238 protein-coding genes and 5 pseudogenes (2 of these 243 only partly in view) are annotated in these 230,686 nt (G+C 35.3%); 171 read left to right on the top strand and 72 right to left on the bottom strand.

The features are described from left to right. The 4 genes from NST66_RS06845 to NST66_RS06860 all read left to right on the top strand — a co-directional run. Positions 1-486, top strand: partial view of an alpha/beta fold hydrolase gene (locus tag NST66_RS06845; protein WP_080754402.1) — the 3' portion only. It extends 204 nt beyond the left edge of the window; 486 of the gene's 690 nt are visible here — the last part of the coding sequence; its start codon lies off the left edge, out of view; it ends in the stop codon at positions 484-486. A gap of 249 nt (positions 487-735) precedes the next feature. Beyond that, positions 736-966: a hypothetical protein gene (locus NST66_RS06850; protein ID WP_033578563.1), complete on the top strand. Its 231-nt coding sequence runs from the start codon at positions 736-738 to the stop codon at positions 964-966. Positions 967-1,064: 98 nt separating this feature from the next. Continuing rightward, entirely contained in the window at positions 1,065-1,334 is a 270-nt protein-coding gene (locus NST66_RS06855) for a hypothetical protein (protein ID WP_033578564.1), read from the top strand. Between the two features lie 164 nt (positions 1,335-1,498). Then, complete coding sequence (locus NST66_RS06860) at positions 1,499-1,912, top strand: YjdF family protein (protein WP_033578565.1); 414 nt, start codon at positions 1,499-1,501, stop codon at positions 1,910-1,912. Between the two features lie 41 nt (positions 1,913-1,953). Here the strand turns inward: NST66_RS06860 and NST66_RS06865 are convergent, their stop codons facing one another. Both NST66_RS06865 and NST66_RS06870 read right to left on the bottom strand, forming a co-directional pair. Next, positions 1,954-2,541 (bottom strand): DUF4825 domain-containing protein, encoded by a 588-nt coding sequence (locus NST66_RS06865; protein ID WP_033578566.1) that lies wholly within the window; start codon positions 2,539-2,541, stop codon positions 1,954-1,956. Positions 2,542-2,772: 231 nt separating this feature from the next. Then, on the bottom strand, positions 2,773-3,612 hold the full coding sequence (locus NST66_RS06870; protein WP_033578567.1) for an alpha/beta fold hydrolase: 840 nt from the start codon (positions 3,610-3,612) through the stop codon (positions 2,773-2,775). A 188-nt stretch (positions 3,613-3,800) separates the two neighbouring features. On the opposite strand from NST66_RS06870, the gene NST66_RS06875 reads away from it, so the two are divergent. The 5 genes from NST66_RS06875 to NST66_RS06895 all read left to right on the top strand — a co-directional run bounded on the left by NST66_RS06875 (position 3,801) and on the right by NST66_RS06895 (position 7,632). Continuing rightward, positions 3,801-4,541 carry a class I SAM-dependent methyltransferase gene (locus NST66_RS06875; RefSeq protein ID WP_033578568.1) on the top strand — a complete coding sequence of 247 codons (741 nt, stop codon included), beginning with the start codon at positions 3,801-3,803 and terminating at the stop codon, positions 4,539-4,541. Positions 4,542-4,679: 138 nt separating this feature from the next. Beyond that, complete coding sequence (locus NST66_RS06880) at positions 4,680-5,456, top strand: SDR family oxidoreductase (RefSeq protein ID WP_033578569.1); 777 nt, start codon at positions 4,680-4,682, stop codon at positions 5,454-5,456. A gap of 236 nt (positions 5,457-5,692) precedes the next feature. Next, positions 5,693-6,484 carry a phosphotransferase gene (locus NST66_RS06885; protein WP_033578570.1) on the top strand — a complete coding sequence of 264 codons (792 nt, stop codon included), beginning with the start codon at positions 5,693-5,695 and terminating at the stop codon, positions 6,482-6,484. A 22-nt stretch (positions 6,485-6,506) separates the two neighbouring features. Further along, positions 6,507-6,965 (top strand): GNAT family N-acetyltransferase, encoded by a 459-nt coding sequence (locus tag NST66_RS06890; protein WP_033578571.1) that lies wholly within the window; start codon positions 6,507-6,509, stop codon positions 6,963-6,965. A 433-nt stretch (positions 6,966-7,398) separates the two neighbouring features. Then, on the top strand, positions 7,399-7,632 hold the full coding sequence (locus NST66_RS06895) for a hypothetical protein (RefSeq protein ID WP_045289872.1): 234 nt from the start codon (positions 7,399-7,401) through the stop codon (positions 7,630-7,632). Positions 7,633-7,768: 136 nt separating this feature from the next. Here the strand turns inward: NST66_RS06895 and NST66_RS06900 are convergent, their stop codons facing one another. Continuing rightward, complete coding sequence (locus NST66_RS06900; RefSeq protein ID WP_033578572.1) at positions 7,769-9,061, bottom strand: VTT domain-containing protein; 1,293 nt, start codon at positions 9,059-9,061, stop codon at positions 7,769-7,771. A 465-nt stretch (positions 9,062-9,526) separates the two neighbouring features. Between NST66_RS06900 and NST66_RS06905 the strand changes: the two genes are divergently transcribed. From NST66_RS06905 to NST66_RS06915, 3 genes are all read left to right on the top strand, one after another. Next, positions 9,527-10,726, top strand: coding sequence for an MGDG synthase family glycosyltransferase (locus tag NST66_RS06905; protein ID WP_033578573.1), 1,200 nt, complete (start codon positions 9,527-9,529; stop codon positions 10,724-10,726). Position 10,727: 1 nt separating this feature from the next. Next, positions 10,728-11,426, top strand: a complete 699-nt coding sequence (locus NST66_RS06910) for a polysaccharide deacetylase family protein (protein WP_033578574.1) — start codon at positions 10,728-10,730, stop codon at positions 11,424-11,426. A gap of 1,148 nt (positions 11,427-12,574) precedes the next feature. After that, positions 12,575-12,787, top strand: coding sequence for a hypothetical protein (locus tag NST66_RS06915; RefSeq protein WP_226313283.1), 213 nt, complete (start codon positions 12,575-12,577; stop codon positions 12,785-12,787). A gap of 9 nt (positions 12,788-12,796) precedes the next feature. Here NST66_RS06915 and NST66_RS06920 read toward each other — a convergent pair whose 3' ends face one another. The 4 genes from NST66_RS06920 to NST66_RS06935 all read right to left on the bottom strand — a co-directional run bounded on the left by NST66_RS06920 (position 12,797) and on the right by NST66_RS06935 (position 17,936). Continuing rightward, positions 12,797-13,900 carry a GerAB/ArcD/ProY family transporter gene (locus NST66_RS06920; RefSeq protein ID WP_033578576.1) on the bottom strand — a complete coding sequence of 368 codons (1,104 nt, stop codon included), beginning with the start codon at positions 13,898-13,900 and terminating at the stop codon, positions 12,797-12,799. A gap of 19 nt (positions 13,901-13,919) precedes the next feature. Continuing rightward, complete coding sequence (locus tag NST66_RS06925) at positions 13,920-15,113, bottom strand: Ger(x)C family spore germination protein (protein WP_033578577.1); 1,194 nt, start codon at positions 15,111-15,113, stop codon at positions 13,920-13,922. 30 nt (positions 15,114-15,143) lie between these two features. Beyond that, entirely contained in the window at positions 15,144-16,646 is a 1,503-nt protein-coding gene (locus NST66_RS06930; RefSeq protein ID WP_033578578.1) for a spore germination protein, read from the bottom strand. Between the two features lie 396 nt (positions 16,647-17,042). After that, positions 17,043-17,936: an AraC family transcriptional regulator gene (locus NST66_RS06935; protein WP_340843209.1), complete on the bottom strand. Its 894-nt coding sequence runs from the start codon at positions 17,934-17,936 to the stop codon at positions 17,043-17,045. 192 nt (positions 17,937-18,128) lie between these two features. On the opposite strand from NST66_RS06935, the gene NST66_RS06940 reads away from it, so the two are divergent. From NST66_RS06940 to NST66_RS06955, 4 genes are all read left to right on the top strand, one after another. Next, positions 18,129-18,716 (top strand): NDxxF motif lipoprotein, encoded by a 588-nt coding sequence (locus NST66_RS06940; RefSeq protein ID WP_049163922.1) that lies wholly within the window; start codon positions 18,129-18,131, stop codon positions 18,714-18,716. Positions 18,717-18,879: 163 nt separating this feature from the next. Continuing rightward, a complete protein-coding gene (locus tag NST66_RS06945) occupies positions 18,880-19,368 on the top strand; it encodes a DUF6518 family protein (RefSeq protein ID WP_340843210.1) in 489 nt (162 codons plus the stop codon). 164 nt (positions 19,369-19,532) lie between these two features. Next, complete coding sequence (locus NST66_RS06950) at positions 19,533-19,715, top strand: hypothetical protein (protein WP_014460704.1); 183 nt, start codon at positions 19,533-19,535, stop codon at positions 19,713-19,715. A gap of 295 nt (positions 19,716-20,010) precedes the next feature. Further along, the gene (locus NST66_RS06955; protein WP_033578582.1) at positions 20,011-20,409 is read left to right on the top strand and encodes a hypothetical protein; all 399 of its coding nucleotides are present in this window, start codon (positions 20,011-20,013) and stop codon (positions 20,407-20,409) included. A 110-nt stretch (positions 20,410-20,519) separates the two neighbouring features. Here the strand turns inward: NST66_RS06955 and NST66_RS06960 are convergent, their stop codons facing one another. Together NST66_RS06960 and cax are read right to left on the bottom strand one after the other, a co-directional pair. Next, entirely contained in the window at positions 20,520-22,034 is a 1,515-nt protein-coding gene (locus NST66_RS06960) for an arylsulfotransferase family protein (RefSeq protein WP_033578583.1), read from the bottom strand. Between the two features lie 366 nt (positions 22,035-22,400). Further along, positions 22,401-23,444 (bottom strand): calcium/proton exchanger, encoded by a 1,044-nt coding sequence (gene cax / locus NST66_RS06965; RefSeq protein WP_033578584.1) that lies wholly within the window; start codon positions 23,442-23,444, stop codon positions 22,401-22,403. Between the two features lie 441 nt (positions 23,445-23,885). Between cax and NST66_RS06970 the strand changes: the two genes are divergently transcribed. Further along, positions 23,886-25,382, top strand: a complete 1,497-nt coding sequence (locus NST66_RS06970) for a class I adenylate-forming enzyme family protein (RefSeq protein WP_340843211.1) — start codon at positions 23,886-23,888, stop codon at positions 25,380-25,382. 79 nt (positions 25,383-25,461) lie between these two features. Here NST66_RS06970 and NST66_RS06975 read toward each other — a convergent pair whose 3' ends face one another. Further along, positions 25,462-25,683, bottom strand: a complete 222-nt coding sequence (locus NST66_RS06975) for a hypothetical protein (RefSeq protein WP_028413859.1) — start codon at positions 25,681-25,683, stop codon at positions 25,462-25,464. Positions 25,684-26,185: 502 nt separating this feature from the next. On the opposite strand from NST66_RS06975, the gene NST66_RS06980 reads away from it, so the two are divergent. The 3 genes from NST66_RS06980 (at position 26,186) to NST66_RS06990 (ending at position 26,873) form a co-directional block, all read left to right on the top strand. Continuing rightward, positions 26,186-26,323, top strand: a complete 138-nt coding sequence (locus tag NST66_RS06980) for a hypothetical protein (RefSeq protein WP_328132717.1) — start codon at positions 26,186-26,188, stop codon at positions 26,321-26,323. Between the two features lie 53 nt (positions 26,324-26,376). Then, positions 26,377-26,568, top strand: coding sequence for a hypothetical protein (locus NST66_RS06985; protein ID WP_328132718.1), 192 nt, complete (start codon positions 26,377-26,379; stop codon positions 26,566-26,568). Positions 26,569-26,636: 68 nt separating this feature from the next. Continuing rightward, the gene (locus NST66_RS06990; protein WP_340843212.1) at positions 26,637-26,873 is read left to right on the top strand and encodes a hypothetical protein; all 237 of its coding nucleotides are present in this window, start codon (positions 26,637-26,639) and stop codon (positions 26,871-26,873) included. A gap of 106 nt (positions 26,874-26,979) precedes the next feature. Here the strand turns inward: NST66_RS06990 and NST66_RS06995 are convergent, their stop codons facing one another. Further along, positions 26,980-29,202, bottom strand: coding sequence for an MMPL family transporter (locus tag NST66_RS06995; RefSeq protein WP_328132719.1), 2,223 nt, complete (start codon positions 29,200-29,202; stop codon positions 26,980-26,982). A 136-nt stretch (positions 29,203-29,338) separates the two neighbouring features. Between NST66_RS06995 and NST66_RS07000 the strand changes: the two genes are divergently transcribed. From NST66_RS07000 to NST66_RS07010, 3 genes are all read left to right on the top strand, one after another. Beyond that, positions 29,339-29,959 carry a TetR/AcrR family transcriptional regulator gene (locus NST66_RS07000; protein WP_033578589.1) on the top strand — a complete coding sequence of 207 codons (621 nt, stop codon included), beginning with the start codon at positions 29,339-29,341 and terminating at the stop codon, positions 29,957-29,959. 382 nt (positions 29,960-30,341) lie between these two features. Beyond that, complete coding sequence (locus tag NST66_RS07005) at positions 30,342-31,115, top strand: TerC family protein (RefSeq protein ID WP_034265004.1); 774 nt, start codon at positions 30,342-30,344, stop codon at positions 31,113-31,115. A 464-nt stretch (positions 31,116-31,579) separates the two neighbouring features. Further along, the gene (locus NST66_RS07010; protein ID WP_034264999.1) at positions 31,580-31,906 is read left to right on the top strand and encodes a general stress protein; all 327 of its coding nucleotides are present in this window, start codon (positions 31,580-31,582) and stop codon (positions 31,904-31,906) included. 779 nt (positions 31,907-32,685) lie between these two features. On the opposite strand, the gene NST66_RS07015 is transcribed toward NST66_RS07010, so the two are convergent. Then, positions 32,686-32,898 (bottom strand): hypothetical protein, encoded by a 213-nt coding sequence (locus NST66_RS07015; RefSeq protein ID WP_047751259.1) that lies wholly within the window; start codon positions 32,896-32,898, stop codon positions 32,686-32,688. Between the two features lie 548 nt (positions 32,899-33,446). Here NST66_RS07015 and NST66_RS07020 point away from each other — a divergent pair. The 6 genes from NST66_RS07020 (at position 33,447) to NST66_RS07045 (ending at position 38,726) form a co-directional block, all read left to right on the top strand. Beyond that, positions 33,447-34,160, top strand: coding sequence for a GntR family transcriptional regulator (locus NST66_RS07020; RefSeq protein ID WP_014460689.1), 714 nt, complete (start codon positions 33,447-33,449; stop codon positions 34,158-34,160). Between the two features lie 140 nt (positions 34,161-34,300). Further along, positions 34,301-34,648, top strand: coding sequence for a PTS lactose/cellobiose transporter subunit IIA (locus NST66_RS07025; RefSeq protein WP_340843213.1), 348 nt, complete (start codon positions 34,301-34,303; stop codon positions 34,646-34,648). A gap of 1 nt (position 34,649) precedes the next feature. Then, entirely contained in the window at positions 34,650-34,958 is a 309-nt protein-coding gene (locus NST66_RS07030) for a PTS sugar transporter subunit IIB (protein ID WP_014460687.1), read from the top strand. Between the two features lie 14 nt (positions 34,959-34,972). Then, complete coding sequence (locus NST66_RS07035; protein WP_098627289.1) at positions 34,973-36,379, top strand: GH1 family beta-glucosidase; 1,407 nt, start codon at positions 34,973-34,975, stop codon at positions 36,377-36,379. A gap of 12 nt (positions 36,380-36,391) precedes the next feature. Next, a complete protein-coding gene (locus NST66_RS07040; RefSeq protein WP_098627288.1) occupies positions 36,392-37,720 on the top strand; it encodes a PTS sugar transporter subunit IIC in 1,329 nt (442 codons plus the stop codon). Positions 37,721-37,832: 112 nt separating this feature from the next. Continuing rightward, positions 37,833-38,726 carry an ROK family protein gene (locus NST66_RS07045; protein ID WP_098627287.1) on the top strand — a complete coding sequence of 298 codons (894 nt, stop codon included), beginning with the start codon at positions 37,833-37,835 and terminating at the stop codon, positions 38,724-38,726. Positions 38,727-39,902: 1,176 nt separating this feature from the next. Here NST66_RS07045 and NST66_RS07050 read toward each other — a convergent pair. Continuing rightward, positions 39,903-40,214 (bottom strand): hypothetical protein, encoded by a 312-nt coding sequence (locus NST66_RS07050; protein ID WP_098627286.1) that lies wholly within the window; start codon positions 40,212-40,214, stop codon positions 39,903-39,905. A gap of 19 nt (positions 40,215-40,233) precedes the next feature. Next, a complete protein-coding gene (locus NST66_RS07055; protein ID WP_034264978.1) occupies positions 40,234-40,656 on the bottom strand; it encodes an Lrp/AsnC family transcriptional regulator in 423 nt (140 codons plus the stop codon). Between the two features lie 144 nt (positions 40,657-40,800). On the opposite strand from NST66_RS07055, the gene NST66_RS07060 reads away from it, so the two are divergent. Continuing rightward, the gene (locus NST66_RS07060) at positions 40,801-41,001 is read left to right on the top strand and encodes a DUF1272 domain-containing protein (protein WP_028413848.1); all 201 of its coding nucleotides are present in this window, start codon (positions 40,801-40,803) and stop codon (positions 40,999-41,001) included. Further along, positions 41,002-41,223, top strand: a pseudogene (locus tag NST66_RS07065) (cysteine hydrolase); the annotation flags it as partial. Between the two features lie 84 nt (positions 41,224-41,307). On the opposite strand, the gene NST66_RS07070 reads toward NST66_RS07065, so the two are convergent. Then, positions 41,308-41,805, bottom strand: coding sequence for a DinB family protein (locus NST66_RS07070; RefSeq protein ID WP_047751249.1), 498 nt, complete (start codon positions 41,803-41,805; stop codon positions 41,308-41,310). 246 nt (positions 41,806-42,051) lie between these two features. After that, positions 42,052-42,396, bottom strand: a complete 345-nt coding sequence (locus tag NST66_RS07075) for a hypothetical protein (RefSeq protein WP_154991482.1) — start codon at positions 42,394-42,396, stop codon at positions 42,052-42,054. A gap of 204 nt (positions 42,397-42,600) precedes the next feature. On the opposite strand from NST66_RS07075, the gene NST66_RS07080 reads away from it, so the two are divergent. After that, positions 42,601-42,894, top strand: a complete 294-nt coding sequence (locus tag NST66_RS07080; RefSeq protein WP_154991481.1) for a hypothetical protein — start codon at positions 42,601-42,603, stop codon at positions 42,892-42,894. A 370-nt stretch (positions 42,895-43,264) separates the two neighbouring features. On the opposite strand, the gene NST66_RS07085 is transcribed toward NST66_RS07080, so the two are convergent. Continuing rightward, positions 43,265-43,849 (bottom strand): hypothetical protein, encoded by a 585-nt coding sequence (locus tag NST66_RS07085; protein WP_033578601.1) that lies wholly within the window; start codon positions 43,847-43,849, stop codon positions 43,265-43,267. A gap of 328 nt (positions 43,850-44,177) precedes the next feature. On the opposite strand from NST66_RS07085, the gene NST66_RS07090 reads away from it, so the two are divergent. From NST66_RS07090 to NST66_RS07100, 3 genes are all read left to right on the top strand, one after another. Further along, entirely contained in the window at positions 44,178-44,435 is a 258-nt protein-coding gene (locus tag NST66_RS07090) for a hypothetical protein (RefSeq protein WP_033578602.1), read from the top strand. Positions 44,436-44,598: 163 nt separating this feature from the next. Next, the gene (locus NST66_RS07095; protein WP_051418576.1) at positions 44,599-45,009 is read left to right on the top strand and encodes a hypothetical protein; all 411 of its coding nucleotides are present in this window, start codon (positions 44,599-44,601) and stop codon (positions 45,007-45,009) included. Between the two features lie 18 nt (positions 45,010-45,027). Beyond that, the gene (locus NST66_RS07100) at positions 45,028-45,177 is read left to right on the top strand and encodes a hypothetical protein (protein ID WP_186807931.1); all 150 of its coding nucleotides are present in this window, start codon (positions 45,028-45,030) and stop codon (positions 45,175-45,177) included. Here the strand turns inward: NST66_RS07100 and NST66_RS07105 are convergent. Together NST66_RS07105 and NST66_RS07110 are read right to left on the bottom strand one after the other, a co-directional pair. Further along, a complete protein-coding gene (locus tag NST66_RS07105) occupies positions 45,174-45,485 on the bottom strand; it encodes a DMT family transporter (RefSeq protein ID WP_047751245.1) in 312 nt (103 codons plus the stop codon). The two genes, NST66_RS07100 and NST66_RS07105, sit on opposite strands and share 4 nt — an antisense overlap. Then, the gene (locus NST66_RS07110) at positions 45,485-45,823 is read right to left on the bottom strand and encodes a DMT family transporter (protein WP_098999953.1); all 339 of its coding nucleotides are present in this window, start codon (positions 45,821-45,823) and stop codon (positions 45,485-45,487) included. The genes NST66_RS07105 and NST66_RS07110 overlap by 1 nt, the downstream gene beginning before the upstream one ends. 184 nt (positions 45,824-46,007) lie before the next feature. Between NST66_RS07110 and NST66_RS07115 the strand changes: the two genes are divergently transcribed. Beyond that, complete coding sequence (locus NST66_RS07115) at positions 46,008-46,895, top strand: LysR family transcriptional regulator (protein ID WP_328132721.1); 888 nt, start codon at positions 46,008-46,010, stop codon at positions 46,893-46,895. A 115-nt stretch (positions 46,896-47,010) separates the two neighbouring features. Continuing rightward, positions 47,011-47,529, top strand: a complete 519-nt coding sequence (locus NST66_RS07120; protein WP_176344273.1) for a hypothetical protein — start codon at positions 47,011-47,013, stop codon at positions 47,527-47,529. A gap of 81 nt (positions 47,530-47,610) precedes the next feature. Here the strand turns inward: NST66_RS07120 and NST66_RS07125 are convergent, their stop codons facing one another. Beyond that, positions 47,611-47,757 (bottom strand): BH0509 family protein, encoded by a 147-nt coding sequence (locus NST66_RS07125; protein ID WP_014460666.1) that lies wholly within the window; start codon positions 47,755-47,757, stop codon positions 47,611-47,613. 694 nt (positions 47,758-48,451) lie between these two features. On the opposite strand from NST66_RS07125, the pseudogene NST66_RS07130 reads away from it, so the two are divergent. Continuing rightward, a pseudogene (locus tag NST66_RS07130) lies at positions 48,452-48,639 on the top strand (hypothetical protein). A 69-nt stretch (positions 48,640-48,708) separates the two neighbouring features. Here NST66_RS07130 and NST66_RS07135 read toward each other — a convergent pair. Beyond that, complete coding sequence (locus NST66_RS07135; protein WP_013056409.1) at positions 48,709-48,909, bottom strand: cold-shock protein; 201 nt, start codon at positions 48,907-48,909, stop codon at positions 48,709-48,711. A gap of 974 nt (positions 48,910-49,883) precedes the next feature. On the opposite strand from NST66_RS07135, the gene NST66_RS07140 reads away from it, so the two are divergent. Both NST66_RS07140 and NST66_RS07145 read left to right on the top strand, forming a co-directional pair. Further along, positions 49,884-51,479 carry an acetolactate synthase large subunit gene (locus NST66_RS07140; protein WP_311265193.1) on the top strand — a complete coding sequence of 532 codons (1,596 nt, stop codon included), beginning with the start codon at positions 49,884-49,886 and terminating at the stop codon, positions 51,477-51,479. 624 nt (positions 51,480-52,103) lie between these two features. After that, positions 52,104-52,265, top strand: coding sequence for a hypothetical protein (locus NST66_RS07145; RefSeq protein WP_165635770.1), 162 nt, complete (start codon positions 52,104-52,106; stop codon positions 52,263-52,265). Between the two features lie 352 nt (positions 52,266-52,617). Here NST66_RS07145 and NST66_RS07150 read toward each other — a convergent pair whose 3' ends face one another. Further along, positions 52,618-53,022 carry a hypothetical protein gene (locus NST66_RS07150; RefSeq protein WP_340843215.1) on the bottom strand — a complete coding sequence of 135 codons (405 nt, stop codon included), beginning with the start codon at positions 53,020-53,022 and terminating at the stop codon, positions 52,618-52,620. A gap of 240 nt (positions 53,023-53,262) precedes the next feature. Here NST66_RS07150 and NST66_RS07155 point away from each other — a divergent pair, with 240 nt between their 5' ends. The 7 genes from NST66_RS07155 to NST66_RS07185 all read left to right on the top strand — a co-directional run bounded on the left by NST66_RS07155 (position 53,263) and on the right by NST66_RS07185 (position 58,756). Next, positions 53,263-53,580, top strand: coding sequence for a DUF3243 domain-containing protein (locus NST66_RS07155; RefSeq protein WP_014460657.1), 318 nt, complete (start codon positions 53,263-53,265; stop codon positions 53,578-53,580). Positions 53,581-54,024: 444 nt separating this feature from the next. Next, positions 54,025-54,720, top strand: coding sequence for a Na-translocating system protein MpsC family protein (locus NST66_RS07160; RefSeq protein ID WP_014460656.1), 696 nt, complete (start codon positions 54,025-54,027; stop codon positions 54,718-54,720). Between the two features lie 177 nt (positions 54,721-54,897). Further along, positions 54,898-55,113, top strand: coding sequence for a hypothetical protein (locus NST66_RS07165; protein ID WP_033578616.1), 216 nt, complete (start codon positions 54,898-54,900; stop codon positions 55,111-55,113). Positions 55,114-55,252: 139 nt separating this feature from the next. Next, entirely contained in the window at positions 55,253-55,942 is a 690-nt protein-coding gene (locus tag NST66_RS07170; protein ID WP_033578617.1) for a Na-translocating system protein MpsC family protein, read from the top strand. Positions 55,943-56,059: 117 nt separating this feature from the next. Continuing rightward, positions 56,060-56,491, top strand: a complete 432-nt coding sequence (locus NST66_RS07175; protein WP_311265245.1) for an ATP-binding protein — start codon at positions 56,060-56,062, stop codon at positions 56,489-56,491. Between the two features lie 592 nt (positions 56,492-57,083). Further along, positions 57,084-58,346, top strand: a complete 1,263-nt coding sequence (locus NST66_RS07180) for a glycoside hydrolase family 18 protein (RefSeq protein WP_340843216.1) — start codon at positions 57,084-57,086, stop codon at positions 58,344-58,346. Positions 58,347-58,420: 74 nt separating this feature from the next. Further along, entirely contained in the window at positions 58,421-58,756 is a 336-nt protein-coding gene (locus NST66_RS07185; protein ID WP_033578620.1) for a L,D-transpeptidase, read from the top strand. Positions 58,757-58,902: 146 nt separating this feature from the next. Here the strand turns inward: NST66_RS07185 and NST66_RS07190 are convergent, their stop codons facing one another. The 3 genes from NST66_RS07190 to lgt all read right to left on the bottom strand — a co-directional run bounded on the left by NST66_RS07190 (position 58,903) and on the right by lgt (position 62,450). Further along, on the bottom strand, positions 58,903-59,862 hold the full coding sequence (locus NST66_RS07190; protein ID WP_033578621.1) for an aldolase catalytic domain-containing protein: 960 nt from the start codon (positions 59,860-59,862) through the stop codon (positions 58,903-58,905). Positions 59,863-60,342: 480 nt separating this feature from the next. Further along, positions 60,343-61,389 (bottom strand): YeiH family protein, encoded by a 1,047-nt coding sequence (locus NST66_RS07195; RefSeq protein WP_340843217.1) that lies wholly within the window; start codon positions 61,387-61,389, stop codon positions 60,343-60,345. Between the two features lie 245 nt (positions 61,390-61,634). Continuing rightward, on the bottom strand, positions 61,635-62,450 hold the full coding sequence (gene lgt / locus NST66_RS07200; protein ID WP_340843218.1) for a prolipoprotein diacylglyceryl transferase: 816 nt from the start codon (positions 62,448-62,450) through the stop codon (positions 61,635-61,637). Between the two features lie 243 nt (positions 62,451-62,693). Between lgt and NST66_RS07205 the strand changes: the two genes are divergently transcribed. The 5 genes and pseudogenes from NST66_RS07205 to NST66_RS07225 form a co-directional block, all read left to right on the top strand. Continuing rightward, the gene (locus NST66_RS07205; protein ID WP_033578624.1) at positions 62,694-63,263 is read left to right on the top strand and encodes a MarR family winged helix-turn-helix transcriptional regulator; all 570 of its coding nucleotides are present in this window, start codon (positions 62,694-62,696) and stop codon (positions 63,261-63,263) included. An 86-nt stretch (positions 63,264-63,349) separates the two neighbouring features. Beyond that, entirely contained in the window at positions 63,350-64,378 is a 1,029-nt protein-coding gene (locus NST66_RS07210; protein ID WP_340843219.1) for a serine hydrolase domain-containing protein, read from the top strand. A gap of 167 nt (positions 64,379-64,545) precedes the next feature. Further along, complete coding sequence (locus NST66_RS07215) at positions 64,546-65,373, top strand: mechanosensitive ion channel family protein (protein ID WP_340843220.1); 828 nt, start codon at positions 64,546-64,548, stop codon at positions 65,371-65,373. A gap of 227 nt (positions 65,374-65,600) precedes the next feature. Then, positions 65,601-66,362 (top strand): class I SAM-dependent methyltransferase, encoded by a 762-nt coding sequence (locus tag NST66_RS07220; RefSeq protein ID WP_168760619.1) that lies wholly within the window; start codon positions 65,601-65,603, stop codon positions 66,360-66,362. Positions 66,363-66,387: 25 nt separating this feature from the next. Continuing rightward, a pseudogene (locus NST66_RS07225) lies at positions 66,388-66,570 on the top strand (stress protein); the annotation flags it as partial. 272 nt (positions 66,571-66,842) lie between these two features. Here the strand turns inward: NST66_RS07225 and speG are convergent. Continuing rightward, the gene (gene speG, locus NST66_RS07230; protein WP_028413819.1) at positions 66,843-67,367 is read right to left on the bottom strand and encodes a spermidine N1-acetyltransferase; all 525 of its coding nucleotides are present in this window, start codon (positions 67,365-67,367) and stop codon (positions 66,843-66,845) included. A gap of 175 nt (positions 67,368-67,542) precedes the next feature. Here speG and NST66_RS07235 point away from each other — a divergent pair, with 175 nt between their 5' ends. After that, positions 67,543-67,776, top strand: a complete 234-nt coding sequence (locus NST66_RS07235; protein WP_328171946.1) for a DUF1565 domain-containing protein — start codon at positions 67,543-67,545, stop codon at positions 67,774-67,776. A gap of 125 nt (positions 67,777-67,901) precedes the next feature. On the opposite strand, the gene arsC is transcribed toward NST66_RS07235, so the two are convergent. From arsC to NST66_RS07250, 3 genes are read right to left on the bottom strand one after another with little or no spacing between them, the layout of a single operon-like run. Beyond that, positions 67,902-68,324, bottom strand: coding sequence for an arsenate reductase (thioredoxin) (gene arsC / locus NST66_RS07240; protein WP_028413817.1), 423 nt, complete (start codon positions 68,322-68,324; stop codon positions 67,902-67,904). Between the two features lie 24 nt (positions 68,325-68,348). Further along, on the bottom strand, positions 68,349-69,647 hold the full coding sequence (locus NST66_RS07245; RefSeq protein WP_340843221.1) for an arsenic transporter: 1,299 nt from the start codon (positions 69,645-69,647) through the stop codon (positions 68,349-68,351). An 18-nt stretch (positions 69,648-69,665) separates the two neighbouring features. Continuing rightward, on the bottom strand, positions 69,666-70,013 hold the full coding sequence (locus NST66_RS07250; RefSeq protein ID WP_014460639.1) for an ArsR/SmtB family transcription factor: 348 nt from the start codon (positions 70,011-70,013) through the stop codon (positions 69,666-69,668). 404 nt (positions 70,014-70,417) lie between these two features. Between NST66_RS07250 and NST66_RS07255 the strand changes: the two genes are divergently transcribed. Further along, entirely contained in the window at positions 70,418-70,747 is a 330-nt protein-coding gene (locus tag NST66_RS07255; protein WP_033578631.1) for an ArsR/SmtB family transcription factor, read from the top strand. A gap of 50 nt (positions 70,748-70,797) precedes the next feature. After that, positions 70,798-71,232 carry an ArsI/CadI family heavy metal resistance metalloenzyme gene (locus NST66_RS07260; protein ID WP_033578632.1) on the top strand — a complete coding sequence of 145 codons (435 nt, stop codon included), beginning with the start codon at positions 70,798-70,800 and terminating at the stop codon, positions 71,230-71,232. A gap of 252 nt (positions 71,233-71,484) precedes the next feature. On the opposite strand, the gene NST66_RS07265 is transcribed toward NST66_RS07260, so the two are convergent. Continuing rightward, the gene (locus NST66_RS07265; RefSeq protein ID WP_047751227.1) at positions 71,485-71,862 is read right to left on the bottom strand and encodes a winged helix-turn-helix transcriptional regulator; all 378 of its coding nucleotides are present in this window, start codon (positions 71,860-71,862) and stop codon (positions 71,485-71,487) included. Between the two features lie 102 nt (positions 71,863-71,964). On the opposite strand from NST66_RS07265, the gene NST66_RS07270 reads away from it, so the two are divergent. Then, the gene (locus NST66_RS07270) at positions 71,965-72,624 is read left to right on the top strand and encodes an MBL fold metallo-hydrolase (RefSeq protein ID WP_116740967.1); all 660 of its coding nucleotides are present in this window, start codon (positions 71,965-71,967) and stop codon (positions 72,622-72,624) included. A gap of 11 nt (positions 72,625-72,635) precedes the next feature. Continuing rightward, positions 72,636-73,442, top strand: a complete 807-nt coding sequence (locus NST66_RS07275) for a carbon-nitrogen family hydrolase (RefSeq protein ID WP_340843222.1) — start codon at positions 72,636-72,638, stop codon at positions 73,440-73,442. 138 nt (positions 73,443-73,580) lie between these two features. Here the strand turns inward: NST66_RS07275 and NST66_RS07280 are convergent, their stop codons facing one another. Beyond that, the gene (locus tag NST66_RS07280) at positions 73,581-74,624 is read right to left on the bottom strand and encodes a PocR ligand-binding domain-containing protein (RefSeq protein ID WP_340843223.1); all 1,044 of its coding nucleotides are present in this window, start codon (positions 74,622-74,624) and stop codon (positions 73,581-73,583) included. A gap of 311 nt (positions 74,625-74,935) precedes the next feature. Between NST66_RS07280 and NST66_RS07285 the strand changes: the two genes are divergently transcribed. Continuing rightward, the gene (locus tag NST66_RS07285; protein ID WP_028413806.1) at positions 74,936-76,069 is read left to right on the top strand and encodes a glycerol dehydrogenase; all 1,134 of its coding nucleotides are present in this window, start codon (positions 74,936-74,938) and stop codon (positions 76,067-76,069) included. Position 76,070: 1 nt separating this feature from the next. Next, complete coding sequence (gene dhaK / locus NST66_RS07290) at positions 76,071-77,834, top strand: dihydroxyacetone kinase subunit DhaK (RefSeq protein ID WP_340843224.1); 1,764 nt, start codon at positions 76,071-76,073, stop codon at positions 77,832-77,834. A gap of 346 nt (positions 77,835-78,180) precedes the next feature. Here the strand turns inward: dhaK and NST66_RS07295 are convergent, their stop codons facing one another. From NST66_RS07295 to NST66_RS07310, 4 genes are all read right to left on the bottom strand, one after another. Further along, positions 78,181-78,414: a hypothetical protein gene (locus tag NST66_RS07295; protein ID WP_028413804.1), complete on the bottom strand. Its 234-nt coding sequence runs from the start codon at positions 78,412-78,414 to the stop codon at positions 78,181-78,183. Positions 78,415-79,151: 737 nt separating this feature from the next. After that, complete coding sequence (locus NST66_RS07300) at positions 79,152-80,006, bottom strand: malate synthase (protein ID WP_340843758.1); 855 nt, start codon at positions 80,004-80,006, stop codon at positions 79,152-79,154. 428 nt (positions 80,007-80,434) lie between these two features. Beyond that, a complete protein-coding gene (locus NST66_RS07305; RefSeq protein WP_340843225.1) occupies positions 80,435-81,280 on the bottom strand; it encodes an isocitrate lyase/PEP mutase family protein in 846 nt (281 codons plus the stop codon). A 96-nt stretch (positions 81,281-81,376) separates the two neighbouring features. Beyond that, on the bottom strand, positions 81,377-81,853 hold the full coding sequence (locus NST66_RS07310) for a DinB family protein (protein ID WP_033578639.1): 477 nt from the start codon (positions 81,851-81,853) through the stop codon (positions 81,377-81,379). A gap of 159 nt (positions 81,854-82,012) precedes the next feature. Between NST66_RS07310 and NST66_RS07315 the strand changes: the two genes are divergently transcribed. The 3 genes from NST66_RS07315 (at position 82,013) to NST66_RS07325 (ending at position 85,619) form a co-directional block, all read left to right on the top strand. Further along, entirely contained in the window at positions 82,013-82,924 is a 912-nt protein-coding gene (locus NST66_RS07315; RefSeq protein ID WP_340843226.1) for a DNA-3-methyladenine glycosylase family protein, read from the top strand. 332 nt (positions 82,925-83,256) lie between these two features. Beyond that, complete coding sequence (locus NST66_RS07320; RefSeq protein ID WP_340843227.1) at positions 83,257-84,363, top strand: HesA/MoeB/ThiF family protein; 1,107 nt, start codon at positions 83,257-83,259, stop codon at positions 84,361-84,363. Between the two features lie 20 nt (positions 84,364-84,383). Next, positions 84,384-85,619, top strand: coding sequence for an MFS transporter (locus tag NST66_RS07325; protein WP_372452327.1), 1,236 nt, complete (start codon positions 84,384-84,386; stop codon positions 85,617-85,619). A gap of 267 nt (positions 85,620-85,886) precedes the next feature. Here NST66_RS07325 and NST66_RS07330 read toward each other — a convergent pair whose 3' ends face one another. Together NST66_RS07330 and NST66_RS07335 are read right to left on the bottom strand one after the other, a co-directional pair. Next, positions 85,887-86,321, bottom strand: coding sequence for a hypothetical protein (locus tag NST66_RS07330; protein WP_445326391.1), 435 nt, complete (start codon positions 86,319-86,321; stop codon positions 85,887-85,889). Between the two features lie 18 nt (positions 86,322-86,339). Beyond that, a complete protein-coding gene (locus NST66_RS07335) occupies positions 86,340-86,690 on the bottom strand; it encodes an ASCH domain-containing protein (RefSeq protein WP_257042696.1) in 351 nt (116 codons plus the stop codon). A 512-nt stretch (positions 86,691-87,202) separates the two neighbouring features. Between NST66_RS07335 and recA the strand changes: the two genes are divergently transcribed. Then, the gene (gene recA, locus NST66_RS07340) at positions 87,203-88,240 is read left to right on the top strand and encodes a recombinase RecA (protein WP_063247019.1); all 1,038 of its coding nucleotides are present in this window, start codon (positions 87,203-87,205) and stop codon (positions 88,238-88,240) included. Between the two features lie 128 nt (positions 88,241-88,368). Here the strand turns inward: recA and NST66_RS07345 are convergent, their stop codons facing one another. Beyond that, positions 88,369-88,779: a hypothetical protein gene (locus NST66_RS07345; RefSeq protein ID WP_257042695.1), complete on the bottom strand. Its 411-nt coding sequence runs from the start codon at positions 88,777-88,779 to the stop codon at positions 88,369-88,371. Positions 88,780-88,885: 106 nt separating this feature from the next. Here NST66_RS07345 and NST66_RS07350 point away from each other — a divergent pair, with 106 nt between their 5' ends. From NST66_RS07350 to NST66_RS07360, 3 genes are all read left to right on the top strand, one after another. Then, positions 88,886-89,155 carry a hypothetical protein gene (locus tag NST66_RS07350; RefSeq protein ID WP_033578645.1) on the top strand — a complete coding sequence of 90 codons (270 nt, stop codon included), beginning with the start codon at positions 88,886-88,888 and terminating at the stop codon, positions 89,153-89,155. A 565-nt stretch (positions 89,156-89,720) separates the two neighbouring features. Beyond that, positions 89,721-90,383: a DUF2711 family protein gene (locus tag NST66_RS07355; protein ID WP_340843229.1), complete on the top strand. Its 663-nt coding sequence runs from the start codon at positions 89,721-89,723 to the stop codon at positions 90,381-90,383. Positions 90,384-90,602: 219 nt separating this feature from the next. Beyond that, the gene (locus NST66_RS07360; protein WP_049163997.1) at positions 90,603-91,052 is read left to right on the top strand and encodes a DUF6843 domain-containing protein; all 450 of its coding nucleotides are present in this window, start codon (positions 90,603-90,605) and stop codon (positions 91,050-91,052) included. A gap of 150 nt (positions 91,053-91,202) precedes the next feature. Here NST66_RS07360 and NST66_RS29275 read toward each other — a convergent pair whose 3' ends face one another. Beyond that, the gene (locus NST66_RS29275) at positions 91,203-91,412 is read right to left on the bottom strand and encodes a VanZ family protein (RefSeq protein WP_080754406.1); all 210 of its coding nucleotides are present in this window, start codon (positions 91,410-91,412) and stop codon (positions 91,203-91,205) included. 316 nt (positions 91,413-91,728) lie between these two features. On the opposite strand from NST66_RS29275, the gene NST66_RS07365 reads away from it, so the two are divergent. Beyond that, positions 91,729-91,878 carry a hypothetical protein gene (locus tag NST66_RS07365; protein WP_155017187.1) on the top strand — a complete coding sequence of 50 codons (150 nt, stop codon included), beginning with the start codon at positions 91,729-91,731 and terminating at the stop codon, positions 91,876-91,878. Between the two features lie 333 nt (positions 91,879-92,211). On the opposite strand, the gene NST66_RS07370 is transcribed toward NST66_RS07365, so the two are convergent. Together NST66_RS07370 and NST66_RS07375 are read right to left on the bottom strand one after the other, a co-directional pair. Further along, positions 92,212-93,147, bottom strand: coding sequence for a cation diffusion facilitator family transporter (locus NST66_RS07370; protein ID WP_049163999.1), 936 nt, complete (start codon positions 93,145-93,147; stop codon positions 92,212-92,214). Between the two features lie 466 nt (positions 93,148-93,613). Beyond that, on the bottom strand, positions 93,614-94,339 hold the full coding sequence (locus NST66_RS07375; RefSeq protein ID WP_034264827.1) for a hypothetical protein: 726 nt from the start codon (positions 94,337-94,339) through the stop codon (positions 93,614-93,616). A gap of 185 nt (positions 94,340-94,524) precedes the next feature. On the opposite strand from NST66_RS07375, the gene NST66_RS07380 reads away from it, so the two are divergent. From NST66_RS07380 to NST66_RS07420, 9 genes are all read left to right on the top strand, one after another. Beyond that, positions 94,525-94,968 carry a hypothetical protein gene (locus tag NST66_RS07380; protein ID WP_033578648.1) on the top strand — a complete coding sequence of 148 codons (444 nt, stop codon included), beginning with the start codon at positions 94,525-94,527 and terminating at the stop codon, positions 94,966-94,968. Positions 94,969-95,444: 476 nt separating this feature from the next. Continuing rightward, positions 95,445-96,173 carry a GntR family transcriptional regulator gene (locus NST66_RS07385; protein WP_182030488.1) on the top strand — a complete coding sequence of 243 codons (729 nt, stop codon included), beginning with the start codon at positions 95,445-95,447 and terminating at the stop codon, positions 96,171-96,173. A gap of 352 nt (positions 96,174-96,525) precedes the next feature. Beyond that, positions 96,526-97,194, top strand: coding sequence for an RraA family protein (locus NST66_RS07390; RefSeq protein WP_155008673.1), 669 nt, complete (start codon positions 96,526-96,528; stop codon positions 97,192-97,194). 48 nt (positions 97,195-97,242) lie between these two features. Continuing rightward, positions 97,243-98,412: a pyridoxal phosphate-dependent aminotransferase gene (locus NST66_RS07395; RefSeq protein WP_155008672.1), complete on the top strand. Its 1,170-nt coding sequence runs from the start codon at positions 97,243-97,245 to the stop codon at positions 98,410-98,412. Between the two features lie 33 nt (positions 98,413-98,445). Beyond that, positions 98,446-99,699, top strand: a complete 1,254-nt coding sequence (locus NST66_RS07400; protein ID WP_202188194.1) for a dicarboxylate/amino acid:cation symporter — start codon at positions 98,446-98,448, stop codon at positions 99,697-99,699. A 211-nt stretch (positions 99,700-99,910) separates the two neighbouring features. Next, positions 99,911-101,191, top strand: coding sequence for a Glu/Leu/Phe/Val family dehydrogenase (locus tag NST66_RS07405; protein WP_340843230.1), 1,281 nt, complete (start codon positions 99,911-99,913; stop codon positions 101,189-101,191). A 189-nt stretch (positions 101,192-101,380) separates the two neighbouring features. Continuing rightward, on the top strand, positions 101,381-104,830 hold the full coding sequence (gene pyc / locus NST66_RS07410; protein WP_155008670.1) for a pyruvate carboxylase: 3,450 nt from the start codon (positions 101,381-101,383) through the stop codon (positions 104,828-104,830). A 48-nt stretch (positions 104,831-104,878) separates the two neighbouring features. Then, complete coding sequence (locus tag NST66_RS07415) at positions 104,879-105,964, top strand: citrate synthase/methylcitrate synthase (protein WP_340843231.1); 1,086 nt, start codon at positions 104,879-104,881, stop codon at positions 105,962-105,964. Positions 105,965-106,026: 62 nt separating this feature from the next. Then, on the top strand, positions 106,027-106,284 hold the full coding sequence (locus NST66_RS07420) for an HPr family phosphocarrier protein (protein WP_155008680.1): 258 nt from the start codon (positions 106,027-106,029) through the stop codon (positions 106,282-106,284). A 366-nt stretch (positions 106,285-106,650) separates the two neighbouring features. Here the strand turns inward: NST66_RS07420 and NST66_RS07425 are convergent, their stop codons facing one another. The 4 genes from NST66_RS07425 to NST66_RS07440 form a co-directional block, all read right to left on the bottom strand. Continuing rightward, a complete protein-coding gene (locus tag NST66_RS07425) occupies positions 106,651-106,950 on the bottom strand; it encodes a hypothetical protein (protein WP_155008668.1) in 300 nt (99 codons plus the stop codon). 64 nt (positions 106,951-107,014) lie between these two features. After that, on the bottom strand, positions 107,015-107,284 hold the full coding sequence (locus NST66_RS07430; protein WP_155008667.1) for a hypothetical protein: 270 nt from the start codon (positions 107,282-107,284) through the stop codon (positions 107,015-107,017). Positions 107,285-107,423: 139 nt separating this feature from the next. Next, positions 107,424-108,503, bottom strand: coding sequence for a DUF4179 domain-containing protein (locus tag NST66_RS07435; RefSeq protein ID WP_155008666.1), 1,080 nt, complete (start codon positions 108,501-108,503; stop codon positions 107,424-107,426). Next, positions 108,487-109,014, bottom strand: a complete 528-nt coding sequence (locus NST66_RS07440) for an RNA polymerase sigma factor (RefSeq protein ID WP_155008665.1) — start codon at positions 109,012-109,014, stop codon at positions 108,487-108,489. Before NST66_RS07440 ends, NST66_RS07435 begins: the two co-directional genes overlap by 17 nt. A 648-nt stretch (positions 109,015-109,662) precedes the next feature. Between NST66_RS07440 and NST66_RS07445 the strand changes: the two genes are divergently transcribed. The 4 genes from NST66_RS07445 (at position 109,663) to istB (ending at position 113,471) form a co-directional block, all read left to right on the top strand. Continuing rightward, positions 109,663-110,055 (top strand): UPF0715 family protein, encoded by a 393-nt coding sequence (locus NST66_RS07445; RefSeq protein WP_155008664.1) that lies wholly within the window; start codon positions 109,663-109,665, stop codon positions 110,053-110,055. 111 nt (positions 110,056-110,166) lie between these two features. After that, positions 110,167-110,724 carry a hypothetical protein gene (locus NST66_RS07450; RefSeq protein WP_155008663.1) on the top strand — a complete coding sequence of 186 codons (558 nt, stop codon included), beginning with the start codon at positions 110,167-110,169 and terminating at the stop codon, positions 110,722-110,724. Positions 110,725-111,168: 444 nt separating this feature from the next. Further along, positions 111,169-112,716: an IS21 family transposase gene (gene istA / locus NST66_RS07455; RefSeq protein ID WP_340843759.1), complete on the top strand. Its 1,548-nt coding sequence runs from the start codon at positions 111,169-111,171 to the stop codon at positions 112,714-112,716. Beyond that, positions 112,713-113,471 carry an IS21-like element helper ATPase IstB gene (gene istB, locus NST66_RS07460; RefSeq protein ID WP_060746201.1) on the top strand — a complete coding sequence of 253 codons (759 nt, stop codon included), beginning with the start codon at positions 112,713-112,715 and terminating at the stop codon, positions 113,469-113,471. Before istA ends, istB begins: the two co-directional genes overlap by 4 nt. Positions 113,472-113,583: 112 nt before the next feature. Here the strand turns inward: istB and NST66_RS07465 are convergent, their stop codons facing one another. Further along, complete coding sequence (locus NST66_RS07465) at positions 113,584-115,116, bottom strand: ISL3 family transposase (protein WP_205664144.1); 1,533 nt, start codon at positions 115,114-115,116, stop codon at positions 113,584-113,586. A 317-nt stretch (positions 115,117-115,433) separates the two neighbouring features. Here NST66_RS07465 and NST66_RS07470 point away from each other — a divergent pair, with 317 nt between their 5' ends. The 8 genes from NST66_RS07470 to NST66_RS07505 all read left to right on the top strand — a co-directional run bounded on the left by NST66_RS07470 (position 115,434) and on the right by NST66_RS07505 (position 122,151). Further along, the gene (locus NST66_RS07470) at positions 115,434-115,925 is read left to right on the top strand and encodes an RNA polymerase sigma factor (protein ID WP_155008662.1); all 492 of its coding nucleotides are present in this window, start codon (positions 115,434-115,436) and stop codon (positions 115,923-115,925) included. Then, complete coding sequence (locus NST66_RS07475; RefSeq protein ID WP_155008661.1) at positions 115,925-116,836, top strand: sigma factor regulator N-terminal domain-containing protein; 912 nt, start codon at positions 115,925-115,927, stop codon at positions 116,834-116,836. Before NST66_RS07470 ends, NST66_RS07475 begins: the two co-directional genes overlap by 1 nt. A 591-nt stretch (positions 116,837-117,427) precedes the next feature. Further along, on the top strand, positions 117,428-117,700 hold the full coding sequence (locus NST66_RS07480) for a hypothetical protein (protein WP_155008659.1): 273 nt from the start codon (positions 117,428-117,430) through the stop codon (positions 117,698-117,700). Between the two features lie 192 nt (positions 117,701-117,892). Continuing rightward, positions 117,893-118,324: a hypothetical protein gene (locus NST66_RS07485; RefSeq protein WP_025908230.1), complete on the top strand. Its 432-nt coding sequence runs from the start codon at positions 117,893-117,895 to the stop codon at positions 118,322-118,324. Between the two features lie 394 nt (positions 118,325-118,718). Further along, positions 118,719-119,825, top strand: a complete 1,107-nt coding sequence (locus NST66_RS07490) for a tetratricopeptide repeat protein (protein ID WP_328264113.1) — start codon at positions 118,719-118,721, stop codon at positions 119,823-119,825. Between the two features lie 74 nt (positions 119,826-119,899). Continuing rightward, positions 119,900-120,568, top strand: a complete 669-nt coding sequence (locus tag NST66_RS07495; protein WP_182028600.1) for a hypothetical protein — start codon at positions 119,900-119,902, stop codon at positions 120,566-120,568. Positions 120,569-121,059: 491 nt separating this feature from the next. Next, on the top strand, positions 121,060-121,581 hold the full coding sequence (locus NST66_RS07500) for an ankyrin repeat domain-containing protein (RefSeq protein WP_155008229.1): 522 nt from the start codon (positions 121,060-121,062) through the stop codon (positions 121,579-121,581). A gap of 117 nt (positions 121,582-121,698) precedes the next feature. Beyond that, a complete protein-coding gene (locus tag NST66_RS07505) occupies positions 121,699-122,151 on the top strand; it encodes a DUF4288 domain-containing protein (protein WP_155008228.1) in 453 nt (150 codons plus the stop codon). Positions 122,152-122,262: 111 nt separating this feature from the next. On the opposite strand, the gene NST66_RS07510 is transcribed toward NST66_RS07505, so the two are convergent. From NST66_RS07510 to NST66_RS07525, 4 genes are all read right to left on the bottom strand, one after another. Beyond that, positions 122,263-122,727: a hypothetical protein gene (locus NST66_RS07510; RefSeq protein WP_108674922.1), complete on the bottom strand. Its 465-nt coding sequence runs from the start codon at positions 122,725-122,727 to the stop codon at positions 122,263-122,265. 69 nt (positions 122,728-122,796) lie between these two features. Beyond that, entirely contained in the window at positions 122,797-122,976 is a 180-nt protein-coding gene (locus tag NST66_RS07515) for a hypothetical protein (RefSeq protein WP_155008227.1), read from the bottom strand. A 424-nt stretch (positions 122,977-123,400) separates the two neighbouring features. After that, entirely contained in the window at positions 123,401-123,610 is a 210-nt protein-coding gene (locus NST66_RS07520) for a hypothetical protein (protein ID WP_340843232.1), read from the bottom strand. Continuing rightward, positions 123,591-123,965: a hypothetical protein gene (locus tag NST66_RS07525; protein ID WP_340843233.1), complete on the bottom strand. Its 375-nt coding sequence runs from the start codon at positions 123,963-123,965 to the stop codon at positions 123,591-123,593. The genes NST66_RS07520 and NST66_RS07525 overlap by 20 nt, the downstream gene beginning before the upstream one ends. A 151-nt stretch (positions 123,966-124,116) precedes the next feature. Between NST66_RS07525 and NST66_RS07530 the strand changes: the two genes are divergently transcribed. The 4 genes and pseudogenes from NST66_RS07530 to NST66_RS07545 form a co-directional block, all read left to right on the top strand. After that, positions 124,117-124,557: a hypothetical protein gene (locus NST66_RS07530; RefSeq protein ID WP_155008224.1), complete on the top strand. Its 441-nt coding sequence runs from the start codon at positions 124,117-124,119 to the stop codon at positions 124,555-124,557. A gap of 71 nt (positions 124,558-124,628) precedes the next feature. Next, on the top strand, positions 124,629-124,892 hold the full coding sequence (locus NST66_RS07535) for a hypothetical protein (protein ID WP_033578656.1): 264 nt from the start codon (positions 124,629-124,631) through the stop codon (positions 124,890-124,892). A 382-nt stretch (positions 124,893-125,274) separates the two neighbouring features. Continuing rightward, positions 125,275-125,838: an SMI1/KNR4 family protein gene (locus NST66_RS07540; protein ID WP_033578658.1), complete on the top strand. Its 564-nt coding sequence runs from the start codon at positions 125,275-125,277 to the stop codon at positions 125,836-125,838. A 278-nt stretch (positions 125,839-126,116) separates the two neighbouring features. After that, positions 126,117-126,539 (top strand): annotated as a pseudogene (locus NST66_RS07545) (DUF7832 domain-containing protein); the annotation flags it as partial. Positions 126,540-127,187: 648 nt separating this feature from the next. Here the strand turns inward: NST66_RS07545 and NST66_RS07550 are convergent. Continuing rightward, positions 127,188-127,859, bottom strand: a complete 672-nt coding sequence (locus NST66_RS07550) for a hypothetical protein (RefSeq protein ID WP_033578659.1) — start codon at positions 127,857-127,859, stop codon at positions 127,188-127,190. Between the two features lie 211 nt (positions 127,860-128,070). Between NST66_RS07550 and NST66_RS07555 the strand changes: the two genes are divergently transcribed. From NST66_RS07555 to NST66_RS07585, 7 genes are all read left to right on the top strand, one after another. Further along, positions 128,071-128,547, top strand: a complete 477-nt coding sequence (locus NST66_RS07555; RefSeq protein ID WP_033578660.1) for a hypothetical protein — start codon at positions 128,071-128,073, stop codon at positions 128,545-128,547. Positions 128,548-128,622: 75 nt separating this feature from the next. Beyond that, positions 128,623-129,204 (top strand): hypothetical protein, encoded by a 582-nt coding sequence (locus NST66_RS07560; RefSeq protein ID WP_340843234.1) that lies wholly within the window; start codon positions 128,623-128,625, stop codon positions 129,202-129,204. A 60-nt stretch (positions 129,205-129,264) separates the two neighbouring features. After that, a complete protein-coding gene (locus NST66_RS07565; RefSeq protein WP_033578662.1) occupies positions 129,265-129,798 on the top strand; it encodes a hypothetical protein in 534 nt (177 codons plus the stop codon). A gap of 86 nt (positions 129,799-129,884) precedes the next feature. Beyond that, complete coding sequence (locus NST66_RS07570) at positions 129,885-130,289, top strand: hypothetical protein (RefSeq protein WP_340843235.1); 405 nt, start codon at positions 129,885-129,887, stop codon at positions 130,287-130,289. A gap of 71 nt (positions 130,290-130,360) precedes the next feature. Further along, positions 130,361-130,687 carry a DUF6678 family protein gene (locus tag NST66_RS07575; protein ID WP_033578664.1) on the top strand — a complete coding sequence of 109 codons (327 nt, stop codon included), beginning with the start codon at positions 130,361-130,363 and terminating at the stop codon, positions 130,685-130,687. 127 nt (positions 130,688-130,814) lie between these two features. After that, positions 130,815-131,423, top strand: coding sequence for a hypothetical protein (locus NST66_RS07580; RefSeq protein ID WP_033578665.1), 609 nt, complete (start codon positions 130,815-130,817; stop codon positions 131,421-131,423). After that, positions 131,420-131,797: a hypothetical protein gene (locus NST66_RS07585; RefSeq protein WP_033578666.1), complete on the top strand. Its 378-nt coding sequence runs from the start codon at positions 131,420-131,422 to the stop codon at positions 131,795-131,797. The genes NST66_RS07580 and NST66_RS07585 overlap by 4 nt, the downstream gene beginning before the upstream one ends. 86 nt (positions 131,798-131,883) lie before the next feature. On the opposite strand, the gene NST66_RS07590 is transcribed toward NST66_RS07585, so the two are convergent. The 3 genes from NST66_RS07590 to NST66_RS07600 all read right to left on the bottom strand — a co-directional run bounded on the left by NST66_RS07590 (position 131,884) and on the right by NST66_RS07600 (position 133,111). Beyond that, positions 131,884-132,120, bottom strand: a complete 237-nt coding sequence (locus NST66_RS07590; protein WP_033578667.1) for a hypothetical protein — start codon at positions 132,118-132,120, stop codon at positions 131,884-131,886. 65 nt (positions 132,121-132,185) lie between these two features. After that, the gene (locus NST66_RS07595) at positions 132,186-132,662 is read right to left on the bottom strand and encodes an immunity 26/phosphotriesterase HocA family protein (protein WP_228123043.1); all 477 of its coding nucleotides are present in this window, start codon (positions 132,660-132,662) and stop codon (positions 132,186-132,188) included. 113 nt (positions 132,663-132,775) lie between these two features. Further along, positions 132,776-133,111, bottom strand: coding sequence for a hypothetical protein (locus NST66_RS07600; protein ID WP_033578669.1), 336 nt, complete (start codon positions 133,109-133,111; stop codon positions 132,776-132,778). A 155-nt stretch (positions 133,112-133,266) separates the two neighbouring features. On the opposite strand from NST66_RS07600, the gene NST66_RS07605 reads away from it, so the two are divergent. The 9 genes and pseudogenes from NST66_RS07605 to NST66_RS07645 all read left to right on the top strand — a co-directional run bounded on the left by NST66_RS07605 (position 133,267) and on the right by NST66_RS07645 (position 138,081). Then, positions 133,267-134,181, top strand: a complete 915-nt coding sequence (locus tag NST66_RS07605) for a DUF4240 domain-containing protein (protein ID WP_049164020.1) — start codon at positions 133,267-133,269, stop codon at positions 134,179-134,181. A gap of 98 nt (positions 134,182-134,279) precedes the next feature. Then, positions 134,280-134,762, top strand: a complete 483-nt coding sequence (locus NST66_RS07610; RefSeq protein ID WP_154991460.1) for a hypothetical protein — start codon at positions 134,280-134,282, stop codon at positions 134,760-134,762. A 39-nt stretch (positions 134,763-134,801) separates the two neighbouring features. Next, complete coding sequence (locus NST66_RS07615; protein ID WP_033578671.1) at positions 134,802-135,140, top strand: Imm8 family immunity protein; 339 nt, start codon at positions 134,802-134,804, stop codon at positions 135,138-135,140. An 80-nt stretch (positions 135,141-135,220) separates the two neighbouring features. Further along, positions 135,221-135,577 (top strand): annotated as a pseudogene (locus NST66_RS07620) (barstar family protein); the annotation flags it as partial. Positions 135,578-135,703: 126 nt separating this feature from the next. Next, positions 135,704-135,988 carry a hypothetical protein gene (locus tag NST66_RS07625; RefSeq protein WP_049166355.1) on the top strand — a complete coding sequence of 95 codons (285 nt, stop codon included), beginning with the start codon at positions 135,704-135,706 and terminating at the stop codon, positions 135,986-135,988. A gap of 16 nt (positions 135,989-136,004) precedes the next feature. After that, entirely contained in the window at positions 136,005-136,529 is a 525-nt protein-coding gene (locus tag NST66_RS07630; RefSeq protein WP_340843236.1) for a DUF2695 domain-containing protein, read from the top strand. A gap of 69 nt (positions 136,530-136,598) precedes the next feature. After that, complete coding sequence (locus tag NST66_RS07635) at positions 136,599-136,877, top strand: hypothetical protein (RefSeq protein WP_033578673.1); 279 nt, start codon at positions 136,599-136,601, stop codon at positions 136,875-136,877. 51 nt (positions 136,878-136,928) lie between these two features. Continuing rightward, on the top strand, positions 136,929-137,345 hold the full coding sequence (locus NST66_RS07640; RefSeq protein ID WP_420812519.1) for a WapI family immunity protein: 417 nt from the start codon (positions 136,929-136,931) through the stop codon (positions 137,343-137,345). 310 nt (positions 137,346-137,655) lie between these two features. Continuing rightward, positions 137,656-138,081, top strand: coding sequence for a hypothetical protein (locus tag NST66_RS07645; protein WP_033578676.1), 426 nt, complete (start codon positions 137,656-137,658; stop codon positions 138,079-138,081). Between the two features lie 895 nt (positions 138,082-138,976). Here NST66_RS07645 and NST66_RS07650 read toward each other — a convergent pair. From NST66_RS07650 to NST66_RS07660, 3 genes are all read right to left on the bottom strand, one after another. Then, positions 138,977-139,333, bottom strand: a complete 357-nt coding sequence (locus NST66_RS07650) for a DUF4181 domain-containing protein (protein WP_048021439.1) — start codon at positions 139,331-139,333, stop codon at positions 138,977-138,979. A 353-nt stretch (positions 139,334-139,686) separates the two neighbouring features. Further along, entirely contained in the window at positions 139,687-139,932 is a 246-nt protein-coding gene (locus tag NST66_RS07655; protein ID WP_228123044.1) for a hypothetical protein, read from the bottom strand. A gap of 29 nt (positions 139,933-139,961) precedes the next feature. Next, the gene (locus NST66_RS07660; protein ID WP_154991458.1) at positions 139,962-140,651 is read right to left on the bottom strand and encodes a hypothetical protein; all 690 of its coding nucleotides are present in this window, start codon (positions 140,649-140,651) and stop codon (positions 139,962-139,964) included. Between the two features lie 1,089 nt (positions 140,652-141,740). Between NST66_RS07660 and ltrA the strand changes: the two genes are divergently transcribed. From ltrA to ppsA, 8 genes are all read left to right on the top strand, one after another. After that, entirely contained in the window at positions 141,741-143,702 is a 1,962-nt protein-coding gene (gene ltrA / locus NST66_RS07665; protein ID WP_325077362.1) for a group II intron reverse transcriptase/maturase, read from the top strand. Between the two features lie 118 nt (positions 143,703-143,820). Next, positions 143,821-145,071 (top strand): Y-family DNA polymerase, encoded by a 1,251-nt coding sequence (locus NST66_RS07670; RefSeq protein ID WP_340843237.1) that lies wholly within the window; start codon positions 143,821-143,823, stop codon positions 145,069-145,071. Between the two features lie 14 nt (positions 145,072-145,085). Next, the gene (locus NST66_RS07675; RefSeq protein ID WP_098112796.1) at positions 145,086-145,418 is read left to right on the top strand and encodes a YolD-like family protein; all 333 of its coding nucleotides are present in this window, start codon (positions 145,086-145,088) and stop codon (positions 145,416-145,418) included. 120 nt (positions 145,419-145,538) lie between these two features. Next, positions 145,539-146,054 carry an SMI1/KNR4 family protein gene (locus tag NST66_RS07680; protein ID WP_154991456.1) on the top strand — a complete coding sequence of 172 codons (516 nt, stop codon included), beginning with the start codon at positions 145,539-145,541 and terminating at the stop codon, positions 146,052-146,054. Between the two features lie 13 nt (positions 146,055-146,067). After that, positions 146,068-146,445, top strand: coding sequence for an SMI1/KNR4 family protein (locus tag NST66_RS07685; RefSeq protein ID WP_154991455.1), 378 nt, complete (start codon positions 146,068-146,070; stop codon positions 146,443-146,445). Positions 146,446-146,734: 289 nt separating this feature from the next. Then, positions 146,735-147,178: a hypothetical protein gene (locus NST66_RS07690; protein ID WP_063247207.1), complete on the top strand. Its 444-nt coding sequence runs from the start codon at positions 146,735-146,737 to the stop codon at positions 147,176-147,178. Between the two features lie 349 nt (positions 147,179-147,527). After that, positions 147,528-147,911: a hypothetical protein gene (locus tag NST66_RS07695; RefSeq protein ID WP_033578688.1), complete on the top strand. Its 384-nt coding sequence runs from the start codon at positions 147,528-147,530 to the stop codon at positions 147,909-147,911. Between the two features lie 369 nt (positions 147,912-148,280). Beyond that, a complete protein-coding gene (gene ppsA, locus NST66_RS07700) occupies positions 148,281-150,887 on the top strand; it encodes a phosphoenolpyruvate synthase (RefSeq protein ID WP_154991454.1) in 2,607 nt (868 codons plus the stop codon). 140 nt (positions 150,888-151,027) lie between these two features. Here ppsA and NST66_RS07705 read toward each other — a convergent pair whose 3' ends face one another. Then, positions 151,028-151,774: a gamma-glutamyl-gamma-aminobutyrate hydrolase family protein gene (locus NST66_RS07705; protein WP_154991453.1), complete on the bottom strand. Its 747-nt coding sequence runs from the start codon at positions 151,772-151,774 to the stop codon at positions 151,028-151,030. Positions 151,775-152,065: 291 nt separating this feature from the next. Here NST66_RS07705 and NST66_RS07710 point away from each other — a divergent pair, with 291 nt between their 5' ends. The 13 genes from NST66_RS07710 to NST66_RS07770 all read left to right on the top strand — a co-directional run bounded on the left by NST66_RS07710 (position 152,066) and on the right by NST66_RS07770 (position 166,883). Then, the gene (locus NST66_RS07710) at positions 152,066-153,604 is read left to right on the top strand and encodes an ABC transporter substrate-binding protein (RefSeq protein WP_154991452.1); all 1,539 of its coding nucleotides are present in this window, start codon (positions 152,066-152,068) and stop codon (positions 153,602-153,604) included. A gap of 59 nt (positions 153,605-153,663) precedes the next feature. Further along, a complete protein-coding gene (locus NST66_RS07715) occupies positions 153,664-154,617 on the top strand; it encodes an ABC transporter permease (RefSeq protein WP_340843238.1) in 954 nt (317 codons plus the stop codon). A gap of 9 nt (positions 154,618-154,626) precedes the next feature. Beyond that, positions 154,627-155,535: an ABC transporter permease gene (locus NST66_RS07720; RefSeq protein WP_033578691.1), complete on the top strand. Its 909-nt coding sequence runs from the start codon at positions 154,627-154,629 to the stop codon at positions 155,533-155,535. After that, entirely contained in the window at positions 155,532-156,530 is a 999-nt protein-coding gene (locus NST66_RS07725) for an ABC transporter ATP-binding protein (RefSeq protein WP_028413752.1), read from the top strand. Before NST66_RS07720 ends, NST66_RS07725 begins: the two co-directional genes overlap by 4 nt. Continuing rightward, positions 156,523-157,512, top strand: a complete 990-nt coding sequence (locus NST66_RS07730) for an ABC transporter ATP-binding protein (RefSeq protein ID WP_047751176.1) — start codon at positions 156,523-156,525, stop codon at positions 157,510-157,512. Before NST66_RS07725 ends, NST66_RS07730 begins: the two co-directional genes overlap by 8 nt. A gap of 230 nt (positions 157,513-157,742) precedes the next feature. Beyond that, positions 157,743-158,768: a hypothetical protein gene (locus tag NST66_RS07735; RefSeq protein ID WP_251440597.1), complete on the top strand. Its 1,026-nt coding sequence runs from the start codon at positions 157,743-157,745 to the stop codon at positions 158,766-158,768. 294 nt (positions 158,769-159,062) lie between these two features. Next, positions 159,063-159,545: a Cys-tRNA(Pro) deacylase gene (gene ybaK / locus NST66_RS07740; protein WP_340843760.1), complete on the top strand. Its 483-nt coding sequence runs from the start codon at positions 159,063-159,065 to the stop codon at positions 159,543-159,545. Between the two features lie 164 nt (positions 159,546-159,709). Beyond that, entirely contained in the window at positions 159,710-159,994 is a 285-nt protein-coding gene (locus NST66_RS07745; protein ID WP_028413748.1) for a DUF5316 family protein, read from the top strand. Positions 159,995-160,081: 87 nt separating this feature from the next. Continuing rightward, positions 160,082-160,492, top strand: coding sequence for a GNAT family N-acetyltransferase (locus tag NST66_RS07750; protein ID WP_340843239.1), 411 nt, complete (start codon positions 160,082-160,084; stop codon positions 160,490-160,492). Positions 160,493-160,866: 374 nt separating this feature from the next. Beyond that, complete coding sequence (locus tag NST66_RS07755; RefSeq protein WP_251440592.1) at positions 160,867-162,930, top strand: transporter substrate-binding domain-containing protein; 2,064 nt, start codon at positions 160,867-160,869, stop codon at positions 162,928-162,930. Then, a complete protein-coding gene (locus NST66_RS07760) occupies positions 162,902-164,314 on the top strand; it encodes a sigma-54-dependent transcriptional regulator (protein ID WP_049164051.1) in 1,413 nt (470 codons plus the stop codon). Before NST66_RS07755 ends, NST66_RS07760 begins: the two co-directional genes overlap by 29 nt. A gap of 138 nt (positions 164,315-164,452) precedes the next feature. Next, the gene (locus NST66_RS07765) at positions 164,453-165,472 is read left to right on the top strand and encodes a TAXI family TRAP transporter solute-binding subunit (RefSeq protein ID WP_098626727.1); all 1,020 of its coding nucleotides are present in this window, start codon (positions 164,453-164,455) and stop codon (positions 165,470-165,472) included. Between the two features lie 64 nt (positions 165,473-165,536). After that, on the top strand, positions 165,537-166,883 hold the full coding sequence (locus NST66_RS07770) for an MFS transporter (protein ID WP_049164058.1): 1,347 nt from the start codon (positions 165,537-165,539) through the stop codon (positions 166,881-166,883). 84 nt (positions 166,884-166,967) lie between these two features. On the opposite strand, the gene NST66_RS07775 is transcribed toward NST66_RS07770, so the two are convergent. Continuing rightward, a complete protein-coding gene (locus tag NST66_RS07775) occupies positions 166,968-167,729 on the bottom strand; it encodes an SDR family NAD(P)-dependent oxidoreductase (protein ID WP_049164060.1) in 762 nt (253 codons plus the stop codon). 298 nt (positions 167,730-168,027) lie between these two features. On the opposite strand from NST66_RS07775, the gene NST66_RS07780 reads away from it, so the two are divergent. Further along, the gene (locus NST66_RS07780; RefSeq protein WP_049164062.1) at positions 168,028-168,996 is read left to right on the top strand and encodes an extracellular catalytic domain type 1 short-chain-length polyhydroxyalkanoate depolymerase; all 969 of its coding nucleotides are present in this window, start codon (positions 168,028-168,030) and stop codon (positions 168,994-168,996) included. A 135-nt stretch (positions 168,997-169,131) separates the two neighbouring features. Here the strand turns inward: NST66_RS07780 and NST66_RS07785 are convergent, their stop codons facing one another. Together NST66_RS07785 and NST66_RS07790 are read right to left on the bottom strand one after the other, a co-directional pair. Further along, on the bottom strand, positions 169,132-169,287 hold the full coding sequence (locus NST66_RS07785; protein ID WP_016763750.1) for an aspartyl-phosphate phosphatase Spo0E family protein: 156 nt from the start codon (positions 169,285-169,287) through the stop codon (positions 169,132-169,134). Positions 169,288-169,778: 491 nt separating this feature from the next. Then, a complete protein-coding gene (locus tag NST66_RS07790) occupies positions 169,779-169,919 on the bottom strand; it encodes a hypothetical protein (protein WP_165573386.1) in 141 nt (46 codons plus the stop codon). 525 nt (positions 169,920-170,444) lie between these two features. On the opposite strand from NST66_RS07790, the gene NST66_RS07795 reads away from it, so the two are divergent. Then, a complete protein-coding gene (locus NST66_RS07795; RefSeq protein ID WP_033578695.1) occupies positions 170,445-171,896 on the top strand; it encodes an NADP-dependent glyceraldehyde-3-phosphate dehydrogenase in 1,452 nt (483 codons plus the stop codon). 106 nt (positions 171,897-172,002) lie between these two features. Here NST66_RS07795 and NST66_RS07800 read toward each other — a convergent pair whose 3' ends face one another. After that, positions 172,003-172,299 carry a hypothetical protein gene (locus tag NST66_RS07800; protein WP_028413740.1) on the bottom strand — a complete coding sequence of 99 codons (297 nt, stop codon included), beginning with the start codon at positions 172,297-172,299 and terminating at the stop codon, positions 172,003-172,005. Between the two features lie 356 nt (positions 172,300-172,655). On the opposite strand from NST66_RS07800, the gene NST66_RS07805 reads away from it, so the two are divergent. From NST66_RS07805 to fsa, 11 genes are all read left to right on the top strand, one after another. Beyond that, entirely contained in the window at positions 172,656-174,428 is a 1,773-nt protein-coding gene (locus NST66_RS07805) for a PrpR N-terminal domain-containing protein (RefSeq protein WP_340843240.1), read from the top strand. 256 nt (positions 174,429-174,684) lie between these two features. After that, complete coding sequence (gene dapA, locus NST66_RS07810) at positions 174,685-175,575, top strand: 4-hydroxy-tetrahydrodipicolinate synthase (protein ID WP_340843241.1); 891 nt, start codon at positions 174,685-174,687, stop codon at positions 175,573-175,575. Between the two features lie 34 nt (positions 175,576-175,609). Continuing rightward, complete coding sequence (locus NST66_RS07815; protein ID WP_340843761.1) at positions 175,610-176,776, top strand: iron-containing alcohol dehydrogenase; 1,167 nt, start codon at positions 175,610-175,612, stop codon at positions 176,774-176,776. A gap of 17 nt (positions 176,777-176,793) precedes the next feature. Next, a complete protein-coding gene (locus tag NST66_RS07820) occupies positions 176,794-178,107 on the top strand; it encodes a four-carbon acid sugar kinase family protein (RefSeq protein ID WP_340843242.1) in 1,314 nt (437 codons plus the stop codon). A 44-nt stretch (positions 178,108-178,151) separates the two neighbouring features. Then, positions 178,152-179,165 (top strand): 4-hydroxythreonine-4-phosphate dehydrogenase PdxA, encoded by a 1,014-nt coding sequence (gene pdxA, locus NST66_RS07825; protein ID WP_340843243.1) that lies wholly within the window; start codon positions 178,152-178,154, stop codon positions 179,163-179,165. Between the two features lie 326 nt (positions 179,166-179,491). Continuing rightward, a complete protein-coding gene (locus NST66_RS07830) occupies positions 179,492-180,916 on the top strand; it encodes a sodium:solute symporter family protein (protein WP_340843762.1) in 1,425 nt (474 codons plus the stop codon). A 45-nt stretch (positions 180,917-180,961) separates the two neighbouring features. Beyond that, entirely contained in the window at positions 180,962-182,155 is a 1,194-nt protein-coding gene (locus tag NST66_RS07835) for a sialidase family protein (RefSeq protein ID WP_340843244.1), read from the top strand. Positions 182,156-182,184: 29 nt separating this feature from the next. Beyond that, positions 182,185-182,931 carry an SDR family NAD(P)-dependent oxidoreductase gene (locus NST66_RS07840; protein ID WP_340843245.1) on the top strand — a complete coding sequence of 249 codons (747 nt, stop codon included), beginning with the start codon at positions 182,185-182,187 and terminating at the stop codon, positions 182,929-182,931. Positions 182,932-183,011: 80 nt separating this feature from the next. Then, entirely contained in the window at positions 183,012-183,914 is a 903-nt protein-coding gene (locus NST66_RS07845; protein ID WP_340843246.1) for an AEC family transporter, read from the top strand. 321 nt (positions 183,915-184,235) lie between these two features. Further along, positions 184,236-184,745 (top strand): hypothetical protein, encoded by a 510-nt coding sequence (locus tag NST66_RS07850; protein ID WP_340843247.1) that lies wholly within the window; start codon positions 184,236-184,238, stop codon positions 184,743-184,745. A gap of 58 nt (positions 184,746-184,803) precedes the next feature. Further along, a complete protein-coding gene (fsa, locus tag NST66_RS07855) occupies positions 184,804-185,472 on the top strand; it encodes a fructose-6-phosphate aldolase (RefSeq protein WP_013082751.1) in 669 nt (222 codons plus the stop codon). 62 nt (positions 185,473-185,534) lie between these two features. Here fsa and NST66_RS07860 read toward each other — a convergent pair whose 3' ends face one another. Continuing rightward, a complete protein-coding gene (locus NST66_RS07860; protein WP_340843248.1) occupies positions 185,535-186,428 on the bottom strand; it encodes a sigma-70 family RNA polymerase sigma factor in 894 nt (297 codons plus the stop codon). A gap of 315 nt (positions 186,429-186,743) precedes the next feature. Here NST66_RS07860 and NST66_RS07865 point away from each other — a divergent pair, with 315 nt between their 5' ends. Both NST66_RS07865 and NST66_RS07870 read left to right on the top strand, forming a co-directional pair. After that, entirely contained in the window at positions 186,744-187,268 is a 525-nt protein-coding gene (locus NST66_RS07865) for a DinB family protein (RefSeq protein WP_340843249.1), read from the top strand. A gap of 189 nt (positions 187,269-187,457) precedes the next feature. Then, positions 187,458-188,513 (top strand): aldose epimerase family protein, encoded by a 1,056-nt coding sequence (locus NST66_RS07870; RefSeq protein WP_340843250.1) that lies wholly within the window; start codon positions 187,458-187,460, stop codon positions 188,511-188,513. A 62-nt stretch (positions 188,514-188,575) separates the two neighbouring features. Here the strand turns inward: NST66_RS07870 and NST66_RS07875 are convergent, their stop codons facing one another. Together NST66_RS07875 and NST66_RS07880 are read right to left on the bottom strand one after the other, a co-directional pair. Next, positions 188,576-188,701, bottom strand: a complete 126-nt coding sequence (locus NST66_RS07875) for a hypothetical protein (RefSeq protein ID WP_013056562.1) — start codon at positions 188,699-188,701, stop codon at positions 188,576-188,578. A gap of 65 nt (positions 188,702-188,766) precedes the next feature. Further along, the gene (locus tag NST66_RS07880; RefSeq protein WP_013056563.1) at positions 188,767-189,189 is read right to left on the bottom strand and encodes a CBS domain-containing protein; all 423 of its coding nucleotides are present in this window, start codon (positions 189,187-189,189) and stop codon (positions 188,767-188,769) included. Between the two features lie 216 nt (positions 189,190-189,405). Between NST66_RS07880 and NST66_RS07885 the strand changes: the two genes are divergently transcribed. After that, the gene (locus NST66_RS07885) at positions 189,406-189,870 is read left to right on the top strand and encodes a hypothetical protein (protein WP_088048962.1); all 465 of its coding nucleotides are present in this window, start codon (positions 189,406-189,408) and stop codon (positions 189,868-189,870) included. Between the two features lie 202 nt (positions 189,871-190,072). Here the strand turns inward: NST66_RS07885 and NST66_RS07890 are convergent, their stop codons facing one another. Beyond that, a complete protein-coding gene (locus NST66_RS07890; protein ID WP_221814857.1) occupies positions 190,073-191,305 on the bottom strand; it encodes a cytochrome P450 in 1,233 nt (410 codons plus the stop codon). A 267-nt stretch (positions 191,306-191,572) separates the two neighbouring features. Here NST66_RS07890 and NST66_RS07895 point away from each other — a divergent pair, with 267 nt between their 5' ends. Next, positions 191,573-192,469: a TetR/AcrR family transcriptional regulator gene (locus NST66_RS07895; RefSeq protein ID WP_340843252.1), complete on the top strand. Its 897-nt coding sequence runs from the start codon at positions 191,573-191,575 to the stop codon at positions 192,467-192,469. A gap of 265 nt (positions 192,470-192,734) precedes the next feature. On the opposite strand, the gene xylR is transcribed toward NST66_RS07895, so the two are convergent. Continuing rightward, on the bottom strand, positions 192,735-193,892 hold the full coding sequence (xylR, locus tag NST66_RS07900; RefSeq protein WP_340843763.1) for a transcriptional repressor XylR: 1,158 nt from the start codon (positions 193,890-193,892) through the stop codon (positions 192,735-192,737). A 234-nt stretch (positions 193,893-194,126) separates the two neighbouring features. On the opposite strand from xylR, the gene xylA reads away from it, so the two are divergent. The 9 genes from xylA to NST66_RS07945 all read left to right on the top strand — a co-directional run bounded on the left by xylA (position 194,127) and on the right by NST66_RS07945 (position 205,157). After that, complete coding sequence (gene xylA, locus NST66_RS07905) at positions 194,127-195,464, top strand: xylose isomerase (RefSeq protein WP_071275398.1); 1,338 nt, start codon at positions 194,127-194,129, stop codon at positions 195,462-195,464. A gap of 58 nt (positions 195,465-195,522) precedes the next feature. Beyond that, a complete protein-coding gene (gene xylB, locus NST66_RS07910; RefSeq protein ID WP_340843253.1) occupies positions 195,523-197,025 on the top strand; it encodes a xylulokinase in 1,503 nt (500 codons plus the stop codon). 301 nt (positions 197,026-197,326) lie between these two features. Then, positions 197,327-198,748: a D-xylose transporter XylE gene (gene xylE / locus NST66_RS07915; RefSeq protein ID WP_340843254.1), complete on the top strand. Its 1,422-nt coding sequence runs from the start codon at positions 197,327-197,329 to the stop codon at positions 198,746-198,748. A gap of 737 nt (positions 198,749-199,485) precedes the next feature. Then, positions 199,486-200,424 carry a ubiquinol oxidase subunit II gene (locus tag NST66_RS07920; RefSeq protein WP_412762437.1) on the top strand — a complete coding sequence of 313 codons (939 nt, stop codon included), beginning with the start codon at positions 199,486-199,488 and terminating at the stop codon, positions 200,422-200,424. 1 nt (position 200,425) lies between these two features. Then, positions 200,426-202,393 (top strand): cytochrome aa3 quinol oxidase subunit I, encoded by a 1,968-nt coding sequence (gene qoxB / locus NST66_RS07925; protein WP_165635849.1) that lies wholly within the window; start codon positions 200,426-200,428, stop codon positions 202,391-202,393. A 1-nt stretch (position 202,394) separates the two neighbouring features. Then, complete coding sequence (cyoC, locus tag NST66_RS07930) at positions 202,395-202,994, top strand: cytochrome o ubiquinol oxidase subunit III (protein ID WP_098626744.1); 600 nt, start codon at positions 202,395-202,397, stop codon at positions 202,992-202,994. Further along, on the top strand, positions 202,995-203,291 hold the full coding sequence (gene cyoD / locus NST66_RS07935) for a cytochrome o ubiquinol oxidase subunit IV (RefSeq protein WP_033578712.1): 297 nt from the start codon (positions 202,995-202,997) through the stop codon (positions 203,289-203,291). A gap of 150 nt (positions 203,292-203,441) precedes the next feature. After that, entirely contained in the window at positions 203,442-203,936 is a 495-nt protein-coding gene (locus tag NST66_RS07940) for a universal stress protein (protein WP_026106550.1), read from the top strand. Positions 203,937-204,272: 336 nt separating this feature from the next. Next, positions 204,273-205,157 (top strand): SDR family oxidoreductase, encoded by an 885-nt coding sequence (locus tag NST66_RS07945; RefSeq protein WP_048021377.1) that lies wholly within the window; start codon positions 204,273-204,275, stop codon positions 205,155-205,157. Positions 205,158-205,200: 43 nt separating this feature from the next. On the opposite strand, the gene NST66_RS07950 is transcribed toward NST66_RS07945, so the two are convergent. Continuing rightward, positions 205,201-206,103, bottom strand: coding sequence for a COX15/CtaA family protein (locus NST66_RS07950; protein ID WP_014460550.1), 903 nt, complete (start codon positions 206,101-206,103; stop codon positions 205,201-205,203). Positions 206,104-206,494: 391 nt separating this feature from the next. On the opposite strand from NST66_RS07950, the gene NST66_RS07955 reads away from it, so the two are divergent. From NST66_RS07955 to NST66_RS07965, 3 genes are all read left to right on the top strand, one after another. Next, a complete protein-coding gene (locus NST66_RS07955) occupies positions 206,495-207,931 on the top strand; it encodes an NAD(P)-binding domain-containing protein (RefSeq protein WP_182028656.1) in 1,437 nt (478 codons plus the stop codon). A gap of 37 nt (positions 207,932-207,968) precedes the next feature. Then, the gene (locus tag NST66_RS07960; protein ID WP_014460548.1) at positions 207,969-208,295 is read left to right on the top strand and encodes a Na-translocating system protein MpsC family protein; all 327 of its coding nucleotides are present in this window, start codon (positions 207,969-207,971) and stop codon (positions 208,293-208,295) included. Between the two features lie 255 nt (positions 208,296-208,550). Then, positions 208,551-209,927, top strand: coding sequence for an NCS2 family permease (locus tag NST66_RS07965; RefSeq protein WP_325075673.1), 1,377 nt, complete (start codon positions 208,551-208,553; stop codon positions 209,925-209,927). Between the two features lie 79 nt (positions 209,928-210,006). Here NST66_RS07965 and NST66_RS07970 read toward each other — a convergent pair whose 3' ends face one another. Next, a complete protein-coding gene (locus NST66_RS07970) occupies positions 210,007-211,341 on the bottom strand; it encodes an ArsB/NhaD family transporter (RefSeq protein WP_013082773.1) in 1,335 nt (444 codons plus the stop codon). A gap of 473 nt (positions 211,342-211,814) precedes the next feature. Between NST66_RS07970 and NST66_RS07975 the strand changes: the two genes are divergently transcribed. From NST66_RS07975 to NST66_RS08030, 12 genes are all read left to right on the top strand, one after another. After that, on the top strand, positions 211,815-212,807 hold the full coding sequence (locus NST66_RS07975) for a thiamine pyrophosphate-dependent dehydrogenase E1 component subunit alpha (RefSeq protein WP_033578716.1): 993 nt from the start codon (positions 211,815-211,817) through the stop codon (positions 212,805-212,807). Positions 212,808-212,825: 18 nt separating this feature from the next. Beyond that, complete coding sequence (locus NST66_RS07980; protein WP_042992173.1) at positions 212,826-213,860, top strand: alpha-ketoacid dehydrogenase subunit beta; 1,035 nt, start codon at positions 212,826-212,828, stop codon at positions 213,858-213,860. Positions 213,861-213,884: 24 nt separating this feature from the next. Next, positions 213,885-215,111 carry a dihydrolipoamide acetyltransferase family protein gene (locus tag NST66_RS07985; protein WP_328153049.1) on the top strand — a complete coding sequence of 409 codons (1,227 nt, stop codon included), beginning with the start codon at positions 213,885-213,887 and terminating at the stop codon, positions 215,109-215,111. A 16-nt stretch (positions 215,112-215,127) separates the two neighbouring features. Next, a complete protein-coding gene (lpdA, locus tag NST66_RS07990) occupies positions 215,128-216,507 on the top strand; it encodes a dihydrolipoyl dehydrogenase (RefSeq protein ID WP_311265307.1) in 1,380 nt (459 codons plus the stop codon). Between the two features lie 264 nt (positions 216,508-216,771). Further along, on the top strand, positions 216,772-218,649 hold the full coding sequence (locus tag NST66_RS07995) for a sigma-54-dependent Fis family transcriptional regulator (protein ID WP_098626750.1): 1,878 nt from the start codon (positions 216,772-216,774) through the stop codon (positions 218,647-218,649). Positions 218,650-218,778: 129 nt separating this feature from the next. Further along, positions 218,779-218,961, top strand: a complete 183-nt coding sequence (locus NST66_RS08000; protein WP_176544759.1) for a hypothetical protein — start codon at positions 218,779-218,781, stop codon at positions 218,959-218,961. 145 nt (positions 218,962-219,106) lie between these two features. Then, positions 219,107-220,321, top strand: coding sequence for a cystathionine gamma-synthase family protein (locus NST66_RS08005; protein WP_063247235.1), 1,215 nt, complete (start codon positions 219,107-219,109; stop codon positions 220,319-220,321). Between the two features lie 232 nt (positions 220,322-220,553). Beyond that, entirely contained in the window at positions 220,554-221,126 is a 573-nt protein-coding gene (locus tag NST66_RS08010; protein WP_033578720.1) for an HTH-type transcriptional regulator Hpr, read from the top strand. 194 nt (positions 221,127-221,320) lie between these two features. Continuing rightward, positions 221,321-222,418, top strand: a complete 1,098-nt coding sequence (locus tag NST66_RS08015; protein WP_047751154.1) for a GerAB/ArcD/ProY family transporter — start codon at positions 221,321-221,323, stop codon at positions 222,416-222,418. Further along, complete coding sequence (locus tag NST66_RS08020) at positions 222,405-223,928, top strand: spore germination protein (RefSeq protein ID WP_311265306.1); 1,524 nt, start codon at positions 222,405-222,407, stop codon at positions 223,926-223,928. The genes NST66_RS08015 and NST66_RS08020 overlap by 14 nt, the downstream gene beginning before the upstream one ends. Continuing rightward, a complete protein-coding gene (locus NST66_RS08025) occupies positions 223,928-225,088 on the top strand; it encodes a Ger(x)C family spore germination protein (RefSeq protein ID WP_223546525.1) in 1,161 nt (386 codons plus the stop codon). Before NST66_RS08020 ends, NST66_RS08025 begins: the two co-directional genes overlap by 1 nt. An 87-nt stretch (positions 225,089-225,175) precedes the next feature. Then, positions 225,176-225,304 carry a DUF3231 family protein gene (locus NST66_RS08030; protein ID WP_323874009.1) on the top strand — a complete coding sequence of 43 codons (129 nt, stop codon included), beginning with the start codon at positions 225,176-225,178 and terminating at the stop codon, positions 225,302-225,304. Between the two features lie 631 nt (positions 225,305-225,935). Here NST66_RS08030 and NST66_RS08035 read toward each other — a convergent pair. After that, a complete protein-coding gene (locus NST66_RS08035; RefSeq protein WP_047751148.1) occupies positions 225,936-227,075 on the bottom strand; it encodes a hypothetical protein in 1,140 nt (379 codons plus the stop codon). A 900-nt stretch (positions 227,076-227,975) separates the two neighbouring features. Then, positions 227,976-229,406, bottom strand: a complete 1,431-nt coding sequence (locus tag NST66_RS08040; protein WP_028413700.1) for a hypothetical protein — start codon at positions 229,404-229,406, stop codon at positions 227,976-227,978. A 376-nt stretch (positions 229,407-229,782) separates the two neighbouring features. On the opposite strand from NST66_RS08040, the gene NST66_RS08045 reads away from it, so the two are divergent. Further along, on the top strand, positions 229,783-230,133 hold the full coding sequence (locus NST66_RS08045) for a VOC family protein (protein ID WP_028413699.1): 351 nt from the start codon (positions 229,783-229,785) through the stop codon (positions 230,131-230,133). 61 nt (positions 230,134-230,194) lie between these two features. Here NST66_RS08045 and NST66_RS08050 read toward each other — a convergent pair whose 3' ends face one another. Further along, positions 230,195-230,686 carry the 3' portion of an AI-2E family transporter gene (locus tag NST66_RS08050; RefSeq protein WP_025751972.1) on the bottom strand. It continues 600 nt past the right edge of the window, so only the last 492 of its 1,092 coding nucleotides appear in the window; its start codon lies beyond the right edge, outside the window; it ends in the stop codon at positions 230,195-230,197.

Here is a 230,686-nt window from a genome sequence, read left to right on the forward strand (position 1 = left end):
GGCACGTATACGTTTGAACTTATGTGTGATGACTTGCTTCAGTTTGTAAATGCGCTGAAATTAGAGCGCTTTACGTTAATGGGTCACTCTATGGGTGGCACCGTCTCCTACCTTTTTTCCGAGACATTTCCATCAAGGGTAAAACGGTTAATTGTTGAAGATACACCTCCACCTTTTACAGGAGAGAAGTTCGAAATTCCTTCTAAACCTCCTGGCTCTCTACCATTTGACTGGGAGGTTGTACCTTCAATTCTTCAACAGTTGAACAACCCGAATCCTAAATGGTGGGGAAGTCTTACAGAGATAATTGCACCTACTTTCATCATAGGAGGAGGATCTAGCCATATCCCTCAAGATAAGTTGCAGGAAGTTTCTAAACGTATTCCAGATTGCAAGTTAGTGACGATAGAGGGAGCTGGACATGAGGTGCATACAGAGAATTTATCAGCGTTCTTAACTGCTGTTAAAAATTTCCTTGATTCGTGACTTTCTGGATTTCTTATTTAATTTGAAAGTTTGGTTAAGTAAATAACATGGTAAAAGTTATTAAACTTTTATAGAAAGGGAGACTATACGTTAGTCTCCTTTTTAATCTGTAAATATGTTAATATATAGATTATATGTAATAAAATTCATGATAAAATATTTTTTATGAAAGATAAATAAATGCCTTTTAATAGTAATAGGGAATGCTATAACTCATTAAATGAGCATGTTTGAAAGGAGGGGAATTTCTTGTTGAAATTTATAGAAAAAGGTTTTTTCTATGGCCTTATTTTAGGAGGATCATTAGGTTTCTTTGTGATTCCATATAAAGAAGTTGAATCAGTCGGTGATGGTGTAACAGAAACAACCTATTTAAAACTTATTGATTTTATTATTCATCTCATTCGTTTTAGTGTAGTTATAGCTACACTTGGAGCGGTAGTAGGTTTCTTTCTTTATAGAAAAAAGAGTTTGGAGTGATTCACCCAAGCTTTTTCCTACTGGTGATTAAATACATTATGGAAGCTGCTAATTAAATGGTGACATATAAACATTTATCTAGTTCGTGGAGGACCAAATTGAAAAAACGTTTTAGTCAATATTCACTGTGGTTATCGTTGCTTGGGACGGTTGTTGGTGTTGGCCAGTATTTTACACCCATACATAGCCCCGACATTTTGTATGTATGTATTACTGTTTATTTGATAGGATTCTCATGTGGAATAATAGCTTTTGGAAAACAAGAAGAGGGGTTGATGAAATATTTTAGTTTAATCTCTTTTGCAGTAATCCCAATATTTATTATGGCGAGCTTTGTATTTTTTGCAATGAATTTTGGTGAAAAATAAAAGATGGTAGTTATAATAAATATTTTCATGTTAAAATTTGTATGTGGGATGTAAAAACACAATTCGGTTGGTAGTCCGGATGCATTGATATGTATCAATGTCAGTAACCTTCCCCTCCTCGGGATGTCCATCATTTCATAGTATGTTTAGAGGAGGGAATCGTTATGTCATTAACGATTTACCATGATGGTCAGTTTTGGATAGGAATTATTGAAGTTGTAGAAGGCGGTAAATTAAAAGCATTTCGTTATGTATTTGGAGCAGAACCAAAAGATACAGAGATATTAGACTTTATTCATCACAAATTGTTAAATCTGATTAATCAATCGATTCATTCAGGTCTTGATGTGAAAATAAAATCTAATAAAAAGGTCAACCCAAAACGTTTACAGCGCCAAGTAGCAAAAGAAGTAAATAAAATTGGTATTTCTACTAAAGCTCAAGAGGCTATGAAACAAGAGTACGAAGAAAAGAAAAAAAGTAGAAAAAAGAAATCTAAGCAATACCGTGAAGAACTAAAGGAACAAAAATACTTGATGAAGAAACTAAAGGCGAAAGCTAAGCACAAAGGTAAATAGAGTACGAATAAAGAGCCTTATTTACGGCTCTTTATTTGTTGTTATTCCTTTACTATCGGAACATTCTTAAAAAAATGTTCTCGAATAGCTGCCGATTTAACTGTTTTATTTATCTTTTCTTTATTATCATCTATAAATTGCTGTGCTTTTTCTTTATCAAATAATTTATTACTATCCGGTAAAGTTTTAATGTTGCCAGAAATAAACTGTTCCATTTCTTCTCTAGATACTGAGAATTTTTGATTGTCTACTTTAAAACTGTAACCTTGAGCATTAGGCACTAATATTGCTAAATAAATAGCATTGTAAAGAAAGTTTTTCTCCAATGTATTCTTACCGTCAAACCAATATTTTAACGTTTCATCTTCAGATAAAGAGCCCTCTTTAGTACCATAAATTATTTTTGGTGTTTTATTATGTAAATCGATTTCTTTAAACGTTTCTCCTCCAGGCAATGCTCTTACGATAGCTGAAACGTTAGAATTATCTCCGACATAAGTTCCGCTATGCTCTTTAAGCTTTTGTACATCAACAGTGTTAATACTTGTGACTTCTTCTTTTGAAGAACAGCCGGCTATGCCTACAAGGAGTAATAAGATTAAACAAAAAAGCACCTTAAAATATTTCATAAAAACCTCCATTTTCTTACTTTAATACCCTTATGTGGATATTTCATGAATTATTAGTGTATCGTAAATAGGCTGTCTTGAAAAGGTGTAGGTCCTTTTGTACAAAATACCCTTTGCTATAGAAAACGTTTTTGTCAACTGCTAGTAGAAGAAAGGAATTTTGAAATATGAAAAGACCCCAAAGCTTTCTTGAAAAAGCGCTTTGAAGTCTTCATTTCTCTTTTTTTACTTTTAAGAGCTAATCCCTACAATTGCTTCGATAATTTGGTCCCAGTCCTCACTATGAACTTCATGTCCTGTACCCTCAAGAGCTATTAATTTAGCATGAGAAATAGCTTTTGCAAGAGCAAGTCCATGTTCATAAGGAAGTGCCGGATCTTTTGTTCCATGAATAATCAGCGTAGGTGTGCTAATTTCACTCAATCTGTCATAATATTGGCCTCCTCCTTGAAGTAAAGCATGATTAAATCTACTCGGCAACTGTTTGGCGCGGGCAGCTTCTCTTTTTGCTAGCTTATACATCCTTTCCTCTTCATAAGGTTTTGTTCCACTTAACGTTTTCCATCCACCTGCAAGATAGGGAACGGTTTCCTCATGTTTTGACCAGTCTATGGAAGTGCTTTTTGTATGATAATCAAGTATGCGCTGATCCATTGGAGGCAATTTTTCCGCCTCCGTTCCAAAAACGCTTGATGCAATTAAAGTAAGAGAGTCTATGCGTTTTGGATATCTAAGAGCAAGAATCTGACCTATCATCCCGCCCAACGACATTCCAACAATATGAGCTTTTTCTATAGAATAAGCATCTAAAACGCCAATTGCATCATCAGCCATATCCGTTATTGTATAGTTAGAAGTACCCGGCGGATAAGTGGTAGATTGGCCTAAATCACGATGGTCGTAACGAATAACAAATCTCTCCCTTTCAGCGAGGCGAAGACAGAAGTCTTCATCCCACCAATCTAACGAGGACATTGCTCCCATTATTAAAAGTACAGCAGGATTTTCGGGGTTTCCAAAGCTTTCTGTGCAAATCTCTACGTTATCTATCTTTAGTATTTGTTCATTCATTTGTGTACCTCCTTTTAAGTGTTAGAAAAATGAAAAGTAGCCCTTTATTCACTTCTCTAAAATGAGAATATTTCCTTTTTGAATTTTATTTAGGGAATCGATTGTTCCGTCTGTTACCTTATTGACTAGAATAGAGCAGGAAAGTTGAATGCACGTATGGAAAACTACTTATGTGAGGTGAAATAAGAATGGATGATTACTATGGAGAGCTTTGCACAAGGTTATACGAAGTTGATAAATCCGTTGCAAAGAGAAAAGAGCTGGAGTTTTATCTTTCCTTTGTAAAAGACCAAAATATGAAAGTATTAGAACCGATGTGCGGGAGCGGTAGAATGCTTATTCCATTTATGCAAAACGGAATTGATATTGAAGGGTTCGATATTTCTAAAGAAATGCTTGAAGCATGTGTAGAAAAGGCTGAAAGAATAAGCATTAAACCAAATGTATGGTACCAAGATATCGAGAATTTTCAAAATAGTAAAAAGTATGATCTTATTATAATACCCTTTGGCTCTTTTTCGCTGTTAGCTGATGATATTGTCACTAAAAGTCTTCAAAATATGAAAGCAGTTTTAAAAGACGGCGGAAAAATACTTTTAACGATTATAAAGAAAAAAAGTGAAATTGAAGAACTAGTAGATTGGACTGAAACAAATAGAGTATCTTTTAATAAAGAAATCATCGTCGTTTACAAAAAAAGCTTCTACGATAGAAAAGCGAGCTCTTTGAATACTAAGATAAAATATGAGCTACTTCAAGGAAATCAGACAAAAAAGGTGGAGATAATGGATTTCCCTCTTCGACTTTATGGCTCAGAAGAATTTGAACGTATCCTTAGCTCTAATGGATTTAACAATCTTACTGTTCATGAAGTAAAAGATGGCTACGGAGAAGGCATGTCATTCTCTGTCTATGAGTGCAGAATATAGACATTGTAATACCATTTAAACTTTGATTACCTTTTTCATTCATTACAACTTGATAGATTAATATACATATACAGGATTGCTGAAATCGTGTGCTATTGGTGAGCATATAAATTCAGCGTTCCCATGAGGAGATGCTTTATGAAGCGATTAATAAATAAAATTGCGATTGTTACTGGTGCTAGTCGGGCAAAAGGTATTGGTACTGAAATATGCAGGGAGTTAGCTAAAGAAGGCGCAGATATTTTTTTCACTCATTGGTCAAATTATGATCGTTTAATGGATTATTGTAATGAGGATGATTTTAATTGGTCGAAGCATCTGATTGAGGAGATACGCAGTCTGGGAGTACGATGTGAATCGATGGAATTGGATTTATCACAGCCCGATGCATCAAGAAAACTGCTTGATACAGTTCAAACCAAACTGGGTTCTCCATCAATCCTTGTAAATAATGCAACACATTCTGTAGACGTAGATTTTCGTTCGATAGATGCTGATGTTCTCGACGCTCATTATAACGTGAATGTTAGAGGAACATGTCTTTTAACTGTTGAGTTCGCACGTCTAATCGAAGGCAAGCATGGCGGTCGAATTATTAATATGGTATCAGGTCAAGATAAGTCACCTGAGCCTGGCAATTTGGCTTATGTTGCCACCAAAGGTGCCGTTTCTACATTTACTAAATCAGTTGCTATTGAATTAGCACCTCTTAAAATTACTGTTAATGCTGTAGATCCTGGACCAACTAATACTGGGTGGATGAGCAGTAAGTTGAAGGAAGATTTACTGCCGAAGTTCCCAATGGGTCGACTTGGTGAGCCCCGGGATGCCGCAAAATTAGTTGTTTTTTTAGCAAGCGAAGAAGCAGAATGGATTACCGGACAAATTATCCACTCAGACGGTGGCTTTTGGTGATTTAACATAGTAGCGGTCTCCCGCTTTTTTAGCGGATTTTTGTATGAAATAAGCAGTCAAAAAGATCTTCGAATGAAGATTCTTTTTTTATAATGTAAAGTAACATTAATGGGCTATGAAGGGAAAAGTACGGGCTGTTCTAAATAGATGGTGAAATAAGGTATATCATTGTGGTAAATGTTTTATCACTTTCACTTATTAACGACAAATCGGGTATATTCAGGGGGAATATTTATATGTCAAACTTTAAGGACGAAGAAGTACTAACAGGAGGGAATGTTTCTAACGTTTACCGCTCGGGAAATACCGTACGACGAGAATTAAAATCAGATAATCATAAATTTCATAAGCTATTAAAGCATTTAGAAAACAAGGGATTTACTTATGCACCAAAATTTTTAGGCATTGACGAAAAAGGGAGAGAGGTCTTGTCATTTATTGAAGGTGAAGCTGGTAATTATCCCTTGAAGAAATATATGTGGTCCGATGATGTTTTGATAGAAATAGGAAAAATGCTCCGTCTTTATCATGATTCAGTGAGTGATTTTTCATTTGATGACAGCTGGAAATCAATAGATAACACGCCTAAACCATTTGAAATACTATGTCATAATGATTTTGCTATATACAACATTATTTTTAATGATGAGAGACCAATAGGAATTATTGATTTTGATGTTGCTGCACCTGGGCCAAGACTTTGGGACATTGCTTATACTCTTTATACGTGCGTCCCTTTTAGTAGATTTTATCTTTCTGAAACAGGTGAGAAAATTCATTATAATTCATCACAGCATGCTCAAGATAGAAAGCGAAGAGTGAAATTATTTTTTGAATCTTATGGCGAAGAATTACAAGAAGGTTATTTGGAAATGGTATTGCTACGATTAGAGGGGTTATGTAAAACAATTACAAGAAAAGCTAGTGAAGGTGATATTGCGTTTCAAAAAATGATAGACGAAGGGCATCTTGAGCATTATCAAAACGATATCAAATTCATTTATGAACATACAAAAGAATGGATTTAATTTTAATAGAGGAGCCCTTGTCATGCGAATTATTAATATTAGAGAACAGGTAGAGTACAAAGACAAAGCTATTGAATATACTCAGCGTAAGTGGGCGAGTAAAGAGAATTTAAAGCTTTACGAAGACTGTATTATACATAGCTTAAACACAAATAGTTGTCTTCCAGTCTGGTACCTGTTAGAAGACGAAGGAGGAATTATCGGCTGCGCAGGGCTTATCACCAACGATTTTATAAGTCGAATGGATTTATGGCCCTGGGTGTGTTCTCTTTACATTGAAGAAAGTTATCGAGGTAAATCCTTAGGTGAGCAACTTCTTTTAAAGCTGAAAGAAGATACGAAAAATGCCGGATTTGATAATCTTTATTTATGCACCGACTACGTTGGATACTATGAAAAGTATGACTTTTCATATATAGGCGATGGTTATCATCCGTGGGGGAGTAGTTCAAGAATCTATAGGGCTAATTTAATAGGTTAACTATCAATTTTTTTATAAAATGTTTTTAGCTGTTTCAATCAGTGAATAGCGGGTATAAGTTGATTATACAAGCGTAGCCCCCCCAGGAACATGCATGTATATTTCTTTTTCTTACTTACCCTGTTGAATCCTCTTTTTCATGGAGGATTCTTTTTTATGTCTAAAAGAAGACTTCTCAGACTATATACATCAAACACCTTAAACATCCCTTATGTATTTTATACTCACTGAATCTAGGTCACGTTACAAGATGAAAGAGATTCAGAGGTCTCATGGGACTGTGGATAAATGTAAGAAACCTTGCAGAAATACTAAAGACAGGTATAGCCAAATTTTTATTTTATAAAATATTTTTATACTTTTACGCGTTTTGCTTATACCAATTTTTGCTTTCTTTATGGTATGTACTATAAGTGTATAAGGAGGTGGAGTTATGCCAGGACGTCGTAGTGGAGATCGTCGTACATCTCAATCTCGTTCTATAGTAGATAATTTTCGAAGAGGAGATAAAATTCAAGTTTTTTCTGCTGGAAGACAGCTTGATGGAAATGGTACGTTTATTCGAGCAGAAGGCGGATTTTTAGTATGGGAAGATAATTCAGGTAATAGAAATACGACTAGTTTAGAAAGTATCAGCGTTCGCAGATTAAGAAAACGTAATTGCTAATAATTTGGACAGGCTCTGATTTTATATAAATAAAAAACACCTTCAAGCTGATAACTGGGTATGGGGTACCGAGCAATCACTTGGAGGTGTTTTTTCTCATGGGAAACATCAGAAATAAGTTTTTTGACAGTATCACTTATAGATTAATACCTTTCATAAGACGGAAGGTTTCAAGAAGCAAAACGTTTAACCCTAGCCATACTCCTCCAAATACATATCCTGCTGCAATGTCACTGGGGTATTGTATGCTCAGATACAAACGACTAATGGCAATAAGCAATAAAATAAGAATGGCCACTATTGGTGCTACTGTAGGAACCCACAATCTTTTAGAGTGTCGAACCAGCATAAATACAGCAAACCCATAAATAACAAAAGCCATTAAAGACTGCTCGCTTGGAAAGGTGTATGAAAGCTGTTCTATCAACGACTTTCTAATAGGGGAGAAATGATGGAACATTCGTCTCAGGCTTTCTTCGTATAGCTCTCCGCCGCCTGCAACAACTACCAGAGATAATAATTCAATTTTTTTATCTCTGCCTTTCCATAAAATCCATACAAGGGTAAAGAAAATCAATGTTACCAGAACCTGCCTGGATCCCAGTATGAAAAACACCCGCATGGGTACATTCCAATCTTTATTAAAAAGAGCTGTTATTAATAAACTCGTTATTTTGTTAAAATCTCCAAACTCGTTTGCGATAAAGTCTTGCGTCATTCCAATCATAAGCAGAATAAACCCTAATGTAACTAATGCTGTAAATATAAAAACAAGACCCGCCCGTTTCCGCGTATGAAATGCGTTTACTATCCACTTGAGGCAATTAATTGCTATCTTTTTAATCGTTACTTTGAACTTTTTATAAATGTAAATAGCTGCGAACAAACTTACAGCTACAATCAGCCCAATGACAAAATACTTTTTGATAGAATGATGAAACTGTTCCCACTGAGGTCCTAATAACTTTCCTAAAGTAATAAATGTGGTAACCCAAAGAAATGATCCACTATAGGCATACAGTGCATACGTACGAAAGGGAAGCCGAGTAATTCCTGAAAAATATCCTGTAATATGTCTAATAACTGGGAGGAAATAAGCAATAATCAACAGCTTGTTTCCATGTACACCAAACCATTTTGACATTCTTTCAATTCGCTCTGGCCCCATATGAAGGGTTTTTCCGTATTTATCAAAAAAGGGAGTCCCTAACCTATAACCTACCCCGTAGGCTATGGTCATTCCAACCATACTCCCCATACCAGCCACCAAGATACTTCCCACCCAGCTCAAATGTCCTTGAAAAGCAAGAACCCCAGCGTAGCCCATGAGCAGCTCCCCTGGAAGAGGAAGTGCAAGAAGTTCCAGCATCAATGCTAGAAACAGCACGATATATCCGTATTGATTTATATAAGATGTGATAAAATCCATGGTTTGTCCTTCTTTCATAGTATGTATGTATCTAAAGCACAGTCGGTAAGGCGAATATGCTTACATGCGATTGAAATACAAAGGTGAAAAGATTAATTTCACCTTTGTATTTCTTTTAATGTAGCACTATTTATTAAAAAAACTGGATTTTTCATTAATTTTTAATGTTATTTTTAGCCTATTTTTAATTACAAAACGTAGACTGAAAATGTGCTATTTGAAAGCTCAACTTAAGACTGTTTGTTTTTCTAATAAATAGTGTAAGGAGTTCCTAACCAATCTATGTAACGAAAAAGAAGAAAAGATATACCCTACAAATCGATTAAAAAGGGGAACTACCCATTATTACTTTTTTATCAGCAGAGCAATTCTTTAATCGCCTAAACAAAAGAACAAAAAGATGTGCTGAAAATTTTAAGTTTTACCCCACAGCACAAGCATACAAACTACAAGGAGGGAAAAGTCATGAATAACCGTGAACGGGATAAATACTTAATTCTTTCCGCTACGTTTGGAGAAGGACATAAACAAGTGGCAAATGCGATAAGTGAAGCAGTAAGTAATGTCGTTGCTGATGCTGAGCCTATTACCATTGATATCATGGAGTGGGTTCATCCCAACCTTTATCCAATCAGCCATTATATTTATAAAAAAGGAATTAAGAAGTTTCCACAAGTGTATAGCTTTTTGTATGAAAAAACTCGTGTGAAAAATTCTTTTTCCGTTAAGTTAAATTCGATCTTTTTATCGGGTATGGAAACCGTGCTTAAAATCATACAGGAGATAAAACCGAAAGTAGTGGTTAGTACCTACCCATTTGCCGCGGGAATTATATCAAAATTAAAAGAGCAAGGGTTAATTGATATTCCAGCGGTAACCGTCATCACAGATTATACGGATCATTCTTATTGGATTCATTCCTCTACAGATCAATATGTGGTAGGGTCTGCTCGATTGCGTGATCAATTAATTGCGTTAGGGGTAGAGGCAGATAAAATTAAAAACACTGGAATACCTGTACGGAAAAGATTTATGGATGTTCTTCCAAAGGATCTTCTCTTAGAAAAATATATGATTAATCCCAATATATTCACCCTGCTCATCATGGGAGGGGGCGACGGATTTTTTGGGAAAGGACTTTCAACCTTTAAAGCCTTAGAATCCATTTCTACACCGATGCAACTTTTTATAGTATGCGGTAAAAACAAGAAGTTAAAAACACAATTAGAGTCGGAATTAAAAGACTCGAAGCATGACGTGAGAATTTTGGGATATTGTGAAAAGGTTGAAGAATTAATGGCTATTTCAGATTTAATGATCAGCAAGCCGGGGGGAGTGACAACCTCTGAGGCAATGGCGATGGATTTACCCATATTAATTTACCATTCGTTACCCGGACAAGAAGAAGACAATGCAGAGTATTTATGTCGTTCAGGATTCGCACTTTCTGTAAAAACAGAAGAAGAGTTGGTTGCGCGGGTCGAAAATCTGGTTCATGATTCAGCACCTTTAAAATGGATGAAACAAAGAATAAAAAAATACCAAACTAAAACGTCATCCATAGACGCTCTCCATGTCATTGTCGAAGCAGCAAGACGTAGTCCATTACTCAACGTAAATGATAGAACAATACAAAAGCAAAAGGAGATAGAGGTGAGTATATAATATGGAGTTCATGATTTCTGCTATTATTTTTTTAATTTTATTATACACCGTTATTCCGTATTTCCTATCACGTGGTCTAGGAGTAAACGTAGTTAAAAGGGGAAGGGATTTATCGAAAATTGCTTTTACGTTTGATGATGGTCCGAACCCTATTTATACGCCGATACTTCTTGATTTATTGAAGAAAAATGAAGTGAAGGCAACCTTTTTTGTGGTCGGTACCAAAGCAGAAAAGTACCCTGAACTGATTCAGCGAATGCATAATGAAGGCCACTTAATCGGAATTCATAACTACGTACATCACTCCAACTGGTTTATGTCGCCTTGGAAAGTTCAAAAAGGGCTGAAGGATACAGCCAAGGTGATTGAAGCTATCACGGGAGTCGAGCCTAGATATTATCGCCCGCCTTGGGGAATGCTTAATCTTTTCGATTTTATCAAAAGAGGTAAATATAAGATTATTCTATGGTCAACCATGGCGGAAGATTGGCGAACCTCTGGCGGAAGCGAAAAGATTAAACAGCGCCTAGCAAATATAAAAGGCGGGGACGTGATTTTGCTGCACGACTGCGGTGATACGCTAGGGGCGGAATCTGAAGCTCCAAGAAATACAATTAATGCGTTAAGAGATGTATTAAAAACAGTGAAAACGAAAGGATTCACTTGTGTCCGTGTTGATGAATTGGTAGAGAAGCTATAAGTAGTACGAGAACTATATTTATTAAAGCTCACAAATGACATTTTAATTCTTGTCATTACCCTAACTAAATATCTTCTCTGTTATAAAAAGAACCTCTATTTTAAAGAGGTTCTTTTTTATGGTCAGTAAAAATATATGGTAATATAATCATATATTGGCTATATTTATAATTTCGTGATTTTTAAATTCTGTGTTGAATCAGCAGTCAATCTAAACGACATCTATGAAAGTAGGGTAGTTCTTGAAAAAAGTTATTTTGAAATTCTTGGTATATTTTTTAATTTTCTTTGGAGGAAACGTAATAATTAATATTCTGTTTACCTCTAATTTTGATCTTTTAACAGCATTTTCAACCGCTTTTGGAGTTTCTTTTGGAATTGCTACCTTTGGGTATTGTACACATATTTGGGTATTGTACACATAAAAGAGGCAAGGAAGCATAAGATGCTGTGTTTTTGACCCAATACATAAAAGATTTTATGAGAAACGTAAATATCATAGTATTAAATTATAAAAATGTTGAGGTTTGAGATGGGGAATTTGTTGAATTACATTTATTTTTTTATGGCCATTTTAATTGGCTTGTACTTTTTTATCACCAATAAGCACTCTAGAAAGCCACTATTCATGTTGTTACTATCGATGCTTTTATTTTATAGCAGCGCGTATTCTTTTTACTATAAGACTTATCCAATTAACTTACTCAGTACATTATCCATACTTGTGTTTTGGTGGATCATTCTTTTATTACTAAGAGAGATTTATTCTAGAGAAGAAAATGTTTTCTGGAGTCTTTGTTTAATCTATGTAGCGCTATACCACTTTTTACATTATTTTTTTGATTCATTGGCTCAAAAGAACTTTTGGTATGGGTCTATTTTTTATGTTTATACAAATGTAGGATTACTTCTGCTTGGCTTGTACTACTTCGTGAGAATCTATAAAAATAGAGCCGTACATTAAAATAAATAAAGCTCCTTGTAGATGAATTTTTAAAATTCTTGTTACGTTAAATTTTTTATAACAGATTGCTTTGCAGAAGATCAATTATTTTCCATTATTTAATAAATAGTATTAAATCTCATGGACGCCTTGTATATTTTTATATTATTTACCGCAATTTAAAAGAAAAAGGTGAGGCTGATATAATGGCTAAAATAATTTCATCCTTATGTATTTTGCTGGGGGCTTATGCTCTTATTGTATTCATCGACGTTTTTCAGGGAAACTATATGTTTCAATCGTTTTATAACCTAAAACAATATTTTGTAATTGCACGTGGAGAAGATTATTTTTTGATTGTTTTATTTGCTTTGTTGTTCGTTACTGTTAGCATTTTTCCTGTTTTAAAAAAACAATAGCCTCCCTTGTCATGAAAGGGTAGGCTTTATTTTTTGCTTAATATATGCTGTAATCAGCAATAGGATAGGAATTGCTATATGAAAAGGGAGGTGTAATAAATAAGGAACAACTTTGAGCCCTTCATTTATATGAGCTTGGTAGCTAGGAGCAATCATCAGTGAGGAGAAAAAAATAACACCACCAATTAGATAAATGTTTGTAACAGAAGGTTTCATACGAAACAAATCAGTTGCCCCAATCACGGCACAAAAGAAATAGATGGATATTTTAACAAAACCTAAAATGACCATGAGAATAAGAATAAAGGTATCCAGCCTTTGAATAAAACTGGCTATGTTAATGTAACTCACAGCTGTAAGAGCTGGGAAAGAAGATCTTAAAACAGTCTCTGGTCCGAGTACACATAAAAGAATAATTGAATTAATGGTTAAGACAATCCCTCCTATTATAATGGCGGATAGTCCAATTGTTGCAGCCTGACTTTTTTTATTCAAATAAGGAAGAAGCATAGTAAAGGTAATCAATTCTCCGAAAGGGACAGTAATGCCAAGAGGGACTAACTCTTTCCCTATGTTTCCCCATCCATTTGCTAATACGGGTTGAAGGTTTTCCACTTTGATATAACCTCCTACTACATACAAAACGTTTAATATAAAAAGAGTCAGTAAAATAACAACAAAACATAAGCATGTAACTCGTGCGAATGCTTCTATTCCCAAGTGAATACTATAAATTAACACAAAGGTCATGCATATGCCGAGCGTAATAATCGATGTAACATAGTAAGAAGAGCTAATTAGTAATTCTTCAAAATCACGTAGTACTCTAGAAGCAATATAAACAAAATATATAATATAACAAAAGCTGATAGCACTGCCTACGTATTTACCCCAGATTTTAATAAGATAGCCGGTTAAAGGCATATTAGGGTATCTCTTATATAGGGAGATATAGACTAAATACAGTGCACATCCAAAAATAGTAGCCAAAAAGGGAACGATCCATGCATCTTGCTTAGCAGCCTTTCCTATATCTAAAAGCAACGTACTGCCTAATATAAAGATAAACATCATACAAAATAATTGAAACCCATCGATTTTTATTTTAGTCAATGCTTTTTCAGCTCCTCATCTAATTTACCTCATAAGGATTTGTACGCATTCCGGTATTTACGATAGTGACGTTCACATTCATCGATACCTTCGCACTTGAAAATAGACTCTCCCAATTCTGTTTATGCTGACGCCAATAACTAGGGTTGGTTCGAGATAAGCTATCACCAAAGCCAAATATATCTGCCTTTTCTTTTTGTGCGATGCTAATAGTTTTTTTAATTTCCTTTTGTAGTTCATTTTGGATTTCTTTTTCCAACTCTTTTAATACCTTAGGGTTGCTTAAATCTTTTTGGCATGATGTTTCCGTAATTTCTCCCATCACATTCAGATCTGTATGAATAAAAGGTTGTCCACGGCGGATTTTTGTTTTTATTTCACTTTTTATTCCAGTCGCTGTAACTGTGATATTCTCATTTATATTACAAGGGAAAACAAGAGCTGTGCTCTTCACTTCAGACGTAACAAGTTGAACAGATCGAGCTTCATCCCCATCCAGCCATCGAACTAATTTTCCTTTTCTAAACATAGCTAATCCTTTTACCTGCATAGCACTTGGGCTGGTATTCTCTAAATTGCCTGCTTCTTCTGACTGCTGAGAGGGTTTGTTAATATTGATTCCAGGAAGAGATAGATCTTTTCCCTCACTCAAAAGCATAGAAATAACTTCATATGCTTGTACATTACTAACTATTCCATACATTTTTTGATTGTTCTGGGTTGTACTTAGGATACTTTTGACTGGAGTAACCTCAAAAGGTTCAATCACACCAAGCAATTTCTCAGCAGTTCCATCACGCGCAATAAAAACTGGAATACTTGTACGAGCTTGTTTGCCCCGATCCAAGGCATCAAATAATAAGCTAAGACCATTTCTTGCTAATTTTTCACCTACGACGATAAGCGAAAGATGAGAAGTAATATGTTCTCTTGGAATGACGACAGAGGCTTTTTTTAATGCTTCCACTAACGATTTGGCAGTTACTGTGTAGTTAATGACAGGAAGACCCTGTCCTCCCGACGAACTGCCTTGTGACAAACCACTTGGGTTAATAATCTGATAGGTTACTTTATAGGGTTCTTCCGAATTTTTATTCTCATCAATTCCCAGTCCTATAATGACTCCTATTTGGTTCAATTCTCGATAATTCGAACACCCTGAAACACATAAACAAAGGGCAGTGATCCATAAAAGTGAAAGGTAATTTTTCATTTTTCATCCTCATTCATCTTTATGTGGCTTCTATTTATTTTGTTGTTTTCTTAAAAGAGATGGTAAAGAGAATCGAGCTAAAGTATCCTTTTGCTCTTTAAAATCAAAGGGGGCAAAAGGTGAAAAGTAGGGGACACCGAAAGATCTTAGACTACTTATATGAAGCCATATACATAAGGTCATAAGCAAAATTCCATATAAGCCAATAAATGCTGAAATTAGAATCAAGATAAATCGAAAGCCCCGGGCCGCATTGACAATGCTAGTAGATGGCAGTGTAAAATTGCTGATGGCAGAAATAGCAACAATGATCACAACAGCCGCTGATACAAAACCTGCTTCTACAGCTGCTTGTCCTAAAATCAGTGCTCCTACAATGGAGACTGCTGGTCCGATTGCTCTAGGCATTCGGATTCCTGCCTCTCGCAACATCTCAAAAGCTAGTTCCATCACTAATATTTCTACAATTGCTGGAAAAGGAACTCGTTCTCTTTGAGCCATTAAGCTGACCATTAATGTGTTTGGAATAAGTCCCTGATGATGCGTAATCAATGCTAAATAGATAGCAGACGCATACATAGAAAGAAAAAAAGAACCAAATCTCAAGATCCTTAAAAAGGAAGCAATATAATAATTTTGATAATAATCTTCGGGAGACTGAAAAAATTGAGAAAAAATAGCGGGTGCAATTAAAACAAAAGGTGTTCCTTGTACAATAATAGCAATTCGTCCCTCTAATAAATTTCCTACAACGGCATCAGGTCGTTCTGTATTTAATAGAAGTGGAAAAATAGTGGTCCTATCATCCCGGATAAATTCTTCAATATAATTCGACTCAAGGATCCCATCTACCTCAATCCCTTTTAAACGTTCTTTGATTTCTTCTACAATACGTTCATCTGCATTTCCTTGAATATACATGATTCCTATATCTGTGTGAGTTACGCTTCCAATTTTCATGCTGTCTAAACGTAAATTAGAATCCTGAATTCTAGCTCGTATTAAAGAAGTATTCGTCCTTAAATTCTCTGTGAAACTATCTTTAGGTCCCCTAACAACCGTTTGACTGGTTGGTTCTGTTACTGCGCGGGACTGAAGTTTTTTTGTAGTGCCAATGAAAATTTTAGAACTTCCATTCATTAGTATGACTGTATCACCAGTTAAAACTGCTGACACAAATTCATGCCAATTCTCTTTTATAGTCAATTGAGATACAGTCAACATCCGAGGTATTTGTTCTTCTATCTCTTCGACGGTTACTACTTGATTACTTTCTTTAAACCACTGAATAAGAGGAGTCATGATATTCTCATTTATAATGTTTTCATCTGCTAATCCGTCAAGGTGAATAACGGCTGCTTTTAACGTGTTTTGATGCGGAGACTCAACCATTCGAAACGACACATCAGAACTATTTCCTAATTCGTTCAATAGCCTCTCTATATTTTTATTTACATCATCATATAAGGGAGTTGCTGAACAAGCTGTTGTCTTTTTTTTATTAGGGCTTTTCAGAAGATATCTTTGTCGCACGTTTTACCACCTTTTATATGAGTGAATATTTGTTATACAACGAGTAACGTTATCATTCCTATAAAATGTAAAAAATATGTACGTGAGGAAAATACATAAAATAAAATGCTAGTATTACTTTATACTCAGTGACAGATCAGAAGATATTGTTTTAAGAATTAAGTAATTGGAGAGAAAAGCACATCGTATTTCTCTGTATATCTGATGTTTTTATTGCCGATATCGTACATTATGATAACTAAAAATGAAGTGAATATTCAAATTGGTTGATTCCAAAATTCCCAATGCAAAAGAATAAAAAGCCCTCTCTTAAATATAAGTGCTTAGAGATTGGGCTTTTGTATAGGAATATGTTCAGCATTATAAGTGAATTTCTACTTGGAATGCTTTTCTCTTCTATGCCTTAACAGTCTGTTTTTTTACAGGAATGTAGATGTCAATCTCTTTATTTTCTGAGCCATAACATCTTTTGTCGTACAGTTCAAATTCCATTGATCCGTAGTGCTCATAACCCGATTCAGGGAACCATTCTGTAAAAACATAATTCCACGTGGACTGAATGGAAGAAGTAAAAGATTCTTCATTTGATTTTGGTGTAGTAAATACGGCATATTCTAGTTCAGGGAAGCTTCTGTAAACTGTTCCTTCAGGTGCTGGAGTGTCTTTCTCAACTTCCATACCAATTACATAAACAAACTCACCCGTTTCAGGATTAAAGTCAGTGCAAATACCAAGCTCAACGTTTTTGTTTATGGGATGGGGTATTCTAGAGCCTAATCCATTTTGCATGTACTGTTGCCAAAATTCAGGAATGTCTTTATTATTCTGGCTACCCTCGTTCTTTGTTTTTAGCTCATATCCAATGACATAAAAAGCAGGTTTAGTGACTAGTTTTGGTTCCATCTTATTTCCTCCTGACAAAATTGTGGTATTTAGGTAGGCTTTTCCTCGCAGCGGTCCAGATATTCTTCTTGCGTTACGGTATTGTTTGGGTGAAACATCATAAAATTTTTTGAACGCTCTGTTAAAAGACTCCTGATAGTGGAAACCAACATCAAGTGCGATATCAATGACTTTTTCATCTGTGAAAAATAAGCGTTCTGCTGCGCGCGTAAGTCTTCGTTTCCTCACATAATCCATCACTGATTCTCCAACCATGGCTTGGAAGACACGGTGATAATGAAAAGGAGAAAAACAAGCAATTTCTGCTAACTTTTCTAAAGTAATTTGTGTCTCCAAATTCTCCTCAATGTAATCTAGCGTTTTCTGTATACAAGTTACATAATTCATTTACATTCACCTACCTTACGTTCACTATAACAGCAAACAAATCTTTGTTCTTAACATTTTTTGCTATATTCAATTAGGTGGGGGGACTTTTCCAATATACGCCTCTAGATGTATAGTCCTAAGAGGATTTTAATGTTAAAATTTTCTATGTAAATTAATAGAAAAAACACATTGTTAAAGGGAGCGTTTGAATTGAAAAAACTTTGTTTTAGCTTAATAATTATTTTTTTATTAGGCGCTTGTTCTTATCAGGAAAGTACAAAAGAAGCTAGTGGAAAAATTGTATTACCAACTTCCATATTTAGTTCATCGAAAAATAATGCCTTAATTGATGAAAAAGAAATGAAAGAAAGTATACAGACATACTTAGATACTAACGAGGATCTATCCAATACCGGTGATCAATTTGAAGAAATTATGGAGTCCGATCAAAAATTAAATAAAGCTCAAGCGAAAAAATTTGAACAGTTAAAAGACCTGGTGAAAGCAAATGATCATAACTTTTCCACCTATATTTCGCACAATACTTTACCAGAAGGATATAAAAAAGATTCAGAGAGAATTAGCCGCTATATTATGGGTTCCAATCAAATTTTGGATGAACTGGATCAAGCAATCGATGACATGGTTGAGCATATGAGTGAAGGAGATTTTTCTGAAACAGAAATTGAGTCACTTATGAATAAAAATAAAAGTGTAAATGGAAGAGAGCAGATAAAGATAGAGAGTTTCCTAGATGACAAAAATATTGATACAAAAGCTTTTGGACGAAAGAGTTAAAACATTTTAATAGATTTTCTTTGGTTAGGGGGAGTTTACTATTGGAATAGTTAAGTCTACAAACAAACTTGCATTTTCTATTATCTATTTAGTCTTCGGTACAGCTTTGGGGATAGCAACCAAATATTTAGATACTGTTGCAGATGTTGATGGAAGTTGGCGGATGAACATCCTGCCATATTTTGGAGGTTTGTGTTCGAGGACAGGGATTTGGGTACTGATTGCTACCCTTATAGCTGCGTATAGTAAAACCAAAATTAGTGCGGCTCTTAATACATTCATGTTCTTTATAGGAATGCTAACAGGCTATTATATATATTCCGCTTTTTTATTTGGATTTTTTCCAACTAGTTATTTTTTACTGTGGGGAAGTATCGCAATAGCGTCTCCGTTTCTAGCAGCTATTGTATGGATCGCTAAAAATAATTTACGTCTAGCTTGGATATTACCAGCGTTGCCTATGGGGTTATTGTTAAGTCTTTCTTTAGCGGTTGGAATATTTTATATACATGTAAACTATATTGAAGAATTCATTATGTATGTTGTTTTATGCGTAATCTTTTACAAAACTCCAAAGCAGCTAGCGGCAACAATTGCTGTTTCGTTTATTATTTCGTTTATTATCAAACAAGTAAGTCCCTTTCACTTTTGATTTAGATTAAGATTTTTGTTTTTTAATGAAAGTTTACTATGGGAAAAGAAGATTTTGGTAACTAACTATACATACAATTTAAAGTGTTTTTTACATATATATTCTTTAAAATACAGTAATTAGGAAACTTTTAGAGGAGTAATTCGTATAAAAGGTAGGAGGTGATGGATATTAACACTGAAAAACGTCTGGATGAAATTGAAAGAAAATTAGATGATTTACATAATAAGATAAGTAATCAAGAAAATAGAGCAAAGTATAAACCTATCTTTACAGTTGTACTCATTTTATCTGCAATTCTCATATTTTTTGTGCTGATAGGTGTTGTAAGTTTTTTCACAGGTTAATTTTTTTACTAGTCTCTCAGAATTATTTCTGGGAGACCTTTCATTGTTTAAACTAACGGCAATTTGCTTTATATAGAATATGCCTGAGGATAAAAGGGGATAAAATTATAATGGAAAGTGAAAAGAAACATTCCGCATTTAGCGCATCTTTCAAAATCTACGATCAGTTTTTAAAAAAGATCTTACATATGTTCTTTACTAGATAATATTCTATGCGGCGTTAACTAAAAATATATAGTTTAATACAATATAAGTTAGTAAAAATGACATTATACTGTTTACATGGAGGACGAGGATGAGAAAGTTTTGTATTGCTTTATTTAGTCTTTTCTTTTTTGTTTCATTAGTTGGATGTCAAAGTAAAGTTGAGGATCCTTTAGAGTTTTCAGGTGAAACTCAAAGCTGGTCAGCTACTATTACGTTATATCCCGTTGAAAATAGTAAAGAAACAGCTCAAATTAACTTAAATTATCTAGGTAGTAAGGTAGAAAACGTAGGGGATTTTGGAATTAATTTAGACACTTCAAATAATCAAAATGGAATTGCAGTGAGAGACGCAAGGTTAAATGAAGAAGGGAATTTTAAAGAGAAAGTAAAGGTTGACGCTAGTGAAGGTATAATGAAATCTAAACATTTGATTTTAACTGTTAAATGGAATGACAAATCAGAAGATGTTGTTTTAAAAGGTAAGTAATTCGAGAGAAAAAGTACCCCATACTCATCTATATCAAGTATTCCCCCAGGTCTTCAGAGTAGGGGCACTATACGAACATTTTTAAAAATCTAATAGAGGATTATTAATGCTCACTTCCGTCTATTTCGTCTTATTTTTACGTAAGTAGTGGGTGATGTACCAATGACGTTCCTGCATGAATCTAATGCTTTGACTTGAAAATAGGGACCACCTGCCTCAGCATGAATATCTGTTTCAAATCCAGTACGAGGGGTACTAAATACCACTACTGACAATTTAAAAGGTGTTGGTCCCGCCAGCACCTGCCAAGCGACTGTTTCTGTTGAACCATTCCATGATGCGTAAACTGTAGCTTCACCGTCGGGCAATAAGTCTACAGTTATGCTAGGCGGATAAAGTGGGAGACCTACCCACTTATTTTTAAAGGCTCGATACGAAAGATTCTGATTTGGATACTGCATATCATATAACAAATTAAATGAAGGGTTTCTCCGTGTATTGCCAGCGTTCCTAAATTCCGAAAGGTACGGTTCTTGTCCCCACCCAATGAGTTGATTTCCATTGGAAAGCTTTTGCGCATTTCCTTGACTTGGAACATATAAAGCGGGGTCATGATAATATGTTCGATCTACATTTGCAACCTTGTGTTTATAATCTAAGTGAAGAATTAAACCACGCGCTTGCCCTTGAGGTGGAGAATCAGGAGAAGCACAGCAGGCATTGTCAAACAAGCTTATCCTGTTTTCGGACCTGTAGCGCGCATCATGCTGCCAAGAAAATTTAGCGTTCGGTCCAAGCCTAAAATCACTTTGCTTTCCACCAAGTTGCCAAATTACCTTTTCCGTTTCTTTGTCAATATTATAAATAGCCCACATACTACGCATGCTCACTAAAAGTGTATTGTTTGGACCTTCTTCGACTGAATTTACGTGGTAACAATCCCATATATTATTAGAGCTTGTTGCGGATGAAGCAGGTACCATCGAATCAGCTGGATTAACATGTTTAAGTACATCCCAAAAGAAAAGAAGCTCTCCCGTCTCAATGTCTACTTCTTGAATAGAGTAATTACTAAAATACCCGTTTAAGGGCCCTCCATACTTAGATAAATCTGCAGGTACTTGTTTTACCGCCGTAAATAAAGCCGTATTCCGTTTGGTGATTGTAAACTCGTGCAAATCAGAGGTAAACCCTTTTTTAGCAAATAACTTTTTAATGACCTCATAATGCTGATTGATAATTTGAAAATAAGCACCAGGCTCAGGTTCACCTACTGGAAGGTTAGGGTTTGAAGTTTGAGTGCCTGAAATTGTCCCATGCCACATCGTAAGAACAGGGTTCCCGCAGTATATTTGTACTCGAAAGTCTGTATTTTGGATATACCTACTAGCAAGCGGTCTAAACCACACTGGATTACCCGTCTGATCCATAATTAGTGCGCCGGTCTGTCCAATCATCGCTGCTCCATATACCGTATAAGGTGCAACAAATAATAGGCCGGGAGCTGTTCCAGGCTTATTAGTATTAATGGTAACCTTCATGGGATGTAAATTAGGAGCTGAAACAAAATTCCATACTTGCGGGTTTGGATGATCAGTGGATGATTGTGAATTAAAATTATCCATTCTCACTCTCATCTCCTCTAACTTTTATTAGTAAACACTGTCTCTTGAGCTATTAATATGTCATTCGCTCCAAAATATGTACATACATGTTAGGTTTACTGGTGTCTTTTGTTTATTTGAAACGGTTATATGTAAGGTAGATAAAATAAATATAAAAAACGAGCTCTTAGTAGATAAGAGCTCGTTTTTCTTGTTCATATACGATTATATATTATCAATACAGCAATACTTTAATTGTGTTTAAAGTTGAAAACCATGCAAAAGAAAAGCAAATTTTTGTGTATATATTATTCGTCAAGATTTAAAAAGATGATCAAGCTTTGTCTTTATGTAAGCTGAAATTTTCATCTTTTTCTTGAAAAAATTCTATAAAAGGTAAAAACTAAAGCCTATCGCAATGTAGGTACCAACAAGTAAAACACCTTCGAACCAGTTGGAATCACCATCGTTCACAACGGTCACCGTCATGAGAGCGGCAAGAATCATCGCAATCATTTCCGCTGTATTAAACACAAGAGGCAAGAAATCATACAAGTATGAGAACAGAACAAGTATAGGAGCAACAAACATGGCCGTTTGGACGGTTGAACCAATGGAGATCTCCACCATTACGTCCATTCTGTTATTATAGGCCATGGCAATTGCTGACACGTACTCTGCAGCACTTCCCACTATGGCGACAACAATAATTCCAATAAAAACGTGACTCCAGCCTAAAGCAGCACCTACTGGCTCAATGGTACCAACAAGTTTCTCACTAATATAAGCTAGTACAATTGTCGCCAGTCCAAGCACAACGATTGCTTTCTTTTTTCCCCATTCTGGTTTCTCTCCATTTTCTTCTGCGTTTCCGGTGAAAATCCCTTTATGCGTGACAAGTTTAAAAAGAAGAGCAAGCAGGTAAATGGTCAGCATCACAATAGCAAAAGAAGTGGATAGAACCTGCATATCTTTATCATCCAAGCGTTTTGCAAAGATAAACGGCAATACAAAAGTTACGATAATAGCAAACATTAAGAGGGAAGTATTATGTCGTGTTTTAAACACACTAAATTTTTGCTTTTTAAATCGAATACCTCCAACGATCATGGATATTCCACTGGCAAAAAGAAGATTAACAAGAACTGCTCCCGTAATTGAGGAAATGACGATTGTATTTAATCCTTTACTTAATGCAAAAAATGAAATAATAATTTCCGCAGCGTTGCCAAACGTAGCATTCAGTAATCCGCCTGCTGTTGGACCTACTACAACGCTAAGGCTTTCAGTGGAACGTCTAATGTAATTAGCCAAACTAATTAATGTCACGCAATAAATAAAAAACATGAAAATATAATTCCAATTAAACATGCTGCCAATAATTGAAAGAGGTACACCAATAATCATAAAAATAAAAAAGACTTTATTCATATTTTCCTCCATGGTCATTATAGATCCTATAGCAAGAAGAGAAGCTCTATATTATCTTAGCGTTTTTATTAATATAACTCTTAAGACTTTTGTTATTCACATGGAGAGTGCAACTAGCAATTAACTCGATGCATAGAAAGAGAACATACGTAATAGCTGCTACAAAAGGAGACTAAAGTTAAAAAAAGAAAAGAACCTTACAAGATCAAACGTTATGAACTCCTCAGCATAAGCTTCAAAGTATACTGAATAGTCTTTTCTGAATAACTAGTATGTATCTTTTACATGCTAAAAAGATATGAATTTTTCAAACGTTTATAATTGACGTTTGCGTTAACGTTAAGTACGGGTAATGTAGTTTATAGAGTTAAAAATAATTAGAATGAAGGACCATTTAAATATGATTCAAACTGGTAATTATCATTAAAGGAGAGAGCTATCATGTATACACTTGGAGAACTATTAGAGCAAAGAGCTAAACAATCTGCTGAAAAAGAGGCTTTAATTTGGAGTACATCTTTCCATACATTTAAAGAATATAATGAACGTGTCAATCAGCTGGCTCATTACCTGTTAAGCCATAATGTTAAAAAAGGAGATCGAATTGCAATTCTATGTCAAAATAATCATCCGTTTCCTACAATTCTGCTAGCTGCATTAAGAATTGGAGCCGTAGCGGTTCCTATTAGCTGGCAGCTGACGAAGTACGAAATTATCGATATTTTAGACAGTGCACAACCTAAAGTTATTTTCTACGACCAAAAATTTCATGAGGTTATTCCTTTTGATTCTGAAATATTAAATGACGTTATTACTTTACAAGTAGGAAGAGAAAATAGTGTGGAGACAGTTGAAGAATATAATGACATTTTTTCTGCGTATTCTATACTAAATCCAAATATACAGGTCTCTCAAGATGACATTGCGATGCTTCTTTTTACTTCTGGAACAACTGGCAATGCAAAGGGCTGTATGATTGAGCATGGTCACGTGTATTCTTATATACAACCATCGAGTCAACGAATAGACTATGAAGAGGATGGTCGATTTCTTGCCTCGCATCCTTTTTATCATATGAGTTCTATTAACAATATTTTAAAATCTGTTTCCAACGGAATGGGGTTGTTTCTGTTGTCAGATCCTACACCAGAAATCATGTGGGAAACGATTGAAACTCATAAGATCACTATGATGTTAGCGTTTCCCTCTACGTATATGCAGATGCTCGAAGTAGTGAAAAATGCAGGGCCAAAGAAATCTTCACTAAAGGTTGCTATTGCAGGAGGGGCCAAAGTTCCTGTTTATCTTATTAAGGAGTATGAAAAGTTAGGCATTAGAATGATCCAAGGGTATGGAAGTACAGAAGCATGGACAGTGAGTGTATGGACACCGGATATGGGAAATGAAAAAATTGAATCGGCGGGTAAGCCTCTTTCCGGTGTAGAAGTAAAAATCATTGATCCTGAGTCAGGACAAGAAGTAAAAACAGGGGAAGTTGGAGAAATTATTATAAAAAGCCCCTATTGTTTTAAAGGCTATTGGCATAATCAAGAGGTGACTGACAAAGTTCTTAGAAATGGCTGGTTCTATATGGGGGACGCTGGAAAGATAGATCAAGACGGCTTTTTATATATTATGGGACGCTATAAAGATGTTATCGTATATGGCGGTGATAATATCTATCCCGATCAGGTCGAAGAAATCATTGAGCAAATGGATACTGTTATAGAAGCTGCTGTAGTAGGCGTAGAAGATCCTGTTTATGGAGAAAAACCTGTAGCTTACGTGGTAAAAGATCCTGTTTCTCCTTTAACAAAAGAAGATATTCTAAACTATTGTAGAGAACGATTGGCAAGTTACAAAGTTCCAGAAGTTTATTTTATTGATCAACTCCCTAAAAATCAGCTCGGTAAAGTATTAAAAAGAGAACTGAAATGAAGAGGGTTAAAAGCGCGGACTGAATGCAGCCCGCGCTTTTATAATTTAATAGAAGTAATATCATTTTAACGCAAAAATGTTAAGTAGAAAGTTTCCTGATATCAGAGTAACAAATACAAAGTGTATTTTCATATTCAGATTCGTATCCTGTAAATACGAGATTTCTTTCTTTATCATCGTAGTGAAATCCGAATTTCTTTAAATCATCTTTCAAGATATCTTCACTAATTTTAATGGAAGAAGCAATATCTTCATAAGAAGCACCATTATTTAGCTTTTGAACAATCTCACCTATTAACAAGTTACGACCTCCAGTAGCATATGTTTCTTCAGTAATAATTTATCCTAAATAGCTGCTTTTATGAAAGTTGTGCGGAAAGCCATTCTAGATTATTAAAATTTGCATTGAGTGCTTCGTTTGCTAATTAGTGAATTAATTATGTTTTTTCTTTTTACAATAATCATTAAAACAATAAATGAAAAAAATACTCACAAAAAAACCAACGAAGAGACCAATGAGACTTTCTAATTGAAAATCTTTTTCCCCAATTATTTGGCCGTAAACGATTCTGAATATCACACCAAAAAAAGAAAGAACAACAGCCGTTGTGGTAATACGTAAAAAGTTAATAAAATCACACCTTTTTACAAAGTGTATTCCCCTTTTTTAATACATTTAAAGTTAAGACTGATTATAGGAGGTTCTAAAGTGCAAGTGAGAATATCACTTAGAAAACACAATAAATAATACAAATATGGAACTTTTATGAAATTAGTTCGTAAAAGATATAGGAGGCGATAATATGGATATATCAAGTGTTAATTGGGCGGACGTAGCTTTTCAAATCTTTTGGTTAATTTTAATGGTTTCTTTAGGTTTGTTTATTTATAAAGTCGTTCAAGTTAAAAAAAGAAATAAACGTTTTGTTAAGAATGAATGATCCTTTTATACATAAAGATATGAATGGAGTATTCAAGCAAAAGAGGTGTTTTTTTGAGAAAATTGATAAAAAAATATTCATTTATCTGTACAGGATTCTTATTTGGTTATTTTCTTTTAGTGATTTTAGGCTTAGATGTTTCTATTAGTATGTTTAAAGTGTTTATACCAGTAGCAGCTGTAGGACTGTTGCTTGGAGAAATTATAAATATGGCTTTTAATCATCATCAGACTAATATGAACTAACATTATAATTTCGCTCAAAAATTACATAAAAACAAATAAAAGCATAAGACAAGAAAGGTAGAGTATATATGGCTTGTTGCAATCATTGCAATTACAAATGGAGCGCTAAAAATGTATGGTTACTTGTGTTTTCTAAGAAAGGAAAGAAGTGTCCTAAATGCCATACCAGACAATTTATCTCCTTTAAAGGTGCTGGTCCTTTAATGGGGCTAGGTTATTTAAGTGGGATTGTTGCTATATCTCTTATTGGTTTATTTCCGTTTATCGTAAAGCTAACAGATAAAGAAGAGCACAGATGGAAGTAAATTAAAAAAGCAAAGAGAATATTAATATTCTCTTTGCTTTTTTCTTGGTTTTACATTCATAGAAGCCATATAGTAAATCAATTATAAAACACCTTTGTTTTACTACTTAATTCTCTTTTTCTGATACCACTTCAGCTTTACCTGGCCAGAAAGCAAATCTTCCTAAAACCGTAGTGATCGCAGGTACAAGGAATGGTCGCACAATAAATGTATCTAACAGAACACCTAAAGCCGTGATAATTCCGAACTGAACCAGAACTTGAATAGGCAGTGTTGCTAGAACCGCGAATGTAGCAGCTAAAATAATTCCAGCTGATGTGATAACACCGCTTGTTTCACTTACGCCTTCTTTAATCGCTTGTTTTAACGGCATGTATTTCTTTTTCTGCCAGATGCTTGAGATCATAAAAATATTATAATCCTCACCAAGCGCCACTAAGAATACAAATGCGTATAAAGGAATGGCTCCTTGAATAGCATCTGCTCCCATGATATTGTGGATGATGAGCCAGCCTAAGCCTAAAGCTGCACTGTAAGAGAGGATAACGGTTCCCACTAAATAAAGCATAGCTACAATAGAACGCAAGTAAGCCACTAGCAGCAGCGATATAAAAATAATAATTAACGGGACAATAATACTGTTGTCTTTATCACTAACAGTCATCGTGTCATATTGCGTCGCTGTTTGACCGCCAATCCATACTTTGGATTTTACTGAGGAAACTCCGGACTGTGACAGTGCCTTTTCGGCTGCATCTTTCAAGTCTGGAATAGCCTCCATAGCTGTTATACTATATGGATTTACATTAAACGTGACGTCATATACCTTTAAATCCTTATTACTTTTACCGCTTTGAGGTGCAGAAACGGTACTAATAAGATCGTTTTTCTTTAACTCTTTTTCTAGATCTACCGATTTTCCTTCTGTATCAATTACTACTTGTGCTGGTGCTAGTTCACCAGGAGAGTAAGCGTCAGAGATAATCGTAAATCCTTCACGAGAAGGCATATCTTCAGGGAAAGAAGACAATAAATCATACGTGTACTTGATTTGACTAGAGTATATGGATAAAGCTCCAAAAAAGACTAGACAAGCTACAATGATTGTCCATGGTTTAGTCGTAACCACATTACCGATCCAATTCCCGAAACGGTTTTTCTCTTTTCGGTCACGCACCGGTTTTCCTTTCTTTTTCGCCAATTCTTCTTCCATTTCGGGAGTGCGAGGAACAAAAGGATAAAAAGAACCTCTTCCCATAACTGCAAGAAGGGCAGGAATAAGAGTTAAGCTCGCTAATCCCATAACCAGAATAGATAAACTAAACGGGATTGCAAAACGGTGGTAAGCCCCGTACTTTGCCACGATTAAAGCTAAAAGAGAGATGACAACCGTAAAGCCACTCATCGCTATAGCACCTGAAGCACCTTTAAAGGCGTTGATAAGTGCTTGTCTCTTATCTTTTACTTTGCGAAGCTCATCGCGATAATGAGAAATTAAAAATAAACAATAGTCTGTTCCGGCTCCAAATAATAAAACGGTCATAATGGATATGGACTGTGAATCGACCGTAATCCATCCTTTATCTGCTAAAATACCGAGAATTGGACTCAGAACCCCATAGGCAAAACCTACACCAATTAAAGGAATAATCGCTAAAATTGGGGAACGATAAATTACAAGAAGTAAAATTAAGACTAATAAAACTGTCGCAATTAGTAACGAAACGTCTGCTCCTTCAAATAAGCTCGTTGCATCTACTTGAATTCCTACAGGACCGGTAACGCGCGTGCTTAATTTATCTTTTTCATCTATATCCGTCGCAAAAGAATCGTATGAAACGTTTTCTTTTACTTGTTTTTTAATCGTATCTAGATTTTTTTCTAGTACATCCGTCTCAGCGTTTTCTTTAAAGAAAATAGGCTGTACAAGCGTGGTACCATCTTTTGATATCATTTTTTGTAAAGCTGCTAACGGTAATTTATGCAAAGGCGGTGTAGACGTTTGTTCTTCTAATGGTTTTTTTTCTAAAGCTGCCGCCATTTGCTGAATAGATTTTAGATCATCGTTTTTCAAACCTGATTCTTTGTGCCATGTAAGTAAGGCAGGAACCCCTGATGAGTTAGGGAATTCTTTCTTTATGAGATTTTCAGCTTCTACGGAAGGTGAATTCTCACTTAAGTTGGGTGCATTGTTCACTTCCGTCTCATTCACGGCAGGCCAAGCAATCGTTAGGACTACAGTGGCCAGAATCCATACGGCAATAACAACCCATCGACTCACTTTCCCAGTCATAAATCGGCTGAATGTTGCTAAAGGTGATTCTTTCATTAATTCTCCCTCATTTCCAAATCTGTTTGTTTCTATTACAATATATATAGAACCTTCAATAATTATATATACCAGAAGGTTAATTAATCAACTAGTTTAAATGTGGCAATTTCTTGAACTAGAAGGAGGCCCTCGTATGAATACTGATAAGACACCAAAAAAAAAGCCTGGCAGACCCAAAATAACAACTGAAAATAATATAACAAGAGAGCAAATTTTAAAGACTGCTGCCCATTTATTTATGGCATATGGATATGAAAGAGTCTCAATGGAGCAAGTAGCTGAGGCTAGCGATGTGACTAAGGCTAGTGTTTACTACTACTTTAAAAATAAGGCCACTTTATTTACCGTTTCGGTATCAAGCATGTTCCAACGTATTACAAAACAGACAGAGAAATTATTACAAAATTCCAAAGGGCTGAAACATAGATTATACGAGGTAACATTGGATCACTTAAAGAGACCGCATATTGATTTTGAAACATTATTGCAGGAAGCTACTTCTTCGCTTACAGAAGATCATATTCATGAAATTCGTGAAGCAGAGAAAGCCATACATCAGGCATTGGAGAACGTATTCAAACAAGCTGCAAACAACGGTGAAATTGTCGTAACAAGCCCTCGCTTGCTTGCGCATACATTTTCTATGGTCACAATGATTCGGAATAAAAAAGAATTAATAACTGAATTAGGAGGCCCTGAAAAAACGGCTCAGGCTCTAGTAGATCTTTTTTGGGTAGGGATTAGTCCTAATTGACCTGTTTTATTGCATGGTACAAAGAAGAAATAAAGAACGGCTAAAAAATATTGATGAATATTTTTTAGCCGTTCTTTTCATTGGTCGCAAGCACTTTGTAAAAAAAGCCTGAAATAATAGCGATTACCTATTAACCATCCAACTTATAGAGATGTTGGCCCGAAGTTTTCATTAATCATGTAAAAAAGCGACGTTATATGATAAAAAACGTAAAAATTTAATAATTTGGTTTTTATTTGTATTTAAAGAAGTATTTTATAGAAGGTTAGTGTTAAAATAATGAAAATCCTATCTTTTAGGGTTGCCTTTAGCATATATGGTTATTCTATTGTAAACAAAACCTTTAGCATAGCAGCTTACATTTTGGAAAGGGGAGAAGCGGATGGAATCTATTTGGCTCGAATACGTATGGGCATTATTGATTCTAATTGGATTAGAAGGATTATTATCAGCTGACAACGCTCTTGTACTCGCAGTTATAGCCAAGCATTTACCCGAGGATCAGAAAAAAAGAGCGATTAATTACGGAATTCTGATGGCATTTATTTTTCGATTTGGAGCTCTTTTTGCCATTTCATTTATCGCCAACGTCTGGTGGATACAGGCCATAGGAGCCGTTTATCTCCTGTATCTAGGTTTGAAGCATGTCATTCAGGCGCGGTTTGGGAAACATAATGAGAATATTCATGATGATGATGAGAAGGAGTCTGCTGGAAAGGGGTTCTGGCCAACAGTGGGGAAAATTGCGTTAGCTGACCTTGCTTTTGCCATCGATTCTATTTTAGCTGCAGTGGCCATAGCTCTTGGGCTTCCGGATTCACAGTTTGGAGAAATCGGTGGGATGGATGGAGGACAGTTTGCAGTTGTAGTTCTTGGAGGAGTTGCAGGTCTTATCTTAATCAAGTTTGCAGCAACCTGGTTTGTAAAACTTCTCGAAAAGCGACCTGCCTTAGAAACGACAGCATATGCAATTGTTGCCTGGGTCGGTGTGAAACTTGCGGTTATTACTTTTGCACATAAAGATATCGGGGTTTTAGATTCTCATTTCCCTCATAGCACTGCTTGGACACTGATTTTCTATGGAGTATTAGTTGGTATCGCGCTATTGGGTTGGTTTGCACCGGGCAATAAGTCATCAGAAAAGCCATCAACCTAAAATACGCAACTATAAATTACACTTTTATCAAACATTATCGGTTATTATCTTATGGACAGTGAACACCCTAAATTTACTAATTACTCTTTCCATCCAAACGGAGTCTTATTTTTAACATGTAAAAGCATTTTAGATTCTATAAAAAGAGTGAATTTTGTTAATTCATACGTATCTCTCAAGTGCGTTAATCCAAGTAGGGTTAACGCACTTTTTAATGGGAACGATTGCGCAAATGAATCTGGTTATTTTATTTATTATTTTTTTCCTTTTACGGTAATAAGTGAAATAGGCAGTCTATATTTTATTGGCTTGGAAGTAGATAAATTACCCTATTTTATACAATATTCAGCTGATAGTTTATAGTCTTTTATCCCATATCCGAATAAATTGGTTTTAATTGGATGCTTAAGGATACACCTATTAGTAGAACGACATATTCTATGGGGATAGAGGAGGAGAAAATAGTGAAGGAAATTAAAGTAGCAGAAAATAGTGGTCAGGCAAATAAGTTTATTGAAGAGTTTTTTGCCAACGGGTTTAGTAAAAGTGAAATTTATTTATTGACCTATAATAAAGAGCGCTCGGAATATTTAACGAATACAACAAATACAAAAGAATATCGAGCTTCTGAACAAGGAGTTTTTGAATCTGCAGTTAACAAGTTATTTTCTCGTGAAGATGAACTTCATTCTAAAATGGCCTCGTTAGGTTTAACCCAAGAAGAAGCTAAACAATGTGTCGGTGAAATGAAACAAGAACGTATAATCATTATTGCAAAAAAAGGTGTGTAATGGTTTTTCCTTGCAATAACTTTCGAAGAAACTAAGTGATCGAGAAGTATTAGTAAATCTTACTAGCATGCTGCTTTATATATAATATTGTGCTTCTATACGAATGTTTTATGAATCGGAAAGATACTGAACTGAAAGTATTTTACTAGGGTCGTTTACTAATCTCATATGGAGGTGAAAGGATAATGATTCAATTTCTTGGTATCCATATAGGGACGTTATACTTTCCTACAAGTGTCCTTCTAATTACTTTATTAGTTTTAGTAGGTTTTATTATCTATTTTCTTAGTAGAAGAAAAAGAAATAGAGATCAAACGATTCATTCAAATGAGAATAGGGTAAAGGGCAAAACTCTGTAAATAATCTAAAAGAAGAATTCATCTATTTCATCATTAAAAAGAATTACAGTATAAAGTGAAAATAAATTATCCTAATCCTACAGTTCCTGATACAGCCTTACACTATGATTTAACTTGTGAGAAAGTATGATTTAAATAAAAACAGCCCTTGAAGTCATTTTCAAGGGCTGTTTTTATTTTTATTCTGTAAAGAATAGACGACCTTTTATAGGAATTTTTTAATCAAAGAAATAATGGCGGTACCTTTACTGTTTCGTGCTGTTTTAACTATGTCTGAGTGGTTTTTTAAAATTAGATTTATTAGAAAAACAAAAGAAACTCCTGGACATATACCAGGAGTTTCTTTTGTTTAAAATAACACATATTGTGCAGTCGCACGTTTGTTAAATAAAAGATAGAAGAATCATTGAATTGCCTTCTTCAGTTTAAGATCTTGTATAAAGCTTCAGAAGCGTTATCTATATCATAATCGTTATAATTTAAGGTTTTTTGATCCGTAAGTGTAGTGATTTGAAAAATCTTAGATGTTTTACAATACGACAATTCCAGTACTTCAGGAATGGTATGAGTAATAGCGCTATCCTCATACTGAATAAGAGTATAAAGCGTTTTTTTTATTTCAAGTATATTCATAAAAGTACCTCTTTCCATTATAAGGAAACCTAGGGTACAAAGAGACCATATAATTTTAATTTATGTTCTTTCTCTATTGTAACATATGAACGTATAGAAAAATACCTGCCGAGAACAGACAGTATGATGTGAATTTAAAAATAGTTTTTTATAGATGAAAAATAAGATCACGCATTAAATTAGTTAGCGAATACCGTTCTCTCTAAAATCGAGGGTTCGTAAAAGTATAACTAAGGGATCTTTGTTTTGATTTTACCGTATTATTATAAATATCAGGTTCAACTAACTTCTACTTCCATGTAACGGAATCCGAAAAATGCATAATATGTAACGCGGTAATGTTGATTTGATTTTTCTGTCACACTGCTCCACTAATGTCCATTCGGTTTTGCATGTACATAAATAACACACCTTAGATAAAATATACTTGGTTTGTTGTCCCATTTATAGTAATCATCCATTTTAACTACTGTTATGATTACGATTTCAGTATTTTATGCTATAATAATCCCTAGTTTTTTAGTTTGTATAGAGAGGTGTAAAACAGAATGATGCCAAAATATCTGCAAGTAGCTGGCCAAATTGAATCTGATATTACTGAGCATGTTTATCAAAAAACAAATAAACTTTTGACTGAAGATGAATATGCAGCAAAGTATCAGGTGAGCCGTAATACAGTACGAAAAGCAATTGAAATTCTCGTGAATAAAGGATATGTATATCAAGTTCAGGGCAGCGGTGCATTTATTCGTAATCATCACAACAATGGATACGTTAATCTTGAAAAGCTACAAGGAGTTACCAATGATTTTAGTGACCGCCTTGTAGAAAACAAGCTGCTAGATTTTAAATTAATTAATGCGGATGAGGAACTAGCCCAAAATATGGGATGTAAGATTGGAACACCTATTTATTATGTAAAAAGGCTAAGATATGTTGATAGTGATCCATTTTCAATTGAAACTTCGTATTTTAACAAAAATCTTGTTAAATACCTTGATGAAAATATTGTGAAAAAATCGATTTATACATATTTACGCAATGACCAGCAACTAGCAATTGGTTTTGCAGATCGTGTTATTCGTGCCGATTATCTTATGTGTGAGCAAGCTGATTTATTGGGATTAAAAGAGAATGATCCGGCTTTGGTGGTAGATAATACGGTTTATTTAATAAACGGTGCAATATTTGATTACTCACAGTCAGTGCATCACTTCAAACATGTAAAATTGCTAAAAGTATCAAATATGAAAGGTAGTTAAGGTGCAAAGAGAGCTCAGGGCTCTTTTTTTTTGTCTGAAAATAAAAAAAATAGTTTACATATGAATCTGAGTGAGTTATTATAAATTTATAAAATTTGTACCAACAAATTAGATTTGTACTTATGAAAGGGTGTACATATATGGTTGAAGAATCGATTGAGATTAGCTCTGAAGATATCTTTGGATTAATTGCATTTTCAGGTGATGCTAAAGCGAGCTATCACGCTGCTTTACATCTGCTCAGAGAAAACAAAGTAGAAGAGGCAGAAGCAGAAGCAGAAGTAGTAAAAGCGAATGCAATTTTAAACGAAGCACATGCTATTCAAACAAAATTTGTCACACTAGAGGCCCAAGGAAAATCGGCACGGGTTGGTGTATTGATGGTTCATGCCCAAGACCATTTGATGAACACGATCTTAGTAAAAGAGCTATTGGATCATATGATGACCATGCAAAAAGAAATTAACTTATTGAAAGGGATGAATTGATATGGTGAAGATTGGATTATTCTGTGCAGCAGGTATGTCTACAAGTATGTTAGTGGAGAAGATGAAAGCGTTTGCTGGTGAGCGTGGTGTAGAAGCTGAGATTGCAGCTTACCCTGAGTCAGAGATGGAAAAGTATGTTGATAATATCGATGTTGCTTTATTAGGTCCTCAGGTAAAGTATTTGTTAAACAAAGGAAAAGCTGTTTGTGAACCAAAAGGTGTCGCTATTGATGTTATTAACACGGTGGATTACGGCATGATGAATGGTGCAAAAGTACTTGAACACGCGATTAAATTAGCGAATAAATAAACGGGGTGAATGATTTGAAAATGCCAAAAGATTTCTTGTTCGGCGCAGCTTCAGCTTCTTATCAAGTAGAAGGGGCATGGAACAAGGACGGTAAAGGGGTTTCGAACTGGGACGTCTTCTCAAAGATTCCCGGTAAAACATTTGAAGGAACAAACGGTGATGTGGCCATTGATCATTATCACCGATATAAAGAAGACATCGCACTTATGGCAGAGATGGGATTGGAATCGTATCGGTTTTCCATTGCCTGGACACGTATTCTTCCCAACGGTACAGGTGAAGTAAATCAAAAAGGATTGGAATTCTATAATAATGTCATTGATGAATGTTTAAAACACGGAATTGTTCCGTTCGTCACATTGTATCACTGGGACCTTCCTCAAACGCTTGAAGAAGAAGGCGGCTGGCTAAATCCTAAAACATCCAATGCATTTGTCACGTTTGCTGATGTTTGTTTTAAAGCATTCGGCGATCGAGTACGGAATTGGATTACCTTTAACGAAACGGTTATCTTTTGTTCGTTAGGCTATTTAACCGGTGCTCACCCACCAGGAATTGAAGGGGATGCGAAAGCATACTTTCAGGCGACACATAATGTGTTTGTGGCTCATGCCCGTGCGGTTGAACTTTTCAAACAGTCAAGCTATGAGGGGGAAATTGGCATTACTCATGTTTTTAACCCGGCGTTTAGCATTGATGAAGACGAAGAGAACAAATTTGCAGAAAGACATGCGAATGCATATTCGACACATTGGTATTATGATCCAATTTTGAAAGGAGCTTACCCACAATATGTAATAGAAGAGCTCGAAGCTAAAGGGCTACTCCCGCAAATGACAGAAGAAGAACTGGATTTGCTTCATAGAACGGCACCTATGAATGATTTCATCGGATTAAACTATTACTGCCCACAGCGCGTAATGAAAAACGATTCAGCCCTCGTATTGTCTGGTGGACGTGAGAACTCAACAGGTAAACCTGGAAACCCTTCATTTGACGGTGTATACAAAACAGTCATGATGGAAGAAAAGGTATATACCAAATGGGGATGGGAAATCGCTCCTGATGCTTTTCTAGAAGGGATGCGTATGCTTAAAGAACGCTACGGGGACATCAAAATGTATATCACGGAAAACGGTTTAGGAGATGAAGATCCTATCGTTGGTGAAGAGATTCATGATCAACCTCGAATCGACTATATTGAAAATCATTTAAGCGCTGTCAAAAAAGCTGTCATGGAAGGAATTAACGTCTCAGGATACTTTGCATGGTCTGTCATTGATTTGCTTAGCTGGTTAAATGGTTATAAAAAACAATACGGATTCATTTATGTCGATCACAAAAATAATCTTGCAAGAAAACGAAAGCAATCATTCTTTTGGTACAAGGATATTATCGCTACACGCGCAGAAGAACTTTAAGGAGGTACCCCTATGGGTCGCTTAGAAAGTGTATTTGAAAAGTTCACCCCGTTCTTCCTTCGATTTGCAAATGCAAAACCAACACTTGCAATTAAGGATGGGTTTATTTTAACAATGCCGATGACAATTATCGGCTCTCTCTTTCTATTAATTCTCGCTGCCCCTATTCCAGGCTGGGAAGAGGCTATGGTGAAATTATTTGGAGAACAGTGGAACCTTCCACTTACCCAGGTTGTCGGTTCTACATTTGATATTCTGGCTCTTATTGGTGTGTTTGGAATCGCTTATTCATACGTCCGGAACGAAAAAATTGAAGGTACGCCAGCTGGTATTTTAGGTGTAGTTGCCTTCCTTATTATCACTCAGTCCTCTGTCTTGGCAAAAAGCGGAGAAACCGTCACAGGTGTTATTCCCAAAGTTTGGACCGGCGGGCAGGGTGTACTAGCCTCGATTGTAGTTGGTCTATTTGTTGGTTTTGTGTATTCGCAGTTTATTAAGCGTGATATTCGTATTAAAATGCCAGAAGGTGTTCCGCCAGGCGTTGCAAACTCGTTCTCTGCACTAATTCCTGGGTTTGCCATCATTACAGTAGCTGCCATTGTCTTTGGATTATGCCAAGCTTTTGCAAATAAGACATTCACTGAAATTGTTTATAAACTGCTGCAAGTACCCGTGCAAAATTTGACGGACACGCTTACTGGTGCAGTTCTTATCATGGTCTTAATGTCACTTCTTTGGTGGTGTGGAATTCATGGTGCTGCCATTATTATGGGAGTAATGGGACCGCTTCTAACAGCCAATGCTCTACAAAACCAAGCAATATTGGATTCTGGTAAAGAGCTTGTTGTAGGCGAGAATGCTAAAGTTGTAACCATTCAATTCTTGGATGTATTTACGAAACTAGGGGGATCAGGTATTACCATTGGTTTTATTATTGCAGCCCTTATAGTGGCCCGATCATCGCACTTAAAGCAGCTCGGTCGATTATCTTTAGCTCCTGGCTTATTCAATATAAACGAACCAATCATTTTTGGCATGCCAATTGTATTTAACCCAATAATGTTTGTTCCTTTTATTATTGTTCCTGCAATCGCATCATTTATGGTTTACTTCTCTATCATTTGGGGATGGGTAGAGCCTTTCAATGCACTTCAGGTTCCTTGGACCACACCGCCGGTTGTTTCTGGCTTCTTGATTGGCGGCTGGAGAGGGGCTTTATTGCAAATAGTAACCATTGCAATGTCAGTAATGATTTATCTTCCTTTTGTCAGAATGCAAGATAGTATTTCTTACAATGAAGAGCTCGAAGCAAAAAAACAATCAGAAAGTAATATTGCTTAAAACAACTAAATAAAGAATTACCCCCCGTATACTTTTATAGGGGGAAATTCTTTATTTATGCACTTATAATGAGGTTATAGTCAATATTTTGAAGAAGAAAGTAGGATATACAATGAAATTTGTATTAGCTTGTGATATTGGTGGTACCGATTTAAAAATGGGGAAATTTTCTCTTTCCGGTGATCTTGTTGAATCCGTAAAAATACCTCTAGCCAATAGGAAAGGGCAGACTATTCTTACTCAAATTGAAAGCCGAATGGATTCTGATGTAGTAGGGCTAGCTCTAAGCATACCTGGTTTTATTAATCCTAATACAGGTTTTATTGAAATGGGCGGTGCTATTGAAGATTTTAATGGGTTCAATATCTTTGCATATTTTAAAGAACAATTTCCTGATTTGGCAATAAGTGCAGAAAACGATGCGAATTGTGTAGCTCTAGCAGAAAAATGGAAAGGAAGTGCAAAAGAAGAGACTGACTTTCTTTGTCTAACTATTGGAACAGGAATTGGAGGCGCAATTTATTTGAACGACGCTCTTTATAGAGGGAGACGTAACCAATCTGGTGAGTTTGGACATATGTTCAGTGAACACGTTACGAGTGATAGTGCAGAAAATCATAAATTTAACAAAACAGCTACGCTGGCGGTTATTCGCCAAAAATATGCAGAGTGTATGAATATACCTTTTCAAAATGTCTCAGGTGAACAAATCTTTGAAGCTTACGACCAAGGGGAAGAAGTGGCATCGCTTCTGGTTAGTGACTTATATAGTGGATTGGCAATGAACATCTTAAACTTATATTATGTGTTTGCTCCTCCTACTTTTTATATTGGGGGAGGGATTACTTCAAGAAAAACATTCATAAACGAATTAAAACAGAGAATCTTAGAAATTGATCCAGCATTCTGTGCTGTTATCAGATCTACTAGTTTTGGAAATCAATCAGGTATGATTGGTGCAGTTTACCATCATATTGCGTCTCGAAAAACGTTGGAGTTAATTTGAGACTAAACAGTAGAGCTATGACATGTACAGACCATAATGAAGAGATTTTCATCTAGATAAGGTATAGGTAGAGAATTGAGTGGTTTATAGGTCAATATCAACATAAAGATTTAAATAAATAAGCGTAGCTGAAGTAAGCAGCTGCGCTTATTTATTTTTGCAAAGACCGTTCGTTAAAATGCAAAATGAAAATGTCCCTGCATTTATGAAAAAACACTGGAGTAGATAGATAAAGCCTACCTACACATAAAAGAATAATCATTGGTAAAAGGGTTATGTATCTCAAGTATGACTTCTCCGCCTTTATCGTAACATTGTGAACTGATGCTTTCGATTTGCTTGCTATTAAAATAACTAGCGCAATTTACTAATACGGAGATGACAAGTAATAAGGTTAGAATAATGAATAGTATGTCTTTAAATCTTCTTTGAAAAGTTGATTGCAATTTTATGCTCCTCTCTAATTGATAAAACTCTACCATTCGTTATTCTACAGACAGCGTATTATTCCATATGACTAGTGAACAGTAATATGGATGTCAAAAATAGTAGAAGAAGAACATATAGTACAGATATTGTACCTAATTTTAAGACAAGTAGATTCATCATAATAAATAAAACACTGATAGATAAAAAAAGTCTGTACACAAAATCTAGTCTCTTATTCGCAAAAATATATCTCTTAGTGTTTTCTGAAGACTTATATCTTTTATCTATTACGCTTGTGCTAACTACTATAAATGCAAGGATGGACCATGGTATAAAGCTACTTTTACTGATAAGTAAATATACGGAAAACACGGCCAATAAGTAAGGAAATAAACGATGCTGAACATATCTTTGACTCATCTACACACATCACCTTTTCTAAAATTAGTATTTGCATTAGACATCTACTCAATAACTGTTCTCATTTGAATTTGGTTATTCACTTCCAATTCGTTCACTCCTTAAGAATAGTTTAGGTTTGAGTATACCATAAAAGGTAATAAAATCCTTTTAATCTATAATATTGATCATTTTAAAATAATTTCAGGTGTTTTAGAGAACAATTACAATACAAAAAAGGTAGTGCATGTTGCATTACCTTTTTTTGTACGTTTATTTTTTATATCTATGTAACATCGAATGGATCATGATAAAGAAAAAAAACGGGCATGTGGCATAATCTTAGATTCAACTAACTTCTGCTTCCATGTAACGAAATCCAAAAAACGTGTAATATGTGACACGGTAATTTTTAATTGATTTTTGTTTCACACTATTCCACTGATGTCCATTCGGCTTTGCTTGGTGACTTTGCACCATAAACTTATCCAGTGGTCCAAGTGACCACTTTCGGAAATTTTCTTCGAGTTCTTCTACTTTCTTTTTTTCTTCTGATGAACCTAAAGCGCTTGCTTCATTAGCTGTTATCCTTGGTATGCCAATAGCTACAATAATAATAACCCCAACAAGAATGCTCCAACTCAAAATCCGCTTTTTCATATTGGATATTTCTCCTTTTCTATTTTATTGCTTTATAGACAACTGGTGATGAAAGTTTAATCAATGTAGATGGCTCTCCAAAAGCCATAGATTCATCAATAAATGTTTCAAGAGATTGAACGGAATTAGTTAAAACTTTTACTAGATAGTTGTATTGACCCGCCAAACGATGACATTCAATAACTTCAGGGTGTTCTTTACAATATTCTACGAATTGCTTGCATTTTGTATTGCTAAATAAAATAAAAGCAGTTACAGGTTTGTTGAAATTTTCAGGGTTAATTATTGCTCTATATCCATCTATTATGTTTTTCTCTTCAAGTTTTTTTACTCTTTCATTAACAGCAGGGGTGGATAAACCAACCAGCTTTCCCAACTGTGTAACGGACAAACGAGCATTCTCTTGTAGATGTAGTAATATATTTTTATCAATTTCATCCATAAAACATACCCCGCTTTAAATTATAAATTAAAATAATGAATTTTCCGTCAATATTAAAGCTATTAATTAGTAATACAATAAAATAGATATGTGAAAATAGAAATTTATACAATACAATTTAATTATATCAAAAGGAGGGATTTAATGGCTTTAGAAATGAGAAATACATGCGAAAAGTGCAATAAGAAACTCCATAATAGCTCTGTTGCTTATATCTGTACACATGAATGTACATTCTGTGATAAATGTAGTGAAAGTGCGATGTATATTTGTCCTAACTGTGAAGGGGAGCTGGTCAAGAGACCAAGGGGGCAAGAAAATCCGCTAAGTTGCTCATTGATTTAGACACAACACTGTATAGATAGTGAAGTCAGAACAGCTACAATCAATGGGGTGGATGTGACATTAGTGGGTGATGGACATTCAACAACGGACAGTAATGATTTAAGTGCTAAACAAATCATAAAGCATTATAAGGAAACTTTACATGGTCATTACAACGTTGCACACTTTTCAATTGTCAGAAATGCAGAGGAAGACTTGTTTTGTCCCACACATTATTTATAAAGGTAATAGTACACAACTAAAATAAAGCTCTAAAAGTGTTTAATGGACGCTTTTTAGAGCTTTATTTCTGCATTATGTCTCAATCTAAGCAGGAAAGCCTCCCGTTGGCGGTGGCCATGCTCCGTTTAATCTTCTCATAATGACAATTTCACCTAGATGATAGCTGTTGTGAGAAGCAATATTACGCAGTAATCCCCCTGGGGTTTCACTTGGCCAAGCATCCAGAGGTTCTTCGATTGATAACGTCTCAGCTAAGTGACAAGCTTCGTCAATTCCATCACAAAAATGCTGGATCGTCTTTTCCCATTCTTCCTCATCAACCGGGGCAGGATGTTCAGGCCAGCTTTCACTTACACTTTTCGGTCTCTCAGGGTTTTCTCCTTTAGCAAGAGCAAGTAAAAAGTCTTGCCAATAGCTCATATGCTTCACTAATTGATAAATAGAGTAAGGTAATTCCTTTTGTTTATGTGAAGCAAGTTCCATATTAATGTCGGTTATTGCATTAATTGTTGGAAGATGACCTCTTTCACCTCGCAGTGATTTGATAAGTGCATCACGAAATGCTGTATTTGTTTGTGTCATGTTTTTTCCGGCCTTTCTTTTTCGAAGTATTAATCTTGTAACAGTCTAACACAAATTAGTTTAATATATGTACTTCTGTGATTAACAATTTACTATAACAAAGCCACTAAAATAAATAGTCTCAATCACAATTTTTTGTTTGTAAGTCACCTTTATATTACTAAATATGGTTTAATGTAAAATATATGTAAAAAACACAGCGAATCTTCGATTAAATACAGAACTTTTCCTCTTTTTACAATTCATTTAATCCTCAAAGGTTATTTCAACTATATAGAGATTTCCTTGATATGAAATAGAGAACGAACGAATAATGGTCGTGACAGTTGTGCCTTCTATCTCTTCTCCAGATGGACTGGTAAGCCAATAGCCAATATGCGCCTTGTCGTCCTCTACGTATACCGAAATACTCATAACACATAGGTCTGAAAACAGTATGGTGCGACTTTCAAGCAAAGAATCGTATTCAACTATGTAATAGTCGAGTGTCTCATTAAGTGTGTCGTAGTCTAAAGTATCTTGACTAAGGATTTTATCCAATTCAAGTGCAAGTGGTTTTTCAATACTAATATTTATTTGTTCTGTGCGCATATAAACCGCTCCTTAAAAAGAGTATCGACAAGTATAAGTGTATGTTTACATAATACCTACACCTTACTATTTATAAGTAAAGAAAAAACATGAGGTGAAAGTATGAATTGGACTGAACAACAAAAAAACGTATTTAACACATATGTACCGAATGGCGACTAGATAAGTTTTATGGCCCATTTGGGGATTTCGCAAGAAGAAGTAATGTTAGTTATTCTAGATGAAGAAATGACAATTGAACAATACTGTCAACATGGACCACCAGAAGCACCAAAAGAAGTGTTGACATACTACAAGGAAAACGGAGCTCTCGTGTCCTTCGACCAAGAAGGTTTGTCTATTAAAGGAGATAAAACCATTCCTCCATTTCGCTCAATGGAAAAGAAAATCACCCATTTTTCGTTAAAGGAACGAGGGTTCATTTGTCAATTAGCGCATCAATATTTGGAAACCCATGAGTTAACGGCAGAAGACATTAAACACATCTTAGAGATTTAAATTGAATTAATCTATGTTTTAAATAAACTATTTAAAATAAAATCAGCAGCTAAATAATCACAAATTTTTTTACCTTATATTGTATAGATTATAAAATAAAGTTATGTTTTGACGTGAGTGAGGTGTCCTATGATCTTTCTAAGTCTTACCTTCCCGTTGTTCCTGGGTTTGCTGTATATTGCATTTGCTACGTTTTTGAAGAAACTACATAATAAAGAAAATACAACGGGTGTTATTGTATACGGAGCAATCATTTCCGTTATTTTAGGTAGTTATGTTATGATGATTTTTACCTAGAATTAAATAAAATATATGTGCGATATACGCAAAAAAGCCACTATCTCATGTGCAGAGTTAGTGGCTTTTTTAATTATTTATATGCCGATTTAATTGTATCTAAATAAAAATAATCAGCATCTGCCTCATCTTGAACAACCATTAATTGATAGAGGTGGTCAGGCTTATCTGGAATATTAAAAACAATGTTTAAATCAAGTGGTTTGTCTTCTAGTTTCATGTTTGGATAATTTGTTGTAAGAAGCGTATAACCCTCTTTTGTATAAGCCTCTCTAGTAGCTGGTTCATAGGTCTTACTGTCTGTTACGTCTTCTAATGTAAAGTGAAGGTCTTTTAGCGATACAGAATTTCCTTCTTCAAACGTATTTTCTAAACGTACAGATACATTCATAAATGTTGAAGTTCCGTTAATGCTATCGATATCATCCACGTAAGATGCGCTGTTGGTTGAAATATAGTATTTATGGTGTTTAGATTTTTCATGATAAGATAGGCTGCCTTCTGCCGGTCTAACGTTTGTTGCGTGCTCAAGGCTAGCGGTATGTTTTGGGGCAGGTGCTTCTACGGTTACTTCGTTTTCTTTCTTTCCACTTTCGCAAGCAGCAAGGCCAGAGACTAAAACGGCACACATGATGCTTGTTTTTGTTAATTTATTCATTATACTCCTCCAAGATAGATGATAGTGTTTATGTTACATGGAATATATATGGGAATCAAGGAAAAATGTGAAAGATAGTTACAGGGGTAAGGAGTTTAAATGTTCTAGGATGCTTCCAATTTGGAGAAAAAAGAAAAAATGGTAAAAAAGAAAAAAGGAGAGTGCAGAAGTTGGGGTGAAGGTAAGAAAAGCTGATTCATCTTTACCGATGAACAGTCTTTTTTTGCAACCAGTCTGATGTTATGGGAGACGTCTCTTATAGTATGAAGTAAGACTCAACAGGTAACACATAATGTTTCAATTGGTTATAAAAAGGATGGTGTTCAGGATGAAAAAACGAATAAAGATGTTAATTTCTATTGGAATTGCAGCGTCTTTGATTATTATTTCGTCTCAATCGAAAGTGCATGCTAGTACTCCGATTGGTACGGTTCAGGTTAAAGCTCATTCGTTATATCTTCGAGCAGGAAATAGTTTTAATGCAAATGGAATTATATCATATGCTAAATGTTTCTTAGGGATGCGATATATCTGGGCATCTGCAAATCCTCTTTATGGTGGATTTGATTGTTCAGAGGGAATATAGTGAAATTCAGAAGTGACGGTACCTTTATATTTTTCGTAATAAACTAATCGAATGTCCATAAAACCAACCTTTCGTAGGGTAAAGCACAAATAAACTATCTGGAAGAAGTAAAACTATTATATAGTTGATGATAACAACAATAAACACCAAATGAGGTGATACGATGAAAAAAGAAGAAAAAGTGGAAGCAGAAGAAGTATTGTGCCGGTTGTTTAAAGGTGGAAAAATTAAGCACGTTGGAGATGGAATACGTTCTGATTATTTTAGACTCAAAATACAAGCTGCTGATGGTCAACCACTTGTTATTACTGCGGAAAACAAGTGGACTGTTTCACCTATACGTTCCTTTTTTTCACTTATTGCCAAACAAGAGGAAATCACAGACATATTCTTAGGAGAACAAGAACCTCATTTAACGTTACAGTTTACAAGCGGTGTGCTCTTAACAATCTTTGGAGTAGATAACCTCTATGAAAGTTGGCAAGCCGGTACAGATTCACAAGATTGGTTAGTCGTTGCATGTCCAGGTGGAGATGTGGCAGTTTGGTCTCCAGAGAATGAAGAAAATATATAACAGTAGGGGGTGTCGGAAATGAGCAATATATACGAACAATTAGATGAATTGCAGGAACAGCTACAACATTATGCTCTTAATAGAATTGAAGAGTATTATTACACCAGATGTTGTGAAGTAGCCGGAACCGAGGTTACTCAAGGGCCTTATTTATCTTATTTTTATTAGAAAGCTTTCAGTATAATAACCCCTGTAATAATAAGAGTAACGGAGATAATCTTTCTTTTGTTTTTTGATTCTTTAAATATATAAATACCTAACAGCGTTGTACTAGCAATCGTTAGCCCTGCCCATATAGCAAAAATGATGCCCATTTCAAAATAGTGTGTTGTTAGAGAAATGAAATAAATACAAGCAATGAACAATAAGAATGCACCTATCGTGGGAACAGTTTGTCTAAAGCCTTTAGATAGTTTTACACACATTTGCCCTGCAATGCCTAAAACTAAGCCAATCGTTAAAAATACGTATCCCATTACGCTGCCCTTCTTTCTTTAGAACTTCCTTTAATGTTAAGAGAAACTGCACCAATTACAATAAGAGAAACTCCTAAGATTTTAGATAAGGAAATAGTTTCATCAAAAAAAATAATACCTGTGACAACAACAAGTACGGTTGCTCCTCCTGCATATAAAGCACTTGCTACTCCTACTTCACCTTTGGCGTTAAGGAGCATATAAGCAGCAATCGAAGAACAATAAAATAGTATGGCTAAAACAGTCGGAACAAAGTTTGTGAATCCATTTGTAAGATTAAGAAAAAATACTGCGATTACCTCCAAGATGATGGCAAGAAACAATAGTAAATAAAACAATCAGATTTCCTCCTTTTAGTCACCTCATTTTAAGAACTTTACGTAATGGCTACTAAATAATTGCAGTAGCACTCGGATGTCATTATTTTATCTAGAGCTTGATATCTTGTAAAATAATGATAAATGATTGTAGATATCACTATTGTTAATACCTAAATGAATGTAAGTGGAAAGGAGGATGTTTATGGAAGTAGAAGATATACGTATATTTATGGCTGTGGCAGAATACGGCAGTGTAAGCCTTGCTGCTGATAAGCTAGGTTATGTCCAACCAAATGTAACAGCACGTATTCGATCTCTTGAACGAAAAATTGGACACCCATTGTTTCATCGTCACAGACGCGGAATGACATTAAATGTAGAAGGTCGAAAACTTTTAACGTACGGAGAACAAATGATGAGGCTAATGGATGAAATACAGAAAGCATTTCAAGATGAGCGTAACCTTGTTGGATCATTATGTATTGGATTAGTTGAAACGGTAGTAGGGCTTCCTGAAATCATTTCTTCCTATCATAATAAGCACAAAAATGTGGATATTTCTCTAGTATCAGGAGTAAGTACACAATTAATAGAGAAAGTTCTTAAGTTCCAGCTAGACGGGGCATTTGTAGCAGAACCAGTAAATGTGTCAACGCTTGATCAAATTCCGGCTTTTGATGAAGAAATTGTACTTGTATGCAGTGCAAATGAAAAAGGGAAGAAGCAGATTCAGTCTGCCAGAGAGTTACTGCACCTACCATTTATTTTATTTAATGAAGGCTGCCAATATAGAGAAAGACTACAGCAATGGTTAAAAGAAGAACAGATCGTATCCCCGAAAATTATGGAATTTGCTACACTTGAAACGATTATGGGGACAGTAGTTTCTGGTCTTGGTGTGACACTTATAGCCCGGTCATTAGCGGAGAGATATGAGAGGGAAGGGTTAGTACAGCTCTTTTCAATACCTGGGCCTTATAGAAACCTTAGGATTGTATATGTTCGTCGTTCCGACTCCTATCTAGGAGTAACTGAGCGTGAGTTTATAAAGACAATCAGCGAAGTAAGAGAAGGGAAAAAGCAGAAATAAACAGACGGTGTTTTCACAAAGAGCTTTTTTATGTAGCTTATGTTTAGTATGAATATACCAGGTATTAATTTGAGCAGTAAAAGTGAGCTTTAGCTGCAAATAAAAGGAGAAAAGCATGAGAAAAGCAACTATATCAAAATTAGACAAATTAGTGGGCTTAAATGTAAGATACGCGGGGAGAGCCTCAAATTTGTTTTGGCTAGGATTTGGAGAAAAAATTTTAGTAACCAGAAGGGGGAAAACGGAAGAGGTAGCTGAATACGCTTTACATATTCAATGTTCATGGCGTATTGTCAAAGGTAATAAAATTGTAGTAGCCTCACGGGATTTCTATTCTCCAAGAACAGGATTGGATGATGAAAATGAGTACTTTGAATGGGATGTCCAGGGAAATAATCGATTCGATGAACGAATTGAATCTTTTATAGAAGGTATAAACGAACACACGATTGTTGAAAGAGTTGACTCGGATGAAGTAGGAGGGCTAAAGATCTTTTTATCTCAAGGTTATTTAGTGGAGGGATTTCCGGATACATCAGAAGACGATGAGTATAGTGAGTTCTGGAGACTTTTCAACCGAAAGGAAGACAGCCCTCACTTTGTTGTCACAGGAAAAGGTATTGAAAACGAGTAATCGTATAATTAAAGAAACGAAAAAAGCACAAACCCGTTGGAACCAAACGTTTTTGTGCTTTTTTCTTATTTTATAGTTGAGTTACATATAATCATAAGCGGAATCATCAAAATAGAGCCAGTGATAATATTCAACCTGCGGATCTGTCATTTTTAAAACTTCTTCTTCATTGAATTTTTTATACTCAACTAATTTCTGCACTTTAGAATTTCTTTCCACTTGGCTCATTTTAAATCCTCCTTATAGTTTGAAAAGTAACAATGTATTTAAATTTAGAAAGCGTTTTCTTTTTTCTTATTTTTATTATATATCTCAATATGAGATTAAAACAATATCAATTATAGATGATTTTTCAAAAAACAATATAGAAATGGTATTATGGCGTCGGATTGGGACAACAAGGCTTCTGCAATCGAAATTAAATAATAGGTGATTGCCAACGGCCAGGTTAAAAATTTTTGTTCGTATCGCTGCTTAATTCCTAAAAAAACATTATGATAACTAGCTCTATAAACTAAAAATAAAGCTAGCTGGGTTAAGCTAGCTTTATTTTTTTATGTTGTTTTGCAGAGTGATAAATTTTCAACTGTCGTTCACTTTGGTATAAAAACTCTTTATCAATTTCATCATGTTACGCCCCGAGGTTTTTGACATTTGATGATGATCTTCATCATCACGTGTACTCAGGTACCAGCTTCCCTTGTCATCTTCATTTAATCTATATACCTTATTGGTTCTACTATCTGTATAAAAGTTTCCATCCTTCAGCCTCAAATAATCGCCCCTCTACCAAGTGTCTATCCTGTATTATGCCCAAGATATCAATTTTATGAAAAATTTTATATACACAAAAACAGCAGGTTTCTTAATACGCTTATTATTTTGTATGTAATTTACACAGGTGCAAAAAAGGATAAGGGCTATGAGTGAGAAAATATTTAGTAATGGAGAAATAGTAACTATAACAGTATCGAATGAATCAGTAACAATCTTAAAAAATCATTATGTAAAAACATGAAAAGATACTCTTATACAGTCGACAAATATCCAAGTACCTTTTTCTTTGAAGAAGAATTAAAAAAACACGAACTTATAATTATTGATAAATAAGTTTTGATATAAAAATCTTTTTAAATAAAAACAGACTCTGAAAATAGAGTCTGCTTTTTAGTATGGTTTTTATGCTTTATTTACGTTTGTCGCTTGTGGTCCGCGTTGCCCCTGTTCGATATCAAAAGTCACTTCTTGACCTTCATCCAAGGATTTAAAGCCTTCACCTTGAATAGCTGAGAAGTGAACAAATACATCTTCTCCACCTTCACGCTCGATAAATCCAAAACCTTTGTCAGCATTAAACCATTTCACTTTACCGTGTTCCATTTTTTGTTGCCTCCTAGAATGTAGAAAATAAACCAGATTATCATTAAATCTAGCTTATTTATTATATTATCCCAATTGAGACATCTTAAACTTAAATTAATGTGATCTTTCTAACTTTCTTTATCAATACTCACTTCACTAAAAAGGTGATTGGGGTATGACGATCTACATCATAATGAGGTTCTCATGCAAAAACCTCAAAATATTTATAAGTGATCTTCTAAACATCGAAATGATAGAAGTCAAAGATCAACCAATGCCCACATACTCATTATGGGCATTTTATTCATAAATATGAACTAAATTAGATGAGAGAGCACACGGGGACCCGTCTGCCCAAAAGAAAGGGAAGTTCACTCAAAATCTTTTTGAATAGTGGTGTAAAAATAGATTCTATTAGATAAGAATCTATGTACCTTTTCATATAAATCCAACCTTCGCATGAAGCATCCTTAAACTTGTTTACAAATAAAAAATGACGCCGTTGGAGGCGCCATTTTTTATAGAATAGAGAAGGACACACCCTATGCACGGGCGGTACTCTTAACACATCGTCTTGATTTGATAATACCCAGTGTTTAAGTTTAATAAACCTTTTTTTGGTATGACGATTTATGCAGAATATCTACATGTACCTTTTATACGAGTATTCGACTTATTATTTGTATATGGGATTTTTTACATTCCTTAAAATGTTACTTTCTAATAATAATTCTTTATAGAGTATTGTCACACTCCCAATCAGTTCACACGGATGAAAGGTTGACTCATCCAATTATTTATACATTCTCTAAAAAATGTATTTAACATAAGAACCTAATGGTAACACTATAAGCAACAGTTAGTGAGTATGATTTCATTCCATATATTTAGGGTTCCGGTTAGTTAAAACTAGAAAAAACGAGATAAGAATTGATGAGCTATTTCTTTCACATAAGCTTGTCAGAATACTATCTAAAGAGAGGTCGAACAATATGAAAGTGACGGATACACTTGTTCAATGTTTAGAAAATGAGGGAGTTGAATATATTTTCGGAATACCTGGTAAAGAGACGTTGGATTTTATTGATTCTTTATCCAACTCTAAACAGATTCAATTCGTGAATGTGCGGCATGAACAAGGAGCTGCTTTCATGGCAGATGTATACGGAAGGTTAGCAAACAAAGTAGGGGTATGTTTATCAACATTAGGACCAGGAGCTACTAATTTATTGACAGGTATATCTAGTGCAAAGCTAGACCACTCTCCTGTTGTAGCATTAACGGGACAGGCTGCTTTGGGGAGACAACATAAAGAGTCACACCAATATATGGACATTATTAAAATGGTAGAACCAGCAACGAAGTGGCGTGTTCAAATAAAAGATGCACAAACGCTTCCTGAGATTATTCGAAAAGCATTTAAAATTGCACAAATGGAAAAGCCAGGACCCATAGTAGTAGAATTGCCAGAAGACTTAGCAACTCAAATCGTTCCCATCAAACCTATTTCACCTACATCTATACCGGTAAGTATACCTATCATGGAGTCAATTCAGGCTGCCAATACTCTTATTAGGCAGTATGAGAGACCTTTTGTTATTATCGGTAACGGCGTTGTTAGACAGGAAGCCGTGGATGAGCTTCAACTATTTATTGAACGTCTTCAATCACCGGTTACCCATAGTTATATGGCTAAAGGTGTGTTATCTAAAGATCATCCACAAAATTTCTTTACGTTTGGATTTAATGAGAAAGATGAAGTGCTCGCAGGCTTAAAGGAAGCTGATCTGCTTATTGTAATTGGGTTTGATTTTGTTGAAAAGTTACCCAAAGAATGGAACACGGAAAAAATACCAATTTTACATATAGATACCTTACCAGCAGAAATAGATGAATATTATCCTGTAGAAGCTGAATTGGTTGGAGATATAAAGCAGACTTTACGGGTATTCAACCAGCTGGATATTCCTTCTAAACCGTGGATTCCTTCTGGTAATCTCCAGAAACAAATTAAGCAATCCTATCATATTGAAGAGAAAAAGATAGACAGCAATTTACTTCATTTGACAATCGAGAATATCTTGCATAGTATCGACAAGCTCTCTTCAGATGAAACAATTGTGATTTCAGATGTGGGAGCTCATAAAGTATCTATAGCTCGAACTTATCAACCCAAAAACGCTAACAAGTTCATTATATCAAATGGTCTAGCTTCCATGGGTATTGCTTTACCAGGCTCAATTGGAGCTAAACTAGCCTGCCCTAATGATTCAGTTATTTGTATTACTGGAGATGGAGGAGCTTTAATGAATTTTGCAGAAATAGAGACGGCAAAGCGCTTAGGGCTTTCATTCATTATTATTGTCTTAAACGACTCTACATTAAAAATAGAGCAGGAAATGATGAACAAAAAGTTTGGTAAGAGCTATGGAGTAACTTTTACAAACCCAAATTTTGTCCAATTGGCAACTAGCTTTGGAATTAAAGGAGAACGGGCAAATAGTTTAGTCGAATTTGAAAATATAATAAAAAGAGCCTTAAAAAATTCAGATGAGATTGTCCTAATTGACGTTCTTCTAAAAGGCTAATTGCGATTTCTCCATTATTTTAACGAGTTATCTCTGTTAAGAGATTAATCTGTAGATTCACTAGGAAATAAATGTTTTTAATTTTTTAAAATAAGCTAGGCTCAGTTCAACCCAAATCCAACTATAAAGAAAAGTAAATACAAAAATTAAACCAGTAGTAGAAAGAGAAAAATTATTGGGAATCGCAGGACCTAGTACTGGGAATTTGAAACCGTACAATAAGGTAATAATCCCAACAGTTAATAGAGTGGCGCCACTTATAACAATGTACAATCTCTTGTTAAAAATGTAAAAAGCAGCGCCTATGCCCATTCCCAATATTCCGGTTGTAAAAGGAAAAATAATAAGTTCACTTGGCTGGATAATCAGAAGAAGCAGATTAGTTAGTGTATAGGTAAGAAACCCTAGAGGAAGCGAAAGTATAAAACAAAAAAGAATGGGTGCGGTAGATAATGGACTAATGAAAATTCCTATAAAAAGTAATAAATATTAATTTGAAATATATACTAAATGAAGAAAAGGCACAGGAAAGTATAGAATAAAAACAGCATGTATATCCACATTATGAAAAAACGTATCCTTAATGCGCGATGAACATTGTTTAATTAAAAGGAGGAGTTTTATATGAGTGATAATCAATCAAATGATTTAGAACAGGTATCAGAGGAATTAGCTGATCTTGAGAAAGAGTTTGCAACAAAGCCTTCTGATCCTTATCCCCATAAGTATTATACTGGAGACACTTCTATAGTTTCTAATGCTGTGCCAGGAAACGATAAAGAATAAAAATTTCTCCTTATCTATTAATAGATCCTTATCTATTAATAGATAAGGAGAAATTTAGAGCATATAAGCTTAAGCACTGTATTTTTCCAGAACCAAAATACATCTCATAAAAAGACAGTTATATTTCATTTATTATTTTAAATTAAAAGTAATCGCTTTCATTTTTTGCTTTCCCGAAATCATTTGATAGGTTATAATAAATATCTACAAAAATATTAAATGATATGTAAGTAACAAGCAATTACACCCTTAATATTTAACTAAACAGAAAAACTCCCTTAAGGTATTAGGGGAGTTTTTCTGTTTTTATGTACACTATATAAGGGTAATTTACCATAATAATAGGACGAACTCATTTTTCAATTCTAACTAATGTTTTTTCTGGCATATCAATATCGTCAATGTCAAAGTAATGGATGTTTAACGTTAATTTCCTCTCTGGTTCTTTAGCTTCTTCTCCTACCCAACAACTATACAATTCAAAAAAGTCTCCTGATTTAAGATAGCGGTCCATCAATTTGCATAGTGCAATTAGTTTCTCTTTTGATTCTTTGCGCCTGCTCTTATTCATATATTCCGTAATCTCAATTCCCCAGTCACTTGCAACTTCATAAACATAAAGGGTAGTAAATTGGTGTTTCTTTATGTTCAATCGATTTCTTTCATCTGAAAAGCAACTCCCAATAGTAACTAAATTATCTAATTCCTTATTAATAGGTAATTCTACGTTCGAACCTATATAAGTAGCTAAACTCATTTGTATTCACTCCGTTTCTCATCTAAATAACCCGTTAAGTTTTGTGGAACTAACCTAGGTTGTTAACATCCTGTTATCAAAAAGGTGTTTCACTAAACTTTATTACAAATACTCGAGTTTTATTCAAGGTTTACTATTATTCTACTTAACATATGAATAGGCTGCGAAATGTTTATATACCTGTAAATGGGGGATTTACCATATAAGAACATTGATACCTAATTGGAAGGAGAATGAAAAATGAACAATAATACTGAAACCGTTGAAAATAAAGTAGAGGATAAACTAAATGAAATGAGTCAAGAGAAGAAAGACAACATCCTTTCTAGTTTTAACGAATTTAAAAGTTACTTAGGAGATAAAGTCACAAAAGGTGAGAAACTAGGGTTAAATGATAATCAACTAGCTCTAGCAGCTAAAAAAATAGCTGACTATCTCGCAACCCATGAGGAGCCACAAAATGAAGAGCAATACTTGTTACATGAGTTATGGAAAGTTGGAAACGAGGAAGAACAACATCATCTTGCTCATATGCTTGTTAAATTAGTCAAAGAATAATCTAAATCGATTATAAATTGCGTTTTGCCATTATTTATTAGAGGTCCAAGTGAATTCAATCAACATAGCAAAGAGCCACTTACGTAAAATAAGTGGCTCCTTTTTCTCTTTCATGCTGCACCTCTTTTTATTTTTTAGTATGTCCCTGCGATGCATCAATTAAAAGATAAAGCTATATTTCCCCAACAATAATTTGACTACATGCTATAACTCACTTCATTGAAAACATCAGTACGAATCCAACGGATTCGTATTTTTCGGTGACATTCAAAATACGTCCCAAGCAATAGAAAGAAGAGGTTTTGAACGTTTATAATTCGGTTAAACATGAAGTAACAAATTATTTTTATTTATTCTGTATATTTAAATTATTCGTTCGTAATGGTACAATAAAATGATGGAAAGAGGATATGATGCTTCTTTCTTAATAAAGGATGAAGAAATATGGATATTAAGGCTCAGCAAACAAAATTGGCGAATAACTTGGGCAAATTGTTACGAGATAACTTTGGAAAAGGTCCCGAGGCTGTTCATGTTACGATTTATGAACCTTATGTTGTTATTTATGTTAGTGGCTTTGTATCACCGATGGAACAAGTACTGTTAAACCAGAATGAAGAACTTCAGGTTATGACTACAAGAGAGCTTTTGGTAAAGACTCTTGAACCTCAAATCACTGGTCAAATTAAAGGGATTACAGACCTTGACATCCAGCACTTATATTATGATTGGAATTTAGATCATCACTCCGGAATTTTTGTGGGAGTTTGTCTGGACGATTTGAAAGCCGATTTGACTGAGGGTGACCCTTACCCAGGAAAACAAGCAATTCATGATCGGATTATAAAGATGAGTGAAATTGCACAAAAAGGGCCTGAGAAAATCTCTTCGTATAAATTAAGTGATCGTACATTGGTCATCGTAAGAGAAGGAATACTGGTGGCTATTGAAAAGCAGCTAATTTCGTTGGGTTTTGATGACACCTTACGCATCTCTAAACGCCCTTTGGAAAAAGGAATCTTACGACAAAACGATGACTATGATGAGATATTAAATGCAGACATTCTTGATATTTTTGTGGATTGGGATTTTGAAAAGGACAATAGCATTATTACGCTTATCTTAAAACCAAAAAATTAATGAGGCAGTAATGAATTGGACACATTGTGCCAAACATAAGCCGAGGAAGAAAAGCTCATACCTTTTCTTTTTCGGCTTATTTTTGTTGTTTCAAAAGAGTAAGTCCTTTTGTAACGGAATAATCCCCTAAAATAGCATCTGAAAATAGGATGTGCCAACAGAAAGGATTTGGTCGGTATGGCTGATAATCATGAGATTGTATTGTTTATAAAAGAGCTTCGTCGATTGTTGCAGGATTACCAAAAGTATGACAATGAATTTTACAAAGAAGAAATTAGCAAGGATATAATACTTTTAAGTACCATTATCTACGGAAGTAAAATTGGAATTTCAAATAAAAGAAGAATCTTTAAACATAGAAAATACAAAGGTAAACAGAAACCAATCTATTAAAAATGTACTAGTATGACTAGTTTACATTTTATAGAAAGTGAATTCTTATTACCTAAAATGATCTTATGATGAAGAAGGAGTTTTCATAAAACATCACGAATAGTATACCTTATGAAACTAGAAACTAGGTGCACCATCTATGGATAAAACGAAACTGGAAAAAGAATTAAGTAGTTATATGGGAAGGTTACTTCGTGAAAATTTTGGAAGAGGTCCTGGAGGTGTATTCACCGTCATTTCTCCTCCTTTTATAACCGTTTATTTTAAAGCCTTTTTATTACCTTTAGAAAAGGCTTTGCTAGACAAGGGACAAGTTATCTATGTTCAAAAAACACGTGATTTGTTGATGGAGACTTTAATTGAAGAGATAAAAGGATATATCCAATTAAATATACATTTAGATATTGAAGAATTTTATTATGATTGGAATTTAGAGCTGCAGTCTGGCATGTTTATCATGATCCATTCTGATAAAAATAACATAGTCAACCATTCCTATAAAAATCAGAAATTGCTGCATAAAGAAGTTGAGGAAGTGACTCAAAAAGCAGAAAAACTTCCTCAAGATGTTTCTTCTTATTTATTAGATCAGAGAACACTCCTTATAATCAGGGAAGGTATTATGGTAAATGTAGAGAAAGAATTAGTTCAATTAGGGTTTGAAGAAAACCTTACATTGGCTAAAAGAAATCTCGAAAAAAGGCTACTTCATGAGCATAGCCAATCATTAGAAGTAATTTTAGATTCAAAGGTAACAGATATACTAGTCGCATGGGATTTTCATAAAGATAAAAGTACAATTCTTCTGATTTTAAACCCAACTTCATAACGGCACTGATAAGCTAGGCACTGAACTAGATGTAGGCCAAAAAGAAAGGTTAGATAACCTTTCTTTTTGGCCTATTGTTTTTCCCCTCCTATTAAAATAAAGAAAGTGGTGATAATGATGCTATTTCAATCGGATGAAGGAAAGGAACCTTTAACTGTTGAGATACACACTGAAGTGGATATAGTAGAAGCGCGTCAGAAAGGGCGGATGTTCTCTAACTGCTTAGGCTTCAGCACACTTGATCAAGCCCGAATTATTACGACTATTTCAGAATTGTCCAGAAATATATATAAATATGCCACTACGGGAAAAATTATAATGGAAATAATAGAGAATAAACTTGAAATAGGACTCAAAATAATAGCTATAGATAAAGGACCAGGCATTAAAAATATTCAACAAGCGCTAGAAAGTGGCTATACAACGTCAGGGGGACTAGGCGTTGGTTTATCAGGGGTAAAAAAATTAATGGACGAATTCACCATATCATCTCAAGAAGATCATGGCGTTAACATCGAGGTTATAAAATGGAAAAAAAGAAATAAATAAAAGGAACACAAGTTAAAAGGTTAAGAAAGAACTGACTTCCTCTTTACAAAAGACTCCTTTATTGAATAGGAGATAGCTTCTAAAAATATCATCCCCTGATGATCCTGCTCTAGGATACGGTTAAGATATTTCACATGCTTGAGTTGGTGCCTTCAGCATGTGCTTCTCCTCTATTAACTCTTAGCCGTAGGACAAAAATTTTTCTCCGCAGTAATCACAAGAGGCTTAGAAACATGAGAAAAAGGTGTGGAAAATTATGAGCAATTCCATTTAATCGTTAAATGGAAGGAGCAAGCTCTTATGATAGAGAGCTTGCTCTTTTTATTTCTTAATATAATCCTATCTGACAAAAAAACAACCTGTTTCAAGTACACCAAAAACATACATTTATGATACATAAATTTTGAGATAATCTCTGGAACATTTCTACCCGTATTAGGGGCGCAATAGAGGGGAAGTGTGTAAAGAGATTCCCCCTTACTTAACTCAGTTATATAAACAAACAATACTCATATACATTTATTGAATAGCTTTTTTAAACTTGTTGCGGAATAAAACGTAAATAGATAAAGAGTACATAGGAGGAGAAAACATGTTTGTTCATATAGTTCAGCCTGGTGATACGTTATCTTCAATAAGCAGGAGATATGGTTATTCCGTTGCACAGCTCAGGAGCGTGAATGGGTTAGAAGAAGCAAATATTGTTCCCGGTCAAGCCTTGCTCATAGCCCTATATGTATACACAGTTCAACCTGGTGATACGATGAAAGGTATTGCTAAAAAAGCGTACGTGTCCTTGGAGCAATTGAAAAGGGCTAATCCTTCAGTCTCGTATAACTACTTGCAAGTCGGAATGAAAATAAACATTCCTAACATATCAGACTATATTGCAGGGACACTAGAATACTATGCCGTTCGAAATCCAGAAGCAGATCGCGAGTTAATCAGTGATTTTGCAACGTATTCCTCTTCCATTTCTATCTTTGAATATCATTTTGGCAGCAATGGAGATATTATAAATAATTTAAACGATTTAGTAGCGATTGAAACGACTTGGAAAAATCGCGTTACACCGCTAGTTACGATTACTAATCTAACTTCTGAAGGGTTTAGTTCTGATCTTGCCCATCAAGTTTTAAATAATCCTCAGGCACGAAAAAATCTTGTCGATAATATCTTTGATTTAGTATCTAGAAAAGGATACGGAGGGGTAAATATTGATTTTGAACGTGTGAAGACCGAAGACAGAGACCTTTTTACCGGATTTTTACGTCAACTGAGTGAACGTTTAAAACCTGCAGACTATGTGCTGACAATAGCGGTTCCAGCCAAGACAAGCGAAGATATCCCTTGGTTAAAAGGATATGATTACGGAGGAATAGGTGCGGTTGTTAACTTTATGTTCATAATGGCATATGACTGGCACCATGCAGGCAGCGACCCCGGTCCTGTTGCACCTATTACTGAAGTAAAGAGAACAGTAGAATTTGCGATAAAAAGTGTTCCGCGAAGAAAACTCATCATTGGCGTTCCTTTGTATGGATACAATTGGCCAATTCCTTACAAGCCCGGCACGTTAGCACCCGCTATATCCAACCAAAATGCGATTAAAACAGCAATGAGATATCAGTCTCCCATTCAATATTCAAAGGAGTACAAATCTCCATTTTTTCGGTATAAAGATCAAGCGGGGCAGATGCATGAAGTATGGTTTGAAGATGTAAGAAGCATGAGTGAAAAAATGGTGTTAGTTCGTCAATTCGGCTTGCAAGCAATAGGTGCTTGGCAATTAACGCTTGGGTTTACGCCAGGACCTTGGCTTTTAAAGAAATTCTTTACTATTAGAACAGTATAAATAGCAGCAGTCATTATGGATTAATCTAGAAAATTTTATGTATAGTAAATTATAAGAGGGTGGGGGGTTCTTCTATGGCAAAAAGGATAGATGTCTCAATAAAGCAGCATCAATTAAAACTATATGATGGAGCTAAATTAGTAAAGACATATCCTATTGCTGTAGGGAAAATGATCACTCCAACTCCAATTGGGAAATTTAAAATCATTAATAAAGATACGACCCCTCCAGCTGTATTTGGCCCCTTATGGATGGGACTGTCAAAGCCTACATATGGAATACACGGGACTAATGATCCAGCTTCTATTGGCAGAGATATGTCACATGGATGTGTCCGAATGGATAATGAAGATATTCTAGAACTTTCCTCTGCAGTTCCCATTGGAACGCCGGTTTATATACATAAATAATAGTTTAAGAAGAGCACGACTGTTTACATTTAGCTAATTGTCGAGATCGAGGGTATCAAAGTTTAAGGATATGCTATACAATCATGTTTTTTTTATGTAATACAAAAAAGCACCCCGATTAACAGAGGTACTTTTAGCATTTTAACTTATTTTGATGCTGGAGACGTAGTAACTTCTGGAGACGTTACTTTGTCATAAAAATCTACGAATTTGTCACGATCCTCGCTATCACGGTAAGCCATAGCTACACGTGGATGTTCATTCAGCACACCAGAAATCATGTAAGGGATGATATAGCCCCATTCCCACTTTTGACGCATTTCAAGCATATGCTTTTCAATTACGCCAAGAATCGGCTTCATCTCATAGCTTGGTTTTGGTATGTAGCTAACAAGCAGCTCTGTGTTACAGTTACCAGCTGCACGGCCCATACCATAAACAGATGAATCAAGGAATGTAACGCCATTACGCATCGCAGTTAATGTATTAGCAAAAGCTAGTTGCATGTTGTTATGGGTATGGATCCCAAGCTGTTTGCTAGGAATCATGGCTTGGAACTTTTTCACTTGATGCTCAATATCGGCAGGGTCTAGGCTTCCAAAGGAGTCAACAATATATACAACATCTACTGGGCTTTTCTTTACCATTTCAAATGCTTCAATAAGCTGATTTTCCGGTACGCTAGATAGTGCCATAATGTTAAGTGAAGTCTCATAGCCTAAATCGTGGAACATTTTTATAAGCTCTAAGCCTTTATCTACTTCGCGAATATAGCATGCCACTCGAATCATATCTAACATACTTTGCTCACGCGGCAGGATGTCATTCGGATCTACACGCCCGATATCTACTAAAGCAGATAGCTTCGTGAACTTTTTCTCAGGGATAATTTCTTTGAGAAAGTTATCGTCAAGAAATCTCCATGGGTTGGGCTCAGTTGCTTGAAGAAGCTTAGGTGAATTTTTATAACCGATCTCCATATATTCAACGCCGGCTGCGCTTAGGCCGTTATATAAGTCTTGCACAAATTCAACGCTAAAATCCCAATTATTAATTAAACCTCCGTCACGAATGGTACAGTCTATAATTTTGCTATTATGTCCCATGATATTTATTTCCTCCTATGTCGTCTATTTATGTATTTTTTTAAACTTTATCGCTTTTATGCTTTTAAGCACTAAACTCTCCTATTGTGTTTATACCATGACTGATTCAAAGGCGTCAATGTATTTTCTAAATGTGTCTATGCTTTACTGTATTCCATGGGTAGAAGATGCTTTGTCTTTTCATCCGCTTGATGCTCTTAAAACAACACCAAGTTCAGCACTACAACCCCTAGTATATACAAACACACCCTTTATTACATCACTACTTACTGCAATAAAGGGTGTTTTTTAATTGAAACCGTTTATTAAGGAGAGGAACTGCCATTAGTATCTAGTATATCTAGTATAGGTTTAGATTTCTCTATAATTAATCCATAAATTTGGAAAGATATTTAAAACCTGAGAAATAAAAGATTTTTTCACATTAACAGTTGTATACGAAGTATTAGCTGTTACTTAATCATTTTAATTTACTGGTCTTTACATTGTCCAAAATGTAAGAAATGATAAGAGTATAGAAGTAATAAACATCGCAATCAATGGCTTTAATGCTTTTGTTCGAAGAGCCTTCATACTTACATTTAACCCTAAGCTGACCATAGCCATTGTTAAAAGAAACGTGGTTAGAGTTGAAATATCATTCATGATCGTTTTAGGTATGATAAGGTGCTTGCCTACGACATAACTTCCAAAAATACTCATGATGATAAAACCTATTAAAAACCAAGGAAATTCAATCTTCGTATCCTTTTCCATTTTTCCTGTTCGCTTCATCCAGTACATTAAGATAAAGCTTAATGGCACAAGTAAAAGCACTCTGCCTAACTTAGCCAACAGGCCAATAGCTAGGGCGTCGCGTCCAGCTGGTGCTGCAGCTAGAGCTACATGGGCAATTTCATGGAGGCCAACGCCTGACCAAATTCCATATTGGATATTCGTTAAATGTATATAGGGTCTTAAAATGGTATATCCAATGGCAAATAGAGTTCCCACTAAAGCGATAACACCAGCTCCGATAGCTGTATCTTCTTCTTTTGCTTTTACAATCGGAGAAACAGCTGCAATAGCTGCCGCACCGCATATTCCTGTTCCTATTCCTAAAAGAAGAGATAAACCACGATCAGCCTTCATCCATTTGCCTAGACGAATTGTTAAAACAATCGCAAATACAGCCGTTCCCACATCGCGAAGTAGCAGTCCTAGCCCTTGATGAATAACAACATCAATATTAAGCTTTAGTCCATATAAAACAATCGCATAACGTAACAGCTTTTTAGAAGAAAATTCAATTCCAGATCTTATTTTTTCAGGGTATCCCCAAATTTGACGATAAATGACTGCCATTATAATTGAACAGGCTAGTGGACCGATATGATTAAACCCCGGGACTTTTGCTAATCCATAAGCAAGTAAAGCAAAAAGAAAAGTAAAAGCAATTCCTCCAGCCCATAAAGAAATATTAAATGACGTCCGGGTATTTGTTCGTAAGAATACAGTCCGCTTTTGGGCTTTATTTATATTTATCATACATTTCATCTCCAATATGAATTCTTATCAAGCGCGGCTTCACACAAGAAGTGTATGATTTAACTATAAAAGACACTTTATTATTAGTAAAATACATATAAATCATGATTAAGATTAAAAATATTAATAAGTGAAACAAAAAAAGAGCAAGTTGATCTTCAGAGTTACTGAAAATCAATTTGCTCCTTTTGTATGTTTTTATCGTTTAATTCTTTAAAAAATCATTCATACAAAAACATATGTGCTTATGAGAGAGATACAGTCTTATTAGTTGCTAAGCCTTTTTTACGTCTATACCATAGCAGGATCAAACTGCCTAGCACGCAAAGGAAAGAAACGAGCTGAGCTATTCTGATATGAGAAGTTAGCATTAAGCTATCTGTACGCAATCCCTCTATAAAAAATCGTCCTATCGAATACCATAGTAGGTAAGTAAGAAAGACTTCGCCTCTTTTTAACAAAGATTTTCTTAGTACGATCAAGACAAGAACACCTATTATGTTCCAAAGGGATTCATAAAGGAATGTAGGATGATAATAAGTTCCATTGATATACATTTGATTAATAATAAAATCAGGTAAATGTAAAGTTTCTAAAAACTGACGTGTAACAGGTCCGCCATGTGCTTCTTGATTCATAAAGTTTCCCCACCGGCCAATAGCTTGGCCTAATAATAAGCTAGGAGCTAAAACATCAGCCATTTTCCAAAAAGAAAGATTCTTTTTTCTGCAAAACCATATAGCTGTTAATACAGATCCAATAATTCCACCGTGAATAGCTATGCCTCCATGCCAAATTGCTATAGTTTCGCCTGGGTGGTCTTTATAGTAACTCCATTCAAAAAGTACGTAGTAAATTCGAGCAGTAACGATAGCAATGGGTAGTGCTAGCAGAAGTAAATCAGAGATGGTTTCTGAAGAGATACCTCGTTTCTTTCCTTCTTTCGAGGCTAACAAAAAGCCTAAAAAAGCTCCTATCCCTATAATAATTCCATACCAATGGACCTCAAGTGGACCAAGGTGGAAGGCGATAGGGTTTAAAGGTTGTGTGTGTTGGTTCATGTTTTTTCTCCTTTACTTCATATCGGTTTTCTTACATTTTTTTAGAGTGATATTAAATTAGAGTGCCTTTTTAGTATATCTAATTAGATATAGAAAGGACAACTTTTGCTTACGAAAGGCCACTATTTCTTTGCCTGCTTTAGTGTAACAGAATAGTCAAAATTAAAATAAACAGTACATTGACTTAATTAACAAAATATACTATTATTTTAGACAATATATTGTCTAAAATGGAGGGTTAATATGGATATTTATAAAGATCTTTTTTTAATGCAGCAAACTTACGCTACCTTATTTTCTCTGGCAAATAAAGTCCAGGTGAAAGGAGATCAGTCTCTTGAGCTCTTAACATCAAGACAGCATATGGCGATGGTGGCAATTGCTCATTTACCTGAAGATGAAACAACGTTAAATAATATTGCTAGAAAATTAGGAACCACAAAACAAAGCGTCAAGCAGTTAATTACCATTATGGAAAAAAAGGGGTATGTTGACGTGGTTCCTAGCAGTAAAGATAAACGTGCAGTTAACGTAAAAATCACCAAAGAGGGAAAAGAAGCGCTGCTTGTTGTTTCAGAAAAAGGAATTTTCTTTTTGGAAGGCCTTTTTAAAAAGTTTTCAACCGAAGAGTTGGAAATAATGTGGAAGCTTTTAAAGAAACTTTATAGCTTTGACGGGGAAGAACATGATGGATTTGAAGAAGAAGGCAACATCAAAATGGATGAAGATCACAATGAATTACAGTTGAGAGTGATAAGGGAGCTTGAAAGTCGAAGAGTTCAAGCAATTGATAATATAAAAAAGAACTTATAAAAATAAATTTGATAGGCTACTTTACTTTGAAGCATATCGATCCTTTTAATGATTTTCGAAATAAAGGATAAGGGAGAGCACTCATTATGTTTGAAATCAGTGATGAAACAGTACGATTAATTAACAAGACCTGTAGAGGAAAAAAGAATTTGAAATTAACCGTTGGCTATTTAACGGACAACCAATATGTTATCAAAATTTATAATGAAAGCGGTGAAATTGACTCATCCAAAAAATATCATTATGAAATTGGTTCTATTACTAAGACTTTTACTATATCGCTGCTATCAAAATACATGTCTGAAAACAAGTTGACACTAAACCATTCTATACAAAAGTACATAAAAGAACTTAAGGAAGACACGTATTATCCTACATTGCTCCGCCTCGCTACTCACTCTTCTGGATATTCAGGAAGCTTACCTTTAAATAAACGGGAATATTTTAAAATAATTTTTAATTTGATTTTTGGCGGAAGTGATTTGAATAAAAATAATCCGTTACATATGGATTTTAACAAAATGAAGATGCTGATCGAAAAAAGTAAATTAAAAGAAGTAGATTATTCATGGAAGTATTCCAATTTCGGTATATCCCTTATTGGATACGTGTTGGGAATGATATCGGGGAAGGGGTATTGGGATACTATGAATGACTTTCTTCTTAATGAGCTTGGACTAAAGGATACTTGTTTAGGCGCTTCAAACAATAATCTACATGGCTATGACCGCAAAAATAATGATTGTGGCAACTGGCAGTGGGACAAGGGGAATTTTATATCACCTGCGGGCGCAGTATCCTCAACCGCTGATGATTTACTTAAATACGCAAAAATAAATATGGATGAAGATAAACCATATCTGTCTTTTTGTCATAAAAAATACGCCAATGGAACAAAGAAGTTTGATATGGGTCTTGGATGGTTGCTTTTAAAGAAAAACAATAATGTGATATTGCACGGCGGTGGAACAGGATGCTTCAGCTCATTTTTAGGGATTGATAAAGAAAAGAAAGTTGCTTCCGTCGTTTTAGCTAATTATAGACTAAGTAGAAATAAGGATGAACATATAGGAATGTCTTTATTAGAAAGCCTCCAAAATTCAAAAGATATATAAAGATGGAAGACAATTTGAAAGACTGTCGCCGAATATGACCGACCTTCAAGAAGCATAGAATATGCTTCTTTTTTTGAGGAAACCGTGCTATTATCATTAAGGTTTGTAAGGAACAGAAGATTTTTGTCTTTCCGTACATTTTTTTGGTATAGTGTTAGAAATAAGGAGTGGGTAAGTTGGTTTTCACTGAATTTTTCCAGCAGTTTCCCGTAAAGGTTTTAACGGTAGGGCTGCTGATTGTACTTATCGTTTATTTTATTCGCAAATTCATTAAGATTTTCTTTGATAAAACGAGCTTTTTAGATGAAAAAAGAGAAGAGACGCTCATGCACTTTTCTAATCAGGTCACAAGAGTATTGGGGCTGGCTTTTTTCTTTATTTATGTGCTTAGCCATTTCTTTGACTTCGGAAAGATTCTCACTAGTTCGGTAGTGTTGGCCAGTGCCCTGGCAATAATCCTCCAGCATATCATCCGTGATTATATAATGGGACTGACTTACTTGTTTGAACGCCAGATCCACCACGGAGATTATGTTATTCTCAACGGAAACCGTCAAGGGAAAATAGAAGAAATTACGATGCGCTACTTAAAGATTCGTCAATATGACGGCTACCTCTATACCGTCTCATATAGCAACATTACGGAACTTCAGAACGGAACCCGAGGAAGACGCCGGGTAAATGAAAGTCTTATTCTCAACTATAGGCAAAACCCGGACGATGCCTTCAAAGTAATGGAGCAGGTAGCACAAACATGTAACGAGAAATATGGTCAATATTTGTTAAAAGATGTGAATGGAATTCCTATAGAGAGCTTTCAATTCAATCAAATTACTGAACTGAACGTAGGTTTTAAAGGTCACCAATATTCATTATCAGGACTTGTAAAGGAAGCTGATTTTGTAGAAGCGAGCCAAAAGGTACGATATGAACTCGCAATGGCTGCCTACAAAAATGACCTTATGATGGCTGAAAGCTTCGAGACAAGCCATTAAAAATAAAACTCGTACCTTGTTTATATACAAGCTTTTATATTTAAGATATAAACACGCTTTTGATTTTTCAAAAGGGTGTTTTTTATTTTTAAAAATATCTATTAAGTACTTCTCTAGTACAGATTAATTATCTGAAACAGAACAAATTAATTAGTACATCTAAATTATTCTTCTAGTGACATGGTAAAATTAAACAAAGTACGTAAAAAGGTAAAGGGGGATTAACTATGACGCAAAAATCTAATTATACAAAAATCAACTCCGAAATGTGGGATGAATGGGCTTCAGCTGGAGGAGAATGGTCATTAGCTATTAATCATCAAGATTTTGTAGATGCAACTCAAGGTAATTTTGATATCTACTTAACACCTTGTAAGCCTGTTCCGCATAACTGGTTTATTCCATTTAAAAAAGCGAAAATATTGGGACTTGCTAGCGGAGGAGGACAGCAGTGCCCAGTCTTTGCAGCCCAACATGCGGAAGTTACGGTTTTTGACTACTCTGATAAGCAATTAGAATTAGAAAAAATGGTGTCCACTAGAGAAGGCTATTCTATTGACTTAGTTAAAGGGGATATGAGTAAGACATTTCCATTTGAAGATGAGACGTTCGATATGATTTTTAACCCTGTATCAAACTGCTATGTTCAAGATGTTGAACACGTTTGGCAAGAATGTTTTAGAGTTCTTAAAAAAGGTGGCGTCCTGCTATCTGGCTTTGCAAATCCTGCTCTTTATTTATTTGGAGAAGATGAGAAAGCATTACAAGTGGTTAATAAATTACCTTATGATGGAACTAAAAACACAGTAGAAAATGATGAAGAACTTATAAAAAATGGCGGTGTACAGTTTAGCCATTCATTAGAAACTCAAATTGGCGGACAGCTAAAAGCTGGATTCACCTTACAAGATCTTTATGAAGATCATCACCACAAGGGAAAAATCACCAAATATATGCCTTGTTATATTGCGACTAAATCTATTAAATAATAGTTGATTATCATGTTGAATAAGCTACCTCAACTTTTTCCAATTAGGCGATACCGTAGATTATGATGGTATTACGTATGGAGTCTGGATATTTGAAGAAGGAACATTTATTAATGAAGGTGACGGAGGTTATGATAACTGGGCCTTCAGAGGCTGGTTTGAACGCACAGGAGATGACGAAAAAACAGTCAATTTTCATAGACCTTAATTAAAAATAGAGATGAAGATAATACAAGATTCCCATCAGGGAAGATCGTATGAAGAGCCTTTACCGTTATGGTAAAGGCTCTTCTCAATATTTGAAAGCCTGAGACCGGATGTTTATAAGCATGCAGAATAGAAATTTGTATATCATCTACAGCTTAAAAAGAGAAAAACTCCTGTTGCGTCTGAACAGGAGTTTTTCTCTTTGCATTAACAGAAGCCCGATCTCATTCTTTTTTCTCTTTTAGTGAGCAGGAAACTTATACTAATTCAACCTTAGTTTTTACTTTTGGTTTGTAAATATTCTTTTTGAAACATACACATTCTTATAGCGTTATGATAGCTTCCATCGACAAAAAATTCATCTTTTAACTCACCTTCGATAGAAAAACCGACCTTCTTATAGATATGAATTGCTTTTTCGTTTTCCTTGTCTACAATTAAGTAAAGTTTATGCATATTCAATACCGAAAAGGCATAATTCATTGCTAGATTTGTGGCAACCATGGCGTAACCATGACCTTGATATGTAGGGTCAATGATAATTTGAAACTCTGCTCTACGATGAATATAATCAATTTCGACCAATTCCACTAATCCAAGCATATCCCCGTCCTTTTCTAGTATGAACCGACGCTCACCTTGATCGTGAATATGTTTATCATATAAGTCCTGTAGCTCTACAAAAGCTTCATAAGGCTCTTCAAACCAATAAGACATAATATTTGCATCATTATTGAGTTCATGGACAAATTTTAAATCTTCTCTTTCCAAAGGACGTAACTTAAGTTCCTTATTCATTTCTCAAACCTCCATATTCTAGCATTACTTTAGCACTTTCCGTTTTAAATGTAAAAGTTGCTGTAGTTTAAAAAAATAACAAGACATAGTGCGATGTTTTACATACTTATTAAAAGAGCCATAGTATAATTTAAACATCTTGTAAGTGAAACTCATTAACTTTAAGGAGTATCTTATGAAAAAAGCAGTTGGTATTTTTCTTATTTTACTGTGTTGTATAAACCAAAGGGTTGAGGCAGCTAATCAGCCTTCAGTAGAACCTATACATCATGAGATCTACGTTTCTCCTACAGGGGATGACAAAAACTTAGGTACTAAAAGCAAACCTTTTAGAACATTAAGGAAGGCAATTGAAGCAGCTCAACCCGGAACTACGGTTTACATCAGAGCTGATATTTATTACGAATAATTAATTATTAGCCGTTCAGGTACTAAACAAGAGCCTATTATTTTCATGAACTATAAAAGTGAAAAGCCCCTTATTAGTAGAGAAAAAATAAAGCAGTCTACACAAATAGACTGCTTCTTGATTAATTATTTACCTGTTTCGGCAAAACGCTGAATACGCTCACCAATTTCATCACGGACACGTTGAAAGAACGCCCATTTCTCTTCATCTGTTCCTTCTGCTTTTGCAGGATCATCAAATCCCCAGTGTTCACGCTTCACATGAGGAGGTGTTACGGGGCAATGATCAGCTGCATGGCCACATAATGTAACCACTAAATCCGCATTATTTAAAATTTCAGGATCAATAATATCAGATGTTTGGTTTGAAATATCAACACCAGCTTCTTTCATTGCTTTTACAGCGTTAGGATTTAATCCATGAGCTTCTAATCCTGCACTGCGTACATCCCATTCATCGTTATTTAGATATTTTTTTGCCCATCCTTCAGCCATTTGGCTACGGCAAGAGTTACCTGTACATAAGAAATAAAGTGTTTTTTTAGACATGTGTAAAATCTCCTTTATGATGTGTTAAGAAATAATTGATAACCAAATATATAAACCAACAAGTGTAATAAACAATGTTGGGATGGTTAAGATAATACCTGTTTTAAAATAAGTTCCCCAAGAAATCTTAACTCCTTTTGTCGAGAGAACATGAAGCCATAAGAGCGTCGCTAGAGAGCCGATAGGTGTAATCTTTGGTCCTAGATCCGAACCAATGACATTTGCATAAATCAGAGCTTCTTTAATCGTACCTGTTGCAGAAGTTGCATCAATGGCCAAAGCATCAATCATCACGGTTGGCATGTTGTTCATAATCGATGAGAGAATGGCTGCAATAAATCCCATACCAATGGTTGCTGCAAATAATCCTTGATCAGCGGTTGTTTGAATAAGGCTTGCTAGTACTTCAGTTAGCCCCACATTGCGTAATCCATACACAACAACATACATACCAATCGAAAAGAAAACAATCGCCCACGGAGCTCCTGCTAACACTTTTCTCGTGTGAACAGCCGGGCTTTTTCTTGCTATTCCTAAGAATAAAATGGCAATAATACCTGCGATAATAGAAACTGGAACATTGAAGAACTCACCAATAAAGTAACCAAGAACTAAAATAAATAAAACGATTCCTGATAAACGGAACATTTTCATGTCTTTAATGGCCTCAACAGGTTTCTGTAAATCATCTAGATTGTATTTCTTAGGGATGCTTTTGCGAAAATACAAATACAAGACAGCAATACTTGCCAAAAGTGAAAATAAATCTGGCACAATCATGCGTGAGGCAAATTCAGAAAAACGAATACCAAAGAAATCAGCTGATACAATGTTGACCAAGTTACTTACTACAAGAGGTAACGATGTTGTATCCGCAATGAATCCACTGGCGATAATAAAAGGAAAGACCATTTTATCTTCAAATTTGAGTGCCCGCACCATAGCAAGTACGATAGGTGTTAGAATTAAGGCTGCCCCATCATTTGCGAATAATGCGGCTACTACAGCTCCAAGTAGGGATACATATACAAACATGCGAACGCCATTTCCTCCTGCAGCACGCGCCATATGTAACGCTGCCCACTCAAAAAATCCAATTTCATCTAAAATTAAAGAAATAATAATAACTGCAATAAACGTTAACGTTGCATTCCATACAATTTGAGTTACATTTAGCACGTCATGGAAATCAACCACACCTGCTAAAAGAGCTAAAACTGCGCCTCCACACGCTGACCAACCAATAGACAAGTTCTTTGGCTGCCAAATGACAAAAATCAATGTCACTAAGAAGATGAGGGAGGCCACTATAACTGATACCACTTTACAAACCTCCTACTATTAGCAACAACTAATGCGTAATCCTTGCTTTTCTAGTTCTTTTAATCGTCCATCTTCGCTTGGTAAAGATTCAAGTATATTAAGGACAAACTGATAATAGCCGTTTTCTTTATTTAATGAATAGAAAATCCAATGCCCTTGTCGTCTTTCCTTTACAAGTTCGATATCTCTTAATTTACGCAAGTGTTGGCTAATAGCCGGTTGACTTGCTTTATAAATTTCAACTAGCTCACAAACACAGCACTCGTTATTTTGGAGCAGTTTCATCATAGATAATCTTGTCTTATCGCCAAGCAGCTTCAGTATCTGTGCTGCTTTCTCCATTTCTATTTGTACTTTTACATCCAATCCAACTCACCTCCTTATTTCCAAATATAATTATATAAGTATTTTATTATACATTCAACAAAAATATACACTACTATTAAACAAAAAAATTTGATTAATGTCTTGATTTATCTAAATTTTCCAGATATGATGAATACATTAAAAAAAATTGATTTATAAAAGTGAGGGGAAAAGCAGTGAGAGTCAACAACTCTGGAAACTTATCCGTTACGTACTTTCGAGCCTATTTTCATTTAGTTATGAACACTCAAGGGATGAACTATAAGGAAGCACAAAGTCTAATCTTTCAGCGTTTTTTTCATCAAGATCCTACGTTAAGAGGGGAAACTACATACAGTAACTTTAAAAAAGCTGCCGAGAGCTTCGAACTTTAAATCAAAAAAAATTGATGAAGGAGAATGACAATGGAAACAGTCAAGGAAGGAAAGCACCCATTTAAACAGTACGAACAAAAATTTAAAGCTCTTGCTGATCAAAAGAGATTAGAAATTATGTATGAGCTCTGCCAGCGAGGACAGACATGCGTATGTGATCTAACTGAATTCTTTGGGATGTCTCAATCTAAACTTTCCTACCACTTAAAGATTTTATTAGAAGCAAACCTCATCACAAAAGAAACAAAAGGGACATGGAGTTATTATGATTTAAATGATAAAGAGGTGAACCACCTCTTATCAGAAGAACTATGCTGCTTGTTTAGAAAAGATACAAGTAAAAGCGGCCCATGCTCTTAATTTACTACATTCCAAATAATATTATTTAGCATGCGAAGGAGGAAGTGTAAATGAAATATGTTCATGTAGGAATTAATGTAACGAATCTAGAGGCGTCCATTAAGTTTTATCAAAAGGTATTTGGCGTTCAACCTGTGAAAACGAAAATAGATTATGCTAAATTCTTGTTAGATGAACCCGGATTAAATTTCACCTTGAACGTACGTGACGATGTAAAAGGTAATCAAGTGAATCATTTCGGCTTCCAAGTAGAAACTCCTGAGGAGATTCATTCTCATAAATCACGACTAGAAAAAGAGGGGTTCTTTGCTCGTGAAGAAATAGATACGACCTGCTGCTATGCTGTGCAAGATAAGTTTTGGGTAACAGATCCTGACGGGAACGAGTGGGAGTTTTTTTATACGAAATCTGATAGTGAGGTTCATAAGACTGAGGATAGCGTTGGAGTGAATGAAAAGTCACCTGCAAGCAACTCATGTTGCTGATGCTTAAATGACAAAAAAGACAGGAAGAAGTAGACTCTTTCTGTCTTTTTTATTTAGCATAAAATCGATTATGTTTAGCGGAGTTTTCTTGCTAAGACAGCTAACTGTAAGCATATATATTTTCTTGCTTATAATTAGAACTCATTTCTATGCCAAAACTTGATTAGAATAGATAGAATTGAATGCTTATATGAACAATAGGTTTGATTGTATGTTAAATGTTAAAGGAATAAAGTGAGGGATTACCCTTAATTATTGAGACTCTTTTATTCCTTCTTCCTGCTTGCTTATATAAGCATTGCCCCATTTCTCTAAAGATTTAAGTATTGGGATAAAACTTTCTCCAAGCTCTGTTAAATAATATAAAACTCTTTTAGGGTTATCATTTGTTTCTTCTCTTTCTATTAATCCGTCTTTTTCCATATCGCGAAGCTGGAGTGTAAGGATGCGCTGAGTAATACCCGGTATTTCACGGCGCATTGCATTATAATACATAGGTGACTTTGATAACAAAGACAAAATAATGCCTTTCCATTTACCGCCCATAATATGCATCGCTAATTCAATTGGACAGGCTTGCTTTACAGTTAACGTACAAGGGCCGTATTGATCACTTTTAAACTCTGACATTTCCTCACCTCAATGGGGAGTAACAAATTTGTGCCTTCTTGTTACTCCTATTTTTTCTGATTACACTTATGATATCAAATAAATCAGAAGAAGGTGTATGAATTGGAATTTGTTCAAATCTCTGAACATGTTTATAGACTCACTTATGAAACCGTCGTTGGTATCCGAGTTAAGATCAATACATGGTACATAGTGGATGGTGAGGATGTTTATCTCATCGATACCGGAATGGAAGACTATGCATATGCGCAGTTGAATGCGGCAAAATCTTTAGGTATTCCCAAGAGTATCTTGCTGACACATGGCCATTTGGATCACATTAATGGTGCCAAGTATTTAAAAGATCATTTAAATATTCCTATTTACGCACACGAAATTGAAACGCCTTTTATCAATGGCGAAAAACCGTATCCAAACAAGGCAGAAAAAGAAACAACAGGCGTAGAACATCAAGTTGAAGGTTTAAGCGACAATATCATTAAAACGTTACCCGTAGACGTATATCTAACACCCGGTCATACCCCGGGACATGTCATATACCATCATAAAGATGACAATGTGCTGCTAATTGGAGACTTATTCTTTTCTAATACCGAATCCTTACATCCACCGATTCGAAAGTTCACAGTTGATATGGATGAAAATATTAATAGCGGGCGAATTATAGATAAAATTAAACCCTCTATTATTTCTTCTTCACATGGCGAAGATGTCAAATACAGCAATGATTTATATTCTATTTATAAATTTATCTATGAATGAGAGGGAAAAACATGAAAATACAATTATTTCAAATGGAGATTATTGAAGGAGAAGTTAAGCAAAACGAAAACCGTATTGTATCCTTATTTGCAGAAAAGCTGGATATAGATACAGAAATTGTTGTAATACCTGAAATGTGGAATACGGGTTATGATTTAGAAAATGTAGCAGAAAAAGCAGACATTGATTTAAAGAGGGCTTTTCCATTTATCCAAAGTTTAGCAACTAAGTATCAGGTGAATATCATTGCAGGTTCAGTTTCGAATAAAAGGAATGGAAATATTTATAATACAGCCTTTGCAGTATCAAAAACGGGGGAACTGCTCTATCAAAAAGATAAGATACATCTTGTGCCGATGTTAGATGAACATCATTATTTAACAGGTGGAGATGAAGTACCGGAAATATTCAAAATTAACGGTATCAAAACTAGTCAAATTATATGTTACGATTTACGTTTTCCAGAAATCACACGTTTTCCGGCTTCTCAAGGTGCAAAAATCATATTCTACGTTGCACAATGGACTACCAAAAATATAAATCATTGGAGAACACTATTGAGAGCAAGAGCTATAGAAAATGGTGTATACGTCATTGCATGTAACAGCGTGGGGAATGTGAATCATAAAAATCATGCCGGCAACACATACGCTGGACATTCAATGGTCATCGATCCAAATGGAAACATTATAAAAGAGGGGAGAGACAAAGAAGAAATCATAACAGCAGAAATTCATATACAGAAAGTTACAGAACAACAAAAAAACATCCCAATGTTTGAAAGCCTGAGACCCAATGTTTATAAGCATGCGGAATAGAGATTTATATATTATTTATAGCGTAAAGGCCAGCACATGACTGTGTCTCATTGCTTTTCCATACTGAAAAGCACCCTTTTTAGAATACTAGTATCAGTATGGAAAAGTTATATGTTTCTTACGTCAGGACTGAAAACTCTACATCTTTTCTTGATAATATTTCCGATAGACGTTAGGAGTTATATTTTCATATTTTTTAAATGTCTTGATGTAATATCCAGGATCATTAAAACCTAATTCATCGCTAATCTGTGCAATAGACAAATCCGTTTCTTCTAATAATTGTTTGGACCACTCTATTTTTTTGAGCGAAATAAAAACAGAAAAATTCATACCCGTTTCTTTGGTAAATATACGGCTGAAATAACCTGTGCTAATGTGACATAAATGAGCCATCTTTTGCTGAGATATTTTTTCTCTTTTATGTTTATAAATGTAGTCAAAGGCTGGCTGTAATACTTTGTTTTTACAAACTAAGTGATCGTTAATAGACGTTTTTACATAAGCATTAGTAACTGTGTTGGCTAACTCCTTTTTTATATTTTGAATATTATCTAGAGAATAACCGTAAGAAATATCTTCAGTAGAAACGTCTTCTTTTACTGGAGCCATCTTTTCATATACTTCTAAAATCAAATTTTTATTCATAGCTTCCTCTACAATGTAGTTACAAAGCCTATATAACATTTGAGCAGCTTCGTTAATTTCTGTATAGGATAGAGTAGGAATAGAATCATATAGACGCTGTATTTCCTCATTATTATTTAACTTCTGTTCAAATCCCTTTGATGGAACAGTAAGCATTTGTTCCAATTGAGGATGTTTGTCACCATCCTCAATTTTTACTTCTCCCGCCATGATAGCGCCTACATATTTATCATCAATTATAATGGGAATGGCAATATCGACAATATTCCAGTGGCATAAATAGATATAAGGAGCATTGGTTCTAACTGCCTCTAATCCTCCCCGCGCATCGCACTTTTCACAAAGTTTTGCCGTATCAGGATTTTTACGCATAGTCTCACAAAATGGACGTACACCACTGTGTTGAGAAATGGGCACTCCTTTATAGTTAACCGTAACAATCGCTAATTTTGTAACAAACGCAAGTGAATCTTGAAGATTTCGCCATTTCTTTAAATCTAGTATTTTATCTAAATTCATGTAAGTAGTTTTCAATGATGTTTTATCTCCCTTGCTTCTACTTCCCGTGTGGTAGTTTGTATTACCTACTTGAGAATACCTTTATTTTATTCCTGAGTTTGTAAAATAAAAGAGTGTTCAGCGATAAAGGTAACCTCTTTTCAACGTGAACTTAGTAGTATTTTCACCTGAAATAATGTCATAATAATACCATATTAAATGAAGAGAGCAAAAAAATACGATAAAAAGTTGTAAAAACTCGTCATTTAAGACTAATGTAATCTTACACAAAAGATAGTAAAATTCCGATTGTAAGGGATTACAAAGTTAATTAGGAGGTTGTATTCATGAGAAAAGCATTTATTAGTCCTTCAAAATACATTCAAGGTGAAGATGAGATTTTAAATTTAGGTTATTTTGTGAAAACATTTGGTACCTCTGCACTTTTAATAGCACATCCTGAAGATATTAAACGTGTACAAGGCAAATTAGATGCAACAGCAGAAAAATATGGTATTACATTTTTTGAAGGCGGATTCAATGGCGAATGTTCAAGACCAGAAATTTCTAGATTGCAGGAAATAGCAAAAGAAAACAACTGTGATTGTACAATTGGTCTAGGTGGTGGTAAGGCAATTGATACAGCAAAATGTGTAGCAGAGGGAGAGGGATTAATTATCGTCCCAACAATTGCTGCTACGGATGCACCTACAAGTCATTCCGCAGTTATCTATACACCAGAGGGTGCTTTTGATGATTACGCATACTTTAAGCAAAGCCCAAGTGTTGTATTAATTGATACAACAGTCATCGCTAATGCACCTACTAGATTCTTAGTATCTGGTATGGGGGATGCGTTATCTACTTATTTCGAAGCAAGAGCAACAGCACGTTCTTTCTCTAATGTAAATGCTGGATTACCTTGTGGAGTGCGTGAGGACGTATGTGCACCAGCAAAAGGTACAAATGCAGCGTTAGTTTTAGCAGAACATTGCTACAACACTCTATTAGAGGACGGGGTTAAAGCAAAAGCTGCAAGCGATCATAATGTTGTTACTCCAGCCTTAGAAAACATTATTGAAGCCAACATCTTATTATCAGGATTAGGGTTTGAAAGTGGTGGATTAGCTGGAGCACATGCCATTCATGATGGGCTTACTCTTTTAGAAAGTGCGCACCACTACTTCCACGGTGAAAAAGTAGCTTTTGGTACATTAGCACAATTGGTATTGGAAAATGCGCCAACTGAGGAAATAGAAGAAGTGTTAGATTTCTGTTTAGCAGTAGGACTCCCAGTTTGTCTTGCTGATATTGGAGTAGAACAAATTACACAAGAAGAGTTAATGGAAGTAGCTAACAAAGCTTGTATTCCAGAGGAATCTATTTATTCTATGCCATTCCCTGTTACTCCAGAGTCAGTAGCTGCAGCTATCCTTGCAGCAGATCAAATTGGAAATGATTATAAGAAGAGGTTGATATAAGATGAAAAAAATTATTAATAAACCAGAAGATGTCGTACTTGAGATGTGTAAAGGGATGGTTCTAGCACATCCGGAACTGAGTTTAATTGAAAAATATAAAATCATTAAAAAAGAACAAATTAACAAAAATAAAGTAAGCATAATTAGCGGGGGCGGCAGTGGACATGAACCTGCTCATGCTGGGTATGTCGGGAAGGGTATGTTAGATGCAGCAGTTTGTGGTGATGTATTTGCCTCACCTTCTCAAATACAGATTTATCAAGCCATTAAAGAAACTGCTAGCGATAAGGGAACTTTACTCGTGATTAAGAACTACAGTGGTGACATGATGAATTTCAAGAATGCTGCTTATCTAGCTGAAGAAGATGGCATTCAAGTGGATTATGTAAAAGTAGATGATGATATCGCTGTACAGGACAGTTTATATACAGTTGGAAGACGCGGAGTAGCTGGTACTGTTCTTGTTCATAAAATAGCAGGTGCAGCAGCAGAACGCGGCTATGATCTACCAAAAGTGAAAGAGGCAGCAGAAAATGCTATTGCGAATGTTAAAAGCATCGGCTTTGGACTAACTTCTTGCACAGTTCCCGCTAAAGGAACTCCTACTTTCGAGATTGCAGAAGATGAGATGGAATTTGGCGTTGGCATTCATGGAGAACCTGGTATCCGTCGTGAAAAAATTATTTCAGCAGACGAACTTGCAGAGCGCATGGTAACGGCATTATTAAAAGAAATAGGGATAGAAGATGGAAAAGGAGAAGTGGCTGTCCTAATTAATGGATTTGGAAGCACACCTCTTCAAGAACTGTATTTATTAAATCATTCTGTCATTCGTGAATTGTCACGTAGAAAAGTAACGATTGCAAGAACGTTTGTCGGAAACTATATGACAGCCATTGATATGGCCGGTGCTTCTATTTCGATTATGAAATTAGATGAAAACTTAAAGAGTCTCCTATCTGAAGAGTGCGATACTCCTGCGTTAAAAATCAAAGGTGAAGTACCAGCTGTCACTTATGATGAAATCATCGGTAGCGTAGAGGCCCCGAAAGTGTCTTATGAGGTGCAAACCAACAAAGAATATTCCGTAGTAACGGAAAATCGATTGACGTTGAATAATATTATTTTTATGGTAGACCAAATGAGTGAATGTATTATTAGAAATGAAATACCGTTTTGTGAATTAGATTCCCATGCTGGTGACGGAGACTTTGGTATGAGTGTTGCTAAAGGATTCAAACAATTGAAAGCTGAATGGCACGAAATTCTAGAAAATAAATCAAATGATATTGGCAACTTTCTAGAGGCATGTTCCATTGTTATCATGGAGCACTGTGGCGGGGCATCAGGGCCTATTTGGGGATCAGCATTTCGTGCGGCTGGAAAGAACACTGAATCTAAAACCGAACTGACTTTAACAGAATTTGCTGAAATGATCCAAGCGTCTGTAAAAGGAATTCAAGCAACAGGAGAACGTTCTTTTGGACGTGGAGCTGTTGTGGGAGATAAAACTTTAATTGATGCCTTAGTACCTTATGCAGATACGTTAACGTCAAGTGCCGCTGAAGGTGAAAGCTTGAAACATGCGCTTGTCAAAGCAGCAGAAGCTGCTGTTGAAGGAGCAAAATCAACTGAACAGATTGTTGCACGTATGGGGCGTGCTGGTACGGTTGGAGAAAGAAGCCTTGGTTATCCGGACGCAGGTGCACATGGCTTAGGTGTAATTTTTACTGAAGTAGCTCAAGTAATGCAAGAAAAACAGTAAAATTTGGTATTATCTCCTCTAAGTATAGTGTAAAGAAATTACTCTTTGAGAGTGAGGGCTACACTATATTTAGTGGGGATTTTTTATGGTTCACTAAGGACGAGCTTCAACTTACTTAAACTGGAAAATGATAGTTTTCTTATCTCAAAAAAAAGCCCGTAAAAGTATACTGTTGCTGACTATCTATATCAGGCAACCTTAATCTTAAATTAAAACATGTTAGCGATATTCAAAAGCATACTAACCGTCTAGAAAAAGAGTGGGAAAGATATAAAAAGAGCAAAGGCTTCTTCATTTATAAGAAGCCTTTGCTCTTTTTATATTGTTAGCTATTAGTAAGTACTAGTTAGAGAAAAACAATTCCAAGTATAAATAAACATATGGTAATAATGTTTATAACATTTTTAGCTTTGTCATCTTCTTTTATTGAAGTTACAAGTTCAAATATTATGACAAGAGTAAGTATAGACAAAGCTATTTGTAGATGTAAGTTAAATGCATATACAGATATTACAATTAGAGCATATATAATACCTAAAATTATATTTTTGTTATTCTTAGTTTTTTCATAATTACTCATTTAAAAACTCCTTATTTAAAAGTATTAGCTGTTCTTTGTTTTTTAAGGGAAGGTGTCAGTAACTAGGAGTAGGGTAAGGAAGATAATAGAAAAGGAAAAGCTATGTATAATATGATTTATATTTTCTTTGTCTGCTTTCTCTCAAGTGGATAATTTTACAAAAGTTTAAAAAATGAATACCTCCTATAATTTCTATAACTAGCATTTTTTATAATATCAAATACTTCTTTCTAAGAATTGTAGCAAAAATAAAAAGCTCCCCCAGCACCATTTGTTTTAGAAAAACTTGATAAGCAATTTTATTTTTTAATACCCTTTCATCCTTGTTGGGTGAGTACACTGAAAGATGGGGTAGTCCTCATATCATATTCTGTAAAAAGTGTACTAAATATGACTGCCTATAGTTCTGAAACAGTACGTTTTCATAAAGATATTCTGTTTAGCTCAACTGTATATTAAAATAAACGTACTAGCTTAATTTATTGCTTGTTGATATGTTGTTAGATATGTACCTGTTTAGAAAAAAATAAAATAACTTACTGATAGTCCTTATGTAGAGCAGAACAAGCAGATTCTTAATTATTAAGAGCCTGCTTGTTTTACTTTACACGTAGCAGTAGATTCTTTATTTACGCTTTTATTGGCAAACAGAGCCTGGCACTGTTCGTCATTAGCAATGGGTCAGAAAAGTGCGTCAGTCTTTTTTTATTCTTAATTAATTACCTGTGGGCTAACATCTAAATACGCATTAATGCGCCATTAGGCTTTGGTAACTCTTGATCCGTTATCAAATTCATTTTGCAAAAATGTTCAAAAAATTGCTGTGCCTGCTCTCGTTCGTTTGAGTCACTTTTCAATGAAACTATATCAAGCAAAATTTGAGCCATCCATGAATTATCAAAATAACGGTATTTACCTGTATTCCACACCATTTTTTGGGAGTTCTTTTCGTTTATATAATATTTCCAGAAAAGCATCTGATTGGATTCTTGTTCTGTAAGTTGGAGTCTGTACGTTGAATGAGCAGGAATATATCCATCTTCGCAAAGCTTACCGATAAAATTTTCATTGACCATATAGACACCTAAGATGCGTCTGCCTTTTTCAGGCATACTGGAATCTATTGCTGTTAACAAGACAGCGCTATTTTGATGTAGGCGGGTGGGTTTGGTTGGCTTCCCCTTGTAATTACCACTTTTTATTACGCCTGAAAAAACCGTCCACTCTGAAAAAGAACTATTCTGTTCTTCTGTGTCGCACCAAAAAACCATTTGTGATTCGGGATGAAGTTTATGGTTTTTCATAAGTTTTTCATGTCCCCAGCGAAGTTCCTGATTTTTTCGCTGTAATTTTTTTTCTTCTTCCTTCTTCCATTCTTCCTCTTTTCGTTCCGTTTCCTTTTCTTCTAAAATTTTTTCCAGGGAATGAGCAACACTTTTATCATGCAGTTTTAGGTGCTTTCCAAATACATCGGGGAAAACAAATTTTTTGTTTTCTGATGCGAAATTTATTTCAATGCTAGAATCATTATATTTAACTATAGTACCTGTTCCAAAATGCTTGTGTGTAACTTTCTTATCGATTAGATTCATCATTCTAGGCCTCCTTGTAGAATAAAAACGCGGTTACTACTTAGATAGTAAATTAATAATTTTATTCAACTAACTTACCTTTTGAGTTAACACAATTATTTTAATTTTATTTAAAAAAGAAAAAGCAACCTCAGTCTTTAATGGCATTCGAGTGAGGTTGCTTTTTGAGATAACTCTATAACTTTAGATAAATGATAACATATTTATACGATAACGACTATCTTTTCCATGACGAGCACATGTATAAAAGGGGAGCTTTTTATATATCATATCTTCAATCACCTGAAAGAAAATAGTTGTTATATCAACAATCTATAAAACGTTTTATGGTAACTGTTTAAATATAGTTCAAACAGCAAAAGAACTACTGTATATTTCAGTAGTCCTACCAGTTCTATAAAGGCAAGCTAAATTAAATTTGATAAATTCTATTCAGGAGTCCCAATTAGTTCTGTTATCGCATCATAACTCATATTATCATTCATTAATCGTTGAAAATTATTATCACAAAGGATATCTTCAGTAATTCTTTGTAATAATGTAGCAGTTGCTCTAAAAGGGGCGGATCCAGTACTTAATCTTTCAATACCAACTTGCGATAATGTATTAATAGAAGGCAAGTTTGGCCCAGACAAAAGATTAATGGGACACGATAGTTCTTGTCGAACTTTTTTAATGGATTCCATGTCATATAGTCCAGGAATAAAAATACAATCTGCTCCAGCCTTTTGATATGCTTTTCCCCTATTGATGGCTTCTTGAAGTCTTAGATCCGGATTTCCTGTATTTAACCAATACAAATCAGTACGCGCATTAATAAATAATGGGGCTTTTAGCGATTTGGATAGCAATCTAATTTCAGATATTTTTTCTACTTGCAACGAAACATCTAAAATAGGACTATCTAAATCTCCCGTCCCATCTTCTAGGTTTATACCAATTCCTCCTGCTAAAATAATTTGTCTTGTATTATCTACCACTTCATTAGTAGACCTGCCATAGCCAGACTCTAGGTCTACACTGACAGGAATATTGACGGAATTAATAATTCTCTTAACAGCTTCTAACATTTGTTCAAAAGGGATTTTTTCACCATCATTATATCCTAAAGACATTGCTATGCCAGCACTGGTTGTTGCAATAGCTGGAAACCCATTTTTCTCAAAAATTTTAGCACTGATAACATCCCAAGCATTAGGCAATACAAAAGTATAGGGTCTTTTGTGAAGTTGTTGAAACGTCTGAAATTTAAGTAAATGCTTTTCATTATTCACAATGGTTCTTCCCCCTTTAAGTAAACAACTTTATGGCTTTGTATGAGCGTTCTTTAGAGCAGAGAAAAATAAAACAACGGGAGATTAATCAGAAACTTAATCCCATATTATAGGACGTTTAACTTTTGCAGTTCTTAAATAATCTAAAAGTTGTCCTGTATGTACTGATTCATGATAAGCCACTCGTAACAACATATCTCCTAACTCTCGAATATATCCCATCTCCGATCGGTCTATCTTTATCTCTGTTAGCTGCTTTTCATTAAGGAGGCCTAAAAACTCTATAAATTTTTCCCTATATGGTTGAGCAAACTTTAATGCTTCTTCAACAGAACTAAATGTTACTGCCTTATAAGGATTATGCTCCTCTGTTAGAGAAAGGTTAAGTGGTTTTTCTAACATTTGATGATAGAGGTATTCTCCTTCAAGAACATGATGTATCATTTCCCTACATGACATTGCTTCTGGATCAGGGCGCCAGTCTAACCTATCTTGAGGTATTGACATCCATACTTTTATACTTCGACGTCTCACTTCTTCAAAGTTTAGTAAAATAAAACTCATCGCATCCATTTTCGCTCACTCCTTTAATTTTACTATAAATATAACATATCCAAAGTCTTACAATGAAAAATATGGATGGTTTTATAAATATTATCTGTTATTTAGATTAATCATTAATTTTTCAAGAAAGCCTGTTAATATAGATTTATTAAAAATTAGGAGGAAGTTATGAGACAAAAAATAATTAGAATTAATAAACCAAGCATATATAATTTTGATTTAATTTTAAGGTACATAAAAAACTCGCCCTCTTTTGTAATCGAGAAGGTTATTGAAAACACATATTGTAGAGCTTTTATAATAGGGGGAAGAACGTACCTAGTACTAGTTAGGGACGAAGGAATCGATAGTAAGTACTTGGAAGTTAAAGTTATTGGTGAAGAAGTTAAGAATAATCAGGTTCAACTAGTAAAGGAGAAAATTATCACAATATTTTGTCTGGAACAAGATATAAACAAAGCTCAAAAGTCTATAGCTAATGAATCTAAGATAGGAAAATTAATAAAAATGTACGAAGGGTTTAGACCTGTTTTATTAGGAAGTGTCTACGAATCCATCATATGGGCAATCATCGGTCAACAAATTAGTGCAAAAGTTGCTCATAGGATTAAAAAGAGTTTGTTAGAAAAAACAGGAGCTAAAATAATAATTAATAACTGTGAATATTATACAGATTTATGCCCCCACAAGGTGATGAAGTTAAATATAAACCAACTTCGTGACTTAAAGCTAAGTCAAAGGAAAGCTGAATATATTCATGAAATAACTAAAGCCATTATAGATGAGGAGCTAGACTTAAGTTGCTTATATTTATTAGATCGTGAAGGGGGTTGTAGCTATTTAATGAAACATAGGGGTATAGGAAAATGGACGGCAGAGTCAATACTAATGAGAGGTATAGGACGTCAAGACATTCTACCCGCAGGAGATTTAATTATACGTAAAGTAGTAGGAGAGATTTATGAGTATAACGAATTATTAGCAGAATCACAAGTTAGAAAAATATCTACTCAATGGAAAACTGCGGAAACCTGGATTACTCATCTATGCTGGTTTTACATGCAAGAAAAAATATTATAAATGGAATATTTGTCGGTTTAAAATAAACGAAAAAAAGTATAATTTACCTGTTTTTGTTTGAATATTATAAAAATTGGATTTAATTGTTGAAAATGCCTTTTTAATGCAATACTATAAATATATCTTTTAAGAAATGGAGGTGTTAGTTATGAAGGTAAAAGTTAAGAAAACAACTAATAAAGCTGCGGTATTAAACGGTATTCCAGGCTAAAACGTTATCATTATGTGAACTACTTACTTATTGTTTAAACTTCAAGTCTGTAAATATAGGGAACTATCATATGATAGTTCCCTATTTCAATAATTAAGAGAAATGGAGTGAAATGTAGAAAATGAAACCTAAGTTCAAAGAGACAATCCCTGTATTTTTTATAAATGATGAAATCCATATTGGTGAAGAAGATGGAGTAGCAGGAGTTATTGAAGATCCCAGTGGAAGTATTAAGTATTTAATTTCTCTTATTAACGGAAAAAATTCTATAGAAGAAATAATACATTTAGTCCAAGAAAAGTATCCAAACATAAAAGAAAATGAGGTATTGGAAGGGATAAAGGCATTAGATACAGAGAAATATTTAGAAGATAATTCTTTGAATCCTCAATCTATAGGAGATTATGAACTCGAAAGATACAAAGCAAACCTTAATTACTTTTCGCTTTTTACGTCTTTAGAGGACAATAAGTACAATGTGCAAGAAACTATCATAAATACAAAGGTTGCTTTGCTCGGAATCGGAGGTTTAGGTAGTCAAATACTATATCATCTATCTGCATTAGGTTTTCATAACATTAATGCATTGGATTTTGATACTTTGGAATTAAGCAATTTTAATAGACAGTTGTTATATTCTGAAAAAGATATTAATAAGTTAAAAACGGAATTAGCAAAGGAAAGAATATCGCGTTTTAATCCTAATGTTAATTTAAACGTTACTAATAAGCGTATAGAATGTGCTGAAGATGTAATGGCACATATTGAAGGTAGTGATTATGTAATTTGTGTAGCCGATAAACCAACCCTTCATATACAGGACTGGGTAAATGAAGCAGTAGTGAAGTTAGGAAAGCCGTTAGTTTCAGGTGGAGTCCTAAACACAAGAGGCAGATTTTATTCTATGTTACCAGGAAAAACTGGGTGTGTAGAGTGTCATAAACAAACCATAATTGAAAGTGATGTTATAGTTAATAAGCAACTTGACAGTATGCATCAGATAAATTTTCAACGAAATAATGCTGCGATTAGTCCTAATGTAGCTATGTTGTCTGGTGCTATTGTAAATGAATTTTTAGGGTTGGTAACAGGTATTCAAACTCCAACATCATTAGGGAAAATGATGGAATTAAATTTCCTTACATATCAAACTTACCCTATTTCAGAGTGGAATAAGAAAGAGGATTGTCCAGTTTGCCATTCCGCACCTGTAACAGCAGGTAAATAATTATGATGGGGGGGTAAATGTTGAAATCTTATGAAGTACTAAAGAACAGAGATTTTTTATGCTTATTTTTAAGTGCCACAACAAGTAAGTTGGGCACGTCTTTTTTTCAAATCGCACTGCCTTTATTAGTATATGATTTGACTAAATCACCAAGTTTAATGGCATTAACATTTGTTTTAGAAATTACGCCTCAAGTATTGTTTAGTTTGTTAGGCGGAGCCTTAGCTGATCGTATAAGTAAGAAATACATTTTATTAATAGGTGATATTTTATCAGCCATTTTAATTATTATCATACCTCTTGCAGCTTTAATAAACGTGTTAGATATATGGATTGTATATGTGGTAGCTTTTTTAATATCAGCTGTGAGTGCATTTTATCATCCAAGTTTTGAATCAGTCATACCAGAAATTTTAGAAGGTGAAAATTTAATACAGGGTAACTCTTTATTCAAGTTATCAGAGACAATTACAACCTTTGCAGGCCCTTCAATAGCAGGCATTTTAATTGCTTTGGTTGGAACTCATAACTTATTATATTTTAATTTTTTCACGTATTTTCTTTCTGGAATATTCATTGGCTTAATAACTAAGAAATATAAAAGCCAGAATCCAGTTAATAGTTCTATAATGAATTCAATAGCTGAAGGAGTTAAATACGTTATAAATACTAAAAAGATTTTGATAGGGACTATTCTCATATTCTTAATCAATGTGGGTTATGGTGCTATGGAAGCTTTATTTATGTTTCATCTAAAGGATAATTTACATTTATCGGCACAGTATATTGGTTTAATATTTTCCCTACAAACTTTAGGGTCATTTGTAGCAATTTATGCTGCAAATAAACTAAATAAATTACCACGGGGAAATATAATTATCTATTGTGGTGTAATAATAGGTTTAGGTCAAACTATCCTTACTTTTTCAAACACTGCAGTTATTTTGTTAATAGTCTGTAGAATTGTAATTGTCGGTTCGGTAACATTATTAGCAATTAATTGGTTTACCCTTAGGCAAGAGATTGTGCCATCAGCCTTATTGGGAAGAGTAATTAGCTCAACTCGTATGTTAGCTTTTTTGGCTTTACCGATTAGTGGAATGCTAGCAGGTGTTGCAGCTGAATATATTAGCGTCTCTTTAATTTTTATTTCAGCAGGCATCCTAACGATTGTGGCGTCTTTAATCGGCATTAAGACCTCTCTATTTGAGACCCAACAATCTATAGATCAACCTATTAATAGTAGCAACAAGTAGATAATTACTTGGGTTGACTTGAAACATATTGATATTTAGTGTATTCTTCTATAAGAACTTCATACTTGGAGTTTAAACAATAAGTAAGAACCCCTTTAACATACGGTTAATAGGGGTTTTTAATTTTTAATCCAAATGTGCATCTGATATACAAGCAAAAATCTTTTTTCATACCGAAAATACGAGTTATGTTAAGTAAAACGTAAAGTATTTGATGAAAATAATCAGTTTAACTACTTACTCTTAGTGATGACAAATGGATGGGTGTCACCAAAAAGTTGGCTTACCGACCATAAACCAAAGCATAGTCATTAATAGAATGATATAAATCCAAATAGATCGCTCTAGTTTAGTTGCCAGTTCTTTTTTATTTTGTCCTTCCTCCTTGTACTTTCGAAGTGTTGGTGAAAAAGCACGGGCCAGAAAGAACAAGGAGCAAAAAAGGAAAATCAGTGTCATTATAATCCACGGCGTAGTCCACGTCCATGGGCCACACATAACGAGGAGTATCCCTGTGATAACAAGAACATGGCCCGTATGTTTTGCGAGCCTAACAACAGATTGAAATGTGATCAAATAGGCATTCATTTCTTGTTCTCTTAAACTATGTAATTTTTTAACAATTGGCAAGAGAATAAAGAAAGGACCAATCGATAAAATGACACTAGAAACATGAATATATACTAATATACGGTACAACAAATCCATTTCTTTTACCTATCAATCGTTAACTAATCTGAACTCATGCACCCATACCCTCATTTGCGGAAGCCAAGGCATCCCAGGATGATAAGACAAGATAGATTGTTTATATTCCTCTACTGTAGCATAGCCTTCCTGGCGAGCATTTTCATTGGTTAATTCCCCTAGTGATTGAGAATAAACTCGTTCCACTACAAACTTTTGATCTTCTAAAATCATTATCTCTCCTACATCAGCATATCTTCCATTTCGGCGAGTTGCTGTTTTGCTGCCTTTGATTACTTTATTTACATCATCCGGCATTGTTACAAGTCGATCGATTGTACATGTTTTTGGTGGCAATTCATTTTGTGCTTCATGGTTACTCATTAAAAAAACTCCTTTCATTTCTTGTCTCTTATTTAATGTATCACATTTTTAATAACGAATTTCATTTGAATTTATTAGGTGGAAAATTTCTCTAATAAATCTATTATAATTTATCCCTTTTGTTAGTGGATAGTCTAAGCACATGACATAATGTATATAAGAGGATGAATTATTTTTTGAGCGTATAATAAGGGTTATTTTATAGATTGAAGTTTCAATAACTGTAAGTATTAAAGGTATAAACCTACTTTTTACAAAAAAGATATTTCTTTGGCTGGTTTGTACAAAACTTTCTCCTTTACAACTAGATGCGTTTATTGTATGATTACACAACAGGAACATTTGTTCGATATTAAGGGTTTAGAGATAAATAAAGGAACAACAGAATAAACCAAGACAGTTAAACACAAAATTTTCTCGCACGGAGCAAAAACATTTGAGCCAATCCTTATTATTTATCCATATACATTGTCGTTTACTGTAAACGTACTAACAATCGGAGGTTTTAAATTATGAATGATAAACAAGCAGCACTAGATATGGCTCTAAAACAAATTGAAAAACAATTCGGTACAGGATCAATTATTAAGATGGGGGAAGGCACACATACAAAAGTTGAGGCATCTAGCTCAGGTTCATTAGCTTTAGATATCGCTCTTGGGATTAATGGTTATCCAAAAGGAAGAATCATGGAAGTGTACGGACCCGAAAGCTCAGGTAAAACAACAGTTTCCTTACATGCGATTGCAGAAGTACAAAAAAATGGAGGTCGAGCTGCCTTTATTGATGCTGAACACGCACTTGATCCAGTTTACGCAAGAAAACTAGGTGTAGATATTGATGAGTTACTGTTATCTCAACCAGATACTGGTGAGCAGGCACTTGAAATTGCTGAAGCATTAGTTAGAAGTGGTGCTGTAGATATTATTGTTGTTGACTCAGTAGCAGCATTAGTTCCGCAAAAAGAAATTGAAGGGGAAATGGGAGATTCTCATGTAGGTCTACAAGCTCGCTTGATGTCTCAAGCCCTTCGTAAACTATCTGGAGCAATTAATAAGTCTAAAACCATTGCTATCTTCATCAATCAAATCAGGGAGAAAGTAGGCGTTATGTTTGGAAATCCGGAAACAACGCCAGGTGGAAGAGCACTAAAATTCTATTCTTCCGTTCGTCTTGAGGTTCGCCGCGCTGAACAACTTAAACTGGGAAATGACATAGTTGGTAACAAAACAAGAATTAAAGTAGTCAAAAATAAGATGGCACCTCCTTTCCGCATTGCTGAAGTAGATATTATGTATGGAGAGGGTATCTCAAGAGAAGGAGAAATCTTAGATATTGGTTCTGAAGTAGATATTGTTCAAAAGTCTGGATCTTGGTTTTCTTATAATGGGGAACGTTTAGGGCAGGGACGAGAAAACGCTAAGGTTTTCTTAAAAGAAAACCCTGAAATCAGAGAAGAAATTAGAAAAAACATTATTGATTTTAAATATGGTAATACTGACAACGATAATGATATTGATAACGATAACGATAGTGAAAACGAAAGCTAATAAAAGCTTAAAATGCCTTTCCCGGCAGCTTCAAGTCCATTCACTTCATTGGAAGCATAAAAAGTTAACGCTAATAAAAACAAATGGATAAATACAGCGCGTATAAAAGCCCTTTAGAAGGGCTTTTTTTATCGCTTTAAAATGTAACGTGGTGGAGGACCATAAACTTGTTCAGCTTCAAAATAGGCAAGTTTGTTTGGAATACATACAATAAGAGAAGGAAAGCCATAGCCTACTGCATGCTCTAAAGCAGTAAGTAAAGGTAGTTCTTTTCCATCGATATCTTCATTAAAAGAAAGGGCATAGCACTGCTTCCCTGCACCATGTTTTTTAAGTAGATTAGCTAATTCACTAGCACATGAATTAGGCGTCGGAATTTCAATCATATATTGTTCACATAGATTTCTTTTATAATCGTGGTTAAGGCGATGCAGTGCTTTATCCCGTTTTTTAGGAGAAAAAAGCTCAAACAAGACTCTTTCTTGAATTCTCTTCGCAAAAAAGGATTTCACAACAATTTCTTCTATATCTTTATTCATTTAATTCCCTCCTTCATACATCCTTATTATACAAATTTTTCATTCGTGACTGAAATCATGCCAACCTTTTGATAAAATGTAACAATAAGGAAGGAGAAAGAATTAAATGGACACTAATCAACTACCGACAAGAAGTGAAAGACATAAAACGGAAGAGAACTCATCTCAGCTTAGTGCTGCATTTGTATTAGGGACGTGCTGGATACTCTTTACACTGACTCCTGAATTATGGAGGTCTCCAGGAACTTACATTGTTATCGGCATAATTGCTATTTATCTATCAAGTAAATTAGATAAATTTAAATGCTCCCGAACAGTAAAATGGACGATTGCTCTTTTAGTTTATGTTATTGGATTCATTTTGTATGTTCTATAAAGGAAACAAGTACTATATATATAGCGTTTCTTTATTTTCACGAAGCTTGTTTAGAGTAAAAGCATTTCTTCGTAAATAGACGATAAGTTTAAAAGCTGGAAGAGGGGAGAAATTGAGACAAAATACCGTAACATCTATCATATGTACACTATGTGTACTAAGTACAATTATTATATCTTTTATTGTTTATATGGATATTGATAATTCATTTTCGTTTGGATTTATATTAAGTTATGTATTCTTCATTATTCTAGCATCTTTATATTTGATCATTACGTTTATCATTAACATCAAAAGCATAAAATGGTGTGAACTAAGAAAGAAACTATTTAAATTTATTGGATTGTTCATTTGCTTTAGCGCTGCTATATATTTTTTCAACTATATTTTTCGGCCATCTGAAATAGATAGTTATGATTTTAGCACGCCTTTAGCGATGGCTATTAGTTTAACTTTTTTTGATCTAATGTTCTTTAAAGATAAAGAACGCTAAGGAAATAGAAGTGAGTATTCTACACATATAAAATATACGTAACTACCTACATTGAAGGGAGATGTTCATGTATTGTTGGATTATATAAGGTTAGACCGGGATTTACCTATTTTACCTCAATTACCTGACGGCTTTAAATCTGCTGCTATCCTATTTCATCCTTTCGTTCAGATGCCATTTGGTTGGGAAAAATCAAAGAGAGAAAACCCTTATCAGCATATATATCCTAGTGATGAGGAAATAATTAACCTTGGCGAACCGATATCATGGAAAGAAGTAATGTCCAAGAGTAATCTAGGATCCTACAAAGAATTATCCATAGCATTGCAAACCCTTACTGATACTAGCGATGAATATAAAAAGTTAGCTTCCTATGCTAAGTTTAATTCTAATTTCTATTACCCTGAAGAAGATCGTACATCATTATTTATACTAAATAGTTTATTAAGAATCCTCTGTTCAAAAGGGGCAAATACTTTATATTTTTCTGAACCTATTCATGACACAAATGGTTCATTTAAAGTCAATGATATGTCATTTTTAGAAATAGCTAACTTATCTCCTAATGAGTCAATTATTACAGATGAAAATATGGATTTTGCATTTATGGGAATCTATGATTCTTTTATAACATTGCTTGTAGCTAAAGATAAAAATATCGAGGATATAATTAAACCCCTTAATCTTGAAGCTTTAATATGTGACAAAGAAATATCTCTTAATTGGTTCTTTTAGTAAGTGCTTAAAATCATGATTATATTAACTAATAATGAACGGAGTATACAATTAAATGTAATTTATGTCGGGTTATAACTAAGTCATCAATTATATAAAAGTGAGGACTTATAATGATAAATGAACCTTTTTTATTAGCGATAACGTTTGTCATATGAACGAACGTTGTATTTTTCATAAATTTATCAAATATTTGTACTGAAGTTGAAGGATTAAAGAATGAAAAAAATAGGATACATATTTGTGGGACTATTGTTGTTGGTTGGTACAATCTATTTTTTGTTTTTTCACGAACGAAGAGGAATAGATACCGTATATTTAATACCAAATGGCTATAAAGGCTGTGTTGGTGTCTTTTATAACGTAAAAGGAAAGCCCCCTTTAAAAGTCCAAAATGATAAAGTTATTCATAAAATTTCTAAGGATGGAAAGTTAGAAACATCTTCGCCAGAATCTTTTGGTTGGTATTCTACGGAAGATTCAGGTTGGCACAACTCAGAATATTATTATGTAAATGATCAGGGAAAAAAAGTGAAGGAATTGAATTGGGAGAGGGACATTAATTGGGAAATGACGGCTAAAGATGACTACAACGGAAACTATTTTACCTTTTTTGTAGGTGGGAAAGACGATGCTAGCACACCTCAACCCGAATGTTTTAGTCAGTGAGTATATTTTTAAAAACAGAGTCATCACAATGTTTATTTTTAAAGTTATATGTATATGAATCTACAAATCTGGCCAGACTACTAACGTATTCCCAACAGAACAACCTACTGTACAGGAGCAGTAGGTTGTTCTGTTTTATAAATTATATACCTAGTTACCATCAACTAGATTATTGGAACAAAAAGGGCATCTATCTATATAGTCGCCCTTTTTTATTTTACCGGCTTGCTTATTTATTAAAAGAACCACATAACTTATAACTGTTCCAAACATATTAAGTAGAACATCGTCTATATCTAAGCTACGTCCCATGAAATATTGAATAAATTCAATTAAACATGTAACAGATAAATCTAAGATTGTTACTTTTTTTACTTAACGAAACTTTCTTGATAGGGGTTTATTTTTATAGAATCCTTCAAAAAGGTTGCTATAGACCCACTTGAACTTGCTTTGTTAGGATAAAAGAGAGGAAACATTATGGAGTCCTGTAGTAGATATCTCCATTCTCGCAAATTCCATCTTGGGAGTAGACGCTGCTCATAATATAACAGCTAAAGTAGAGAATACATTAGCATAAGAACACAGTATAGAGGGTGCTAACTTACATGTGGAAACAAGCCAAATAGTAAACATGCCAATTAAAACGAATACATAAAGGGAAGGAATTAATCATATGGAATTAGGATATAAGAAGAACATACAGCTTAAAGATAGAGATTTAAAGTATAAAATAAAAGATAGTGAGGAAACAATTGAATTGATTGTTTTTATTGCACTTTTAAGTGTGATTTTTATTATTAATACTTTCTTTAAATTCTTATAGTCTTTTTTACATGTGATTGTATGAAAAGATATAGTATGTATGTCTGGACGTGCATATTATAGTAAAAAGCCACCTTTACTTCAAATACTAGATGGCTTTTTATTTTATTAACGATAATAATTTCTTTAACACGCTGCAATAGATTTGAATATTTTGTTCGTGAAAATATATCTTTTTAAAAACACAAAAACTCATTCATAATGTAAGAAAGAGCTGGGAAATAATAATTCGTAAAAGTGAGTCATGATTTTTTTGTCTGTTGACCTACACATTTAGTTTATTATCGACAGCAATATTCTTCAGGGTTTACACATATAAAAACACCAAGTTGTATTAGTGATGACCTTCACGTTTGGTGGTAGAGCAAATAGCTGACTCATCATGAGGGTGCTCTTCGTTTTCTAACTGGATAGTTGCATGCTCAATTTCTTGATGTTGAAGTTTGGATTCAATTTCTCTTAATATGACCTGACTTTCCAGGAAACTTATTTGATTATTTAACACCACATGACAGGATAATGCATTTTTCCCACTAGTTATACTCCAAACATGTAAATCGTGGACATTTAGTACACCTTTAACTGCATGAATTGTTTCCATTACTTTTTCTAAAGAGATTCCTTTCGGTGTACCTTCCATTAAAATTCCTATTGTCTGCTTTACAATTTTCCATGCGCCCAAAGCAATTAAGAATGCAATAAGAACACTTAGGATTGGATCTACGATATTCCAGCCAGTGAATAGGATAATAAGTCCTCCGATAATAACTCCTGCCGAAGCCATTGCGTCCCCAATCATATGAAGTACGGCGCTTTTTACATTGATGTTGTCTTCCTTCCTTAAGCCAAGACCTAAGTAAAGGTTCATGGCTAAACCAACAGATGCACTAATAAACATCCATGTACTTCCCACTGGTTGGGGATCCTTAAAGCGATCAATCGCTTCGTATAGTATGACAACAGCAATAACAATTAACGTCATGGCATTAATAAAAGCAGCTAGTATCCCTGAACGGTGATACCCGTAAGTGAAATTTTCTGAAGCTGGCTTTTGGGCTTGGTGCATAGCAAACCACGATAGCCCTATGGCTGCAATATCTGTAAGTACATGTCCAGCATCAGAAAGTAGGGCTAAGCTGTGTGAAATGAATCCTCCAATTAATTCGACTACCAGGATAATTAAAGTAAGAAAAAATGCTAATTTCATTTTCCCAATCGGAGCATGGGAGTGAAATACATCTCCGTGGTCGTGATTGTGGTTGTTTCCCATAAAAATCTCTCCTTGCTGCAAAAACATGATCATTGTTTGAAAAAACGTTATTTCTCTTGTTCTGGATTTCACTAAAAGTAGTTTATTCAAAAAACTCAATGGGTGGATCTTTAAATCCCCGAAAGCCTTATATACTAAAGATTCCTTTTAAGACAGTAGATATAGAATGTTAATTCTTTTATGATGGGATGGTGCTTTTAAGTTCTGGGAAACCCTAACAGAAGCTTCATCATTTAAAGATTTAATTTGACCATTTATTTTAGTATTTTCAACTTCATCAAAAATCATTTATGAACCTTCATTTGTGTCACTCAAAAGCTGTTTTCAAATCAATCTCATACTTCTTCTTAACAAATCAGAAAAATTTCGGATCACGATTTTTGAATTTCTTATGTAATATGCTTAATCTTATAAGGATAAAAAAGAGACCTTATAAATTAAGATCTCTAAAATTTTCTATATAAATTTAATGACTATGAAATAGTGAAAGGGAATATTGATAAATATAAATAATTAGTACTCCTAGCGATATTAATAGCCATACATGTAGGTTTCTGAAGTGACTAATAGCCTTTCCTATTATTTCATGAAAAATAACAAAAGATAGGGTACCAATTGCTCCTCCGGTCGATAAGGCTTGTATTTTAAGCGAAGAAGCTTGTACACTTTCTCCAATTAATAAACTCCCGCCCAAAGATAGCGATAGAAGGACTATAATGAATAAAAAGAAGACGTTAGGTATTTTTGCTATGGAGAGAACGGTCATTAGGGCCATACCCTCTGGAATTTGGTGTAAGAGGGTAGCTACGAATACGGAGGTTGACTGATGTATATCTGTTATCCCAAAGGTAATTCCTGTAATAATATTATGAAAAAAGATTGCAGCCGTTAATAAAATAAGTGACTGCAAAGGTGAAATTGCACTATTTGTTTTATGCAAAAAGAGGTCAATGCATAGCATAACGATATATCCTGCTACGATACCTAATAGAACGCCTTTTAAATCATACAGATGCCATGTGGAAGGAAGGATATCAAAAAATAACAACCCTAATAAGATTCCTCCACATATCGCATACATAAACTGAATTCTACCTCGTGACAGGTGACTAACTAATTTAAGAAGTCCTCCACCTACTAATAAACCCATTAAAGAACCTAAAGTAAATAAGGTATTTATTTCTATATGCATAATTGCTACTTCCTTTCGGCTATATGTTTTTTTACAACTAACCTATTCAAAGGAAGGGCAATCATACCTATGTTTTATAAATGGTTAAAAAAATAAAAGTACATGATATTAACTTTGGAGTGATTTTTAGGTGAATCACTAATAAAAACGGACATACTAACGTTATCTAAAGAAGAGGTGTTACTATGGAATCTCCTTTTGAAATGATAACAGATGTGGATAAGGTGGAAAATGCTTATTATATAGAAGTGAAGCCAGGTGAGTACAATGCAAAGTATTGGAATAAAGAATCGGTCTATTTTGCTGATGAAGCTTTTGCTTATTTCTACACCACGATTTGCAAGTATGTGCCACAGTATCAACCTACCCAAGTGACAGAAATCAAAGCAGAAACATGGCTGAGAATCAGTAATCAGCTGCAAGAACTCGCGTATTTTTTGAGCACCAACCCGCCTATGATTAAACTAAAGAAATGGATTGATTTTAGCAAAGTGGAGGAAACGTACAAACAGTTTGATCATCACAAAAACCAGTACATTCGTGAGTTAATTAACATGATTAACGAATTTACAGTGTGGATAACAAAGGTATGTCAAACACACTCGTATATCACCATTTTGGGCACTTAATGGGAATTGACATTGCTTATTGTAATCTATAAGCTATGCAGAAAGTGAAAGAATTTCTCAAAACGAATATGGCATATTGGATGGAAACCTGAAAAAGAAAACGCGTTAGGTTTCTAGGGACTGGATAATGTCAAATTAATTGGAACTTTTTTATCGACAGCAAGGCACTTTATAATATCTCCAAGCGGTGTATAGTGAAAATTTTACTATTTACCGTCATTAAGAGTAAAGATTAAAACTTTAATTTTTATAATATAGTTTATGTATTCACTTCTTCTTATGAAAAACGTTTATTTTTTATTTTTAGCGAAAGTACGCTAGACTTTGAGTGTAGATTGAATAATCCGGTTCCTTAGAAGAAAATATCTTTCCTTTGATTAAAAGTAATCTGTATTTTTATGGAATATTAATTTGACATAACATATAATACTTAGTATGATTTTGTAAATATGCTCTTGAAAGCGAGTGACTTTTTAATGAATGGATTAATGAATAGAAAGAAGCCACTATATAAAATAATTTATGATGATATAGTTCAAAAAATACATAATGAAACCTATAAAGTAGGGGATGCCTTGCCTTCTGAAATGGAATTGGAGAATATGTTTAAAGCAAGCCGTACTCCTGTTAGACAAGCATTAAAACAACTTGAATCGGACGGACTTATATATCGCTATCAAGGAAAAGGTTCATTTGTGTCAAATTTTAAACCCCTTGGACAATGGACAACGATGACTGGATTTAAACAAATGTATATGGATGAGTGGAAAAAGGTATCCGCAAGAACCCTTTCAGTAGAGCTGATTAAATCACCTTTTTATGCTAGTCTTCTTGAAGTAGGGAGTAATGAAGACCTTGTACATTTAAAACGAATCCGCCTATTTAATGGGGAACCAATTATTTATCTTGAACATTACTTGCCCTCTAGTTTTCCAATTGAAATGTTTGAGAAAGATCCTACATTTATTTCTATAGATCAATTATTAAAAGATGAAAAAAACATTGAATTTTTGACGATAAATGAGGAGATAGAAGCTGTCCCTGCGGATACAAATATTTCAAATTATCTTCACGCTAATGAGGGTACTTCGGTTTTAAAAAGTACCAGGGTTTCTTTTGATCAGAATTCTGTTCCAACAGATGTTACAGTTAACTTTTTCAGAACTGAAAAATGGAAATATTCCATACAGTTTCAAAAACAGTAAAAAATAATTATAAGGGCACCTACAAAATGTTAAAACGAAACTAAGTATAAAAAAATTCAGGTGCCCAAGAAATAAATTTCAAGAATTATATCTTTTTTAAAATTTTCCGAAAAACAAATTGACAAAACTTATAATACTAAGTATGATAATAATCAACCAATTGAAAGCGTTACCAAATTGATTGGTGCAAATTAATTAGTTTACAAGTTTAAAAAATGCATTGTCAGAAAGTATGACAATTCTATTGATTTAACTTGTAATACTAAGTATTATGATAATTAATAATTATTATATTTTGAATTATCTTAATTATTAATTAGAAAATCATCTAAAAAAGGAGAGAGTTATTATTATGTATCAAATCGCATCTAATTCGAATAGTGTTTCCAAAGAGTTAATTGAAGAGTACAGAAAAATTGGCACAACAATTATTGCTGATGCTTTAGGAAGGTTCCACACTATGCAAGGTATTTGCCACTTCAACCACTCTGAGGTCAAATTAGTCGGTAGAGCTTTAACTATTCGAACGATTGCCGGCGACAATCTCATGATTCACAAAGCACTTGATTATATTGAACCTGGTGATGTAATTGTGGTTGAAGGTGAAGGACATACAGAAAGAGCCTTACTAGGAGATTTACTTTGTCAAATGGCTAAAAAAAGAAGGCTGGAAGGATTTGTAGTCGATGGGTCAATTCGAGATGCTGTAACTATAAAGGAGATGAACTTCCCCGTTTTTGCTAAAGGAAAAAATCCTGCTGGACCATTTAAGGAAGGCCCAGGTGAAATTAACGTTCAAATTTCTTGTGCTGGAGTATCGGTAAATCCAGGAGATCTCATTGTAGGTGATGACGATGGAGTTGTGGTAGTACCAAAGGATAAAGTAGTAGAAGTTCTAGAACGCGCAAAAAGTATTTTGGAATACGAGGAGAATACCGTTACACAAATTGAGAACGGGACGTTGGATCGCAGCTGGATTGATAAAAAATTAGAAGCAAGAGGAATTAAAGTTGAATTTTAAACACATGAACTTAAATTACTAATTACATAGGAAGGATTGAGCTCTACAATGAAAAGCGCAACGATGCTTCAAAAATTACCTGAGTCAAAAACTATATCTATTTTAAATAAAGTGGCTACGTTAAAGCATGAAGGACATAATATCCTCAATTTGGCGGGGGGAGAACCTGATTTTGATACTCCCCAAGCTATTATTGAGGAAGCAGAAAATGCTATGAAATCTGGATTTACTCACTACGTAAATAGTGGAGGAATTCCTGAATTACGCAATGCTATAGCTCATAAATTGAAGGCTGAAAATGGGGCTATATATGACCCTTCACAAATAATTGTAACAGCTGGAGGAAAGCCGGCAATATACGTTGCCCTAAAAAGTATAATAAATCCAGGTGACGAAGTGTTAATACTTAATCCGGCTTGGGTAAGTTTTGAGCCTTTAATAACTATGGCTGGAGGAGTTGCTATTTCTATAGATTTAGATGCAGATAAAGATTTCAAACTAGATAAGGATTTATTAGCAGCTGCTTGTACTTCACGTACAAAAGCTATTATCGTAAATAATCCGAATAATCCGACAGGTAGAGTTTTAAACCTTGAGGAAATGCATGAACTAAGGGACCTTGCTGTTGCTAAAGATTTAATTGTAATTGCTGATGAAGTATATGAAAAACTAGTATATGGACATCATAAATTCGTTTCTCTTGCAAGTATTCCTGAGTTAGAAAATCGTACAATTACAGTTCAAAGTTTTTCAAAAGGACATGCTATGACTGGGTGGAGATTAGGATACTTGGCCTTGCCAAAAGAACTTTTATCAGCTGCGTCAAAAATACAAGGTCATATTGCCACATGTACAACAGCTTTTGTTCAAAAAGCAGGAGTAGTAGCACTTAAAGATGCTGATGTTAAAGAAGAAGTAGACTATATGAGAATTAGGTATGCTACGCGTATTAATCGGGTTGTGAGTCTTCTAAACCAAATTCCTGGGGTCACATGTCCACACCCTAATGGAGCATTCTATGTCTTTCCAGAGATAAAGTTTCGCGACTACGACTCTATCGAACTTGCTAGCTATTTACTAGATGAAGTTCAAGTTGCGGTGACTCCAGGAGTAGCATTTGGATCAAGCTATACCCAACGTGTCCGCATTTCCTGTGCAACATCAGACGAGGATATTGAAGAAGCGCTAATGAGAATAGAAAAAGCTTTAACTAAATGACAATAAACTTCATCAGTGGGGAGAGATTAAACATTGAAGGTATTAAAAAGAATTCCTTTGTGGCTCCAAATTGCAATTGGTTTAGTATTAGGTCTACTATTAGGATCTTTAAATAAAACGTTAGGGACTGAATCCAAAATTCTGGGCGACGCTTTTATTCACATGATCAAAATGACAATTGTTCCCCTAATTTTTCCTTTGATTGTTCTAGGAATCGCACAAATTAAATCAGCTGGGGCACTAGGAAGGCTTTCTATTAAAGCAATTATCTATTTTGAAGTAGTTACTACAATAATTATTGTGATGGCATTACTACTAGCAAACTTTACTCATATAGGAGCTGGGGCAGACCTTTCGGAAGGGAATGTAGAAGCGTTAAAAGGGATTACCAGTACCAAAATTGATTTTAGAGAATTTGTTCTGCATATAATACCAGATAATATATTTGTTGCTTTTTCTGAAGGAAACTTATTAGCTATTGTCTATTTTGGCGTATTCTTTGGCCTTGCTATTCGCGCATTAAAAGAAAAAGCTAAACCATTAGAAAATGTATTAGAAGCTCTCTCAAAGGTCATGTTTAAAGTATTAGAATATGTTATAAAATTTTCTCCAATCGGTGTATTTGGTTCTATTGCTTACAGCGTAGCCACTTATGGTTTTAGTAAATTGAGCACTTTAATTGATTTAATCTTACTTACGTATGCTGGATTAGCAATTGTACTATTAATTATTTTTCCAATAATAGCACGTATATACGGTATTAAATATGTTGAATTAGTTAGGGAAATTAAAGACTTATTATTAATTGCTTTTACTACGAGAAGCTCAGAATCTGTATTTGCTCCTCTCACAGCTCGTTTGGAGCGTTATGGGGCAAATAACTCAGTAGTATCGTTTATCTTACCACTTGGTTATTCATTCAATTTAGATGGAGGAATGGTATACATGGGGCCTGCTATTATATTTTTAGCTAACGCCTATGGTATTCATCTTTCAATAGCTGAGCAAATTCATGTAGTTTTATTATTAATATTGCTTACAAAGGGAGTTGCTGCTGTTCCTTCAGGTGCCATTGTTATATTGACGAGTGTTTGTACGATTATAGGTATACCACTTGAAGGTATTGCTTTATTAATGGCTGTTGACTTTATCATGGATATGGCTAGAACAGCCACGAATGTAGTAGGGAATGCATTAGCTACTGTTGCTATGGCTAAATCTGAAGGAATGTTCCGTGAAAAAGAAAATATAGTCTCCAATAATGAGAAGAAAGCAGCAGAAGCCTAATTTCTTAATTACAAAGAGACAATGTGAATATTAGGTATTTCTATAATCCATAAGTTAAGACCTCTTTTCTTTAATAGTGTGAGATGCCTCTTTTGTAAAATAGAGAGGCAACTTACACAGGTGGTATAGGTAAAGTTTAAACTTCGTCATAAGTGGTGGAACAATACTAATTTTAAGGTTAATTGAATGATATTTATGGAGAGTGAGAGCAATGGCAATCGAAGCTAAAAATATAAAAAAACAAGATATTAAAGAAAATATGGATGTATTAGTAAGAACTCAACAAGTGGTTGAAACAGCTCTCGAAAAAATGAGATGTAAAAGTAGTATGTACGAATTATTAAAAGAGCCTTTACGTTTAATGACAGTTAGAATTCCTGTCAGAATGGATACAGGCGAAGTAAAAGTTTTCACGGGTTATCGAGCACAACATAATGATGCGGTAGGACCAACAAAGGGAGGAATTCGTTTCCATCCTGATGTAACAGAGGATGAAGTGAAAGCGTTATCTTTATGGATGAGTATTAAGTGTGGTATTACAAATCTCCCTTATGGTGGTGGAAAAGGCGGGATTAAATGTGATCCTCGAAAAATGTCTTTTGGTGAATTAGAGCGTTTAAGTAGAGGATATGTACGTGCAATTAGTCAAATTGTAGGGCCCACTAAAGATATTCCTGCGCCTGATGTGTATACAAATTCTCAAATCATGGCTTGGATGATGGATGAATACAGTCGTTTACGAGAATTTGATTCTCCTGGTTTTATTACAGGGAAGCCAATGGCCTTAGGAGGATCTCAGGGGAGAGAGTCATCAACTGGATTAGGAGTTACAATGGTCACAAAACAAGCAGCTAAACTAAAGAATATCTCAATAGAAGGTGCTAGTGTAATTATCCAAGGTTTTGGAAATGCAGGAAGTTTCCTAGCTAAATTCCTGCACGATGCTGGTGCTAAGATAGTTGGGGTTTCAGACGCACTAGGAGCTTTATATGATCCAAATGGTTTAGACGTCCACTACTTATTAGATAATAGAGATTCTTTTGGAAGCGTTACCCACTTATTTACTAACCGACTGACTAATGGCGAACTTTTACTAAAAGAGTGCGATATTTTAATACCGGCTGCAATCGAAAATCAAATTACTGAAGAGAATGCTGCAGATATTAAGGCGAAAATTGTGGTTGAAGCTGCAAACGGACCCACAACTGCAAAAGCCACCCAAATTTTAACTAAAAAAAATGTATTGTTAGTGCCAGATGTATTAGCAAGCGCTGGCGGTGTCGTTGTTTCTTACTTTGAATGGGTCCAAAATAATCAAGGATACTATTGGTCAGAACAGGAAGTAAAAGAAAAATTAGAAGTAATTTTGACAGAAGCTTTCAAGAACGTTTATCAGACATCAATTGAAAATAGAGTAGATATGAGGTTAGCAGCGTATATCGTAGGTTTAAAACGTTTATCTTCGGCTGTTGAATGGAGAGGTTGGATCTAATTAACTTCTATTTATTACGAAATAATATTTTTTTGAAGAAGTTTAATTGCTTAGATTAGAGTATCTATTTCCATCATAAACGAATGTCCTTTTAGTTCTAAGTATTAAGGGGATTTATAGCTTTATATAATCCATTAAAAAGAAGAAATGAAATTTGTATTTATTTAATCGCAGGGAGAGAGTAAGATTATGGGAGTTAAAACTAGAAAAATAAATAAAATCTTGGTTGCCAATCGAGGAGAAATTGCCATACGTATCTTTCGTGCATGTACCGAACTAGATATTCGTACAGTAGCTATTTATTCTCAGGAGGATGCAGGATCTTTTCATCGTTATAAAGCAGATGAAGCTTATTTGGTAGGAGAAGGTAAAAAGCCAATCGAGGCTTATTTAGATATTGAAGGAATCATTGAGATTGCGAAAAAATACGATATAGATGCTATTCACCCGGGATACGGATTTTTATCGGAGAATATAAATTTTGCCCAACGTTGTGAAGAAGAAAACATTATTTTTATTGGACCAGAATCAAGACACCTTAATATGTTTGGTGACAAAGTAAAGGCACGCCAGCAAGCAATTGAAGCCAATATTCCTGTTATTCCAGGAAGTGATGGACCAGTTTCAAATCTAGAAGAAGCAGAGATTTTTGGCCGAGATTATGGATATCCAATTATGATTAAGGCTTCACTTGGCGGGGGTGGTCGTGGAATGAGAGTCGTCCGCACTAAAGCTGAATTAATGGAATCCTATAGCCGTGCAAAGTCAGAAGCTAAATCCGCATTTGGTAATGATGAGGTATATGTAGAGAAATTTATAGAAAATCCTAAACATATTGAAGTTCAAATATTAGGAGATCAGTATAAAAATATTGTTCATCTATACGAGCGTGATTGTTCAATCCAGCGTCGTCATCAAAAAGTAGTCGAAGTTGCCCCAAGCGTTTCTCTATCTGAGCAATTACGCAGACAAATCTGTGAAGCAGCTGTTAGCTTGATGAAAAACGTCGACTACATAAATGCAGGAACTGTTGAATTTTTGGTCTCCGGAAATGAGTTTTATTTTATTGAAGTAAACCCACGAGTACAGGTAGAGCATACGATTACTGAAATGATTACGGGTATTGATATTGTTCAGTCTCAAATTTTAATTTCGGATGGTTATTCTCTAGATAGTAAGGAAATTGGTATTCCTAATCAAGAAGAGATAAAAACCGATGGTTTTGCAATACAATCCCGGGTAACAACAGAGGATCCATTGAATGATTTTATGCCTGATACGGGTAAAATCATGGCATATCGTTCAGGTGGTGGATTTGGAGTTCGCCTTGACGCTGGAAATGGATTTCAAGGAGCAGTTATTACTCCCTATTACGATTCCTTACTTGTAAAGGTAACGACATGGGCAAATGAATTTGAAAAAGCAGCCTCGAAAATGAGCCGAAACCTTCGGGAATTCAGAATTCGTGGAATTAAAACTAACATTCCCTTTTTAGAAAATGTCGTTAAACATGCAAATTTCTTAAATGGTAATTATGATACTTCTTTCATTGATTCTACACCTGAGCTATTTCAATTTCCGCAAAGTAAAGACCGCGGAACAAAAATGCTAACATATATCGGAAATGTAACAGTGAATGGGTTCCCGGGTATTGATCAAAAGCGAAAGCCTATTTTTAATCAGCCAATCGTACCTAAGATAAAAAGCAATCCAATAATCCCTTTAGGTACTAAGCAAATTTTAGATGCAGAGGGTGCAATAGGAGTCATTAAATGGATTAAAGAACAACGAGAGGTACTACTAACAGATACGACATTTCGTGATGCTCACCAGTCACTCTTAGCAACCCGAATACGTACCAATGATTTATTACGTATTGCTGAACCAACAGCTCAATTATTACCCAATCTCTTCTCAACAGAAATGTGGGGAGGAGCTACATTTGACGTATCTTATCGCTTTTTAAGTGAAGATCCTTGGGATCGTTTGATAAAATTGCGTGAGAAAATGCCAAATATTTTATTTCAGATGCTTCTTCGTGGCTCTAATGCAGTTGGATATAAAAACTATCCAGATAATGTGATTAAAGAATTTATAAAACAATCATCCGATGCAGGTATTGATGTATTCCGTATTTTTGATAGCTTAAATTGGGTACAAGGGATGACGGTAGCAATTGACTCAGTGAGAGAGAATGGCAAGTTAGCTGAGGCAGCAATATGTTATACAGGAGATATTCTAGATCCTACAAGAAAAAAATATGATCTAAATTATTACAAGTTGCTTGCTAAAGAACTTGAGGCATCAGGGGCTCATATCCTAGGTATTAAAGATATGGCTGGTTTATTAAAACCTCAAGCAGCGTATGAATTAGTATCAGCTTTAAAAGAAACCATTGATATTCCAATTCATTTACACACACATGATACAAGTGGAAATGGCATTTACACGTATGCTAAAGCAATTGAAGCAGGCGTAGACATTGTTGACGTAGCAGTCAGTTCAATGGCAGGATTAACGTCTCAGCCAAGTGCAAATTCACTTTACTATGCTTTAGAGAACACAGAGCGTAAGCCAAAGTTAGATATTCAAAGTTTTGAACAGCTATCTTACTACTGGGAAGATGTTAGGAAGTATTATCTAGAATTTGAAAGTGGAATGAATGCACCTCATACAGAGGTCTATGTACACGAGATGCCTGGTGGTCAGTATAGTAATCTGCAACAACAAGCAAAAGCAGTGGGATTAGCAAATCGTTGGGATGAAGTAAAGGAGATGTACTCAAGGGTTAATCAGCTGTTTGGAAACATTGTTAAAGTTACGCCATCTTCAAAAGTAGTAGGAGATATGGCGCTTTATATGGTACAGAACAATTTGTCTGAAAAAGATATTTTTGAACGTGGCGATTCACTTGATTTTCCAGATTCAGTTGTCGAATTATTTGAAGGATATCTAGGCAAACCTTACGGAGGGTTTCCACAAGAACTGCAGTCTATTATTCTCAAAGGAAAAAAAGCACTTACAGTCCGGCCTGGCCAGCTATTAGAGGATGCTGATTTTCAACAGATAAAAGAGGACTTGTGTCAAAAGCTTCAGCGTACAGCTACAAATTATGAAGTTATAGCATATGCATTATATCCAAAAGTATTTATAGACTATCAAGAGAAATTCAAGCGATATGGAGATTTATCAGTATTAGATACACCTACTTTCTTATACGGGATGCGTCTTGGGCAAGAGATAGAGATAGAAATTGAAAAGGGAAAAATATTGATTGTGAAACTTGTATCAATTGGGCAAGCACAATCAGATGGCACTCGTACTGTGTATTTTGAGTTAAACGGTCAACCACGCGAAGTTATCATTAAAGATGATAGTGTGAAGCCAACAGTTAAAGCTAAAGTGGCAGCAGATCCTACTAACCCAACTCATATGGGTGCAACGATGCCGGGTACAGTGATAAAAGTGCTTGTTCAAAAAGGAGATAAAGTATCTAAAGGTGAACATCTTGTTATTACTGAAGCCATGAAAATGGAAACGACGATTCAAGCACCATTCAGTGGAGTTGTAAAAGATATTTATGTATCTAATGGAGAATCAATTCAACCTGGGAATTTACTAATTGAATTGATTAAATAATCTCTTACTAACAATCGTTTCTTAAGGGATCATAAGGGGAGAAGATAAATGGTTCAAAAGGGGCTAAGAAATGTAATCGCAGCCGAAACATCTATAAGCTTGGTTGATGGAGATAATGGTCATTTAATCTATAGAGGATACGATGCAAGAGATATAGCTCTAAACAAGTCTTTTGAAGAAGTTACCTACTTATTATGGTACGGACATCTACCAACCGAAGATGAAAAAAAAGAGTTTTCTATATCGTTGAAAATAAATCGTCATTTACCTCCATACGTTGCTCAAATCATTCGTTCTCTTCCCAATGAGATGGAGATAATGAATCAAATTCAAACAGCTATCGCTGCCTTGGGTACGAGTAAATTCAAATGGAAACCAAATATTAAACAAGCAATTAGATTAGCAGCTGTCATTCCTACCATTACTGCTGCAATTTATAGAAAAATGAATAGAAAAGAGATAATTCGGCCAAATATGGAACTAAATCATGTAGAGAATTATTTATATATGCTAACAGGTGAAGTACCTACTTCGACTCATACAAGAGCTCTCGAAGCGTATATGATCTTAACCATGGAACATGGCATGAATGCTTCCACATTTGCTTCAAGGGTAGTTTCTTCTACAGAATCAGATATGGTTTCTGCTGTAACAGGAGCCATCGGAGCAATGAAAGGCCCACTCCATGGAGGAGCACCTACAGGTGTAATTGATATGCTAAATGAAATTAAAGAAAAAGACAAAGTAGAAACATGGATTCGTAGAAAATTAGAAAATAAAGAATATCTTATGGGGTTTGGTCATCGTGTTTATAAGACACGTGACCCTCGTGCCGAAGTACTAAGTAAGATTTGTAAACAAATTGGTCAAGATGATCCGTGGCTTACTTTAGCAAACTTTGTAGAGGAGAAGGCTATACAATTACTTGAAGAATATAAGCCTGGTAGAAAACTTTATACTAATGTGGAGTTTTATGCAGCTGCAGTTATGAGGGCAATCGATATGTCTCCAAAGTTGTTTACTCCTACATTTACAGTAAGCCGAATGGTTGGATGGACTGCTCATGTCATTGAACAGTCATTAGACAATACAATTTTTCGACCGGAAGCAAAGTATATTGGGGCTCATTATTAATTAGAGTGTTCATCTGTATATAAAGTCTTTAAAAATAAAAATGACAAAGAGAGTGCGTGCCGATGTTAAGAAAGAGGATTATTGTTGGTCTTGAACATAGATTACAGGCTCGTAATGCTACTGAATTTGTACAAAAAGCATCTACTTTTGAAAGTGATATAACTCTTATGAAAAATGGAGTATCAGTAACTGCAAAAAGTATCATGGGAGTTATGTGTATTGCGATTAGAACAAAAGAAGATATTACACTAGTTGCAGAAGGTATTGATGAAAAATTAGATGTTAAAAACTTAGGAATTTTCCTTTCAAATAAACAATGATTATTTGGAATAGCTGAATAAACTCAGACAATCGTAGTGCACCTCAATAGTTAGACAAGTTCTAACATTTGGAGGTGCTTTTTATCTATTATACAAGTTGTAGAAAAAGGTCTTATTTGTCGTCACTAAGTGTAAATAGTAAAACATTAATAATATATAAAATACTTTATTATTTACATAACAGATCATAATAATTAGAATAAGTTGTTTAGTCAAATCATAACCGGTTACGAGATTTATTTTTAAAGATATGGGTATATGAATCTACAAATCTGGCCAGACTAATAACGTATCCCCCCTATTCCAATAAATTCAAAAAACCTTAGCCTGTATGGGCAAAGGTTTCTTTTTTTATGTAAATATTTCTCAAGGCGCAAACCCTTGAAAACTGACTGCAAGATAGATACTAAACGAAAGAGCACATAAGGAAACAAAATGTAATGTTAAAAAAGGGATTTTCTGTTTACCTTTGATAAAGAAGGAATAAATAAACCCGAGTATTGTAACTAAAGTTAAAATAGGCACAATAATCTTAATCACAGTACTAAAAATATTTGCTGTAACAACTGATAAAAGAAAGAACCCAATTATAACTACATACAAGATTATTGAAGTAACTAAAGAAGCTATTGAAACCTTTAAAGCATTTTTAAAGAATTTCTTCATCTAATTTCCTCCTAATAGATTTTATAAAAAACAAAAAGAAGCAAGCATGCTGTACTCGCTTCTTTTAACTTTCACCAAAATTTATTGCGAAAAATAGCATACCTAACATGATAAGTAGTGGAATTACAACAAAAGAGGCCAAACTAAAATACTTCATTAGACCTTTTTCATTTTTTCCAAAAGCTATTACTCCACATGTAAAGCCTGCAAGATAAATAACGATTCCTACATAAAGAATATTTGAGCTATGTATTGGTGTGAGATATTGTCCTATCCCAATAATAATTCCCAACAACGATAACCACAATGAGTATTGACTAAAACGGATTTTCAAGTTGGTCCTCCAAAAACTAAATATATGGTTAATTATACCATTAATTCATTTGTCAGTTAATATAAAACATATATCGGTAGAAAAATAAATAAGCTAAGCAATAAAACTGTCTTATTTCTTAGCTTATCAAAATGCGTATTTAATTTAGCTTTTTCTTTCCTTTAGCGTAAATAATGACTTTGTAAGGATCACCTTTTATTTTAGCCTTCATTTCTTTTGTTTGAAGGAATTCAACAATAACTCCTCCGAGTTTACGGGCAAACTGTTTATTCTCTTCAGAATAACTTAATGATGTATAAATAAATACCTGAGGTTCAGGGTGAACAGAGTAGCCGACCATCTTCACTTGGTATTTATCCTTTCCTAATAGATCCTCACCAACATCATCCAAAATAATTCCCCATCTACCTTCTTGTTCTTGCTTTTTTAAGTTAATTTTATATACCTTTATAGGTGTTTTTTCTTCGTTATTTTTAACAAGAACATCGCTAATCACTTGTTTAATATCTTCAATATGCTTCTCAGTATCAAGTACTTCTAGAGCTACTCTTGCGTCCGAGTCAAATCCTGCTATGCTAGCATCTAACACATGATAATTACGTTTTTTTAATTCAGCATCAATCTCTTGATTTATTTTGTCGTATTTTTCTTGACGAGGATCAGGTTTATACTCATATTGAACAGGATCATACCGTGTAATTTTGACTTTATAACTATCATAGTTACGTGCCTCTAAAATATCTTTTGCAATTTTATTTATATCGTCTTTAACGCGCTTAAAATACTTCTCTGAACCATCCACACTTATCTCAATTTGCTTCTTTCCTCCATAATAGGTCTGACCTAAAGAATCAATTTTATAACCTTTTTTCCTTAGCGTATTAATAATTTCAGTGCTTACAGACTCTTTCTTGAAAATCTGACCCAAATAAGGGATTTTAGAAACTACTTGGGCCATTGCAGGAGAAACAAATGCTGAGCTAACGAATGCACCACTCAAAATAACAAGTGCAATACCACAGTAGACAACATTTCTTAGAAGGCGATTTTGTTTTATAGGTAATATATCGTTTCCAGGCTTTACTGATTCTGATCGCTCTAATTGGTCAATGGCTTCTAAAAGTCGCTGCTTCTGTTTTTGGTTTGATTTCCAGACCAAATCCTCATTCAGTTTTTCTAGTGAACTATCATCCATAAAAGAATTAAATCGTTTCTTCATATATATATCCGTCCTTTACTAACTGCTTTCTCAAAGCAGGAATTGCCCTGAACTGTGTAGACTTTACTTTGCTTTCAGACCACCCTAAAATGGTAGCCGTATCCTTAACAGAAAAACCTTGAACTTTTCGCAGTAAAATAACCTTTCTGTGTCCGTCTTTCAGTTTTTCTAACGCTTGATACAGCTCTAGAGAAGTTTCTTTAAGCTCAATCATCTCTTGAGGTAAAAGATTAAGGTCTGTTTTTGACAGAATAAAATCTTTCAAAAGACATAAAGGTTTCTGTTTTCTAAGATAATCAATGGTGACATTATGCGCAATGCGGAACAACCACGTCTTTTCACTAGAGTTATGCTGAAAGGAATCATAAGAAAGGTAAGCTTTTACGAATGTTTCATGCGTTAAATCTTCAGCTTGCTGATAATCTTTCACCAGCATTAAAATAAACTTTAATATGACGTCGCTATGGTCATCATACCAACGCTCAATTTCTTCTTTTTTTGTCTTTTCCAATATCCTGACCATCCTTTTAACCAATATTCGTTACTTAGACGAGAGTTTTTTAAAAAAAGTTGTGTTTTTTATACAAAAAATAAAAAAACTCTCTTATTTGAGAGTTCTTAATAAAGATCTTCATACTTTTCCGTATCTGTTTCGTAAAATGAAAATATAGATACATTTTTTAAAACTTTCACTTATGCAATAGGTTATTGCAAATTTACTATGTAAAGGTTGCATAGCTGATGCAACCTTTATTAAGAACGTCATGTTTAATAGAATGAACATGACGTTCTCAAAACCTGAACATATATGTTTACTTTTAGTTAATATAAAACCAGTTTCAGGAAAAAATATCCTTATCAGAAAATATATCTGTTATGATAAAAATATAATCTTCTCTAAAGGATGAAGTCTATGAAGGAGTTTTTATCTAGTTTTTTACTTATAACAAGTTGGCTTATATTTGCTATAAGTGCCTATTTGTTTGTTAGTGTTTTAATCGCACCTTCCTATGCATTTATTCCTTTTTGTAAGGTGGTAGGTGCTGGATTAGTTTGTTTTTATTTATCAAAAAAGCTAAACAAAAAAACTAAAGTTAACTAGGTTTAATCTTTATATAATATACATCCGTAGACTAGACAAGAAGGGTGTGTTCATTCAGTGACATTTAAAGAGCTTTTGCCATATCATGCGTTAACAGTTATTAGCTCTAGCGTTTCTTATTCCATATTTCTTATCATCATTGAGCCTAGTTATAGAGCTGTTATTGCATTTTTTATGATCTCACTTATTACAATCATTCCTTATTCTGTTGCAGCCGTACCATTGCAGCTATTTCTAAATAAATGGCCTAAGAAGTTTAGTATTCTCTACTTATGTACCTATTCTGTCGTAGCAATCCTATTCCTTTATATCTCTTATAAGCTTCAAGGAAATTGGTCTAATCCGATAGGGGATTATCGTAAAATGTTTGTATTTGCACTCGGTGCAGCCATCATATACTGGTTTTGGGATTCCATTATCATGAATAAGAAAGAATATCCGTACTATTAAAGTACAAACCTAAACTATATAAGCTACATAAAATGCATTAAATAAATTTTTTGTTCTTCTAATCTTAAAATGTGGTTAAATTCTAACGACATAGTAAAGGGGAAAACAAATATGGCTTTATCCCGTAATCTCACATTAGTTTTACTAAGTTTATTAATCATAATAGGTTTTAGTAGTTATTTTTTATATAGCAGTAACCATCCTAAGATGCTATCTAAAAGAGAAATTAATGATTTTATAGAAGATAAAAGAAAATCTAACTTATCTATTCTTAAAGAGGAGAATATTACATCTAAGCCAGATCCTCATGCTCTTATTTTATATAAAGATAATACTAAATTGGGCACTTACATCCTTACAAAAAGCAGACAAGGAATTGAAGAGCACAAGGGAATGGAAGTACCAATAGATAAAACCTTGCCAATACATGTTACAGGAGCCTTATCAGGGGTTCCATATCTCGGCATATATATTACAAATAATAAATTAATTCAAGAAGGAAAATATATAGAAATGGAATTTGAAGACGGAACAAAAGTAAGAAAGAACATATCTTTAGATCAAAAAGGATATATTCTTTCAGAAAAAACCACTCCTGAAGCACCCAGAGAATCTGTCCAGGTCTCAGTCAAAAAAGATAGTCAAGTTTTATATACAAATGAGTACTAAATAGCTGTTAATCTCTACATTACATACGATTTTAGTTAACATAAAGCCATTTATCTGTAGATAAAAGAAGCAGACCTTTAATTAAAGATCTGCTTCTTTACCTTAGCGAAAACTAAATATATTCCCAAAATAAGCACAATACCCAAACCGATAAAACTTAACCAATACACCCAAGGATAAGTATGTAAAACTGTCGTAACTCCCGTGTTTCTATCCACTATGGTAGACGCACTAGGAGTATAAATTGTATTAATAGTTAAGTACGTTAATAAAGCTTGAGCAATAAGAAATACACCTATTGCACGTTTCATTGTAAACGCTAGAATATAATTGACAGTTTTTGCTCAATGTAATTTTACACTTTTGCTTCAATAAGCTAGAACTCTAGTAAAATAATAGAAGGTGTTATTTTACTGGGGGGACAGCGTCTTGGAGGAGAAGTTAATGCTTTATTTAAATATTCAACAATTACATCAACGGAAGTTTAAAGTATCTCAAATTGCACAGGAGCTCAAAGTATCAAGACCAACCGTTTATAAATATTTAAAAATGACATTTGAAGAGACAAAAGCATACATGGAACAGCTTCAAGGCAAAGGTAAGAAATTGGATCCCTACAGGGATTGGATTATCGCTTGGCTTGAAGAATACCCTCATCTCAGTGCAGCGCAAATCCACGATTGGCTCTTAGAGCGTTATCCCGATTTAGTTGTTGGCGAGAGTACAGTAAGAGCATATGTGAAAGAGATGCGGGAGATTTATCAGATTGAGAAAAAAGTAATAATTCGGCAGTATGAAGCAATCCCTGAACAACCTATGGGTAAGCAAATCCAGGTGGATTGGGGAGAAACGAAACAGAAGACAACTGAAAAGAATGAAATTAAACTATATTTCATCGCTTTTGTCTTAGCTCACTCTCGATACAAATACATGGAGTGGCAGGACCGGCCTTTTACGACAAATGATGCCATACGATGTCATGAAAATGCATTTCAATTTTACGGAGGACGCACAGAAGAAATTGTGTATGATCAGGATCGTTTAATTACAGTAAGCGAAAATTCAGGTCAGCTACTTTTAACTTCTGAGTTTCAAAGCTATGTAAATGAACGTAAGTTTAAAGTTCATTTATGTCGTAAGGCAGACCCAGAATCAAAAGGAATGATTGAGAACGTTGTAAAGTACATAAAGGGAAATTTCGCAGACAGCCGAGTATTTAGCAATATTGAAGATTGGAATAACCGTGCGTTACAGTGGCTACATCGCACTGGAAATCAACATGTTCATCAGACAACGAAAAAAAGACCAGCTGAAGTGTTCCCCGTCGAAAAGCAACACTTACAGCCCGTCTCTTCACCACTCTCATACGAAAGCGTCATTACCCCAAGTATAACAAGGAATATTAGTAAGGACAATACAATACGGTTTAAATCAAACCGTTATTCCGTTCCTCTCGGAACGTATAGTGTAGCCTCTGATAATGAGGTTTTTATTGAAGTCACTTCGAGCCAACCGCCAACGCTGATTATCCGTAAACAGTTAGAGGGAGAAGTAATTGCTGAACATAGCATTAGTAATGAAAAGGGAAAGCTTATTCAACATCTACATCATATCCGGGATCGTTCAAAAGGTATTGAAGAATTTAAGCAACAACTGGTTTCACATTTTGAAGATCAGGAACGTGCAACTTCTTATTTAAATGAAATTTGTTTAAGATACCCACGGTATCGGCGTGATCAGCTCATAATTATTCAAAACGTCATTGAGAAATATCCAATGTGGATTGAAGCCACTTTGACTAAATGCATGATAGATAAACTTTACAGCGCCAATGACTTTCGGGATATAGCAAACCATCAAAATGCATTACAAACTGAATGTACCCAAAAGGTGAAGCCTCCCTTTATAAAACATTCAGGTAAAGACAACATCATAGTGACAACTCGCTCCCTTACTACTTACACAAGTATTTTAGGGGGTGAACCACAGTGAATAAGACTGTAAATGACTTGCAGGAGCACTTTCGCCAATTAAGGTTATCGGAAACAGCTGAGGAGCTACCAAAGCTCCTACGTGAGGCTGAAAAATCTTCTTGGACGTATTTAGAATTTCTTGAATCTATCACACGTTATGAACTGAGAAAACGTGAAGTAAAGAGTTTAGAAAGAAGAATGAAGTGGGCGCACTTCCCTTACGTGAAGTCATTAAGTGAATTTAATTTAGAAGAGCAAACAGCTTTAACGGGGCGCCAATTGACCCAGCTCGCAGAGCTAAACTGGCTTGAGCAGCAGTATAATTTAATTTTATTGGGACCGCCAGGCGTTGGTAAAACATTTTTAGCAATCGGTTTGGGAATTGAGTCTATTCACAGAGGTTTCAACGTCTATTTCGTAACTATGGGTGAGCTTATTCATCTTTTAAAAACGGAAGAATTTCTAAATAAATCAAAAGTGCAGCTAAAGCGATTAAGAGGCGCCGATCTGGTCATTATTGATGATTTAATGTATATGGCAATGGATCAGCGAGAAGCAAATTTGTTTTTTCATTTAATTAATCATTTGTATGAACGAAGTTCCATCATTCTTACATCCAATAAAAGCCCTGAACAGTGGGGTGAATTAATGGGAGATCAGGGAATTACCACTGCGATTTTAGATCGTTTACTTCATCGTGTAGAAGTCATTCATATGGATGGAGATAGCTATCGAATGAAACATCGAAAAAGTGTATTTTCAGCTGAAGTGTAAAAAGTAAATAAGCAAAAAGTGTAAAATTCTACGGCTCTTTCTCACTTTTGGTGAAGGCAAACGTCGCCATATGTCAAAGATATGTATTGTTTTTTTAGAAAAACAACTCTACCTACAATAATGGTATGAGCACTCTTTTTTTCAACAATTCATCACTTGCCCGACCATACATCATACGTTTTAACGTCTTCACACGGTTTATATGCCCTTCAGATAACCCATTACTTAGAGGATCAACACAGGCAGCCATTACTCCTTGTAAGTCCTTTTCAATATAGGTTGTAAACGTGTTGAGAGCCGGAAATGAATAAAGTTTACATCTTTCAATCCATCCAGATAAGCCTTGATTGTTGCGTTTCCTGATAATATTTTTAAAGCTGCATGTCACTTCAACTAATTGCGGTATAAGTGGAAACTCTTTTAAACATGCCGAAGGTAATGTATTCAGCCAGTCACTATTCTTTTCACTCCATATTTTCCATAGTAAGCAATCTCTAGATATGGTATACGTTGTGGCACTAGCTCTTTGTTCCTGGCGAATTCTTGACACGGCTGCATTTAAGGTAGATCGACATCCTGTATAGCCTACCTTTCTAAGTTCTACCTCCATACGGCTTGTGGTCCATCCATACAAATTCCACTGACGTAATTGAGGCAGGTATGGATCTAAGAGCTTAACACGATTAATAGGCTCTTTCTTCTTACGTCTTAAATCTTGATAGACCGTAGGGCGAGAAATATTTAGATGACGAGAAATCCAAGCAATGGATTTCCCTTTAGCTTTCCACTCCTTTACTTTTAAGCTACGCTGCCAAACCTTTTCTGCATGCAGGTTACGTTGAATATCTGTTTTGCGAATAAGTAGTGGGTCTGGTGTAGGGTTTTTATATTCTGTTTTTCTCCATATAGATGGAAAAGAGTGTTGTAAGGTCTCTTTAATTGCTGTAAATAAACCTTTCAGTATATGCCAACGATCCGTGATCTGATAAGCATGAGGAAGTGCTTGAGAAATAGCTTTAGCGTATGTTGAGGAACCGTCCCGAGTAACTGTTTGAATAGTAGGGTGCTGTTCGAGCCATTTTACGACTGTTCCTTTATCTCTACCATTTAAAATAGCAATGGGTCTTCTGGTTTCTTGATTGATAATAATCGTACCGTAACGACAACGTTTCTTGAATGCAAAGTCATCAATCCCAATATGAACCGGAGGTTCATAAGAAGGCAATTTCAATTTATGAAGCAAGCGTAAAAGTGTGTGGTGACTGGTTACAATACCTAGATATTTAGACAGCCGAGATGCTACTTTGCAGCTCGTAGATAGTGCAATTGACTTCAGCATCTCGTGTAAACGCTTGGTTTTGCGTTGATAGGTTCCTAACCACGTAAATCTTTCTGTAAAAATAGCTTGTAGACAACTACGGTCATCGCAAAAAAATTTACGTGTTTGTAGTCGTATATACGTTGATTTACCATATGCAGGTACATCCTGAAGGGATCGAACATATTGGCTGTGTATGCGGTTAGACGGAGTATGACAAGACGGGCATCTACAAGAAGAATGTTTAGATTTTACTAGATATATATAAGATTGATCTTCTTGTATAACGAGTAAACATTCTATATTAGTAAAAGAGGAAAAAGGCATGTGGCGATTCGCTCCTTTTTATTTCACTATACCATCTTTAAAGTGCCTTCACCAAAAGTGAGAAAGAGCCAATTCTACTTGACGTCTACATTCATGGCCTTGCCTCCAAACTTATACATGTTTCTATGTACATTTTAACATAAAGAGACCTAATTAATTGTTAGTTACCATAATCACAGTTATAAGTAGTAAATAGAAGGAGCATTGGTTATAGAGCCAGTGCTTCTTTTATTTATAATAAAAAATTTCTATTTTTTCCTTTAAGTGTATACATTCATTGTTACTTATTCGTTGTATAAGTATAGGGAGGATAAATGATGAAAAAAGAAGACATACTCGCCTCCTATCTTATCGATTTAGGAGAGGAAGTACTCAAACTGTTAATAGCGAAGGGTGCGAAGAAAGAAGATTCGGAGGACATTATTCAGAATACATTTTATAAGGTATATACACTATTAGGTGATCTAAGAGAGAACACAATACGTCCATGGTTTTTTAGAGTCGCACTTAATGAATACATAGACTTCAAAAGAAAAAAGGAGCAGCAGAATATCTATTTAACAGAAAAAATTTATTCTAAATTGCAATATACAGACTGTGAACTTGATGCCATTTTAAATAAAAATGAAATTTTCTATCTGTTAAAGGACATCAAAAAAGAGTACAAAGAAGTGTTCTTTTTAAAGTATTACTATGGTTTTTCTTATGAAGAAATTGCGGTCATGTTAGACGTTAAAATAAATAGTGTAAAGCAGAAGTTATATCGTGCACGTAATTTGATTCACTCAAAAGCAGGAGGAAAATATTAATGGAGAGTTCACTACAAACAGCTTTACAAAAAGCTAAACGAAAACAAGTTTTTAAAATTGCCCTCATATCAATTATTGTTGTACTTGTGGCATTAGCAACCCTTTATAGAGCTGGAAGCTATTTTGCAGCCAAAAGTACTGCAAGACTTCATGACGCACTTTTTTTAAATAATGAAATTTCAGGGCCTAATATTCAAATTGACTCCCAAGCAATAAGTAGTCGCTCGATGTTTGAAGGTAACATTGTAACAAATCGTTCCAAGAATATTGATGGTTATGTAGTCAAATGGAGTACACTAACAAGCTCTTATGATTGGTTTAGGTCTAATATTGACACAAATGAATTAGTGCCAGGATTCTATAGGTATGGTAAAGAGCTCTATCACTATGATAAACAAACTAAACAGAAGGTTGGGATTTTTTATCATCCATCTATTAAGAATTACTATGGAGGCGTAAAAAATGACTTAAATGCAGTCTCACAAATGAAAAATTATGTTGCGGAAGTAGCTATCTCTTTTAATCGTCCTTATACATTGAAGGAAATACAAAAACAAATTCCCAATAATTTAAACATTGTATGGTTGTATATGGCATCGCCTATTGTAAACGAAAGTAAAGGACCTGCTGGCATGCCTGTTTATGGGTTTGATCCATCTGATTCGCCAAAAGATGCTTATAATGAATTTACCACAAACCTTAAAAAGTACAATGCAGATGCTGAAGATGAGGCAATTGAGAAGTTTTTAGCATCGAATAAAGATAAATCATTTGATAAAGTCAAAATTTTAGGAGTGATGGTGACAGGCCAAACCCAAAATTTTAAAGCGTTAGAAAATAGAGATTTTATTCGTGGCGCTTCTGTAGGGGCAACAGCACAAAGGGTTCCTTATATCAAGACAGAAAAATAATTAAGAAGAGACTAAGTATTTGGTCTCTTCCGTGTTCCTTTAACAGAGAATATAACATCTAGTTAATGTAATTGCACTTATAAGAATCTTAAGAAAATAACAGCACTCGCCTAAATGGAAGGAGAATGCTGTTATTTAATTTAATAATCCCTTTTCTTTAAACACTTTTTTCAAAGATACAATAAACATTGAAATAAGCTTAACGTACAATTATATTGAGGTGATTAAAATGAGCACTAATTATAAAAAATACTTTTACAAGAAATTTTCTTTAATATATCTTGTTACACTCATGTTATTTATTGTTATCGACATTATGGATTCAGGAAAAATTTCTCTTTTTTCTTCTGAAGATAGTTGGAATTTTATCTTATATCAAATTATCTTTTGTTTAATGTTTATAGGATTTTTGAGTGCATTTATCACAAACTTATTATGGAAAAGGAAAAAGAGTAGATAATTAAGAAGCAAACATAACTAATACATGCTTTAGTTACCATAAAACACGTTATCGGAAACCTAATGAAATATAAATAATAGCTAAATAAAGTTATAATAGACCATAAATATAAAATAAGGTGAGATGTATTAATGATTGACTTTATATCTGATTTCCTTTCAAGTGGAGTAGGATTCAGTACGGGTGTTTTAGATACAAGGAAGATTGATAGTAATATTAGGTTACTAAGGGAACAAGAATGGTTTAAAAAGATTTATGAGAACAACCAATACTATTCACTACTTATCGGAAATAGAGAAGTCCGAGCTTACTTACAAAGTAATTTTCGTGTTAAAAGAATGATTCGTAATGAGAAATCTCAAGCAAAGTTCTTATTGCTCTTAAATGAAAAGTTGAAGATATAATTATTAAGACATAGAAGTTAACATAATCCATATTCTAGGAAACGGAAAAGAAATTTACAGCTGCAAATCCCTTTTTTATGTGTATGTATATATTCATTAACAACAAATAAGATTATTTTACTGTAAAATAAATACTATACCTTTAAACTTAGTAGTATCTAATTTGAATTGTTATTTGGGTAGGAGGAAATTATGGTATCGTTTAATAGAATTATAAAATTGCGGGATTTGGAAATTTTTCGAGTATCAAAAGACGGACAAATCTTCTCTTATGTAGTAATTGAAGACACTAGAAAACCATTCACAGAAGAAGATAAAAAACTAGATCCATTATGTTATATGGATGAAGAAGATATTAATGCGATTTTAAATGTTTTCAGGATTTCATTAATCAATGACGAAAAATTAAGTGAAGAAAATTCATACTTTCTAAAATCATTCTTTTCAGATTTTGTTAACAATACAAATTTAACAAACTTTATCTTTACAGAATACATTCAAGAAGATTTGTATGATCACGAAGTTGACATAAAATTTTTCAATAAAATTTTAAAAGATATAGGTTCAAGTTATATTATTGAAGAATTTGATGAAAGAAATTGGATTTATTTATCTCAAGATTAAAATATAAGCTATGTATACCATATACAAAACTAGTTTACATAAACACTCTTTCCGGAACACACAAAAAAAAAGAACCCTTATGGGAGTAGGGTTCTCGATGAGGCCTTGTTTCTTCTTTATGCAGCTTTTTATACATCCTTGATACATCAGCTTTTCCTCTTGTGGTGATTGAAGCTACGATGAATAAAAAGCGCACCTTTTATACATATGCTTGTAAGGTAAAATATAGTCTTTATGGAATTAATATGTTATTATATTTTTGTACATGCATTTTAATAGTGAAAAGCCACCTGTCCTGCAAATAATGGGTGGCTTTTTATTTTGTTCTTGTACATGAGGAACTTTACTAATGATACAGATGAAATTGAGTTTAATGTCTAGAAGGAGTATGAATATGAGCAAGTATGATGAAATAGATTTTGAAAAGGTTTCGCTTCAATTGCAGGAGCAAGTTGAACAGGATCCTCACAACGTAAAGCTAAGAAATGAGCTTGCTATAGTGTTTATGGAGACAAATGAATATGAAGAAGCATTTTTTCAACTACAAGCTGCTGCTAAAATGAAACCTTCTATTCAACCCCTTTATAATTTAGCCTATTTTTATTTTACAGAGGGGAAACCAATTATAGAGGCTACGAGTAATACTAAAGAAACGCGAAATTTCGAAGAAGAGACAGAAGAAGAATCCATGTCTTATACATGGAAAATTGCAGATGAAGAAGCATTTGATATAGTAGAAGATTTATTGAAAAACAAACCTGATCATTACTTTCCCTATAATTTGATGGGTGAAATGTACATAAAAGAAGAAAAGTATGAAGAAGCAATAAATATATTAAAAGAAGGCATTAATCTAACACCTTCCCTAGAAAATTTAAGTAATCTGGGGTTATGTTACTACAAAAAAGGAATGTTACCTGAAGCTGCTGAATGTTTTTATAAAGCGCACCAACTACGATCCTGTAACAACTATAGTTTGTTTCCGTTACTTAGCTACGGAATTTGTTTAGCACAACTAGGAAGGAAATCAGAAGCAAGAGAAGTTGCAAAAGAATTACTTTTTTTGAGCGAAAAAGATGAAGAAGCATTAGAAGCTGATATAGCAGAGATATATTATATTCTGGGAGATTATGAAGAGTTTGTTAACATTTACTCTAAGTTAGATTGGGATTTTTATTCAGAAGCATTTCTTCCGACTTATTTTTATTCTTTATGGAAGCTTTCAAAAACAAAAGAAATTGAAGAACTTTCCTCTAAGACTATTCAAAGAAAAGAAAAAGAGATGAAAGAAGTCATTCAAGATCCAGATGAGGAAGAAGATTTTAAAGAAGAATACGAAGAAGAAACGATGGAAGAGATTACTTTTATTAAAAATGCAGTTAGAGAAATTTATAAGGGAAACGCTCCTATTATAGATTATAAGCCTCAAGTAGAAACCAGATGTTATTTGTACGGCTGTTTTAGACATACAAATTTGAACCCTAACTATTTTTCTATATAAGACGCAGCAAATCTTTGAGGTCAAATAGGAAAAATTACTGTTGCAGGTTCTTTTATATGTAAAGGAGGTTTTATATGAGTGAGATTTGGATTCAACTAGAGCAGTTAAATGCGGAGTTTGATGAAATGGTGGGGCACTATGTTCAATTAGAAGGACCTATTGATTCTGTTTACTTTATATCTGAAACAATGGAAAGCGTTGACGATAGGGATGAGCAAAGGGAATTCTTATGCGATTTCTTAATTAAGCAGGATAGGTATCCTTTATATCTTACATTCCTTTGTGATGATATGATGGCAGAGGAGTTTGAAGAGGAATTTAATCAATTAGGTATAGAATATAGGTATGAATTATTAGAGGAAAAACAAGCCTACTATACATTTTTTAAACGGGTTACCTATCACCCTCGACGCTTTACTTTACTAATTAAAGACGCGCGTATATTATCCTTAGCATTAGAACATACCTTTTACCTTGCTAATATGAACCAATTTTATTCACTTTCTTACTCTGAAAATATAAGATTTGAGCTCAAGAGAGTTAAGGAATGGGGCAGATGGAAAAACGTATCTACCCCTATTTTTAAAACGGAAGAAGATACTACATTCATAACTATTTTCCATGATGGAGCAGGGTTTTTCTTGTTTTCAAACGAGGATAGATATTCATCCATACAAAAAGTGTGCTCAACCTTCCCAGAAGACTCAAGAGTAGTACAAATTAATGACCAATTAATAGATTAAGATGAAGAGGTTGAGTTTAGTGTCTTTCAGGGTGTTTCTTATTCTGGGGTTAATAAATACAAGCCCAATAAAATAGCACCAAAACAGTATATGCAACATTCTTTTTTCGTTAACAGAGTATTAAGTACAAGAATAAATTTGTTTCAACGTTTACATATAAATAGTTTAAATAAATGGTAAATATTTAAAAATAAGAAAGTGAGAACAAATAGATTTTATTTTTAATTTTATAGATGAATTTATTGAATCAATCGTTATAATGTGGCTCGTGTCGTTTGTATTAGAAAAACTGGATGTCTATCGGTTAGAAAAGAAGGTTAAATGGAAATTAATCTTTACACTCTCAATTGTAGTAGGGATTATATTTTCAATAATTGACTTATTTTAATAAGAACTTATTCAAATTTAGCTAGTGAGATCACACTTATCCGTAATAGATCGAAGAGAGATTTTCTATTTAAGATAATAACTATTAAATCAGGGGATTAAAAATGAACAAGAGATTAAAAAAGAAAATAGCTAAAAACCAGGAAAAGAGAACAGAAAAGATATTTAAGTACGCTGCTTACGGTGATTTAGGAAAGATAAAGAAACTGTTGGATTTCGGAATAGACATTAATACAAGAGATCAAGGTGGGTATACGATGCTTCATTGGGCCACACAAGAAAGTCATATAGATCTTATTAGGTTCCTAATATCAGAAGGCTCTAACATTCATTTAAAAGATGAAGAGGGATTTACACCATTGTATATAGCTGCAGGGGAAGGTTATATAGAAATTATTGAATGGTTAATTGAAAATGGAGCAAATATTGAAGTCAAGAGCAATGATGGTACAACACCTTTAATTATTGCTTGTTGTTACAATCACAAAGAAGCTGTTGAACTATTATTAAAAAACGGAGTAAATAAAGACACAAAAGATGATGATGGAAAAACGGCTATGTTTTATGCGAAAGAGTATGGTAATAAGGAAATTGCTAATCTTCTAGGGAATTCGGACACTTATTAGATAATTAAGTTTCTTCAATCTGTTTTTGGACTTTTTAGATTAAAATAGGTCTCCCTTTTAATTACGCTTAAACCTAGCTATTGTTCTTTTTATGTTTTTTCAGAATGGAGTAGTTACATGCAAACACACAAGGGAGAAACCCTAGTATGGAAATGGTATGGAGTAAAGGTTCTTTATAAACACATAGTTAGTGGAAAGCCCACTCCAGAGAAAATTGACACAAATTATAATGAACATCAAATATTTGAAGAAAGTATTTTATTAATTAAAGCCCAGTCGTTCGATCAAGCTTACGAACTTGCAGAACAAGAAGCAAAGGGACATAAGGATAGTTATACAAATGTTTATGATCAACTTGTAGAGTTTAAATACATAGAAAGTTTAGATGTTTTCGAGCTATTTGAAGACGAAGAGCTAGCAAGTGGAACAGAAGTATATTCTAGGTTTGTACATACTTCTAAGGGAGAAAAATTCTCTGATTTTCTAACTAGATATTACCCAGAAGTTGTTGAAGGTGAGGAAGAACAGATAAAAAGAAACTTCATCTTAAGAAACCGAGATTTTAACTGAGTATTAATACTAAAAATCTATATATCATATATGGGCCTGGAATACTTAGTCGCTGTTCTAGACAACAAAAAGAAGCGTTTAAAATGGACGCTTCTTTTTCCTCATACAATGTTATACCTCTCTGAGTATTACTTCTAACTGCTCTTTAATATTTGCTTCTAGGTCATATTTTGATAAATCGTATAGAGTTCCTATACCTTTACGGCCTCCACTAAAGTAATACCACAACTGTATATAGTACACATATGCATCCTCTTCATTTGTGAAACCATCGAAGTTTATAGAAACTTGAGAACGATACTCGCCTTCTAGGCAATGATTAGAAGTTAAATCTGGTAACTGGTCTCCATCAATGTCTCTACAAACCCATATTTTTAAATTCTTCTTTCCGTTGCACTCAAATTTACTTGTGTATTCCTTTTCAATAGCCTCACTATATTTTCCGCCTAACTTTTCTAACGCGATTATATGACTTTTTAAGTCTTCATTTATTTCATTTGCTGGTACTTCAACGTATCTATCAGATGCTTCGTCCTGTTGCTTAGCTGTAAACAAAAGTTTAAATTTGTTAAACAAAATCTCACCACCTAATTAAGGGATAATAGGAAACTTCATTTTCTTTATGATAATCTTACTAAGATTTCTCTACCATGTAAAACCTATAAAAAAGGACATGTGTTTAGTTAGATAAACTGTACAATCGTGTCTTTTTTCACTTTTATATGGTTGCACCAGACTTTCTAGCAAAACTTCTTCAGACATGCCTAAAAGAAAAATGCCTACCCTTTCTCCTTCTACAACAATTCCATCTAAATGGCTTTTCATTAAATAACTCCTTATTCAAAATCACTTTATAAAAGTCCAGCTTTTACACATGTACTATCCTGAACTAGATAGTATTTACAGAAAAAATGATTCGAAAATTATAAAACTAAGACCAAGACCTAAAAACCCTAAAAGTATAGAGGCCATATTAAGTAACCATCTATTATTAGATCTAACAAGCCAAGTTCCAACAACTGCTACAGTTAAGTATTTTGAAAATGTTTCATTAACATGTAAAACTTCAGGTAGGACATAAATGGATAAATAAAAAACAATAACTAATATCAAAGAGTTTCTAATTAAGATGAACAATATAAGTACACTCCATTAAATATTTTCAAATATAAGGTTTTATAACCAAGATTGAATTTGTACATTTGGTCATCCCAGTCGTGACCATGTATTTTACATAAGATTGATTGTATTATGTCAATAATTTCTCTCTTATGGGTTCTAACTTTCTAAATTTCTTATGATAAGATTGCCGTTGTAATAAACTTTCCACTAACTTAAGAGCATCCTCTTTTCGATTCGCTTTTACATAACTATCAATAACCTCAATGTATTGTTTATCATATGGAAATTTCTCTTCTTGAACTAGTTCAAAAGCTTTATCAAAAACAAAAAGTAGCATTGTTATAATCCTTCAAATAGAGGTATGTTCCTCCATTTCCAGCATGTAGACCCGCGCGCTCCGCATTGCTCAACCCTGAAAGCTTTAGACCTTCATTTCTAATCTCAAGTGCTTTCTCGTATTCTCTTTCCATTTCTGCAATAATAGCCGCATTATGAAAGTGCTTAAACTTTGTTCGCTTTTTCTTAGGACGAGTGATCTTAAAGATAATCAAAATGACAATTAAATCTCTTATTACTAAAGAGGCGTCATAAACGAGGTTCTCAAGGCTATATTTTGCTATAGTCCTATATACTAAATGAACCACATCATAAAAAAGAGAGAAATATAACATATAAAGAAGAAATTTTTTCAATTCGTTCCCGACTTTCTATTATTAAGTTTCTTTATTATACATGATGTATGATAAAATGAGTCGATAATATGACAAATAAAGAAATTTATGGAACTAAATCATTCTATTAAACTACTAATGTCACTAAAAGATTGAATGCGAGTAAATAAGCATGAATGACTATCCTAGAGCAGGCTTAAGATTAAGGAGTGAGCCTGGCGTAGACCCAGAAGTAAGAATAGTGTGCATTAACTTTTGCAAATGGTTAAGAACACAAATGGAGTTTCCTATCCGAGTTGTTATTTACCTAAAAAAGGATTATCAAATTAAGAACCGGACGACAAAGGAGTTGGTAACAGCCACTTTCTTTGCTCCCTACGAAAAAGATGTTGAACCATATATCCGTATTGCTACTGGGGATTATAAAGACTTGATTAGAGAAAGAGGAAAAATAGATGCATTGTATGCGATGTTAGAAAGCATTGCTCATGAACTTTGTCATTATCAACAGTGGTTGGAAGATAAGGAATTAGAGGAGGAAGAAGCTGAAGAGAAAGGGTGTCAACTAGTTGATGAATATGCCGAAAACATTGATTCAATTTTAGATTTCTAACCATCTTCAATAACATTTTATGAAGGCTTGAAGTACCTAGAATATACACTAATTAAAGGGGAGGAGATAGAATGAAACCAACTATTGTAGATGAACTCATAAAGAAGATTTCCTTACTCGATTCAAGCAAGGAATATGTTGAATTAGCAGTTGATTTAAACGATATTTACGAAAGTAGTAATAAACTTGATCGATTGATTACAGACACTCTTAGTTCTTCACTAGACCAAGAGAAGCTAATAGATCAATTAATTGAAATAGAGGTCGAACTTGATCATATTAATTGGCATTATAAAAGCTTTAAAAAGGAATTAAAACAATTACTCAACACGTAAAGCGAAAGAAGGTACAGGTTTTGAAAAAAGGTGCTATAAAATTCTTGTTATATTTTCTAGTCTTTTTTGGAGGTAATTTAATTATTAATATATTACTTAAATCTCAGGCTGATTTCCTAAAAGCATTCTCTACTGCTTATGGGGTCGCATTTGGCATAGTTGCTATCGAGATTTATACAAGAAGAAAATCCAAGGCCGTGTAATAGCCTTGGGTTTTCATTTCCGATAACTATTTTCACGTTAAATATAAGGTGTAATCGTGCAATATTTATTGTAGGAGCGTAGAGCTGATAGTGAAGCGCTAAGGTGAGTCTAAAAATAGCTAATAACAAAAGAGATACTTTCTGTCTGAGTATAAAGTTAAATTAAAGAAGGTGAAGTTTTGAAAAAAGAATTTTATTTGGGAGATAGTTTTTGGAGCGACGATAGCAAATATAAGCGTATAGATTATCCGATAAATGATGAAATCATAAAGAAAGCTGAAGTTATTTTAGGTATTAAGTTACCTAGTTCATTATTGGATTTACTGAAAATAAGAAATGGTGGGGGATTAAACTACCCACACTTTATGTTACCTGATGGCGATGCAGAAAGTATTCCTTATGGAGGAAGAGCAAATATTGATTCAATTGACCCTATACATTTTGAAAATGATGACATAAGTATCTTATCTTCCAAAGAACTATTAAAAGAAGTCAAACTCACCGGTGAATTTGTGGTTTTGTGGACGGATTTTCACTATTGGGTCGTGTTGGATTATCGTAATAGATCACAAGATCCTACTGTTATGTATATCGCAGAAAACTTCTCAGCTTCAACAAACGATACTATAGAATGGGAGTATATCAAAATAGCAGATACTTTCGATGATTTTCTAAAGCAGTTATTTCGTGTACCCCCACTAAATCCAAAGCAATTAAAAAGCAGTTATAGCCGCAAACAATGATTAAGCTAAACCAGTTTTTTAGAGACTACATTTTTTTGCTATAATCTTATTTTCATTGGTTTAATATATATTGTTTAACCTCTACAGTATATAATGCAGTATATCGTTTATTTTTAATGTAATTCATGGAGGGAATTTTGTATAAATTAAAGTGCATTCCATTTTTTGTGTTTATTATTTTGTTCCTGCAAGGCTGCGAAGACTCATTAAATAAAAAAAGTAGTCGTGAACAAGAAGAAACTACCTTAATAGAAGATATAGAGAAAGAGGAAGAGGCCATGATAACCGTCTATGATAAAGCTAAATGGCATTATGAAGGAGATTTTCCAAGTAACTTGAGTGAAAAGCAGGCATTCGTTCATACTGGAATGTATCTCGGTTGGATTATTGAAGAAAACCTATATAGCAAAGAATTTGAAGAAGAAGCTGCGCAGGAGATTATAAAGTTTAAACAAAAGAACATGACCGGAACTGAAATATATATGGAATGGGATGGCGTCTTTGCCAGCGATATGCTGAATGCGGAAGGAAGGGCCTTTACAAAAGATTACTTTGATTTCGATAAAGGTACTTATTTAGATGATTATGAAGCTATATTTCCTCATATAAAATCCCTTTATGAGGTAGAAGATACGTGGAATAATTATGAGGCTATTAATACAAAGATTAATGAGCGTTTTGATACTTGGAAGCATACAAAAGAAGAAAATAAAGGTGATAAGTTATTTACGGTTGATTCATATATTGGTTCATTAAAGAAAACACTTGAACAAAATGAAGATAAGTTAATTAACAATATCGAAAAAGTACATACTTTTCATTATTATAAGGACATTGACTTACTAGACTTTGAAATCTTCATTCAGCCATTTGATTTGTCTATTAGGATGTTTTCTATGGACAATGAAGCGAATGAAATTTTCTATGAAGGAAACAATCGTGCCATTTTTTCAGGTAGTTATGAGCTACTTGAAGAGTTTGAATACTATGAGCTAGCCGACGAGCATTCAGATGAGTTTTGGGATTTTTATGAACAAAATGAAGAAGAAATATCTGCTGCTGAGAAAGAATTGATTTCAAACTGGTTTATTTCTTGTTGGAATAAAGCTGGCGATAATAGAATAAAGCTGCCTGTTTATCTAGACTTTCATGATGATATAGAATCTTTTGATTTAAAGAAGAACAAATGGATCGATAGTGAAGACAAATGGTCTGACGAAAATGGTAACTAAATTCATTATCTATATTAAAAAATAGAAAGGTATATGTTCGTAAAATTATACATTTTAGTTACCATAATATTTTTATCATTAGAAGTAAAAAAAGCCCTTACGAGGGCTTTTTTTAGCTTACGTACCTTGTACCTCTGTTTTTAGGGTTAAACATTCCTTACAAAAATAAAAATAGATAATCATTTCTCCCAAGAAAAGGTCCACCACGGATACAAGATCTACTTCAAAATCATGAGTGATACTGGAAACATATTGCATGTCATGGTTACAGGTTGGACAGCTTATATCATTTGGATTTTCCACGTATAGAGGCGCTCCCAACACTCTACATATATACTCCCGACCAAATAAGTCAAATGCATCATAGTAGGCGTCTTCATTGACTGGTATATCTTCTCCTAACATATTAATAAGTTTGAATTTCGTATAAGGAAGAGGAACAGGTATTTTATCTTCTTCGTCTTGAATCCATTTTCCCTTATCATTTTGGCTTAAAACAGTAACATTTTTTGTTGTTGGATTTAATTGAAATAGTTGAGGCTCCCATACAGTAGAACAATTTAAGCATGATATTAAAGGTAATTCCTCAAGTTTAGAAGTTCTTAGTTCACTTAATCTATCATCCTTTAGATCAAAACATAAAATCTGATGTAAATCTTCGCCACATAACTGACATTTTGGTACATTCCATTCTTGTCCTCCGAAACGATGATTATAAACACCACTACCTTCAATAGCTCTAAATCCTTTATGACCCTTCCAATGCTGTCCATAGGGTTCATTTATCATTATAAGTCCTCACTTTTATATAATTGGTAACCTTATTATACCTCAACATAAGTTATGTTTAATAAGTTGTATGAGATATAGATTTTCACTTAAGTCGGGCAAGTGTGTACTCTAACGAGCGCTCACCTGCCCGACTATATTATAAATTTATACAACATTCACAACTTAGAATATATAATTAAGCTAATTATTGTATGAGGGAGTTACTATTATGAAGAAGTACAAGAAAATGTTAGTGGGGTTTAATAATAAAGATTTAAATTGTTATGCTAGCCGGGGAGATTGGCTCTATCTTGCAAATAAAAAAGATACAAAAAAGGGACTTTTTCGTTTACCAAATTATCTTTATTTCTTCGTTTCTTTAAATAGTAAGCGTATGCCTTCAGAATTTGGAGTTGTAAAGACAATTGAAGGATATATTACAGCAGAAGATCTTGCTAGGCTTGATTATGAAAACAGGAAAATAGATGTTTCACTCATAAATGAGGAAGTTTTAAAAGAATATGAAGAATTTCTCGAAAAGATAAATGCTAAACCAGAGCATACTCCTATAGGAGCCACATGGTTAGAAACGATATTACCTGAAAAGACGAGAAAATTAAGAGTACATAAAAAGTTTTTTACTGGCATGTCTAAAGAGGAGAAAAAATCTGTATTTGAATTTGATATTAAAGATATATCCGAATGAAACAAACGCTAAATTTTTATAGTCAGTATTTGTTCCATTAAAATAATTGATTTTTTGTTGAAAGGTGGAGCTTTTTTGGATCATTTTTTTGTTAACTTAATCCCAAATGGATACTACGATTATGAAGAAAATGAGGTACTTCCAGCACATGAGTTAATTCTCCGACCACTACTCTTCTGTGCCAAAGAGTGCTATGTGTATGGCCTCAAAAAAGATACAGAATTATTTCAACAGTGTAATGATATACTTTCTTTTACTCGTAACAAATACAAACTAGATTTAAAAAAGGAAGTCATCAAAGGATATGAACAACTTTGGAATGCAACAGGATGGCAGAGAGGTTCTATCTTAATCTTTCTAGAGCCAGAAAAGCTTAAGAAGCTAAATATTTTCACTTCCTGTTATGATCCTAGTATTTCGGAAAATCCTAATTCAGGAGAAAGTGCTGCAGCTATTAGATTTTGTAAAGATGTAGTTACGAAAGAAAAGCTAGTTGGTCTTTGCTTTTCGGCCTCTAACGGTATTGAATATATGAAGGTTTATGCGGAGAGCGATACATTAAAAGAATTATATGAATGTGCGTTAGTACAAGCACTGTCTTCAAGTTCAGATTCTATATATACACCCCAAAAAAAACGTAGAAAATTACCTAGATAGTAAGTATCGATCATTAGCTTTTAATTATTTAGACGGTACTTATGGAAAGGAAGAAACTTAATGAATATCTTTGATTGCTTAGATGAACTACAAGGAGAATTGTTTGAGAAATCATACGAAGAAATGGAAGCTAAGTATTATGAATTATGCTCTACTAACGTGGAAGGTAATGAAGCAGAACGGATTCATAATATAAATTTAGATACTTTTCAAACGCAAGTAAAGAGTAGCCTTCAAGAAGCTGTGCATATAGTAAATGCACAGTCTGCAAAAGCCATTTATTTTGAATATGATATGGATAGTGATTGGGAAAGTACATTTTTTATTTGTGATGGATATAGTAGTCTCTTTGAAGAAGATGATGACTGGGCCAGTGATTGGATAGACGAAATTGAAGGACCTAGTAACAAAGAGTTTGCTCAGATTTATCAAGAGAACGGTTTTGATGCTACGGAAAAAGAAAGGGTTATAACGCTATTTTTAATTGTAAGAACGCTTGTAGCTTTCGCGAAAGCTGTAAAAAACATCAAAGTTGATGTTCCTTTATGTATAGGATTTCATGATCAAGATCCAATCATGCGAATTAAAGAGTAGCTAGTGAGATATCCACCGTGGCAACACAAATAACTCATTATATATGGAACCTGTAGAAAAGTTATATTGAAGAGAGGATTATTAAAATGTTAAAAATAAAAAACTTTCATTTGCTAACTAGTCTTTCACCAGATTTTTCTTTTTTAGATATGAAATATATTATAGAAGTAAGGTACTTTACAGAGTATAGAAACAGTTTATTGTTTGATGAAGAGAACAAAACTAATTTACATATAGTCTTTCTTTTAAAAACTAAAGGTGCTCATACCTTTCATGAAGTTAGTATGAATTTTTATGGCGTAGGGAATTTCAAACTATATGCGAGTGGGGGAGCTTTACAGTTATCTATATTAGAGATAATAGATCTTCGTGATAGAAGTTGGGAAAATATTAGATTTCAAGTGCATGATGTAGAAAATCAAGATATCGATTTTTATTGTAACAGCATTGAAGTTTTAGGTGTTAAGGAATCACCAATTATTGATAATTAATAATTTAATATGTACCAAATAACTTTTCTGAGGATAATTATGCTTATGACAACTAAGGGAGTGGCTTTTTTATGAGGTTTTGTGAATATCAATCAGTAATGAATAATACCAAATGGGAAGAAATTAAAAATAAAATGAATGATTGTTCTATAAATGCATTTTGGAGAACACAAGATGTCAAAACTAAGTATATAAGTGATTGGGATGGAGATTGGTTTTATCATTTCAAAGGTAATTATAAAAACATTGAATGGTTAGAAATAAAGGTAGAAAATTTGGAAGAGAAGGGCCAAGTGATAAATGAACTTAGAACAATTAACGTACCAGGAGAAACGAAAGATAATGTTATAAAAGTTTATGGATACGTTCAAAATAACAATCCTATAGATTATTTATAATAGCTGATGGTTCTTATAATTCGTGTTATGGTAAATAAGTTTATATGGTATACATCATTGAAATAGATTGATATTCTTTAAATAATCGAACTCTTAACTAAGAGAATTTTTAAGTTTGGAGAATTTTATGGATAGTAGACAGCAGAAAATGAAAAGGTTATTAAAACAAAACCATGTACGAAACGAAAGAGAAAAGGTTATTGCTCTTTTTGGTAAATATTTTGACTATAAATTAAGAATTGAAGATTTTAAGAGTTGTAAAGAAACGAATGAACATAACAGATTGTTAGAGGAGCAAGTCTGTTATGAAGAGATATTTCAGCTGTACAATTCTCTCGATAGCAATGAAATTAATAAACACCTTCGCGGAGAATTATCAAGAAGCATTAGGTTATCTCATAAGCACCTTTTAATTTTCCATAAGCTTGTTGAAAAGACAGGTACAGTACATATAGACAAACAATATTTAAAAGAGACTTTAAATAAATTAGGGAACTCTATGTTTTTTTTGAAAGAACATAACGTTATTATTGGACATGGAATGAATAATATAACAGGAAATATTATGATAGATAAAGGTTTAAACAATACTTTATATAACAACATAACAGAATTTATGGGAAATAATTTTATGTATTCACACTTCTACATAGTTGCTCCTGATTTCAAATTTGGATTAAATATTTCTTATGAAGAATATTTCTATTCAGTTAGTTACTGGGGGGAGAACAAATGAAATACTTTGAACAAGCGAAAGAAATATGGACTAAATATGTCCCTAAAAATGGGCAATCAGACATTGTAGAGGGTGAACTAATTAGGGCAATTGAAAAACTAAGATGGGAAGCTCAAAGCAATGGGAATGGGAATTGGGATGAAGGTTTTGAAATGTTGGGTTTATATATTTTAGAAATATTAAATGACAACGACGTGTTTGAGCCAGATATATTATTAGAAATTCAATCTGATGTAAATATCCTACTTACTTCTGAGTATGAACCCTATTTAGAAGATGACTTATATGATCGGTTGGCAGATCATGTCATTGAATGGCATTTTGCTAAAAAAGGTCCTATTAAAAGGGCAATCAACCAGAACCTTTATAGATAACAGATTAAGACAGAGAAGAGATATTTGTGTCTCCTCTCTTTTTTACGTGTTCTCATAGTCCTGATTACGTCAACTAGATTGTATTTTTAATGTGAACCATTGAAATCTATTTTTTGATCAACTTCCACTAAGTTTGTTTCATAAAGCTTCTCGTCTTCACCATCCCCTACAACTGCAACTAATCGTAGATCTTTCCCAGGTTCACCGAGTATTATTGCCTTTGAGCCTATGGTTTCAGAATTACAGTCTGTATAAAGGTACTCAGAAAGTATTTCAAGAATATCGTCTTCATTATATTTAAAGTATTTTCTTTTACTATCCATCATTAACACCCATTCATCTATATATTTTCTATCTTGATAAAAGTCTATTTATCTTTTAGTAATATTTATTTCTTAACAAACATATCCTCGGCCCTAAATTTGATGACGCTGTAACCCCATGTAGAAAAAGTACTATACAGTTGTTGTTCTTCTCTTGTTATAGGTCGAATTTCTGTGTATCCTTTTTGCAACATACAATTATCTGCAAAGGCTTCTTGTGATTTAAAATAAGCTACCTCTAAATTGTCTAATTCTAAATCCCTATAACCAGAAATCATGCCATCTAAGGCTGTTTCTTGTATCATTTTAATATGTCCATCACCTTGTTTAAGTATGATTCGTCCTTTCAAATCCTCACTAGTAGGTGGTTCATCTCCTACCCAATCCATTAAACCAGCGATGAAGTTTTTTGTATATTCAGGACTAGTTTCTAATACTCTGCCACAAGCAAATCTTCCGTCACTTAAAGGAATGGGCCAAAATTGACCGGGCATGAGATATCTATTTGATTTTGGATAAAATGGATATGAAATTTTCTTCACTATTTGGATGTCCTCCTCGAATGATACTAAATGCTCTTTAGCATTTAGTTTAGCAGATGAATCTAATCATTCCTTTGTATAAGGATTGGCTATGTTAACTAACTTTTTATATCTTATTCATCTAAATAAATGTTGATCATTTCTACACCCTTTAATATATAGTTACAGCCTTCAGCCGTTTTTGAAGCTAAAAACTCATTAATTGGGTCACCATAGTATTGCCATTTATCAGAAATCGTCTCTAATAATTGAGTTAGTTCGTTGAGACTTAAATCCTTTTTCACGATTAAATTGAGTTCTACAACATATACATCATCGAATTTCCAGTAAGGCTCTAATCTTTCTACGTTAGCTTTAACTAATATTTGGTTTATCTTTTCTAAAAAAAATTTTAAATCTTTTTCAGCTTCAGTTTTATTTTTTGCTGTAACATATAAACGTACAAACAATATTAATACCTCCTATAAAAAGGTTTCTATATAGTTCTAGGACATTATTATATAAGGGATTACTAGGGTAACTAGCTCTGTCTATTATATACACTTTTAGCATTACTTGTTATTCTACTTATAACTAAACTTTTAACTGAAAGGAATTACATATAGTGAACTCAAAGAGAGCTGTGCAAGTAGGAGATATCTTTGCTACCCCATTACCGATGAATAAGTATGGTGCAGTTAAAGTAGTGAATATAATTGATCGCTCTTATCTTCTTGGCATTACAAGCTATATAGACAAACAAATACCTACAATTGACTCTGAAAAAATTCATCAAGCTTTGATTACCGAACTTATAATAGGTGATGCAAAGAAACCATTATATAAGTGGGTAGATGGAAGAATTCCTAAAGAGTTAATCTTTATTGGAAATACGTCCTTAACTACAGAGGAACAGGGAATCGAATCTAATATATACGGAGGAAATTGGTCAAAAGACTGTGCTCTATCAGTTTATTTTGAGTGGCGTAGACAAACTGATCCTGAAGGATTTGCACTCGAAATTCAAAAAGAAGATGAAGCTCTCGCTTTAAAAAACTCTATATCAAAACCAAAAAAAATGTTGGATGAGAAAAATTTTTGGAGGGTTATTTCTTTATTAGACTGGAGTAAGGAAGATGAAGAGGCGATTGTAGAGGCTGCTATCAAAGAACTTTCTACTTTCACTGCATGGAAAATAAGACATTTTGAAGAAACTCTCTCCTATAAGCTTTTCTTATTAGATACAGAAGAACATGCAAAAGAAATAGGAGAATATTGTTTTTCTCAACAAGATCAACATTTCTCACCTGACCTCTTCTTATATGCACGATGTGCAGTAGTCGCTCGTGGTAAAGAAGTTTTTGAAGATGTCTTATCTAATCCTTCAAAAATGCTCAAGGACACTGAATTTGAAACCTTACTGTCTCTTTCGTCGGAAGCTTATTATTTAAAAAAGGGGAAAGAATTCGAATATGACAGTGGCTGTAGTTATGAGACATTTTCAAATAGAAAAGGTTGGTCAGAAGGATTTTTACAGTAAAGTGGGCTTTTTAGCTCATTTTTTAATATCTAAAGAGATTTGCAGTACTTAATTTGTTCTAGGGTATACACCAAAACAATCGTAAAGGGGTAAGTACAATGAAAATAGAAGATAAAACATTTACCGAACGGATTCTGAAGCACTTACTTATAGGCAGTCAAATAGATGGCGTGAAGTTTGGGACCGATAATGCCATAACTTTATTGTATTTTACTAACTACACTAGAAAAGAAGACGGCGATTTTGTATTAAACATCGAGACAACTTGGACTGTATATTCTGAATTTAATGATACGTACCCATCATCAGAGAGTGATGTGCCATTTAATACAGAAGAGCAGCATTTTAAGCATATTTGGGACATGAGAAGAGAAAAGGTAGTGGATCTTGTATTAGGAACTTCATCTCCTCACCTTATTATCACGCTAGAATCAGGGAAAGTTTTATTTGTGAATGGTCACGATTCTAACTATGAATGTTGGCAATTAGGAGATCATTTTTCAGGAGGGAGTTGTGATTGGCTTTTAGTAGCAACCCCAGGCGATAATATCGCCATTTGGTGTCCTGATGATTTTGAATAAGTACTAGATTACTTGGTATAGAAGGGAGAATGATAGATATTGCTGACACTACATTTATATGATTTAACAATTATAGATGATGAATGGGGAGAGAATCATAACGATTTTTACGTCAAATTAGAAGCTGACATTGGAATAAAAGGACATAAAAGCCCAATAGAAGTATTTTCAATATATGTTACGAGCCCCTGTAGACTAAGTTCAATGCTAAAAGACCAAGAAATCGAAACAAGTAGAGGCTTATTTATTATGAATGATTTTAATATTAAGGCTGTAGAAGATCGACTTAAGAAATTACTCCTACATTGCAGCAGACCAAGTTGGGAAGAATGCTTACTTGCAGTTAGTCGATATGCTATTAGAGAGTGTGAAACGTAATAAAGTTTGGAATTCCTTTTACGAAGACTAAGGTTAAATTAACAGGATTATTTTACATATATGCTCAAGGGAGGCAGAGAATGAATTTAGATCAATTAATTAAGTTAGGGGCTCCCTATTTTCATATAGCTGTAGGAGATACAGCATTATTATTTAACTTACAGGTTCAAGCTAGGGAATTAAATAAGACAGAATTCAAAGTAATTAGGGGAAAAAAGTGTAGGAATATCACAGGTCTAATGGATGAATGGGCTGCTGCTCTCCAATTCCCAGATTATTTTGGAGAGAATTGGGCTGCTTTTGACGAGTGTTTAAATGATCTAGATTGGCTTCCTGCAGATAGATACATCTTATTCATTACGGACGCACATCTCATTTTAAAAAAGAAGAAGAAAAATTTTAAAATTTTAATCAATATTTTAAAAAACACTATTCAAGAATGGACTGAAGGTAGGTATTATGATTCTTTCCCTACGGAACCGACTCCTTTTCATATTATTTTTCAATGTGGTGATGTACATAAGGAAATATTTCAAAAAAGGCTTGTTGATGCAGGAATAGAGCTGGTAAATACCTTTCAACTAGAAAAACAGGATAAAGCATTACAGAATTTCCAAAGAGCACATCAATTTTGTAAGAATAATAAGGAGAATTTAGTCCAAGATCAAATATGCGGCTGTTTTTACTGTTTGAAAATGTTTCATCCGATGAAAATTGAAGAATGGATAGACACTGACGATGATACTGCTATCTGTCCTTACTGCGGGATTGATTCTGTAATAGGTTACAGCTCTGGATTGCCCATTACCCAAGAATTCTTAAGAGGAATGAAGGCATATTGGTTTTAAACAAGGGGGTACGTAGATGGATAATTTACTGGATTTACGGATTGAATTAATCACAGGACAAAAATTAGCTATGCAAGGGTCTTATCAAAGAAGAGCTCCCTCAAAAAAGGCCATTCCTCATCTTTTAGTAGCAAGAAAAGGTTTAAAGGATTATGTTAACCAATACCCTACTAATGCTTTAGCTTGGCAATTGCTATCGGAGGCTGAAGAATATCTATTAAATTATAACGAGGCCTTAACGGCACTTCAGAATGCCCTATCTCTTGGCGAAAAAGATAAAAAGTTACTAAAAAGATTAGCTATGCTAACAGAATACGGAAACCAATGGAAAGAGCTTGGAATAACATCAGAGCAATTAAAATCGTTAGAAATATATCTACAAGAAAAATTAGAATCGTATGGTTGTAATCATACGTTAATTTATACCAGAGAGTGGTTGGATATAAACGTGTTAAGAAACGAAAAGTCTAAGTTAGTAAAGGCCTTACAAAATCATGGTGGTTTTTGTGATTGTGAAGTTCTTATGAATGTGATCGATTAGGTTAAAGTACTACTGAAAGTCTTTATTTTACTAACTTTAATAAATATCTATTTTGAAAAGGTGAAACGAATGTTTGAAAGTCAGCCAACAAACAAAGATTTGATAAATAAGCTAGAAGATGTTCTCAAAGGAGACGTATCTAGAGAGCAATTTAATATGTGGGCCTACAAATGGGTTCAAAATCTAGATAATAGAAGTAATCTTTCCTTAAATGAGAATCAATTACATGAATACTTTATTTTCTTATTAGGCATCGATTTAGAGATGGAACCCGATATATATTTCTACGACAATAGACAAATTCAAGAATGGATTGAGAAAATAAAACATGGTATTCAATTATCTTAATAAAGATATAAGTACTATCGTTGAGAAAAGAGATGCAAGAATCAAATTAAAATTGAAGGTAAACAGGGCTTTATTCAAATTAAGTCAGAAAAGAAATATGGGTTTTCCAATAAAAAAAGTCATTTTGGAGGTTATGATATTGAAGGAACGGTTGAAATAAAGACTGGGAATTACTATGTATTAGGAGAATTGTGGTTCACTACAAACGATATGTATGAATTTTATCAAGCATTAAACAAATGCTATAATACCCTCCAAGGCATAGCCACTTTTATAAACTACGAAACGTCTCTTCAAATAGAATTTGAATTTAATAATCTAGGTCAAGTCGTTATCCAAGGTTATTATAGAGAGAAGCCTTATTTGGAAAACGTACTGCAATTTGAAATAGAAAGTGATCAAAGTTTTATTTTAGCTACGTTAAATGAATTAAAAACATTTTTGAGTCAATATGGGGATATTAGCTGAGATAATTAATGAAAAAAGGAAATCCAAGGTAGGGTAAAGTACCTTGGTGTTTTTATTTCTCAAAACCTCTCCTACATTAACTAAGAGTGTATATACAATAAATTGTTTTAGAAAGATCAATGATAACAAAAATTCAAAATTTCAATAACGTAGCTTTCGATTATCCTATAAAAAGGTACAGTTCGCAAAGGCATAAATCCCCAGAATTACATGCCCTAATATCTTAAAAAAGCTCCTTTGTATATACTGTTGTGAATAAAACGTTATTATGGTATAAATCTACTATAATATAACAAAGTAGGTAATTTACATGTCAAAAAGTAAATGGTTTTTGATTTTATTTGTTCTATTAATTTCTATTACTTTTTTCTTTTTTATACTCAAAGAAGATGGAGAAATCAAAAGAGATAATATAGAAATAGGATATAAAACAAATGATGAATCTCAACACATTATTGATCCACAGAATAAAGTGGATCGAAATAAGGAAATAATCGTCTCTACACATTTTAAAGAAAATTCGGAAAAGGAAAAACAAAATAAAAAGTTTGTACTAAAATTAGCTAATATCAAGGATAAGAGCAATGTTTTAATGGAAGAAATTATTCCTAATGACGAGGCCACTGCGGGTTACGAATTTAAAATTAGTTCAGGAAAACTTTCTGCGGGAAAGTATCAATTTTCTTTGTATAGAGATAATAATTTGAGCGTAGTAAAAGTCTTTACATTCAAATGATAAAGAATACATAGTCCGTAAAGGTATACCTTTACGAACTTTTCTTTTTCGTAAGAAATCTATCATCTTTATCGTTTGCTTAAGTTATAAAAACAATTACGAACGTCTTCTGGAATCCATGCACTTTTACGAACATTTTTAGTAATAAAAAAGGATTCATACCGGTTAATCGATATGAATCCTTTTGAAACATAGTTATATACCAATAGGTATTTCTTATAATAAAATTAATCCACCTATTATAAGAACAGCACCAAGCATAATACGGAACCCAGAAGACGACACTGGATCAGTAACTATATCGGATGCTACTGCTAAAACAACTAAAGTTTTTTTAGTCTTTCCTTTTGTGTTTTTATCTTTTACGATGATTAAAATTCCCGAGATTAATAGATACAAACCAACTAGTAAAACTAATATAGGTATAAAAATTATTTCCACCTGCTCTTATGTATTATAGTGTATTTATTTTCTATGCTTTTTATAACGTACATAGCTCTTTGTGTATGTATAAATAAACCATTAGAAAACATTCAATATTGCTCCAATAATAATTGCTATTAAAAAATATATCAGGAGACTAAATGATATTAAATATTCCCTAGTTTCTCTGTTATATCTTCACTCCATAAAGATTCGGAAACTTAAATAACATAAACAGAAAATAATTAACATGACCCACATAGGAAGCTGTTCAAAAGCAATAAAGAGTATAATAAAAACAATATAAAAACTTTTTTCTACCCATTTATGCCACTTGTTTACATGATTTTTTCAGTGTCGTGGTCATCTTTAACATTTAATTTTATAGCAAGATACTTTGTAATAAGAGATGCTACTAACAATAATAGTAAGAGGTATAAAAATGTTTTTAGCAATAATATTCAACTCCTATTTAAAATACATTTAACAAAGTACCAACTCCTATAGAAGCTAAATAAAAGAAGAAGAAGATAACGGCTAAAAGGTGTTCCTTTGTTTCTCTTGCAAATTTCCATTCCATAAATATATTAAATCCCTGATAAACAATACAAAAAGCAGCTAAAATAATCCACATAGGAACTTGATTATAATAGCTTAGGGAAAATAAAAATATTATGTATAGTACAACTTCTATTCTTGAGTGCCACCTGTTTACTTTTTTTCTATAAATATCTGGATCGGTTTCTAAGTGCATCTTTTTTCTTAAGTATTTTTCGACATAATGAGCGATATAAAACGCTACTATAATAAAAATCAAAAATTTGTACATAAATACCTCCTAATATCCAATAATATCATTTTTTTCTATTTTAATTAAATTAATCCACTTGTTGTGGAATTAATCATATGATTTAAGGCAGGTTTTATTGAACAGTAAGAAGAGGCTTCACTTGTGAATGAAAACATAGTAGCAATTGAAAGTTATAAAATTGCGTTTTATAAAGATTTAAAATATATGTTACTGAGGAAGATGATGTAATGACGAAATAACTATGTAAAGAAAAGATGGAAAGTTAAAGAGCCCTTGTATACCAAGAGCTCATATTTTTGTATGGTTCCGATAATTAAACTTATGTGAACTAGAATATAATAAGAGGCCGGGACAAAGCCCAGCCTCTTAGATTATCTATATAAATTTTCTACAGGTTTACCTAAATTGTTTATATCCTGAGTAATATTTAAAATGATTAAATAATGATCTTGGCTTTTTCGTTTACCAAGAAAAACAACTTGGTGAACTTCAACTAAATCATTTTCATATTCTTTGTTAGTTTCACACATTTCATACAAAGTGCTACCAAACTCAGTATTATCCCAATTAGCTATATCAAGCTCTATAAAAACTTGGCTTTTTTTTACGTTAATCATTTGTTGTCTACCCCTTATCTATAGCACAATTAGAATGCTAGTGGAAATTGCGTACTCTTTGCAGAGTTGCTTTTATTTATTATAACTCTATGATCTCTTGTCGAAGTATCTGAGGTACTAATATTAGAATCAAAACGTTTAGCGTAAAAAACTTGAGTATTTCCTTTTTTATCAGTTTGTGACCATTTATTATCGTAATTATTCATAGTTTCTTCTCTTAATTTTTTGACATCAACATTGCGACCATATTGAGTATCATTAGGTGTAGATTTTTTCTTTGGATTATACTTATGCCTATCATATGCGTGCTCATTGATAAAGCTTGATTTGTTCATTCCACCATTTAATTTATATGGAACAGTGTTATTCTTTCCCTTTTTAGGTTTACCTCTTCTTTTTAAAGCTTCAAAAGTACTTGTCGAAGCATCAGATACAACAGCCGTAATAGCCCCACTTGTGTTTGTAGTCACTTGTAAATTGATATCGTAACTAACTCCATCTTCAAAAAAAGCAGTATATGTAACTTTGTTGATTGCATCGTTCTCTAAAATCCCTGCATTTTTAAGTTCATCTAATCCATATACTTCAATTTTTTCTTCCAAAACTAACTTCTGAAATTCATCATCGTTCCATTCATCTGCGTAAGATATACTGCTAAACGAAAATAGACCTAAAATCATTAATAAAAAGGCTTTAACTAAAATTCGATTCTTTACCACTTGATTTTCTCCCCTTTTTCATATTTTGTCAACAATGAGAAATTATACTATACAAAAACAGAAAATGTAACAAAAATATACATAAAAATAATAATTTGTTATTTTTATAGTTATATAGACCTTTCTGTAAGTTGATTAAAAAGAGATATATCATATTGCAGTAACAATAATCGGGAAAAATTTAGAATTTCCATTGAATAAAGAACGTTTGTTCGTATATAATAGAGAACAAACGTTCTTTATCTAAGGAGTTCTTTCAATGGATTATGCCCAGCTACCAAACAGAGTCATTATATGCATCGATATGAAGGCATTTTTCGGTGCGAGACGTTAATTTCAAAAGTTAGGCTAATAACCTAACGGGGAGAGATTGATCTCAATGGATTCTAAATTTAGATTACAAGAGGTATAACTTTTTCAGTGACAGAAGGAATGATTGGGTAACGCCTTGAAACTTCTGCGGTAATATGCCCTAACCTCAAGTCGCAGCAACGGCTTGGGCAACCATAGCTGGGTGACATATGCATGAAAGTAACCCGAAGTGCCTTTCTATAGGTAACCGAAAGCCAAAGGGAATAATAAACCCGATGGAACTGGACGAGTAATGTATGCCGTCGATTATATAAGGTGAGAATGTGACAAACCACTGACGAACTCGCGAATGTACGCTTCGATAACTTTACGGCTTAGAAATGAGTCGGGTCTGAAAAGATGACTTGGTTTAAGGAAACAAAGGTAATCGAAAATGCCCTAATTCTTACACTGTTATAGGCAGTGGAGCAAACCACGGAGTAGAGTGAGCACCTAAGTACAATCATTGATAACTGAAAAGGAACGTCGGAAGCTACCAACGTATAGTGTGAAATAGAACTAGGCAGGCATGTCGAGTTAGTTGGGGAAATTCCGTAAGGATATAACCCTCTTTAATGGTAGATGAAAGTAGTGGCACGACCAATGAAGGTTATGTAATAGAACTGGAGGAACAGCCACAAGGCAATAACTAAGGTTAAAATATGATTTCACTAAATCCTAGCGTGGATTCTGGTAGGACTAAAAAGGTCACTGAATTTTAAAGGACGGTGACAAACCATGAATAAACACTCAGTGGGAAAAAGGCTCAAAGACAAGAATATTCGAAACTCAGAATACTACAGTATGACAGAGACCTTCGATAACTTGTATCAAAGGGCAAAGAACAAAGAAAACTTTCGACAACTAATGAAAATAATCGTTTCTGAGAAAAATATCCTACTAGCCTATCGAAATATTAAGCGAAATAAAGGAAGTAGAACACCATCAGTCGATAAAATCACCATTAAAACTGTCGAAAAAATGTCCCAAGAAAGTTTTGTTAAGTCTGTTAAAAGGCGATTTAGAAATTACACACCAGGTAAAGTTAGGCGAAAGGAAATCCCAAAACTAAACGGGAAAACCAGACCTCTTGGCATACCCTCTTTTTGGGATAGAGTTATCCAACAATGTATCTTGCAAGTTCTGGAACCGATATGTGAAGCACACTTTTGCCCTAGGAGCTATGGATTCAGACCTAATCGGTCTGCCGAACAAGCTATTGCAGATTCAGTTAGAAAGATTAATCGGCAAGATTTAACTTTCGTTATAGATGTTGATATTAAAGGATTCTTCGATGAAGTAAACCACGTAAAGCTAATGCGACAATTATGGACATTGGGAATACGAGATAAACAACTGTTAGTAATTATACGAAAGATACTCAAAGCCCCAATCATAATGACTGATGGTTCAACTGTATATCCTACAAAAGGAACACCGCAAGGTGGAATTTTAAGTCCACTACTTGCCAATATCAATCTGAATGAATTTGATTGGTGGATAAGCCGACAGTGGGAAACGTTCGTGGTAAAAGAGGTGACGCCCAAGCTAACAAAGCAAGGAGCTCAAAACCGTTCACACGAGAATGTCGAACTTAAAAAAACCAGACTAAAACCAATGTACATAGTGAGATATGCAGATGACTTCAAAATATTTACGAATATAAGAAGCAACGCCGAAAAGATTTACAAAGCGTGTAAAAGATGGCTCGAGGAAAGATTGAAACTTCCTATCTCTGAAGAAAAGTCCAAAGTGACGAACCTAAAAAAGGAAAGAAGCGAATTTCTTGGCTTTACCTTAAAGGCGACCAAGAAAGGTAAGCGCCTTTCCACGGGAAAAACCAAATACGTGGCAGAGACGCATGTATCACCAAAAGCTATCAAAATTCAAATAGCTAAATTAACAGACCAAATCAAAAAGTTACAAAAATCAGCAAGCCATCAAGAGATAATTAGGAATATTGGAAAGTACAACAGTATGGTGATTGGAGCGCACAACTACTATTGTATTGCCACCCATGTAAGTCGAGATTTCCATTGGCCAGGAAGAAACTTAACTAGGAAAATGTACAATCGTCTTCCGAGAGGTAGCAAAGCAGACACCTTCGGTTTCTCAAGGGTAGGTAAATATGTTGGTAAAGATAAAGGAATTATTCCCTATCTCGGATCAAAAACCATAAGGTTTTACATGAAAAAACCAATTCTTCCTTTTGCGTATGTTCTGCATAAGAATCCTATGAGTAAACGTATAGCTATTAATAAATACACATCAGAAGGACGCAAACTAATCCATAAAGGACTGGAAAACGTGACCGAAGCAGAATTAAGGTGGCTAAGGGAACATCCAGTAATTAATGACAGAGCAACAATTGAGTTCAATGATAATCGAATCTCCCTATTCGTTGCACAAAATGGAAGGTGTGGAGTTATGAATGAAAAACTTGAACTGACGGACATACATTGTCATCACAAACGATTATGGAGCGAAACGCAGGACGACAATTACGCAAATCTTATTCTCGTAAAATCAGAAATTCACAAGCTGATACATCTAACTAATGAACCTCTGGCAAAAAAGCTAGTGGACAAACTAAAAATGACAGATAAACAAATAGAGAAATTAAATAAACTGCGATTTCTTGTGGGAAACAATTTAATCTGTACTAACAAAACTTTCTATGAACAACTAACTTTGTTCTAATAAACTAAACCAATGAAATGTTTATGACTTAGTAGAAATCAAACTTAGGAATTGCTGGAGCGCCGTGTGAGGTGAAAGTCTCACGCACGGTGTGGAACGGGGGAAAGCCCAAAAGAGAATGGAATCATACCAGATTTTACACTTAGTAGGCTACCTATCGTTATCTTCAGTTTCTTCTGTCATACGGGGATTGAATCCGCTAAAAACAAAGCTTGCGGTAGTAGGAGATATCAAACGGTCTGGATCGGTTGTGTTAGCTGCCACACCCTTACTAAAGAAAGAAGGAATCAAAACGGGAAGCCGTCTTTTCGATATTCCTAAAAGAAAAGATATCCATGTCGTGAATCCATCTATGGAGAGGTATATCAAGGCTTCGAACTATATTTCTAGTTTGGTGTTACAGTATGTGGCTCCTGAAGACTTTCATGCGTACAGCATTGATGAGTTGTTTATTGATGCGACAACTTCTTTGCATTTATTCGCTAAAACACCAGAAGAATTAGCCTATAAAATCATCAACGAGATTTATCAAAAAACAAGGCTGACAGCTACTGCCGGAATCGGTCCCAATCTCTTACTGGCAAAAGTGAGCTTAGATCATGAGGCCAAGAATAGCCCAACAGGAGTTGCTTATTGGCGGTATGAGGATATTCCCTTTAAGCTGTGGTCCATTCATCCGATGAAGGATTTCTGGGGAATCTCGTCTGCTACGGAAAGACGCTTACAACGGTTAGGCATTCACACCATCAAAGAACTCGCTCTTTCTTCAAAGGAGATGTTACAAAAAGAATTTGGCATTCTGGGTGAAGAGTTGTATCAACATGCGAATGGGATTGATTACAGTCGCATTTCTGATGTGTACATTCCTAGCTCTCGTTCATTTGGAAAAAGTCAGATTCTATTCCATGATTATACAAACCGAAAAGAAGTGGAGTTATTGCTGTTAGAGCTATTGGACGATGTATGTTTTCGTTTACGCATGCATCAAGTAGTGGCTCAGACTGTTCATTTATCTATTGGTTACAGCAAACAAACAGGTGGAGGCTTCTCAAGACAAAAGAAAATGGGGAGAGCTTCGAATTTAAGCCAAGATATCTTTCCGTATTGTTTAACCATCTTACATACACATGATAGCGGAATGCCGATTCGTTCCATTGGGATTTCCTTGTCGAACACACGCATTCAAGAAGAAGAACAAATGAGCTTATTTGAGGATATTGATCAGCGGGAAAGAGCCTATGCACTTGCAAAAACGATCGATGACATTCGTCTTCGTTATGGAAAGAATAGCGTTCTACGGGCCTCAAGCTATCTCGATCATTCAACGGCTCGTTATCGAAACGGCCTTCTAGGAGGTCATAAAGCATAAAGGAGGAAGCTGCTATGCAGAACAGAGGAATGAAAAAATGGCGACCGTTCGCCACTATGCCAGAGCAATACAAAGGATTACAGGAAATTATAAAAAAACAAGCAGAAATACCACAACCTTTTTTAACAGAAGATCAAATGGAACAGATTAATTTCACTTTGATTGAAGCGCTTCATACACATAAAAAAGTGTACCTGACGTATTACAAGCATGGGCAGTGTATAACAGAAACAGGAGTTATTCAGTTTGTTGATTCTCTAGGAGGATTATTTGTTTTTATAGATGAGGGGGGTAACCAGGCGAATAAAATGAGGTTAAGCGAGCTAATTGATGTTCGTTTCATGTAGTAGAAAGTAATAAAACAGTTTATTTACATAAGATTCCCATACATAATTAGTATAAGCTTAAAAAGTACAGGATCATTTTCATAGATTCATTTAGTAATGTTATATAAGGAGGCCTTTAAAATGAAGCAGGTTTGGCATGAATTTGAACAGTGGTTGAGAATAAATCGGCCAGAAGCAGTAGGAACACTTAACGAAGCAGCTGCTGAATCAGAAATTGCAGCGGTTGAACAAAAGATGGGACTAACCTTCCCCCAAAACCTTAAAGACTGGTTAATGATACATAATGGACAGAGCGATGAGTATATAGGAGTTATTGAAAATTATACTCTATTACCTCTAGAGGAGATTCTGTATACGTGGCAAACCTTAAAAGAGCTTTTAGACGGAGGAGAATTTGAAGATTTTCCAGAAGTAGAACCTGTTGGACCAGTGAAAAAAGAATTGTGGTGGAACCCGCGTTGGATTTCGATTGCCACGAATGGGGGAGGAGATGATATTTGTATAGACTTGGATCCGGCTGAAGGAGGAAAAGTCGGCCAAATTATCACCTTTTGGCACGATTGGGAACAGCGCGAAGTAATAGCAGATAGCTTAGAAGAATGGGTAATGGCCACGATAAATCATACAGATCATTAAAGGGGAGAAGCAAATGATAAAGCCGGATATAGAGAAAATCTATAAAATTCTTAAAGCACTTCCAGGTACGTCGGTGAAAGTAGAATTTGAAGATGAAGTGGGAGAAATTCTTTCTACTCCTTATTATATCTATCTTAAAAGCGAGTTTTTAGATGGACAATTAGGCTATAGAGAAGATCTAGAAGCCAATTCCCTTATAGGGAATCAAGAAGGAGATTGGCAAGAAAGCTGGTTTGTCATAGGGTATGATGAAGAAATCGGCGGTGACCCGCTTTTTATTGATATAGCGAATGAAGATTATCCAGTTTTTACAGCTGAACATGGTATGGGTGAATGGGACGCTTTAGAAATGTATGATTCTCTAGAAGAGTTTGTAGAAAATGTTACTTAATTATGGCTTCGTTAAAAGATTTTGATAAGAGTACGGTCAGAAGAGGACAGATAGTAGTTTAATATCTACCTAGCTGTCCTCTTTTTTAGCATCTATTAAACTTAGAAAGAATGTAGAGAGAGGAAGAGACTAATGGTAGGAATTGATTTCAGAAGATAAAAGTGAAGAATTATTAGATGCTTTTGCTAATTCGTTATAATTTATCTTTCTAATCAGCTTATAAATTAAGCTAAAGAATTCTGCAGCTGAAGGTAACTTCTAAATAGCCTAAGTATGGGAAGTGAAGACTATGTATCAAACTATAAAGATTAATAATTGGATTTTAGAAATTGATGTTGAAGAAACAAAAAAACAGTATTTGAAGAAGTGGGATTTGTGCGATTGTCTATATTGTCTAAACTTCTATGAAGCTATGAAGTCAAGATCAGAGATAGAGCTTCAGCTTTTTTACCAACTAGGTATTAATCCTTCTCAATGTAATCACTTATCACATTTTGATCCTCAAGAAAATGGGCTACACTTCTATATTGGCTGTTATCATCTTGTAGGTAAGGTATCTCTTCAAACGCCTCTTGAAATTATAAATTCAGATGATGCAATCCAAATAAGTAATAATTTACATATTGGCTTTTCTAAAAATTTGGAATTTGTCCCTGGTGGATTTGCCAGACCCGTACTTCAACTGAATTTTGAGATAGAAGTCCCTTGGGTACTTGCTGAAGAACCGAGTTAACGTGCTTTTATATTTTAACTACCGCTTTAAAGTATGTTTTGAAAATGCTAAAGCAGGGATAGAAAAAAAGCTACAGTCAAGAGTAAAAGAGGTAGTATACAAAGACGCACTATTCTTTAGTAAACAAAGAATAGTTGAATAAACACATGTGCTGCTTAAATAAATATGCTGTAAAAAAGCACTCACAAGAGTGCTTTTTACTTTGCCTTAAGAAATGATTTTACAAACAATCATGATACATATGGGTATTTCTACACTCGCTGTGCACAAAAAACTGGAAAAAATTCTCTTCGTTCATTTATAATAATAGAGAACTATGTCGAATCCTAAATATTGGAGAGATTGCTATATGAGAAGAATACTTCCTTTTATAATTTTTACCATTTATTGCATTCCATATGTTTATCTATCTATACGAAAAGATTTTGAAGATGATTCAAAAATAAACTATATAATCATGGCCATGGTTACAGTCGTACTATCTTATCTAAGCGGGCTGATTAGAGCAGATTTGTCACTTATTTTAGGAAATATCGTTTCTTTTAGTACTTCATATTTTTATAACGCGTTAAGACTTCCTGATCCAAAATGGGAAAAATACTTTTCGCCTGTTACTTCGGTTGAGCAAATCGTACTCATAAGCCTTGCGGCGCTTGTACTGCAGATGATTGTTTATACAGTTGCTAGAAAGCGAGCGAAGAGATACATTCGTAACGCTATGGTTTCAAAATAGCAAAAAAGAGAGTTAGTCATTTGATGGGCCAGACTCTTCAGATGACTAGCTGAAAGAAGGGGTAAAAAGAAATTCATTCTGTATGAGAAGATAAAGCGATTAAAAACATTGAAAAAAATTCTCTTGCAGTCAAACGAGGAGGGAAGAATAGAAGCGTTATTAGGCATATACTTACCTGCTTTAAACAGGATACGAATCAATTAGGTAAGCTATTTATTACAACTTTTAAATATGTAACCGCAAACAAAAAGGTATGTATTTCTCTTCCTACTTTAATTATACCACATAAAAAAATGCCGATATAGACTGTTTATTCTCATTTACTGCTGGTAAAATCAATAAAACATTACCGGTTAGGAGAGATGTTGAATGAACTCTTTAGTTCTTAGCTTTCAAGAAATAAAAGATACACAGCTTTCACTTGTTGGAGGAAAAGCTTTAAATTTAGGCGCGTTATCAAAAATTCAAGGAATACAAGTACCGGAAGGATTTTGTGTGACAGCGGCCGGGTATCAAAAAGCTCTTGAACAAAATGAAACATTTCAAGCGTTACTGAACCAGCTGACGATGCTAAATGCTGATGATCGAGATCAAATTGGTGAAATCAGCGAAAAAATTCGCCAAACCATTATGGAAATAAAAATTCCTTCTGACGTTGTAAAAGCAGTTATTCATTCTCTCTCTCAGTTTGGGGAAGAGCATGCTTATGCAGTTCGTTCAAGTGCGACAGCTGAAGATCTGCCACATGCTTCTTTTGCTGGTCAGCATGACACTTATTTAAATATCAGAGGCAAAGAAGCCATCCTTGAGCACATTAGCAAATGCTGGGCTTCCCTGTTTACAAATCGCGCGGTAACCTACCGGATAAAAAATGGATTTGACCATAGTCAAGTGCACGCATCGGTTATTGTTCAACGAATGGTTTTCCCGCAGGCTTCAGGTATTTTATTTACCGCTGACCCAATTACTTCTAACCGAAAGCTGTTATCCATTGATGCAGGATTCGGACTTGGAGAAGCGCTGGTGTCTGGTTTGGTATCTGCCGATTGCTATAAAGTACAAGAAGGAGAAATCGTTGATAAAAAAATAGCAGCTAAAAAGTTAGCTATCTATGGATTAAAAGAAGGCGGAACAGAAGCGAAGGAAGTTCCTTCTGGTGTGCAAAAAACGCAAGCGCTCACTGACTCTCAAATTTTACAATTAGAACGCGTTGGAAGACAGCTTGAAGCTTATTTTGATTGTCCTCAAGATATCGAGTGGTGCTTGGCTGATGATACATTTTATATTGTCCAAAGTCGTCCAATCACTACTTTATATCCAATTCCAGAAGCAGCTGATCAAGAAAATCACGTGTATGTATCTGTTGGACACCAACAAATGATGACCGATGCCATGAAACCACTGGGATTGTCTTTTTTTCTGTTAACGACTAATGCACCGATGCGTACAGCCGGTGGAAGGTTGTTTGTTGATGTCACCCCTATGCTGGCTTCACCTGACAGCAGAAAAATGATGTTAGGTGCCATGGGACAACATGATCCGCTCATGAAAGACGCACTTACAAGCATAATAGAGCGAGGAGATTTCATAAAATCTTTATCTAATGATCAAAGTTCCGGTAAAAGCAATAAAAGCGTGCCGCCTACGAAACCTAAGGTACAAATCGAAAACGACTTTACGATCGTTTTTGACTTGATCAAGAAGAATCAAGCTTCAATAGAAGAGCTAAAACAAACCATCCAAACGAAGTCAGAGTCGGAATTAGTCGATTTCATTTCAGAAGATATCGGGACATTAAAGAAGATTTTATTTGATCCACAAAGTACAGCTGTGTTTATGGCCGCTATGGATGCTTCATCATGGATCAATGAAAAAATGGAGACGTGGCTAGGTGAAAAAAACGCAGCAGATACGCTTTCTCAATCTGTCCCAAACAATATTACTTCAGAAATGGGTCTTGCGCTATTGGATGTCGCAGATGTAATTCGTCCTTATCCAGAAGTCATCCATTATTTACAACATGTAAAAGATGATAACTTTTTGGATGAAGTAGTTAAGTTTAAAGGTGGGCAGGAAACCAAAGACGCTATCTATGATTATCTCAGCAAATACGGAATGCGATGTCCTGGAGAAATCGATATTACGAAAACTCGCTGGAGCGAAAAGCCAGCTGCACTTATCCCGGTGATTCTTGGTAATATTAAAAACTTTGAGGCTAATGCCAGCAAGAAAAAATTTGAAAAAGGTTTGCAGGAAGCCTTAAAAAAAGAGAAAGAGCTATTAAGTAGATTAAAGCAATTGCCCAATGGCGAACAAAAAGCAAAAGAAACAAAAGAAAGAATTAATCTCCTCCGGAATTTTATCGGTTATCGTGAATATCCCAAATACGGGATGATTAACCGTTATTTTGTTTATAAGCAGGCTCTGCTGAAAGAAGCCGAGCAGCTTTTAAAAGCCGGCGTTATTGATGAATCAGAAGATATATACTATTTGACGTTTGAAGAACTTCACGAAGTCTTGCGCACACATAAACTGGATTACCAAATCATCAGCAAGCGAAAAGAAGAGTACAAATTATATGAAAAGCTAACGCCTCCGCGTGTGATCACGTCTCAAGGTGAAATTATTACAGGTGCGTACAAACGAGAAAACCTCCCGCCCCAAGCAATTGTAGGTTTACCGGTTTCTTCCGGAGTGATAGAAGGGCGCGCGCGCGTCATTTTAAACATGGAAAAAGCTAATCTATCAGATGGAGATATATTAGTCACTTCCTTTACCGACCCTAGCTGGACCCCGTTATTCGTAGGGATAAAGGGGCTTGTTACGGAAGTTGGGGGACTGATGACTCACGGCGCAGTCATTGCCCGCGAATACGGATTGCCAGCGGTTGTCGGAGTAGAGAATGCTACTCGGCTAATAAAAGACGGTCAGCGAATTCGCGTACATGGAACAGAAGGGTATATTGAAATACTGTAAAAGCCAAAAATACTTGCACTATTTTATCTAATTAATAGATGAAGATTTGTCTAGATTTCTTTGCGCATCTTCAGTTCATACAAAAAGGCAGGCCACAATGGTCTGCCTTTTTTATATTGGTAGCAAAGTAGATTGAAACGTCAAATGCTGACTTTTTTCGTAGCTGTCTGCTGCACATGCTCCATAAACAGTTTAAACAAGTTCAGCATTGAAATATGTTCTTTTGCCATCATTTCTGGATGCCACTGGACGCCGACTACAAATTGATTTCCTTGTTTTTCAATGGCTTCAATGACTCCGTCTTTTGCCCATGCGGAAACTTCAAAGCCTGGCGCTACGTCTTTAATCGCTTGATGGTGAAATGAATTAATAAGAGCTTGATTACCGTAAAGGTCATGTAGGCGTGTTCCGTCTTTAATCATGATGGAATGAGAAGGGTCGCTTGTATTGTTGTATTGATCATGTTTGATAAATGACTCTTTAATGTCTGACATGTCTTGATAAAGCGTGCCGCCGTAAGCAACGTTTAAAATTTGTAAACCGCGGCAAATCGCTAATACCGGTTTTCCTTGATCAATCACATGCTTTAACAATAGCTGTTCAGACTGATCTCGTGCTAAAAAAGGTGAACCTGTTTTTGTTGTCGGTTCTTCACCGTATAAAAGGGGATTGACGTCTTGTCCACCTGATAAAATCAACCCGTCTATACTTTCTGCCTGCGCTTTAATCATTTCTTCATCTTCTAGTACTGGCAAGATAAAAGGAACTCCGCCGCTGAGCGCTGTTGATTCGATATAGTCGTTATTCACATACGCTCGCTTATAGCCTGGAAAGCGTCCTCCTTGATCCACAATAATGCTTCCTGATATACCAATTAAAAATCCCACTGTTGTTTTCTCCTTTTTTGTTAAATTACCATTTCTTAAGATGTTTTTTCTTTTTTACTGCGTTGATAAAGTGTTTTCAATCGCTTGCTTTATAAGAAATAAATGGTTCTTTTATTCAACTATTATACATATATACCATATTTATTTAATAGAAAATGGTATAATAGCCTCTGTGTGTCAAAAATACTAATTGCCAAAGGTAGAAGGTAGTGCTACAATTGTTCACATTCCTACTATTCTTCTTATTATAGTCGGATTAAAATTTTATACAAGGAAATAGGAGTGATTTTAGTGAAAAGGACTTATTTACTTTTCATCTCTCTTTTAATCATTGTCCTCATGGTAGCAGGGTGCAGTGGTAACGCAAGTAAAAATACTTCAAGTGAAAAAGAAGGAAAAGAAGGCGGAACGCTAAACGTCGCGTCTCAAAGTGAGCCAGCAACGCTAGATGCTCAAATCACTGGGGACTCAGATGTAAAAGATGCAACGCGCAGTATCTATGAAGGGTTAATGATTTTAGACGACAAAGGAAATCCTAAGCCTGACTTAGCGTCTAAAGTAGATATTAGCGATGATAAAAAAACATACACGTTCCAATTAAGAAAAGGGGTTAAATTCCATAACGGTAAAGAAATGACTGCAGATGACGTTGTCGCTTCTATTAACCGCTGGATTAAGCTATCATCCCTTGGGAAAACAAACTTCTCTGGTGCTGAAATGACAAAAGCCGGTGATTATACGGTAGAGCTTCATTTACCATCACCAAATGTTAACACGCTATCTTTATTAGCTGATCCAATCCCCGCAGCAGCTATTTTACCAAAAGAAGTCGTTGACAATGCATCTGATGAAGGGATCAAAGACTACATAGGAACAGGTCCATATAAAGTAAAAGAGTGGAAGAAAAATCAATATCTTTTATTAGAAAAATTTAAAGATTATTCTTCGAAAGGCCGCGAAGTTAAGAAAACTCCTCACGTTGATGAAATTAAGATTAGTTTCGTAAGCGATGAGTCAACTAGGATTTCTGGTATTACAACCGGACAATTTGACGTTGCGCTATCTGTATCAAGCGATAATGCCAAACAAGTTGAAGGCAGTCAAAATGCAAAAGTAGAAACATCACCAGGCGGATTTATGGGACTTTTCTACAACGCAGATAAAGGCGTCTTTAAAGACATCAATGCGCGAAAAGCAGTTAACGCAGCTCTTAACTCAAAAGATATCTTAGACAGTTCTTACGGAAGCTCAGATTATTACAAGCTTTCTTCATCCATTGTGAACAAAGAGTATCCAAACTACTACAGTACAGCTGGAAAAGAAGAATATAACCAGCATGATAAGAAAAAAGCAAAAGAATATTTGAAGAAATCTGGTTATAACGGAGAAGAAATTCGCTTAATGGCGTCTCGTGATTACCAAGATCAATACAATACAGCTGTTGTGGTTCAACAAGAATTAAAAGACATTGGTATGAATGTAAAATTAGAAGTATACGACTGGGCGACATTCAGCGATAAAATGAGTGATACAAACCAATGGGACATCTATCCTGTTGACTGGAATGCTCGTTCTACCATCTTCCAAGGATTCTGGACGACAAAAGGTACATCAGTTGAAAAATCAATGGACTACTTAAACAAAATTAAAGCTGCTCCTTCTGTTAAAGAAGCTCGCGGTGACATTGATGCCATCCAGCAATACGTATGGGACGAGCTTCCGTTCACACTTATTGGTCATAAAGTGAACATCAATGCCGTTTCTAACAATTCAAAAGGCTATGAGTATAATTTAGGTCCAATTTTCTACAATATGAGTTTAACAAAATAATATCTTATTATTCTAGTAAACAGAGGGCTTATGCTCTCTGTTTTAGAAAGGAGTTTACGATGGGAGCTTATACACTTAAGAGACTTTTTGCACTAATTCCTGTTTTATTCATTGTATCTATTGTTGTGTTCTTAATTACACGCATAACGCCTGGGAGTCCCGCAGCAATTATTTTAGGACAAGGCGCAAGTCCGGAGCAAATTGCAGCGCTAAGCAAAGAAATGGGATTGGATGAGCCTGTTGTCAATCAATACTTTATCTGGCTATCTAACATCTTTCACGGAGATTTTGGTTATTCCTACTTTTTAAATAAACCTGTGCTCGGGGCAATTTGGGATAACGTAGGTCCTACGGTTTCTCTAGCTATACTTGCGCAAATTTTTGGCGTGGTGTTTGCTTTACTATTTGGTATATATGCAGCTAAACATAAAGGAACGATTCGTGATGAAAGCATTATGGGAGCCAGCCTTTTAGGTATCTCTATTCCTAGCTTTCTTCTCGGTTCATTCCTTATTTTGCTTTTTGCTGTACAGCTTCGAATTTTCCCTGTTTCAGGATACGTTCCGTTAAATGCCGGATTATTTGAATACTTAAAGTATTTAGTTTTACCAACGATTACGCTTGGAGCGATTCAAGCTGCATTAATTACGCGTATGACGCGTTCATCTTTACTCGATACCATTTCTGAAAACTTTGTTAAAACGGCAAAAGCAAAAGGATTAAATGAACGCACAATTATGCTTAAGCATACGCTGCGCGTGAGTTTTTTACCGATTTTAACAGTTATCGGAGAATCATTTGCGGGACTTGTGACCGGAGCGGCAGTAACAGAATCATTATTTAACATCCCGGGATTAGGTCAGCTGATTGTTTCATCAATTGAACGCCGAGATTACGCGCTTATTCAAGGAGCTGTACTTTTAATTACGGTTGCTTACGTGGTCATCAATTTAGTTGTTGATTTGCTGTATGCCGTAATCGATCCGCGTGTACGCAATTCTTATCATGATTAAAGGAGGGTGATGAACGTGAATGCACAACAAAATACAGAGACCATTTCAGTACCTGCAAAGAAAAAAAGAAACCCAGCGGCAGCGCGTTTCTTCTCAAATCGTTTGCTAGTAAGAGGAGCGATCCTTATTTTATTATCTATTTTGATTGCTGTTTTTGCTCCGCTCATTTCTCCTTTTGGCAGCTTACAAATCGACCCTGCAAATCGATTAGCACCGCCGTCAGGCACGCACTGGTTTGGAACGGATAACTTTGGACGAGATGTATTTAGTCGGACAATGTACGGCGTCAGAATATCGTTAATGATTGGAGCCGCAGTAACGATTATTGCTACTGTACTGGGTTTAATTGTTGGACTTTTATCTTCTTATTATAAAATTCTTGATTATATTTTAATGAGAATTTGTGACGGCTTGTTTGCTTTCCCGTCTATTTTACTAGCAATTGCCATCATGTCTGCTTTAGGACCTAAAACAAGCAATGTTATTATCGCACTGAGCCTTGTATTTATTCCTTCGATTGCGAGAATTGTTCGTTCAGCTGCGCTTGTTGTAAAAGAAAAAACGTTTATTGAAGCGCTAAAAGCTCAAGGAGCAAGCTCACTTCGAATCATTTGTTTTCATATGGCGCCAAACGTCTTATCGCCTTTAATCGTTCAAGTAACATACGTATTTGCCGTGACGATTTTAACAGAGGCTTCTCTAAGCTTTTTAGGAGCCGGAATTCCTGCGCCAACACCAAGCTTAGGGAATATGCTGTATGACGGAAAGCTTGCGATTTACAACGCGTGGTGGATGACCGTGTTTCCGGGTGTATTTATCATTTTAATTGTACTTGGCCTTAATTTATTTGGTGACGGTCTGCGCGATTGGTTAAATCCGAAAAACGTAATGCTGAAGAAAAGGAGGAAAAAACGTTGAGTAACGCCCTTTTAAAATTAGAAGACTTACAAGTAACTTTTACAACGTATAGCGGAGAAGTAACGGCTGTTGACAATGTATCTCTTCAATTAAATAAAGGAGAAGTATTAGGCATTGTCGGTGAATCCGGATCAGGAAAAAGCGTAACGTCCGAATCTATTCTTCAGTTATTAGATGAAGACCTAACAAGCTACGATGGTAAGATTTTGTTTGAAGGAAAAAACTTATTGGACATGTCTTCAAAGCAAATTCAAAAGCTAAGAGGAAACGAAATCTCAATGATTTTCCAGGATCCCATGTCGTCATTAAATCCCGTTATGCCAATCGGAAAACAAATTGCTGAAGTGATTCGCCTGCATCAAAAAGTCTCCAAAAAAGAAGCGCAAAAGAAAGTCGTAGAGCTTTTGAGACTAACTGGCATTCCGTCTCCAGAACAGCGAGCAAAAGAGTATCCGCATGAAATCTCGGGAGGAATGAGGCAGCGCATTATGATTGCGATGGCTTTAGCCTGTGAGCCGAAGCTTCTTATTGCCGACGAGCCAACAACGGCTTTAGATGTAACCATTCAAGCGCAAATCCTTGACCTTATGATGGATTTAAAAGACAAGCTCAACATGGGCGTGCTGTTCATCACCCATGACTTAGGAGTTGTCGCTAATATTTGTACAAAAGTAGCCGTGATGTATTTAGGACAAGTGATGGAAGAAACGGACGTTAAAACGCTGTTTTCAAAACCGCTTCATCCTTATACAATGGGCTTAATTAAGTCGGTTCCTCATTTAGATGGCGACCGAACAAAAGAGCTTTCGTCCATTCCAGGAACGGTTCCGCCGCTTTCAAACGTGCCAGACGGCTGTCGTTTTGCACCAAGATGCCCGTTTGCAACGGAAAAATGCCATAAAGAAGTACCTGTTTTAGAGCATGCCGATGATACGCATCGCGTTCGATGCTGGCACTATGAAAAAATTCAAGAAGGAGAGGTTGCGTATGTCTAGTGAAGCAAAGCAGCAAAGCGCCAAGCCCTTGCTTGAAGTTCGCAACCTGCAAAAATACTATCCGGTTCGTTCAGCTTTAGGAAAAGCAAAAGGCCAAATTAAAGCGGTTCAAGATTTATCTTTTGATATTTATGAAGGCGAAACGTACGGATTAGTAGGTGAATCTGGCTGCGGAAAAAGTACAGCAGGTCGCACGCTTTTAAAATTAGTAGAACCAACGGGCGGGGAAGCACAGTTTAATGGAGAAAGTATTTTCGAATCTAAAGCATCACGCTTACGGACGATTCGTAAAGATTTGCAAATGATTTTCCAAGATCCGCATACTTCCCTTAACCCAAGGAAAAAAATTGGGGCTTCCATTCAAGAAACATTAACAATTCATAATGTAGGCGCCAAAAGCGAACGAAAGCAGCTTGTCATTGAATTATTAAAAAAGCTTGGGTTTAACGAAGAAGATTACAACCGCTATCCGCACGAATTTTCAGGCGGCCAGCGTCAGCGCATAGGGATTGCGCGTTCGTTGATTTTAAACCCGAAGCTTATCATTTGTGATGAGCCGGTTTCAGCACTGGACGTATCTATTCAAGCACAAATCTTAAACTTGCTGCGCAGTTTGCAAAGAGAAATGAAGCTTTCATATCTCTTTATCTCCCACGATTTAAGCGTTGTAAGACATATTGCAGACCGCGTTGGCGTAATGTATTTAGGAAGATTAGTAGAAGAAGGGCCAACAGATGAGATTTTTTCAAATCCTCGTCATCCTTACACAAAACTTCTTTTATCATCTGTCCCGGCAATTCACGAACATGAAAAGCGTGAAAAAATTGAGGTTAAAGGTGAAATTCCTTCTCCTCTTAATCCACCTTCAGGCTGTGCGTTTCATAAAAGATGCCCGTTCGCATTTGACCGCTGCATGAAAGAAACACCTGAAGATACAGTGATTGATAGCAAGCATAAAGTAAAATGTCATCTATATAGTTAAGGTGAAAATCTGTAGCGATAGAGAAAACAAACATATTGATGCAGCAGCATAATTGAATGAATAGAAATGAAAAAGTCACTAGTACATCTAGTGGCTTTTTTCTTTGAAAACATCGGGTTCCAAGGGTAGTGAAAAGTCATTATTTAGCATATTAGATTCATTTTTATATAAAAAACGAATATTTTAATGATAATATAGTTCTACAAATATACATAAAAAGGGGTTTTTATATGAAAAAGGGATCTTTTGTTTTGGGAATTTCACTACTGTTATGTGTAGGTAGCTTAACCGGGTGTAGTTTTTCAGATGAAAAGGAAGCCGCTACAAGCACTCAAGAAACCAAGGAGAACGCAACAAAGAAAAACGTAGAAGCAAAAGAAGAAAGTAACGAAGCAATCAAGAAAAAAGAGCCTCAAGACAATGCTACAGAAGAGTCGGATAAAAAAACAAATAAAGTCACAGAAAAAGAGAAAGACTCCTCAAAACCAGGGGATAAACAGAAAGAAGATTCTACGCAAGCAGCAGATAAAACTGAATCAGCGCCTAGTCAAGTTGACTGGGGTAGCACGTGGAGCAGAAATATTGATACAGACCCCGCTGGAATAGATATTACTAATTTAAAAGGCGACACGTTTAAGTTCAAATTAAACGCAAATCATTTTGACAACCCAGAAGATGTTAGTACTGGAATTGTGAGTGCAGGGGATGTGGAAGGAACTGCAAAGATTAAAGGAAATGTCGCTACTCAAATAACGGATGATATAGACGGTGGTTGTATGATTACGATGACTAACTATACAAGTTATATAAAAGTTGATTATCAGCCAAGCTGTACCAGTTCTGGTGGAGGAATAGGCGTTTACTATGATGGAAAATATCAAAAAGGAAGTATGTCGGAAACACCTCAGATAAAAGCAAAAAGAACAGATGATGCTGAGGATTCACAACAAAATCCACAAGGTAGCGAAAAATCTGCTGCTGAAGACGCACCAGCCGAGGATACGCAAACATTACTGACTCACGAACAAGCGGAGGAGTTAGTTAGAAAACAACAAGGTTATTCTATTAATGATCCGGTACACATTGTTGTTTATGACCACGATGATGAGGATGGGAATTATGTTATCCACGATCTTGAAGATGTAAAAGACGACCCTAATACACCTTACAGCGAAGCACACGAAGCTACCTATGGATGGTACTCAGTAAATCCTAAGACAGGTGAAATTATTGATTTACTTAATGATGCATATTAAACAAGAAGTTTTGCCTATTGGCTTGTTTTTTGTGTTAAAGAAGGAAGGTCTATGTTGCCTCTAACTATTTAATTACGGCATTTATTCTACAAGTTATTCCTTAGATAAAGCCTTTGTTTTCTTTTAGAAAAGAAATTTTTGTGACATAGGGGCGGGTGATATTAAAAAAAGTTTAGTGCCTTACGACCAATGATTGTATCACGATAAGATAGATGAATGGCCCTTTTTAACCTAACTATCCTAATATATGGAGATATGAAAACAAAACGTGTTATGATGGTATCGGTGATAATTATGGGTAAAAAAGCAGACAAAACGAACGTAATGCGAATTTTAGATCAGAAAAAAATTGAGTACAATTATTATTCTTATGAAACTAAAAATCTGAGTGGAGTACAGGTAGCTACTTCGCTCGGAGAGGATCTTGCTAAAGTCTTCAAGACACTTGTGACCGTTGGAAAATCAAAAGAACATTATGTCTTCATGGTACCGGTTGAAAAGGAGCTTGATTTAAAGAAAGCGGCAAAAGCGGCTGGTGAAAAGTCCTTAGAAATGATTTCTCAAAAAGAGCTGTTGCCTCTGACAGGATATGTTCACGGAGGGTGTTCTCCTATCGGGATGAAAAAGCAGTTCACAACCTTCATTGACTCTACGGCAGAAGACTGTGAAACGATTTACTTTTCAGGCGGGCGTGTAGGTCATCAGATACAGCTACCACTAAGTGACTTATCAAAAGTAATTCGTATACGTCCGGCAGACATCACAAAAGATAGTTAAAATGTAGTTCCCTTGAGCGAAACGCACTTAGACATAAGCGTTTCGCTTTTTTAGTTGGTTTAATTACTGTTGGAATAACAAAAACAAAAGTAAAAAGACAGAAAAAATGATATTATATAGTTAATATATGGAAACTTTATAAAAAGGATAGGAGGAGGACAAAAATGATTAAATCAATTATTGGTGGGTTCATTTTATCTTTTATACTTTTAGTAGCATGTACAATAGCTAACGTAAATTCAGAAACAGTACTTTTCACCGCTTTCATTATATTAGTGGGGCTAGCTCTTATCATATCTGGAGCAGCTGTAAGCGGTGATCGAATGAGAGCTAACCTTTCCACAGAATCAAAAGCAGACAAGAAGTGGAGAATAACAAATTCTATAAACCTTATGTTAGCTGCCGCTCCAGTTCTCGGGGTATTTCTTCTCATTCATTACTTTGTATAGTTTATTCTTCGACATGTAAGAGCAACCCGCAAGGTCCTAAAAAACAAACTAATTATTCATAAGATAATAGCGAAAAGAGGTGCTAGGATGAAAGAAATCACTTCAACTATGGTGAACCCGACAATAAAAAAGCTGTTATCTTATGCAACTTTAGAAGAGAAGGTTGATGGAGAGTATAAAAAATACACGTGTTTGCCAAGTCGGAAATTATATAGTATTGAAGTAAATGGAGACACAGTTAGCTGTATAGGAGTTGAATTTCTTAACGCCAAGGAAGCTGTTATAAAACATATAGCTGTTTTACCAAAAGAGAGAGGGAAAGGAATAGGAAGCAGCATGATTCGCTTTCTTTGTAAGAGCTATGATATACATTCTATTTTTGCTGAGACAGATAAAGAGGCAGTAAACTTTTATTCTAATTTTGGCTTCCAAATAACAAGTTTAGGTGAAAAATATCTCGGAGTGGAGCGCTTTTTGTGTGAATTTAAAGTTAAATGAGATAAATTTTGGATTGCAAGAAAAAGAGAGCAGCAAGATGATCAATAACGAAAGCAAATAAAAGGCACTCACAATATGATATAATACATTTAGCAGCGCCTTATATTTATAGAGCTAAAATTACATACAACTTAACATCAAAGAAGCTAAAGGCCGAGAGTAAAAGAATATTAATTACCGAACAAATATGTTTTGTTTGCGATAACAAAAAGCCTCTAGAAAGAGGCTTTTCTTTATAAAAAAGATTGACAGAATATTTCAATATCATTTTATTTTGGTTCTTGAAATTCCAATACCTTAAGAAATACATAATAATAAAAGACATTTTTCATCTACTTAACTAAAGGTTTTTTAAAAGGAGACAGCTATATCTTATGTATGTTACACTCCGCCCGTTTTGTTTTATTTTATCTATTATCTTATTTCTAGCTTATCTTCCGGTTTCTGTAAAAGCAGAAACTGTACCCAATAAAAAAGCAAATTACGCAGCCGAAAAAAAGACATATCGCATTGCTGGAGAAAAACATCTTGCGCCTTTTTCTTACGTGAACGATGAAGGAGTATTTACTGGTTTTAGTATTGATATGCTCAATCAAATAGCGAAAGAAGAGAATGTGAAATTTACATATATTCCAATGGATCTTTATCAAGCAACAAAAGCACTGCAAGAAGGTAAAATTGATGCCATTATGGGCTTGGAGTATTCGGCTAATCAAAATCAAGTGTTTAAGTTTTCCGATCCATATTTTACGATGGCAGATGCCGTAGTCATTCCAAACTCATTAAAATCCTCGGTTACATCTTTAACCGATTTACGAGGCAAAACAGTTGCCATGCGGGAAGATAAAATCTCCTTTGAACTGCTGATGAATGTAAGAAACATAGAGTTTCAAGTGGCTTTAAATCCAGAGGATGCGCTCAATCTCCTGTTTTTAAATCGGGCTGATGCTTTTTTTTCAAACAAGTGGACCGCGGAATTTTATCTTGAGAAATCAAAGAAAAAAGGACAGTACACTATACTCGATAATGTAGGAATACCTTCAGAGTTTGCGGTTGCAACTCGACCTGAAAACGCAAAATTTTTATCGATCATTAACCGTTCAATTTCACGTATGCAGGCGGATGGAACATATCAAGAACTATATAGAAAATGGTTTGTTTCTTCTTCAGAAGAACGCCTAAAAGAATTGCGCAATTGGATTGTTTTTCTTCTTATTATAGTTGTCTTAACACTAGGTAGTTTATTTACCATATATCTTTGGAACAAGCGATTAAAAAAAGAAGTGAAAAAACGTACATCGGCGCTTGCTGATGCGAATCAAAAGCTGCAGATTCAGCAAAAAGCAATTTCACAGGCGCATGCATTTCAGACACAAGTTATTAACCATATGTATTACGGAATTCTCACATTTGATCAATCGCTAAACCTTACAACTATCAATCAGCGGGCAAAAGAAATTCTTCTCATAGAGGATAAAACATTTCAATCTAGTCATATTCATCAACATCCGCTTATCCAGCAAATTTTTAAAACGTATAATACGATAAAGCAATCGCAAATGGCATTGCCATTTACAAAAGAAATTCAGCACAAACAAAATGGAGAAGTCTATTTTATATTGTATCGAGTAATTCCGCTTTATGAAGATACAACTAAAATGAACGGTTATTTACTGACACTAGCCGATCGTTCTGAAGAAAGACTGCTTGAGAAGAAGTTAGCAACTCAAGAGAAAATGCGTGCGTTAGGTCAGCTGGTCGCAGGTGTAGCACACGAAATTCGTAATCCGCTTACATCCGTAAAAACGTTTATTGATTTGCTGCCAAATAAATATGAAAATCCAGAGTTTCGAAAAGAACTGTCCAAGCATGTTCCAGAAGCACTGAGAAGAATGAATCGTATTGTTGAAAGTTTAGTAGATTATGCCCGGCCTAAATACCCTCAGAAAATAGCTTTTGACGTAGAAACATTTATAAACTCTGTAGCGGTTATTATTAGCCCTACGTTAAAAAAGAAAGCGGTTCACTTATCTCTTGATATTGAACCGGGTATGCGTCTTTACAGTGATCCCGATCAAATTAAACAAATTATGCTAAACCTGATGTTAAATGCGCTGGACGCGATGGAAAGCAGTCCTCGTAAGGAGCTCTCTATCAGGGCTGTAACAGAAAATGGATTGGGTTTTATTAATGTTAGTGATACAGGAAAAGGCATAGATGAAAAAGACGTCCCACATATTATGGAACCTTTCTATACAACAAAAAAGCAGGGAGTGGGTCTTGGTTTATCACTATGCTATCAGTGGATAGAAGAGAATAATGGAGAAATTACGATGCAAACAAAAAAAGGAAATGGTACAACATTTACGATTGTCTTGCCTGTTACGAAAGAAAAAGGAGGCCATTCATATGAAACCGACTGTTCTCATTCTCGATGACGAACCTGCTATTGGTTCATCTCTTCGTTTTGCTCTAGAAACAAACTACGAAGTGACCAATCTTACAGAAGTACCGGAAGCTTATCAATTTTTACGCAGTCAGCCTGTCCACGTTGTTTTGCTGGATTGGCGACTCGGCGAATATAATGGGCTTGAAGTGCTAAGTAAAATTAAAGACATTCAGCCTCAAACATCCATTATTATGATGACGGCTTACGGGACGATTGAATCGTCTATAGAAGCTATTAAAAGAGGAGCTTACCATTACATTACAAAGCCTCTTGATATTGAAGAGCTTCATATATTAATTGAAAAAACGCTTGAACACCAGGAGCTTCATGATAAAGTTCGTGAATTAAGCGAAACGATTGAGAAAATAAAAGGCTACGATCAAATGATTGGTGAAAGTGCAGCTATGAAACAAGTTTTTTCGATTATTAATAGAGTAAAAGACATTGATTCGAACGTGCTTATATTCGGTGAAAGCGGTACTGGAAAAGAGCTAGTAGCGCGAGGGATTCACCGTCAGGGAAAGCGAGCAAACGGACCGTTTATTTCCGTTAACTGTGCGGCTATTCCAGAAACTTTACTTGAAAGTGAACTTTTTGGTTTTGTAAAAGGCGCCTTTACAGGAGCTACTCGCAATCAAAACGGGAAAGTAGCCGCAGCTGATGGAGGAACTCTTTTTTTAGATGAAATTGGTGAGATGCCTCCGTCGTTGCAAGCAAAAATGCTTCGATTTTTACAAGAAAAAGAAATAACGCCTCTTGGCTCATCGGAAACAAGAAAAGTAGATGTTCGGATTGTGAGTGCCACTAATAAAGAATTAAATCGTATGGTAAAAGAAAATGGCTTTCGCGAAGACTTATATTTCCGCTTGAATGTCATCCCTATCACACTACCGCCATTACGGGAACGGAAGGAAGATATAGCGCTGCTTATTCCATACTTTTTGCAAAAATACTCAGAAGAAATGGAGAAACCGCTTTGTGTGCTGTCTTCAAATGCATATAAAAAGCTTTTAACGTATGATTACCCTGGAAATATAAGACAGCTAGGGAACATTCTTGAATATGCAGTTGCTATGACCAAAGATGGAACGATTATGGAAAAAGATTTACCTATAACTGTTCAACACGAACAAGAGATTTCTTTGTCACGCTATGAGAATGAAAATTTCACCGAAGAAACAAAATTAATTAATATTCCAATTAACTACACGATGAAAGAAGCAGAACAGCTAATTATCGAATCAGTCCTTGAAGAGTGTGGAGGCAACCGCAGAAAAACAGCTCAGGCACTCGGTATCAGTGAACGAAGTATCCGTAACAAACTTCATCTTTACCGCACAATTCAACAAAAGGAGGCAAAAAATGCCGAGTAGGAACATATTTCCGTTTCTACCCGGCATTTTTTGCCGGGTTCTTGTCAGTTCCTCTGCCATTTAAGCGTTTTTTTGTTGGCACGAAAATTGCAACATATTATTGTAAGCGCCCACATCAAAGAAAATAGAGGTGAATAAATGAAGAGATATATAGGGGTGGCGCTCGTTTTCTGTTTACTATTTATCATAGCCGTCTTAAATAGAGATTTACTAACTATTCATAAGGAAAAAGAAAACAGCACTGACTCTAACGCAAAGGCTAGTGAAGGGTTTGACGACAAACCGCTTACTATTGTAACAGGAGGACCAACAGGTGTTTACTTTCAGTTAGGCAATGCTCTAGCCAGAGTTTATGGAGAAAAGCTAGGAATCCAAGCCAGCGTAGAGACAACGGACGCTTCTGTAGAAAATATTAGTAAAATTGCGCAAAAAAAAGCCGAGCTCGGCTTTTCGATGGCAGATATGCTGGCAAGTTCTCGGGGAAAAGAAAAAGCCGTAATTAATAAGAAAGATTTATCCAATGTAAGAGCAGTAGCTTCTTTATATCCAAACTATATGCAAATTGTAGCTCTGAAGTCGGCTAGAATTCATACGCTTCAAGATTTAAAAGGGAAAAACGTGGTAGTAGGAGCGCTTGGCAGTGGTACAGAGGTATTGGCTATGAGAATTCTAAACAGCATGGACATCAGCACTCAGGATTTTCATGCACGGTTTCTACCTTTTTCTGAAGGGATTGAAGGAATTAAAAATGGAACCGCAGATGCAGCTTTTCTTTCTTCTGGATATCCTAACTCAGGAATTACAGAGTTAGCCTCAACGAACGAAATTGAACTGATTTCAGTGCCTGAAGAAGTGACAGAAAAATTAAAAAAATCATACCCGCCACTAGGGAGTGGGATGATTCCGGCTGATACATATAAGGATGTCAACACAGAAACAAAAACAGTCATGGTTAAAAACCTTTTGATTACTAATAAAGATATGCCGCAAAAAAAAGTATATGAACTGACAAAAGCTTTGTTTGAAAACATAGAAGAGCTTGAGCAAACAAATAGCTCTGCTGAAAAAATAACGTTAGCAAAAGCGGTAGAACAACTTCCTTTACCACTGCACCCGGGTGCAAAAAAGTATTATGAAGAAAAAGGCATTATAAAATAAACTAAATCTTTATCTATAAAGTTGTACAGAAGAAAACACTACTTAAAGAAAAGAGGGATTAATTATGGCTCATACTAGTGAAGCTGCAAACAACAGGCGTGTTACAAGTAATATTTTTAAAGGATCTGTTGGAAATTTAATTGAATGGTACGATTGGTACGTTTACTCTGCTTTTGCCGTCTATTTTTCATCGCAATTTTTCCCAGAAGGCGATCCAACAAGTCAGCTGCTTAACACAGCCGCAATCTTCGCTGTTGGTTTCTTAATGCGTCCAATCGGTAGTTTGCTAATGGGACGCTATGCCGATCGATATGGTCGCCGTGCTGCGCTTACCTTATCTATTACCATCATGGCGAGCGGTTCTTTGATTATCGCTTGTACCCCTAGCTATGGCACAATAGGGTTATTATCTCCTATTATTCTAGTACTCGCACGTTTGCTTCAAGGAATCTCCTTAGGGGGAGAATACGGAACGTCTGCAACTTATCTTTCTGAAATGGCGAGCAGCGGGCGAAGAGGATTTTATTCAAGCTTTCAGTATGTAACGCTTGTTGCTGGTCAGCTGGTAGCATTAGGTGTTCAAATTATTCTGCAAAACGTTCTTAGTGAAGCAGATATGATTTCATGGGGCTGGCGTATTCCTTTTGTTATTGGAGCCATCGGCGCGCTAAGCGTTTTATGGCTGCGACGTACGATGGATGAGTCAGAGCAATTTTCTAAAATGGACTCTGAAAGCCGTGAAAATGCAGGGACTATTAAAGCACTCATGAAGCACCCTAAAGCAGTGTTGACCGTTATTGGTTTAACATTAGGAGGAACGGTTGCATTTTATACGTATACAACGTATCTACAAAAATTTATGGTAAACAGTGTAGGGCTGGATAAAGGGGTCGTAAGCTGGATTAACTTCTGTGCGCTGCTTGTATTTGTTGTCATTCAGCCAATAGCAGGGATGCTATCTGATAAAATTGGACGCAGACCTCTGTTAATGAGCTTTGGTATTTTGGGAACATTGCTGACTGTACCGCTGTTTCTTTTTATGAAACAAGCACATAACCCAGTCATGGCCTTTCTATTAATGACAGTTGGACTTATCATTGTAACAGGCTATACATCTATTAACGCTATTGTAAAAGCTGAGCTTTTTCCAACGGAGATTCGAGCTCTTGGTGTAGGATTACCGTACGGACTTACAGTTGCCATATTTGGAGGGACAGCAGAATTTATCGCCCTATGGCTAAAAAGTATTGGCCATGAATCAATTTTCTTCTTCTATGTAGCAGGGTGTATTGCCATCAGCTTTCTTGTTTATTGGCGTATGGGAGAATCCTCTAAAGATTCATACATAGAGTCCGAGTTGAAAACAGATGACAAAGACGACAACATCCCGCCAAATAATGTGAGTTTTTAATTTTGCTTAAACAAATAATCGTTCGATAACATAAAAAGGACTGGCTATAAAAAGCCAGTCCTTTTTTATACACTTAAAAGATATTTATTTTGTAGTTGGTTCAGAATAAGGAAAGATAGGGTCTTTTAAGCTAAACTCACGCGTGCCTTCTTCGATAAGACCCACTGTTTTATCGCTATCGTAGAGGGCTAACAGAAATTCAGCCATTTCTTTTGACGTGTGATACTTAGCAACTTTCCCCTTATACTCAAAGCTGTCTGTACCAAACGAGCGCTGAGCAAATTCTGTTTCCGTAGCAGCAGGGGCTAATACTTTTGCCTGCATTTTAGCTCCTTTTGTTTTTAGTTCCTGAGCTATGCCTTCTGTAAATGCACTTACATAAAATTTTGTGGCGGAATACGTAATGGAAGTAGCTACTACGTTATAGCCTGCTCTTGAAGAAATATTGATAAGCTGTGTGCCTTCAACGTTTTCATAATCTTTTACAAATAAAGATGAAAGAATGGTTAATGCCTCGATATTTAAATGAAGCATTTTCTCCACTTTATTTAAATCTTGATCTGCAATCAAACTAAAATCTCCAAAGCCTGCGTTGTTAATAAACGTTTCTAGTTCATAACCTTGCAACGACTTATAAAACTCATGCGCGTTTTCTGCAGTTGATAAATCAACAGATTTAATAACAACGTCGACGTTCTGATGGTTACTTGTAATTTCAGTTTTTAACTCTTCTAATTTATCTTCTCGGCGAGCAGCTAAGATAAGGTTTTTGCCACGCTTTGCAAACGCGAGAGCCGTTTCATATCCAATTCCTGAACTTGCTCCGGTGATGACTGTATATTTCATGTGTATGTCTCCTTTTATCACAAATTTATCCCACTGATTAGCAGCGGGATGCATTCGAAATGAAGTTCATTATCTTTGTCTAATATTCCACGCGTATACTTGTATTAAACATACTAAATCACCTAAAGTTGTTACCCAACGCAGAGCATAACTTACTCTATGAATTTGTACCACTAAAGAGTGAAGAGAAAAATAATGAAAGACATATATGAAAGATAAGATACATAATAAAAGGATTATTTTGTGATATAACGAAATAGAGAGTATATACATCAGAAATAGAGAGAGGGTAAACTCCGTGAATACTTTATGTTCCTTTTTTATGAATCCAGTTTTAAGCGCTTCAACTTTTTTAATAGAATTACAGAGTGCGTTCTTTCGCCCTATTTGGAAAGAGTATAATTATGATGATTACTTTACCTACAAGGTATATGTTCCAAGTACATATACTGGGTTAAGTAAAGTACCATTAATCGTTATGCTTCATGGATGTCAACAAGACGCAGATGATTTTGCTGCGGGTACGGAAATGAATAAGCTAGCGGAAGAAAAAGGTTTTATTGTTCTCTATCCCCAAATGAATTACTTTGCTAATTCCAACGGGTGCTGGAATTGGTTTTATGAGTATAACCAGTTTCGCGGTAATGGAGAGCCAGACATAATAAAAGATATGATTGATCACATAACCACTAAATATGCGATTGATTCTACTAATATCTACCTTGCTGGCATGTCAGCTGGAGGCTTTATGGCGAATGTGATGGCTATTGCTTATCCTGATATATTTAAAGCGGTAGGCATTCATTCAGCAGGCAGTAATGCGTATGCTGTAGACCTCATAACAGCCGGAGAAGTTATGCTATATGGATCTCTAAATCCTGAATTTGACGGTGATGAAGCTTATAAGAAAATGGGACCTTACGCACGGCCTGTTCCCATCATTACGTTTCATGGCCAATCAGATACAACAGTTAATCCAATTAATGCGTCTACATTAATTCAGCAGTGGATTTATACATATAAGCATTTCGGTATCGACCTACATGAAAATGCTGCTTCTTACACTTCAAGGGAAAACGAAAATCATTATAGTTACATAACTTATGACTACGTAGATGCAGAAAATAAAATCTGGATGAAAAAAATTATGGTAGAGGATATGGGGCATGCATGGTCAGGTGGAAATGACAATGGATCAGATACTGATTCAAAAGGTCCTAATGCTTCAAAAATGATGTGGGATTTTTTTGAGGCACAGAATGATTAAATAAAATATGAACGAACGATCAAGATGTACTACTAAATAACATCTGCCTTCATTTTTTTGAAACAAATAATTGTCGATCAACAGTAAAAAAGGATCTTATCGAAAGATCCTTTTTCTGTTATCAACCAGCATTTCTTAACAAGTAGCTTCAAACCGATTTAACAATACATCTAGATCCTGACTGATTTTAATCGTATTACTACTTGTAAACCCTTCTTCTAGGGCAATCATCATCATCATTTTTCGTATAAATTCTATCTTTATCAGCAGTAGCCTACATTTGAAACACATTAAGTTTCCTCCACTTGCCACGTCATTTTAAAGGTTTAAATTATTGAATTTTTTATGTAAAAACGGTTCAAATCTAAAAATAGAACCTAAAAAATATAGTAACAAATAGATAGTGTCGAAGTCTGTCGTATTTTGAATTCAGATATTTTCATTTAAAAAGAATTGACTCTTAAACGTTTTGCTGGAAGCTGCGCTCTGTCTTAATTATGATTGTTCCACCGGTTGTAAATAACTGACGGAGTAACAGAGCTTACCCTGTTTTTTGGATATAGGCATAATCAGATTACATTTAGGCATGTTAACATAAGATTGGACTTATTTAAGTTAGTCAACTTTAAACCAAAACATATCTTTTTTTCATTTATTGGTTTCTGTTTAACTATTTATGGGTATCGGGCACTGACAAATAAAGATAAATGATAGGTGAGGGCCGTTTCTAACCGCTATAGACTTTGTAAAAAGCGCAACAAAAAAGCGTCTGTTAAGACGCTTTATATATAATACATATACTGCTCTTCTTTATTGGCATTTGTTGTTTCATGGATTATTTCTTCCGGGATATTGGACGTCCGGTTAGTAAAAAGCATAAACAACGCAATAATTGATGCCACAAAACCTAAAGTAACAATCACAATAAATCCCTCCCTTTAGAATATATATTCTACTTTCATCTTCATTTTCCTATATTTATTTCATACCCTTATTTTATTTTCTCAACACATAGAATAAAAAGAGTGTATGCATCGCCTGAATATCCATCCAAAGTAAATACAATCAAGGGAGCTTAAAACAGACATTTCACTTAAAAAAGTAGGAAACCATAAAGATTTCTTCGTATTCGGGGCATGAATCATTAAAATTATTAATCATTAAGATAACTTATTTATATTGTACGAATGAAAGAAATTTATATATATTAAAAATACGAAATATTCATTAAATTATACGAGGGTTTGTTTTAAGTTAAAAAGAAAAAAGCTGCTGCTTTAAAGGCAACAAGTAAGCAGTATAAGATTAAGGAGTTACACGGAATATAAAAGTTGTAGAAATGAATACAAGTAGAATTCTTTTTGCTCAAATATTCACATAGTTTTCATTCGTAAAAAAAGACTGAAAATTTAGATAATAAATTTCACTTTTATTAAGGGGGACTTTTTATGACAACAACGGTTTTAAATGTATCAACTTATTCTTTTTATCTTAACGGTGAGTGGAAAGAAAGCAAATCAGGGCAGACGATCGATATTGTTTCTCCATACCGTCATGATGTGATTGGAAAAGTGCAGGCTATCACAAAAGAAGAAGTCGATGAAGCGGTACATGCCGCACAGAAAGCTCAGAAGGGGTGGGCGGAAACTTCTCTGCAAGACCGTGCCAAATATTTATATAAGTGGGCAGATGAGCTGGTAAAAATGCAGAGTGAAATTGCCGAAATTATTATGAGAGAAGTTGGAAAAAGCTTAAAAGATGCAAGGAATGAAGTCGTACGCACGGCAGATTTCATTCGCTATACAGTTGAAGAAGCTCTTCATATGAACGGAGAAAGCATGAAAGGAGATAGTTTTCCTGGAGGTTCTAAGTCTAAAGTTGCGATTGTTGAACGCGTGCCTTTAGGCGTGGTACTCGCGATTCCTCCTTTTAACTATCCGGTAAATTTGTCTGCTGCTAAGCTTGCGCCTGCTCTTATTTCAGGAAATGCAGTTATCTTCAAACCCGCAACGCAAGGAGCGATCAGCGGTATTAAGATGATTGAAGCTCTTGATCAAGCAGGGATTCCACAAGGACTTGTAAACGTCGTAACGGGCCGGGGATCTGTAATTGGTGATTACTTGGTTGAACATAAAGGCATTAACATGATTTCGTTTACCGGAGGAACAAATACGGGTACTCAGTTAGCTAAAAAGGCAGGCATGATTCCTCTTGTACTAGAACTTGGAGGAAAAGACCCGGGTATTGTATGTGAAGATGCAGATTTACAGGAAGCAGCAAAACATATTATAAGCGGAGCATTTTCTTATTCGGGTCAGCGCTGTACAGCTATTAAACGTGTACTTGTACATGAAAAAGTGGCAAACGAGCTGGTCGACATCCTAAAAGAAGAAGTACATAAACTATCAGTGGGTTCTCCTGAAGATGGATGTACAATCGTTCCATTAATTGATAGTAAGGCAGCGGACTTTATTCAAATTTTAATTGCAGACGCGCTCGGAAAAGGTGCAGAAGTTGTGACTGGGAACAAGCGTGAAGGCAACCTTATCTATCCTACTCTTTTAGATAACGTGAATGATACTATGCGCGTAGCATGGGAAGAACCATTTGGTCCTGTGTTACCAATTATCCGCGTCGCTTCTGACCAAGAAGCCATTGACATCGCAAACGAATCAGAATTTGGCTTACAAGCAAGCGTTTTTACAAAAGATATTAATAAAGCCTTCTCAATTGCAAATAAAATGGAAGTCGGTTCCGTTCAAATCAACGGCCGCACAGAACGCGGCCCTGATCATTTTCCTTTTATCGGCGTAAAAGGATCCGGTATGGGCGCTCAAGGTATTCGTAAAAGCATTGAATCCATGACTCGTGAAAAAGTAACGGTATTAAATCTTCAATGATTGAATTCCAAGAGCTATCCAAATCGAGTCAGTAAAATGTAGAGAATCTCATGGAAAAAAGCCTGTGCTCCAAAAAGCACAGGCTTTTAAACATCTTATTTACCTATCACTCGATTCCATCTTTATAGTTCTTATGCCAGTTTTTATCACCTTTGTGCTCGATATCTTCAACGGTTTTTTCGAGTTCTGACATAATGAGTGTTTTTACTTCATAGATGGTATCAAAAAAAGCTTTCTCTTCATCCGGATTCGGCTTTATTTTGGCTGCTGCCGAAATATCAACATATCTGCGATGTTCAGTTGTTAATTTATCAAGCGCATCAAAAATATGAGAGGTCAGAACAGCAACCTCTTTATGATTATCAGGCAGCTTTTCTTTTAATGTTTCAATTCTTTTATCCATGTTAAAGTCCCCCTATAACGTGTTGTATTTATGTAACTTTCCCACTAATAAAAACGAATAACCTTAAATAGCAAAAATTCATGGGAATTAGCACGTGAAACAAAAGTATACTACAGGATATCATGTTAAAGTGAAAAAACGGTGAAATGAGTAGGTATATTTTCAATATAGAGAAGTTTGTACTAATAAAAGAAGAGGTCGTTTAGCAGGTAACCTTTGTCCGTGTTTTCAAGCCTTGCCTATATTTAACTGACATAAAGCTTTTTTTAAAACATTTGTAAGTTGATTGATTTTGCATCAAAAGAATTTTTTGGTATATTATAGATGTGTTTAAAAATGCAACAGAAGGTGATTGAATGAAAGTACTGGCTATCGCTCCTTATAACGGTTTAAAAGAGCTAATGATTACCCTAGGAGAAAAAGAAGAGTTCGAGTTGCAAGTAGAGATAGGTGATTTAGAAGAAGGCCTGACTCTTGCTAAAGATGCAATACATAATGGCATAGATATCATCATCAGTCGAGGAGGAACGGCGGAACTCATCCAAAGAGAGTTGACTATCCCGGTTGTTGAAATTGAAGTTTCTGGTTACGATATGCTTCGCGTGCTGACGCTTGCTAAGGGTTACCCAGGAAAAAAAGCAATTGTTGGGTTCTCTCCTATTTCAGAAGGAGCTTCTACAATTTGTGAAATACTAGATATCAATATGTCTGCATACAAAGTCAAAAGCGAGAAAGAAATCGAGCCTATTTTAGTTCAATTACAGCAAGATGGATATACAAATATTATTGGAGATGCCATTACGGTAAAAATAGCTGAAAAGCTTGGACTCAATGGCATATTACTGACTTCTGGAAAAGAAAGTGTTTTAAAATCTTTTCAAAATGCAAAGAAAATATATGGATTTCTTTCGTCTTTCAAAAAAAATTACTTGATGTCTTATGATATTATTCAAAATGAAATGGAAGGAATTGTTGTATACAATTCAACGTCTCAGGCTATTTTTTCTAATCCTTATTTTAATATGAATTTTAGTGACAGCTTTAAACAAAACCTCAATGTAGAAGAGGCCGTAAAGACTGTATGTAACACAGGTTCATTTGAAACAGTCTTTAGTAGGGATGATGACTTTTGGACCGTAAAAGGATATCCTCTGGAAACCTCACATTCAAAATTGATTGTGTTTCGCATTAATCAATATAAGTCCAATGAAAATCAAGGTATAGATGGAATCTCAATTGTGTCTTTAAAAAACGAAGCAAGCTCTGCAAGTAACCTTACTACTGTCGTCACAAAAAATGAGAGAATGAAAGGTGTTTTAAAAGCTGCAACTATTTATGCTAATACGGAAGAACCTGTATGGATTAGCGGTGAAGAAGGAACTGGAAAAGGAAGACTAGCAAAGCTTATTCATGTTAATAGTGAAAGACGTGAATATCCACTGCTTATTATAGATTGTGAAGTTCTCTCAAAAGCACAATGGGCGCGCCTTCTAGACAAAAGTTCCTATGATGATTTATTAGCCCATAATCCGCATGGAAGCGTTATTTTAAACAATATAGATTTTTTAGAATTGGATACTCAAAAACAATTAGTGAGTTACTTAAAAAAGAATTCAACTACGTGCCGTTTTATAACTTTATCGCGTAAAAGTATCGAATACTTAACTGAAACACAGCGTTTTGATCAAGAGTTGTATTATTTATTAGCTAGTTTAACCTTGGACCTTCCTTCATTAACAGAAAGAAAAGAAGATATCGAAAGCTTAGCTCTTTTCTTTATTGGGGAATACAATATAAAATTCGGCAAGCAAATCGTAGGGATGCGTAGCGATGCAAACGAAAACTTAAAGAATTTTGAATGGACTGGTAATATAAAACAGCTAAAACAGATCATTAAAGAGAGTGTACTATTAGCTGAAGGGGCTTTTTTAGAGCTTCATGATCTAAAGAAAGTAATAAGTACCATTCGCGTTACAAGTGACAATCAGGAAATTGATTTAAACGGAACGTTAGACGAAATCGAACGAAAAATTATAAAAAGAATATGGTTAGAAGAAGGTATGAATCAAACAAAGACAGCTGAAAGGTTAGGTATAAATCGAACCACTCTGTGGCGGAAACTAAAGTGAAATTTCCTATATATTCTATTGAGTCAAATTTAAAAACCACTTTATCTATAAGTTAGTAAAGATAAAGTGGTTTTTGCTGTTGAATTTTTAAACATTTTAGAAAATATTAAACTTTATCTTCTTTAACTGTTGATTAATTAAACGTTTATGTATATAATTCAAATTGTAAACGTTTTAACAAAAGTAAATCGTACATATGTGTTGCAAAAGTAAACAATTAACTAAATGCAAATAAATACTGTAGGGAGGAAGGAATATGGAGTTAAAAGGAATTATTCCAGCGTTATTAACGCCTTTAACAAAAGAGCAGACAATAAACGAACCGGTACTGCGTCAATTAGCTAGTCATCTTATTGAATCAGGTGTCCACGGCATTTTTGCTTTAGGAACAAATGGTGAATTTCATCTCTTCACAAAAGAAGAGAAATTAAAAATTGCTCAAGTGATCATTAATGAGGTCAAAGGAAGAATCCCAGTAATTGTTGGTACGGGAGGGAACAGTACAGAAGAAGTTATTGAATTATCAAAGCAGATGGAAGACCTTGGTGCAAATGCTCTTTCTGTTATTACTCCTTACTTTGTTACACCAACTCAAGAAGAAGTGATCGTTCATTTTCAGCGAATAGCAGAAGAAACATCTTTACCAGTTCTTTTATACAATATCCCTTCAAAAACGGGAATGAGCTTAGAACCCGACACTGTCGCCAAGCTAGCAGATGTTCCTAATATAGTAGGAATTAAAGATAGCAGCGGCAGCTTCGAAAATATCAAAAACTATATTCATGTAACAAAAGACAAAGACTTTTCCGTGTTTGCGGGAACGGATTCTTTAATACTAAAGACCTTAGAAGCAGGAGGAGTAGGAGCAGTTGCAGCAACTGCAAATATGGTCCCTGATATTGTCGTATCTATTTACACCAGCTGGTTAAAGGGATTTAACAACGAAGCGGAAGAAGCTCAAAAAAAATTACAGCCTCTTCGAGACACATTTCAATACGGGACGCTTCCATCGGCTTTGAAAAAAGCTGTCGAACTATATGGAATTCCGGTAGGCCCTCCTAAACTGCCAGTCTCTGAACTATCAGGAGAGGGACTTGAAAAGGTAAAAGAAATGGTTGCGGGCTATAAAAAACAGAATGCACTTTAAAATAAACTAACTATAAGGGAAAGAGGTTAAAATGATGCAAAAGCTTTATCAATTTCAAACAGCAAATCATCTTATCGCAGGACCAAACTCAATTGAAAAAGTAGGAGAACACCTTTCTCTATTAGGTACAGAAGTCAAGTCAGCCTTAATTATTACTCAACCATCGATGAAAAGGTTAGGTTTTGTCGAGAAGCTTATTCATCAGTTATCTAACAAAGGCGTATCAGCCTATGTAAATATTGATGTTCTTCCAGAGCCAACGATTGAAAACATTGAGGAAGTTTTTCAAGCTATTAGCAAAGAACAGTATGATGTATTAATTGGATTTGGTGGAGGAAGCGTGCTTGATGCAACAAAAATTCTTTCAGTCTTACAAACAAATAACCAATCTATCCGTGAACTATTAGGTACAGATTTAGTTAAAAACCCAGGTACACCAACTATCTTAATTCCAACTACTTCAGGAACAGGTTCGGAAGTAACGCCTAATGCGATTGTTACACTGCCCGATGAAGAATTAAAGATTGGAATTGTAAGTAAGTATTTATTGCCTAAATTAGTGGTACTCGATCCAGTTCTAACATTAAGTTTACCAAGACCTATCACAGCTGCAACAGGAATGGATGCATTTACTCACTCATTAGAATCATTCATTTCAAATAAATCAAATTTAATAAGCGATATGGTTGCATTAGAATCAATTCGTCTCATCTCGTCTAGTATTATAGAAGCTTATCAAAATGGGAATTCGGTCGAGGCGCGAGAAAAAATGCTTGTAGGTTCTATGTACGGTGGAATGGCTTTAACAAGTGCAGGTACTGCTGCGGTTCATGCCTTAGCATATCCGCTAGGCGGAAAATTTAAAATTCCTCACGGTGTAGCTAATTCGATGCTTTTACCTCATGTGATGGAGTTTAACATGGATGCCATTGAAGATCGGTTGTTCCTTGTAGCCGAGCCTATGGGAATTAAAGTAGAAGGTTTTTCGAAAACCGAAGTAGCTCAAAAAGTAGTAAATCGTATTGTAGAATGGACAAACGTTTTAGAAATTCCACAAAATCTAAAAGAATATGGAGTAAAGGAAGACGATGTTCCAGGGCTAGCTCTTTCCGCTTCAAAAGTAACACGATTATTAAATAATAATCCTAAAGAAGTAAGTTTGAAAGATATGGAAGGAATTTACCGTAAATTACTTGTTTAAAAAGGTGATGACATTCTATGAAAATATCCGTTATTTCTGATGATTTAACAGGCGCAAGTGATTGCGGGGGACAATTAGTTCGTTATGGGTTAGATGTTTCTGTCGTTTTGACCGATGACAATAGTAATTTAAATAAAAAAGAAGCTTTTATATTTAATACAGATAGCCGCGCTGTTTCAGGGAAAGAGGCTTACGAAAGAGTTAAAAACGTTTGCGAAAGAATTCAAAGTGAAACGTTTGATGTTATTTACAAAAAAATTGACTCCACAATGAGAGGCAATATCGGACAAGAAATTAATGCTGTTTACGACGTATTTCAACCTGATTTTGTTTTTATCGCTCCAGCCTTTCCAGAGGCTGGAAGACAAGTGATTAACGGCGTACATTTTCTGAATCAAAAACGTTTAGATGAAACTGAAGTAGCGAACGATCCTAAAACTCCCGTAAAGGATTCTTTAATTGCCCGACTGGTTAAAAACCAAGCGCAAAAGGAAGTGGGCCATCTTTCGTACAAAGATCTTCATGCAGGATATGAATTTATCTTCAAAAAGCTTAAAGCATACAAAAATCAAAACATTTCATATATCACAGTAGATTCAATTCATGAATCAGATCTTAAATGTCTCGTTGAAACGATAAAAAAGACAGAATTTTCTGTTGTATGGTCCGGTTCAAGCGGGTTAATTAACTATTTACCTCAAGCTTATGGACTACAGCCATCCACAAAGAAAGTCAGTTTTCTAAGAAATGATCAACCTGTGCTATTTGTTATTGGAAGCGTAAGTAAAGTTGGAAGAAATCAGTTGAACCAACTATTACTATACTCTGACACCATCAGTGTAGAAATGAACCCATCAAAAATCATTTTAGACGGTGGTTCCAGACAAAAAGAAATAGATCAGGTAATAAAGAGGGCTTTAACATTTCTGAAAACAGGAAAAAGTATTGCTTTATTCTCTTCAGAAGAAGTAAAAGAAACACAAGAGATTGGTAAAAAACAAGGCTATAGCGCTATTGAAATAAGTGACTATATTTCAATGGCCATGGGAGAAGTAGCTGTAGATCTAATTAATCAATGTAATGTTACTAATCTTTTTCTTACAGGAGGAGACACGGCTCAACAAGTGTTAAGTCAATTACAGGTTCATAGACTTCATTTGATTGACGAAGTGGAGCCTGGTATACCACTTGGCAAGTTAGATTATAAAAGAGAGATTTTCGCTGTAACGAAAGCAGGAAGTTTTGGTACAGATGTAGCTATGCTTAAAGCTAAATCGAAGCTGCAGGGGAAAAAAGATGTTTGGGAACCCTCTGTAAGATTAAGCAAATAATTAAACAGTGCAATAAAAATTGAAGTGAATTTTAAAGGAGGAATATGATGAAACCTGTTATCGGAATTACAATGGGCGATGCAGCTGGAGTAGGTCCAGAAGTTATTGTAAAAGCACTAGCAGATCCATCGGTTTATGAAGCTTGTCGTCCTATTGTTGTAGGAGACGCTAAGATAATAGAAAGAGCGATCAAAATGACACAAACCTCGTTAACTGTCCATCGCGTTAACGAGGTAAATCAAGGAGAATTTACTCATGGCGTAATTGATTGTCTTCATTTGGACTTAGTGCCGGAAGATCTTCCAGTTGGAGAAATCTCATCATTAGCTGGGAGCGCAGCGTTTAAATTTATTAAAAAAGCGATTGAATTAGCAAAAAAGCAAGAGATACAGGCCATTTGTACGGCACCTTTAAATAAAGAAGCATTACATAAAGGCGGCTACACTTACCCTGGCCATACTGAAATTTTGGCAGAGCTTACGAATACAAAGGATTATTCCATGATGTTATCTTCACCAAAGCTAAAAGTCATCCACCTTACTACTCATGTAGGATTAAAAAAAGCAATAGATGCTATTACACCGGAACGAACATACACCGTTATCAAACTTGCTCATGAAACATTAAGTCGCGCAGGGTATAAAAACCCGCGAATTGCCGTTTGTGGAATTAACCCTCACGCTGGAGAGAACGGTTTATTTGGAGAAGGAGAAGAGGAAGAAAAACTAATTCCTGGTATTCAAATTGCAGCTTCTGAAGGGATAAATGTTACAGGTCCATACCCTGCAGATACGCTATTTTTCCGTGCAGTTCGCGGAGATTTCGATATTGTCATCGCTTGTTATCACGATCAGGGACATGTGCCTATTAAAGTCCTAGGGTTAGAAGAGGGTGTCAACATTACAGTTGGTTTAAACGGCGGCGTTATTCGCACTTCTGTCGATCACGGTACAGCATTTGATATCGCAGGAACAGGAATTGCTGATGAAAGAAGTATGTTAGCTGCTCTCCAGTCCGCCGCAGAATTGTCGCCTAAAAAGGTTTTAAATAAGTTTTAAAAGTGGCGTTGTTATCAATTTTTTATAAAATGTCTTCGGAGGAATTTGAAGATCTTTTATTATGAGCATAGTAGTGGTAATAATATGAATTTTAATCAAAGAACTCTGAAGACAGTGAGTTATATTTTGTAATGTTTTATTACTTCTTCACAGAACATAAATGAAAGCGCTTAATAAATATCTGCATAAAACGTTTGACTACTGACCAATGAATCTTTTTAGAACAGAAAAAATGGTAGAGGCATTGAGAAAAATAAATCCTAAAATATTGAAAGTTTTATCGACATATATCAAAATTCTGTTGTTATTATAGGAGGAAATCTATGATGAAAGCATTAAATCCTTCAAGCCTGATTTTTGTTTTAGCAGTAATTGTTGTATATATTCTATTTACAACATGGTTAACAATGAGATTAAGAAGTAAATCCAGCGCGGAATTTAATAACGCGGCCAAAACATTGCCAGCGCTTGTAGTTGGAATCTTATTAATGTCAGAGTTTATCGGCACTAAATCAACAGTGGGGACTGCTGAATCATCATTTACTGGTGGTATCGCGGCTTCTTGGTCACTTATTACGGTAACAATTGCTTTTTTCCTCTTTTCATTCTTTTTGGTTAATAAATTTTATGGGACTGGAAAATATACTATTTCCGGTATAATTGAGCAGAAATTTGGAAGATCTACAAAAACGGTTGTATCAATTATTATGATAGCTGCTCTTTTACTTGTGAATCTAGGAAACTACTTGAGTGGTTCTGCGGCCATTGCTTCTTTGTTAGGTTTACCATTGATGACATGTGCTATTATTACAGCCATTGTCAGTACATTTTATTTTACATTTGGTGGAATGAAAGGGGTAGCTTGGGTAACCATTCTTCACTCATTTGTGAAATATGTGGGTGTCTTGATCACAGTAGGAGTGGCATTGTACCTTTGCGGTGGATTCAAGCCTATCGTGCACGAACTGCCAAAAAGCTACTTTACATGGGATGGAACGATTGGTGGAGGGACCATTTTTGCATGGCTTATTGGAAATATGGGAGCTATTTTCTCTACACAATTTATTATTCAAGCCATTACGTCGTCAAAAAGTGCAAAAGCAGCTAAAAAATCAAGTTTATATGCAGCACTATTATGCTTGCCGCTTGCATTGGCAATCGGAGTGATTGGGGTATGTGCACGATATTTGTATCCAAATATCGATCCTATCTATGCGTTTCCAGTATTCTTAGAACATATGAATCCAGTTTTAACAGCAATTGTAGCAACGTCCTTAGTAGCATCCATTTTCGTTGGGGTTTCAACCGTGGCTTTAGCTACAACAACATTAATTGTTGACGATTTTTATGTTCCAAAAGCTAAACCATCTGCAGAAAAACAGATGAAGATGACTCGAATTATTTCTGTGATTGTTGGTATCATCCCTTTACTTGGTGTGGTTTTAGCTCCGGAACTATTAACTTTATCTTTTTTCACTCGTGCATTGAGAACATCTATTGCTGTGGTAGCTGCAATGGGATTTTATCTTCCATTCTTTAGTTCAAACCGAGGTGCAACTATCGGCTTAGCAATGTCCGGTATTTTCACAACTGCATGGTATTTGCTAGGAAACCCTTTTGGTATTGACAATATGTATGTTGCTGTTATTACACCCTTTATCGTGATGATAATTGATCGATTTATTGGTGGAAAAGTAAAAAAGTCTGAAAATACTGAATCTAATACTGTAGAATATATAGATGCAAAGTAGAAAATAGCTTAGTTTACGTTAATACGTTAAAAGGGGAGATATGTAATGAGTAATCAATCAACGACTATTGTAGCAGATGGAAAATTAAAAATGTGTCCAGACGGATTGGAACATGTAGAGGCATATATTCCTTCTGATTGTATACAAAATCATGCTTCTAATTTACTTGTGTTAGACAATGGTGACCTGTTATGCACTTGGTTTGGCGGCACACAAGAGGGAATAGCCGACATCCACATTTATCTATCAAGGCTTAAAAAAGGCCAAAAAGAATGGAGTAAAGCTGTAAAACTTTCAGACGATCCCGCTCGTTCTGAGCAAAACCCCATTTTATTTCGTGCTCCAGACAATAAATTATGGTTATTGTACACGGCACAAAAATCCGGTAATCAAGACACAGCGATTGTAAGATATCGTATTTCGGAAGATGAAGGCTATTCGTGGGGACCTATTGAAACTTTGTTTGATCAGCCAGGTACTTTTATTCGACAGCCTATTGTTGTATTAGATAACGGTGATTGGCTTTTGCCTGTTTTCTATTGCATTACGCCTCGGGGACAAAAGTGGACAGGAAATAAAGATATAAGCGCGGTAAAAATCTCAAAAGATCAAGGTGAGTCTTGGGAAGAGTATGAAGTGCCTAATAGCTTAGGGTGTGTTCATATGAATATTGAAAAATTAGATGATGGTACGCTTTTAGCATTATTCCGCAGCCGCTGGGCTGATCATATTTATAGCAGCCGTTCAAATGATTACGGGAAAACGTGGAGCGAGCCCATTCCAACGCAGTTACCTAATAACAATTCTTCTATTCAATTCACAAAATTAAATAACGGGCATTTAGCGCTCGTGTTTAACAATATGAACGCCGAGAATTGTACAGAGCGCAGGCTGTCGCTTTATGATGAAATTGAAGATGAAGAGGATACAGATATTCTGTCTGCTAATCAAGATACGCCTGAAAAAGATGATGAAGGCAGACAAGCATTTTGGGGAGCGCCTAGAGCACCGATGACAGTTGCGATTTCAGAAGATGGAGGGAGAACATGGCCATATAAAAAGGATATTGAAATAGGGGATGGCTATGCAATGACCAATAATTCAAAAGAAAAATTAAATAGAGAATACTCATATCCTTCTATTAAACAAAGCGCTGATGGAAAAATTCATATTGCTTTTACGTATTTTAGACAAGCTATTAAATATGTGTGTGTGTCAGAAGAATTCATAAAGTTTTAATAGCTTCATATACTTCGGAGGGATAAAGTATGCTTTTGGAAAACAAAATTGCGATTATTACAGGAGCTAGTAGAGGTATTGGAAAGGCTATCGCTTTAACTTTAGCTAAAAACGGTGCCTCATTAGTTATACACGGTACGAATCAGACTTTATTAAATGAATTAGCTTTACAGGTTGAGGAGTTAGGTAGAGAATGTATTGTAAAAGCTGGGGATGTAGCAGATCCAAATGTTGCAACCGAGGTTGTAAGAGCTGCTGTAGAGCGTTTTGGAAAAGTTGATATTTTAATAAATAATGCGGGTATCAATATGCGCAGCTCAACATTAGAAATGACTTTGAATGATTGGAAAAAGGTATTAGATGTTAATTTGAATGGAACGTTATATTTCTGTAAAGCCGCCTTGCCTTATATGATAGAGCGAAACTACGGGAAAATCGTCAATGTAAGTTCTACAACAGCCAAAACGGCTCATAAAAATGCAGCGCCATCTTACGGAGCTTCAAAAGCTGCAGTTAACTACCTTACGATGCATTTAGCTTTAGAAATGGCGCATCATAATATTTTTGTAAATGCTGTATGTCCAGGGCCTGTAGAAACGGACATGAGCAATCAATGGACAGATGACTACAGGAAAGAAGTAACAAAGCGAATTCCGTTAAATAAGTTAGGAACTCCTCAAAATGTTGGGGAAAGCGTTCTATTTTTAGCTTCAAGTATGTCTGATTTTATAACGGGTGAATCCATTAATGTAAATGGCGGAACATACATGAATTAGGGAGTGAAAAGCCTAGAGAGTTGACTATCTAGGCTTTTCAATTGTTTCTCTAAGGAATAGAATAGAAACAGGTGATTAAAATGGAATTTTTAACAATTTTATTACCTATTTTCGGCATATTTGCATTAGGTTTTATTGGACAAAAGAAAATAGGATTCGATACGAAAACAATATCCACCATGGCGCTTTATTTAATGTCCCCGATATTAGTCTTTAGAACATTTTATACGACAAAATTTCAGTTCGATTATTTATATCTTGCTTTTTATACATTTGCTCTTTGTTTTACTTTAATTATAGTTGTATATATTGTGGCGTTTATTCAGAAGTATTCTACTCGAGAGACATGCGGAATGATATTAGCTTCCTCTTTTATGAACAATGGGAATTACGGTACCCCTGTGATTTTACTCATCTTTGGAGTTTCAGGACTTGACTGTGCAATCATTTTAATGGTTATTCAACAGCTGGCAATGTGTACAATTGGAGTCTACTACGCCGCCAAAGGAAGTGCAGAAGGAAATGGTATACGTTCAGCTACTCGTGCTGTTCAGCGCATGCCTGCTATATATAGCGCCTTTTTGGGAGCTTTTTTACAATTTTTCAATATTCATTTAGGAAAATCAGTTCTCGAAGCGGTAGATTTAGTAGCAAATGCAGCAATTCCTACCGTTATGATTGTACTCGGCATGCAGCTGGCAAAAATATCAGTGAAAAATTTAGCTAAGAGCAAAGTTTCTTTATCACTTATAATTAAACTGATCATTTCTCCTGCCGTTGCTTATTTACTTACTTTGTTTCTTCCAGTTGATGACATGGTTAAACAGATTATGATTATTACGGCCGCTATGCCAACAGCAGCAAACACGACCATGTATGCGCTGCAATTTAATACTGAGCCAGAATTTGTTTCAAGTGCAACGCTTATTAGTACATCATTGAGTTTAGCTACTTTACCCATAATTTTTATAATAGTATTATAAAAAGCCTTTTATAAGTTTGTATTTTTCCCGATCAACACACAAGAAGAAATTCTATTAATCTTATAATTCAATATAAATTCACATCATCTTTTGATGTCTAATGACCTTTTTTGACTATTTTATACGATTTTATGACTTTTTTTGAATGAATTTGATTGTTTTTGATGATTTTTCGAATAATCTGATATATAATGAAAGCGTAAACAGTAAAACATGTTGGTTGGTTAAGAAAAACATCCACAAAAACTGGATTCGTTATTACATAAAATCAGACCTCTGTTTTTATAAAAATAAATAGAATTTGAGAAAAGGAGAATGAGGATGGACATATTGGATGCAAAAATAGTGAATACAAAGTACGGTTTAGAAACATATCTGGATGTATCAGAAAGCGTAGAAATAAAAGAAATTCATATGCCTAGTTCAGAAAATCAATCTCATAAAATTAAATTTGGAATCAAGTATCTTCTTTTAAGAGAAGGAAAGTATTACGATAGCCAAAAAGGTTATTTTTGGCTTTGTATGAATCACGATTTTAGCAGCCTTATGCTGAGTGAAACGGAAACAGAGAGTTTGTTTGCAGTTAAAAGTGAAGAAGAAAGAGAAGCAACAAAAACGCTATTAGCAGAATGGTTTATCAAAACGAATGCGTACAAAGAAGTCATCAACGAATGTATCCATCAGATTAAAACGGAGAATATTCGTACAGAGGAAGACATTGAAGACCGAGTGGACGCCATACAATTTTTAGAAAAATTAAAGGTATTAACTGCAAAAGAGATTGAAAACGCTTCTATAGAAAATCTATATGCTCTGCAACAAATTGGTTAGGCTATAGTTCGCAAGTTGAAATGCAGATTGATGTACAACAATAAGGAGGAATAGTGAGATGAAATTTTTTATTGATACAGCAAACCTTGAGGATATTAAGAAAGCATACAAGGTAGGTGTTCTAGCTGGTGTAACAACCAATCCATCTTTAGTAGCAAAAGAAGGAGTAAGATTTGAAGACCGCATCGAAGAAATCCTTCAAATGGTACCGGAAGTTGAATCCGTTTCCGCTGAAGTAACGCCTGACGCACTTTCTGCTGAAGACATGATCGCTCAAGCAGAAGAACTGATTAAAATTAACGACGGAGATAAAAATATTACGATTAAGCTGCCTATGACATTGGCTGGCTTGGAAGCGACGCGCTATCTTGCAAAAAAAGGCGTAAAAACAAATGTAACCCTAATCTTTACAGTAAACCAAGCGCTTTTAGCAGCTCGTGCTGGAGCGACGTATGTTTCTCCATTTTTAGGACGTCTTGATGATATTTCAGAAGACGGGGTACAGCTAGTATCTAAAATTGCTGAGTTATTCCGCGTTCAAAACATCGACTCTCAAATTATCGCCGCATCCGTAAGACATCCGGATCATGTAACGCGCGTAGCACTTGCAGGGGCTCATATTGCCACAATTCCATACGCTGTTATTGAGCAATTAGCAAAACATCCGTTAACTGACCAAGGAATGGAAAAATTTGCAGCAGATTGGGAAAAAGCAGTTAAAGCTTAACAAAAAGTCGTATTATTAATGAAAAAAGCTTGGGATAAGCATTATCCCAAGCTTTTTATCGTTTAACTAGCTAGCTTCTTTTTACGCAAACGCTCTAAGCGTCGCTGCACGCTATTTCTCGAACGCCCGAGCAGCTCTCCAATTTCTCGCTGACTGCGCTTTTCCTGATAAAACATACGCCACAATCTGGCATCTTCTTCTGCTGTCCACTTTTTATGCTCGTATTTAGGGCGCTTTACATAGTCTAGCTTTCTTTGTTCATCCACCCACGCTGGTTCTGGAATAAGCGTATTTTTAGGTATTTTAAAAAAGTTAAGGCATGATTTATTTTGTTCAGCCCACTTCCAAAAAGATTGAATGTCAATTCCCATGAATGTTCTTGTCTTGGCGATAATCATTTTATACGGTAGATTCTCTTTATGAATCCACTTGTAAATTGTATGAACATCTACTTCAAGGCAGGCTGCTAGTTCACACGCTGTAATATGTCCTACGTGCGATTTAGCTCCATACACCTCTAAACGACTTAACCTCGATTCTAGTGCTTGCACACTTCGCTGCAATTTCGCTGATATGCGCGAAAGAGATTTTACTCCGTAATACCTTAGCAAATATTCGTCTTCTTGTACGGTCCATCTTCGCATCGCAGTTTTTCGTGTTAGTCCCAAAACTTTTATGCGCGTAGCAATAGAAGAAGGACTTCTGCCCAAGGAGTGTGCCATTTCACGGTTATTCATGGTATCAATGTTCTCCTGTAAAAAAGCATCTTGTTCAAGCGTCCATTTTTTACGTAAAGCTGTATCTGAATCACGAAGATTTAATCGAGTAAGCCGTTTATTAACCGATTCCTTACTTCTATGTAAATGCTCACTCATCTTTTGAAGCGTCATAGCGCCATAGTGTCGGATAAGAAATCTATCTTCTTCTTTTGTCCATCGCTTTTGATTTTTACTCACTGTTGTCTCACTCCAATTCAAACGGAAAGCTCAAGATGAAAAAGTCGCTAGCAATCTATTTTACCGATGAGCAGTACCCATCCAAACTGGTACTCACTGCATTCTAGCCTATGTATATTTTATCATATTTCTACAGAAAAACCAAACGTGTGTTCTGTTTTTGTTTTAGTAAATCTTAAAGTAAGTAGAAGATTAGCTTCTTCCTTTAATAGCAGTCAATTGTGGTAAAATTGACTATAATCGAAAGAATTTTCACACAACTGACAGCTCATTATTATTACGGTGAAAGTCATATTTGTCGAAAGGGGAATTTACATGAATTTTAATTTAAAAGAAGCGATTGAAATACTTGAGCATACGCCACAAACGCTTGAAAAATTTTTATCGGGACTATCTGCAGGGTGGCTGCAATGTAATGAAGGAGACGGAACTTGGAATACCTCGGAAGTAATAGAACATTTAATAGAAGCAGAAAAAAACAATTGGATACCAAGGCTAGAATTTATCCTTCAAGAAGGAAAAGGGGAAGCTTTCCCTCCGTTTGACCGCTATGCTCATTTACACAAGGAATCTACTAGTTCGATTGATGAAAAGCTTCTTGAATTCAACATGATAAGAATGCAGAATTTACAACAACTAAAGCTTCTAATTAAGCATGAAAAGCTTCTTGAAATGAGAGGAGAACACCCGGAGTTTGGGGAAGTAAAAGTCAGAGAGTTGCTCTCGACTTGGGTTGCTCACGATTTAACGCATATTGCCCAAATTGTTCGAGTAATGGCAGAACGATACAGAGAAGATGTAGGACCTTGGGAAGAATACTTAGGAATACTAAAGAAATAGCAATGACAAACAGTAACCAGCCTTTATCATTCAAGCTTGAATTAGGAAATGTACACGATTACAATAAAATGAGAATAATGAAGATTCGGGAAGGATTACAGAGGGAACTATAAAAACATATCCGATGTTTATAACATATAGGGTCTGTTAAGAAATTTACGAATAAAAAGAGGATTGGACTGATTAAAAATGAAAGTGAATTTTGAAAAATTTGGCGAACTAAACAATCAAGCTGTACATGCTTATACCTTATTAAATGATGAAGGGCTTAAAATCACCTGCCTTGACTATGGATGTGTGATATCAAATATTGAAATGCCGGATTCGGAAGGGAAGATTGAAAGTGTTGTGTTGGGATTTGATTCAATAGAAGAATACCAAAAGTATTCTCCTTATTTCGGAGCTGTGGTCGGACGCGTAGCGGGGCGTATAGGTGGAGCAGCCTTTGAGCTTAATAATGAAACCTATCGTCTAGAGAAAAATGAAGGAAACAACCATTTGCATGGCGGATCAGAAGGATTTAGTCACAAAATATGGAATGCCAAAACAATTGATGCAAGTGATCATGTAGGCGTTGAATTTACATATGTAAGTAAAAACGGAGAAGAAGGGTATCCCGGCAACCTTGAAGTGAAAGTGACGTATACATTAACGAATAAAAATGAGTTCCATATTTCTTACGAAGGAACAACAGATCAAGATACTCTTATCAATTTAACAAATCATACGTATTTCAATTTAAGCGGAAATCTAAAAGAAACGGTGTTGGATCATGTTTTGAAGCTGAAAAGTAACGAATTCTTAGAGTTAAATGATGATCTTTTACCTACTGGAGAAATGTTAAACGTCACAGATACCCCATTTGATTTTAGAGAAGGACATAGTCTCAAGGAAGGAGTGGAATCCACCCATCCGCAAAATGTATTAGTGGGTAAAGGATACGATCATCCATTTCTTTTAGAAGCAGAAGCTGAAAATCAGATGTCATTATTTGATCCTGCAAGCGGCCGCAAAATAGAAGTCAAAACGGATCAGCCTTCAGTCGTTCTCTATACGGGAAATCATCTAGACGAAGAGTTCGAAATTAGAGGGGTTTACTCAGAGAAATACCTTGGCGTTTGCTTAGAAACACAAGGTTTGCCAGACGCTATTCATCATAAGCATTTTCCTTCTTGTGTATTAAAGCCCGGTGAGAAGTATGAAGCATATACTCACTATACATTTATAACTGATCGCCGCCTGTAACAAAGCGGGATGATAAAAAGGATTACAAACGAGCCTCTGCCGATTGTAATCCTTTTTTATTGTTATTTTTTCTTTTGGCTTTTGGCACGATTAGCGTCAAGCTCAGCCGCATATTCCTCTTGAGACTTTCCTTGCTTTTGACTCTCAGATTGAATCTTTTTAAATTTGTTATCGTTTAAATTTGGCATATTAGCACCTCCTTGCAGACAGGGTTATTTTGTACAAGCATTAAGGATTTATATGCTAAAAAGTTTTAATGAACTTGATTAGAAATTTCGCTTAATGCCGCACCGGCTTCATCAACATATACGTTCACTGTCGCAAGGTCGCCGATTGCACAGATTCCAACCATATTATTATTCTCCACTACAATAATGCGGCGAATTTGATGGTCAGCCATCATACGTGCACACTCATGAATATCCGTATCCGGAGAACACGTAATTACATCTTTAGTCATACAATCATGGCAATGCACAGTGTTGCAATCTTTTCCATCCGCTACGCAATTTAACACGATATCACGGTCTGTGATCATTCCCATTACTCGATTTTCTTGACACACCGGCACAGAGCCACAATTAATATCACGCATTAATTTTGCAGCTGCTGTTACTGGGTCGTGCGGTGCACAAGCTTTCACATCTTTAGTCATAACTTCACGTACTGTAGTCATTTTTAATTCCTCCTTTTAAACATTCACCTCCGTATTTTCTCCATGCACATGCAGAATATGAGAATCAATAATTTCCTGAAAGCAAAAAATCTTGTAATAAAAGGTGAATAAAAGAACTAACGCAGTGTAATAAACACATAAAAAAGAGCCTATTACACAAACTAAAGAGAATATGATTTAGCTTACATTTTCGTAACGGCAGGAGTTGGGTACATAATGAAAGGAAAGTTAACGCTTTGGGCAGTACTTTTATTGCCTTGGCTGTCTATAGTAAAAGTTGATAAATTTGTCTTTAAAAGATACCTACCTGTTTTAACATTTAGTTCATTAGTTATTGCTTTTATCAGTGAGTTGTCTAAAAGCTTTACATGGTGGAAAGTGAGGAAACCTCTTTTCCCTAAACTTTCAAGCGACGTTTCTTTTATATTTGGACCGTTTTTTATAGCTAATTTTTGGGTATTCAAACTGACCTATGGGAATTTCAAAAAATATTTGTTAATTAACGTCCTGTTTGACTATCTATTTGCTTATCCTTTGACCAGTCTGGCAGAAAAACTGAAGGTATATAAAATGGTAAACATGACGCGCTTTCAACTTTTTCTCATCTCGATTGCGACTGCTTTTATTAATTATTTATATCAGTATTTTATAGAAGATGTAATAAGGCAAAGAAGGCAATAGCTGATAGTTCGTTAACGAGCTCATCGGCATTTAAGTTTCGCTTACTGCCAATTGTAAATGGTATTGAAGGCCTTCAAGTGTAGTACATAAATACTTAGCAAAGATACTAAAAGGCCAATAAATAACGGAATAACAAAAAGAGAAGCGTGACGGAGAAGGTAAATCTCTTTCACGTTTCTCTGCTTTATTACGTACATAACCTTTATTTGTACACCGTCATGGGCAAGTATGTTAAAGATTGACCTGTAGCTGAAGCTGTTAAATGCGGTTCTAATTCAAAACCTTCAAATGGTTCGATATGAGAAAAGGCCTCTAAAAATGCTTCTAAGATAATTGTCATTTCAAGTCGGGCAAGAGGGGCGCCCAAACAAAAATGAGGTCCGTTTCCGAATGTTAAGTGCTTTTTATTAGTTGGACGATGAATGTCTACAGAAAAAGGGTTTTCAAACATATTTTCATCCATATTACACGCACTCATCCACGCAATAACGACATCTCCTTTTTTTAGTTTAACGCCTAATAGCTCGTTATCTTGTTTAACCGTGCGATCTCGTCTGGAGATATGAAACCGATATCGAAGCATTTCTTCTACTGCTTTTGGAGCTAATTCTCTATTGCTTCTCAGCTCGCTGTATAACGACTTGTCGTCATATAAGAAAGAATAAAACATATTTGCAATGGCGTGACTTGTGGTTTCAACGCCTGCACCTAGAAGCAGCATGGTAGCGTGCACAATTTCTTCATCTGTGAATGTTTCCCCATCAACTTCCGCTTGAATTAAGTCTGAAATAATATCATCAGAAAGGTTGGAGCGCTTTTCAACGACAATCGGGTAGAGATATTGAAAATATTCAGCTCCTGCACGTTGCTTTTCTTGTTCAATCTCTTTTAATCTTTCCTGGTCATAAGGCTGAAAAAGAATATCTACCCACTTTTTGAACTGATATCGGTCTTTTACCGGTACGCCGAATAAATCTGCTATAACTAAACTAGGAAAAGGAGAAGACAAATCTTCAACAATATTAATAGTTGAATTCTTTTGTATCTCTTCTACAAGGTCTGCTGCAATTTGTTTGATTCGCGGCTCCCAGTTCTTTAAACTGCGAGGAGTAAAGGCGGCAGCAAGCAAAGATCGCGCTTTCCGGTGGTCAGGAGGATCTAAGTTTGTAAGGTTGGTGATTGGAGATGTGCTTTTTTTCTTGCTATTATCTCCAACAAAAATAGTGGTTCTTTGTCCATCGCTTGAAAAAAATTCGTAGTTGCTCAAGACTTGTTTAACATGTTCGTATTGGAATACATTCCATGTGTTTGTTTCTTCATGAAAATAAACGGGGGAATTGTTTAACATTTCTTTATACCATTGGATAGGGAAAAACTCTTCTGCACGTGATTGAAATTTTGGAATTTCTGTCACGGGAATGACTTCTTTGTTCATATGATCTTATTCCTCCTTCAGGATAGGTATAGATGTGGAATTTACTAGCTACATAGCGCTCAGTAGTTGTCACTTGCTAGATAAATAATTACTTTGTCGAATTAACCTATACTATTAGTACATTTTTATACTCTATGTATAAAAATGTACTAATAGTATATAATTATTTTTACTTGGTTATCAAGGAAAAAGGATAAAATTCACGTAGGAAAAGGCAGATAAGTTATACTAAATAAAAAGTAAATTGTAAACAGAGGAGTAACAGCAATGAATCAAAAACAGCTCGATATTTTAGGGCATACGCACCAGCTTTTTATGGAAAAAGGATACGTAGACACTTCGGTACAAGATATATTAGAAAGAAGCGGGATTTCAAAAGGAACATTTTATAAATATTTCTCATCTAAAAGCGAACTGCTTATCTCATTACTTTCGTCTCTGCAAGAATCGCTTATTCTACAAAGAGAAAAAGTAGCCATTGAATATAGAGAGGATAATCAGAAGGGATTTCAAGAACAGATGATCTTTATGTTGAACTTTGCAGAGCAAAACAAAATTCCTGAAATGATTGAAAGTACACTCGTTTTAAATGAAGTTAAAACATTTCATTATATAGAGGAATTAAAAGCTGCAACATTCAACTGGATATATGAACGTTTTCAGCAGATTTTTCCGTCTAAGACTTCTCCTTATTTATTTGATGGAGCTGTGCTGCTAGAAGGAATGCTTAACAATATGTTTAAAATGAACAAAGCGCTGGACTATCCATTACCTATTGAACAAATTGTCCGTTATTGCATGAAGCGTACAGAGGAAATCATAATCGAAGTAGCAGAACAAAAAGAACAGTTATTTAACCCTTCCGTTTACTCTGCGGTATTTAATAAGAAAACAGAAAGTCATTTTTCGACAGATCTGACGCGTGTAACTGCGAAGTTAAAACGGGTGATTGAAAATAAACTAACAAATGAAGAGGAAAGAAAGAGAAGTCTAGAATTTGTTACGTTTATATCGGATGAATTACTGCAAAATGATACGGAGCCTCGCACATTTATCATTCAGAGTTCTCTTTTATCGCTAGAGAAAATCAATACTCTCATACAGACCAAAGAGCTAGAGGAATATAAGGAAGTCATAACTACTCTGACAAGACATGATTCATAATTTGAAAAACAGGTAAACTAACCCAAAAAGCCAGACTCTCCGTAGTTTAGAAAAGAGCAGGTTGCTAATAACATATAAACAGCCAGTTGCCGTTATGATAGGTGACTGGCTGCATGGGATGAAAAGGTGAGGGTGGAGACAGACATAACACTCTTAATAGAAGAGGGTAATTCTTCCCTTTTATAGAAAATCAATTAATCGAAAGTAGCTCCTTCATTCTTAAGATCAAACGTGATATAGTTTGCTAACCTTTGCGTTCGCTTAACTAACTTATAGGGGTAACACTTAAAAAAGAATTAATAACGATAGAAACCGCTCCTAAAGCAGGTGCATTTTTTCCTAACGAAGAAGGCAATAGTTCACATTTATTCTCTAAATGAGAATGGACTCTAGAAGAAACTTCGTTTTTAATCGTATTTAAAACAATGGGATGAGATTCAATTATATGATTTCTCAAGATAACAGCTTCTACATCAAATGTATTAAGAATATTGGTTAATCCAATTCCGATATAAAAGCCAAAGTTTTGAAGTGCATTTAACATTTCTACATCATTTTTATTTGCGCGTTCCACAATCTCTTTTCGAGAAATATTCTTTTCTTCTTTAGAGAGCGAAGCCAGTAACGCTTTTTCAGAAGCATATAATTCCCAACAGCCTCGATTTCCACAGCTACATTTGGGTCCATTAAAATCTATCGTCATATGACCCATTTCCCCAGAAAAACCCTGAACACCTTTATACAATTCGTTGTTAATAACAAGTCCAGTTCCAATTCCGACATTAATACTGATGTAAACGATGTTTTCATAGTTTTTTGTCATACCAAATACTTTTTCACCGTATGCTCCTGCATTAGCTTCATTTTCAACAAAAACTGGAACATTAAACTCACTCTCAACTAAAAACTGCAAATCTTTGATATTCCAATTTAAGTTAGGCATGAAAATAATTTGCTGATGACGATCTACAAGACCTGGAACACAAATTCCTATTCCGACTAGACCATAAGGGGACTCAGGCATATAGGTTACAAAACCATGAATAAGTGCAAATAAAATCTCTTTTACTTCACTAGCGGAAGAACTAGACAAGTCAGAAGTCTTCTCGAGAATAATATTTCCTTCTAAGTCGGTTAGAATTCCGTTAAGATAGTCGACTCCTATATCAATACCAATCGAGTAGCCTGCATTCTTATTAAAAACAAGCATTACAGGTCTTCTGCCGCCTCTAGATTGCCCTGCCCCAATTTCAAAAATAAAATCTTTTTCAAGCAGGGTATTTACTTGGGAGGAGACAGTTGACTTGTTTAATCCTGTAATCTCAGAGAGAGTTGCCCTGGAGACAGGGGAGTTCTTTAAAATTTCATCTAATATTAATTTTTGATTCATTTTTTTTACTAAAGCTTGATCTGCAATTTGAATAATAACCACTCCTTTGTTTATCTATCGAACTAAGTTGGTGTTTTTTGAAGGTTGAATTAGATATTTAAAAGTATCATATCTAATATTATAACTAAATTTTCTAAAAAAAACATTGAAATAAACATTTATTTTGTATATGATGAGATAAAGTTAGTTTATTGGATAAACAAACTAACTCAAATAAGATAGTTGATGGATAAACTTGTTCACTTAAATCAAAGGGGGAAATGACAAATGGTCCAAACTAGTACTAATAAAATTAATTTTTTTGAAAGCGCAAACAAAGTTTTATATGAAGGTAAAGATTCTAAAAATCCTTTAGCTTTTAAATACTATAACCCTGAAGAAGTAGTAGGCGGTAAAACGATGAAAGATCAGCTGCGTTTTTCTGTTGCTTACTGGCACACGTTTACAGCAGATGGTACGGATCCTTTTGGCGCAGCTACTATGCAAAGATCTTGGGATAGATATGATGGAATGGATTTAGCAAAAGCGAGAGTTGAGGCAGCTTTTCAACTTTTTGAAACATTAAATGTTCCATTCTTCGCATTTCATGATCGAGACATTGCTCCTGAGGGCAGTACGTTGCAAGAAACAAATAAAAATCTTGATGTTATCGTCACTATGATCAAAGAATACATGCAAACAAGTAACGTAAAGTTATTATGGAACACAGCGAATATGTTTACAAATCCCCGGTTCGTTCATGGTGCAGCTACTTCTTGTAATGCAGATGTATTTGCTTATGCGGCGGCTCAAGTAAAAAAGGGGCTTGAAACAGCAAAAGAACTAGGCGCAGAAAATTATGTATTCTGGGGCGGCCGTGAGGGATATGAAACACTGCTTAACACAAATTTACAGTTAGAGTTAGATAACTTAGCCAGATTTATGCATATGGCTGTAGATTACGCAACCGAAATTGGATACACGGGGCAGTTTTTAATTGAACCTAAACCTAAAGAGCCTACGGCACATCAGTATGATACCGATGCAGCAACAACTATTTCATTTTTAAGACAATACGGATTAGATAAATACTTCAAACTTAATCTAGAAGCTAACCACGCAACGTTAGCTGGGCATACATTTGAACACGAATTACGAGTAGCTAGAGTACAAGGCTTATTAGGATCAGTGGATGCAAACCAAGGTGACCCTCTTTTAGGCTGGGATACAGATGAATTCCCAACGGATTTATATTCTACAACGCTAGCAATGTATGAAATCCTGCAAAATGGAGGGCTGGGCAGCGGAGGATTAAACTTTGATGCTAAAGTACGCAGAGGTTCTTTTGAACAAGACGATTTACTCTATGCTCATGTAGCAGGAATGGATGCGTTTGCTCGAGGATTGAAAGTAGCACATAAATTAGTAGAAGATCGTGTTTTCGAAAATGTTATCAACGAGCGCTACGGCAGCTTTAAAGAAGGAATTGGGCTTGAGATTGTAGAAGGAAAAGCTAACTTCCATACATTGGAGCAATACGCGTTTAAAAATCCGAATATTATGAATAAATCAGGAAGACAGGAACGATTAAAGGCTATTTTAAATCAATATATTTTGGAAGTTTAAAGAACAAACGAGAGTAGAAACAATTTCTACTCTCGTTTATAAACGCGGAGGTATGAAGATGAAATATGTAATTGGAATTGATCTAGGAACAAGCGCCGTAAAAACGGTTTTAGTTGATACAAAAGGCGAGATTTGCGCTGTGGTTTCTAAAAATTATCCTCTCCTTCATGAAAAAACAGGGTATAGCGAACAGAATCCAGAAGAATGGGTTCAGCAGACGGTTAGTGCTTTAAATGAATTAATTGCTAATGCTAATATAAAACCCGAAAATATAGAAGGAATTAGTTATTCTGGACAGATGCATGGCCTTGTGCTGCTGGATAAAAACTATAACCTATTACGTAACGCCATTTTGTGGAATGACACAAGAACAACAGAACAATGTCATCATCTCTATAAAGTGATTGGAGAAAAACGTCTTTTAGAAATAACAAAAAACCAGGCTTTAGAAGGATTTACTCTTCCTAAGTTATTGTGGGTAAAAGAGTATGAACCGGAGATATTTGAAAAAACAGCTGTATTTATGCTGCCCAAAGACTATTTGCGTTTTAAGATGACCGGCTTGATTCATAGTGAATATTCAGATGCTGCCGGTACATTATTATTAAATATCAGCAAGAAAAAATGGGATGAAGAGCTTTGTCAATCAGTAGGAGTTAATATTAACCTTTGTCCGCCACTAGTTGAATCTAATGAATGCATAGGCAATATTAATGAGGAGTTCTCTCAAAAAACGGGATTAGCAACTTCAACGAAAGTATTTGCAGGCGGGGCTGATAATGCTTGCGGAGCAATCGGCGCCGGCATTTTATCATCAGGGGAAACACTATGTAGCATTGGGACATCTGGGGTTGTTCTTTCTTATGAGGAACGAAGCGATAGAGACTTTGGTGGAAAAGTCCACTATTTTAATCATGGAAAAGAAAATGCCTTTTATACAATGGGCGTTACATTATCCGCTGGTCACAGTTTAAGCTGGTTTAAGGAAAACTTCGCAGAAAACGATACGTTTGAAGAATTGTTGGCCGACCTAAAAAATGTCCCAATCGGCTCAAAAGGCCTTTTATTTACCCCTTACTTAGTCGGGGAACGTACACCGCATGCAGATGCTACGATTCGCGGAAGTTTTATAGGGATGGATGCCTCTCATAAAAAGAGAGACTTTACGCGGGCAGTTATTGAAGGGATTACGTTTTCATTAAATGAATCAATTGAAATTTTCCGAGAAAACGGAAAGGAAATTACGTCTATTGTATCAATCGGCGGGGGAGCAAAAAACGATCACTGGCTTCAAATTCAAGCAGACGTTTTTAATGCAAAAATCGTAAAGTTATCTACTGAACAAGGCCCAGCGTTAGGAGCAGCCATGCTAGCAGCTTATGGCTGTGGCTGGTACAACTCATTGGAAGAGTGTGCAAACGTATTTATTACGTCTTCAAAAACATATTATCCTAACGCAGAACATGTACAAGTCTATAAACAGCTTTATGAATTATATAAAGAAGTATATCTTCAAACATACGACCTAAGTAAAAAGCTAGATGAATTTAAAGGGAAGTAATAGATTACAAAATATACAACCTTACTTTAAAAAGGAGCCTCATATGAAAGTAGCTTGTATTATTTGATTATGGTTGTATATCGATATACCTGACACAAAAGGAAGTATGGAAAATGCTGTAGTAAGATTTGATTCGATAGAAAAATACGTACGTTAGAGGGGAGGATAAGAGCAGTTAGTCCAATAGACGACGAAAATTTCTTTTGTGTTCCAAGAATTTGAAAACGCATTCAAATAAGTACGAACTCAGTTAGAAATAGAACTTCTACTGTTACTCTTAACTAACTGCTTTTAACAACGCATGAAACAAAATCGAAACTCATTATATATTTTTTCTATTACCTTAGTTGCCGCTATCGGAGGGTTACTGTTTGGATATGATACAGCTGTAATATCTGGAGCTGAAGAATCATTAAAGGTGTATCTTATTGACAGCTTAGGGTTGGGATCTTTAGCACACGGTGTTACTGTATCAAGTGCTTTAATAGGATGTATTATTGGAGGGTTGGTATCTGGTTATTTTGCGACGAAACTAGGACGCAAACAATCACTTATACTAGCAGCTATTCTTTTTATAGTCTCAGCGTTAGGCGCTTCTTATCCTGAGTTTTTATTTTTCACAAAAGGGGAACCGACACTCTCTTTGTTACTAGCTTTTAACTTCTACCGCATTATAGGTGGGATTGGTGTTGGCTTAGCATCAGCCATTTGTCCCATCTATATAGGGGAAATTGCACCGGCAGATATTCGCGGCAGATTGGTATCGTTCAATCAATTTATGATTATTTTTGGAATGTTAGTCGTTTACTTCGTGAATTGGGGTATTGCAAATGGGGAAACCTTAGAATGGATTAATGATGTAGGTTGGAGATATATGTTTGCTTCAGGAGCTATTCCAGCTTTACTCTTTGCAGCACTCTTGTTTTTAGTTCCTGAAACGCCTCGCTACTTAGCTATACAGAATCAAGACCAAAAAGCTTTAGCCATACTAACCAAAATTAATGGATCTTCAGAAGCGAAATCAATTTTAGAAGATATTAAACAAACAATTTCTACCAATGTTTCATCTGAAAAATTATTGGCGTACGGAAAATTAGTTATCGTTGTAGGTATATTGCTTTCTGTATTTCAACAGTTTGTAGGAATAAATGTAGCTCTATATTATGCTCCGCGTATTTTTGAAAGCATGGGAGCAGCTAAAGGTTCTTCTATGCTGCAAACCATTATTATGGGATTAGTAAACGTTATTTTTACAGTAATTGCAATTTTGACGGTTGATCGTTTGGGAAGAAAACCTTTATTAATAACAGGGTCTATCGGAATGGCCATTGGAATGTTCGGTGTAGCAAGCATGGCTTTTTCAAACATCATTGGTATAGGGACGCTTGTATTTATCATTATTTATACAGCTTCCTTTATGATGTCATGGGGACCAATTTGTTGGGTGCTCATTTCAGAGATTTTTCCTAATAAAATTAGAGGTCGTGCTGTAGCCATTGCCGTAGCTGCTCAATGGGCAGCTAACTATTTTATTTCCTCTACGTATCCTGTGATGATGGAATATAGCGGAGGATTAACATATGGTTTCTACGGTTTAATGAGTGTACTTTCTGCTTTATTTGTTTGGAAATTTATTCCTGAAACAAAAGGTAGAACTCTTGAACAAATGGAAAATATGTGGAGAAAAAAACAAGAGGCTTCAAAGAGTAAGAAGGCCATATAACCATTAAGCTTTTGCTTAGAGGAAAGATGAATATAAAACTTTCAAAAACACCTAAACTATCTTTAGGTGTTTTTAATATGTAACCTTTATGAAGAAAGTGGATAGCTTTTTTAAAGGATATTGCTATAGTGATAAGCCTCTTTAAAAATAGAAATATAGTTTTTTTATGAGGAGTGTTTTATCGTAAATATAAATAACGGTGCAATGAATTTACAAAAAATCTGGGGGGCATCCGCTATATACGGAATATCCTAAAGAATTAAAGTATGACCATGCTTCATGGGTTCCAACGTATCGGAATCAGAAAATGATTGATTGGATGTTTCAGCAAGTAAAGCAAACAAACTAGTAAGAAATAAAGCTCCATACTTCATTACTCCCAAAAAGCTCTTCCAGTTAATAAGAACTGGAAGAGCTTTTTTACTTTTATCAGAATCTACGCGCTAGGAGAAAGATATTTCACACCACATTTAACCAAATATGTGACGAAATTATGGTAAAGCCATTTAAACTAAATAAAAATTGCTTCAAGTGTGAGAAATATCACACCTTTTAAACATACAACATGATAATTTTTTAGGAGTAAGCAATATGTCATGACAAACTTCAATATGTTAGGAGGTTTTTAGCCTTTTAATCTGTTGAGATGCATCTCTAATATGAACGTTTATATACCATTATTATGTACAGAGATTTAAAGGAAGGGAGCCTGAGCTGAGGTGAGAAAGCAAAAATCAATGCATATTGGCAAGTTAATCATTCTCTCCGTATTCATCACAATTTTTTTAGCAGGCTGTGATAGTCGTTATTTGATTTTAAATCCACAGGGGGCGGTAGCTCAAAAAGAATACCAGTTAATTATTTTTTCCATAATTTTATGCGCAATTGTCGTTATTCCTGTTTTAGGTCTGCTTGTGTATATCGTTTTACGCTACCGTGATAAGCCTGGAAACAAGGCTCCGTATCGACCAGATTGGGACGATAGCAAGCGTCTTGAATTTATTTGGTGGGGCATCCCCATTATTATTATCGGCATTTTAGGTTTCGCTACGGCCAAAACGACTTATGAATTAGTAGATCCGCCGAAAAAAGATGTAAACCCGCTAACAATTGAAGTAACATCCCTTGACTGGAAATGGTTATTTCAATATCCGGATCAAGATATTGCGACAGTGAACTATGTCAACATTCCAAAGAATGTGCCCGTTCAATTCGTGCTAACGTCAGATGCACCTATGAATTCCTTTTGGGTACCGGAGTTGGGAGGACAATTATATACCATGCCGGGAATGGCCATGGGGCTTTGGCTACAAGCTAATCACAAGGGAGAATATTTTGGTTCGGGTGCTAATTTTACGGGTGAAGGGTTCGCTCATATGAACTTTAAAGTTAAATCTACATCGACAAAAGAATTTAATCAGTGGGTAAAGCAAGTGAAAGAAACATCACCAGCTTTAACAAAAGCTGATTATAACAATCTTGCCAAACAAGGTCTTTCCTTGGAAAAATCGTACTCTACCATTCCTAAAGGTTTGTTTCAAGAAATTGTTATTAAAAACGGTGGTCAATATTATAGTCAGCATCACCATATGAAAAATGAAGACATGAAGACTATGAATGTGGATTCTGAAGAACAAGCACATACACAGCATGAGCACCAGGAAGGGGGAAACTAAGTTGTTAGACAAATTAAAAGATTTTTCATCTCATTTTTTTGTGACTGGAGAACCGATGATTTATGGAGCAGATGTCGCCATTTTGTTAACACTAGCCGGTATTATTTTTGTTCTTACGTATCTTAAAAAATGGAAGTGGCTATGGCGTGAGTGGCTCACAACGGTGGATCATAAAAAAATTGGAATCATGTATATGCTTTCTTCATTGTTAATGCTGTTTCGAGGCGGAGTAGATGCATTATTGATGCGTATGCAGCTAGCATTTCCCCAGTGGCATTTTCTAGATTCTAATCATTACAATGAAATTTTCACTACGCACGGAACCATTATGATTCTATTTATGGCAATGCCGCTTATGTTTGCTTTCTTTAATATCGTTGTGCCGCTTCAAATTGGAGCAAGAGATGTCGCCTATCCTTTTTTAAACGCGGTAAGCTTTTGGCTATTTTTCTTTGGCGCCATGCTTTTCAATTTGTCGTTTGTAATCGGAGGATCGCCAGATGCAGGGTGGTTGAGTTATCCGCCGCTTTCTGGCATGCAGTTCAGTCCTGGACCAGGTCAAGATTTTTATATTTGGGGCATTCAAATATCAGGTATTGGCAGCTTGGCTTCTGGAATTAATTTTATTATGACCATTTTAAAAATGCGTGCGCCTGGCATGAAACTTATGCATATGCCGCTATTCACGTGGTCTGTTCTAGCAAGCTGTATTATTATCATTTTCGCGTTTCCTGTATTAACCGTAACGCTTGCTTTATTGTTTATTGACCGCTTCTTTGACGGACACTTGTTTACCATGACCGGCGGTGGAAATCCGATGATGTACATTAACTTAATTTGGATGTGGGGACATCCTGAAGTGTATATCGTTGTACTTCCTGCATTTGGCATTTTTTCTGAAATCGTTGCAACGTTTTCTCAAAAGAAGATATTTGGCTATAAATCTATGGTTTTTTCAATGATGATTATTAGCGTTCTATCGTATTTCACATGGGTGCATCATTTCTTTACGATGGGTGCAGGTGCTAATGTAAATGTGTTTTTTGCTATTACGACGATGGCTATCGGAATTCCAACGGGTGTTAAAGTGTTCAACTGGTTATTTACAATGTTCCGCGGCCGTATTCAAATGACCCAGCCGATGCTATGGACAATTGCTTTTATCCCGTGCTTTGTTGTGGGAGGAGCAACGGGTGTTATGCTTTCAGCAGCTCCCGCAGACTATCAGTATCATAATAGCTACTTTTTAGTTGCACACTTTCACCAAGTGTTAATCGGAGGCGTTGTATTCGGCTTCTTTGCAGGTTTGTACTATTGGTGGCCAAAAATGTTTGGCTTTAAGTTAAATGACCGTCTTGGCAAATGGGCATTTTGGACGTGGAATATTGGCTTTTATGTATGCTTCATGCCTCAATATGCACTAGGGTTTATGGGAATGACGCGCCGTATTTATACGTACGATTTTGACATGGGATGGGGACCGCTGAACGTTATCTCTACAGTGGGAGCCTTCTTTATGGGCATAGGGTTTATCTTTCAAGCATGGCAGATTCTTCATGGCATTAAGTACGGAGAACGAGATGTAACAGGAGATCCTTGGAATGGCCGCACATTAGAATGGTCCATTCCTTCACCTCCGCCGCACTACAATTTTGCAGTGATTCCAACAGTAACCGGGCAAGATGCGTGGTGGACGATAAAAGAAGAAAGAAAAAAGAAAAAAGCGAAGGAAACAGCGGCTTTTTCTCCAATTCATATGCCTAAGAATTCAGGTATTCCATTTATCATGTCGATTTTCTGGTTCATTGCTGGTTTTGGCTTAACGTTCCACTGGGTATGGGTGGCGATATTCGGTTTGACAGGAGTAGGAGCTTGTTTACTAGCTCGTTCTTTTCAATACAACTCGGACTATTATATCCCTGTGGATGAAATTCGACATACAGAAAATTCAGTAGGGAGGGTCGGGTAACATGGCATATGCGACAGCGCACCACGAAGAACATCATCATGAACATGATGAAGAAATCAAGGTTATGGGTTTTTGGCTTTTCCTCGTAACGGACTGCATCTTATTTGGAGCATTATTTGCTACGTATGCTGTTCTTGTTAATCATACTGCGGGAGGCCTTACGGGAAAGGATTTTTTTGAAGTTCCAGGATTTGTTTCTGAAACGTTTATCTTATTAACGAGCAGCTTTACGAGCGGATTAGCTGTATTAAGCATGCACAAAGGAAAAATAAAGCCTTTAATTGGCTGGCTAATCGTAACGCTGCTTTTAGGTGTATGCTTTGTTGGCCTTGAAATTCATGAATTTCAAACAATGGTTCACGAAGGAGCAACCATTTCTACGAGCGCATTTTTTACGGCTTTCTACACACTAGTTAGTACACACGGGCTGCACGTTTCGGTTGGAATCATTTGGATGATTTCAATTACAATCCAGTTAAAACGATACGGAATTACCTCTATAACAAAACGAAAAGTGACGATTATCAGCTTATACTGGCATTTTCTTGATGCTGTCTGGATCTTCCTTTATACGGTTGTGTATTTAATGGGGGTGATGTAGATGGAGAACCACGGGTCGTTAAAAGCTTATACAACCGGATTTATTTTCTCAATTATTTTAACCGTTATTCCTCTGCTGCTGGTATTAAACCACGTACTTGCTAAAAATATATTACTAGCTAGCATTCTAGGAATGGCCGTGCTTCAATTTTTCGTTCAATTGTTTTTCTTTATGCATATTAAAGACGGAGAGAAGCCTCGTTATAATGTGATGGCTTTGATACTTGGAATCGTTTTTGTTATTACGATTGTAGCAGGATCTATTTGGATAATGACTTTTAACTCTCAAGTTCAATAAAAATGGAGCCGTGTACGATGTGCGCGGCTCCATTTTTTATTAATTTCTATAACTTGTGATAAAAATCACATACTTTCGCTTGCGCAAGAAGTACAATAAAAGTGTAGCAAAGAAAGTTCTTTATAAACGAATGTTAAAGGAGAGATTATGATGAATATGGCTTATCGTAACATCCTCGTAGCAGTAGACGGTTCTGTAGAAGCGGAGTGGGCATTCAAAAAAGCAGTTAACAGTGCGAAAAAAAATAACGCTCATTTGATAATTTGTCACGTTATCGATATACAGGCGTTAAGTCCATCACCTTATGCATTTTATACGGATACACGCTTTCAAGATGCAGAGAAATTTGCTGAAGAACTTTTAACCAACTATAGTAACCTAGCCATTAAGGCTGGAGTAACGAAAGTCGAGACCTTAATTGAACACGGTTCTCCTAAAACAAAAATATCTAAAAAAATTGCTCCCGATAAGCACGTTGATTTAATTGTATGCGGTGCAACCGGGTTAAACGCGGTAGAGCGTATCTTAATCGGAAGTGTATCTCAGCATATTTTACGCTATGCCAAATGTGATGTGTTAATCGTTCGCACGCCTAAAGAAGCTGAAGAGGAATCAAAGCCTTTACAAGTAGAACTAACAGAGTAGCAGGCACAGACGAGAAATAAAACTTGTTGTGTACAGCAAAATAAAAAGCTCTCACCATTTATTTAAAGAGAGGGGATAAACGTATTTTAGTTAAAAGAAGATCCGAACAAGGAGTCAAGGTTCTCAAGAGAGAACGTGACTCGTTCGGATTTTTTTATTGTGATGGTGAATGTAGTTTTCATGTATCCAGCTGTTGATTGAAGGGGAATGGCAGAAAGAAAGGTGAGGATAGTAGAGCACATCAAACATGTTTATGAAAGAAGAAGAGGGGAAGAACAAGCATATAGAAAACTTTTCCTTAGTTGGTTAAGGTTGATTTATAAAGGAGTGACGAATATGTCAAAGTTAAATAATCCATTAACTCAATATTTCCATGAAGACTATCCAAAGCAGTATCAAGAACCGCCTGGTGTACAAAAAGAAATGAACGTCATCCCAGACTGCGGGGAGAACAGTTACATAGGTGCAGGTAAATTAAAAGGCAGAAAAGCTCTTGTAACAGGTGGGGATTCAGGTATTGGCCGAGCAGCAGCTATCGCTTATGCAAGAGAAGGAGCGGACGTTGCGCTTAATTACTTGCCACAAGAGCAAACTGATGCAGAAGAAGTAAAAAAGCTTATTGAGGCAGAAGGCAGAAAAGCAGTACTCATACCTGGTGATGTAGGCGAAGAATCTTTTTGCAAGGAGCTAGTAGAAAAAGCTTATAAAGAATTAGATGGATTAGACGTTTTAGCGCTCGTAGCAGGTAAACAGCAGGCAGTAGAAGATCTTGCTGATTTAGAAACGGATCAGCTGCGCAAAACCTTTGAAGTAAATGTATTCTCTTTATATTGGACCGTAAAAGCAGCGCTGCCTTATTTACCGGCAGGTGCTTCTATTATTACCACAAGTTCTGTACAAGGCTATAGCCCAAGTCCTAATTTATTAGATTATGCAGCTACAAAGTTTGCCATTAACGGATTCACTCGCGGACTAGCCAAGCAATTAGCTCCAAAAGGTATTCGCGTTAACTCCGTTGCTCCAGGACCTATCTGGACGCCGCTTCAAATTTCTGGAGGGCAGCCAAGCGACGCTATTCCAGGCTTTGGACAAGATACACCTTTGCAGCGTGCTGGTCAGCCGGTAGAGTTAGCAAATGTATACGTATTTTTAGCTTCAACGGATGCAAGCTACGTAACAGCTCAAGTTTACGGAATTACAGGCGGAATAGAACTAGCTTAAAACAAAAAACACGTGCAGTTATGAACTGCACGTGTTTTTTGTTTTATCGTCTTTTACCTTTTAAAGTTTGTACACAAATGTAGCTAAGCGTAGCGAATAACGCTGTAATAAATGCCGAGTGAGACAGTGTAGCAAAGACATTTAAACGAGACATGACAACAAAGATACCGCTAAATATTTGAGCAAAGGTTAAAGCAACTGCAATGATGGACGCGTAGTAAATATCACGGCGAGTTTCTTTATACTGTTTGATAGCAGATACCATAATCCAAATGATAAGAACAAACAGCACAAGAGCAGCAAATCGGTGGGCAAAGTGAATGCCTGTTGTTCCTGATAGCTTTGGAATAAGAGTGTTGCCATAACAAGCCGGAAAGCTTGTACACGCTAAGCTTGCACCTTTGTGACGCACATATGCACCTAAATAAATATCGCAGTAGGTAAATATAAGCGTAAACCATGCGAGCCATCTAAATTTGCCTGTAACGGCTCCTTTAATAAAATGATCCGAACGGTCCTTTTGAATAACAAATATTGAAAGTAAAAATACACCGGTAAACGCAATAAGCGAAAGACCGAAATGCAGGGCTAGCGCCTCAGCTGACTGAGGCCAGATAACGGCAGAAGCCCCGAGCAACGACTCGATAACGATAAATGCAATACTCATGATCGCTAAAATTTTCACTTCACGGTTTCTGCGATAACGAATCCAAGCCCAAATAGAAAATGCTAAAACAAGAAGACCTGCAAATGCGGTAATCAAACGATGCGTATATTCAATCATTGTTGCTACTGCGTATTCGGGTATTAACTGCCCGTTACACAATGGCCACTCGTTTCCGCACCCTAATCCAGATCCTGTGGTTGTGACCAGACTGCCGGCAATCATTAAAATAAACATAACAATCGTTGTAAATATAGCTGTTATTTTAAATAAATTTCTCATACGTTGACTCCCTTTGTTGAGTTACTAATTATGACTATAGATTTGATGAATACGATAGTCAAGTAGTAGAGCGTAATTAACAAATAACTGTCACAAACTCGCACATGTTTTCCTTAAAGTTGATGTCAGAAAAGCTTTCTTCACTAAGCTTTGTAATGGTTTTTTCCTTTTAAACAATGTAAATATGCTTTCATACATAAGATATAAAAAATTATATTAGTGATTTTATACAATTTGCAAAAAAAACTTTAGAGAGAATGGAGATACAATCATATTCCAAAAGTGATAATATAAATATAAATCAAATGATGTTATAAAACCTATCATTTTATGTTAGATATAAAATAAACTTTTTTATCACGGAGAAACTTTATTGAAAGGAGAGATAACGATGAGCTTAGAAGCTTTAAATAAAAGAGTAGAAACCGATCTTTCTTACCTTTCTTTCAGGAAACCAACAGAAGTACAGCCAATTATCCCTAAAAGTGGACACGTATACGATGTAATCATTATTGGAGGAGGTCAAAGCGGTTTAGGAACGGCTTTTGGCTTGCTGCGAGAACGCGTGGCAAATATTCTTGTTATTGATGAAAACCGTTCGGGTTTAGAAGGTCCGTGGGAAACGTATGCACGAATGATTACGCTGAGAACGCCCAAAAACTTAACATCTATCGATTTAGGTATGCCTTCGCTTACGTTTCAAGCGTGGTGGGAAGCACAATTTGGCTCAGAGGGCTGGGAAGCTCTTGACAAAATTCCAAGAGGAGACTGGATGAATTATTTACGCTGGTACCGGAGTATTCTTAACCTTCCTGTGGCAAATGAAATAAAATTAACGTTAATTGAGCCGACGGAAACAGGTATTCATCGCTTGCATATTGAAGGAAATGGAGCTGCATGTCCTACACTGATGGCACGTAAAGTTATACTAGCTACAGGAATTCAAGGAGGAGGAGAGTGGCATGTCCCGCCTATGATTTCTGAAAAATTGCCGCCTCATCTTTATTCTCATACTTCACAAACGATTGATTTTACTACGTTAAAGAACAAAAAAGTAGCTGTTTTAGGAGGAGGAGCTTCGGCGTTTGATAACGCCAACTATGCGCTTTCCGAAGGAGTTGCTGAAGCTCATGTATTTGTTCGACGAAAAGAACTTCCGCGTATTAATCCAATCAGACAAATGGAAGCTTCAGGAATGATTGAGCGTTTTCATGCTCTGTCAGATGCTGAAAAATATGAAGTAATGGCTCATTTTTTCGAATACAATCAGCCGCCTACGAATGATACATTTGGACGCGCTTCCTCATGGCCAGGTTTTCATTTGCACGTACATGCACCGTGGCTCGATGTCGAGGGAAAACAGGACAAAGCAGTTGTAACAACTCCTCAGGGAGTCTTTACATTTGACTATTTAATTATTAGCACAGGCCTTCTAACAGATCCGGCTCTTCGTCCAGAATTACGTCTTGTTGAAAAACACATCGCCCGCTGGAGCGATCATTACAAAGCACCGCATGAAATTGCCAATCCAGTATTGGATGCCCACCCTTACCTTAGTAATGGCTTTGCTTTTTCAAATCGCAATGGGGAAGGTCAAAAAATGGTATATGGCCTTTTTGCTTTTAATTATTCTGCTTTAATTAGCTGTGGAATTTCTGCTTCCGCTCTTTCAGGGCTGAAATATGCGATACCGAAGCTCGTATCAGAAGTCGCCAATCAGCTTTTTATTGATAACCGCCATGAGAATTTAACCAATTTCTTTGACTATAATGAGCCTGAATTTATCGGCAGCTGGTCAAAAGACGCTAATCAAGTGAAAACAACATAATAAAACTACATTTTTAACAATGAAAAAGGTGAAGCATATGGAGCCGATCTCTAAAAAGAAGATAGCTACTTTGTATACTCAAATTAGCCAAGAAATTTTTAATGTAGGCGTGAATACTCAAAAAATAGATATTATTGATAATAAAATTCTTATACTAGCTCAATCAAAAAGAATGCCAGCGCTAGACGCCCTCAGTGAAGAATATAAAGAATTAGTGATGTCTCTTGATGCGGCTTTGTCGACTAAATATAAAAAAATGCTAAAGCAAAAAGTGGAGCTATTATTCGATATCCAGGTCACTTCTTTATTTAGAGATTATGATCCTGCTACTGAGAATTCTTGTACGGTTATTTGCTTTAAATAACTTCTCTATATAAATGGCAAAACGTTCGATGAAATCGTTTGTTTTGCAAAAAACGTAAAAGACGGATGCTTATCTTCTGTTTACAGAAGCAAAGAGCCGTGAAGATAGAAGGGTTTCCTTCTGTTTTCACGGCTCTTTTTATACATATTTTCATAAAAAAGGAGTGGGGAAATGACTGAATATACACTTGGTGATAAAGCGGCTGTAAAAACTAGTTAAAAAAATCCAATCGATCATTAAAGGAGTGAAAAGCAAGTGGCGATGAATGAAAAAATGGAAACTCAGCATATGGAACTAACAAAAAAATCAGCACCTAATCCTTCATGGGTAGATAAGCTGTTTCATTTAACAGAACGTAAAACAGATGTAAAAACAGAAATTCTTGCGGGAATTACGACTTTTGTGACGATGAGCTATATTATCTTTGTTAATCCGACGATTTTAGCAGATGCAGGCATTCCAAAAGAAGCGGCAATTGCGGCAACAATTTTTGCCACTGTTTTTGCAACTCTTTTGTTTGCATTGTGGGCGAACATGCCTATTGCAGTTGCACCAGGAATGGGGCTAAACGCTTTTTTTACGTATACAGTGGTATTGGGTGAAGGGTTAACGTGGCAAACAGGTTTAGGAGCCGTATTTATTTCAGGGGTTGTATTTTTTATTTTAACCATAACAGGCTTACGCAAGAAGATTATTGAAGGGATACCCGCTATTTTAAAAAGTGCTATTTCCGTTGGAATCGGTCTATTTATTGCTTTTATCGGTTTTAAGCAAGCTGGAATTATTGTAAGCAACAAAGAAAATTTAGTAGCGCTTGGACAACTGACAAAACCGGGCCCATTACTTGCTTTATTAGGTTTTATCGCGGTAACTGTATTAACTGCTCGAAAAATTAAAGGAGCTGCTTTGATTAGTATTTTACTAGTATCAATTGCAGGGATGGCGCTGGGCATAGTAGAAGCACCTAAAAGCATCAGCAGCGTTGTGTCGTTTTCAATGCCAAGCATGTCAGAAACTTTTTTACAAATGGATATTAAATCTGCTCTCCATTACGGTCTTTTCTCTATTATTTTTTCATTTACGCTTGTGGAGCTATTTGATAATTTAGGATCGATGATTGGATTATCTAAAAAAGCTGGACTAATGGATGAAAAAGGAGAAATTAAAGGGTTAGATAAAGCGCTTATGGCAGATTCTCTTGCGACTGTAGCCAGTGCTGCTATGGGATCTACCGCAATGAACGCGTATGTAGAAAACGCTGCGGGAATTGAAGAAGGAGGCAAAACGGGTCTTAAAGCACTGGTTGTTGCCATGCTGTTTTTAGTCAGTATTTTGTTCACTCCATTGATCAGCATTATTCCTGCTTTTGCTACAGCGCCTATTTTAATTATGGTTGGAGCTCTCATGTTAACAGAAATTAAAAACATTCCTCTCGACGAAATAACAGATGCTGTGCCTGCTTTTTGTACCATTATTTTGATGCCGTTAACGTTTAGTATCGGCGAAGGCTTAGCGCTAGGGTTTTTATCTTATACATTCGTTAAATTGTTAGCCGGCAAGGCGAAAGAAATCCACTGGATTATGTACATCATTAGCGCCGCTTTTATTATCAACTTCATCTGGGCTGCCTGAGCGCATATATCTAGAGAAAAAAAGACTTCTCAGCCGAGAAGTCTTTTTTACTGATCGTGTAGATTTTAATCTCTCTCCCTTACAGAAATAAAAGATAGCGAAGGAAGATATATAACGTTGAAATCAAAAGAGATACAAGCATAATTGGAGCTCCAATTTTCAAAAAGTCCATAAACGAAAATTTATGTCCTTTTTTTACAGCCATGCCAGCTACAATCACGTTGGCAGATGCTCCAATTAACGTACCGTTTCCTCCCAAACATGCTCCTAGAGCCAATGACCACCATAGTACATTGATTTGAGCAGAATCAGGGCTCATTCCCATTCCATGAGCCATATCTTGAATAAGTGGAATCATTGTAGCAACAAAAGGAATGTTATCAATAACAGCTGAGGCAATGCCACTAATCCACAAAATGAGATAAGCTGACAGTGCGATATTGCCGTCTGTAACGTTCAACGCGCCAGCAGCCAGCTTTTTAATAATGCCTACATCGATTAAGCCTCCGACAAGAACAAACAAACCTGCAAAGAAAATAATGGTTGTCCATTCAACAGAATCAAATGCGCTTTCTACTTCATCATGAGTTCTTAATCCAATTACCAGTAGTACAGCAGCACCTGTAATGGCTACCATAGCCGCATCAATGTGCAAAACAGAATGCAGGGTAAAACCTAGAATCGTTAATACTAATACAGTTAACGATTTTTTCATTAAAACAGAATCTTGAATATAATCTTTTTCATTTAAACTCATTAGCTCTTGCTTTTTACTATCTTCTACTTTTAACTTTTTACGATAGATAAGAACAAGAATCCCCAGTGTAACAACACCGATAATCAGTACTGCAGGAGTTAAATTTAATAAAAAAGCATTAAAATCAAGGTGAGGATTCGCTGCCCCAATCATGATATTAGGCGGGTCGCCTATTAAAGTTGCCGTTCCTCCAATATTTGAAAACAGCACTTCTGATATAAGAAACGGAAAAGGATTAATGTTTAAGATAGTAGTAATCGAAAATGTAACGGGAACAATTAACAACACCGTTGTCACATTGTCTAAAAAAGCTGATCCGACGCCTGTTAAAATCGATAAAATAACTAGAATTCGAACTGGATCACCTTTAGCAATTTTAGCAGACTTGATGGCTGCGTATTGAAACACGCCTGTTTTATTTGTGATGCCGACTAAAATCATCATACCCATAAGAAGGACAATTGTTTCCCACTGAATGTGTTCGGTAATAGCATTATTAAAATCGACAATACCTAACAAAATCATTAATATAGCACCTAAAAGAGCTGCTGAAGCGCGATTGATCTTTTCAGTCATAATCAGAAAATATGTAATGATAAATATAATAATGGCTGCGTATACATGAAAACTTGTAATGTGTTGAATTGCATTGTGCATAACTGTAACCTGGCGATATGTCATCTAGACGTCGCGAAGTGTAGATGACGCAAACTTTGGATGTTTTCCAGGTTTTCACCTCATCTTTCATCGTTTAATTTACATCCAACTTTACGGTGAAACTTCTATAAAATCCGCTTTCCTTTAACCAACCTCCTTTAAAAGCTTTGGTGTTCTTCAAAATGCAGACGATTCCTTCAGCATTATATCATATTTACATAAAAGCTTTCTTGCTAATTATTCATGTGATTTTCAACCCATACGCTTATTATGCACCTTAAATTCAGTTTACATAATTGATTCCTCTAATATCGGACAAAGTTAGACAAAGTTGGAACAGTGTCCAATTTTGTCTAACTTTGTGAGAACAAATAAAACAATGGATTGCTAAGATAAAGCGGTTTTCATGTTGGCACGGGACTTGCAAGAGTAATTAAGTGAAGTTTGATAATCAAATGAGGAGGCTTACCATAATGAAAACTGCTCAAAATAAAACAGAAAAGCTTACGAAAGAAAAAGCCAGCTGGATGTATCAGAAAATGGTAGAAATTCGAAAGTTTGAAGATGAAGTACATCAAATTTTTGCAAAAGGTGTACTGCCTGGTTTTGTTCATCTGTATGCAGGTGAAGAAGCGATAGCGGTTGGAATGTGCGCTCACCTTAATGACAGTGACAGTATTACGAGCACTCATCGTGGACACGGTCATTGTATTGCTAAAGGCGGCGATTTAGATGGAATGATGGCTGAACTATTTGGGAAGGTAACCGGGTTAGGCAAAGGAAAAGGCGGATCTATGCATATCGCGGATTTAGATAAAGGAATTTTAGGAGCAAATGGAATTGTAGGAGGAGGATTTCCGCTTGCATGTGGTTCTGCTTTAACTGCTAAATATAAAAAGACAAAAGATGTAAGCGTTTGCTTTTTTGGAGACGGGGCGGGCAATGAAGGAACGTTTCATGAAGGAATTAACTTAGCAGCCATTTGGAAACTGCCGGTTGTTTTTGTTGCTGAGAATAATGGCTACGGAGAGGCAACTCCCTTTTCTTATGCTTCAAGCTGCAGCACGATTGCAGACCGTGCCGCATCTTACAATATTCCAGGCGTACGAGTGGATGGAAAAGACGTGATGGCTGTTTATGAAGCAGCTGCTGAAGCGATTCAACGAGCTCGCAGAGGGGAAGGCCCAACGTTAATTGAATGTGTAACGTATCGAAATTACGGGCATTTCGAAGGCGACGCACAAACGTATAAATCAGGCAGTGAAAAGAAAGAACATCTTCAGGAAAAAGATGCGATTGCTCTTTTTGAAAACTATTTGCTTTCAGAACAAGTAGTAACAGAAAAAGAGCTTAGAGATATTGAAAGTGACGTAGAAAAAGCAGTAAAACGCGCAGTTGAGCTAGCAGAAACAAGCGATTATCCTGATGCTTCCGAACTATTAACAGATGTTTATGTATCTTACTAATTAAAGGGGGAAAAGAAAATGACTAGAAAATTAAGTATGTCTGAAGCTATCAATGAAGCAATGAAACTAGCGATGCGAAAAGATGAGAATGTGATTCTGCTGGGAGAAGATGTAGCTGGCGGAGCGGAAATTGACCACCTGCAAGATGATGAGGCTTGGGGCGGTGTCCTTGGAGTGACAAAGGGACTTGTACAAGAATTTGGACGTGAACGAATTCTTGATACGCCTATTTCAGAAGCAGCTTATATAGGAGCTGCAATGGGAGCGGCAGCTACGGGGTTAAGACCGGTTGCAGAATTAATGTTTAATGACTTTATTGGCTGCTGCTTAGATCAAGTGCTGAATCAAGGCGCAAAATTTAGATACATGTTCGGAGGAAAAGCAGAAGTGCCCGTCACGATTCGAACGACTCATGGAGCTGGATTCAGAGCTGCGGCTCAGCATTCTCAGAGCTTGTATGCTTTGTTCACTAGCATTCCTGGCATTAAAGTAGTGGTGCCTTCTACCCCTTACGATGCCAAAGGATTATTGTTAGCAGCAATTGAAGACAATGATCCGGTTATCTTTTTTGAAGACAAAACATTGTACAACATGAAAGGAGAGGTTCCTGAAGGCTACTATACGATTCCGTTAGGAAAAGCGGATGTAAAACGCGAAGGAACGGATTTAACCATTGTAGCGATTGGAAAACAAGTAAATACTGCGCTTACGGCAGCTGAGCAATTATCTCACAAAGGAATTGACGTAGAAGTAGTCGATCCGCGAAGTTTATCACCTTTTGACGAAGAGACCATTCTTTCATCTGTAGAAAAAACGAATCGATTAATTGTCATTGACGAAGCCAATCCAAGATGCAGCATAGCAACAGATATTGCTGCGCTAGTTGCCGATAAAGGATTTGACATGCTTGATGCACCTATTAAACGAATTACAGCACCACATACACCTGTACCATTTTCTCCTCCATTAGAAGATATTTATCTGCCGACACCACAAAAAGTAATTGAAGTTGTATCGGAGTTGCTAGGAGATAAATCGCTTCTAAGCGTGTAATTTTAAAAAAGGAGGAGGAAGCAAATGGCTGTAGAGGTTGTAATGCCAAAACTAGGTATGGCAATGAAAGAAGGAACCGTTTCGACATGGAATAAAAAAGTTGGAGACTCCGTTTCAAAAGGAGATATGATTGCAAGCATTAATTCTGAAAAAATCGAAATGGAAATTGAAGCTCCGCAGGACGGTGTGATTCTTGATATCCTTGTACAAGAAGATGTAGGTGTGCCTCCTGGAACGATTATCTGTTATGTTGGAAATCCAAACGAGCAGTTTACTGAGCAAAACAGTTCAGCAAATGAGCTTCAGGCTCCTAAAAACGAGGTAGCCGCCACTATCTCTTTAGAAGAGCCACCAGCAAACGTAGCTTCATCAAAGAAGAGCAAAGAAACTGTGCGCATTTCACCAATTGCACGGAAAATAGCAGAATCTGAAAACCTTGACATTGAAATGATTAAAGGCACGGGACCAAAAGGAAGAATCACAAAAGCGGATGTAGAGAAAGTGCTGACAGAAAAAGCTTCAGAAACAAGTCATCCACCAGTTGAAATAGATAAAGCTACAAAAAAAGAAACGCTTCCAGTAGCGGGGATGAGGAAAGTCATTGCAGGCCGAATGCATAATAGCTTACTAAACAGTGCTCAATTAACGATTAATATGAAAGCTGACGTGACGGATTTGCTGTCTCTTCAACGAGAAATTAAAGAAGTGATTCAACAACGCCATAAGGTGAAAATCTCTCTAACTGATTTTATTGCTCGCGCTGTTGTTCTTTCACTTCAAGAACACAAGCAAATGAACAGTGCGTATATCGATAACGAAATTCATCTCTATCATCATGTTCATCTTGGAATGGCCGTGGCTTTAGAAAATGGGCTAGTTGTTCCTGTTGTGCAACATGCTGAAAAAATGCCGTTAGTTGAATTAGCTGCAGAGATAAAAACACGAGCAGCAGATGCTCGGCAAGGTCAGTTGAGTACTGATAGCATGCAAGGTTCCACATTCACTATTACTAATCTCGGTGCCTACGGAGTAGAGTATTTTACACCTGTATTGAACCCGCCTGAAACAGGAATCCTTGGTGTGGGAGCTACTGAAGATGTACCTATGTATATAGGAGAGAATTTACAAAGAAGAAACGTTCTGCCTTTAAGCCTGACGTTTGATCATCGCGTACTGGACGGAGCACCTGCAGCTAATTTCCTTGGAACTATTAAACAATACTTAGAGCAACCTATTTTACTACTCTTATAGAAAGGTGGTGCATTCCATGAAACCTTTAGTTGTCATTGGCGGCGGTCCTGCAGGATATGTGGCGGCAATCACTGCCGCCCGGCAAGGAAAACAAGTTACGTTAATCGAACAAAAAGATTTAGGTGGAACATGTTTAAATGAGGGCTGCATGCCAACAAAGTCATTATTAGCAAGCGCGGAAGCCTATGAGAAAATAAAGCAAGCTGAGCAATTCGGCATCACTCTTCCTTTAGAACAAGTGAAAATTAACTGGGATGGCGTTCAGCATCATAAAACAATCATTGTTAAAAACTTGGTCAGGGGAATTGGCTATTTGATGAAAAAGAACAGTATTAAAGTCATGAAAGGAGAAGCTTCTTTTTTGACAAATCATCGCCTAGCCGTGCGAAATGAAAATCAAGTAGAAGAAATAGAGGCTGAACAGTTTATTATTGCTGCAGGTTCAGAACCTGCTAGCCTGCCATTTGCTCCGTTTGATGGAAAGTGGATCATTCACAGTGGACAAGCGATGTCGCTGCCTGCTATCCCTTCATCTCTTTTGATAGTAGGAGGAGGGGTAATTGGGTGTGAATTTGCAAGCATTTACAGTCAAATGGGAACAAAAGTAACGATTGTGGAAGCGGCAGATCAGCTGCTTTCTGGTGAAGACGCCGATATCGCCTTTATGTTGCAGGAAGAGTTAGAGAAAAAAGGCGTAACGATTTATACATCCGCTTCGCTAACAAAAATGCAGCCAGAAGATAAAACGGCTCTATTTAAACATAAAGAAGAACTGCATGAACTGCAGGCTGACTATGCATTAATTTCAATTGGGAGAAAGCCTAGAGTGCTAGGTTTAGGTTTAGAAAAGCTTGGCATACATTTTTCAAAACAAGGAATTGATGTTAATGAGCATATGCAAACGAATATACCTAATATCTATGCTTGTGGAGATGTAGTCGGCGGAATTCAGCTTGCTCATGTAGCCTTTCATGAAGGCACAGTTGCTGCTTTGCATGCATGCGGAAAAGATAAGAGCGTGAATTACCGAGCTGTACCACGCTGCATCTATACTCATCCTGAAATTGCAAGTGTCGGTTTGACAGAAAAACAGGCCCAAGAAAAATACGGTGATGTTCGTATCGGAGAATTTTCGTTTACGGCAAACGGCAAAGCGATGATTGCAAATGATTCTGTTGGAAAAGTGAAAGTAATCGTAGAACCGCAGTTTAATGAAATTATTGGGCTTTCCATTGTAGGTGCACATGCTACAGAATTAATTGGACAAGGAACTATCATGCTGCACGGGGAGTTGACCACGGATGTAATGGAAGACTTTATCGCTGCTCATCCTACATTATCCGAAGCGATTCATGAAGCTCTTTTGCATTCAGCGGGTCAGGCCGTTCACTCATGATTATACAAGTGCTCAAGTTATTAAGCTCTTTAAGAATGAAAAGTAAAAATGAATGATTCAAAAAGGTAAACTAGAGGATGAAGGAATCATGAAAGAGGGATAGGGATTTTCCTGCATCCTCGTCTAGTTTTTCTATTAATTTTTACATAACGTGAGTTTAAGAATCTATCTTTGGTAATGATAACGTTTTCTTTGTGATTTATAATAATAGTAACAAGCCTTGATTTACTATATTCAATTAAGTTTATAGGGGAGAGGTAAGAAATGGAATCCACACTTTCTTTAAACACATGGAAACGTTTTGTAAACGAAGGAGCACTTGAATCTTCAAGGTTAAACGACATCATTGTAAAATCGTGGCACCGCTGTAAAAGCGCAGATGTTAACCCTTACCTAGATAAAGGCAGATCGATTTTAAGAAACGAAGATTTTCATTCTCGAAAACAAATGAACTCTTTATTTCTTGAAACGGCGTTGCCGCACTTAGAAAGAATCAGACAATCAGCGGCAGATTTAGGAATGGTTGCTCTATTAATTGACCCAGAAGGCTATATTTTATCTATTACAGGAAATAGACTTACACTGAATGAAGCAAGAAAAATTAATTTTGTGGAAGGTGCCTGTTGGACAGAAAAAGAAGTAGGAACAAATGCAATCGGGACGGCTCTGCAAACGGAAGAACCCATTATGATAACAGGTACAGAACATTATTCGATTGCTTCGCATCAATGGAGCTGTTCGGCGGCGCCTGTTCGAAATGACGACGGAAATTTAATTGGGATTATTAATATTTCCTGTCCCGTAAACAGAGCGCATCCTTATATGCTTGGAATGGTTACGTCCATTGCGTATACAATCGAACGGGAGTTAAGCATTCGAATGCACAAAGACGAAATTGAGTTGGTTCATGCTTCTATGAATTTTGTCGATAGCAAGCAGCTCTTGCTGCTTTGCAATTACAAAGAAGTGATTGTAGGAGCAAGTAAAACCGTTCGGGAATGTATACCTAAATGGTCAGGACAACAGTTGAATACGATTGTACAACAGGGATTTCGTATAGTGATGGAAGTGCCTGTCATTTCAAAAAGACACGGTCATTCTATTGGAAAGATTGTTTACTTATCAGAAGAAACGACTCATAACCAAATAACTAAACAGATCTCTGCTCAATCATTTTGTTTTAAAGGAGAAGCAGGCATAAGCCGATCCTTTCAGCGAACATTAGAAGAAATAAAGCAGGCGGCTCCTACGGATACAACGGTCTATATTTTAGGGGAAACAGGTACTGGAAAAGAAGTAGTGGCGAGAACGATTCATGAAAACAGTTCGCGTAAAAACGGGCCTTTTATTGCTCTTAATTGTGGTGCCATTCCGAAGGAACTTATGGAAAGTGAATTATTTGGCTATGCGGAAGGAGCCTTTACAGGAGCACGGCGTCAAGGATATCAAGGGAAGTTTGAACAGGCTAATCATGGTACGATTTTTCTTGATGAAATAGGTGAGCTTCCTCATTCTATGCAAGTTTCTTTGTTAAGAGTATTGCAAGAGCGCAAGGTCACGCCTGTGGGAAGCAATCAGGAAATTCCAGTAGACATCCGGATTATTACCGCTACTCATCGAGATCTTCGCCAACTTGTCAATGAAAGGAAGTTTCGAGAAGATTTATACTACCGGCTTCACGTGTACCCCGTGCATGTTCCACCTTTACGGGAAAGAAAAGAAGATATTCCGCATCTTATGCGGTACTTTTGTCAAACGAATGATTGGAATATGAATTTCCCCAAGGAACTAGTAGATAAATTGATAGATTACCAGTGGCCCGGAAACGTTCGAGAATTATTTAATGTACTTGAACGCTTGAAAATTTCACTAAACGCGGACACAGAAAAAGAGACAATATTGAGTTATTTGAGTTCTTTACATCTTGGTGGTCAGAGGGACATCTCTCACTCTGATACTTCACAAGAAATAGAAGAAAACGGTTTTACGTCCCTATCCGCACTCACATTTCGTGAAAAAGTTCAAAAAGACTTGATGATGGATGCTTTACGTAAAACGCAGGGAAATGTGTCGCTTGCTGCTAAGCTGTTAGATATACCAAGAAGTACATTTTATAACAGACTAAAAAAATTCAATTTATAAGCTGAGAGTTTTTAGCTGTTTTAAATTTAGACGAAGTAAAAAATGAACCATTGATCAAGATTTTCGATTAGTGGTTCGTTTTTTTTTTAGGGTGAACGTACGTTCGATTTGTTTAGACCCTTCTAGCAGTTGATTGGAGGGCAAGACGAAAACTCCTGCGGGAAAAGCGGAACAGGTGAGACTCCACAGGAGCGTATGCGACGAGAAGGCTCAGCGGCCGACTGCGGAAAGCGAAGTCTTGCACGGAACCAACTGACCTGTCACGAGCGTTCAGCTCATGTATCCTATTTGTTCGTCGTTAGATTGAATTGATTTCGTTATATCTCGATCTTTTTTAAATTTAATGAAGAATGTACGTATATTTTATTATCAGATTATTCTGTACTATATACAGTATATTGTATACAATATATAATTTAATCAATATCTAATTAACAAAACCAGAGGTGATGAGTGAATGACAGACAAACAGTTTAGAAATGTACAAGACGGCACAAAAGCGGTATGGGCAGGAGAAAAAGAATCGCTTGCTTACAATGCCACTCAAGTTCCCGTCGTCTTCAGCGTAGCTTACAATTATGATGATGTAGACGAATGGCAAGAAGTTGCGTTAGGAAACAAACCAGGCTATACGTATAATCGCATGAGTAATCCTACGGTTAAAGCTTTTGAAGAAAAAGTAAGGATACTTGAAGAAGCAGAAGAGTCGGTCGCATTTTCCTCCGGCATGGCGGCTATTAGCAGCACATTGTACACTTTTTTAAAACCCGGAGACCGAGTCGTATCGGTAAAAGATACATATGGAGGAACAAATAAAATCTTCACTGAGTTCCTTCCTAACATTGGAGTGGATGTAACCTTATGTAATACGGGAAATCATGAAGAAATTGAAGCGGAAGTAAATAAAGGATGTAAAGTGCTGTATTTAGAGTCACCTACAAATCCTACGATGAAAATTATTGATATTGAAAGAATAGCGAAAGCAGGAAAATCGGTAGGGGCAGTGGTCATTATTGATAATACGTTTGCGACACCAATTAACCAAAACCCTCTTCAATTAGGAGTAGATCTTGTCATTCACAGCGCCACAAAATTTTTAAGCGGACACGCCGATGCTTTAGGCGGGGTAGTATGCGGCTCTAAAGAATTAATGCAGCATGTGTATCACTACCGTGAGATCAATGGCGCGACCATGGACCCTATGTCAGCGTATCTTATTTTAAGAGGAATGAAGACGTTAAAGCTGCGTATACGTCAACAAGAACGAAGCGCTTTGGAAATTGCTAAATTTCTTCAAAAGAAAGAAGCTGTTGAAGCCGTCTATTATCCTGGATTGGAAACACACCCTCATCATCATATTGCCAAAAAACAAATGAAAGGCTTTGGCGGAATATTAAGCTTTGTGTTAAAAGGAGAAATGGAAGCTATTAAAATTTTGCTGCCAAAGTTAACGTATGCAAATAAAGCCGGTAATTTAGGAGCGGTTGAAACGATTTACGGTCCGGCAAGAACGACTAGTCACGTAGAATGTACGCTTGAAGAACGTAAAGCTCTTGGAATATCCGAAGGACTGGTTCGCATATCTGTAGGAATTGAAGATACGGAAGATTTAATTGCAGACTTAGAACAAGCATTTGCTCACTTAGAATCTGCATCACCTATTAGTAATTAAAAAGACATGTATTACTTTTTTAAATAAAAATAAGGTAAGCAACTCTTTTTAGTTGGTAGACGTTTCTTCAAAATTGCAGAGATATTGTGGAATAAAGCTGAGAAATTAAACTGCACGTGTATTTTTTCGTCTGATTTTGTAGGTATACTGATAAATTAGATGAAATAAAAATGTTTTTACACGCTTTAAAAATAAACTAACTTACAATAGCCTACAAATAAGGAATGATAGTATGTCGAAACAAGAAAATGAATACACAATAAAAGATGCATCATTGTTTGGATTTAAATTAATGCAGGTAAGTAAAGCCATCTGGCGAGCTGCAGAAGATGATTGGGAGCAATGGGTGAAACCTTATGGTCTGAATGTAAATGAGCATCATATTTTATGTTTGGCTAGCAGCACGGGAGAAATCTCTATGTCAGAGTTAGCTAACTTAGGAGCTATGCATATCTCTACAGCATTTAATTTTTCGAAAAAATTAGAAAATCAAGGATGCCTTCATTTATCCAAAAGGGAAAATGATAAAAGAAATACCTACATCAAACTGACTGAAAAGGGAGAACAATTATTGCTTGACACGCTCAAAGGGTATGAACCACATAACAGTAAGGTGTGCAAAGGCGCACTTCCTTTAAAAACGTTATACGGAAAATTTCCCGATTTTCCAGAGCTCGTAACCGTTGTTCGTCACGTTTGCGGCGGCGACCTAGTGACCGTTGCTGATCAACCTTTTGTGAATATAGAAGAAGCGGGAATAGAAGAAAATGAAGATAAGAAAGAAGTCCAGCTAACTAGTAATTGAACGCGCTGAATAATGGGCAGAGAATAGGGCTTCGTGAAAATAAGTGAATAACAGACCGAGCTGTTTTATCCGTGAGAAACTTCACGTATAAAACAGCTCTTTTTTATTTTGTGAATAATGATTCTCCATTATATTATGAGAAATTTAGGATAAGCTACCAGTAGTAAATTTACCGGAGAGAAGGAGTGGTTACCATGAATAAGTCAGACTCAATTTCTGTTTTTCAGCTGATCCTTCTTTCGATGACGTTTATTGGCTTAAAAACTCATGTGATGCTTATATCTCCATTAATTAAAACGGCAGGGCGCGATGCTTGGATCACTGTTCTTCTTACTTGTCTTTTAACACTCATATGGGTTCCTTTACTCGTATATGTAAATAAAAAAACAAACGGCGAACATCTTTTTCAATGGATGAAAAAACATATGAATAAGTCATTTACCAACGTTGTTATTTTTCTTATAATCGCTTATTTGACCATTATGGAAATTGCCACCTTACGAGAGACGATTACGTGGATCAATATTATTTTTCTTCAGCGAACACCTTTAATTATACTCGTTTTATTATTTGGTTTTACCTGTTGCTTACTTGCCGCTACGAGCATGAGAACGATTAGTATTGTAAACGTGTTTCTTTTATTTTTTATTGTACTATTAGGTTTTTTTGTTTCTTTTACAAACTTTCAATTTAAAGATTATTCTTTATTGCAGCCTGTTTTAGAAAATGGCTATTTTCCGGTTATTAAAAGTATTGTATTTCAAGGATCAGGGATGGTAGAGCTGCTGCTGCTGCTTTTCTTGCAGCACAAAGTACCACAGCCTATACGCTATAAGCATTTAGCGGTGGCAGGAATTCTCTTAACGGGCCTTACAATTGGGCCTCTTATTGGGGCAATTACTGAATTTGGTCCTGTAGAAGCCTCTAAGCAACGTTTCCCTCCCTATGAAGAATGGGGAATTGCATCGCTTGGAAAGTTTATAGAGCATATCGACTTTTTATCTATTTATCAGTGGCTGTCGGGTACCTTCATCCGTATTTCGACCTTTCTTTTTATTATGAAAGAATTAGTTCCATTTCAAAAAGGCCACAAAAGGTTTCTTTTACTCATTTTAGTGGTTATCACTGTATGCACGCTGGCTCCTATAACAGACTTTACTTTTTCAAATCTTTTATTTTTTACAATCATACCGGCTACTTTCTGGCTGTTTGTTGCTTTTTCTCTTTTCTTAGTAGTCATAGTCTTTCTAATTTCTCATAAAACAAGGAGGGGTAAAAGTGGAATTTTTTAAGAAGCAAAAAGACTACAGCTCTAAAAAACAAGAGAGCGAAAGTCTTTTAAAAGGAAGTTCTTCTCGTTCTCAGATCATCAATGAGCGTACGTTAAGAGATTTATTTGGAAAATGCGGCGATATTAACTTCGAGACCGTTTATTTTTATAACAAACGAGTGCTTATGATTTATTGTACCGGTTTAGTGAGTACGGAAATGCTATATGGAATGATCCCTAAAAGATTAGAGGAATGCTGCGCTAAGTTAGAGGGGGAAGTAGAAGGAGACCAGATCATAAAATTATTAAACCTTCCCTCAGTTTCTATCGTTCAAAATGAAGAACAGGCAGTTTCGGAAATTTTTTCTGGGAAATTATTCATTGATTTTGGATTACCGAATGCTGTTGTGTCTATCGATATTTCTGACCGTCCTCAAAGAAGTCCAGAAGAAACGAAAAATGAAGTAACCATATTGGGCCCTAGAGATAATTTTATTGAAGACTTACCTGTGAATATTGCTTTAATTCGTAAGCGTCTTAAATCGGTTTCCTTGTTAACAAAATCTTTAGAAATTGGAAAACGAACAAAAACAAAAGTAAGCATTTTATACATGGAAGACGTAGCTGATAAGAAGATACTTGACGAAATTATGGAGAAGTTAGGGAATATCGATATCGACGGTATTTTCAGCGGAACACAGCTAGAAGAGCTCATTAATAAAAATCCGTATAGCTTTTTTCCTCGCCACGCTTATACAGGGAGACCTGATTTTGCGGTTCAATCTCTGTTAAATGGCCGGTTCATTATATTAATTGATGGCACTTCATATGCGTATGTTACACCTATTAACCTTTTTTACTTATTAAAAGGATCTGAGGATAAAGAAAATACATATTTATACAGCTCTTTTGAGCGTATTCTTCGAATCTTCGGGCTTTCTATCGCTGCTTTTTTGCCCGGTTTTTGGGTTGCAATGACGGCTTTTCATCAAAATCAGCTTCCTCTCAGCTTATTAGCTACGATTGTTGAAGCAAGAAGAGGTGTCCCGTTTCCTACCTCTCTTGAAGCAATATTAATGCTCCTTTTATTTGAATTGTTTCGAGAGGCAGGGTTTAGACTCCCGACTTCTGTCGGGCAGACACTCAGTGTAATCGGAGGGCTTATTATCGGTGATGCAGCCATTAGAGCCGGTTTAACAAGTCCTGCCATGCTGGTTGTCATTGCAGGCTCTACGATTGCTACCTTTACGCTAGCAAATCAGTCCCTTATAGGAACAATTTCACTGATCCGCTTTTTTAGTATTATCTGTGTTAGCATTTTAGGTTTTTTTGGCTTTTTTATTTCCATCTTTTTAGTCATGATCTATATTACAAACATTCGAACGTTTGGTGTGCCATATTTCGAATTAGCAACCCGATTAGATGCGAAAAATATTTTAAAATCTCTCTTCCGCCTGCCCGAAAGTAAAAAAGCAACGAGAGCTAGTATGCTTAACCCCAGCGATTCCACCCGCGAAGAAGGAGGAAGTTAGTGAAAAGGACCATAAGGAACTTACTTATACTTGCTATGAGCTCTTTTTTATTGTTTCTTTCGGGGTGCTGGGATACGAATGAACCGGAACAAATGGTATACGCACAGGGAATGGGGGTAGATTTTAAAGATAATCGTTACGTTCTTTACCTGCAGACAATCAATTTAAGTTTATTGGCAAAATCTGAGGCAAGCGGTGCTGGCGCGGGTCAAGTCAAAGTAGAAGTTGGCTACGCAACAGGAAAAACCATTGATGAAGCTATTTTTAGATATTATCAAATTTCTCAGCGCAGAATCTTTTTTGGGCACTTAGCTTTCCTTGTTCTAACGGACGATGCGTTAAAGCATGGTGCTGTCAAATCTGCGGTGGACTTTTTAGATCGTTATCGGGAAACGAGATATAACATTTGGATGTATGCTACGAAAAGCCCTTTGAAAAAAACGCTGTTAGCTACGCCGATGTTCGAAGTATCGAATGCTCTTTCTCGCTTGAGCGATCCTAAAGTGATTTTCAAGCAAAACTCCTTTATTCCACCAGTTGATTTAAGAGAGCTCATTATCCATCTTAATGAACCAAGTCACGAAGTAAACATCCCTCTAGTTCAGACTAAAGAACATTTAACAACGGATCAAAAAAGTGAAACAGCTATTCAAGTAAACGGAGCAGTGGCTATTACATCATCTGAATTAAAAGGAGTTTTTTCTGAAAATAAAATCAAAGGGCTTAGATGGATAACTGATGAATTTGTACGAGCTGGTTTACGGGTAAGGCTACCTGATCATTCCGATATTGATCTTGTGGTAGACAAGAAAAAAGTAAAGATCGAACCTGTTCTAAAAGGTAGTAATCTAACCTTTAATATAAAAGTTCGGGCAAAAGCAACGATTTTAGTTATGCCGCAGCACGAAAAACTATCAACTATAAAAAAAGAAGCTGAACAGAAAATTAAGAAACAAATTATTGAAACATACGCGCAAGGCTTAAGTATAAACAGCGATGTTTACAGGCTTTCTCATGTTCTTTACAAAAAAGAACTGCGTAAATGGAAAGCTGTTCAAAGCAACGGGGCCATTCCTCTAACAAAAGACTCAATAAACGTGAAGGTCAACGTACAGGTTAAGCACGGAAACAAACAGCGAATAGGTCCGACTATAGATTGAAATACTGAAAACCTGCATTTCTCACCTAATAATGTTAAATCAAAAGTGTAAGAATAGATAAAATAGAAAAGACCGACCTAAAAACAAATCGAATATGGAAAATCAATGACAAATATCTCGAGGTTTGTAAAAGATGCAGCGGATATTATGATGGAAAACGGCTGGATGGAAACACCACCGGCAGCCGTAGATAGAAATCATTTAAACTCCAACTAATTAAATGACTTGCCTTAAAATATGTAAAAGCTCTTAACCTATATAGCTTGAATGAGTAAAAAACACACAAAACAAATCTCCAAATTTTGTGTGTTTTTTATTTGAAGAGAAAAAAGCTGTAAATCCTGTTTTTATATTTGATGATCATTAAACTAAAGCAATTTATGATTACAATTTGTATATGAGCTTAATGTCTCTATGTATAAAAAATGTTATTTATTTGCTGCTCATTATTTTATAGAAATTACTATACATTTATAAGAGATTAAAAAGAAATTAAAGAAATTATAAACATTGCTAAAACTTATATGGACAAACGCCTTCTGCTGACTGAGGTTATAGGGAATGAAGCAATCAAAAAAACTGCAGATTACTACAAGAATTTTCACGAAAAAATATAGGATTTTTTTATAACAGCTATATTTTCTACGCAGTCGATCGGAAAATAACGTTTATTTATTGTATTTTTTGTTCATTTAGTTGATTTTTTTCATGAAAACGAAAATCATTATCATTTAAAGAGATTTATTATAGCTGAGAGACAAATATGTTTTAGTAAGTTAAAGAGAAAAGAAGAGTAGGAGGGAAATAGAGTAGAGATGAGGAAAAAAAGGCATAACAAAAAAGAGTATTATAGAGCGTTAATTTTTGCCTGATAATACCCGTTGGCAATTTTGCGGATATACGTAAAGAAGTTTGACTCCATTTCATGCACAAGAGGGCGAAATGCATCCATACTTTCTTCTATGTAAGTTTGTTGTAGGTAACGCTGAACGGACGTTAATGATTTTTCGATTATATCTAAACCGAACTCATGCACAATGGAATGAATATCTTCTTTTTTAATAGAATAATGGCCAAAAGATTTAAAGAAATTCTTAAACTGAGCAAATGCATGCTCTCCACGGATTTTTTCGATTTCTTTTTGTTTTTTACTATCATGAGCACCAGTTAAATTGAAACTTAAAATAAAACCATCCTTGATTTTTTCAATAATCGATTTTCTTGGCTGCTTTTCTTCTAATAATGTTTTGACACAATCATCTTTTTCTAGTACATCGATACGGAAAATTTTACTTAATTTACTAGCCATTTCTTTAATAGCAGCTTTATAGCCAATGTATTTCGGAAGAATATGTTTTACCTCGGTGTAAGATAAAAGGGCTTCTGAATCTTTCTTTACGTTTACATCAGATTCGTATACATACAAAGCACGTAAAGCCAGGCGCAGCATGTTAATATTTTTGATAGCCAGCAATTGATAAATCACTTCCATTGAAACAGAAGTGTAACCACCTTTTGAAGTATATGTATTGTGATCTTTATCAAGCATTTCCGGAGTATATGATATGTTTTGAGCATCAGCAGCTTCTTTTATATGTAAATCTAAAAAATCCTCTAAATAGTTGTTTAAAGAAACTTGAATATAGTCTCCCCATAAACGATCCCAGCGAATGATGTCATAGTCTTCTAAAAGCTTATTATTATTTTGAACGGTCCGAACGGAACATTGGATTGTATTAGCCAGTTCTTGCTCAGAAATAATTGAAATATGACCTTGGCTGTTACATTTGGCTACGTAAGCTAAAATTTGCTTCATCAGAGAACCCGTCCACTTTATGTTTACAAAGTTTTTTGCTAGACCAAATGAATGTTTTTCATAGTAATAGCTGTTGTCTCGTTTCGTCTCTCTATTTAAACCACTCATGACAATCAGCAGCTTGTTTGCTATCAGAGTGTGCCGTTTTAGTGCCAGCTTTTGTATACTCATGTAGTTACCTCCTTTCCAAAACTATATACGTCATCTTTTACAGTATAGACACAGTCATATAGGCTGTAAAATGACATATTTGCACGGAAAAATGGTGCATTTTTTTAAAAGACTAGTGATACCAAGGGACGAGACATCTATTTACAAGGTGACATATTTGCACGGAGATGTGGAGCAAAAATAGCGTTACATTTCATAAACGTTGATAAAACAGCATTCTTAAGACAAATGTCGTATTATGACGGATGAAATACACGTAATGTGACAAATTCAAAAAAAATTTTGATGTAAAAATGACATATTTGCACGGAGAATAGGAGCAAAAATGATAAAAATAAAGATTTGGGCAACAAAGTGACACATTTGCACGGAAAATAGGGACATAAAACAAAAAAATGCCCTTTTTTAGACACAGAAAGTTCACATTTTTACAAAGAATAAATGAACATTTGCAGAAAAAATCGCGCTTTTTTAAAAAAGTGGCATGTTTGCACGGAAATCTAGAGCAAAAAACACTTTTGCACGGAGATTTGGAGCAAAAAATGCAGAAAACGAAGGGGGAAAGTCGCTGTCTCAAGAAAAATTATGTAAAAGTGGCATATTTGCACGGAAGATTGGAGCCAAACTTATAGTAAATACAGTATAGAAAGAAAAACGACACTTTTGCACGGGAACCTGGAGCAAAAATTAGTTATAACACTTCTTTTAGACACAAAAAGTTCACAAAATGATAGGGAAGGTGAAGTTTAATAACTATATCAGCAGGGGAAATAGTATGTTTATATGGAGAATTGGAGCAAAAAAACACTTTTGCACGGAAATGTGGAGCAAAAAATGCAGTAACTAATGGTAGGCAGATAAAAAGAATGCTCTTATAAAGATCATAAGAGCATTCTTTTTTTAGCCTATAGAACTTGTTACGTTTTGATAGATAGAAAGGGGAGCATATTCGTAATCACCGGCTAATAAGTCTTTTACTTCACTTTCTCCCACAGGAATAAAGGTGATCTGAAACACTTGGCCCACTCTTTTATAAGATTGGACAGCTAGTTTTTGTTCGACTAGCTCATCTAAGGCTGTTTCAATTTCGACAAGGTTTTCTTTTTTGCGTCTTTTTCGAAAGCGGACTCTTGTCGAAAAATATAAATAATCTCTTGTGACATTGTATGAAGATTTTGTTTCATAGCAAATGAGACGCTCTTTTTGCATAACGAATAGCAAATGGTAAGCGGCGTCTAAACTTAATTTTTCTACTTTATTTTTGTAAATACGCACCGTTTGGCGTTGAATATAGTCTCTATATATCACTTCATTGACGTGAATTTCAGCAATTCGCGTTCCGTTTGGCATCGTAGTAATATCCACAAAGTCAAAAATACCATAGGCAATTGTCTTATTATGCTGTACTTTTGACATGCTGTAGTGCTTCATTTTTGTAATTCTTTCTTCTATCATCTGATAGTTGCGCTTACTGTCTGTTTTATAAAGTGCTTTCACAAGGTCACCAATCTTTACATTAATGATTTTTTGTGTAGCGAACAACTCGTCGCGTTGGCTCATGATCTCTAAAAACACTTTATAATCAAACCGATCTAAATCACTAATTTTATTTCCATTTTCTTCAGCGTATTCTTTTTCTATTAACAATTCGTAATCTGTCCCGTCTTCAGAGTTATAAGTACTTAAGAAATATTCTTTTCCTTCTTTCTCTAATAGGGGTTGCTCGACGAGAAGCTTTGCTCTTGAGTTAGAGAAAAAAGGGTTCTCTACAGTTGAAAAAGGGCTTTCAATAATACTATGGTTTCCGTTTTGGAAGCTAGGGTCCAGTATAGTCAGCCCAATAATAATAGATATATCCGTATGAATTGCTTTTTCTCGCTGCGTTTTGGTTTTTTGATGAATATAAGGATAATCAGTTAAGAAGAAGCTATCTTCTTGACTCCATTCACGTAGGATATCAATTCGTTTATTAATGACTTCTTCCGGAGACGGTATGTTTTCAAACTGTTTGCAAAAGAGTTCTTTTCCGTTTGTTTTATAATAAGCTGTTAGCGCTCTGTATTCCCCAATCAGCTCTTTATTCTTCTTGGGCTTTTTTTGCTCATAGTCGCGTATAGCAGCATCTAACCACCTGCGTTTCGTACGATTGAGAAAGTCTTTTTTTAAAATTCTCAACGCTTCGTTTACATCTTTATTTTCAAAGTGCTGCTGATAAAGAGGGAGGATGGTGCTCTCTAAATCACCTTTTATACTTTCGTTATAAACAGATAAGAGGCGTAATTTAGATACTCTATCAATGACTTCGCGTATGAGTAAAGATGAATAATCCATACACATCTAACCTCCTTAATCTTAAGTTAGTCATTTTAATTCTTAGTTGGATAGTAGCTTTAAATCTATTGTAATGCACGAAAGTTCGATGCCACAAACAAAAGGCGGCTACTATCTATAGTCTATTTTTCATTATACACGTGCAAAGGGGGCGAAGGGGGAGATTTTCTTATTTTCTTTTTTCGCAATCCAAATTTGGTCATGAAGTATATACATTTGCTGTGTAGCTTATGTAAGAAGGATAACTCTGTTCGCAAGACTGCTAATTCTGCTGCGGAGTTTACTGGATGAATAGCAAGCAATTTAAAATAAAAGGATATCAGCGGTTAAAAGAGAATACTTTCTAAAACTACTAAACATACCCTGGAGGTCATGAATGAACCCTATATTAAATGAAGTAGGCACGATTTTTATTCCTGTAGAAGATATACAAAAAGCACGAGACTGGTATTGTGACGTGCTAGGTTTGCCGGCAGATGGAGACATTTTATATGATCATTTATATGTGATACCTATGAATGGAACAGGAATTGTATTAGATAGCAAAACTTATTCAAAAAATACGCTTTTTAAAACACCGGCTTTTCATTTGAATACAAACGATATCAAAGAAGCTTATGAGTATATGAAACAGAAAAAAGTAGAGCTAACGACAGGAATTGAACACGATCACTGGTTTATATTTAAAGATCCAGATGGAAATCATCTTATGGTGTGTGAATGCTGAACCTATGGAATAATAAAAGGACCTTCAAGAGAAGGTCCTTTTATTGTATTGCCTTTGCATTTTATAACTTGATAGATTTGTTTCTGAATTGAATCATTCTTACAATATTTATCACAATTGTTTTTGTTACAGCATAAGCCGGAATCGCTAAGATCATTCCGAGTATTCCTGCAATATTACCCGCAACAAGCAATAAAATAATAATCGTTAAAGGATGAGTGTTTAATTTCTTTCCAATTACCAGCGGAGAAATAATGTTCCCATCGAGCTGTTGAACGATTACGACGACGATAATTACTAATATCGCTTTTGTAGGAGAGTATAATAAGCCTACGATTAAAGCGGGTGCTACGCCAATAAAAGGGCCGACGTACGGGATAATATTAGTAAGGGCTCCTATTAGTGCGAGTATTAATGCATAAGGCAACCCAATGATGAGGTAACCAATGAATGTACTAATACCGACAAACAAACAAACGAGCATTTGGCCTTGAATATAAGTAGCTAGCGTATTTGTTGTTTCTTTCATTGTACGCAACGTTTCTTTTCGATA

The sequence above is a fragment of the Priestia sp. FSL W8-0524 genome, from assembly GCF_038005965.1.
Lineage (GTDB): Bacteria > Bacillota > Bacilli > Bacillales > Bacillaceae_H > Priestia > Priestia zanthoxyli.

Excerpts from the sequence above, each read along its gene's own strand:
- NST66_RS06860 (WP_033578565.1), top strand. The coding sequence starts at position 1,499 with ATGTCATTAACGATTTACCATGATGGTCAGTTTTGGATAGGAATTATT.
- NST66_RS06865 (WP_033578566.1), bottom strand. The coding sequence starts at position 2,541 with ATGAAATATTTTAAGGTGCTTTTTTGTTTAATCTTATTACTCCTTGTA.
- NST66_RS06870 (WP_033578567.1), bottom strand. The coding sequence starts at position 3,612 with ATGAATGAACAAATACTAAAGATAGATAACGTAGAGATTTGCACAGAA.
- NST66_RS06875 (WP_033578568.1), top strand. The coding sequence starts at position 3,801 with ATGGATGATTACTATGGAGAGCTTTGCACAAGGTTATACGAAGTTGAT.
- NST66_RS06880 (WP_033578569.1), top strand. The coding sequence starts at position 4,680 with ATGAAGCGATTAATAAATAAAATTGCGATTGTTACTGGTGCTAGTCGG.
- NST66_RS06885 (WP_033578570.1), top strand. The coding sequence starts at position 5,693 with ATGTCAAACTTTAAGGACGAAGAAGTACTAACAGGAGGGAATGTTTCT.
- NST66_RS06890 (WP_033578571.1), top strand. The coding sequence starts at position 6,507 with ATGCGAATTATTAATATTAGAGAACAGGTAGAGTACAAAGACAAAGCT.
- NST66_RS06895 (WP_045289872.1), top strand. The coding sequence starts at position 7,399 with ATGCCAGGACGTCGTAGTGGAGATCGTCGTACATCTCAATCTCGTTCT.
- NST66_RS06900 (WP_033578572.1), bottom strand. The coding sequence starts at position 9,061 with ATGGATTTTATCACATCTTATATAAATCAATACGGATATATCGTGCTG.
- NST66_RS06905 (WP_033578573.1), top strand. The coding sequence starts at position 9,527 with ATGAATAACCGTGAACGGGATAAATACTTAATTCTTTCCGCTACGTTT.
- NST66_RS06910 (WP_033578574.1), top strand. The coding sequence starts at position 10,728 with ATGGAGTTCATGATTTCTGCTATTATTTTTTTAATTTTATTATACACC.
- NST66_RS06915 (WP_226313283.1), top strand. The coding sequence starts at position 12,575 with ATGGCTAAAATAATTTCATCCTTATGTATTTTGCTGGGGGCTTATGCT.
- NST66_RS06925 (WP_033578577.1), bottom strand. The coding sequence starts at position 15,113 with ATGAAAAATTACCTTTCACTTTTATGGATCACTGCCCTTTGTTTATGT.
- NST66_RS06935 (WP_340843209.1), bottom strand. The coding sequence starts at position 17,936 with ATGAATTATGTAACTTGTATACAGAAAACGCTAGATTACATTGAGGAG.
- NST66_RS06945 (WP_340843210.1), top strand. The coding sequence starts at position 18,880 with ATGAACATCCTGCCATATTTTGGAGGTTTGTGTTCGAGGACAGGGATT.
- NST66_RS06950 (WP_014460704.1), top strand. The coding sequence starts at position 19,533 with ATGGATATTAACACTGAAAAACGTCTGGATGAAATTGAAAGAAAATTA.
- NST66_RS06955 (WP_033578582.1), top strand. The coding sequence starts at position 20,011 with ATGAGAAAGTTTTGTATTGCTTTATTTAGTCTTTTCTTTTTTGTTTCA.
- NST66_RS06960 (WP_033578583.1), bottom strand. The coding sequence starts at position 22,034 with ATGGATAATTTTAATTCACAATCATCCACTGATCATCCAAACCCGCAA.
- cax (WP_033578584.1), bottom strand. The coding sequence starts at position 23,444 with ATGAATAAAGTCTTTTTTATTTTTATGATTATTGGTGTACCTCTTTCA.
- NST66_RS06970 (WP_340843211.1), top strand. The coding sequence starts at position 23,886 with ATGTATACACTTGGAGAACTATTAGAGCAAAGAGCTAAACAATCTGCT.
- NST66_RS06980 (WP_328132717.1), top strand. The coding sequence starts at position 26,186 with ATGGATATATCAAGTGTTAATTGGGCGGACGTAGCTTTTCAAATCTTT.
- NST66_RS06990 (WP_340843212.1), top strand. The coding sequence starts at position 26,637 with ATGGCTTGTTGCAATCATTGCAATTACAAATGGAGCGCTAAAAATGTA.
- NST66_RS06995 (WP_328132719.1), bottom strand. The coding sequence starts at position 29,202 with ATGAAAGAATCACCTTTAGCAACATTCAGCCGATTTATGACTGGGAAA.
- NST66_RS07000 (WP_033578589.1), top strand. The coding sequence starts at position 29,339 with ATGAATACTGATAAGACACCAAAAAAAAAGCCTGGCAGACCCAAAATA.
- NST66_RS07005 (WP_034265004.1), top strand. The coding sequence starts at position 30,342 with ATGGAATCTATTTGGCTCGAATACGTATGGGCATTATTGATTCTAATT.
- NST66_RS07015 (WP_047751259.1), bottom strand. The coding sequence starts at position 32,898 with ATGAATATACTTGAAATAAAAAAAACGCTTTATACTCTTATTCAGTAT.
- NST66_RS07020 (WP_014460689.1), top strand. The coding sequence starts at position 33,447 with ATGATGCCAAAATATCTGCAAGTAGCTGGCCAAATTGAATCTGATATT.
- NST66_RS07025 (WP_340843213.1), top strand. The coding sequence starts at position 34,301 with ATGGTTGAAGAATCGATTGAGATTAGCTCTGAAGATATCTTTGGATTA.
- NST66_RS07030 (WP_014460687.1), top strand. The coding sequence starts at position 34,650 with ATGGTGAAGATTGGATTATTCTGTGCAGCAGGTATGTCTACAAGTATG.
- NST66_RS07040 (WP_098627288.1), top strand. The coding sequence starts at position 36,392 with ATGGGTCGCTTAGAAAGTGTATTTGAAAAGTTCACCCCGTTCTTCCTT.
- NST66_RS07045 (WP_098627287.1), top strand. The coding sequence starts at position 37,833 with ATGAAATTTGTATTAGCTTGTGATATTGGTGGTACCGATTTAAAAATG.
- NST66_RS07050 (WP_098627286.1), bottom strand. The coding sequence starts at position 40,214 with ATGAAAAAGCGGATTTTGAGTTGGAGCATTCTTGTTGGGGTTATTATT.
- NST66_RS07055 (WP_034264978.1), bottom strand. The coding sequence starts at position 40,656 with ATGGATGAAATTGATAAAAATATATTACTACATCTACAAGAGAATGCT.
- NST66_RS07060 (WP_028413848.1), top strand. The coding sequence starts at position 40,801 with ATGGCTTTAGAAATGAGAAATACATGCGAAAAGTGCAATAAGAAACTC.
- NST66_RS07070 (WP_047751249.1), bottom strand. The coding sequence starts at position 41,805 with ATGACACAAACAAATACAGCATTTCGTGATGCACTTATCAAATCACTG.
- NST66_RS07075 (WP_154991482.1), bottom strand. The coding sequence starts at position 42,396 with ATGCGCACAGAACAAATAAATATTAGTATTGAAAAACCACTTGCACTT.
- NST66_RS07080 (WP_154991481.1), top strand. The coding sequence starts at position 42,601 with ATGTTAGTTATTCTAGATGAAGAAATGACAATTGAACAATACTGTCAA.
- NST66_RS07085 (WP_033578601.1), bottom strand. The coding sequence starts at position 43,849 with ATGAATAAATTAACAAAAACAAGCATCATGTGTGCCGTTTTAGTCTCT.
- NST66_RS07090 (WP_033578602.1), top strand. The coding sequence starts at position 44,178 with ATGAAAAAACGAATAAAGATGTTAATTTCTATTGGAATTGCAGCGTCT.
- NST66_RS07095 (WP_051418576.1), top strand. The coding sequence starts at position 44,599 with ATGAAAAAAGAAGAAAAAGTGGAAGCAGAAGAAGTATTGTGCCGGTTG.
- NST66_RS07100 (WP_186807931.1), top strand. The coding sequence starts at position 45,028 with ATGAGCAATATATACGAACAATTAGATGAATTGCAGGAACAGCTACAA.
- NST66_RS07105 (WP_047751245.1), bottom strand. The coding sequence starts at position 45,485 with ATGGGATACGTATTTTTAACGATTGGCTTAGTTTTAGGCATTGCAGGG.
- NST66_RS07115 (WP_328132721.1), top strand. The coding sequence starts at position 46,008 with ATGGAAGTAGAAGATATACGTATATTTATGGCTGTGGCAGAATACGGC.
- NST66_RS07120 (WP_176344273.1), top strand. The coding sequence starts at position 47,011 with ATGAGAAAAGCAACTATATCAAAATTAGACAAATTAGTGGGCTTAAAT.
- NST66_RS07125 (WP_014460666.1), bottom strand. The coding sequence starts at position 47,757 with ATGAGCCAAGTGGAAAGAAATTCTAAAGTGCAGAAATTAGTTGAGTAT.
- NST66_RS07135 (WP_013056409.1), bottom strand. The coding sequence starts at position 48,909 with ATGGAACACGGTAAAGTGAAATGGTTTAATGCTGACAAAGGTTTTGGA.
- NST66_RS07140 (WP_311265193.1), top strand. The coding sequence starts at position 49,884 with ATGAAAGTGACGGATACACTTGTTCAATGTTTAGAAAATGAGGGAGTT.
- NST66_RS07145 (WP_165635770.1), top strand. The coding sequence starts at position 52,104 with ATGAGTGATAATCAATCAAATGATTTAGAACAGGTATCAGAGGAATTA.
- NST66_RS07150 (WP_340843215.1), bottom strand. The coding sequence starts at position 53,022 with ATGAGTTTAGCTACTTATATAGGTTCGAACGTAGAATTACCTATTAAT.
- NST66_RS07155 (WP_014460657.1), top strand. The coding sequence starts at position 53,263 with ATGAACAATAATACTGAAACCGTTGAAAATAAAGTAGAGGATAAACTA.
- NST66_RS07160 (WP_014460656.1), top strand. The coding sequence starts at position 54,025 with ATGGATATTAAGGCTCAGCAAACAAAATTGGCGAATAACTTGGGCAAA.
- NST66_RS07165 (WP_033578616.1), top strand. The coding sequence starts at position 54,898 with ATGGCTGATAATCATGAGATTGTATTGTTTATAAAAGAGCTTCGTCGA.
- NST66_RS07170 (WP_033578617.1), top strand. The coding sequence starts at position 55,253 with ATGGATAAAACGAAACTGGAAAAAGAATTAAGTAGTTATATGGGAAGG.
- NST66_RS07175 (WP_311265245.1), top strand. The coding sequence starts at position 56,060 with ATGCTATTTCAATCGGATGAAGGAAAGGAACCTTTAACTGTTGAGATA.
- NST66_RS07180 (WP_340843216.1), top strand. The coding sequence starts at position 57,084 with ATGTTTGTTCATATAGTTCAGCCTGGTGATACGTTATCTTCAATAAGC.
- NST66_RS07185 (WP_033578620.1), top strand. The coding sequence starts at position 58,421 with ATGGCAAAAAGGATAGATGTCTCAATAAAGCAGCATCAATTAAAACTA.
- NST66_RS07190 (WP_033578621.1), bottom strand. The coding sequence starts at position 59,862 with ATGGGACATAATAGCAAAATTATAGACTGTACCATTCGTGACGGAGGT.
- NST66_RS07195 (WP_340843217.1), bottom strand. The coding sequence starts at position 61,389 with ATGATAAATATAAATAAAGCCCAAAAGCGGACTGTATTCTTACGAACA.
- lgt (WP_340843218.1), bottom strand. The coding sequence starts at position 62,450 with ATGAACCAACACACACAACCTTTAAACCCTATCGCCTTCCACCTTGGT.
- NST66_RS07205 (WP_033578624.1), top strand. The coding sequence starts at position 62,694 with ATGGATATTTATAAAGATCTTTTTTTAATGCAGCAAACTTACGCTACC.
- NST66_RS07210 (WP_340843219.1), top strand. The coding sequence starts at position 63,350 with ATGTTTGAAATCAGTGATGAAACAGTACGATTAATTAACAAGACCTGT.
- NST66_RS07220 (WP_168760619.1), top strand. The coding sequence starts at position 65,601 with ATGACGCAAAAATCTAATTATACAAAAATCAACTCCGAAATGTGGGAT.
- speG (WP_028413819.1), bottom strand. The coding sequence starts at position 67,367 with ATGAATAAGGAACTTAAGTTACGTCCTTTGGAAAGAGAAGATTTAAAA.
- NST66_RS07235 (WP_328171946.1), top strand. The coding sequence starts at position 67,543 with ATGAAAAAAGCAGTTGGTATTTTTCTTATTTTACTGTGTTGTATAAAC.
- arsC (WP_028413817.1), bottom strand. The coding sequence starts at position 68,324 with ATGTCTAAAAAAACACTTTATTTCTTATGTACAGGTAACTCTTGCCGT.
- NST66_RS07255 (WP_033578631.1), top strand. The coding sequence starts at position 70,418 with ATGGAAACAGTCAAGGAAGGAAAGCACCCATTTAAACAGTACGAACAA.
- NST66_RS07260 (WP_033578632.1), top strand. The coding sequence starts at position 70,798 with ATGAAATATGTTCATGTAGGAATTAATGTAACGAATCTAGAGGCGTCC.
- NST66_RS07265 (WP_047751227.1), bottom strand. The coding sequence starts at position 71,862 with ATGTCAGAGTTTAAAAGTGATCAATACGGCCCTTGTACGTTAACTGTA.
- NST66_RS07275 (WP_340843222.1), top strand. The coding sequence starts at position 72,636 with ATGAAAATACAATTATTTCAAATGGAGATTATTGAAGGAGAAGTTAAG.
- NST66_RS07285 (WP_028413806.1), top strand. The coding sequence starts at position 74,936 with ATGAGAAAAGCATTTATTAGTCCTTCAAAATACATTCAAGGTGAAGAT.
- dhaK (WP_340843224.1), top strand. The coding sequence starts at position 76,071 with ATGAAAAAAATTATTAATAAACCAGAAGATGTCGTACTTGAGATGTGT.
- NST66_RS07295 (WP_028413804.1), bottom strand. The coding sequence starts at position 78,414 with ATGAGTAATTATGAAAAAACTAAGAATAACAAAAATATAATTTTAGGT.
- NST66_RS07300 (WP_340843758.1), bottom strand. The coding sequence starts at position 80,006 with ATGAATCTAATCGATAAGAAAGTTACACACAAGCATTTTGGAACAGGT.
- NST66_RS07310 (WP_033578639.1), bottom strand. The coding sequence starts at position 81,853 with ATGGATGCGATGAGTTTTATTTTACTAAACTTTGAAGAAGTGAGACGT.
- NST66_RS07315 (WP_340843226.1), top strand. The coding sequence starts at position 82,013 with ATGAGACAAAAAATAATTAGAATTAATAAACCAAGCATATATAATTTT.
- NST66_RS07320 (WP_340843227.1), top strand. The coding sequence starts at position 83,257 with ATGAAACCTAAGTTCAAAGAGACAATCCCTGTATTTTTTATAAATGAT.
- NST66_RS07335 (WP_257042696.1), bottom strand. The coding sequence starts at position 86,690 with ATGAGTAACCATGAAGCACAAAATGAATTGCCACCAAAAACATGTACA.
- recA (WP_063247019.1), top strand. The coding sequence starts at position 87,203 with ATGAATGATAAACAAGCAGCACTAGATATGGCTCTAAAACAAATTGAA.
- NST66_RS07345 (WP_257042695.1), bottom strand. The coding sequence starts at position 88,779 with ATGAATAAAGATATAGAAGAAATTGTTGTGAAATCCTTTTTTGCGAAG.
- NST66_RS07350 (WP_033578645.1), top strand. The coding sequence starts at position 88,886 with ATGGACACTAATCAACTACCGACAAGAAGTGAAAGACATAAAACGGAA.
- NST66_RS07360 (WP_049163997.1), top strand. The coding sequence starts at position 90,603 with ATGAAAAAAATAGGATACATATTTGTGGGACTATTGTTGTTGGTTGGT.
- NST66_RS07365 (WP_155017187.1), top strand. The coding sequence starts at position 91,729 with ATGGAATTAGGATATAAGAAGAACATACAGCTTAAAGATAGAGATTTA.
- NST66_RS07370 (WP_049163999.1), bottom strand. The coding sequence starts at position 93,147 with ATGGGAAACAACCACAATCACGACCACGGAGATGTATTTCACTCCCAT.
- NST66_RS07375 (WP_034264827.1), bottom strand. The coding sequence starts at position 94,339 with ATGCATATAGAAATAAATACCTTATTTACTTTAGGTTCTTTAATGGGT.
- NST66_RS07380 (WP_033578648.1), top strand. The coding sequence starts at position 94,525 with ATGGAATCTCCTTTTGAAATGATAACAGATGTGGATAAGGTGGAAAAT.
- NST66_RS07385 (WP_182030488.1), top strand. The coding sequence starts at position 95,445 with ATGAATGGATTAATGAATAGAAAGAAGCCACTATATAAAATAATTTAT.
- NST66_RS07390 (WP_155008673.1), top strand. The coding sequence starts at position 96,526 with ATGTATCAAATCGCATCTAATTCGAATAGTGTTTCCAAAGAGTTAATT.
- NST66_RS07395 (WP_155008672.1), top strand. The coding sequence starts at position 97,243 with ATGAAAAGCGCAACGATGCTTCAAAAATTACCTGAGTCAAAAACTATA.
- NST66_RS07405 (WP_340843230.1), top strand. The coding sequence starts at position 99,911 with ATGGCAATCGAAGCTAAAAATATAAAAAAACAAGATATTAAAGAAAAT.
- pyc (WP_155008670.1), top strand. The coding sequence starts at position 101,381 with ATGGGAGTTAAAACTAGAAAAATAAATAAAATCTTGGTTGCCAATCGA.
- NST66_RS07415 (WP_340843231.1), top strand. The coding sequence starts at position 104,879 with ATGGTTCAAAAGGGGCTAAGAAATGTAATCGCAGCCGAAACATCTATA.
- NST66_RS07420 (WP_155008680.1), top strand. The coding sequence starts at position 106,027 with ATGTTAAGAAAGAGGATTATTGTTGGTCTTGAACATAGATTACAGGCT.
- NST66_RS07425 (WP_155008668.1), bottom strand. The coding sequence starts at position 106,950 with ATGAAGAAATTCTTTAAAAATGCTTTAAAGGTTTCAATAGCTTCTTTA.
- NST66_RS07435 (WP_155008666.1), bottom strand. The coding sequence starts at position 108,503 with ATGAAGAAACGATTTAATTCTTTTATGGATGATAGTTCACTAGAAAAA.
- NST66_RS07450 (WP_155008663.1), top strand. The coding sequence starts at position 110,167 with ATGGCTTTATCCCGTAATCTCACATTAGTTTTACTAAGTTTATTAATC.
- istA (WP_340843759.1), top strand. The coding sequence starts at position 111,169 with ATGCTTTATTTAAATATTCAACAATTACATCAACGGAAGTTTAAAGTA.
- NST66_RS07465 (WP_205664144.1), bottom strand. The coding sequence starts at position 115,116 with ATGCCTTTTTCCTCTTTTACTAATATAGAATGTTTACTCGTTATACAA.
- NST66_RS07470 (WP_155008662.1), top strand. The coding sequence starts at position 115,434 with ATGAAAAAAGAAGACATACTCGCCTCCTATCTTATCGATTTAGGAGAG.
- NST66_RS07475 (WP_155008661.1), top strand. The coding sequence starts at position 115,925 with ATGGAGAGTTCACTACAAACAGCTTTACAAAAAGCTAAACGAAAACAA.
- NST66_RS07480 (WP_155008659.1), top strand. The coding sequence starts at position 117,428 with ATGATTGACTTTATATCTGATTTCCTTTCAAGTGGAGTAGGATTCAGT.
- NST66_RS07485 (WP_025908230.1), top strand. The coding sequence starts at position 117,893 with ATGGTATCGTTTAATAGAATTATAAAATTGCGGGATTTGGAAATTTTT.
- NST66_RS07490 (WP_328264113.1), top strand. The coding sequence starts at position 118,719 with ATGAGCAAGTATGATGAAATAGATTTTGAAAAGGTTTCGCTTCAATTG.
- NST66_RS07495 (WP_182028600.1), top strand. The coding sequence starts at position 119,900 with ATGAGTGAGATTTGGATTCAACTAGAGCAGTTAAATGCGGAGTTTGAT.
- NST66_RS07500 (WP_155008229.1), top strand. The coding sequence starts at position 121,060 with ATGAACAAGAGATTAAAAAAGAAAATAGCTAAAAACCAGGAAAAGAGA.
- NST66_RS07505 (WP_155008228.1), top strand. The coding sequence starts at position 121,699 with ATGCAAACACACAAGGGAGAAACCCTAGTATGGAAATGGTATGGAGTA.
- NST66_RS07515 (WP_155008227.1), bottom strand. The coding sequence starts at position 122,976 with ATGAAAAGCCATTTAGATGGAATTGTTGTAGAAGGAGAAAGGGTAGGC.
- NST66_RS07520 (WP_340843232.1), bottom strand. The coding sequence starts at position 123,610 with ATGCTACTTTTTGTTTTTGATAAAGCTTTTGAACTAGTTCAAGAAGAG.
- NST66_RS07530 (WP_155008224.1), top strand. The coding sequence starts at position 124,117 with ATGAATGACTATCCTAGAGCAGGCTTAAGATTAAGGAGTGAGCCTGGC.
- NST66_RS07535 (WP_033578656.1), top strand. The coding sequence starts at position 124,629 with ATGAAACCAACTATTGTAGATGAACTCATAAAGAAGATTTCCTTACTC.
- NST66_RS07550 (WP_033578659.1), bottom strand. The coding sequence starts at position 127,859 with ATGATAAATGAACCCTATGGACAGCATTGGAAGGGTCATAAAGGATTT.
- NST66_RS07555 (WP_033578660.1), top strand. The coding sequence starts at position 128,071 with ATGAAGAAGTACAAGAAAATGTTAGTGGGGTTTAATAATAAAGATTTA.
- NST66_RS07565 (WP_033578662.1), top strand. The coding sequence starts at position 129,265 with ATGAATATCTTTGATTGCTTAGATGAACTACAAGGAGAATTGTTTGAG.
- NST66_RS07570 (WP_340843235.1), top strand. The coding sequence starts at position 129,885 with ATGTTAAAAATAAAAAACTTTCATTTGCTAACTAGTCTTTCACCAGAT.
- NST66_RS07575 (WP_033578664.1), top strand. The coding sequence starts at position 130,361 with ATGAGGTTTTGTGAATATCAATCAGTAATGAATAATACCAAATGGGAA.
- NST66_RS07580 (WP_033578665.1), top strand. The coding sequence starts at position 130,815 with ATGGATAGTAGACAGCAGAAAATGAAAAGGTTATTAAAACAAAACCAT.
- NST66_RS07585 (WP_033578666.1), top strand. The coding sequence starts at position 131,420 with ATGAAATACTTTGAACAAGCGAAAGAAATATGGACTAAATATGTCCCT.
- NST66_RS07590 (WP_033578667.1), bottom strand. The coding sequence starts at position 132,120 with ATGGATAGTAAAAGAAAATACTTTAAATATAATGAAGACGATATTCTT.
- NST66_RS07610 (WP_154991460.1), top strand. The coding sequence starts at position 134,280 with ATGAAAATAGAAGATAAAACATTTACCGAACGGATTCTGAAGCACTTA.
- NST66_RS07630 (WP_340843236.1), top strand. The coding sequence starts at position 136,005 with ATGGATAATTTACTGGATTTACGGATTGAATTAATCACAGGACAAAAA.
- NST66_RS07635 (WP_033578673.1), top strand. The coding sequence starts at position 136,599 with ATGTTTGAAAGTCAGCCAACAAACAAAGATTTGATAAATAAGCTAGAA.
- NST66_RS07645 (WP_033578676.1), top strand. The coding sequence starts at position 137,656 with ATGTCAAAAAGTAAATGGTTTTTGATTTTATTTGTTCTATTAATTTCT.
- NST66_RS07650 (WP_048021439.1), bottom strand. The coding sequence starts at position 139,333 with ATGTACAAATTTTTGATTTTTATTATAGTAGCGTTTTATATCGCTCAT.
- NST66_RS07655 (WP_228123044.1), bottom strand. The coding sequence starts at position 139,932 with ATGATTAACGTAAAAAAAAGCCAAGTTTTTATAGAGCTTGATATAGCT.
- ltrA (WP_325077362.1), top strand. The coding sequence starts at position 141,741 with ATGAATAAACACTCAGTGGGAAAAAGGCTCAAAGACAAGAATATTCGA.
- NST66_RS07670 (WP_340843237.1), top strand. The coding sequence starts at position 143,821 with ATGGAATCATACCAGATTTTACACTTAGTAGGCTACCTATCGTTATCT.
- NST66_RS07675 (WP_098112796.1), top strand. The coding sequence starts at position 145,086 with ATGCAGAACAGAGGAATGAAAAAATGGCGACCGTTCGCCACTATGCCA.
- NST66_RS07680 (WP_154991456.1), top strand. The coding sequence starts at position 145,539 with ATGAAGCAGGTTTGGCATGAATTTGAACAGTGGTTGAGAATAAATCGG.
- NST66_RS07685 (WP_154991455.1), top strand. The coding sequence starts at position 146,068 with ATGATAAAGCCGGATATAGAGAAAATCTATAAAATTCTTAAAGCACTT.
- NST66_RS07690 (WP_063247207.1), top strand. The coding sequence starts at position 146,735 with ATGTATCAAACTATAAAGATTAATAATTGGATTTTAGAAATTGATGTT.
- NST66_RS07695 (WP_033578688.1), top strand. The coding sequence starts at position 147,528 with ATGAGAAGAATACTTCCTTTTATAATTTTTACCATTTATTGCATTCCA.
- ppsA (WP_154991454.1), top strand. The coding sequence starts at position 148,281 with ATGAACTCTTTAGTTCTTAGCTTTCAAGAAATAAAAGATACACAGCTT.
- NST66_RS07715 (WP_340843238.1), top strand. The coding sequence starts at position 153,664 with ATGGGAGCTTATACACTTAAGAGACTTTTTGCACTAATTCCTGTTTTA.
- NST66_RS07720 (WP_033578691.1), top strand. The coding sequence starts at position 154,627 with ATGAACGTGAATGCACAACAAAATACAGAGACCATTTCAGTACCTGCA.
- NST66_RS07730 (WP_047751176.1), top strand. The coding sequence starts at position 156,523 with ATGTCTAGTGAAGCAAAGCAGCAAAGCGCCAAGCCCTTGCTTGAAGTT.
- NST66_RS07735 (WP_251440597.1), top strand. The coding sequence starts at position 157,743 with ATGAAAAAGGGATCTTTTGTTTTGGGAATTTCACTACTGTTATGTGTA.
- ybaK (WP_340843760.1), top strand. The coding sequence starts at position 159,063 with ATGGGTAAAAAAGCAGACAAAACGAACGTAATGCGAATTTTAGATCAG.
- NST66_RS07745 (WP_028413748.1), top strand. The coding sequence starts at position 159,710 with ATGATTAAATCAATTATTGGTGGGTTCATTTTATCTTTTATACTTTTA.
- NST66_RS07750 (WP_340843239.1), top strand. The coding sequence starts at position 160,082 with ATGAAAGAAATCACTTCAACTATGGTGAACCCGACAATAAAAAAGCTG.
- NST66_RS07755 (WP_251440592.1), top strand. The coding sequence starts at position 160,867 with ATGTATGTTACACTCCGCCCGTTTTGTTTTATTTTATCTATTATCTTA.
- NST66_RS07760 (WP_049164051.1), top strand. The coding sequence starts at position 162,902 with ATGAAACCGACTGTTCTCATTCTCGATGACGAACCTGCTATTGGTTCA.
- NST66_RS07765 (WP_098626727.1), top strand. The coding sequence starts at position 164,453 with ATGAAGAGATATATAGGGGTGGCGCTCGTTTTCTGTTTACTATTTATC.
- NST66_RS07770 (WP_049164058.1), top strand. The coding sequence starts at position 165,537 with ATGGCTCATACTAGTGAAGCTGCAAACAACAGGCGTGTTACAAGTAAT.
- NST66_RS07775 (WP_049164060.1), bottom strand. The coding sequence starts at position 167,729 with ATGAAATATACAGTCATCACCGGAGCAAGTTCAGGAATTGGATATGAA.
- NST66_RS07785 (WP_016763750.1), bottom strand. The coding sequence starts at position 169,287 with ATGTGTTTCAAATGTAGGCTACTGCTGATAAAGATAGAATTTATACGA.
- NST66_RS07795 (WP_033578695.1), top strand. The coding sequence starts at position 170,445 with ATGACAACAACGGTTTTAAATGTATCAACTTATTCTTTTTATCTTAAC.
- NST66_RS07800 (WP_028413740.1), bottom strand. The coding sequence starts at position 172,299 with ATGGATAAAAGAATTGAAACATTAAAAGAAAAGCTGCCTGATAATCAT.
- NST66_RS07805 (WP_340843240.1), top strand. The coding sequence starts at position 172,656 with ATGAAAGTACTGGCTATCGCTCCTTATAACGGTTTAAAAGAGCTAATG.
- dapA (WP_340843241.1), top strand. The coding sequence starts at position 174,685 with ATGGAGTTAAAAGGAATTATTCCAGCGTTATTAACGCCTTTAACAAAA.
- NST66_RS07815 (WP_340843761.1), top strand. The coding sequence starts at position 175,610 with ATGCAAAAGCTTTATCAATTTCAAACAGCAAATCATCTTATCGCAGGA.
- NST66_RS07820 (WP_340843242.1), top strand. The coding sequence starts at position 176,794 with ATGAAAATATCCGTTATTTCTGATGATTTAACAGGCGCAAGTGATTGC.
- pdxA (WP_340843243.1), top strand. The coding sequence starts at position 178,152 with ATGATGAAACCTGTTATCGGAATTACAATGGGCGATGCAGCTGGAGTA.
- NST66_RS07830 (WP_340843762.1), top strand. The coding sequence starts at position 179,492 with ATGAAAGCATTAAATCCTTCAAGCCTGATTTTTGTTTTAGCAGTAATT.
- NST66_RS07835 (WP_340843244.1), top strand. The coding sequence starts at position 180,962 with ATGAGTAATCAATCAACGACTATTGTAGCAGATGGAAAATTAAAAATG.
- NST66_RS07840 (WP_340843245.1), top strand. The coding sequence starts at position 182,185 with ATGCTTTTGGAAAACAAAATTGCGATTATTACAGGAGCTAGTAGAGGT.
- NST66_RS07845 (WP_340843246.1), top strand. The coding sequence starts at position 183,012 with ATGGAATTTTTAACAATTTTATTACCTATTTTCGGCATATTTGCATTA.
- NST66_RS07850 (WP_340843247.1), top strand. The coding sequence starts at position 184,236 with ATGGACATATTGGATGCAAAAATAGTGAATACAAAGTACGGTTTAGAA.
- fsa (WP_013082751.1), top strand. The coding sequence starts at position 184,804 with ATGAAATTTTTTATTGATACAGCAAACCTTGAGGATATTAAGAAAGCA.
- NST66_RS07865 (WP_340843249.1), top strand. The coding sequence starts at position 186,744 with ATGAATTTTAATTTAAAAGAAGCGATTGAAATACTTGAGCATACGCCA.
- NST66_RS07870 (WP_340843250.1), top strand. The coding sequence starts at position 187,458 with ATGAAAGTGAATTTTGAAAAATTTGGCGAACTAAACAATCAAGCTGTA.
- NST66_RS07875 (WP_013056562.1), bottom strand. The coding sequence starts at position 188,701 with ATGCCAAATTTAAACGATAACAAATTTAAAAAGATTCAATCTGAGAGT.
- NST66_RS07880 (WP_013056563.1), bottom strand. The coding sequence starts at position 189,189 with ATGACTACAGTACGTGAAGTTATGACTAAAGATGTGAAAGCTTGTGCA.
- NST66_RS07885 (WP_088048962.1), top strand. The coding sequence starts at position 189,406 with ATGAAAGGAAAGTTAACGCTTTGGGCAGTACTTTTATTGCCTTGGCTG.
- NST66_RS07890 (WP_221814857.1), bottom strand. The coding sequence starts at position 191,305 with ATGAACAAAGAAGTCATTCCCGTGACAGAAATTCCAAAATTTCAATCA.
- NST66_RS07895 (WP_340843252.1), top strand. The coding sequence starts at position 191,573 with ATGAATCAAAAACAGCTCGATATTTTAGGGCATACGCACCAGCTTTTT.
- xylA (WP_071275398.1), top strand. The coding sequence starts at position 194,127 with ATGGTCCAAACTAGTACTAATAAAATTAATTTTTTTGAAAGCGCAAAC.
- xylB (WP_340843253.1), top strand. The coding sequence starts at position 195,523 with ATGAAATATGTAATTGGAATTGATCTAGGAACAAGCGCCGTAAAAACG.
- xylE (WP_340843254.1), top strand. The coding sequence starts at position 197,327 with ATGAAACAAAATCGAAACTCATTATATATTTTTTCTATTACCTTAGTT.
- NST66_RS07920 (WP_412762437.1), top strand. The coding sequence starts at position 199,486 with ATGCATATTGGCAAGTTAATCATTCTCTCCGTATTCATCACAATTTTT.
- cyoC (WP_098626744.1), top strand. The coding sequence starts at position 202,395 with ATGGCATATGCGACAGCGCACCACGAAGAACATCATCATGAACATGAT.
- cyoD (WP_033578712.1), top strand. The coding sequence starts at position 202,995 with ATGGAGAACCACGGGTCGTTAAAAGCTTATACAACCGGATTTATTTTC.
- NST66_RS07940 (WP_026106550.1), top strand. The coding sequence starts at position 203,442 with ATGAATATGGCTTATCGTAACATCCTCGTAGCAGTAGACGGTTCTGTA.
- NST66_RS07945 (WP_048021377.1), top strand. The coding sequence starts at position 204,273 with ATGTCAAAGTTAAATAATCCATTAACTCAATATTTCCATGAAGACTAT.
- NST66_RS07950 (WP_014460550.1), bottom strand. The coding sequence starts at position 206,103 with ATGAGAAATTTATTTAAAATAACAGCTATATTTACAACGATTGTTATG.
- NST66_RS07955 (WP_182028656.1), top strand. The coding sequence starts at position 206,495 with ATGAGCTTAGAAGCTTTAAATAAAAGAGTAGAAACCGATCTTTCTTAC.
- NST66_RS07960 (WP_014460548.1), top strand. The coding sequence starts at position 207,969 with ATGGAGCCGATCTCTAAAAAGAAGATAGCTACTTTGTATACTCAAATT.
- NST66_RS07970 (WP_013082773.1), bottom strand. The coding sequence starts at position 211,341 with ATGCACAATGCAATTCAACACATTACAAGTTTTCATGTATACGCAGCC.
- NST66_RS07975 (WP_033578716.1), top strand. The coding sequence starts at position 211,815 with ATGAAAACTGCTCAAAATAAAACAGAAAAGCTTACGAAAGAAAAAGCC.
- NST66_RS07980 (WP_042992173.1), top strand. The coding sequence starts at position 212,826 with ATGACTAGAAAATTAAGTATGTCTGAAGCTATCAATGAAGCAATGAAA.
- NST66_RS07985 (WP_328153049.1), top strand. The coding sequence starts at position 213,885 with ATGGCTGTAGAGGTTGTAATGCCAAAACTAGGTATGGCAATGAAAGAA.
- lpdA (WP_311265307.1), top strand. The coding sequence starts at position 215,128 with ATGAAACCTTTAGTTGTCATTGGCGGCGGTCCTGCAGGATATGTGGCG.
- NST66_RS07995 (WP_098626750.1), top strand. The coding sequence starts at position 216,772 with ATGGAATCCACACTTTCTTTAAACACATGGAAACGTTTTGTAAACGAA.
- NST66_RS08005 (WP_063247235.1), top strand. The coding sequence starts at position 219,107 with ATGACAGACAAACAGTTTAGAAATGTACAAGACGGCACAAAAGCGGTA.
- NST66_RS08010 (WP_033578720.1), top strand. The coding sequence starts at position 220,554 with ATGTCGAAACAAGAAAATGAATACACAATAAAAGATGCATCATTGTTT.
- NST66_RS08015 (WP_047751154.1), top strand. The coding sequence starts at position 221,321 with ATGAATAAGTCAGACTCAATTTCTGTTTTTCAGCTGATCCTTCTTTCG.
- NST66_RS08035 (WP_047751148.1), bottom strand. The coding sequence starts at position 227,075 with ATGAGTATACAAAAGCTGGCACTAAAACGGCACACTCTGATAGCAAAC.
- NST66_RS08040 (WP_028413700.1), bottom strand. The coding sequence starts at position 229,406 with ATGGATTATTCATCTTTACTCATACGCGAAGTCATTGATAGAGTATCT.
- NST66_RS08045 (WP_028413699.1), top strand. The coding sequence starts at position 229,783 with ATGAACCCTATATTAAATGAAGTAGGCACGATTTTTATTCCTGTAGAA.